The sequence below is a fragment of the Grimontia celer genome (assembly GCF_900055185.1).
Classification (GTDB): domain Bacteria; phylum Pseudomonadota; class Gammaproteobacteria; order Enterobacterales; family Vibrionaceae; genus Enterovibrio; species Enterovibrio celer.
Map to the genome: position 1 here is coordinate 1499458 of NZ_FIZX01000001.1, position 230686 is coordinate 1730143.

Annotated in this window: 198 protein-coding genes and 1 pseudogene (2 of these 199 running past the window's edge); 96 read left to right on the plus strand and 103 right to left on the minus strand. The window is 47.9% G+C overall.

The window, feature by feature from the left end; all coding sequences use genetic code 11:
* A protein-coding gene (locus tag GCE9029_RS06630) for an MBL fold metallo-hydrolase (protein ID WP_062661952.1) crosses the window boundary here: on the plus strand, positions 1-455 show its end. 523 nt of this gene lie to the left of the window's left edge; the window shows 455 of its 978 coding nt (coding positions 524-978); its start codon lies beyond the left edge, outside the window; its stop codon occupies positions 453-455.
* A 46-nt stretch (positions 456-501) separates the two neighbouring features.
* On the opposite strand, the gene GCE9029_RS06635 is transcribed toward GCE9029_RS06630, so the two are convergent.
* The 4 genes and pseudogenes from GCE9029_RS06635 to GCE9029_RS06650 all read right to left on the minus strand — a co-directional run bounded on the left by GCE9029_RS06635 (position 502) and on the right by GCE9029_RS06650 (position 3115).
* Positions 502-1197 (minus strand): SDR family NAD(P)-dependent oxidoreductase, encoded by a 696-nt coding sequence (locus GCE9029_RS06635; protein WP_062661954.1) that lies wholly within the window; start codon positions 1195-1197, stop codon positions 502-504.
* A 79-nt stretch (positions 1198-1276) separates the two neighbouring features.
* Positions 1277-1588, minus strand: a pseudogene (locus GCE9029_RS06640) (nuclear transport factor 2 family protein); the annotation flags it as partial.
* Between the two features lie 13 nt (positions 1589-1601).
* Positions 1602-2219, minus strand: a complete 618-nt coding sequence (locus GCE9029_RS06645; RefSeq protein ID WP_062661958.1) for a LysE family translocator — start codon at positions 2217-2219, stop codon at positions 1602-1604.
* A 35-nt stretch (positions 2220-2254) separates the two neighbouring features.
* Positions 2255-3115: a LysR family transcriptional regulator gene (locus GCE9029_RS06650; protein WP_062661960.1), complete on the minus strand. Its 861-nt coding sequence runs from the start codon at positions 3113-3115 to the stop codon at positions 2255-2257.
* A gap of 109 nt (positions 3116-3224) precedes the next feature.
* On the opposite strand from GCE9029_RS06650, the gene glyA reads away from it, so the two are divergent.
* Positions 3225-4559 carry a serine hydroxymethyltransferase gene (gene glyA / locus GCE9029_RS06655; RefSeq protein ID WP_062661962.1) on the plus strand — a complete coding sequence of 445 codons (1335 nt, stop codon included), beginning with the start codon at positions 3225-3227 and terminating at the stop codon, positions 4557-4559.
* A 41-nt stretch (positions 4560-4600) separates the two neighbouring features.
* Here glyA and GCE9029_RS06660 read toward each other — a convergent pair whose 3' ends face one another.
* On the minus strand, positions 4601-5479 hold the full coding sequence (locus GCE9029_RS06660) for a LysR substrate-binding domain-containing protein (protein ID WP_062661964.1): 879 nt from the start codon (positions 5477-5479) through the stop codon (positions 4601-4603).
* Positions 5480-5648: 169 nt separating this feature from the next.
* On the opposite strand from GCE9029_RS06660, the gene GCE9029_RS06665 reads away from it, so the two are divergent.
* Entirely contained in the window at positions 5649-6035 is a 387-nt protein-coding gene (locus tag GCE9029_RS06665; protein WP_062661966.1) for an ectoine synthase, read from the plus strand.
* Between the two features lie 51 nt (positions 6036-6086).
* Positions 6087-7337: an Nramp family divalent metal transporter gene (locus GCE9029_RS06670; protein WP_062661968.1), complete on the plus strand. Its 1251-nt coding sequence runs from the start codon at positions 6087-6089 to the stop codon at positions 7335-7337.
* Between the two features lie 103 nt (positions 7338-7440).
* Here GCE9029_RS06670 and GCE9029_RS06675 read toward each other — a convergent pair whose 3' ends face one another.
* Positions 7441-7746: an NIPSNAP family protein gene (locus GCE9029_RS06675; RefSeq protein ID WP_062661970.1), complete on the minus strand. Its 306-nt coding sequence runs from the start codon at positions 7744-7746 to the stop codon at positions 7441-7443.
* Between the two features lie 39 nt (positions 7747-7785).
* Positions 7786-8142, minus strand: coding sequence for a DUF1272 domain-containing protein (locus GCE9029_RS06680; RefSeq protein WP_231870045.1), 357 nt, complete (start codon positions 8140-8142; stop codon positions 7786-7788).
* Positions 8143-8389: 247 nt separating this feature from the next.
* Between GCE9029_RS06680 and GCE9029_RS06685 the strand changes: the two genes are divergently transcribed.
* A complete protein-coding gene (locus GCE9029_RS06685; RefSeq protein ID WP_062661972.1) occupies positions 8390-9607 on the plus strand; it encodes a DUF418 domain-containing protein in 1218 nt (405 codons plus the stop codon).
* Positions 9608-9784: 177 nt separating this feature from the next.
* On the opposite strand, the gene GCE9029_RS06690 is transcribed toward GCE9029_RS06685, so the two are convergent.
* Both GCE9029_RS06690 and punR read right to left on the minus strand, forming a co-directional pair.
* A complete protein-coding gene (locus GCE9029_RS06690; protein WP_157487779.1) occupies positions 9785-10297 on the minus strand; it encodes a hypothetical protein in 513 nt (170 codons plus the stop codon).
* A 197-nt stretch (positions 10298-10494) separates the two neighbouring features.
* Positions 10495-11397 (minus strand): DNA-binding transcriptional activator PunR, encoded by a 903-nt coding sequence (gene punR, locus GCE9029_RS06695; protein ID WP_062661975.1) that lies wholly within the window; start codon positions 11395-11397, stop codon positions 10495-10497.
* 100 nt (positions 11398-11497) lie between these two features.
* Between punR and punC the strand changes: the two genes are divergently transcribed.
* Positions 11498-12709: a purine nucleoside transporter PunC gene (gene punC / locus GCE9029_RS06700; RefSeq protein WP_062661977.1), complete on the plus strand. Its 1212-nt coding sequence runs from the start codon at positions 11498-11500 to the stop codon at positions 12707-12709.
* 78 nt (positions 12710-12787) lie between these two features.
* On the opposite strand, the gene GCE9029_RS06705 is transcribed toward punC, so the two are convergent.
* A complete protein-coding gene (locus tag GCE9029_RS06705; RefSeq protein WP_062661979.1) occupies positions 12788-13681 on the minus strand; it encodes a LysR family transcriptional regulator in 894 nt (297 codons plus the stop codon).
* Positions 13682-13808: 127 nt separating this feature from the next.
* Here GCE9029_RS06705 and GCE9029_RS06710 point away from each other — a divergent pair, with 127 nt between their 5' ends.
* Positions 13809-14480 carry a type 1 glutamine amidotransferase domain-containing protein gene (locus GCE9029_RS06710; protein ID WP_062661981.1) on the plus strand — a complete coding sequence of 224 codons (672 nt, stop codon included), beginning with the start codon at positions 13809-13811 and terminating at the stop codon, positions 14478-14480.
* Between the two features lie 107 nt (positions 14481-14587).
* Here GCE9029_RS06710 and GCE9029_RS06715 read toward each other — a convergent pair whose 3' ends face one another.
* The 9 genes from GCE9029_RS06715 to GCE9029_RS06760 form a co-directional block, all read right to left on the minus strand.
* On the minus strand, positions 14588-15160 hold the full coding sequence (locus tag GCE9029_RS06715; RefSeq protein WP_062661983.1) for a class I SAM-dependent DNA methyltransferase: 573 nt from the start codon (positions 15158-15160) through the stop codon (positions 14588-14590).
* 190 nt (positions 15161-15350) lie between these two features.
* Positions 15351-16670 (minus strand): DUF1501 domain-containing protein, encoded by a 1320-nt coding sequence (locus tag GCE9029_RS06720; RefSeq protein ID WP_062661985.1) that lies wholly within the window; start codon positions 16668-16670, stop codon positions 15351-15353.
* Entirely contained in the window at positions 16667-18193 is a 1527-nt protein-coding gene (locus GCE9029_RS06725; RefSeq protein ID WP_062661987.1) for a DUF1800 domain-containing protein, read from the minus strand. Before GCE9029_RS06725 ends, GCE9029_RS06720 begins: the two co-directional genes overlap by 4 nt.
* Positions 18194-18592: 399 nt before the next feature.
* Positions 18593-20890 (minus strand): penicillin acylase family protein, encoded by a 2298-nt coding sequence (locus GCE9029_RS06730; protein WP_062661989.1) that lies wholly within the window; start codon positions 20888-20890, stop codon positions 18593-18595.
* Positions 20891-21075: 185 nt separating this feature from the next.
* Positions 21076-21432, minus strand: a complete 357-nt coding sequence (locus tag GCE9029_RS06735; RefSeq protein ID WP_062661991.1) for a VOC family protein — start codon at positions 21430-21432, stop codon at positions 21076-21078.
* A gap of 127 nt (positions 21433-21559) precedes the next feature.
* A complete protein-coding gene (gene htpX, locus GCE9029_RS06740) occupies positions 21560-22441 on the minus strand; it encodes a protease HtpX (RefSeq protein WP_062661993.1) in 882 nt (293 codons plus the stop codon).
* Between the two features lie 335 nt (positions 22442-22776).
* Positions 22777-23766 carry a hypothetical protein gene (locus tag GCE9029_RS06745; RefSeq protein ID WP_062661995.1) on the minus strand — a complete coding sequence of 330 codons (990 nt, stop codon included), beginning with the start codon at positions 23764-23766 and terminating at the stop codon, positions 22777-22779.
* A gap of 506 nt (positions 23767-24272) precedes the next feature.
* A complete protein-coding gene (locus GCE9029_RS06755; protein ID WP_062661999.1) occupies positions 24273-24599 on the minus strand; it encodes a ribonuclease E inhibitor RraB in 327 nt (108 codons plus the stop codon).
* 129 nt (positions 24600-24728) lie between these two features.
* Positions 24729-25358, minus strand: coding sequence for a hypothetical protein (locus GCE9029_RS06760; RefSeq protein ID WP_062662001.1), 630 nt, complete (start codon positions 25356-25358; stop codon positions 24729-24731).
* A gap of 404 nt (positions 25359-25762) precedes the next feature.
* Between GCE9029_RS06760 and GCE9029_RS26495 the strand changes: the two genes are divergently transcribed.
* Positions 25763-25939 (plus strand): hypothetical protein, encoded by a 177-nt coding sequence (locus GCE9029_RS26495; RefSeq protein WP_002535055.1) that lies wholly within the window; start codon positions 25763-25765, stop codon positions 25937-25939.
* Positions 25940-25991: 52 nt separating this feature from the next.
* Here the strand turns inward: GCE9029_RS26495 and bioD are convergent, their stop codons facing one another.
* Genes bioD through bioB form a run of 4 tightly spaced genes read right to left on the minus strand, consistent with a single transcriptional unit; the run spans position 25992 to position 29711 of the window.
* Positions 25992-26672 carry a dethiobiotin synthase gene (gene bioD, locus GCE9029_RS06765; RefSeq protein ID WP_062662003.1) on the minus strand — a complete coding sequence of 227 codons (681 nt, stop codon included), beginning with the start codon at positions 26670-26672 and terminating at the stop codon, positions 25992-25994.
* Positions 26665-27480, minus strand: a complete 816-nt coding sequence (gene bioC, locus GCE9029_RS06770) for a malonyl-ACP O-methyltransferase BioC (protein ID WP_062662005.1) — start codon at positions 27478-27480, stop codon at positions 26665-26667. The genes bioD and bioC overlap by 8 nt, the downstream gene beginning before the upstream one ends.
* Positions 27477-28643, minus strand: a complete 1167-nt coding sequence (gene bioF / locus GCE9029_RS06775; RefSeq protein ID WP_062662007.1) for an 8-amino-7-oxononanoate synthase — start codon at positions 28641-28643, stop codon at positions 27477-27479. Before bioF ends, bioC begins: the two co-directional genes overlap by 4 nt.
* Positions 28644-28658: 15 nt before the next feature.
* Positions 28659-29711, minus strand: coding sequence for a biotin synthase BioB (bioB, locus tag GCE9029_RS06780; protein WP_062662009.1), 1053 nt, complete (start codon positions 29709-29711; stop codon positions 28659-28661).
* A 108-nt stretch (positions 29712-29819) separates the two neighbouring features.
* On the opposite strand from bioB, the gene bioA reads away from it, so the two are divergent.
* The 8 genes from bioA (at position 29820) to GCE9029_RS06820 (ending at position 37971) form a co-directional block, all read left to right on the plus strand.
* A complete protein-coding gene (gene bioA, locus GCE9029_RS06785; protein ID WP_062662011.1) occupies positions 29820-31100 on the plus strand; it encodes an adenosylmethionine--8-amino-7-oxononanoate transaminase in 1281 nt (426 codons plus the stop codon).
* Between the two features lie 62 nt (positions 31101-31162).
* Positions 31163-31714 carry an LON peptidase substrate-binding domain-containing protein gene (locus GCE9029_RS06790; RefSeq protein ID WP_062662013.1) on the plus strand — a complete coding sequence of 184 codons (552 nt, stop codon included), beginning with the start codon at positions 31163-31165 and terminating at the stop codon, positions 31712-31714.
* A 68-nt stretch (positions 31715-31782) separates the two neighbouring features.
* Positions 31783-32415, plus strand: a complete 633-nt coding sequence (locus tag GCE9029_RS06795; RefSeq protein ID WP_062662015.1) for a sigma-70 family RNA polymerase sigma factor — start codon at positions 31783-31785, stop codon at positions 32413-32415.
* Positions 32408-33076: a ChrR family anti-sigma-E factor gene (locus GCE9029_RS06800; protein ID WP_062662017.1), complete on the plus strand. Its 669-nt coding sequence runs from the start codon at positions 32408-32410 to the stop codon at positions 33074-33076. The genes GCE9029_RS06795 and GCE9029_RS06800 overlap by 8 nt, the downstream gene beginning before the upstream one ends.
* 319 nt (positions 33077-33395) lie before the next feature.
* Entirely contained in the window at positions 33396-34634 is a 1239-nt protein-coding gene (sstT, locus tag GCE9029_RS06805; protein ID WP_062662019.1) for a serine/threonine transporter SstT, read from the plus strand.
* A gap of 249 nt (positions 34635-34883) precedes the next feature.
* A complete protein-coding gene (locus tag GCE9029_RS06810; RefSeq protein ID WP_062662020.1) occupies positions 34884-35432 on the plus strand; it encodes an ECF-type riboflavin transporter substrate-binding protein in 549 nt (182 codons plus the stop codon).
* 8 nt (positions 35433-35440) lie between these two features.
* On the plus strand, positions 35441-37135 hold the full coding sequence (locus GCE9029_RS06815) for an ABC transporter ATP-binding protein (RefSeq protein WP_062662022.1): 1695 nt from the start codon (positions 35441-35443) through the stop codon (positions 37133-37135).
* Positions 37132-37971, plus strand: a complete 840-nt coding sequence (locus tag GCE9029_RS06820) for an energy-coupling factor transporter transmembrane component T family protein (protein ID WP_062662024.1) — start codon at positions 37132-37134, stop codon at positions 37969-37971. The genes GCE9029_RS06815 and GCE9029_RS06820 overlap by 4 nt, the downstream gene beginning before the upstream one ends.
* 47 nt (positions 37972-38018) lie before the next feature.
* Here GCE9029_RS06820 and mlc read toward each other — a convergent pair whose 3' ends face one another.
* Positions 38019-39233 carry a sugar metabolism global transcriptional regulator Mlc gene (gene mlc, locus GCE9029_RS06825; protein ID WP_062662026.1) on the minus strand — a complete coding sequence of 405 codons (1215 nt, stop codon included), beginning with the start codon at positions 39231-39233 and terminating at the stop codon, positions 38019-38021.
* 260 nt (positions 39234-39493) lie between these two features.
* Between mlc and queE the strand changes: the two genes are divergently transcribed.
* Positions 39494-40156: a 7-carboxy-7-deazaguanine synthase QueE gene (gene queE / locus GCE9029_RS06830; RefSeq protein ID WP_062662028.1), complete on the plus strand. Its 663-nt coding sequence runs from the start codon at positions 39494-39496 to the stop codon at positions 40154-40156.
* A gap of 86 nt (positions 40157-40242) precedes the next feature.
* Here the strand turns inward: queE and queD are convergent, their stop codons facing one another.
* The gene (queD, locus tag GCE9029_RS06835; protein WP_002535034.1) at positions 40243-40605 is read right to left on the minus strand and encodes a 6-carboxytetrahydropterin synthase QueD; all 363 of its coding nucleotides are present in this window, start codon (positions 40603-40605) and stop codon (positions 40243-40245) included.
* Positions 40606-40954: 349 nt separating this feature from the next.
* On the opposite strand from queD, the gene asnS reads away from it, so the two are divergent.
* Together asnS and GCE9029_RS06845 are read left to right on the plus strand one after the other, a co-directional pair.
* Complete coding sequence (gene asnS / locus GCE9029_RS06840; RefSeq protein WP_062663150.1) at positions 40955-42355, plus strand: asparagine--tRNA ligase; 1401 nt, start codon at positions 40955-40957, stop codon at positions 42353-42355.
* Positions 42356-42670: 315 nt separating this feature from the next.
* On the plus strand, positions 42671-43864 hold the full coding sequence (locus GCE9029_RS06845; protein ID WP_062662030.1) for an amino acid aminotransferase: 1194 nt from the start codon (positions 42671-42673) through the stop codon (positions 43862-43864).
* Between the two features lie 124 nt (positions 43865-43988).
* On the opposite strand, the gene folE is transcribed toward GCE9029_RS06845, so the two are convergent.
* Positions 43989-44645: a GTP cyclohydrolase I FolE gene (gene folE, locus GCE9029_RS06850; protein ID WP_062662032.1), complete on the minus strand. Its 657-nt coding sequence runs from the start codon at positions 44643-44645 to the stop codon at positions 43989-43991.
* 344 nt (positions 44646-44989) lie between these two features.
* Between folE and moeA the strand changes: the two genes are divergently transcribed.
* From moeA to GCE9029_RS06890, 8 genes are all read left to right on the plus strand, one after another.
* Positions 44990-46225, plus strand: coding sequence for a molybdopterin molybdotransferase MoeA (gene moeA / locus GCE9029_RS06855; RefSeq protein ID WP_062662034.1), 1236 nt, complete (start codon positions 44990-44992; stop codon positions 46223-46225).
* 8 nt (positions 46226-46233) lie between these two features.
* Positions 46234-46983, plus strand: coding sequence for a molybdopterin-synthase adenylyltransferase MoeB (moeB, locus tag GCE9029_RS06860; RefSeq protein WP_062662036.1), 750 nt, complete (start codon positions 46234-46236; stop codon positions 46981-46983).
* Positions 46984-47137: 154 nt separating this feature from the next.
* Entirely contained in the window at positions 47138-48757 is a 1620-nt protein-coding gene (locus GCE9029_RS06865) for a putative bifunctional diguanylate cyclase/phosphodiesterase (RefSeq protein ID WP_062662038.1), read from the plus strand.
* Positions 48758-48957: 200 nt separating this feature from the next.
* Entirely contained in the window at positions 48958-49779 is an 822-nt protein-coding gene (locus GCE9029_RS06870) for a phosphate ABC transporter substrate-binding protein (protein WP_062662040.1), read from the plus strand.
* A gap of 92 nt (positions 49780-49871) precedes the next feature.
* Positions 49872-50783, plus strand: coding sequence for a phosphate ABC transporter permease subunit PstC (gene pstC, locus GCE9029_RS06875; protein ID WP_062662042.1), 912 nt, complete (start codon positions 49872-49874; stop codon positions 50781-50783).
* Between the two features lie 20 nt (positions 50784-50803).
* The gene (gene pstA / locus GCE9029_RS06880) at positions 50804-51634 is read left to right on the plus strand and encodes a phosphate ABC transporter permease PstA (protein ID WP_197475326.1); all 831 of its coding nucleotides are present in this window, start codon (positions 50804-50806) and stop codon (positions 51632-51634) included.
* A 35-nt stretch (positions 51635-51669) separates the two neighbouring features.
* Positions 51670-52434 (plus strand): phosphate ABC transporter ATP-binding protein PstB, encoded by a 765-nt coding sequence (gene pstB / locus GCE9029_RS06885; protein WP_231870078.1) that lies wholly within the window; start codon positions 51670-51672, stop codon positions 52432-52434.
* A 352-nt stretch (positions 52435-52786) separates the two neighbouring features.
* Positions 52787-53233 (plus strand): META domain-containing protein, encoded by a 447-nt coding sequence (locus tag GCE9029_RS06890; protein WP_062662049.1) that lies wholly within the window; start codon positions 52787-52789, stop codon positions 53231-53233.
* 47 nt (positions 53234-53280) lie between these two features.
* Here GCE9029_RS06890 and GCE9029_RS06895 read toward each other — a convergent pair whose 3' ends face one another.
* Both GCE9029_RS06895 and metE read right to left on the minus strand, forming a co-directional pair.
* Entirely contained in the window at positions 53281-54846 is a 1566-nt protein-coding gene (locus tag GCE9029_RS06895; RefSeq protein WP_231870047.1) for a CHASE domain-containing protein, read from the minus strand.
* Between the two features lie 201 nt (positions 54847-55047).
* Positions 55048-57318, minus strand: a complete 2271-nt coding sequence (gene metE, locus GCE9029_RS06900; RefSeq protein ID WP_062662053.1) for a 5-methyltetrahydropteroyltriglutamate--homocysteine S-methyltransferase — start codon at positions 57316-57318, stop codon at positions 55048-55050.
* A 106-nt stretch (positions 57319-57424) separates the two neighbouring features.
* Between metE and metR the strand changes: the two genes are divergently transcribed.
* Positions 57425-58336, plus strand: coding sequence for an HTH-type transcriptional regulator MetR (gene metR / locus GCE9029_RS06905; protein ID WP_062662055.1), 912 nt, complete (start codon positions 57425-57427; stop codon positions 58334-58336).
* A 7-nt stretch (positions 58337-58343) separates the two neighbouring features.
* Here metR and GCE9029_RS06910 read toward each other — a convergent pair whose 3' ends face one another.
* Together GCE9029_RS06910 and GCE9029_RS06915 are read right to left on the minus strand one after the other, a co-directional pair.
* Positions 58344-58538 carry a DUF4250 domain-containing protein gene (locus GCE9029_RS06910; protein ID WP_002535009.1) on the minus strand — a complete coding sequence of 65 codons (195 nt, stop codon included), beginning with the start codon at positions 58536-58538 and terminating at the stop codon, positions 58344-58346.
* Positions 58539-58666: 128 nt separating this feature from the next.
* A complete protein-coding gene (locus GCE9029_RS06915; RefSeq protein ID WP_062662057.1) occupies positions 58667-59341 on the minus strand; it encodes an HI_1241 family integral membrane domain in 675 nt (224 codons plus the stop codon).
* Positions 59342-59635: 294 nt separating this feature from the next.
* Between GCE9029_RS06915 and GCE9029_RS06920 the strand changes: the two genes are divergently transcribed.
* Positions 59636-60808, plus strand: a complete 1173-nt coding sequence (locus GCE9029_RS06920; RefSeq protein WP_062662059.1) for a GGDEF domain-containing protein — start codon at positions 59636-59638, stop codon at positions 60806-60808.
* A 24-nt stretch (positions 60809-60832) separates the two neighbouring features.
* On the opposite strand, the gene GCE9029_RS06925 is transcribed toward GCE9029_RS06920, so the two are convergent.
* Positions 60833-62032, minus strand: a complete 1200-nt coding sequence (locus GCE9029_RS06925; protein ID WP_062662061.1) for an MFS transporter — start codon at positions 62030-62032, stop codon at positions 60833-60835.
* Between the two features lie 134 nt (positions 62033-62166).
* Here GCE9029_RS06925 and GCE9029_RS06930 point away from each other — a divergent pair, with 134 nt between their 5' ends.
* The 5 genes from GCE9029_RS06930 (at position 62167) to GCE9029_RS06955 (ending at position 70080) form a co-directional block, all read left to right on the plus strand.
* Entirely contained in the window at positions 62167-63036 is an 870-nt protein-coding gene (locus GCE9029_RS06930; RefSeq protein WP_062662063.1) for a LysR family transcriptional regulator, read from the plus strand.
* A gap of 9 nt (positions 63037-63045) precedes the next feature.
* Complete coding sequence (locus GCE9029_RS06935; RefSeq protein WP_062662065.1) at positions 63046-63585, plus strand: DUF6942 family protein; 540 nt, start codon at positions 63046-63048, stop codon at positions 63583-63585.
* Positions 63586-63757: 172 nt separating this feature from the next.
* Positions 63758-64747, plus strand: coding sequence for a DUF2860 domain-containing protein (locus GCE9029_RS06940; protein ID WP_062662067.1), 990 nt, complete (start codon positions 63758-63760; stop codon positions 64745-64747).
* Positions 64748-65648: 901 nt separating this feature from the next.
* Positions 65649-67661, plus strand: a complete 2013-nt coding sequence (locus GCE9029_RS06950) for an EAL domain-containing protein (RefSeq protein ID WP_062663151.1) — start codon at positions 65649-65651, stop codon at positions 67659-67661.
* A gap of 136 nt (positions 67662-67797) precedes the next feature.
* Positions 67798-70080, plus strand: coding sequence for a YgiQ family radical SAM protein (locus tag GCE9029_RS06955; protein WP_062662071.1), 2283 nt, complete (start codon positions 67798-67800; stop codon positions 70078-70080).
* Between the two features lie 65 nt (positions 70081-70145).
* Here the strand turns inward: GCE9029_RS06955 and GCE9029_RS26500 are convergent, their stop codons facing one another.
* Positions 70146-70301: a hypothetical protein gene (locus tag GCE9029_RS26500; RefSeq protein WP_197475327.1), complete on the minus strand. Its 156-nt coding sequence runs from the start codon at positions 70299-70301 to the stop codon at positions 70146-70148.
* 317 nt (positions 70302-70618) lie between these two features.
* Between GCE9029_RS26500 and aqpZ the strand changes: the two genes are divergently transcribed.
* Positions 70619-71308: an aquaporin Z gene (gene aqpZ, locus GCE9029_RS06965; protein WP_438356861.1), complete on the plus strand. Its 690-nt coding sequence runs from the start codon at positions 70619-70621 to the stop codon at positions 71306-71308.
* 93 nt (positions 71309-71401) lie between these two features.
* Here aqpZ and GCE9029_RS06970 read toward each other — a convergent pair whose 3' ends face one another.
* From GCE9029_RS06970 to GCE9029_RS06980, 3 genes are all read right to left on the minus strand, one after another.
* Positions 71402-71821, minus strand: coding sequence for a VOC family protein (locus GCE9029_RS06970; protein ID WP_062662077.1), 420 nt, complete (start codon positions 71819-71821; stop codon positions 71402-71404).
* A 157-nt stretch (positions 71822-71978) separates the two neighbouring features.
* Positions 71979-75032 (minus strand): D-2-hydroxyglutarate dehydrogenase YdiJ, encoded by a 3054-nt coding sequence (gene ydiJ, locus GCE9029_RS06975; RefSeq protein WP_062663152.1) that lies wholly within the window; start codon positions 75030-75032, stop codon positions 71979-71981.
* Positions 75033-75192: 160 nt separating this feature from the next.
* A complete protein-coding gene (locus tag GCE9029_RS06980) occupies positions 75193-76662 on the minus strand; it encodes a bifunctional NUDIX hydrolase/phosphatase PAP2 family protein (RefSeq protein WP_231870049.1) in 1470 nt (489 codons plus the stop codon).
* Between the two features lie 53 nt (positions 76663-76715).
* Here GCE9029_RS06980 and GCE9029_RS06985 point away from each other — a divergent pair, with 53 nt between their 5' ends.
* Together GCE9029_RS06985 and GCE9029_RS06990 are read left to right on the plus strand one after the other, a co-directional pair.
* Positions 76716-78338 carry a VRR-NUC domain-containing protein gene (locus GCE9029_RS06985; RefSeq protein ID WP_062662081.1) on the plus strand — a complete coding sequence of 541 codons (1623 nt, stop codon included), beginning with the start codon at positions 76716-76718 and terminating at the stop codon, positions 78336-78338.
* 81 nt (positions 78339-78419) lie between these two features.
* On the plus strand, positions 78420-78830 hold the full coding sequence (locus GCE9029_RS06990; RefSeq protein WP_062662083.1) for a BLUF domain-containing protein: 411 nt from the start codon (positions 78420-78422) through the stop codon (positions 78828-78830).
* Positions 78831-78895: 65 nt separating this feature from the next.
* Here GCE9029_RS06990 and GCE9029_RS06995 read toward each other — a convergent pair whose 3' ends face one another.
* From GCE9029_RS06995 to GCE9029_RS07005, 3 genes are all read right to left on the minus strand, one after another.
* Positions 78896-79630 (minus strand): oxygen-binding di-iron domain-containing protein, encoded by a 735-nt coding sequence (locus GCE9029_RS06995; protein ID WP_062662085.1) that lies wholly within the window; start codon positions 79628-79630, stop codon positions 78896-78898.
* Between the two features lie 32 nt (positions 79631-79662).
* Positions 79663-80280, minus strand: coding sequence for a hypothetical protein (locus tag GCE9029_RS07000; protein WP_062662087.1), 618 nt, complete (start codon positions 80278-80280; stop codon positions 79663-79665).
* A 144-nt stretch (positions 80281-80424) separates the two neighbouring features.
* The gene (locus GCE9029_RS07005) at positions 80425-81171 is read right to left on the minus strand and encodes a PilZ domain-containing protein (protein WP_062662089.1); all 747 of its coding nucleotides are present in this window, start codon (positions 81169-81171) and stop codon (positions 80425-80427) included.
* Between the two features lie 57 nt (positions 81172-81228).
* On the opposite strand from GCE9029_RS07005, the gene GCE9029_RS26310 reads away from it, so the two are divergent.
* The 3 genes from GCE9029_RS26310 to GCE9029_RS07015 all read left to right on the plus strand — a co-directional run bounded on the left by GCE9029_RS26310 (position 81229) and on the right by GCE9029_RS07015 (position 83995).
* Positions 81229-81393, plus strand: a complete 165-nt coding sequence (locus GCE9029_RS26310) for a hypothetical protein (RefSeq protein WP_157487780.1) — start codon at positions 81229-81231, stop codon at positions 81391-81393.
* Between the two features lie 313 nt (positions 81394-81706).
* Positions 81707-82201: a hypothetical protein gene (locus tag GCE9029_RS07010; protein ID WP_231870050.1), complete on the plus strand. Its 495-nt coding sequence runs from the start codon at positions 81707-81709 to the stop codon at positions 82199-82201.
* 342 nt (positions 82202-82543) lie between these two features.
* Positions 82544-83995 (plus strand): HD domain-containing phosphohydrolase, encoded by a 1452-nt coding sequence (locus GCE9029_RS07015; RefSeq protein ID WP_062662091.1) that lies wholly within the window; start codon positions 82544-82546, stop codon positions 83993-83995.
* Here the strand turns inward: GCE9029_RS07015 and helD are convergent.
* A complete protein-coding gene (gene helD / locus GCE9029_RS07020) occupies positions 83992-86076 on the minus strand; it encodes a DNA helicase IV (protein ID WP_062662093.1) in 2085 nt (694 codons plus the stop codon). The two genes, GCE9029_RS07015 and helD, sit on opposite strands and share 4 nt — an antisense overlap.
* Positions 86077-86295: 219 nt before the next feature.
* Here helD and yccS point away from each other — a divergent pair, with 219 nt between their 5' ends.
* From yccS to GCE9029_RS07045, 5 genes are all read left to right on the plus strand, one after another.
* Complete coding sequence (gene yccS / locus GCE9029_RS07025; protein ID WP_062662095.1) at positions 86296-88470, plus strand: YccS family putative transporter; 2175 nt, start codon at positions 86296-86298, stop codon at positions 88468-88470.
* 205 nt (positions 88471-88675) lie between these two features.
* Positions 88676-89041: a DUF2753 family protein gene (locus tag GCE9029_RS07030; protein ID WP_062662100.1), complete on the plus strand. Its 366-nt coding sequence runs from the start codon at positions 88676-88678 to the stop codon at positions 89039-89041.
* A 16-nt stretch (positions 89042-89057) separates the two neighbouring features.
* Entirely contained in the window at positions 89058-89252 is a 195-nt protein-coding gene (locus tag GCE9029_RS07035) for a hypothetical protein (RefSeq protein WP_062662102.1), read from the plus strand.
* Positions 89253-89257: 5 nt separating this feature from the next.
* Complete coding sequence (gene sodN, locus GCE9029_RS07040; RefSeq protein ID WP_062662104.1) at positions 89258-89758, plus strand: superoxide dismutase, Ni; 501 nt, start codon at positions 89258-89260, stop codon at positions 89756-89758.
* A 23-nt stretch (positions 89759-89781) separates the two neighbouring features.
* The gene (locus tag GCE9029_RS07045) at positions 89782-90078 is read left to right on the plus strand and encodes a S24/S26 family peptidase (protein ID WP_062662106.1); all 297 of its coding nucleotides are present in this window, start codon (positions 89782-89784) and stop codon (positions 90076-90078) included.
* 29 nt (positions 90079-90107) lie between these two features.
* Here the strand turns inward: GCE9029_RS07045 and GCE9029_RS07050 are convergent, their stop codons facing one another.
* From GCE9029_RS07050 to GCE9029_RS26505, 3 genes are all read right to left on the minus strand, one after another.
* Positions 90108-90638, minus strand: coding sequence for a hypothetical protein (locus GCE9029_RS07050; RefSeq protein WP_062662108.1), 531 nt, complete (start codon positions 90636-90638; stop codon positions 90108-90110).
* A 108-nt stretch (positions 90639-90746) separates the two neighbouring features.
* Positions 90747-91505, minus strand: coding sequence for a hypothetical protein (locus GCE9029_RS07055; RefSeq protein WP_062662111.1), 759 nt, complete (start codon positions 91503-91505; stop codon positions 90747-90749).
* Positions 91506-91628: 123 nt separating this feature from the next.
* A complete protein-coding gene (locus tag GCE9029_RS26505; protein ID WP_197475328.1) occupies positions 91629-91775 on the minus strand; it encodes a hypothetical protein in 147 nt (48 codons plus the stop codon).
* A gap of 17 nt (positions 91776-91792) precedes the next feature.
* Here GCE9029_RS26505 and GCE9029_RS07060 point away from each other — a divergent pair, with 17 nt between their 5' ends.
* The 3 genes from GCE9029_RS07060 (at position 91793) to GCE9029_RS26315 (ending at position 94927) form a co-directional block, all read left to right on the plus strand.
* Positions 91793-92671: an RES family NAD+ phosphorylase gene (locus tag GCE9029_RS07060; protein WP_062662113.1), complete on the plus strand. Its 879-nt coding sequence runs from the start codon at positions 91793-91795 to the stop codon at positions 92669-92671.
* 193 nt (positions 92672-92864) lie between these two features.
* Positions 92865-93365: a hypothetical protein gene (locus tag GCE9029_RS07065; RefSeq protein WP_062662115.1), complete on the plus strand. Its 501-nt coding sequence runs from the start codon at positions 92865-92867 to the stop codon at positions 93363-93365.
* Positions 93366-93889: 524 nt separating this feature from the next.
* Positions 93890-94927 carry a Tle-like phospholipase domain-containing protein gene (locus GCE9029_RS26315; protein ID WP_157487781.1) on the plus strand — a complete coding sequence of 346 codons (1038 nt, stop codon included), beginning with the start codon at positions 93890-93892 and terminating at the stop codon, positions 94925-94927.
* 50 nt (positions 94928-94977) lie between these two features.
* On the opposite strand, the gene GCE9029_RS07075 is transcribed toward GCE9029_RS26315, so the two are convergent.
* A complete protein-coding gene (locus tag GCE9029_RS07075; RefSeq protein WP_062662117.1) occupies positions 94978-95421 on the minus strand; it encodes a VOC family protein in 444 nt (147 codons plus the stop codon).
* A gap of 193 nt (positions 95422-95614) precedes the next feature.
* Positions 95615-97564, minus strand: coding sequence for a methyl-accepting chemotaxis protein (locus tag GCE9029_RS07080; RefSeq protein WP_062662119.1), 1950 nt, complete (start codon positions 97562-97564; stop codon positions 95615-95617).
* A 459-nt stretch (positions 97565-98023) separates the two neighbouring features.
* Between GCE9029_RS07080 and GCE9029_RS07085 the strand changes: the two genes are divergently transcribed.
* Both GCE9029_RS07085 and GCE9029_RS07090 read left to right on the plus strand, forming a co-directional pair.
* The gene (locus GCE9029_RS07085; RefSeq protein WP_062662121.1) at positions 98024-98542 is read left to right on the plus strand and encodes a hypothetical protein; all 519 of its coding nucleotides are present in this window, start codon (positions 98024-98026) and stop codon (positions 98540-98542) included.
* A gap of 122 nt (positions 98543-98664) precedes the next feature.
* Positions 98665-99189, plus strand: coding sequence for an RNA methyltransferase (locus tag GCE9029_RS07090; protein WP_062662123.1), 525 nt, complete (start codon positions 98665-98667; stop codon positions 99187-99189).
* 124 nt (positions 99190-99313) lie between these two features.
* Here the strand turns inward: GCE9029_RS07090 and GCE9029_RS07095 are convergent, their stop codons facing one another.
* Positions 99314-99985: a hypothetical protein gene (locus GCE9029_RS07095; RefSeq protein WP_062662125.1), complete on the minus strand. Its 672-nt coding sequence runs from the start codon at positions 99983-99985 to the stop codon at positions 99314-99316.
* 522 nt (positions 99986-100507) lie between these two features.
* Here GCE9029_RS07095 and GCE9029_RS07100 point away from each other — a divergent pair.
* The 4 genes from GCE9029_RS07100 to GCE9029_RS07115 all read left to right on the plus strand — a co-directional run bounded on the left by GCE9029_RS07100 (position 100508) and on the right by GCE9029_RS07115 (position 105850).
* Entirely contained in the window at positions 100508-101449 is a 942-nt protein-coding gene (locus GCE9029_RS07100) for a HamA C-terminal domain-containing protein (RefSeq protein WP_062662127.1), read from the plus strand.
* Between the two features lies 1 nt (position 101450).
* The gene (locus GCE9029_RS07105; protein ID WP_062662129.1) at positions 101451-103625 is read left to right on the plus strand and encodes a DEAD/DEAH box helicase; all 2175 of its coding nucleotides are present in this window, start codon (positions 101451-101453) and stop codon (positions 103623-103625) included.
* 482 nt (positions 103626-104107) lie between these two features.
* Positions 104108-105313, plus strand: coding sequence for a S1 family peptidase (locus tag GCE9029_RS07110; RefSeq protein ID WP_062662130.1), 1206 nt, complete (start codon positions 104108-104110; stop codon positions 105311-105313).
* Between the two features lie 9 nt (positions 105314-105322).
* Entirely contained in the window at positions 105323-105850 is a 528-nt protein-coding gene (locus GCE9029_RS07115; RefSeq protein WP_062662131.1) for a hypothetical protein, read from the plus strand.
* A gap of 157 nt (positions 105851-106007) precedes the next feature.
* Here the strand turns inward: GCE9029_RS07115 and GCE9029_RS07120 are convergent, their stop codons facing one another.
* The 3 genes from GCE9029_RS07120 to GCE9029_RS07130 form a co-directional block, all read right to left on the minus strand.
* Positions 106008-107555: a toxin-antitoxin system YwqK family antitoxin gene (locus tag GCE9029_RS07120; protein WP_062662132.1), complete on the minus strand. Its 1548-nt coding sequence runs from the start codon at positions 107553-107555 to the stop codon at positions 106008-106010.
* Positions 107556-107918: 363 nt separating this feature from the next.
* A complete protein-coding gene (locus GCE9029_RS07125) occupies positions 107919-108395 on the minus strand; it encodes a Dps family protein (RefSeq protein WP_062662134.1) in 477 nt (158 codons plus the stop codon).
* 249 nt (positions 108396-108644) lie between these two features.
* Entirely contained in the window at positions 108645-109415 is a 771-nt protein-coding gene (locus tag GCE9029_RS07130; RefSeq protein ID WP_062663155.1) for a glycine betaine ABC transporter substrate-binding protein, read from the minus strand.
* Positions 109416-109695: 280 nt separating this feature from the next.
* Between GCE9029_RS07130 and GCE9029_RS07135 the strand changes: the two genes are divergently transcribed.
* A complete protein-coding gene (locus GCE9029_RS07135) occupies positions 109696-110793 on the plus strand; it encodes an L-dopachrome tautomerase-related protein (RefSeq protein WP_063856848.1) in 1098 nt (365 codons plus the stop codon).
* A gap of 115 nt (positions 110794-110908) precedes the next feature.
* Here the strand turns inward: GCE9029_RS07135 and GCE9029_RS07140 are convergent, their stop codons facing one another.
* Both GCE9029_RS07140 and GCE9029_RS07145 read right to left on the minus strand, forming a co-directional pair.
* Positions 110909-111646, minus strand: coding sequence for a glycerophosphoryl diester phosphodiesterase (locus GCE9029_RS07140; protein ID WP_062662135.1), 738 nt, complete (start codon positions 111644-111646; stop codon positions 110909-110911).
* Positions 111647-111780: 134 nt separating this feature from the next.
* Entirely contained in the window at positions 111781-121002 is a 9222-nt protein-coding gene (locus GCE9029_RS07145; RefSeq protein WP_062662137.1) for a retention module-containing protein, read from the minus strand.
* A 387-nt stretch (positions 121003-121389) separates the two neighbouring features.
* Here GCE9029_RS07145 and GCE9029_RS07150 point away from each other — a divergent pair, with 387 nt between their 5' ends.
* Positions 121390-122553 carry a Card1-like endonuclease domain-containing protein gene (locus GCE9029_RS07150; RefSeq protein ID WP_062662139.1) on the plus strand — a complete coding sequence of 388 codons (1164 nt, stop codon included), beginning with the start codon at positions 121390-121392 and terminating at the stop codon, positions 122551-122553.
* A gap of 102 nt (positions 122554-122655) precedes the next feature.
* On the opposite strand, the gene udp is transcribed toward GCE9029_RS07150, so the two are convergent.
* The 7 genes from udp to GCE9029_RS07185 all read right to left on the minus strand — a co-directional run bounded on the left by udp (position 122656) and on the right by GCE9029_RS07185 (position 132037).
* Positions 122656-123423: a uridine phosphorylase gene (gene udp, locus GCE9029_RS07155; RefSeq protein WP_062662141.1), complete on the minus strand. Its 768-nt coding sequence runs from the start codon at positions 123421-123423 to the stop codon at positions 122656-122658.
* A gap of 182 nt (positions 123424-123605) precedes the next feature.
* The gene (locus GCE9029_RS07160; protein ID WP_157487782.1) at positions 123606-126008 is read right to left on the minus strand and encodes a zinc/cadmium/mercury/lead-transporting ATPase; all 2403 of its coding nucleotides are present in this window, start codon (positions 126006-126008) and stop codon (positions 123606-123608) included.
* Positions 126009-126086: 78 nt separating this feature from the next.
* Entirely contained in the window at positions 126087-126560 is a 474-nt protein-coding gene (locus GCE9029_RS07165; protein WP_062662143.1) for a response regulator, read from the minus strand.
* Positions 126561-126577: 17 nt separating this feature from the next.
* A complete protein-coding gene (locus tag GCE9029_RS07170) occupies positions 126578-127993 on the minus strand; it encodes an SLC13 family permease (RefSeq protein ID WP_062662145.1) in 1416 nt (471 codons plus the stop codon).
* A gap of 470 nt (positions 127994-128463) precedes the next feature.
* Positions 128464-129939, minus strand: a complete 1476-nt coding sequence (locus tag GCE9029_RS07175; protein WP_062662147.1) for an MATE family efflux transporter — start codon at positions 129937-129939, stop codon at positions 128464-128466.
* A gap of 120 nt (positions 129940-130059) precedes the next feature.
* Positions 130060-130479, minus strand: coding sequence for a CBS domain-containing protein (locus GCE9029_RS07180; protein WP_062662149.1), 420 nt, complete (start codon positions 130477-130479; stop codon positions 130060-130062).
* 244 nt (positions 130480-130723) lie between these two features.
* On the minus strand, positions 130724-132037 hold the full coding sequence (locus GCE9029_RS07185; protein ID WP_062662151.1) for a DUF945 family protein: 1314 nt from the start codon (positions 132035-132037) through the stop codon (positions 130724-130726).
* 188 nt (positions 132038-132225) lie between these two features.
* Here GCE9029_RS07185 and GCE9029_RS07190 point away from each other — a divergent pair, with 188 nt between their 5' ends.
* From GCE9029_RS07190 to GCE9029_RS07200, 3 genes are all read left to right on the plus strand, one after another.
* Complete coding sequence (locus GCE9029_RS07190) at positions 132226-134181, plus strand: ATP-binding protein (RefSeq protein WP_062663158.1); 1956 nt, start codon at positions 132226-132228, stop codon at positions 134179-134181.
* Positions 134178-134678 (plus strand): response regulator, encoded by a 501-nt coding sequence (locus GCE9029_RS07195; protein ID WP_062662153.1) that lies wholly within the window; start codon positions 134178-134180, stop codon positions 134676-134678. Before GCE9029_RS07190 ends, GCE9029_RS07195 begins: the two co-directional genes overlap by 4 nt.
* Positions 134679-134843: 165 nt before the next feature.
* A complete protein-coding gene (locus GCE9029_RS07200) occupies positions 134844-135401 on the plus strand; it encodes an outer membrane beta-barrel protein (RefSeq protein WP_062662156.1) in 558 nt (185 codons plus the stop codon).
* A 99-nt stretch (positions 135402-135500) separates the two neighbouring features.
* Here the strand turns inward: GCE9029_RS07200 and GCE9029_RS07205 are convergent, their stop codons facing one another.
* The 4 genes from GCE9029_RS07205 to GCE9029_RS07220 form a co-directional block, all read right to left on the minus strand.
* Positions 135501-135878 carry a hypothetical protein gene (locus GCE9029_RS07205; protein ID WP_062662158.1) on the minus strand — a complete coding sequence of 126 codons (378 nt, stop codon included), beginning with the start codon at positions 135876-135878 and terminating at the stop codon, positions 135501-135503.
* Between the two features lie 16 nt (positions 135879-135894).
* Positions 135895-136347, minus strand: coding sequence for a TetR/AcrR family transcriptional regulator (locus GCE9029_RS07210; RefSeq protein WP_062662160.1), 453 nt, complete (start codon positions 136345-136347; stop codon positions 135895-135897).
* 271 nt (positions 136348-136618) lie between these two features.
* Complete coding sequence (gene dsdC, locus GCE9029_RS07215) at positions 136619-137593, minus strand: DNA-binding transcriptional regulator DsdC (RefSeq protein WP_269449269.1); 975 nt, start codon at positions 137591-137593, stop codon at positions 136619-136621.
* Between the two features lie 110 nt (positions 137594-137703).
* Positions 137704-138288 (minus strand): TfoX/Sxy family DNA transformation protein, encoded by a 585-nt coding sequence (locus tag GCE9029_RS07220; RefSeq protein ID WP_062662162.1) that lies wholly within the window; start codon positions 138286-138288, stop codon positions 137704-137706.
* A gap of 453 nt (positions 138289-138741) precedes the next feature.
* Between GCE9029_RS07220 and GCE9029_RS07225 the strand changes: the two genes are divergently transcribed.
* Positions 138742-139662 carry an HDOD domain-containing protein gene (locus GCE9029_RS07225; RefSeq protein WP_062662164.1) on the plus strand — a complete coding sequence of 307 codons (921 nt, stop codon included), beginning with the start codon at positions 138742-138744 and terminating at the stop codon, positions 139660-139662.
* Between the two features lie 119 nt (positions 139663-139781).
* Positions 139782-140681 carry a LysO family transporter gene (locus GCE9029_RS07230; RefSeq protein ID WP_062662166.1) on the plus strand — a complete coding sequence of 300 codons (900 nt, stop codon included), beginning with the start codon at positions 139782-139784 and terminating at the stop codon, positions 140679-140681.
* Between the two features lie 81 nt (positions 140682-140762).
* On the opposite strand, the gene ptsG is transcribed toward GCE9029_RS07230, so the two are convergent.
* On the minus strand, positions 140763-142196 hold the full coding sequence (gene ptsG / locus GCE9029_RS07235; RefSeq protein ID WP_062662168.1) for a PTS glucose transporter subunit IIBC: 1434 nt from the start codon (positions 142194-142196) through the stop codon (positions 140763-140765).
* Positions 142197-142677: 481 nt separating this feature from the next.
* Here ptsG and GCE9029_RS07240 point away from each other — a divergent pair, with 481 nt between their 5' ends.
* A complete protein-coding gene (locus tag GCE9029_RS07240; RefSeq protein ID WP_062662170.1) occupies positions 142678-145458 on the plus strand; it encodes a M16 family metallopeptidase in 2781 nt (926 codons plus the stop codon).
* Positions 145459-145532: 74 nt separating this feature from the next.
* Here the strand turns inward: GCE9029_RS07240 and GCE9029_RS07245 are convergent, their stop codons facing one another.
* Positions 145533-146228: a GntR family transcriptional regulator gene (locus GCE9029_RS07245; RefSeq protein WP_062662172.1), complete on the minus strand. Its 696-nt coding sequence runs from the start codon at positions 146226-146228 to the stop codon at positions 145533-145535.
* Positions 146229-146471: 243 nt separating this feature from the next.
* On the opposite strand from GCE9029_RS07245, the gene GCE9029_RS07250 reads away from it, so the two are divergent.
* Genes GCE9029_RS07250 through GCE9029_RS07270 form a run of 5 tightly spaced genes read left to right on the plus strand, consistent with a single transcriptional unit; the run spans position 146472 to position 151299 of the window.
* Positions 146472-147491, plus strand: coding sequence for an ABC transporter ATP-binding protein (locus GCE9029_RS07250; protein ID WP_062662174.1), 1020 nt, complete (start codon positions 146472-146474; stop codon positions 147489-147491).
* Between the two features lie 17 nt (positions 147492-147508).
* Complete coding sequence (locus GCE9029_RS07255) at positions 147509-148843, plus strand: ABC transporter substrate-binding protein (RefSeq protein ID WP_062662176.1); 1335 nt, start codon at positions 147509-147511, stop codon at positions 148841-148843.
* Between the two features lie 59 nt (positions 148844-148902).
* The gene (locus GCE9029_RS07260) at positions 148903-149763 is read left to right on the plus strand and encodes an ABC transporter permease (RefSeq protein ID WP_062662178.1); all 861 of its coding nucleotides are present in this window, start codon (positions 148903-148905) and stop codon (positions 149761-149763) included.
* Position 149764: 1 nt separating this feature from the next.
* Entirely contained in the window at positions 149765-150580 is an 816-nt protein-coding gene (locus GCE9029_RS07265) for an ABC transporter permease (protein ID WP_062662181.1), read from the plus strand.
* Positions 150577-151299: an aspartate/glutamate racemase family protein gene (locus tag GCE9029_RS07270; RefSeq protein WP_197475330.1), complete on the plus strand. Its 723-nt coding sequence runs from the start codon at positions 150577-150579 to the stop codon at positions 151297-151299. Before GCE9029_RS07265 ends, GCE9029_RS07270 begins: the two co-directional genes overlap by 4 nt.
* A 27-nt stretch (positions 151300-151326) precedes the next feature.
* On the opposite strand, the gene GCE9029_RS07275 is transcribed toward GCE9029_RS07270, so the two are convergent.
* The 13 genes from GCE9029_RS07275 to yceD all read right to left on the minus strand — a co-directional run bounded on the left by GCE9029_RS07275 (position 151327) and on the right by yceD (position 161872).
* Positions 151327-152103 (minus strand): TatD family hydrolase, encoded by a 777-nt coding sequence (locus GCE9029_RS07275; RefSeq protein ID WP_062663161.1) that lies wholly within the window; start codon positions 152101-152103, stop codon positions 151327-151329.
* Between the two features lie 81 nt (positions 152104-152184).
* Positions 152185-153153: a DNA polymerase III subunit delta' gene (holB, locus tag GCE9029_RS07280; protein WP_062662183.1), complete on the minus strand. Its 969-nt coding sequence runs from the start codon at positions 153151-153153 to the stop codon at positions 152185-152187.
* Positions 153143-153778, minus strand: coding sequence for a dTMP kinase (tmk, locus tag GCE9029_RS07285; protein ID WP_062662185.1), 636 nt, complete (start codon positions 153776-153778; stop codon positions 153143-153145). The genes holB and tmk overlap by 11 nt, the downstream gene beginning before the upstream one ends.
* Positions 153775-154788: an endolytic transglycosylase MltG gene (mltG, locus tag GCE9029_RS07290; RefSeq protein WP_062662187.1), complete on the minus strand. Its 1014-nt coding sequence runs from the start codon at positions 154786-154788 to the stop codon at positions 153775-153777. Before mltG ends, tmk begins: the two co-directional genes overlap by 4 nt.
* Entirely contained in the window at positions 154785-155594 is an 810-nt protein-coding gene (gene pabC, locus GCE9029_RS07295; protein WP_062662189.1) for an aminodeoxychorismate lyase, read from the minus strand. Before pabC ends, mltG begins: the two co-directional genes overlap by 4 nt.
* A gap of 103 nt (positions 155595-155697) precedes the next feature.
* Positions 155698-156936 (minus strand): beta-ketoacyl-ACP synthase II, encoded by a 1239-nt coding sequence (gene fabF / locus GCE9029_RS07300; protein WP_062662191.1) that lies wholly within the window; start codon positions 156934-156936, stop codon positions 155698-155700.
* 97 nt (positions 156937-157033) lie between these two features.
* A complete protein-coding gene (gene acpP, locus GCE9029_RS07305; RefSeq protein WP_007467184.1) occupies positions 157034-157270 on the minus strand; it encodes an acyl carrier protein in 237 nt (78 codons plus the stop codon).
* A gap of 157 nt (positions 157271-157427) precedes the next feature.
* Positions 157428-158162 (minus strand): 3-oxoacyl-ACP reductase FabG, encoded by a 735-nt coding sequence (gene fabG / locus GCE9029_RS07310; protein WP_062662193.1) that lies wholly within the window; start codon positions 158160-158162, stop codon positions 157428-157430.
* Between the two features lie 57 nt (positions 158163-158219).
* Positions 158220-159146 carry an ACP S-malonyltransferase gene (fabD, locus tag GCE9029_RS07315; RefSeq protein WP_062662196.1) on the minus strand — a complete coding sequence of 309 codons (927 nt, stop codon included), beginning with the start codon at positions 159144-159146 and terminating at the stop codon, positions 158220-158222.
* Between the two features lie 13 nt (positions 159147-159159).
* Positions 159160-160125 carry a beta-ketoacyl-ACP synthase III gene (locus GCE9029_RS07320; RefSeq protein WP_062662198.1) on the minus strand — a complete coding sequence of 322 codons (966 nt, stop codon included), beginning with the start codon at positions 160123-160125 and terminating at the stop codon, positions 159160-159162.
* 5 nt (positions 160126-160130) lie between these two features.
* Positions 160131-161156 carry a phosphate acyltransferase PlsX gene (gene plsX / locus GCE9029_RS07325; protein WP_082804294.1) on the minus strand — a complete coding sequence of 342 codons (1026 nt, stop codon included), beginning with the start codon at positions 161154-161156 and terminating at the stop codon, positions 160131-160133.
* Positions 161157-161165: 9 nt separating this feature from the next.
* Positions 161166-161336, minus strand: coding sequence for a 50S ribosomal protein L32 (gene rpmF / locus GCE9029_RS07330; RefSeq protein ID WP_002541721.1), 171 nt, complete (start codon positions 161334-161336; stop codon positions 161166-161168).
* Positions 161337-161341: 5 nt separating this feature from the next.
* The gene (yceD, locus tag GCE9029_RS07335) at positions 161342-161872 is read right to left on the minus strand and encodes a 23S rRNA accumulation protein YceD (protein WP_002541719.1); all 531 of its coding nucleotides are present in this window, start codon (positions 161870-161872) and stop codon (positions 161342-161344) included.
* A gap of 245 nt (positions 161873-162117) precedes the next feature.
* On the opposite strand from yceD, the gene GCE9029_RS07340 reads away from it, so the two are divergent.
* Positions 162118-162702, plus strand: a complete 585-nt coding sequence (locus GCE9029_RS07340) for a Maf family protein (protein ID WP_062662200.1) — start codon at positions 162118-162120, stop codon at positions 162700-162702.
* A 218-nt stretch (positions 162703-162920) separates the two neighbouring features.
* On the opposite strand, the gene GCE9029_RS07345 is transcribed toward GCE9029_RS07340, so the two are convergent.
* Positions 162921-163562: an HAD family hydrolase gene (locus GCE9029_RS07345; RefSeq protein ID WP_082804295.1), complete on the minus strand. Its 642-nt coding sequence runs from the start codon at positions 163560-163562 to the stop codon at positions 162921-162923.
* Entirely contained in the window at positions 163552-164508 is a 957-nt protein-coding gene (gene rluC / locus GCE9029_RS07350) for a 23S rRNA pseudouridine(955/2504/2580) synthase RluC (protein WP_062662202.1), read from the minus strand. The genes GCE9029_RS07345 and rluC overlap by 11 nt, the downstream gene beginning before the upstream one ends.
* A gap of 521 nt (positions 164509-165029) precedes the next feature.
* Between rluC and rne the strand changes: the two genes are divergently transcribed.
* Both rne and GCE9029_RS07360 read left to right on the plus strand, forming a co-directional pair.
* Entirely contained in the window at positions 165030-168047 is a 3018-nt protein-coding gene (gene rne / locus GCE9029_RS07355) for a ribonuclease E (RefSeq protein ID WP_062662204.1), read from the plus strand.
* Positions 168048-168319: 272 nt separating this feature from the next.
* Positions 168320-169876: a SulP family inorganic anion transporter gene (locus GCE9029_RS07360; RefSeq protein WP_062662206.1), complete on the plus strand. Its 1557-nt coding sequence runs from the start codon at positions 168320-168322 to the stop codon at positions 169874-169876.
* Positions 169877-169938: 62 nt separating this feature from the next.
* Here GCE9029_RS07360 and GCE9029_RS07365 read toward each other — a convergent pair whose 3' ends face one another.
* The 4 genes from GCE9029_RS07365 to GCE9029_RS07380 form a co-directional block, all read right to left on the minus strand.
* On the minus strand, positions 169939-170451 hold the full coding sequence (locus tag GCE9029_RS07365; RefSeq protein ID WP_062662209.1) for a fasciclin domain-containing protein: 513 nt from the start codon (positions 170449-170451) through the stop codon (positions 169939-169941).
* 121 nt (positions 170452-170572) lie between these two features.
* On the minus strand, positions 170573-171262 hold the full coding sequence (locus tag GCE9029_RS07370) for a helix-turn-helix transcriptional regulator (RefSeq protein ID WP_062662211.1): 690 nt from the start codon (positions 171260-171262) through the stop codon (positions 170573-170575).
* 12 nt (positions 171263-171274) lie between these two features.
* Positions 171275-171601: a hypothetical protein gene (locus tag GCE9029_RS07375; RefSeq protein WP_062662213.1), complete on the minus strand. Its 327-nt coding sequence runs from the start codon at positions 171599-171601 to the stop codon at positions 171275-171277.
* A gap of 143 nt (positions 171602-171744) precedes the next feature.
* Positions 171745-172440, minus strand: coding sequence for a pirin family protein (locus GCE9029_RS07380; RefSeq protein ID WP_062662215.1), 696 nt, complete (start codon positions 172438-172440; stop codon positions 171745-171747).
* 204 nt (positions 172441-172644) lie between these two features.
* Between GCE9029_RS07380 and miaE the strand changes: the two genes are divergently transcribed.
* The 10 genes from miaE (at position 172645) to GCE9029_RS07430 (ending at position 183022) form a co-directional block, all read left to right on the plus strand.
* Positions 172645-173424, plus strand: coding sequence for a tRNA isopentenyl-2-thiomethyl-A-37 hydroxylase MiaE (gene miaE, locus GCE9029_RS07385; RefSeq protein WP_062662217.1), 780 nt, complete (start codon positions 172645-172647; stop codon positions 173422-173424).
* A 115-nt stretch (positions 173425-173539) separates the two neighbouring features.
* Positions 173540-174280, plus strand: a complete 741-nt coding sequence (locus tag GCE9029_RS07390) for a sporulation protein (RefSeq protein ID WP_062662219.1) — start codon at positions 173540-173542, stop codon at positions 174278-174280.
* A 342-nt stretch (positions 174281-174622) separates the two neighbouring features.
* A complete protein-coding gene (locus GCE9029_RS07395) occupies positions 174623-175705 on the plus strand; it encodes a TRAP transporter substrate-binding protein (protein WP_062662221.1) in 1083 nt (360 codons plus the stop codon).
* A 63-nt stretch (positions 175706-175768) separates the two neighbouring features.
* Positions 175769-176290: a TRAP transporter small permease subunit gene (locus GCE9029_RS07400; protein ID WP_062662223.1), complete on the plus strand. Its 522-nt coding sequence runs from the start codon at positions 175769-175771 to the stop codon at positions 176288-176290.
* A 4-nt stretch (positions 176291-176294) separates the two neighbouring features.
* Entirely contained in the window at positions 176295-177587 is a 1293-nt protein-coding gene (locus GCE9029_RS07405) for a TRAP transporter large permease (RefSeq protein ID WP_062662225.1), read from the plus strand.
* A 77-nt stretch (positions 177588-177664) separates the two neighbouring features.
* A complete protein-coding gene (locus GCE9029_RS07410) occupies positions 177665-179041 on the plus strand; it encodes a cache domain-containing protein (protein WP_062662227.1) in 1377 nt (458 codons plus the stop codon).
* Entirely contained in the window at positions 179034-179672 is a 639-nt protein-coding gene (locus GCE9029_RS07415) for a response regulator transcription factor (RefSeq protein WP_062662229.1), read from the plus strand. The genes GCE9029_RS07410 and GCE9029_RS07415 overlap by 8 nt, the downstream gene beginning before the upstream one ends.
* A gap of 148 nt (positions 179673-179820) precedes the next feature.
* A complete protein-coding gene (locus GCE9029_RS07420) occupies positions 179821-180615 on the plus strand; it encodes an enoyl-CoA hydratase (RefSeq protein ID WP_062662231.1) in 795 nt (264 codons plus the stop codon).
* Between the two features lie 9 nt (positions 180616-180624).
* Positions 180625-182256, plus strand: a complete 1632-nt coding sequence (locus GCE9029_RS07425; protein WP_062662233.1) for an acyl-CoA synthetase — start codon at positions 180625-180627, stop codon at positions 182254-182256.
* A gap of 169 nt (positions 182257-182425) precedes the next feature.
* Positions 182426-183022, plus strand: a complete 597-nt coding sequence (locus tag GCE9029_RS07430) for an outer membrane protein (protein WP_062662235.1) — start codon at positions 182426-182428, stop codon at positions 183020-183022.
* Between the two features lie 36 nt (positions 183023-183058).
* Here the strand turns inward: GCE9029_RS07430 and GCE9029_RS07435 are convergent, their stop codons facing one another.
* Positions 183059-183670: a TetR/AcrR family transcriptional regulator gene (locus GCE9029_RS07435; RefSeq protein ID WP_082804297.1), complete on the minus strand. Its 612-nt coding sequence runs from the start codon at positions 183668-183670 to the stop codon at positions 183059-183061.
* Positions 183671-183770: 100 nt separating this feature from the next.
* Here GCE9029_RS07435 and GCE9029_RS07440 point away from each other — a divergent pair, with 100 nt between their 5' ends.
* Entirely contained in the window at positions 183771-184796 is a 1026-nt protein-coding gene (locus GCE9029_RS07440; protein WP_062662237.1) for an NAD-dependent epimerase/dehydratase family protein, read from the plus strand.
* Between the two features lie 224 nt (positions 184797-185020).
* On the opposite strand, the gene GCE9029_RS07445 is transcribed toward GCE9029_RS07440, so the two are convergent.
* Genes GCE9029_RS07445 through GCE9029_RS07455 form a run of 3 tightly spaced genes read right to left on the minus strand, consistent with a single transcriptional unit; the run spans position 185021 to position 189399 of the window.
* Positions 185021-186532 carry a CoA-acylating methylmalonate-semialdehyde dehydrogenase gene (locus GCE9029_RS07445; RefSeq protein WP_062662239.1) on the minus strand — a complete coding sequence of 504 codons (1512 nt, stop codon included), beginning with the start codon at positions 186530-186532 and terminating at the stop codon, positions 185021-185023.
* Positions 186533-186554: 22 nt separating this feature from the next.
* Complete coding sequence (gene iolE / locus GCE9029_RS07450) at positions 186555-187445, minus strand: myo-inosose-2 dehydratase (RefSeq protein ID WP_062662242.1); 891 nt, start codon at positions 187443-187445, stop codon at positions 186555-186557.
* Between the two features lie 10 nt (positions 187446-187455).
* Positions 187456-189399 carry a bifunctional 5-dehydro-2-deoxygluconokinase/5-dehydro-2-deoxyphosphogluconate aldolase gene (locus tag GCE9029_RS07455; RefSeq protein ID WP_062662244.1) on the minus strand — a complete coding sequence of 648 codons (1944 nt, stop codon included), beginning with the start codon at positions 189397-189399 and terminating at the stop codon, positions 187456-187458.
* Positions 189400-189620: 221 nt separating this feature from the next.
* Here GCE9029_RS07455 and GCE9029_RS07460 point away from each other — a divergent pair, with 221 nt between their 5' ends.
* The 3 genes from GCE9029_RS07460 to GCE9029_RS07470 all read left to right on the plus strand — a co-directional run bounded on the left by GCE9029_RS07460 (position 189621) and on the right by GCE9029_RS07470 (position 191977).
* A complete protein-coding gene (locus GCE9029_RS07460; protein WP_062662246.1) occupies positions 189621-190217 on the plus strand; it encodes a TetR/AcrR family transcriptional regulator in 597 nt (198 codons plus the stop codon).
* 113 nt (positions 190218-190330) lie between these two features.
* Entirely contained in the window at positions 190331-191371 is a 1041-nt protein-coding gene (curA, locus tag GCE9029_RS07465) for an NADPH-dependent curcumin/dihydrocurcumin reductase (RefSeq protein WP_062662248.1), read from the plus strand.
* Positions 191372-191506: 135 nt separating this feature from the next.
* Positions 191507-191977: a DM13 domain-containing protein gene (locus tag GCE9029_RS07470; RefSeq protein ID WP_062662250.1), complete on the plus strand. Its 471-nt coding sequence runs from the start codon at positions 191507-191509 to the stop codon at positions 191975-191977.
* A gap of 48 nt (positions 191978-192025) precedes the next feature.
* On the opposite strand, the gene GCE9029_RS26745 is transcribed toward GCE9029_RS07470, so the two are convergent.
* On the minus strand, positions 192026-193885 hold the full coding sequence (locus GCE9029_RS26745) for a cholesterol oxidase substrate-binding domain-containing protein (protein WP_082804298.1): 1860 nt from the start codon (positions 193883-193885) through the stop codon (positions 192026-192028).
* A 313-nt stretch (positions 193886-194198) separates the two neighbouring features.
* Here GCE9029_RS26745 and GCE9029_RS07485 point away from each other — a divergent pair, with 313 nt between their 5' ends.
* Entirely contained in the window at positions 194199-195098 is a 900-nt protein-coding gene (locus GCE9029_RS07485) for a patatin-like phospholipase family protein (protein WP_062662252.1), read from the plus strand.
* 50 nt (positions 195099-195148) lie between these two features.
* On the opposite strand, the gene GCE9029_RS07490 is transcribed toward GCE9029_RS07485, so the two are convergent.
* A complete protein-coding gene (locus GCE9029_RS07490; RefSeq protein ID WP_062662254.1) occupies positions 195149-195595 on the minus strand; it encodes a hypothetical protein in 447 nt (148 codons plus the stop codon).
* Positions 195596-195902: 307 nt separating this feature from the next.
* A complete protein-coding gene (locus GCE9029_RS07495; RefSeq protein WP_062662257.1) occupies positions 195903-196403 on the minus strand; it encodes a GNAT family N-acetyltransferase in 501 nt (166 codons plus the stop codon).
* Positions 196404-196802: 399 nt separating this feature from the next.
* Between GCE9029_RS07495 and GCE9029_RS07500 the strand changes: the two genes are divergently transcribed.
* Positions 196803-197714, plus strand: coding sequence for a DMT family transporter (locus GCE9029_RS07500; RefSeq protein WP_062662259.1), 912 nt, complete (start codon positions 196803-196805; stop codon positions 197712-197714).
* Between the two features lie 290 nt (positions 197715-198004).
* A complete protein-coding gene (locus GCE9029_RS07505; RefSeq protein ID WP_062662262.1) occupies positions 198005-198319 on the plus strand; it encodes a hypothetical protein in 315 nt (104 codons plus the stop codon).
* Here GCE9029_RS07505 and GCE9029_RS07510 read toward each other — a convergent pair.
* The 3 genes from GCE9029_RS07510 to iolB form a co-directional block, all read right to left on the minus strand.
* The gene (locus GCE9029_RS07510) at positions 198295-198861 is read right to left on the minus strand and encodes a DNA-3-methyladenine glycosylase I (RefSeq protein ID WP_062662263.1); all 567 of its coding nucleotides are present in this window, start codon (positions 198859-198861) and stop codon (positions 198295-198297) included. The genes GCE9029_RS07505 and GCE9029_RS07510 overlap by 25 nt on opposite strands.
* A gap of 120 nt (positions 198862-198981) precedes the next feature.
* On the minus strand, positions 198982-199971 hold the full coding sequence (iolG, locus tag GCE9029_RS07515) for an inositol 2-dehydrogenase (protein ID WP_062662265.1): 990 nt from the start codon (positions 199969-199971) through the stop codon (positions 198982-198984).
* Between the two features lie 20 nt (positions 199972-199991).
* Positions 199992-200828: a 5-deoxy-glucuronate isomerase gene (gene iolB / locus GCE9029_RS07520; protein ID WP_062662267.1), complete on the minus strand. Its 837-nt coding sequence runs from the start codon at positions 200826-200828 to the stop codon at positions 199992-199994.
* Between the two features lie 162 nt (positions 200829-200990).
* Between iolB and GCE9029_RS07525 the strand changes: the two genes are divergently transcribed.
* A complete protein-coding gene (locus GCE9029_RS07525; RefSeq protein WP_062662269.1) occupies positions 200991-202166 on the plus strand; it encodes a phytanoyl-CoA dioxygenase family protein in 1176 nt (391 codons plus the stop codon).
* A gap of 55 nt (positions 202167-202221) precedes the next feature.
* On the opposite strand, the gene GCE9029_RS07530 is transcribed toward GCE9029_RS07525, so the two are convergent.
* From GCE9029_RS07530 to GCE9029_RS07550, 5 genes are all read right to left on the minus strand, one after another.
* Positions 202222-204372 carry a calcium-binding protein gene (locus GCE9029_RS07530; RefSeq protein ID WP_062662271.1) on the minus strand — a complete coding sequence of 717 codons (2151 nt, stop codon included), beginning with the start codon at positions 204370-204372 and terminating at the stop codon, positions 202222-202224.
* A gap of 327 nt (positions 204373-204699) precedes the next feature.
* Positions 204700-207333, minus strand: a complete 2634-nt coding sequence (locus tag GCE9029_RS07535) for a calcium-binding protein (protein ID WP_062662272.1) — start codon at positions 207331-207333, stop codon at positions 204700-204702.
* Positions 207334-207765: 432 nt separating this feature from the next.
* On the minus strand, positions 207766-210528 hold the full coding sequence (locus GCE9029_RS07540; protein ID WP_062662273.1) for a DUF4114 domain-containing protein: 2763 nt from the start codon (positions 210526-210528) through the stop codon (positions 207766-207768).
* 455 nt (positions 210529-210983) lie between these two features.
* Entirely contained in the window at positions 210984-212765 is a 1782-nt protein-coding gene (locus GCE9029_RS07545) for a calcium-binding protein (RefSeq protein ID WP_062663166.1), read from the minus strand.
* Between the two features lie 613 nt (positions 212766-213378).
* The gene (locus GCE9029_RS07550) at positions 213379-214740 is read right to left on the minus strand and encodes an MATE family efflux transporter (RefSeq protein WP_062662274.1); all 1362 of its coding nucleotides are present in this window, start codon (positions 214738-214740) and stop codon (positions 213379-213381) included.
* A 509-nt stretch (positions 214741-215249) separates the two neighbouring features.
* Here GCE9029_RS07550 and GCE9029_RS07555 point away from each other — a divergent pair.
* Entirely contained in the window at positions 215250-217205 is a 1956-nt protein-coding gene (locus tag GCE9029_RS07555; RefSeq protein WP_062662275.1) for a methyl-accepting chemotaxis protein, read from the plus strand.
* A 45-nt stretch (positions 217206-217250) separates the two neighbouring features.
* Here GCE9029_RS07555 and GCE9029_RS07560 read toward each other — a convergent pair whose 3' ends face one another.
* From GCE9029_RS07560 to GCE9029_RS07585, 6 genes are all read right to left on the minus strand, one after another.
* Positions 217251-217760: a M48 metallopeptidase family protein gene (locus GCE9029_RS07560; protein ID WP_062662276.1), complete on the minus strand. Its 510-nt coding sequence runs from the start codon at positions 217758-217760 to the stop codon at positions 217251-217253.
* Between the two features lie 51 nt (positions 217761-217811).
* Positions 217812-218864 carry a LacI family DNA-binding transcriptional regulator gene (locus tag GCE9029_RS07565; RefSeq protein WP_062662278.1) on the minus strand — a complete coding sequence of 351 codons (1053 nt, stop codon included), beginning with the start codon at positions 218862-218864 and terminating at the stop codon, positions 217812-217814.
* A 214-nt stretch (positions 218865-219078) separates the two neighbouring features.
* Positions 219079-220047 (minus strand): sugar ABC transporter substrate-binding protein, encoded by a 969-nt coding sequence (locus tag GCE9029_RS07570; protein ID WP_231870052.1) that lies wholly within the window; start codon positions 220045-220047, stop codon positions 219079-219081.
* Between the two features lie 114 nt (positions 220048-220161).
* Entirely contained in the window at positions 220162-220974 is an 813-nt protein-coding gene (locus GCE9029_RS07575) for an ATP-binding cassette domain-containing protein (protein WP_002540167.1), read from the minus strand.
* A gap of 35 nt (positions 220975-221009) precedes the next feature.
* Positions 221010-222143 carry an ABC transporter permease gene (locus tag GCE9029_RS07580; RefSeq protein ID WP_002540168.1) on the minus strand — a complete coding sequence of 378 codons (1134 nt, stop codon included), beginning with the start codon at positions 222141-222143 and terminating at the stop codon, positions 221010-221012.
* Positions 222144-222217: 74 nt separating this feature from the next.
* The gene (locus GCE9029_RS07585; protein ID WP_062662284.1) at positions 222218-223117 is read right to left on the minus strand and encodes a TIM barrel protein; all 900 of its coding nucleotides are present in this window, start codon (positions 223115-223117) and stop codon (positions 222218-222220) included.
* Positions 223118-223424: 307 nt separating this feature from the next.
* On the opposite strand from GCE9029_RS07585, the gene iolD reads away from it, so the two are divergent.
* The 7 genes from iolD to GCE9029_RS07620 form a co-directional block, all read left to right on the plus strand.
* Entirely contained in the window at positions 223425-225278 is a 1854-nt protein-coding gene (gene iolD / locus GCE9029_RS07590) for a 3D-(3,5/4)-trihydroxycyclohexane-1,2-dione acylhydrolase (decyclizing) (protein WP_062662287.1), read from the plus strand.
* A gap of 20 nt (positions 225279-225298) precedes the next feature.
* Complete coding sequence (locus GCE9029_RS07595) at positions 225299-226474, plus strand: Gfo/Idh/MocA family protein (protein ID WP_062662289.1); 1176 nt, start codon at positions 225299-225301, stop codon at positions 226472-226474.
* Complete coding sequence (gene iolC / locus GCE9029_RS07600) at positions 226467-227498, plus strand: 5-dehydro-2-deoxygluconokinase (protein ID WP_062662290.1); 1032 nt, start codon at positions 226467-226469, stop codon at positions 227496-227498. The genes GCE9029_RS07595 and iolC overlap by 8 nt, the downstream gene beginning before the upstream one ends.
* 32 nt (positions 227499-227530) lie before the next feature.
* Positions 227531-228391, plus strand: a complete 861-nt coding sequence (locus tag GCE9029_RS07605) for a 5-deoxy-glucuronate isomerase (RefSeq protein ID WP_062662292.1) — start codon at positions 227531-227533, stop codon at positions 228389-228391.
* 48 nt (positions 228392-228439) lie between these two features.
* Positions 228440-229279 (plus strand): class II fructose-bisphosphate aldolase, encoded by an 840-nt coding sequence (locus GCE9029_RS07610; protein ID WP_062662294.1) that lies wholly within the window; start codon positions 228440-228442, stop codon positions 229277-229279.
* 2 nt (positions 229280-229281) lie between these two features.
* The gene (locus GCE9029_RS07615; RefSeq protein ID WP_062662296.1) at positions 229282-230451 is read left to right on the plus strand and encodes a Gfo/Idh/MocA family protein; all 1170 of its coding nucleotides are present in this window, start codon (positions 229282-229284) and stop codon (positions 230449-230451) included.
* Between the two features lie 148 nt (positions 230452-230599).
* Positions 230600-230686: the beginning of a hypothetical protein gene (locus GCE9029_RS07620; protein WP_231870053.1), read on the plus strand. The gene runs 288 nt beyond the window's last position; the window shows 87 of its 375 coding nt (coding positions 1-87); the start codon lies at positions 230600-230602; its stop codon lies off the right edge, out of view.

Genomic DNA, 230686 nt, shown 5'->3' on the forward strand with positions numbered 1-230686 from the left:
CAATTAAATTGGATTTAGGCGGCAAGAACGTCGACATCATCGACTTTGGTTTTGCACAAACTGGTGGCGATCTGTTTGTATGGGAACCGGAGTCAAAAACGATGTGGACAGGTAACCCTATTATCACAGTGAAGCCTTCACTGCCTTGGCTCTTGGATGGCCACCTGCTGGAAACGCTGGATTCTCTGAAGAAAGTTAAAGCTTTCCTTCCAGAGGATGCAACAGTGGTTCCGGGACATGGTTCGCCAATGTCACCTGAAGATATTCAGTGGCACATAGACTATCTGGAAGCAGTAAAAACTCAGGTTCAACAAGCGATTGACGATGGCCTGTCGCTTGGTGAAACCGTGAAGAAAGTACAGCTGCCAGAGTTTACCGGTTACGCTTTGCGTGATTGGGTTCACCCTGCGCTGAATGTGCCAGCCGCTTATCGAGATTTGTCGAAGAAACAGTAATCCGCACAAACAAAGAGCCACCTAATTGGTGGCTCATTTAAGACTGTTACCAGCTAATCACTGCTTTATCGCGGAAGAACTTGCCAGTCGGTGCCGCATCATCCAGCGTTGCCAGCCAAATCGCGGTTTCAGCACCTTCGTCAGGGGAACGAGTTGCGCTATCGCCTCCCATATCCGTTCGAACCCAACCAGGACACATCGCATTGATTTTGACTTTGGTATAGCTTTGCGACGCGACCAGAGTAATACCATTCAATGCCGCTTTACTCATTGAATAAGCTGCCGGCCCTGTCAGACCATCAGAAAACGCGCCCCAGTCAGAGGAGATATTCACGACCCGCCCATAACCCTGAGCTTCCATTTTATTCGCGAAGAACTGGGTCAATTCAAAAGCAGCCAAGGCATTGACTTCCATCGATTTCATCAAGGTCTCATAGCTCAGAGTTTTAAAGCTATCTTCCAATAAAACGCCAGCGTTGTTTACCAGTACATCAATGTTTGGAAACTGTTCATCAATGGCTTTAATGCTGGTTTGACGGGCCAGTGCCGAAGAGAGATCAAGTTCAACGATATGGATATCGCCCAAAAGCGACAACGCTACCTTCTCCCCTTCTTCGACATTGCGGCAACCAAGCAAAACGGTCATTCCTTGTTCAGCCAATCCGCGCACAATAGCTAACCCAATGCCCCGATTTCCTCCTGTCACCAATGCCGTTTTACTTATGGCTTCCTCTCCATCCATTTAATGTTTTCGCGTTCCGCTTTATAAAATTTGCCTGAGCATTTTCCATCGCCAAGCCCAAGATTTCTCGACTACCTTCTCATCGCCAGAACAACGTCTGTGAGCGAATCGTCCAATTATCATTTGAACGCTCTAACTCAAAAGCGTAGCGACCTGAGATTTTCCAGAATCCTTCCTCACCAATGAAATGGCTCGCTGTAATATCAGCAGCCACCGTAGCAACATCGCAATCGTGATCAACTTTTATATTGGTAAGGTCGTGATACGTTGCATCAAATCCAGACAACAAACCCGCCCACTGTTTCATCAAGTCGACGCAGTTAACCAATACTGCTTCGCCACCAAACGCTGAGGTGTAATCCACCAGAACAATTTCAGAAAACAAGCGCCTAAGAAACTCAAAATCAGTTACGGTTCATCATCAGCAAGTTACCACCTGACACGCCAAGTACGACGGCACATCCGCGGTTAAACCACCGCGCCATTTTGGGCTTACTAAACCATTGGCGAAGATAAATGCCGAAAAGCGCATACATAGAAATAGCGACAACTTCCAACACCAAGAAAGTTAGCCCCAGAATAAAGAACTGCTGATTTATGGGTGCAGATGGGTCAACAAACTGCGGCAGAAACGCTGTAAAAATAAGGATGGCTTTTGGGTTACCCGCGGCGAGCGCGAACTCCTGTTTAAGCAATGCTTTGACCTTTCTATCTGCTTCTACATCGCTTACCGGGCTCGACGTTGACCGCCAAAGTTGGAAAGCGATCCAGAACAGATACATGGCGCCAACTAGCTTTATCGCAACGAAGACTTTTTCAGATGCATAGAGAATAACCGCTAATCCAGAGGCCGTCAGCGCAATCATCACCGCAAAGGCGGCAATTCGGCCAAAGCTGGCAACCAGCGCAGGTTGAAAGCCATAACAACGGGCATTGTTCATCGCAAGTAAGTTGTTTGGTCCCGGCGTCATGTTTAAGGCAAAGCAGGCAGGGATAAACAACAGAAAGGTAATCAGTTCCATAAGCTTATCGTACGTCCTTTTGGTGACGATTTACCCTATCGGGAAGCACACTGCGCCGTCAACCAATCATAGAAATGATTCGCCACAGGATGATCATCACAGGCGGCGCTTCGATAAAGATAATATCCACCACTTTCCACCTGATTCACTGAATCGTCAGGCCAAGGCACCAGCTCACCACGCTCCAAGTAATCTTGCAGGAGGGAAACCCGCCCAACCATTGCTCCCTGCCCGTCCAAGACAGATTGCAACAACAAAGCATATAAACTGGAGCGACGCGTTCGCGCTTGTATGCCACTGAACTTGTCCTGCCAGAATCGCCAATCATCATGCCAGTGCATGTCTTGGTAAAAAACGGGGTCATCCTTCCCTACATAATTAGGGTCACTAACAGGTAACAGAGTCTCGCTCCATAGCTTTTGCCAGCGACGGCCAGGGTCATGAAGGAAATACCCTAGCGCAAGATCTGTTTCTTCCGGTTGACCGGAAACGGTCGACACAGCAGTGATTTCCAATTCATGTTCGGGGAAATCATGCTGATAATTTCCCAAACGCTTTTGCAACCAGAACTGAGCAATAGCGTGCTGTGTCGCCAAGCGAACTGGCCTTAGCTTTCCATGCCGAATCCGTTCAACATTTTCCTCGAAACCTTTGAGCGCTTGTTTAACCAGCACTAAAAATTCTTTGCCTTTGGGAGTGAGTGAAACCCCTTTCCCGTGCCTTGCGAACAAAGAGACGGCTAAATGACTTTCCAGTTTTTTGACCTGATACGCCACTGCAGATGCAGTCAGGAACAGCTCTTCTCCCGCTCGGGCAAAGCTTTCATGTTCAGCAGCAGCTTCAAACGCCACCAGCGCATCTAAAGGAGGAAGTTGAGGAAAGCGAACAGAACGCATGAGTTAAGCCCAAAATTATTTTTGCCTTATACAAAAAATAATCCATTTGAGCGAAATGACCTTCCGCGTTGAGATAGATACATCACGAAACGGAGAAGGGACGGTAAAAATGACATTTCATAAGAAGCCTTGGGTAGCAGAAAGCATCAATGATTACGCACAAGACACCGTAGCCAATATCGGCACCTTGAACGAATCAGGCGTCATTGCAGCTATTTACGCGCTTTCCGATGAGAACCGGAACATCCACGAAAGAGAGTGCATCAACCTCAACCCTGCCACCAATATCATGAACCCCAAAGCGGAAGCGCTGTTGGCGACAGGTATTGGTACGCGCCCTTCGCTGGGCTATCCCGGCGACAAGTATGAAATGGGGCTGGAAGCCATCGAGAAAATCGAGATCATTGCTGCGCAGTTGGCGTGTGATGTTTTCGATGCCAAATACGCTGAAATCCGCGTCGCCTCTGGCGCAATGGCAAACCTTTACGCCTTTATGGCAACCGCACAACCGGGCGACACCATTCTCGTTCCACCGGCTTCTATCGGTGGTCATGTCACTCACCACAATGCAGGTGCAGCGGGATTATATGGGCTCAATATTGTCGAAATGAAGGCCGATGCCGGGCACTACACCGTCGACTTAGATGCGCTGAGAGAGCAAGCACACGCCCTCAAACCTAAATTGATCACCATTGGTGGAAGCCTGAACCTATTGCCTCACCCTGTTGCAGACATCCGAGCTATTGCCGATGAAGTCGGTGCCAAAGTGCTGTTCGATGCAGCACACCAATGCGGGATCATTGCTGGTAAAAGCTGGCCAAACCCTCTGAATGAAGGCGCTCACTTGATGACCATGAGCACCTATAAAAGCTTGGGAGGGCCTCCGGGTGGACTGATCGTGTCAAACGATGCCGTACTGATGGAACGTATTGATGCCATCGCCTTCCCGGGTTTAACCGCGAACTTCGATGCCGCCAAATCTGCCGCACTCGCGGTGTCGCTGCTGGATTGGAAGTCGTTCGGCGCGGATTATTCCAATGCCATGATTGAAGTCAATCAAGCTCTGGCTCGTGCCTGTCAGACTGAAGGACTGCCAGTTTTTCAAGTCACTGGCCCGAATGGTCAAACTCCCTCTGAATCTCATCAGTTCGCAATTCAGGCAGCACCTTTCAGTGGCGGGCAAACCATGGCGAAGAAACTGCGCCAAGCGAATATCCTCACATGCGGAATTGGTCTGCCAATTGAAGCAGTAGAAGGCGACATGAACGGCCTTCGCTTTGGTACACCAGAGATTGTTCGGGCAGGTTTCACTGCGGAGCACATGCCTGAAGTGGCTAAGCATATTGCCGATTCATTGTTAGGCAGAAAGCCTGATGAGGAAATTGCTAAAACGGTCTCCGCACTTCGCCGACAGTTTACGACGATGCGTTATGTTCACAGTTAATCTTCGCTGTTGTTCAGGAACAGGCAGCTGAAAAATAAAGCTTATTTTTCAACCGACAACAAACCGCGAAACCACTCGATAAACGCCAGTGTTGCCGCACTGGCGTTGCCCCGATAATTAGCGTGATAATCTAAATCTTGTTTGGTCGATATATCTGAAATCACCACTAAATCACCGCGTTCGATCTCTAAGCGAAATACCTCAACAGGACAAAGCGCGACACCATGGCCCGCAATAACTGCAGTGGCCAATAAATTGAAATCTTGAAATACAGGCCAACTGTCCGCGGCATTCCAACAGACGTTCGCAGATTCAAACCATTGTTGCCATTCTTTACGATGCTCGTCATGTATTAGCGGTACTTCTGCAATCTTCTTTACTTCGTTCAAAGGACCACATTTTCCGAGAAATGATGGACTACACACTGGCTTCTTTATTCGGCTGAAAAGGCGCTTCGAGCTAACCCCGCCACCTTTCAACTTGTCCGTAGAGATAAGCACGTCTAAGTCGTTGGTATCCAAGGTATCCCCACCATTAGCGTAAACAACTCTCACATCTAACGAAGGGTGGACAGCCGTGAATTCCACCAAGTGTGGAACCAACCATCGATTTGCTATGGAAGGTATACATCCGATCGTTAGAGAGTCGTTGCCCACTCTCGACTTTACAGACCTGCAAGCTTCCGCAATATCAATCATCGCTGGCGATACACGCCGGAACAACAACTCTCCGTTCCTCGTTAAACGAATCCCCCTGCCTCTGCGCTCAAACAAGCTTGTATTAAACCACGCTTCAAGCCGTTTGATCTGATGGCTCACTGCAGCGTGTGTCACAAACATCTCTTCGGCAGCTTGCGAGAAAGAAAGATGCCTTGCTGTCGCTTCAAAAGCCTTCAGGGCAGATAACGGTGGAAGCTTCATTGTTATTTTTCCTAACAGCCTATTCAAATATTAATCAATTGTTCCTAAGAACAATTAAAACCATCATTCAAACATGTTAGCAGCTTGTTAACACTGGAAGCGTCTCACTCATGTGTTGATGCTAATCCCGCTTGATTAAATACAAATAAAACTAACATCTGGAGGCTATATGTTTGTTCGCTCGTTACTGGAGGTTGAATCAACACAACGCTTTGTCGATTGGGGCAACGGCACCAGCCATCGTCTTCTCACATTGCAAGACAATATGGGGTTCACTATTTGCCACACCGTTGTGCGTGCTGGATCAGAGTCAAAGCTGCATTACAGGAACCATCTTGAAGCTTGCTACTGCATTGAGGGTGAAGGAGAAGTGGAAGACATGGCAGGTAACGTATTCCCCATTCGCAAGGGCGATATATACGTGCTTGACCAACACGACCCCCACTACCTAAGAGGTGGGAAAACTCAAGATCTGGTCCTAGTGAGCGTGTTTAATCCACCACTGACCGGTTCAGAAAAGCACGATTTAACGAACCCGGAAGGTTCTGCCTACTAACGGAATTTACGCAAAGACAGACTCGAAGTTCACCCAATCAAGGAGGATGATATGTCCACGCAAAATGTCAACGTTTCAAAACCCAAATATACTTTTCTCGACAAAATAAAAGCCATTGGCCCTGCTGTTGTGATTACAGGGTCATTTATCGGGCCAGGCACTGTCACTACAGCAACAAGAACAGGGGCTGATTTCGGTTATGCCCTTATTTGGACAGTGCTGTTCGCGATTGTCGCTACCATCATCCTTCAAGAAATGGCTGCAAGACTCGGTGTGGTTACCCGCAAAGGCCTTTCAGAAGCTATCTCTTCTGCGTTTGAGAATCACACAGCGAGATACTTGATTCGAGGGCTCGTTGGCACCGCCATTCCCCTCGGATGTATTGCTTATATGGGCGGCGATCTAACTGGCTCTGCCGCCGGGTTATCGACACTGACAGGTGTTTCGACCCAAATTCTTGGTCCACTCGTGGGTATCGCAATTTTAGTGCTGATTAACTTCGGCCCTTTTGAGCTGATTGAAAAGGTCTTGATGGTGCTTGTTGCCACCATGGCTGTCGTATTTCTGATTTCCATGTTTGCCGTTGGACCTGAATGGTCAGAAGTGGCAGCTGGTTTGGTTCCGAGCATTCCTGAAGGTGGAATGTTTCTGGTTCTTGGCTTAATTGGCACCACGATTGTTCCATACAACTTTTTTGTTCACGCTATTAACGCCAGAAAAGCATTCAGCAGTACTGATCAACTCGAACTGTCCAAGCTCGATATTATCGTAGCCATTACCATTGGTGGGTTGATTACAGCAGCTGTGATGATTACGGCTGGCACGGTAATTCGTGGGGCTTCGGTGGAAAGTATCGCTACGATGGCTCAGGCGCTAGAGCCCGTGCTCGGGGACTATGCGAAAATCTTTCTGAGTGTTGGTTTGATTGCAGCAGGATTGTCCTCCGCCATCGTCACACCGTTGGGTGCATCGTATGTTCTGGCAGGACTGTTTGGTTGGAAATACGACAAGTCAGATAAGCGTTTCTTCTACACCAACCTTTCCATCTTAATCTTTGGCATATTTATTTCGGCGACAGGATTAAACCCTGTGTTTGTGATTATCTCGGCGCAGGTACTCAATGGAATTATTTTGCCAATAGCGGTGATCCTTTTGGTCATGATCACCAGCCAGTCGCGCTTCATGCGTCAATTCGTGAATGGGAAGGTGTCATTGTGCCTAGGCATACTGATTAGTTTGGTGACCTTGTTCCTGGGCTTGAAAAGCTTTATTTCCACTGTATCCGCACTCGCAGGAAGCTGATAGCCCAAGTAAAAATAAGAACCGCAGGACTGTGACATGTCTAACAAGCGGCACCGAGCCCAATATTTTGCAGCCTTGTTGGGCTGCTTTTTTAATGTACAGATCATTCAAAGACTGGGCGGAAAAAACTGCGCTCGTAACTGATAATACAAGCAGTCTCTGCTGCGAACTCGAAAGCCGCTTTGCAGGCCTCATCATCAAAAGATTTGGTTCGATATACTTCGTATCCCGCCAGGCTCGGAAACGTGAACAACGCCAGTGCGATATTATTCGCCCCCTCAGAAGGCAGAAAATAGCCGTTATGTTGACCGCCAAACTTGTTCACCAAAGGAATCCACATTTTGGCATATTGCTCGAACTCTGCCGTTTTCGTCGGGTCGATGACATACCTCAGATAACACGTAACCATCTCACTCTCCCTGTTTATCACGTCGTTTTGTTACTGGCATTAGCGGTTTTCAGGCGCAATATGTTTAAACTGCTCACCAAATGCTTTGAGTTCTTCAATGGTGTAAGGCGTATGCACCCGCTTAGTTGAAGGCAATTGATGATGAATACTCAACCCTTCACGCCGCGCTGTTTTCGGGCGAATAGGTCTAGGCATAAATCCACCGCCACAGTTTGGGCAAACGTTAGAAAGAATGTCTTCAACACAGGTCGCACAAAAAGTGCATTCGTAAGTACAAATCATCGCCTCGGTTGATTCTGGTGGCAGGTCTTTATCGCAGCATTCGCAGTTAGGTCTGATTTCCAGCATAGGCAGTTCCCTTTTATCAACGTGGTGCGTCAGTGCAATCACTTTCATCAGATACTACCTACTGGCGATTCTTAATCCACGGAAAGAAACATCAATTTTTCTGCAGGGTATTGATAAGAAGAATAAAAACTGCAACCCATGACATTCATCCGGTGAATTGTAGAGCCATGTATCATTCCCTCAGTTACATTGCTTACCCTATCCGCAAAAACACCTCTATCTCATTGAAACAACTTAACGAGTTACATATAGATGTCACAGCACAGTTTTTAATCATTTGAATGAGAGAAGTGAAATGACAACTGCACCGCCCAACCCAGCAGAACGGATACTCAGTCTCGATGTCATCCGCGGCATCGCGATTCTTGGCATTTTGTTTATGAACATTTTCGCCCAGCAGGCTTTGCCGGCTCTGGCGCTACATGCTCCAGATTGGCAAGGGACGGCGACTGATATGGATATGGCGGTGTATACCTTCCAAGCCATATTCCTTGATGGACGCTTTATGAGCCTGTTCAGTCTGCTATTTGGGGTTGGCTTGGTCATTCAAACGGAGAGTTGGCAGCGCAAACAGCAATCTGCGGGCAAGTGGATTTCACGACGACTGTTTTGGCTTGCTGTGATTGGTTTACTTCATGCAGCTTTCATTTGGCCGGGTGATGTCCTGTTTGTTTATGCCGTTACAGGTCTTGTTCTCTTCCGCGCCGCTAACTGGCGAGCCCGCACCCAGCTCATTTTGGGTGTTTTCTTCTTTTCATTAGCCGCATTGCTCTTTTTAGCGCTTTCCGCAGCTATTGCATTTGCGCCGCCGGAAGAAACCCCGCCTCCTATTATGGGCACCTACCTTCCCGTTTCTCCAAGCAAAGCTGCCGAACTAATTCAAACCACCACTGGCAACTACTTTTTTGAACAGATACCTTTGCGTTTAGAAATGTATTTCCGCGTTTATATATCGGGCTTACCCGTGCTCATGTTCCACGTCGGTGGTCTGATGTTGATTGGCATGGGGCTGTACAAAACAGGTTTCTTCAATTCATCAAAACGTTTAATTGTCTGGTGTGTGGTCGGCGCTTTAACCGCTTTTGCATCGGCATTTTTAGTGAACTTCAGAGGCGAAATCGGCTTCAACGAAGAGCTAGGCTTGGCATTGCAGTTGCTCAACATGTCCATGTCTCCACTCCTCTCATTGTGCTATGCCAAACTGCTGATATGGTTAGTGGAAAGACGGTCGGACATTGTTCAGCCTTTCGCTGCCTGCGGGCGCATGGCATTTACGCTATATCTTTCGCAATCATTCATTGCCGTGGCGATTTTCCACTGGCTACTTCCAGACCTGTACGGCACGTTAAACCGCGCCCCATTGATTGGCATCGTTGTGATAATGAGTGTGGTTCAAGTGCTGTTTGCCAACTACTGGCTGAAACATCACCGAATGGGGCCACTTGAGAAGATTTGGAGACGGTTGGCGCTGGGTAAGAAAATGACTTTAGGGATGAGTCAGGCAAAGGTCTAATCTCCGTTCTGATAAGAGTGATCTTGCCGCCTTTAGTTCGTTATACAAGGCGGCATAGAGTTACTGTTCCAAACACCAATTCAACCCAACCATAAAAGTGTTCGTACTAATTTCCTCCAATCAACCATTTGAAAAATAATAAAATATTATGATTTACCAACAGGTTTGAAAGCAGCCTTAATTACATAAGCTGGAAGATATTTGATCTTCGGTAATGGATGACAATTCTTTTGATAAAACAAACTTTCCACTCTCTATTATTATCTCAGTCCCCTGTAAAGAGTCATAAAGAACTAAGCTAACACTACCGAACGTGTTCATTTCCCAAGCTAGTCTGCTGCCTTCAACTTCTGTATAGAATTGTAGTGTGTTCTCATCATATTGAAGTTGCGTGTCATTTAGTAGGTAATTTGTGTCATTTTGAATTGCTTTTCGATAGCAACTCAAACCATTATCATACGAGTCCCCCAGATAATTGTAAGCTGTAATTTTTCCTTCATTATCAATAAATAAAACATTTTCATTATTGAAATGATTTGCTGCGTAAACACCTGACACGGATGCAAAGTCAGTCCCACTACCGCCATTGTCAACCGAATCAGTCGAAGCATCTGTACCACCAGAACTCCCTCCACAACCAAACAAAAAAGCGCCAGACAGGATCAAAATAAAAATACTATTAAATTTCAAAAAATTACCTCTTAAGTGGATTTTCACTAATCTAGGAATCTCAAAAAAGTTAAAACTCTATAACTTGAGAAGGGATGTAATATCGCAGTAAATGGTAGGAAAGGCCAAGCAATCACACTATTAAGCGAGATTAATTGCGACATTCAAAACAAAATTATTCACTTAATCAAAGGTGCCTCATGTAGGATACACATATTTCACTCCAACCATTCCCGATGCGCTTTCTCCGCATCACCCAGATAATCCAAAATCCAGTTCACCGCCGGGTTTTCTTTATCGGAGCGCCATGCAATACAACAGGGACTTTTAGCGGGAGGCTCTACCAGTGTTTTCTCAACCAACTCGCCACTTGCTAGATAAGGCTGAGCCATATGTGATGGCATGGCTCCGATCCCTAACCCTGAGCGAAAACACTGAATGGCGCTATGCCAGTTGGGTACAGTGAGGCGACGCTGGTTGTCGAGCAGCCAGGTGGCACGTTTGGGAAGAATGCGGGAGGTGTCTTCAAGACAAATTGCAGGGTAAGTCAGCAGTTGGTCATGTCTGAGTGGCTCAGGCTCTGCCGCCAAAGGGTGGTCTTTCGAAACCACAAACCGCCAGGTGAGAATCCCCATATCTCGATAGCTCAGGTTTCCGCTCACTGGCACAGCTGCTGTCGCGCCTATCGCAATATCTGCCCTATCGTATGCCAGTGCATCCCACACGCCATTGAACACTTCCATGGTCAGCAGCAATTCCACGTCAGGGAAAGCATCGTAGAAGTCCCGGACTAATGAATCGACACGATCTTCACGCACCACGTTATCAAGTGCCAGAGAGACACTTCGTGTCCAACCATTAGCAACACGCTGGGTTTGATCGCGAATTTCATCCATCCGCTTCATCAAGTCTCTTGCCTGTTGCACAAAGAACTCGCCAGCGGGTGTGAGTTTGACTGAGCGGTGTAATCGCTCAAATAAATTCACAGCAAGCTTCTCTTCCATCTGCCTGACGGTGTAGCTCACCGCGCTGGGTACTTTGTGCAATTCTTCGGCTGCGGCGGAAAAGCCACCACGACGTGCAACGGCATCGATAACTTGCAGATCTTGATAGGAAAACATACGAATCAAATTTTTTGAAAGCAATGTGGAAATTTTAGCGTTTCACAGCGCTTTTCGCTAGCAGTAGACTGCGCGCATATTGCAACAACGGATAAGTAAAATGAAAAATACTGTTCCTATGACAACAATGATTTGGTTTGCTGGTCTGAGCATGCTCGGTTTTCTGGCGACTGATATGTACCTGCCCGCTTTTGAAAACATCCGCCTTGAGATGGGTACAACTCAATCCATGATTGGTTTGTCGCTGACCGTGTTCCTGTTGGGCATGGCGCTGGGTCAAATCGTTTATGGCCCACTATCTGATCGCATTGGCCGCATTAAAGTGCTGGTAGGCGGTATGGCACTGTTCAGTGCTGCAACAGTAGCCTGTTTTATGGCCGACAGCATTGAAGTGTTCCTGGCTGCACGTTTTGTACAGGCACTGGGTGCGTGTTCTGCTTCTGTGATTTGGCAAGCGGTAGTTATCGACCGTTATGACAGCAAAACGTCTCAACGTGTGTTCGCCACCATCATGCCGTTGGTCGCTCTGTCTCCTGCCCTTGCACCACTGGCAGGTGCGGCACTGGAGTCTCAGTTTGGCTGGCGCAGCATCTTCATCGCACTGGTTGCCTTGGGCGCGGTATTGGTGATCACAACCCTGCGTCAGAAAGAAAGTGCGCCGGCAGTCAACAGCGACGAGAAGCTGGGTGCGAAACTGGTTAGCGATTACAAGAACATCATCAACTCGCGCAAGTTCGTTGGCAACATGCTGGTATTCGCAGGCTGTTCCGCAGCGTTCTTTGCTTGGCTGACTGGCTCTCCCTTCGTGATGACAGAAATGGGTTACAGCGGCGCTGACATCGGCATGAGCTATGTTCCACAAACTATCGCGTTCATTGTCGGTGGTTACAGCTGTCGTGCACTCTTGAACAAGTTTGATGGTTCTGTGCTTCTGCCGTGGTTCGTGGGCCTGTTCATCGCGAGTGTTTCAATCATTTTCGTGGTGTCTTGGCAGACTGATGTGACCAACATCTGGCCGGTACTGATCCCATTCTGCTTCCTGGCTGCGGCTAACGGTGCGATTTACCCAATCGTGGTAAACAAAGCGCTGGAAGAATTCAAAACCTGCAGCGCAACGGCAGCGGGTCTGCTGAACTTCCTGCAGACGATGATCTGTTTCGTGGCAAGTGGTGTGGTATCTGCATTGGCAATCCACGGTCTGTTGACGGTATCAGCGGTGATGATGGGAGCTGGCGCGAGTGTGGCGCTGGGTCTGATGCTGAGCTGGAACGTTAACCGCGTAGCAATTGAAGATAACGCGCAAGCAGCTTAAGCATCGCTCCAATTTAAAACACCGCCTGCGGTTTCGTGGGCGGTGTTTTTGTTTTTAGGTTTAAGCTTACCCTCTTCTTTATTCGTTCCACTCTTTGAAATGTTCGAGTAGATGGTCGATAGCGAGACGGGCCTTAAGGGGTAAGAATCGACGGTTTTGATACACCACCCAAGAGGTAATGTTCTTCGTCCAGTAAGGTTCGAGAACAGGCACCAAGCTCCCCTCTTCAACCGCTTTTAGAAAGCTGCTTTTTGGCATATAGCCAATGCCTAGTCCCACTTTACAAGCTTCAACCATGGCATTCGCATTGTTGCATCGGAAACGGCCAGATACCTTTATCGGCGTCTCTTTACCATTCCTTTCGAAGAGCCAGGTGTCGTTATTGGTAATGAGGCATGAATGCTTCACCAATGCTTGGGGATTCTCTGGCTCCCCATTCGCTAAAAGATATTCTGGTGAAGCAACCGCCATCAAGTTTCTGTTTGCTAGCTTTCGTGCCACCAGCCCGGAGTCCTGCAGACGACCATAACGAATCGCAAAATCAAAGCCGTCTTCAACAAAGTTCACGTGACGGCTACTGAAATCCAACTCGACGGCAAGATCGGGATGAAGTTTGGCGAACTCAACCAATGCAGGCGCGACAAATTGCTCAGCAAAAGAACCCGCCATACTGATTCGCAACGTTCCCTGCAAATCAAACTGCGCGCCTGTCACCATTTCATTGGCTTGGGAAAGCCCACTTACGAGCTCTTGGCATTGCAAGTAATACTGCTGCCCACTTTCCGTCAGCCTTACAGACCTTGTTGAGCGGGCAAATAACGCCGTTCCCAAACGCTCTTCCAAACGGGAAACCTGCCGGGATACATGGCTTACAGAACAGTTCAACCGCCGCGCAGCCTCACTGAATCCCTTTGCGTCAGCCACGGAGACGAACTCAACAATACCTTCAAAACTGAGCGAGCGTTTATTCATTAATTATTGCCATATAGCAAAGTCGGTTTTCCATATTAATGGATTATCACCTATATAGCGAAAGTATAGAGTGTATCCATCGAGCGACCTGACCCCCGCTCACCGATCAAGATAAAAGGATTACAGCATGAAAAAGATTCTGATCATTGTTACGAATCACGCCACACTTGGAACCACAGACCAGGCGAACGGCACATACGCACCAGAGTTGACTCACGCATTGGACGTATTTCTAAAAGCTGGCTTTGCCTATGACGTTGCTTCTATAAATGGTGGCGAAGTGCCTTTCTATGGCGAAGATATGGAAGGTGACGACGTTAACAGCCGTGTTTTCAACAACGATGAATTCCAGTCTCGTGTAAAGAACACTATTCCGGTGAGCCAGTTGAATGCCGACGACTACGACGCGATTTTCTACCCAGGTGGTTTTGGTCTGCTTTCTGACCTTGCACAACATGCTCCAACGGCAAGCCTAGCAGCCAAACTTTATGAAAATGGTGGTGTTATTGGTGCAGTTTGTCACGGCCCTGCGGCTTTGTTGCCAATCACGTTGAGTAATGGTCAGCCGTTGATTGCAGACAAAACGGTGACAGCTTTTACCCGTGAAGAAGAAGTAGATTTCGGCACCATCAATGATATTCCTTTCTTGCTAGAAGAGTCTTTGACGCGAAAGGCCACAAAATACAGCAAAATCCAACCTTGGGGCGTTCACGTGATTACTGACGGCAAGTTGGTGACAGGCCAAAACCCTGCAAGTGCGCATGGTGTAGGTGAAGTCATGGTTGAGCTTCTGAAGTAATCTCTCCTCGAAAAGCGACAAGTGAAAATTTAAACGTCAGTGAAGAGCAAAACTACTGTCTGCTCGACACTGGCGTTTCGTTTTTGTATGCGCTTTGGAGTAACTGGTTAGGCTTCTCGCTGTCCCACTGCCATGATGACCCTCATATCACCCATACTAAATGGGTTCGACATAGACACCATTTTGAGGCCTGCGTTTTCGTAAGCGTCTTCAATTTCTATTGCAGAAAAACCAACACTAGAGTCACTGCTTCTCTCCCAATCCCATTGTACGAGAACCCCATTGTCGGCAAGCAACATGGTCAACAAAGCGATGGTTTCTGGGTAGTCTGGAACAAATGCCAGCGCGGATGAAGCAACAATCACGTCGAAGCGCTGTTTGGCCTGTCGGCATTCGCGCACGAAGGCTTCATCAACAACACCTGCAATCGGAATCACGTTTGAAAGCGCTTTCCCTTCCAATACATCAATCATCTTTGAAGCAGGATCTATTGCTGTTATGGATGCAACTTCTGGAGAGAGCTTTTCAGTAAGAAGGCCTGTGCCGCAGCCAAAATCCAAAACGACCGCGTCCTTAATATTAATAAGTTCGCCGAGGGAGCTGAAAGCTTTCTCTGAATACACCATGACCGCTTCGTTTTCGTCCCACCCAGCGGCCAAATCATCCCAGCTTTCGCTCATTTTTGTTTCCTTACTTCTTGATGGTTGAATATAAATGGTATGGCATTTTGTATATTGAATCTATCAAGGTGAGTCAGAAAGCACTGAAATCGTAAGAATTAGAAAACCAGTATTGCGGAAGAAATCAAAAAAGCCCGCTTTTGCGGGCTTTGAATACACAGGGGATCTGAATACGCTTTTGCGCGCTGAATTACGCTGCCGCTGTTTGCGCCATTGGCCCACCAAACTTATACAAGTTAGGAAATACTGTGTTCAATGCACCGTTATTGAGCCCAAGCCATTGAACTACATGCGCTGCATACTGTTCATGGGAGATTTTAGGGATCAAGCGCCCTTCACCATTGTCATCCTGGCCACCACGCGTGAAGTCTGGGTAAGTACCGAAACAAGTACTCGCCTGCGCGCCACCGCCAAACAGGAAGTGTCCGCCACCCCAGCCGTGGTCTGTACCGTTACGCGAATTGTCATGCATCGTGCGGCCAAACTCTGATAATGTGCAGGTCAGTACATTATCTTCCAACCCTTCCTCTTCAAGAGAGGCGTAGAACGAAGCAATACCTTCCGAAAACTCTCTCATCAACTCATCCTGACGACGAACCTGATTGTCATGAGTGTCAAATCCACCGAGTGATACGTAGAACACCTGACGGTTATGGCCCAGCAATTGCGCACCTTCAATCATTTGCTTCACCGCACGTAGCTGCATACCAAGACTAGAGTCAGGGATACGCTTATCCATTGGGATAGACTCAACGATTGGGCTCATCTGGTCTTGCGCGTACATCGCTTGTTTCACCACATCCGCGTAACCTGCAGTCAGTGGCGAATCATAGTATTGGTTTGCATTGCTTTCGTAGCTTGAACGCATTGCGGCATTCTTAAGCATCTTGAAAGATTCAAAACCATTTCTGTTCACGAAGATTTTGTCGGTATCGTAAGCATCCAGCAGTGTATTCGGGCCAGTGTGGAATGCATTCGGCAAACCACCATAACTGCGCGACAGAACATCCATCGACATACCTAGCCAGCCATTTTCGCTGTAATCCTGTCCCATCCAGCTATGCTGCCACACTTCCTGCTGCTTGTTGTGCGCAAACAGGAATGGAGGCAAATCGGCGCGACCAGAAGCGATGTCACTTTGAGTAACTGGTGCCAGCAATGGACCAACATTAAGTGCAAAGTTTGCCTTACCTCTTTCGAACAAAGGCATAAGCGGTGTCATGCCTTTATGCAGGCCAAAGCGCACACCATTCGCATCACGAATATTTAGAGGGTGCACTTCGCTGTGTGAAACCACTGTCGAATTCCGTGAAGAGGCATATTTGCTGTAATTAGTGCTGTCTAAAGGTAACACTTGATGGAAAAAGTCATTACCACCAGCCAGGAAGACACAAACAAGGGCTTTATAATCTTCCGCACCGCTCGCCTGAACGCTTAAGCTCATTGGCGCGGCTACCGTTGCACCCGCAGCACCCAAAGATTTGATGAAGTTTCTTCTTGTCAGTTTCATGCGCGGTTCTCCTGAACGTGGAAATATGGTGATGCCAGAGCAACAAACAATAAACGCTGCACCCATTTGCCTGGGTTCAAGTTCATTCCGTTATATTGTTTATACATTGACTCTTTCAGTGAATTTGGCATCGCACCATTGAAAAAGCGTTCTGATGTTTCCTGAACAAAACCATCAATATCTTTTTTAGCAATCAACGCTTTAAAATCTTCCACATTGATATAGAGCTCTTTTCTTAATGGAGCACTTGTTTTCTGAAGATTCAGGCGAAGAATACCGTAAATAAAGTTGTGGACGTAAATAATATGCGACCAATCAATAATTTGTAATTCTGGTGCAACGAGATTATTTTCTTTCACAACACCTTTTGGCGCATAATCCGGCAGGTAGAAATTAAATACAGAAGGTGAACCCAGCGGATATTGGTTACAGGTTTTCAGATAAACCAAATCTGTTTCTACAACTTCACTCCCTGCTCCCGGCTTAACGTCAAGAGCGCGGTAGACAGCGACCAAAGACAACCAAGGCTCGCGCACTTTACTCATTGTCATTGGCGTTGCAGTGTAAACCTCAGGGTCAGTCAGGATTGCCCAGACCACTGCTTTCAGATCACCCGTAATGCCCATGCCATTATCGAGGAACACTTCCGCTACACGGCGCACGTAATCAGGCGATGGGTTGGAGCTGGTCAGGCGCTGAATAAGGCCATGTGATATGTGCGGTGCGGTCGAAGGATGATGCAGAAGCATATCCATAACCTGATCCATTTCCTGCTCTGCAGGCATGTTTTTCGGGAAACGGTGGCCCATTACCCATTTTTCACCACGGTCATGATCAACGGCGTTGTTCACCATTGGCTGAATCAGTGCATCATCGCTGTGATTCCAACCGGTAAAGATACGCGCCAGTTCCTGGATGTCTCTTTCGGTGTAACACGGGATTGGCTTGCCATTCCCATCCAGATAGTACGTCCCGTCAATGTCGCGCTCATACAAACCGATAGAAAAGAGCTGCATGATTTCGCGAGCATAGTTTTCATCTGGTCGGCGTCCACTTGCTGGGTCGCCTTTCATGTTGCCAACCATAGATAGGTATTGGCCCATCACCGGAGATACAGACACATCTTTCAGCAAGTCACGGAAGTTACCGAATGCATGCTGACACAGCAGATCGTTGTAGTTCGCGATAGCTGGCGCGTGGTTGGCGAGGTTGGAATCTTGGTCTGAAGCGACAAAGATTTGGGATAGTGCATATGCGACACGCTGTCGCAGTTGATCTTTTGAGTTGAATGCGACATCAAGCCAGGCTCTTACACGGGTTGCCTTAGAAGGTCTTTTACCGTAGCCCTGCGCCTCAAATTGCTTATGGCATTGCTCTAAATGAGATGTCGCTGGCAGTGAAGCTTGCTCGTCAAACCAAGCTTTTGCGCGTTTATTTACTAGGTCGTTTGCTTCGCCTTTTTTTGGACCAAAAGTCGCTAGGTCCAGCCAGCGCGATGCATGAGAAAAAGAATCAAATTGCATATCAAATACCCTCAAATTGCCCGAGCAATCTAGAGCGTCATTTATAATGCGACGTTTCTCTTTCGAATCACTCGGTACACAAATGAGAATATTCATACTTTTCTAATCAAAAAATGTTGTTGGAACAAATATAGATCACTACTTCAATATTTAATTAAATTATCAATATTGAAACATCTATTTGCTTGCAAATTTACACTTTAATAAGCTATGCAGACTCGTATCCTGAGGGAGAGAATATTCATCCACATGCAGATAAATTATCGCTAAATATCAATTATTTTCATCAAAAAATAAGATGTAAAAATAACCTACAGTCTTGCTAATTTCTTCATTATTCATTCATTTAGCTGCGTCATTATCATTAATTTGTAATGATAATTTAAAGTCTCGCCCTGTTTAATTCGGCTCAAACGAAATTTGTTGTACCGGAGGGCCAGGAAGCAAAGGCGTAAATGCATTATTGCTATAAGATTCAAAGCCTTCTCTATAGAAAGGCGATAGAGGGTGCCCACTCTGCCCTCCAGGGAGCGTTAAAACACCATTTACTTCATCGCCGGGCTGAACAATCAGACGCTGAGAAGCACCAAAAGTTCGCCCTTGAACCGCTGGCATAAAGCGATCTCCAAAGCCGGCTACTGGCGGCATATCCAGAATGCTACCAAGAATAGGGATCTGGCGGCTGAATGGATGCTGAACTTCGAGTTGATTTACCGCTCCCCACTTGAGTGCCTGCAAAGAGCCATTCGCGTGACCTGTCATTTCAATCATCAGGTTTTCACGCATCTCAAGGTATGCCATGACAAGAAACTGATTCCAATCGGTCATATTCTTCGGCAGCCAAGATTCAGGCTGCTCTTTCACCAACTGCCAAAGTGCGGGTTCAATTTGTCGTTCAATCAGGGAGAGTGAGAGTTGTTGCTCTTCAAGATTGGTTTCCAACGGCGCAAACAATCTGTCTATCAATGCATCGCGGTATTTGCGAACCAATGTATATCCAACAGAATCCTCGCAGGCACACTTATTCCAGCTGTTAAGTGCTTTTATGTCTTCCTTAAATAGTGTGTCATCCCGCGTCAGTAGTTCCAGTAACAGCTCATGCCACCGTTGAAGAAATACCGCTTCGTTGTCTAACTGAATCGCGTAGAAGTCTTCAATATCGAAGATGTTTTTTTCCATCAGCCGGTGCTTAATCTGCGCACTCCTTGCGCCAAGCGCGTAACCACCGTTTCCATAGCGCTGATTTTCTTTGGCGCTCACTACCCTGCTGTTACCTGTCCAAATTCTTTCTGATTTGGGGTTTACGATAAAAGGAACATCCGTTGCGCTTTGCTGCCAACGCTTGTCATATCCACTTGAAGGCTCTGGCCTAACGAGCGGTTGTCTTCTGTCGGGGATAGCCCCGGTTGCTTGCCAGGCAATGTTTCCCTCAGAATCTGCCAGCACCATGTTTTGCACTGGAATACCTGTTGCTTTACTAACATCCAGTGCCTGTTTGACTGTTTCCGCTTGCTCTAGCTTCATTAAATTGAGGTTCACAGCGTAGTCACGATGCGCGACCCAACTTAGCGCATATTTTTCTCCATCGATCACTCGGACTGGACCAAACTCGCTCTGTTCCAGCAGGTACTTATGTTCTCCCTCTTTGAGAGGAATCGTTTCAGTTTCCAGTCTGGTTTTATCTTTCGGGCTTAAGCGATACCAATCTGCTGTATCCATATAGCCATTGGTGAACCCCCAAGCGACATGACCATTAGAACCCACCACAATCGCTGGTGCCCCGGGTAAACTGACACCCGTTATCTGCAACAGATCATCACCGGATTGGATATTTAACTGGGTGCGATACCAGATAACAGGCACGGCGAGGCCAAGGTGCATGTCATCAGACAGCATGGCTTTACCATTACGCGTTAATGAGCCTTCTACTGCCCAGTTGTTGCTTCCTACCGCAATAGGCTTTTCTATCTCGACGTGCTGAGCTGTCTCTAACAAAGAAGAGGGCAACTCGGGAACAGGTTTTGACTTTATCTTAATGTTGGAGCCATCCAGAGCCGCTTGAAACGGCGAAGGCTGCAGCAGGAAAGACGCTATGTCTTCCCCAAATTGGCGGTATAGGGCATCTGTCAGCAAATCCCTTTCAAGGCTTCTACCTTGCAAATCCAGATACATGCTGAATATCGCCAGTAATGAATCTTCCGGTTTCCAAGGTTGGGGTTGAGTCTGCGTCACCAAATATTCAAAAGAAGGTACTGAGAACTGTGCCAGCGCTTCATTTACGCCGTTGGTATATATCTCAAGCTCCCGCTGATCAGCTTTGGACAATCGCTTGAATGCCTCTTCGCTTCTTTTACGGAACTGGTGAAAACGACGGTTTTCATCAATCGGGAGCGCTGCTTCTCCAAACAACGCTGAGAGTTCACCAGCTGCATTTCTGCGCAATAAATCCATCTGGAAGAACCTGTCCTGCCCGTGAGCAAACCCCAAGGCATAAGAGGCATCGGAGCGGTTCTGGGCGATGATGATTGCCGTACCCAAATCATCACGCTGAAGAAAAGTGGTGTCTTTAATGCTGAGGGTAGAAGTACTGCCAGATAAGGTTGGAAGGCTGAGCGTGAGCGCGCCGTAAAATACAGCGGTCGCGAGTAGCGCCAGCAAGATAGCACTATAGGTGACAAATTTAATTGCCTTGAGCATCAGTCTTCCATGACTCCTTGGTTTTCTTGGGTATAGTCAACACTGACTGGTTTATTAGACTTCGTGAATAGTAACTGCACGCATTGAATGTCATTTCAACACATTGAGGGCGCTGAAAAAATAACCACCCAAGCAAAAGTGGCCACAAACGTGACCGCAACGCCGGATTTTTTACAACTTGTCGCTTAAGTGTGACTATGTATACCTATCAAGTTTCCTTCACTGTCACGAAGCTGTGCGAAAAAGCCAAAGTTTTCACCAATTGCTGTTTTAGGGACAACGACAGCTCCTTCAGGTACACGGTCTAAAACATCCTCAATGCTGTTTACACCAAAGTAGACAGTAGTCGCTGAAGCGCCAGGCTCGCCCAAGACCAAAGCGCCGGTCGCACCATAGGCTGTTTCTTTTTCAACGGGGAACCAGGCCATTTGCTGCCCGCCCACTTCTTGTTTACTTAGCGTCATACCTAAAGCGGCTTCGTAAAATGTCATTGCTCTGTCCATATCGCTAACTGCAATTTCAAACCAACCCACAGGATTCATATTCCTTTCTCCTTCTGTGTTTTCTTGAAATCTAGCTGATGATTGTCTTCCTAGCAGAAAAAGAGGGGGATAAAAAACGCCCCCTTAAATAAGGAGGCGTTTTTATCAAAGTCAGGACGATTTCCTGTTACAGATGCTCACCTGTGTGCAGTGATGCAATGCGCTTATCCAATGGAGGGTGAGTCATAAACAGTTCACTAAGCGATTTCTTGCCATTGATGCCGAAAGCCATCATAGAACCTTCAAGGCGGCTCTCATGGCTCACTTTCAGGCGCTCAAGAGCTGCAATCATTTTCTCTTTACCTACCAGCTTGGCAGCGCCAGCATCCGCTTTGAACTCGCGATGGCGGCTGAACCACATAGTCAGAATGCTTGCCAGCAGACCAAACACAACTTCCAGAATCGAGGAAACGATGAAATAAGTAATGAAGCTGCCACCACCTTCACCTTCTTCGTCGCTGCTGTTAACGCCACTAATGGCACCGGCAATAAGACGGGAAATGAAGATAACGAAGGTATTTACGACACCTTGCATCAACGCCATAGTCACCATGTCACCGTTAGCAATGTGGCTCACTTCGTGTGCCAATACAGCTTCTGCTTCGTCGCGGGTCATGTTTTCAAGCAGACCGCTCGACACCGCAACTAAAGAGTCATCACGCTTCGCACCTGTTGCGAATGCGTTTATGTCGTCTGAGTAGTATATCGCAACGGTCGGCATTCCAATGCCCGCCTGTTGCGCCTGACGGCTTACGGTATTCATAAGCCAGTGCTCAGTCTCATTGCGAGGGTGTGCGATAACCTGGCCGCCTACTGAGCGCAGTGCCATAGATTTCGACATCATCAGCGAAATCAGGGAACCGCCGAAGCCAAACAATGCCGCCATTACTAACAGACCAGACAAGCTACCTGGTTGCAGGCCAGTGACGGCATATACGATGTTCAATACGATGCTGAAGACAAACAGTACAGCCAAGTTTGTCATCAGAAATAAAGCGATGCGTTTCATTGCGTCAATATTCTCCGAATCATGAAAGCGTATTACTCAAGCTACCTCAAGTCGCTGGTTCCAGTGACCTCAGCTAGCTTGGGTATACTTCTCGAATAGTAGGGTCGAAATGTGGAAAAACAAGCCTGTGTAACAATTTAAAACACAAATCACGAAAATTTATTGTTTTTGTTCTCTGGTCAGGGCGTTAAAAACAATCATTGCACATTTATCCCCTAGGGCTTTCGCAGCACAAGAACTACAACGTTTCTTTTCACTTTTTCAATTCCCTGTGGCATTGATACATCAGAACCCAACCATCAACGCCAATCAGTTCAAGGGCTATTTCTTGGGCTCTAGTTCAGTAAACACCCCTTGGGTACGGGCCATGACACTACTTTTCTATCTACACCAGCGGAGTAGCCAACGCCCTTTTGGTCTGTAGTCACGTGCGACACCCAGCCGTTATGAACTTCCTGAGTCACGTAAATCGTTGAGAGGTCTTTATTAATGAAGGCAATATGGCCATCAACGGTACCAATAGACAAACAACCACCCACATGACCTAATGATTCCACGCTGACCTGAAGAGGTAATGTCTTGATGAGGTTCCCGCGCTCATCCAGTTGCACTAACTTATTATTTTTCATAATGATAATGATATCGTTATGAAGTTTTATGGCTCCAATCACCTTCTCACTTCTGTCGGTCTTAGCAACATAACCGTCAGACAGGATGACGCCATTGTTTAAGTCTATGACTTTATGGTTATTGCCATCCTTTTTGAAGATGTGTAGGAATCTTTTGGATTCAGAGAGAGCATGATAAACCTGATAATTTGGCAACAATACCGGTATTTCTTTTATCTGTTCAAAACTAGGTAGTCTGTAAATACGCACCGGGCTACCTCTTGAGAATTTAATCATCGTTTCATCAGAAAAATGCCACTCAGTGTAATAGGCTGATGGCCGGCCATCTTTATCTGTAAGAAACGTATATTCATCATTTTTCTTAATGAAATTAAAAACAAATTTGTTCTTATAGTCTCCAAAGACTCTAATTACTTCGTCGTCTTTTTCGTCTTTAATAAAAGTAGAGAAATCTTCGAAAACTCTACTTTCTAAAAGCGTTAGAGCTGGTGACAACAAGAGGAGTTGGTCATAACCCTTGAAGTCATGGGCAGCATAGACACCATCATCTGCACCCAATAAGTAAGAGATGCCAGCGTCCAATTTCTTTTCCCCATTGACATCGAGAGTCACAGGCACTTTTTCGAGGTTGTTGGACGAACAAGCAGATAGCAAAATGGCACACATAACCAAAAAGAAAAATTTGAAACTGCTCATTTCATATCCTTATCTAATGAGACTATCCGAAGGTGAGATGCAAACTTATCTAGAACGGCTTAAAAGCTGAGAAGCGCTTTTGTAAACACCTCATAAACGCAATATCAGCTTTGCATTATCTCAACCTTACTCGTCGGAGATATGACTTCAAAATGCAATAGATCCGCGTTGTTATCGATTATAAACTTCACCGCAATGATAATAAAAAAGGAAACAAAAAAAGTAAGTAAGCTTCTGATTCTAAATTGAAATTGAGTAAGGCCATATAGAAATTTAACAAGGTGAATTGCCGCATAGACAAAAATTGCCATTGCAATCAATACAAGGAAAAAACCAACGTACTCCATCATTTCTCCCAAAACATATCTGCCGCTATCAAGGTTGTGCAAACATCAGTTGCCAAGCGCCCAACACTTCGAGAGCTCCGTGCTAAAAACTCATCTTCGTACTACAGCATATCCAATGGAATGCCATAGATCCTAGAAGGTTTCGTATGTGCCAAGCATCTACTCCTGCATTACACCCCAGCCATCTAGGTATCCTCTTACCAACGCCACCCTTTCGGCCAGAAGTTCCTGAAGCTCAAGTACTGAATCATAAGTTACCAACATCTTTTTGGAGATCTCTAGCTCCATTCCACCTTCGTCATAAGGACGCGTCTCAATATTTTCATATCGGGTTTTATCTGCGAGGAACATCCGTGCAACGCTATCAGCCTCTTTTTCAGTAGCGAAAACAGCATAAAAATCCACGACATGCTCTTTTGAGAAGTCAAAATTACTCTCCTCCATTCTTCGAAATACGTTGCCAATATCGTCATCAGGATATTTCATAGTTTCCCTTCCTGTAAAAGGTCGTGATGAACGGCACATCCCCGTCCAAAGAATCAGCTTAAGTAATTGGACTAAGGCGTACCAAGACTGAACGAGCCAGCCTTGGGCTACGAATATTTTTGATATATTTCATAGCCTTGGGTTAATATTTCGCTTGGTCATGACTTTGTAAATTATAAGAAGACAGAGTATGGCTAAAACATCTAATTGAATAAATCCATTTGAATCACTACCCATTGAAAATGAAGCAATATTCCCCCCAATCGAGAAGCCAAATTCAAGAAAGTTGTAAACGGGTAAAACCCAATCATATGTCAAGAACACCCCACCCAATCCGTAGTAGTTAAAATAGAAGCCACCAATCCCAAAAGAACACACCTGCAGCCCTAGATTTAAATATGATAGGAAGAAGTACTTACACTCTCTTTTTACAATTGAATAACCCGCGGCGATATTTAATGCTGCGATACCAAAGCCAAAAGCCGCATCTAAAAGTAACTGGTTGTAAACAGACAAGACACAGCCCACGATAGCAAGAACACCAGTGGCGAGTTGGCAATAACCTATAAAGGAAAAATACGATTCCCATCTCTCCGCTTTTTTCTGTTCCAAAGAAGCTTCATACATCTCAATCTCTTCTCGGCGAGAAGATATCTCTGCAATCAAACTCTTATAATTTTCCGGATAGGCATCTCCGTCAATTGTCGAGAGTGCCTCAATCAAAGACTTGGGAGAGTATTTTGAGTAGTCAACGTACATTGTCTTCCTTGAAATATAACTTGTGAACAATAGGCACTTCCCCGCCCAAAGAATCAGCTTAAGCGAATAAAAGATCGTGTGCAAAGTGTCGGAAAGACAACATGAGCAATAATGCCCTCACCCCATGAGCTGAAATCGTGATCCTGGATTCAAGATTCCATCTCACCCACTCAGGAACTTGCGAAGGAGCACAGTTTAAAACGCAAGTTCTTGCAAACATACGCCGTATGCTATTTTTTAAACGTGCGTAAAAACAGGTAACAGATAGAGGATGTTCGACTAGGGTATTAGACTTTTGTCGAGTTGTATTTGTCGCCAGAGAGGAATAACGTACGCATAAGGATGAAATGCCAAAAGGCATACATTGTGGCCCTGCAGGGACGCGATTCTAAGGAGAGAGAATCATGGCTGACAAAGAAAATTATCGTATGGCGATCGATATCCTTTGCTGTCACTTGGGAATGAGCTTTGACGAAGCTTGTGCCGAGTTGGGGCTTGCCGACGATGAGAACCAAAAGCTCAAAGAAGTGTCCGATGTTCAGCAATCGCTGATGGGCTTGCTGCCGGAAGATAGCAAATAAGCACCAAACCAAGTTCCAAAAAAAGCCAGCATTAAGCTGGCTTTTCTTTTTGCTACAACCCCAGTGGCGCGATGTCGATATACCCACTCAAATCACGTGACTTGATGGAAGGCATGTAAGGGATCTCACCCAACTTAGGTACCTTCAAGTGGTGTTCTAACGTTTTCACGATATCGCAGTAGTGCTCTGTACCCGGATTCACGCGGTTCGCGACCCATCCTACGATTTCCATGCCGTCTCTGCGAATAGCTTCAGCGGTCAGGTATGCATGATTTAAACATCCCAGCTTGATACCCACGACCAGAATCACCGGTAGTTTCTCGCCCACAACCCAGTCGGCCAGTGTTGTGTCATAAGTGACAGGCACTCGCCAGCCGCCAGCACCTTCCACCAGCGTGAATTCTGAACGAGACTGAAGGCGTTTCAAACCGTCAGACAGTTGGTTGAAATCTACCGTCTCACTTTCCAGCTCCGCGGCAATATGCGGTGAGCAAGCTGCATGCAAAAGACACGGATTCACGTCTTGGTAGCTAACTTCTACTGTCGTACATTCACGCAGACGAATGGCGTCTGAGTTCATTGGGCCTTGTTCTGTTTCTTTACTGCCTGCAGCCACAGGCTTGTAACCTGCCACACTATAGCCAGCCTTGGAGACGGCCTGCATCACCGCCATTGAAGCGACGGTTTTTCCAACTTCGGTATCCGTACCTGTGACGAAAAAGCTTTTATTCATTATTTATAGCTCCAAAGCAAACCTGATACGTAGCGGGTACTGTGCCATCTTCGTTTCGGTAAACGTCATATGCGCTTTCCAATTCAATAAAGGCACGTCTGCCGACTAATCCCGCACTTCTGCCCTCTTGTAAATGCGTAGCACCAATCCCTTTAAGGTCTTTCATCAGTGCCAACGCTGAGGGGTAATACTCCGTAATCGGCTTACATTCTATGTGGTAGTGGTTGCAGTGAGCTTGAGCGAGCGCAATGTTTACCTGCTTGTGCGATAAAAAGGTATTAACGTGAGACTGCCCATTTACTTTTCGCCAAGCCTGTTTCAATTCTTCAAGTGAACCTTCAAGCAAAGTAGTGAAGAGGATCTTACCTCCTGGTTTCACCACCCTTTTCAGCTCACTTATTGGCACCGAGAGATCATGACACCATTGTAATGCCAGTGAACTAAACGCGACATCAACGCTGTTATCTGCCAATGGCAGTGACTCAGCATCCGCTGAAATATAGTTCACGCTATCGCCACAACGAACCTTTGCTTGTTCGAGCATCTTGTCAGAAAGGTCGAGTGCGACCATGTCCGCACCCAACGCGAGCATCTGTTTGGTGAAATAACCTGTGCCACAACCCAAATCGATTACTGTTTTATCTTGCCAGTCTGTGTTCATTTCCATCAGCAAGTGACCGACCCGACGCTGAAACGCAGCGCTGCTGTCATAGGTCTTCGCTGCCCGACTGAAAGCGTCTTTAATCGCTTTCTTTTCCTCACCCAACATCGCGAGGGCATCCTGTTGAAAATCGACAGCCTGACTCATGACACCTCCCGCAAAATCTGGCTCAGTGTCTCTGCTAACGCTTTCACCTGCGATTCGGTTTGGTTGACTGACAACGTGATTCGAAGGCGAGAGGAATTTGCTGGCACTGTCGGTGGACGAATCGCCCCCGTCCAAAAACCCGAGGCTTTAAGCGATGTTGCGGCAATTTGCATACGTTCTACATCGCCCAATACAACGGGTTTGATTGGCGTTACCGTAGGAATGACTTCTGAGGCGTCAGCTAACGAAGAATGAAAAAGCTCAGAGAGAGATGCGAGTTTTTCACGACGCCAGGATTGTGTGCTGATGACCTCCACCGCTTGTGTCAAAGCATGTGCCTGAGCAGGAGGCATCGCGGTTGAATACACGTAGTGACGGGCAAACTGCGTCAAATAATCGTGGACACTCTCACTGCAAAGTACAGCCGCGCCCATCATTCCGAAGGCTTTACCAAAGGTCACGATCAGTATGTCAGGCTTAATACCTGCATGATTACTACTACCTCGACCATCTTCGCCTAGAATCCCACAGCCATGCGCATCGTCCACCATCAGCCATGACCCGTGAGCTTCACATTGTGCTTTGACATCAGCCAGTGGTGACAAATCACCATCCATGCTGAAAACGCCTTCTGTGGCCGTCAGCGTTGGGCTGCCTGCTTTCTGTAAAAGCGCGCCAAGTTTAGTCACATCGTTATGGGGGAAGCGTTTCATAGTGGCTTCAGACAGCATGCCCGCTTCCATTAAAGAGGCATGATTAAGCTTGTCTTGAAGCAGCAAATCCCCCTTTTCCAGTAAAGAGAAAATCACCGCCTGATTGGCAGAGAAACCACTGTTAAACAATATCGCTCGATCAAAGCCAAGCCAATTGCAAAGCTTGTCTTCCAAGAACTGGTGAGCTTTAGAGAAGCCAGTTACCAATGGCGAAGCTGTGCTTCCTGCGCCATAAAGGGAAAGTCCTTCTTGCCACGCTTTGATAAGGGATGCGTCCTGAGCGAGGCCAAGGTAATCGTTGCCTGAGAAATTAGCGAACTGGCGGTTGCCGCTGTCCGTTATCAGTCCGTCTTGGTGGCTGAATGCAGCCACCTGACGGTGAAGGCGTTGTTGCCGCCGCACTTCGAGCCTATGCTCAATACGGCTTTGCAGCTGGCATTGTTCTCGCATTGTAGAAGCGCGCTCCTAAACGTTCGCTTCGTAGAAGAGGTCGTCTTTACCCGGACGAGAAGCTACGCGCTCTGCCACTTGAGTCAAAAGCGTTTCTTCCTGAACCTGATCCGGTTTTTGAACAGCCTGCTCGCTGTTAATGCCCAGCTTCTTAAAGAGCATCATATCTGAGTCTTCATCTGGGTTTGGCGTGGTCAGTAGCTTACATCCGTAGAAAATCGAGTTCGCACCCGCCATAAAACACATGGCTTGCATCTGTTCATTCATGTTTTCGCGACCTGCTGAGAGACGAACGGCAGACTTTGGCATCATGATGCGCGCCACGGCGATAATACGAACGAAGTCAAAAGGCTCAACGTCGTCGACGCTTTCCATCGGCGTGCCTTTGACCTTAACAAGCATGTTAATTGGTACACTTTCTGGGTGATGTGGAAGGTTCGCCAGCTCAACAAGCAGGCCAGCTCGATCTTGTTTGCTCTCGCCAAGGCCGATGATACCGCCGGAACACACCTTCATACCTGCACCACGAACGTGAGATAGTGTGTCCAGACGATCCTGGAATGTGCGGGTAGTAATAATGTTACCGTAGTGCTCGCGCGAAGTGTCTAGGTTGTGGTTGTAGTAATCCAAACCTGCACCAGCAAGTTCGTTCGCTTGGTCCGAACTCAACATACCAAGTGTCATACAGGTTTCAAGACCCATCCCCTTCACACCTTTAATCATGTCTTTCAGATAAGGCATGTCACGCTCTTTCGGGTTTTTCCACGCTGCACCCATGCAGAAACGCGTCGCACCTGAATTTTTCGCTTTTTGCGCTGCATCCAGAACACGCTCTACCTCCAACAAACGCTCTTTCTCAACGTCTGTGCGGTAATGTGCGCTCTGGGGGCAGTACTTACAGTCTTCAGGACACGCACCGGTCTTAATGGAAAGCAGTGTGCTGACTTGCACCTGGTTAGCGGGTTGATACTGTCGGTGAATCTGCTGCGCTTCAAACATCAGATCCATAAAAGGTTTTTCAAAAAGGGCCTGCACTTCCTCGACAGTCCAATTATGGCGAACGTCCACCTGTCTTTCCTCAAATTGATTAAACGATAACTTGTCCAGTCTAAGGTCGCCCTTTACAATGTCAACAGCAAACACTTTCTATGGTTTACAATTGGACGATTATTGAGCATGGATATCGCATTCGACCGCAACCACATTTGGCACCCATATACATCCACCATTAACCCCTTGACTTGCTATCCCGTTAGCCGGGCGGAAGGCGTTCACATTTATCTGGAAGATGGCACCAAGCTTATTGACGGCATGTCGTCTTGGTGGGCAGCGATTCATGGCTACAATCATCCCGCATTGAATGAAGCTGTTACATCTCAGCTTGCCAACATGTCTCACGTGATGTTTGGTGGCATCACCCATGAGCCAGCGATCGAGTTGTGTAAGAAGCTGGTAGCGATGACACCGCCTTCTCTTGAGAAAGTATTCCTTTGTGATTCAGGCTCTATTTCTGTAGAAGTCGCGCTGAAAATGGCACTTCAGTATTGGCATTCAAAAGGAGAAAGCCGGGCGAAGTTCTTGACGCTTCGCCACGGCTATCACGGCGACAGTTTTGCAGCCATGTCAGTGACCGATCCAGATAACTCAATGCACAAGCTCTATAAAGGGTTTTTACCGGAACATATTTTCGCGGACTCACCGCAATGCGGATTCCACGATGAGTGGGACGAAAATGATATTGCCGATTTCAAAGACAAACTAGAAAGCAATGCAAAGCAAATAGCAGCTGTGATCCTTGAACCTATCGTTCAAGGAGCGGGTGGGATGCGGATTTATCACCCAACCTTCCTCAAACGTGTCAGGGAGCTATGCGACGAGTTCGGCATTCTTCTAATCTGCGATGAAATCGCGACAGGTTTTGGCCGCACAGGCAAGCTTTTCGCTTGTGAACACGCTGGTATCGAGCCCGACATTCTCTGCCTGGGCAAAGCCTTAACGGGGGGCTATATGACCATGGCTGCAACTATCACTTCCAAGCATGTTGCAGACACAGTGTGTGGCGGTGAAGCGGGTTGCTTTATGCATGGCCCAACCTTTATGGGAAACCCTCTCGCTAGTGCTGTGGCCAACGCCAGCCTTCAATTACTTCAAGACACCCCTTGGCAAGAAAAAGTACTTGGTATCGAAGCAAAGTTAGCTGAATTACTTCCAACATTGCTGGAAACGCCACACGTAAAAGACGTGCGTTGGCTTGGTGCTATCGGTGTGGTGGAAACTCACTCACCCGTCGATGTCGACACCATGCAAAAACACTTCATTAACAAAGGAGTATGGATCCGTCCATTTGGTCGACTGGTTTACATCATGCCGCCATACGACATGAACAGTGTGCAATTACAGCAACTGGTTGAGGCTATTCGTTCTGGCTTGAATGACTATTTTGATAACAAAGGTTAAAAAACGGTGATCGCACACATTGTTCCCTCCGTAAATTTCTACGTGATTTTATGGAGGTTTCAATGCACTTAGGTCTTTTCCCACTACCACTGTTTTTATTGCCTGGCGGTGTCACCAAGCTGAGAATTTTTGAGCCGCGCTACGTGCGTCTGGTCAAAGAATCTATGGCGAGCGACAGTGGCTTCGTTCTGGCAATGAAAGACGGTGATGCAATATGCCGCTTTGGCACGCATGTAAAGATCGTCGATTTTGAAACCCTGCCCGACGGCCTTCTTGGTATAACCATACGAGGCCTATCCCGTGTCAAACTCGACAACATAGGACAGGAAGAAGACGGGTTATGGATTGGCGATGCCGAGGCATTACCTGACTGGAATGAAGTCGAAGTTGCTGGAGTATTGGGCGAAGCGCTAGAAAACCTGTTTGATGCGCACCCTGAACATGCCTCCCAATATCACAGCGAAAAGCAATTTGACGATATGTTGTGGGTCTGTCAACGCTGGTTGGAAATCCTTCCGCTCGCAAACAATCAACGCCAATGGTTTTTGGCACAGCAGGACCTACAAGAAGCAAAACAATTCATTTCGTTGCTCCTCACAGAAGAAAAAATTTGATGTATTAGTGATCCAAATTTGAATTTAATTCGTTTCGACTGATAAGACATTTAAAGGACACAATCATCATGGAACTGGTCGAAAGCACTTATAATTCAAGCAACCAGAAGCGATCAAACAGTCGGTCATCTATGTCTACACCTACTCCTGAACATTTGGCGGAGTTACTCACACTCGTTGCGAACAACAGAGACGATAAGGCTTTTTCAAGCCTCTTTAGTCATTTCGCGCCGAAAATCCGAGCTTATGGTCTCCGCCATCTCAGAGCAGACGGCCAAGCGATGGAGTTGGTGCAAGAAACCATGATATTGGTTTGGCGCAAAGCACACTTATACGACGGTTCCAAAGGCGGGGCATCCACCTGGGTCTTTACTATCATGCGCAACGTGAGTTTTGACATGCTCAGAAAAGTGAAGAGCAACAGAGAAGATTGTTTGAGTGGCGACATTTGGCCGCTCATTGATGGAGAGGTCGGCGATCAAGAAGACGAAGCTCTGCAGGATCAGATCCAAACTCAACTTCTCTCTTACATCGATTTGCTTCCTGATCTTCAGCAGCAAGTCGTGAGAGGCGTCTACTTGAAACAACTGACACACCAAGAACTCGCAGATCAGCTCAACGTACCACTTGGCACAATTAAGTCGCGTTTAAGACTGGGTTTACAAAAACTGCGTAGTCATCTGGAGGTAAACAATGATTAAGTACCATCCGTCTGAAGCTTTACTAGCGTCGCACGCGGCGGGTGAATTACCGGCGTCAATGTCTATCGCCGTAGCAGCTCACTGCGAACTGTGCCCTTGCTGTGCAGAAAAGCTCGCACATTATGAGGCAAAAGCCGCAGACGCAGCATTTAATGACGACAATGTTATTGAGCAAGAAAACGTCCAAGAAGACATTTTTGCCGATATGATGGCGTCCATCATCAGCGGAGAAAGCGCACCATTGACGAAAGTCTCCGCGTCACCTATCTCGGAGATCGAGGTCGCTGGTGAGCGTTACAATTTGCCCACTGCACTCCGCCGCTACCACCATCTAGGCTGGAGCTCGATTGGTGCTATCAGCCGAGCCAGGCTTCCATTGAATGAGGGTGATACACGAGCGAGCCTGCTTCATATTGGTATGAATGGTAGTGTTCCAAGCCACACACACAAGGGAATGGAAGTAACGCTGCTATTGAGTGGTCATTTCGAAGACGAGCATGACAAATATGTCCCAGGCGATTTTATCGTTCTTGATAGCTCGAATCATCATACGCCACAGACCCATGATGGCTGCCTATGCTACACCGTTGCTGATGCTCCACTTCACTTTACCAAAGGGGTGAGCCAGCTGCTGAACACCGTAGGCAGGGTTATTTATTAAAGCTATAAGTTAAGCATTATACATTCATAGCTCATCTAAAGCGCCCTGTGGGGCGCTTTTTTATTGGCTTCATTAACAACTGATAAACAGTAATTTATCCAACACATTACATTATTCATTACACATATACCGTTATAAAATCATGCATATGCGATCTGATTGTATATTTTATATCATTTTCCGCTTTACAGAACGGCAGCCCTCCTGATTTAATCCAACCGCTAACCTCGTGTTAACAGTTTTACCTCAAGCGTGATGACGTTTGAGGCTTTGTAGGTTATGGGGCCCCAAGACCCTTACACAGTGAAGTGAGAATATAATGAAGCAAACACAATCTCCTCTCGCTCGCATTGCCAATGCCAGTCTGGTTGTCCAGATTCTGGTCGGTATTATTGCGGGTGTCGCGTTGGCAAGTTTTTCGCCAGAAAGTGCCAAAGCCGTTGGATTCCTGGGCGAACTTTTTGTCAATGCATTGAAAGCTGTTGCGCCAATTCTGGTATTCATCCTGGTTGCCGCATCCATTGCTAATCAACGCAAAGGCCAACACACACATCTTCGTCCAATCGTTATCCTTTACCTTGTTGGTACCTTTGCAGCTGCACTGACAGCAGTAACCATGAGTTTCCTGTTTCCAACGGAACTGACGCTAACAGCCTCTGACGCTGCAATCGCACCGCCTGAAGGTATTGTTCAGGTCATCACTACCCTACTGTTCAGCATCGTTGACAACCCAATCAATGCCCTGATGAATGGCAACTTCATCGGTATTCTTGCATGGGCAACCGGTTTAGGGATTGCTCTTCACCACGCGAATGACACCACAAAAACCGTATTCGGTGATGTTGCGGAGAGCGTGTCTTTTATCGTTCGTAACATCATCAAACTAGCACCACTGGGTATCTTTGGTCTGGTGGCGAAAACCTTTGCGGAAACTGGTTTTGAAGCACTAATGGGCTATGCTCACCTGCTGGCCGTTTTACTTGGAAGCATGGCGATCATCGCACTGGTCGTTAACCCAATTATCGTCTACTTCAAAACACGCTCTAACCCATACCCATTGGTGTTCCAATGCCTGCGTGAAAGTGGCATGACCGCCTTCTTTACGCGAAGCTCCGCTGCCAACATCCCTGTGAACATGCAGCTATGTAACCGTTTGAAGTTGGACAAAGATACTTACTCAGTGTCAATTCCACTGGGCGCAACCATCAACATGGGTGGTGCGGCGATTACCATCACAGTGCTGACGCTGGCGGCAGTTAACACTCTGGGCATTAAGGTAGATCTGGCAACTGCACTTCTGCTAAGCATCGTTGCGGCAGTTTCAGCATGTGGTGCGTCTGGTGTGGCTGGTGGTTCTCTACTGCTGATCCCTCTGGCGTGTAATCTGTTTGGCATTCCTAATGATGTGGCGATGCAAGTTGTCGCGGTAGGTTTCATTATCGGCGTGGTTCAGGATTCAGCTGAAACCGCACTGAACAGCTCAACAGACGTAGTATTTACTGCGGCGGCTTGTCGTGAAGTAGAGCGAAAAGCGGTACTGGAAAAGCTGGCGAAATAGCAACCTATTCCCATCTTATGAGAAAGGCGCTTCGGCGCCTTTTTTATTGGTTCTCAATTTCGCTCCGTTCAAAGCTTCATCAAACGTCTATCTTGGTTTACAGAAAGGTTTAGACGTCTAGACTGATAGCTTTCCTTTCTCCAAATTTATCCTATATAATTCCGCCTCATTTTTTGCGAGCCACTTAAAATAATTGCATTACGAAGCGCCCTGGCTCGCCTTCGATAAGCCGGGCGCGAAAGGTTATCTATGAATTTCTCTGCAAAAACAGTCGTTATCATTGCCATTGGAGCCGCGCTCTACGGCATCGGTGGTTTACCCATGTTTGGTATCCCCGTTTTTGCCAACACCACACTGAAACCTGCTATGGCGATTCTGGCGCTATTCAGCGTGCTCTTTGGCCCAGGTGTCGGTTTTTTTGTTGGCTTCATTGGCCACTGGGTGACAGACCTTTTCGCAGGATGGGGCGTATGGCTGACCTGGGTATTGGGGTCAGGTATTGTCGGTATGATCATCGGCCTCTTCCCGGTTCTAACCAGAAAGCGCCTCAAATACGGCCACTTCAAGCTACCTGATGTGTTCCTGTTTTCGCTGTTAGCATTGCTCGGCAATGTGGTCGGTTACGGCTGCTCAGCTTTTCTTGACACTATTTTGTACGCAGAACCTTTCACCAAGGTGTTTATCCAGCTTTGTATCATTGCCGCTGGTAATGCTTTGCTCGTGTCAGTCGTCGGCTACTTCATCCTGCAATCTGTCGCCAAGCGCAATAGCCAGTGCCGTAACCTGACTGAGGCCTGACCATTTCCATGACCATCGAATTTAAAAACTTCAGCTTCCGTTACGATGCGCTGGTAAACCCGACGCTTAAAAATATCAATCTGCGTATTGAGAACGGTGAAAAAGTCCTGATTATTGGCCCAAGTGGAAGCGGAAAATCCACGCTGGGTCAGTGTATTAACGGTTTAATTCCTCATGCTGTAGAAGGCGATATTTCTGGCGAACTTTTTATCGGCGGTCACAACGCTAACACCATGTCGTTGGTTCAGCATACCGAACAAGTCGGCACCGTTTTGCAAGATACCGACAGCCAGTTTGTTGGTCTAACCGTAGGTGAAGACATCGCTTTCGCGCTGGAAAACCAACAGGTTTCAGTTGCTGATATGTACCCTGTTGTGAAAGCTACTGCCAAGATGGTTGAGCTGGAAACTCTGCTAAACCATGCGCCTCATGATCTATCCGGTGGCCAGAAACAACGTGTATCTCTTGCTGGCGTGCTGGTCGACGATGTCGATGTGCTGCTGTTTGATGAACCGCTAGCCGCTCTTGATCCAAAAACAGGCAAGCGCACCATTGAAGTTATCGACCAACTGCACCGTGATACCGGTAAAACTATCATCATCATTGAGCACCGTTTGGAAGATGTGCTGACCCAGCATGTTGACCGCGTGATACTGATGGATAACGGCACCATAGTGGCAGACACCACGCCGAATGCGCTGATAATGTCTGGTTTGCTTGAAACTCATGGTATCCGCCAACCGCTCTACTTTTCTGCTCTCAAACATGCAGGTTGTCAGCTGGCTGAATCCGATTCTCCTGCCTATCTGTCAACGCTACCCGTCGAGAAGTTCAAAGAGTCGCTCCAACATTGGGCAACAGCGAACAACGCTTCTGCTCGCAAAGAAAATCAGCAGCCTTTGCTAGCTGTGGAAGGACTCACCTACTCCTATGACGGTGAGAAAAATGCGCTTGAAGACATTTCCTTCACTGTTCACCGCGGCGAATTGGTATCCATTCTCGGTAAAAACGGTTCGGGTAAATCTACCATCACCAAGTTGGTGATGGGTGTTTTAGAACCGGACTCAGGAAGCATTACTTTCGAAGGTCAGGGTTTCAATCAGCTGTCGATTTTTGAGCGAAGCAAGAAAGTCGGCGTCGTAATGCAAAACCCTAATCATATGATTTCCCACCACATGATCATGGATGAAGTGGCATTCGGCCTGAAAAACCAAGGTTTGGATGACAAAGAGATCGAACAACGCTGTCTTGAAGTACTTGAATTTTGCGGTCTGAGCAAATACCGACACTGGCCAGTTGATGCGCTCAGCTACGGCCAGAAGAAACGTGTCACTATCGCTTCTATTCTGGTGATGGAGCCTGAACTGCTAATTCTGGACGAGCCGACTGCGGGTCAGGATTACCGCAACTACACCGCGATGCTGTCCTTTATCAAACGACTCAACGAAGAACGCGGAGTAACAGTGATGATCATTTCCCATGACCTGCACCTGGTGCTTGAAAATACCACCCGTTCGATCGTAATTGCTGACAGTAAGTTGATTGCTGATGCACCAATGACTGACGTCTTTAGTCAGCCGGCTTTATTAGAGAGTGCCAACTTAACCACCACCAGCCTTTATGAGCTGGCAGAGCGGGCTGATATCAGCGATATCAATGGATTCATGCAGCAGTTTATTGAGACAGAGAGCAACGCCAAATGAAAGCATCCAAAATGAAGTTTGGTATCAACTACATTGATACTCAATCGCCACTTCATGCGCTGAATGGCATCACCAAATTTGCCCTCTTCATGGCTTGGGTGACCGTCGTATTAACAACGTTCGACTTGCGCATTATCGTAGTAATGGTACTGCTTGGTCTGGCTTTGTTGAAAATGACAGGCGTGGCTTTTCAGGTCTACAAACCGCTTTTGCTTGGTACCTTGAGTGTGCTGAGTATGAATGCGGTGTTCATGTTTCTGGTTGCACCACAACAAGGCTCTGAATGGACAAATACTACGACCGAGATTTTTGCGTTACCGGGTAACTATTCGCTGACTCAGGAAACCCTGTTTTACCTACTGACGGTCACGTTGAAATACTTCAGCATGTTCCCTATCGCTCTGGTATTTGTGTTTACCACTCACCCAACGGAATTTGCGTCTAGCCTGAACCGCATTGGTGTTCCTTACAAAATTGCCTATGCCGTCAGTCTGACACTTCGCTATTTACCGGAGGTGAAGAACGATTTCGTCAATATCATGCATGCGCAGCAAGCTCGCGGCGTGGATTTCTCAAAGAACGCACCTCTGATGACACGTTTCCGTGGTGTGGCAAAAATCCTGATCCCGTTGATTTTCTCCAGCTTGGACCGCGCTGACGAGATCTCGAATGCGATGACGCTTCGCGGGTTTGGGCGCAATACATCGCGCACCTGGTATAACGAACGTCCACTTGTGGCGAAAGACTGGAGCATGTTGGCACTGATTGCCATCTGTGTTGCGCTCGCACTGACTAAACGTTCACTCGACAACGGTGTCGTCTGGTATCCGCTGTAAACGAAAAAAGGAGCCGCTGGCTCCTTTTTCAATCTGCAGAATATAACTCAGCCTTCCAGCACCTTCATCAACAGATAGCCGTCGTACATAGCGCGCTTAACCAGCGCGGCACCCGGCATGGTTGCCTGTGTGTAGAAGTGGCTTTCCTCAAGCATCAGGTTCTCAAAATAGTGCGGAAGCGTTTGGTTCTGAATGCGTTCCATAATGGCTGGATACAACACAGATTTCGCCTGGTTAAATTCACCGCCAATCAAGATCCGCTCTGGGTTAAACAAGTTCACCACGATAGCAATTGCCTGGCCCAGGTTGTGCCCCAGCTCAGTGATCACTTTTACGGCAACGCCATCACCGTCCACTGCCGCTGCACACAGAGAATCAATCGTCAACGGTTTGTCTTGCAATACGCTCTCATGGCCTTGGTTCAGCAGTACCTGTGCATCTTCCAACACAGCTTGCAAGCTCGCCACTGTTTCCAAACAACCGCTATTACCGCAATAGCAGCGCTTGCCGAAAGGTTTAATCTGAATATGGCCCAATTCGCCGATGTTACCCACCTGGCCTTCAAGCACTTTCCCGTCAATCATAATGCCAGCGCCAACACCGTGATGAATGGAAATCAGTACCGAGTTTTCGACATCACGTGCGTTGCCAAATAGCTTTTCAGCCAGAGCCCAAGAACGGGTGTCATTACCGATAAAGACCGGCAAACCTGTTGCACGATGAATCGCGGGCCCTAACGGCATGTTGTGAACATCATAATGTGGCATTTGAATTACAATGCCCTGAGCACTGTTGACTAAACCAGGAAGTGAGACAGCGATGGCAGTAACACGGTCAACGACATTGGAATGTGTTGAGAAGAACTGATTGATATGCTGCTGAATCAGTTCAAGCAATATGTCCTGCTCGAGAACCAGAATATCGTGACGTTCCTCCACCAGAATGTCGCCACCCAATTCATGTAACGCCAGCGTCAGATACCCACGCCCTAAGCGGATGGAGAGGAATTGCCAGCCTTCATTATTCAGCACCAAACCAATCGCAGGACGCCCACGGCTGACAGGTTCACCGTATTCGGTCTCCTTGACCAAATGCGCTTCAATCAATTCTCGGGTAATTTTGGTAATACTGGCAGGCGCTAACTGGCTGCGCTTAGAGAGTTCAATTCGGGAGATTGGCCCTAGCTGATCGATCAACTTATATACTGCTCCAGCGTTGTTACGCTTGATGTGATCTATATGTCCTGGCTGGGCGAGGATCATCCCATGCTCCCTGTGAATTTCTTTAATATTGAATTTTTTTACTTTGCGAAGTAATTGTGAAGCGTCATGAGATAATGTCGTGAACCACGTCACGAGCTAATTGATTTACCGCATAGACAAATTGTTCAGTTTCCTAAAATCAACAAGTTAGCGACATTTCAATCTGTAACAGATGTTTCTGTTCATTTCTGGTCAAGACAGCCACGACTGAAACTGACATAATCTGCCCCCTCTTTAGAATCAGTGACTGTTATAGCGGTATGTACAACGTCAACGAAATTTTCGAAACCATTCAGGGCGAAGGGACCTTCACCGGCGTGCCTTCTGTCTTTGTTCGCCTCCAAGGTTGCCCTGTGGGCTGCCCTTGGTGCGATACGCGTCAGACGTGGGATACCCTTCCAGCAGACGAACGGGACTTTGGTACCATCATCACCAAAAACGGCGACAGCCCGCTGTGGACCCAAGTAACTGCTGAAGAGGTCATCACACATTTGCAGGCCAGCTACAGCGCAAAACATGTAGTGATTACCGGTGGTGAACCTTGTATGTTTGACCTCCTTCCTCTGACTTCACTATTAGAATCAGAGGGTTATCGTTGCCAAATCGAAACCAGTGGCACATACGCTGTGAAGGCTACACCAAACACTTGGGTGACGGTTTCTCCTAAAATCAACATGCGTGGAAAACTGCCTGTGCTGGCAGAAGCACTTAAACGTGCGAATGAAATTAAGCACCCTGTTGGCACGGAAACAGATATTGAGAAACTTGACGAGCTACTGAAAGATACTGATTTAACTGGAAAAGAAGTTGCTCTTCAGCCTATCAGCCAAAAAGCACGTGCGACAAACCTGTGTATTGAAGTCTGCATAAAAAGAAACTGGCGTTTATCAATACAGACGCATAAGTATCTAGAGATTGCCTGAATTAAGCGCATAGACTGCTTATTTTTCAAGGCATAAAAAAAGGGCCAATTGGGCCCTTTCTTATTCAACGATTAATATCGAACCACTCACTCGCCTGTGTAAATACAGCCAGCAGTACAGGTTTCTTTAATCATCACTTTGCTCAAGATTGGAAGTTCAGGCTTGAGCTGATCCCAAATCCACTTTGCCAACACTTCACTGGTTGGGTTTTCCAGACCTTCAATATCATTCAGATAGTAGTGGTCAAGACGATCATAAATCGGTTTGAATGCTTGTTTAATCTCGGAGAAATCAATCACCCAGCCAGTATGTGGGTCTACTTCGCCTGCTACATAGATACGAACCAAAAAAGAGTGGCCATGTAGACGCCCACACTTATGCCCCTCTGGAACATTCGGCAGTCGGTGTGCCGCTTCAAACATGAATTCTTTAAACAGTTCGGTATGCATTTTTAGCGTTCCTGTGATCGAGAGTTTTTACATTGCGCGGCGATGCTACTCAATTATTGCGTTGAGCTCAAACTGAATCAGTTCTGAAGCTTTTCCTGTTTGTACGGGACAACCCCAATGAAGTTAACACAAACCTCAAAGTGAAAAGGAAAAACAAATACTGTTTTAACTCTCCACCTTCCGAATTTAGCTGGTTTTTTCTTCGATCTCATCGCACCATCAATCCTCAGGACACCTGCATCTTGAGGTAGCTCAGGTATGCGGGTAAACTTGCCAGTCCTAGTGCGAATTATCCTAATCCGACGACTCTGAATCGTCGGATATTCTTCAACGGAGTTAGATGCAAATTATGAACTATGTGCCTGTAGCAGACGTCCTGCACGGCAAAGCGGCAGTAGACACAGAAGTCACTGTTCGCGGTTGGATCCGCACACGTCGTGATTCAAAAGCCGGTATTTCTTTCCTTGCCATTTATGACGGCTCTTGTTTTGACCCTATCCAGGCGGTTGTTCCTAATGAGCTGAATAATTACCAGGAAGAAGTATTGCGTCTTACCACAGGCTGCTCTGTAGAAGTTACAGGTAAAGTGGTAGAAAGTCCGGGACAAGGTCAGGCATACGAACTGCAAGCAACTAACGTGAAAGTAGTTGGTTGGGTTGAAGATGCAGACACGTACCCAATGGCGAAAACCCGTCACTCAATTGAGTACCTGCGTGAAGTGGCTCACCTGCGCCCACGCACCAACGTCATTGGTGCGGTAGCACGTGTACGTAACTGTCTGGCACAAGCGATTCACCGCTTCTACCACGAGCAAGGTTACTTCTGGGTATCTGCTCCACTAATCACTGCGTCTGACGCTGAAGGTGCTGGTGAAATGTTCCGCGTTTCTACACTGGACATGGAAAACCTGCCTCGCACTGACAAAGGCGACGTTGATTACAACGAAGATTTCTTCGGTAAAGAAACCTTCCTGACCGTATCTGGTCAGTTGAACGCAGAAGCTTACGCTTGTGCGATCAGCAAGGTTTACACCTTCGGCCCAACTTTCCGTGCTGAAAACTCAAACACCAGCCGCCACCTTGCGGAATTCTGGATGGTTGAGCCAGAAGTCGCGTTTGCAGAGCTTGACGATGTCGCGAAGCTGGCAGAAGACATGCTGAAGTTTGTGTTCAAAGCCGTGCTTGAAGAGCGCCGTGACGACTTAGAATTCTTTGCTCAGCGTATCGATAAAGAAGCCATCAGCCGTCTTGAGAAGTTTGTTGATTCTGATTTCGCTCAGGTGGACTACACCGATGCTATCGACATCCTTATCAAATCAGGCAAGAAGTTCGAATTCCCTGTTGAGTGGGGTATCGACCTGGCTTCCGAGCATGAGCGCTTCCTGGCAGAAGAACACTTCAACGCGCCAGTTATCGTGAAGAACTACCCGAAAGACATCAAAGCTTTCTACATGCGCTTGAACGACGACGGAAAGACTGTTGCTGCAATGGACGTTCTGGCACCTGGCATCGGTGAAATCATCGGCGGTGCACAGCGTGAAGAACGTCTGGATGTACTTGACGAGCGTATGCGCGCGATGAACATCGACCCAGAGCACATGAACTGGTATCGCGACCTGCGCCGTTACGGCACTGTGCCACACGCTGGTTTCGGTCTGGGCTTCGAGCGTCTGGTATCTTACGTGACGGGTATGGGCAACGTTCGTGACGTTATCCCATTCCCACGTACGCCACGTAGCGCAAACTTCTAATCCATTTTGGATTTTTAAAAGGTCGCGAAAGCGGCCTTTTTTGTCTGTAATTTTTCTTCATCTGGTGCGCGAAATTCTCGTCTTCTCTGGCACGTCCGACTCCCCTTCTCATGGGTGTTTCAGGATTTTGTGTCACTCCTCCAAAACTTGTCTGTTCCACATCACGCCAATAAGAAAAGATAGAGAAATAGAGGCTTTGTTGGCATCCGGCAGCCAAGTGATAGCTAATCGTAAAAAATCCTTAAATTTCCGTTTTATTACGATCAGCCAAATGTTATAAAAAAAGAAAGTTACTAACGCCATGGATGAACGAAGATGTTTGAAAAAATTGCTGCGGCTCCCGCCGACCCTATTCTAGGCCTAACCGAAGAATTCAAAGCCGATGCCCGTGCTGAGAAAATCAATTTGGGTGTAGGTATTTACAAGGATGAATCCGGAAACACCCCTGTTCTGGCAACCGTTAAAAAAGCAGAAGCTGTTCTGCTGGAAAACGAAACCACCAAATCTTACCTGGCGATTCCAGGTACCCCTGAATACGGTCTGGCAGTGCAAAAACTGCTGTTCGGCGCTGACGCTCCAGTAATTGCTGACAAACGTGCGCAAACTGCACAAGCTCCGGGTGGTACCGGCGCACTTCGTCTGGCAGCTGAATTCATTAAACGCCAACTTGGCGACGTGAAAGTTTGGGTGAGCAACCCAACTTGGGCAAACCACAATGGCGTATTCGCAGCGGCGGGTCTGGAAGTCGCACAGTACAGCTACTACAACGCAGAAACCAAAGACATGGATTTCGACGCGATGTTGGCTGACCTGCAAACCGCAAACGCTGGTGATGTTGTGCTTCTGCACGGCTGCTGCCACAACCCAACCGGTATCGACCCAGATGCTAGCCAATGGCAACAACTGGCAGCACTGGTGAAAGAAAAAGGTCTTCTGCCTCTGTTTGACTTCGCTTACCAAGGTTTTGCAAAAGGCGTTGAAGAAGATGCTGCAGGTCTGCGTATTTTTGCAGAAAGCTGCTCAGAGCTTCTAGTCGCAAGTTCATTCTCGAAAAACTTCGGTTTGTACAATGAGCGTGTTGGTGCATTCACATTGGTAGGTCAATCTGCTGAGCAAGCAGCAACTGCATTCAGCCAAGTGAAGAGCATTGCGCGTGTTATCTACTCTAACCCACCAGCGCACGGCGCTGCGGTTGTGACTGTTATCCTGAACGATGCCGCACTGCGTGCAGAGTGGGAGCAGGAAGTGGCAGACATGCGTGTTCGTATTCAAGCAATGCGCGAACTGTTTGTAGCGACCTTGAAAGAAGAAGGTGTAGACCGCGACTTCAGCTTCATCGAACGTCAAAACGGCATGTTCTCTTTCTCTGGCCTGACCAAAGAACAAGTGAACCAACTGAAAGAAGAGTTCGGTGTTTATATTGTTGGCTCTGGTCGCATCAGCGTCGCTGGTATGACGCGCTCAAACATGGGCCCACTATGTAAAGGTATTGCTGCTGTTCTGAAATAATCCGGAACGGTAGAGACAGAAAAAGCGCCAATCGGCGCTTTTTCTTTTTGAGCTGCTTTATATCAGCCGGATTTATACCAATCACAGTAGGTAGGTGATCAGATATTTATTACGATTGGTATTATTAGCCGATGCCGTGAAGAAACTCAGCACGGGTTGAAGCATTCGATTTAAATATGCCACCCAAAGCAGTTGTCGTCGTCGCACTGGTAGCATCCATAACACCACGTGCTTTCACACAGTAGTGAGTAGCATTCATATGGACTGCTACGTTGTCGGTTTCCAACAATGTTTGCAGAGCAACCAAGATTTGTCGCGTCAAACGCTCCTGAACTTGCGGGCGCTGGGAAAAGAAACGAACAATACGGTTAATCTTCGAAAGGCCAATAATCTTGCTCTTGGGCAAGTAAGCCACAGTACATTTACCGTCTATCGTCACTAAGTGGTGCTCACAAGTACTGGTCAACGTAATATCTTTCACCCGCACCATCTCGTCACAGCCCATCTTATTGTCGATAACTGTAATTTTTGGGAAGTTGGTGTAATCAAGGCCAGAAAAGACCTCATCCACATACATTTTTGCTATACGGATCGGTGTTTCGGTTAAGCTGTCATCTTCTAGGTCGAGATCCATTGCAGTCAGAATCTCGCGCATGTGGTATTCGATTTTCTCTTTCTTCTCTTGGGCGGTCATCGACGAACCGGCCTGCATCGGAGTCTCAATGCCACGTGCTATCAGCGCCTCACGGACTCGTTTTGCAGAATCGCTCAATGCTGTCATAGTCATTCCTCGGATCGTTCCAATGTTATAGTTTTATTTATTACTCGCCTTTTGAGGACAAGGATCAATGTGCTGTCAGAATTTTGAAGCATAACGTTAATACTAGGAAAATTACACCTCGAATTGCGTGTGGGCATTAGTTTCCGCCCACAAAGTTTGCGATAATACCGCCTTTCTTCTACGAGCTGGGCGGAATACGCTCTGACATAAATCTCGTTGCACCGATGGCGAGAGCCAAATGTACTTCTCTATATAGAGATCATAGGCTAAGCATCAAAGTCACGTCATATGACCTGACATTCGCAATCGGCTACAGTATTCAAAAATCGAAAGAGAGTTTTTATATGGGTTGCTGCGACACGCCGGGATTGATGCCCGTTTCTGAGGCCATTACCACCCTTCTGGACAACACGACACCGCTTGCAGAAACAGAAGTGGTCTCTCTCGTGAATGCGCAAAACCGCATTACCGCGGAAGACATCCGCTCACCGCTAAACGTACCACCTTTTGCTAACTCTGCCATGGATGGATACGCACTTCGTACCAGCGATTTGGGAGAATCAAGTACCTTGACGTTGGCAGGCAAATCATTTGCCGGTGTCCCTTTTGAAGGCGAATGGCCGAAAGGCAGTTGTATTCGCATCATGACTGGCGCAGAAGTACCAGAAGGTGCAGACGCCGTTATCATGCAAGAACAAACGATGGTTGACGGCGGCCAGATCACTTTCACTGCATCAGCCCAGCCACAGCAAAACATCCGCCCGATCGGCGATGACGTTAAAGCGGGTGATGTCGTCATTCCTAAAGGCACACTACTGACACCTCGTGAAGTACCCATGCTGGCGACACTTGGCATTTCTGAGGTTACCGTTATCCGTCGACCAAAAGTCGCCTTCTTCTCTACCGGAGACGAATTGCGTCAGGTTGGTGAAACACTCGGCAAAGGTGAAATCTACGACAGCAACCGCTACACCATTCGCGCCATGCTCGAGAAGATGCATTGCGAAGCCATTGACCTCGGTGTGATTCCTGATTGTCCCGACCAACTTCGCGAGGCTTTCCTTAAAGCAGCAGCTGAAGCCGATGTGATTGTCACATCAGGCGGGGTCAGCGTCGGCGAAGCGGATTACACCAAAGATATTCTGGATCAGGAGGGTGAAGTTGGTTTCTGGAAAATCGCGATAAAGCCCGGCAAACCTTTTGCTTTCGGTAAAGTAAAAAACGCCCTTTTCTGTGGTCTTCCGGGCAACCCGGTTTCTGTGCTTGTTACGCTGCACGTCTTGGTTCAGCCACTGCTGGCTAAACTGGCAGGCCATACACAATGGCAACCGGCTATTGCACTTAAAGCCAAAGCTGAAACACGCTTTAAAAAAGCACCGGGACGCGCCGATTATCAACGCGCAATTTACCGCACAGACGAAAATGGCGACTTGTTGGTTTCAACAACGGGCAACCAGGGTTCTGGCGCATTCAGTTCTTTGTCGCTGGCTAACTGCTTTGCCGTGCTTGAGCAAGATCGCGGTCATATCGAAGTGGGCGAAACCGTTACCATTGAACCCTTTAATGCCGTGCTGAACTGAGGAAAAACGTGGATATTCTCTCTCCGGAAGAAGAACTCAGGTATAACCGCCAAATCATTCTGCGTCAGTTTGATTTCGACGGTCAGGAGGCATTGAAGAAAGGCAGTATTCTGGTATTGGGAGCGGGCGGTCTTGGCTGTGCTGCCACGCAATACCTTGCTGCCGCAGGGGTCGGGAAACAGACCCTTATTGATGACGACAAGGTTGAGCTCTCCAACCTGCAGCGCCAAGTGCTACACAGTGACGACACGATTGGTGAACTGAAAGTGGAATCAGCAGCTGCCAGTCTTCGTAAAATCAACCCACATATCGTGGTAGAAACTATTGCCAAGCGGTTGGACGACGAAACCTTAAGTCAGCTGATTCATTCTCACGACTTGGTGATGGATTGCTCCGACAATGTGGAGACCCGCAATCAGTTAAACCGTTTATGCTTTGACGCCAAAAGGCCATTGGTGAGCGGCGCTGCTATTCGGCTCGAAGGACAAATAGCGGTGTTCACCTACGGAGAGGGTGAACCATGCTACCAATGTCTCAGCGCGCTTTTCGGTGACCAGGCGCTGAGCTGTGTTGAGGCTGGAATTCTCAGTCCTGTCGTAGGCATCATTGGTGCTTGTCAGGCCCTAGAGGCTATTAAGCTATTATCAGGCTTTGCGCCTGCGCCAACGGGTAAGGTCATGCTGTACGATGCGATGACCAGCGAATGGCGCAACTTTAATCTGCCTAAATACCCAACCTGCCCTGTCTGCAATACTTAACACAACCTCATTGATTTGCTGACACTTTTCTCAATATCGACAAATCTCTACTACATTTATAACAGCTTATGCTGTCTTGGCATATCAAGGCAGCGTTAATCCTTTTCAAGGTTTGTTGACCTTAGTATTTCACCGCGGGCGAAGTGATAGGACGATGATAAAAACCGTCTCAATAGTGCTTGTCATACTTGGAATGCTCGCCCTGATTTCGGCGCTGAAATCATCGATCGCTCTATATCGCCGCGACCGTCGCCCTTCCACTTTCAGCTTCATTCCCGTGATGCTTGGTTTCGTGCTGGGCTACGTCATTTTCGCGGCCTTCTTGTCTCGTCAGCCTGAAGCCACCACGATCGAGTTCATTGTTGCTGCGGTCTTTTTTGGCGGGGGTATCTTCTGTGTCATGATCTTTGGTGTCGTCTCCCAAAGCATGGAGCGCATCGCGTTTGCGGAATTTCAACAACGTCACAACGAGTCGCATGACCCACTGACCGGCTTGCCAAACCGTCGGTTTTTGTTGAACACCATTGGACAGCAAGTCATTGACTACAACACTTCTCAACAACACTTTGCCTTGATCATTATTGATATCAATAACTTCAATAACATCAATGAAGTCTTTAGCCACCAGAAAGGTGATGTGTTACTTGCACAGTTTTCTACACGACTCAAAGAGTTTGTGGAGGATGAAATCTTCCTCGCCCGGTCCAGCGGGAACCGCTTCACCATGATTCTGAACGACCCCGAAAATATCAATATTGCCCAATACATCGAAAGTATTCAGAGCTATTTAGACCACCCACTGACAATTAATGACCACGATGTAAATCTGACCAATACCGTCGGTGTCGCGCTGTTCCCGGAGCACGGCAGCAACGCTGAAGAGGTCCTTAAGCGCGCAGAAGTCGCCATGTACAACGCCAAACGCATTCAGGCGCCCTACGCCATCTATGAACCTGCCGCTTCGAGCCACTTCTACGACAAAACAGAACTGGCTGCCATGCTGCATAATGCCGTTGAAACCATGGATTTCGAGCTGCACTTCCAGCCCGTGCTGAATGTCCATAACCCTCACAGCACTACTTTCGAGGCGCTGATACGCTGGCCACTTGGTGACGGATACAGTGTCCGCCCCGACGATTTCATTCCTATTGCTGAGCAAACCAATGCCATCAAGCAAATCACTCATTGGGTGCTTGAAACCACGGTTGCTCAACTGGCCGTTTGGCGGAAACTGTCTATTACTCCTCAAGTTCAGGTCAATCTGTCGGCCAAAGATATTGAAGATGACTCTCTGGAACCCTATTTGTCGAAACTCTTTAGCCGCTACGCGATCAACCCCGCCCAACTAACGCTTGAAATCACCGAAACCAGCATGATGCAAAATCCTGCCAAAGCGCGTTCAGTGTTAGAGAAGATCAAAAAACTCGGTGTATCGCTGAGTATTGACGACTTTGGTACTGGTTTCTCATCACTGTCGATTTTGAGCAACATGCCCATCGACGAGATTAAAATTGACCGCAGTTTTGTGACAGATCTTCTCTACAGCAGTAACCACGAAGCCATCGTCAGATCAACGATTTACCTCGCACACAGTCTGGATTGCCGCGTAGTCGCAGAAGGTGTAGAAACCGAAGCCTTGGGGCAATATCTGGTCTCCATCGGATGTGACAAAATTCAGGGCTACTGGTACGGACGCCCTATGAACCTCGCCCAAACAGACGCCTGGCTGAACGAAACGCTATTGGTCAATTCACGCGTCGCCAGTCAAAACTAAGGCAATTTTCGGCCTATCCCCCCTTCTTTTATTCACATAAACAATGTCTTTATCACAAACCATTCGACTCATATCCAACTCAATGCCTCGTCATTAATGCTTAATTTTGTTGAAACATGAGTGTCATAAAAGAGACCTAAAGTTGCCATCGTTGACTCATACACGACCTTCGAGAAAGGCAACGATTAAGGAAATCTATAATGAAATCAAAAGTATTCACCGCACTTTGTATGGCTGGCGCGCTCGTTGCTCACACTGCAACTGCTCAAGAAACAATCACAGTCTCTGGCTCAACGTCTGTAACAGAAGTCATGGAAGTTCTGGCTGAAACTTATCAGTCGCAGAACGACAAAACCTTTATCGAAGTACAAGGCACGGGGTCTTCAGCTGGCGTAAAAGCGGCAAAAAATGGTACCTCAATGTTCGGCATGGCATCCCGTGAACTGAAAGATTCAGAAAAAGAACCTGCGCTTAAAGAAACCGTGATTGCACGCGACGGTATCGCGGTTGTCGTTAACAACGCGAACACGTTGGATGACCTCACTATCGAAGACATCGCAAAAATCTACCGTGGTGAAGTGCAGAACTGGTCTCAGGTTGGTGGTGAAAACAAGCCAATCGTTGTGGTTACCCGTGATACAGCATCAGGCACCCGTGGCGCTTTTGAAGACATCATGGGTCTGAAGCGCAAAGTTAACGGCATGAAAGTGTCTGCTATCTCCCAGCGAGCTCAGGTAGGTAATGGTAACGGCGTGATCAAAACTATCGTCGCAAACAATCCATTCGCGATTGGCTATATCTCTCTAGGTTCAATTGATGAATCGCTGAAAGCAGTGAAAGTGAACGGCGTAGCACCAACTTCTGAAGCGGTCGCTGCTGGTGACTACAAAGTTGCTCGTCCATTCCTGGTGCTAAGCAAAGACGGTAAACCGTCTCCAGCGGCAGATGAGTTTCTAAAGTGGGTCGTCTCTTCTGAAGGCCAGAAAATCGTTTCAAACCAAGGCTACGTGCCAGTTAAGTAATCCCCCTTGGCCTGCCAAGTTTTGGCAGGCCACCTTTATTAAGTTTTTAAGCACTTCCCTACTGTCATCGTATGACACAAAGGACAGCAATTATGACCATCGCAACCGAACAATCCATCCAAATCCCAGCCGGAAAGCTGGGGAATGGTAAACGCCGAGATTGGCGCGAAGAAATCTTCCGCACGCTATTCCTGACAGCCGCTGCACTGGGCGTGTTATCTCTCGCGACTATCGGATACTTTATTTTCAGAGAAGGCCTTCCTGCTATTCAGGAAGCAGGTGTTACCAGTATCGTCACTGGTTCTGAATGGCTTCCACCTGCACTTTATGGCATTGCGCCAATGATCGTGGCGTCGCTGGCTTCAACTGCAGGCGCTGTCGCGTTAGGTGTGCCAGTCGCTGTACTCACCGCCGTTTTTATCGCAGAAGTCGCGCCGAAATGGCTGGCAAACATCATCCGTCCAGCCGTTGAACTCCTGGCGGGTATCCCGTCAGTGGTATACGGATTTTTCGGACTGGTGATTATCGTTCCAATGATTCAGGACGTATTCAACGTCCCAGCGGGTAACACACTGCTGGCGGGTATTATCGTCCTTGCGGTGATGATTCTGCCTACCGTTATCGCTGTCTCTGAAACTTCACTGCGCGCAGTACCGAAAGTCTATAAAGAAGGTTCTCTCGCTCTGGGTGCATCGCCGATGTTCACCACCTTTAAGCTGCTGGTGCCTGCAGCACGCTCAGGCATCATGACCGGCGTCATTCTCGGCATTGCCCGTGCGTTGGGCGAGACCATGGCCATCATTATGGTGATGGGGAATGCGCCAGCGATGCCTAACGGCCTTTTAGAATCAGCACGTACGCTGACTGCCAACATCGCGCTCGAAATGTCTTACGCGTCTGGCGTACACGCCAGCGCCCTCTACGCGACAGGTATTGTCCTTCTGGTCTTCATCATGATCCTGAACGCATCCCTGCTTTACCTTAACCGCGAAAAAGCGAGGTAATCACTGTGTTGACCCGTCAAATGAAAGACAAAATTTCGCTGGCTACCGTTTGGGCTGCTGCAGCAATGACCGTTGGTTTCCTGTTCTGGATTATCTGGTACATCCTGAGCAACGGCCTTCAATACGTCGATTGGTCATTTATCACCAGCGATTACACCCGTATCGGAGAACAGTCCGGTATCTGGCCAATGATTGTTTCAACCATCTACATGGTTATCGCATCTATATCTATCGCAGCACCTATTGGCATAATGACGGCAATCTACCTGACCGAATACGCGAAAGTCGGTAGCCGTCTCGTGAAAGTGATTCGCTTCTGTACCGAATCACTGGCGGGTATCCCGTCTATCATCTTCGGCCTGTTCGGTATGACATTCTTTGTTGCCGTGCTTGGCCTAGGTTTCTCTATCCTCTCTGGGGCACTGACGCTGAGCATTCTTATTCTGCCAGTGATTATCCGCACCACAGAAGAAGCGCTGATGGCGGTGCCGCAAACCTACCGTGAGGGTTCTTATGGTCTGGGCGCATCGAAGATATACACCATATGGAAACTGATTCTACCGAGTGCTATGCCGGGTATCGTGACTTCCATCATTTTGAGCGTAGGTCGCGTCATTGGCGAATCTGCACCGGTATTTCTGACTGCAGGCATGGTCGCACGTATCCCAGAAAGCGTGCTGGATTCAGGCCGCACACTGACTGTACACCTCTACAAATTAACCCAGGAGCTCTACACCATTCACGAATGGAACCAGGCCTATGCCACCGCGACAGTGCTGATTGTTGTCGTGCTGTTTATCAACATGCTGACCAAGCTTATCGCCAGCAAATTTAGCAAAGCCACTTACTGAGCCAGGGAGAGAACACAATGATGACTGCAACTGCAATGAACACAGCAAACAAATTCGATATCGAAAATCTGAACCTGTTTTATAACAACGGCGCTAACCACGCACTGAAAGACATCACTTTGCCGATCCCAAGTAAGAAAGTAACGGCACTAATTGGTCCTTCAGGTTGCGGTAAATCTACCCTGCTACGTTGCCTCAACCGCATGAATGACCTGATTGAAGGTGTGAAAATCAACGGTCGCTTAGAGATGGATCGCGAGAACGTTTACGGCAATATCGACATCGCCAGCCTTCGCATTAAGGTCGGCATGGTATTCCAAAAGCCTAATCCGTTCCCAATGAGCATCTACGACAACGTCGCTTATGGCCTGCGTGCCCAAGGCGTGACTGACAAGAAAAAGCTGGATGAAGTGGTAGAGAAAAGCCTGCGTGGTGCAGCGCTGTGGGATGAAGTAAAAGATCGCCTGAAATCTCACGCTTTCGGTCTGTCAGGCGGCCAGCAGCAACGTCTGTGTATCGCCCGTACCATTGCCATGGAGCCAGAAGTGATTCTGATGGACGAACCTACTTCCGCACTTGACCCGATAGCCACCAAGAAAATCGAAGATTTGATGGAAGAGCTTAAGAAGAACTACACCATCGTTATCGTGACACACTCCATGCAACAAGCGCGTCGTATCTCTGACCGCACTGCCTTCTTCCTGATGGGTGAACTGGTGGAACATGATGAAACTGCCAACCTGTTTGCCAACCCACGTGACGATCGTACCCGTGGGTATGTGAACGGTGATTTTGGTTAAAAACCAACCATTCAACACAAGAGCTTCTCATTACAACTATAACAATCGCGATGGATTATTTTGCCCCCGTCTCCCGGGGGCTTTTTTATTTCTTCGCTAAAAACCAACCCAATATAAATGACTGATATTTATAAAATATCGTCATTTCGGTTAACAAATCGTTGAAACAATTCTTAAAACGAACAAACCCTGTCCAAGTTCCGCAATTTAATACCAATTTGACAGATTTCTGACTTGCTAAGCGATTAAGATTCATAATAATCATGGAGTCAAAATATTGAACCAAGCCAATCAGGCGCTGTCTCTACGTGACGAAATGTAGAAACACTCAGAGATTAATCTGGAGTTAATAATGAAAAAGATGGCAATCGCAATGCTGGTCGCTCCTGCAATTCTGGCAGGCTGTGCAACCAGCACTTCAGGCAAAGGTGACGCAATGGAAGTGTCTAAAGCTAACATGCAACACCACAACTGGGTTTTGGAAAGCGTTGATGGTCAACCACTGAATCTGCCAGAAGGTTTTGCAGCACCAAGTCTTGAGATTGGTGAGTCATTCACAGCAAATGGCCACGGTGGTTGTAACCGTTACTTTGGTCAAGGCGAGCTGAAAGGCGATAAGTTCCGCATCGATAAGATGGCCAGCACCATGATGGCATGTCCTGAGCCGGCAATGAACCTGGAAGGTGTTATGACTAAAGTGTTGGGTGATTGGAGTGATGTGACTCTGACTAAGCAAACACTGGTTCTGGAAAACAGCGAACACGTACTGTCTTTCCAACTTCGTGACTGGGTAAACTAATTCCCTACACAAAGTGATTCAAGCATCTAGTATGAATCCAGATGCTTCTAACAGCCTCCTCCGGGAGGCTGTATGATTTCAGGCATATAGACCCAATGGAAGGTTCCTCTTCCCTCTGCCACGGCCTTGCCAAGCGCAACCTCACCATAAGCCAATACCTTAGAAGCTTCCAATGACTTTGCTTCATGTACAGTCACACCACCAATCGAGATAGAAATAATCTCTGATCCCACTTCTTTGTCGAATGGCAGTCTTAACAATTTCACTGCTTCTATGCACGCTTCAGCCATAGGCGCACCATCTTTGGTGTTTGGCAGCAGCACCGCGAAAGTTTCCCCACTGTAACGCGCCAGCAAATCACCTGGACGCTTCATGGTATCTGAAATAGCAGAACCGATAAGGCGAATCGCTTTATCCCCGGCCACACGGCCATGTTTGGCGTTGTACGTCGACATATTGTCGATTTCAATGATCATCAGGCTGATGTAGAGGTTGTCGCGCTGTGTACGACGCACTTCCGCTTGCACACTCTGCTCAAAGTACTCGCGGTTGTAATAACCCGTCAGTCCATCGCTCTTAGAGAGCTTTTCCAGTTTCTTATTGGCCTCACGAAGCTCCCGGGTTTTCTCATCCACACGCTTTTGAATCGTCAGTGCGCGGTGCTGAAGCATATAAAGCAGATAGGCAAGTAATGAGAAGATCAGCACACCGATAAAGAAGATCAGATGCGGGAAAATGCTCATTCTGGAATGAACATAAGCAGCCGATGGCGTGCCACGTAACAGCCATTCACGGCCTGCAAAGAAAATCGGCTCAGATTCGTAAGTGAGTGCTTCGACAGGCGGTTGGCCCAAGTCCACGACATTGGAGTAAATGACATCGCTTTGTTCCGAGAGCCCTTTATCCACCAACTCAAGATTGATTGACTCTTTCACGGTGTTGTTGATAGCAAGGTCAAAAATATCGGAAACATCAAACAATGCCACCAGGAAGCCGCGAAGTGCATCCTCCCTGTCCGCATCCGTTTCCGGATCGCCAAAAAATACCGGCAGCAGCATCAAGAATCCGCTGTGATCCTCAAATTCACGCTTTAGACGGATGGCGGGTGTTGCTATTGGTACGCCTCGGTACCAACTCATCTCAAGCGCGTCTTTCATCGAAGGACGGGAAGCAAGATCAAAGCCCAAGACATTTTGGTTTTGTTCATAAGGATGGATATATCGAACGGGGAAATAGCGGTTGCGCGAGACAGCAGAAACAAGGTTCCCTTCCTCATTCAGCTCGACGATTTCAAACAGCGCGAACTCCAGTGCCGCTTCTGCTTCATAAAGTTCACGATCAACTTCACTGACCACTTCCGCCCACTCCATCGCATGGATGTTGGGGTGTCTATCCATCACAGCTTGGGAGAGCTCGACAAAGGACTCTTCGTTAATGCCTTCATCCATCACAAGTTGATTTCTGAGGGCATACATAAGCTCGATACCGATGTTCAGCTCGCGCCCAAGAGATAGCGCGGCATTCTCTACGTCCTTCTGGATTTCATGTTCAATCGACTGCTGTTCAGACTGATAAAGTGACATGGCGGCAAGGAACGAAAAAAACAGCCCCACAAAGACTGTAAGTATCGTTGAATATAAAACCCGCTTCGCCATCCCTTCATCGTCCTTTTCAAGATGTTAACTAATTGTTGGACATAATCTTAGATCCCGCCAGCATTGGGCAATCAATACAGAATAACCACACGTAGAAATACAATAACGCCCGGACCTTTAAAAAGACCCGGGCATTTTGTTAACGTTCCGTAAACTTTTCTACTGTGTCGCAGAGCGCAATGTTTTCGCCGCTTCCACCAAGTTAGCCAGTGCTGATTCAACTTCAGTCCAGTTACGGGTTTTAAGGCCACAATCTGGATTCACCCACAAACGCTCGTCAGGAATTGTTTTACGCGCCTTTTCCAACAGTCCAACAATACTTTCTACCGGCGGAATGTTTGGTGAGTGAATGTCATACACACCTGGGCCGATTTCATTCGGGTACGAAAACTCTTCAAAAGCTTGCAATAGTTCCATGTCAGAACGCGAGGTTTCGATCGTAATGACATCGGCATCCAGCGCTGCAACCGAATCGATGATGTCATTAAACTCGCTGTAACACATGTGGGTATGGATTTGAGTGTCAGCCACTGCACTTGCCGCTGAGATTTTAAAGGCATTTACCGCCCATTCCAGATAAGCTTTCCAATCGCTCACTTTCAACGGCATGCCCTCTCGAATAGCAGGTTCGTCAATCTGGATGATCTTGATGCCTGCATCCTGAAGATCTGCGACTTCATCACGCAGTGCCAGCGCGATTTGCTCAGCGATTTGTTGGCGCGAAAGGTCTTCACGAGGGAAAGTCCAACCCAAAATTGTCACCGGCCCCGTCAGCATGCCTTTGACTGGCTTCTCTGAAAGCGACTGCGCATAAGTAGCCCACTCAACAGTAATGGGTGATTCACGGGAAATATCCCCAACAATCACTGCAGGTTTCACGCAGCGCGACCCATAACTTTGTACCCAACCAAATCGGGTTACTGCAAAACCATCTAGATTCTCCGCAAAGTATTCCACCATGTCATTTCGTTCCGGCTCACCGTGAACCAGCACATCGAGTCCCAGCTTCTCCTGACGTTCGATGGCATCTTTTATGTGTCCTTGCATTGCTGACTTGTAATCTGCGTCAGTAAGGTTTCCGGCTTTGTGAGCGCGGCGCTGCTGGCGAATTTCTCCAGTTTGCGGGAAGGAACCAATAGTTGTCGTTGGGAACAATGGTAGATTCAGCGTCGCTTTCTGCGCTTCTGCGCGCTGAGCGTAGTCTACGTCGCGCTTTGCCAAAGCGTCTGTAATCGCATTCACTCTCGCCTGAACTTCTGGCTTGTTCACGCGGGTACTGGTCGCACGGGCTTCAATCGCAGCGCTGTATTCAGCACATTTCGTGATAGCCGTTTCGTTACCGCTTAGCGCTTCCGCAAGTAGCACGACTTCGCCAGTTTTCTGTTTGGCAAAGGCGAGCCAGGATTCAACTTCTGGCTCCAGGTCGGTTTCCTGTTCCAAATCCACAGGTGTATGCAGCAACGAACAACTGGTTGAAAGCCAAGCACGGTCCCCCAATTTTTCGATTGCCGGCGTCAATGTTTTAATCCAGGTGTTCAGGTTGGCTTTCCAAACATTACGGCCGTTGATGGTGCCTAAGGAAATAATCCAGTCTTGCGGAACAGAGTTGACCACAGCATCAAGCTGTTGTGGAGCCACATTCAAGTCAATGTGCAAGCCGTTCACTTTCAATTGAGAAATGATGTCGAGTTGTTGTTCCACTGATTCAAAGTAGGTTGTCAGCAGCAGTTTCACATCGCCTGCAATCACCTGATAGGCGAGATTGTAGGCTTTACGCCAAGCTTCTGGTAATTCCAGCGCCAGAATAGGTTCATCAATTTGTACCCACTCAACGCCCTGAGCTTTAAATTTGGCAAAGATTTGCTGATACACGGATAGCAATCGAGGTAACAAATCCAAGCGGTTGAACCCCTCTTCTTTCTCTTTACCCAGATACAAATAGGAGAGCGGGCCAAGAATCACGGGTTTAACACTGTGACCCGATTTCTGTGCTTCGTTGACCTCATCGAAGATTTGGTTCCAGCTCAGGTTGAATTCATCCTCTTTAGTGAATTCAGGAACAATGTAGTGGTAATTGGTGTTGAACCATTTCGTCATATCTGACGCGGCGCAGCTGCAACCTGTTGGCGCTTTACCTCGGGCAATGCGGAACAAGGTATCTAAATCAGGGTGGCCGTTGCGGTGGCGCTTAGGAATATGTCCCAACGTCAAACTGGTTTGAAGAACCTGATCGTACCAAGCGAAATCACCGACAGTGACGAACGACAGCCCTGCGTCTTTTTGTACCTGCCAGTTGTGATGACGAATTGTCGCCCCCACATCTAGCAATCCTTGTTGAGAGATCTCACCTTGCCAGTATTGTTCGAGTGCAAATTTCAGTTCGCGTTTGTTACCGATGCGAGGGTAACCAAGAATATGCGTTGTGGTCATGACTCTTTCCTTATTTTTAGCCGTCCAGATGTTTACATGTCCACATTGATTCATTAGAGTGCATAAAACAAACTCAAATTACTCAAACGGATATTGAGAAAAATTCATGCTAGAAGTGAAACACTTACGTACGCTGGCTGTACTGAGAGGTACAGGGTCTTTGACCTCAACCGCCACGCAATTGTGTCTGACTCAATCCGCATTGAGTCATCAGCTCAAAGACTTAGAGCAGCGCATCGGCGCGCCTCTGTTTCTGCGTAAAACCCGCCCAGTGCGCTTTACCGCTGAAGGTCAGGTACTGCTGAAACTGGCAGATGATGTTCTGCCGAGACTCGCTCAGGCAGAAACTGAGTTGGCCGCTTTGAAGGAAGATGCGCAAGGACGCCTGCACATGGCCATTGAGTGTCACTCTTGTTTCCAATGGTTGATGCCCGCGCTTAAGGAATACAAAATTAGCTGGCCTCTGGTAACGCTCGATTTCTCATCAGGATTCGGCTTTGAGCCTTTGCCAGCGCTTGCTGGCGGCGAGCTGGACTTGGTGATCACGTCAGACATTGCGCCGCGCAGTGAAATTCACTACGAAGCCCTCTTTGATTTCGAGATGCGTCTGGTGCTGGCAGACACGCATCCACTTGCAAAGAAAAAGCACATTGAACCGGAAGATTTGGCTAATGAAACTTTGCTTACCTATCCCGTTCAGCGCCAAAGAATGGATGTGATTAAACACTTTCTGCAGCCAGCAGGGATTGAACCAGCCAACTTCAAATCGGCGGACAACACACTGATGCTGATTCAAATGGTAACGGCGGGGCTTGGTGTGGCGGCACTCCCCAACTGGGCAATCAGTGAGTTCTCACGACAAGGTCTGGTCGTAGACAGACCATTAGGTAAAGGGTTATGGAGACGTTTGTTTGCCGCCGTTAGAAACCAAGAGGCACAACGTCCCTACCTCCAGGCATTCTTTTCAACAGCTCGGAACCAGTGCCATACGCACTTGGAAGGGATCAAGCGCGTGTAATTAGGGACTATTTCTGGCGAAGTTGATTCACCAGTGGATCGTAATAGCAACCCATGGCATCAATTTTCGCCTGGAATTCTTGTAAATCGAGATCGAATTGGGACGCTAAATCGTCCAGCGAAGAGCACTCAAGGCGCAGCTTTTCATTGACGATGCCATACATAATGGCGCTATCGAGATGATCGAGGTTATGTATTTCCATGACGGCAACCCTACATGCGGACACATGACTAAAAGCATAGTTCGGCTGCAGCATTGCCAGTGTGAATCAGGCAACAAAAAAGGCACTTCACGTGCCTTTTTATTGTTGCTGAGACAGCTTAAAGTCAATCAGATCATCGTTGACAATGCCACACCAGAAGCGCAACCAATCACTATCAAAGACACGCAAAGCTGCGCAATGTGGGGCGTGGTCTGACGAAGCAAATGAGAGGCCCAGACCAACACACCCGCCAGAGCCAAACCAAGGCTCATCAGCACTGAATTCACCAACGCATTTGCCGCATCTGGCTCTAGCATCATACTGCCTACAGCCAATGTTACCGCTGTCAGCATCGCTGCAACAACGCCAATCACTGGCAGAATACGGTGAAACGCCTGAAGGCGTGAGCGTGCTCTAACCAGAAGGCAATGCGCAGTGATTGCACCTACCAACAGCACTTGCGAAAGCATCAGTAAGGTTGGCAACAAACCTTGCTCAACACCGGACATCAGCAACGCTAAAACGCCAAATCCATTCGATAAATGTAACAGCGGAACCGGACCCGATTGCCGGGTTTTGCCTGACTTAGAGCGAAGAGAAAAAATGCCGAGGGTAATAAAAGGCAGCGCTGAAAATGGCGAGAAAGGAATTGTCACCGCCCAGCCAGCGACCAAAAACCAGAAAGCTTTGTGTAAACGCCCACGCTGCCCAGGACAGATATCCCCTTTCAGCAGAACCAGGGTCAGAACCGCTTGCGCTCCTAAAACACCGGCAAGTGTTACAGCGCTAAAAATTTCGTACATCTTTTATCACCCAGATCAAATGAACGCAGATTATATACCTTTAGGTAGGTTTATACCCAAACGTTCTGAATCAAGAGTTTTCAGATTGTTTCGATATAAAACCACATCGTTTGTGTGTAACAACATTGAGACGATCACAGAACGTAACGATTATTTTGCATTCAGTCGCAACTATATGTAACTGTTTTTATATCAAAGTTACAATTGTGAACGCGGTTCAAAATATTACCTTTTGACCGCCTGCATACCTAGGCTTAACGATAATTTTACCAGACAGGATGACTCGTGCGGGATATGGAACTGTCCTTATCACAGTACAAAACCCAACTAGGCGAATTGCTGACAGCTCGCTCGCATGCTGCTGCGTTCAACACCACCCGTGCAACCTATTTACGCACCCGAATTGTAGCGCTTTGCTACATCTGGGCGGCGCTGTGTGCACTGTGGATACCTGTTGATGCTCTGCTTCTTAATGAGTCCGTTACCACGCTCGCGATATTCCGCCTGAAGCTTTGTGCTGTTCTGCTGTTTATTGGCTGGACAACCAACCAACGCAGCACACTCAACGCATGCAGAAACGCTATGTTCGCGCTGGTCGTTAGTCTCAACATGTTCTACATGTTGACCAATCACCAGCTTGGCTACCCACACAATATTGATGCATTCAGCTACTGCTACAACCTGCTTCCTTTTGTATATGTGGTTATCTTGACCATACTGCCACTCACAGTGAAAGAATCAGTCTGCGTCATGCTAATCACAGCCGCTTCGCAAATTTATGTCGACATTCAAAGTGGCGCGCTGTTGTCTTTCGACACAATTGCACTTTACTGGCTGCAAACCGTCGTTGGTATCCTGGTGATTTGGGCGCAAACATCCAAGCTACACATGATGCTGCGACTCTACCGCCACGCCACGTTAGACCCACTCACTGGGGTTTATAACCGCCGAATGCTGCTGACACTTGCCAAGCGAGATTTCGAGAACACCCGAACCAAATCCCGTCCTTATTCCGTCTTATTGATGGATCTCGATAGATTCAAGCGAGTAAACGACAGGTACGGTCATCATGCCGGGGATATAGTGCTTCAGGCTTTTACTCAAGCCGTGCAGGAAACACAGCGTAAGAGTGATATTTTCGGCCGATTTGGCGGTGAAGAGTTTATCCTGTTTTTGCCACAATGCAGCGCCGACAACGCGCAACTAGTGGCTGACCGCATCATGACCCGCGTTCGTGATATGGGCATAGAGGTAGAAGGAGTATCAGAGCCACTGAAAGTAACTACCTCAATTGGCATTAGCACCAGTCTTTGTAAGAGCGATGATCTTTCCCTGATACTTGAACAGGCTGACCAAGCCCTGTTTAAAGCGAAAAATGGAGGACGTGACCAGAGCAGTACTTATGATCAAGAAGAAGATCTGATTGAAGATGGTCAGAAGCGCCCGTGGCTGGAGCTGGTCAATTAACTCACTCAAAGATGCCGTAGCTCATTAACAAGGTTCCTGAATAGGGACCTTTTTGTTTTTGGCACCCAGCAATTGAATCAACACAATGTTCGCGGCAGCTAAAGACATGGCACCTAGAGTGACGGCATGCCAACCACCCATTTCCCAACATCCAATGAGATAGAAACCACCTAAGCTGCCGCCGACATAGTAATGAACCAAATACAGAGCTGTAGCTGTTGCTTTTCCTTGGGTAGCCCTACGGCTCACCCAGCCATAAGCCAGGGAGTGAGTGAAGAACGCCCCACCACTGACGATCAGCAGACCAATAACGACGGTAGCAGGGTGTTCAATGCTGGCAATCATCACACCCATCAAAGTCACCAATGTACCGAACGTCATCCCTGATATTGGCGAGTAACGGTTGGCCCAACGACCGCTAAATCGAGACGTTAAGGTGCCAGCCAGATAGCAGATAAAAATGGCTGAAGCGACACCCACCGGCAAACTGAATGGCGCCTCAAGCAAACGAAATGTCGTAACGGAGTAGATATTGACGAATAGCGCAAAGTTAATTCCCCCGACGACCATTGCCATCCAGAGAATCGGATTTTTGATGTGGCGACCAACAACGCGAAACTGTTTGAAGAAAGGATCTTGTGAAGCTACAAACTGACGCTGAGGAGGCAGCAGGTAATACACCAATGCCATGCCCAAAGCAGTGAAAGTTGCCATGGCAGCAACTGCCCCTTCCCAGCCAAAAAAGTCCGCCATCATACCGCCGGAAAGTCTACCAAAAATACCCCCCAACGAGTTTGCGCTAATGTAACCTCCAACAGCGACAACCAAAGCCGTTGGGCTAAACTCATCAGCCATGTAGGCAACTGCCACCGCCGCATAGCCTGCTAATGCGATCCCCATTAATCCCCGAATAGCAACCAAGCCCCAGAAAGCATCAATCAATAGAGACAATACGCCAACAAACGGCATGAGTACCAGACTGAACAACATCACCGGTCGTCTTCCAATTTTCTCTGAAATGACCGCCCAAGGGAGCAAGCTGACAGATAACCCCAACGTTGAGGATGCCAATAACCAGTTCGCTTTGGTCGCCGTAACCTCAAACGCACCAGCAAAAACAGGTAGCAATGGCTGGAAGAGGTAAAGATTGCAGAACACAAGAAAAGACCCAAATGACAATGCAAAAGCGGCTTTTCTATAGGCGGGTGTCTGTAATTCAATCATGACCTTATTCACTGTTTTTCTCTCGATATACAGTGAATTTAGCAACGCCCTCATAATAAAAGAAGTATATTAAATATATAGAAGTAAGATCGTTTATTAATACCTGGCTGTGAAAACGGGGAAAGGGATTCGAAATGGACATTCGCCAATTGCGTTACTTCGTCTGTGTTGCGGAGCATAAGAATTTTACCCGCGCTGCGCGACAACTAAACATTGCGCAACCAGCATTGAGCATCGCAATTAAAAAGCTGGAACAAAGCATTGCGCTCCCACTATTTGATCGCAATGAACGGCAGGTTCACCTGACACATGAAGGTGAAATTCTACTGCCCCATGCCCACCGTGTACTTCAACAGGTAGAAGATGCCAACACCGCCATGGCTGAACTTAGGGGACTGCAAAAAGGCGAAGTCCGCGTCGGCGTCCCAGGAATGCTGGGATCCTACTTTTTCCCATCAATTCTGATGGGCTTTAAAAGTCGTTATCCTGACCTCAAACTCAGTGTGGTCGAAGCTGGTACTCAGTCCATCCGCCAAATGTTGTTAGATGGTGAACTGGACATTGGTGTCATCCATAATCAGGATGTACCCTCTGCATTAGAAACCACACATCTTATTTCCTCGCAAATGGTTGCGGTAACATCTACCGACCACCCTTTAGCCGAGAGGCGCTCGATCAGTTTCCAGGAATTTTTCAATGAAGAATTGGTGATGTTCAAAAAAGGATATTTCCATCGTGAGTTTGTCGACAGGATTTGCGCCACCCACAAAATATCGCCACAGCTTTCATTCGAAACCAACCTGTTAGCGATGATCCTCAATATCGTCCGGCACGGCTTTGCTATTACCGCCTTGCTGGAAATGGTGACTGAACACGAACATGGGCTTATTCCTATTCCTTTCGAAGAGCCCGTGACGCTGGACATCGCTATGGCGTGGCGTAAACATGGCTATCTTTCTTTGGCCGACCGCGCCTTTATCGATTTTGTTCAAAACAATAAATAGGAAAGCAATGTGAACAACTATGCCTTCGGTCATCCTCTGGCTCGTATCAATGTCTATGTAGAAAAAGCGCCTCCATCTGAAGCGCTATGGGGGGAATCCCCCTCATACAGGAGTTTCAAAAAACTGGTTGATGGTGACATCAAATCGCTTGGGGAGGCAGGAGGAAATGGATGGCGGAAGGTTTTCAATGTTTACGCCAAACTGCTGTTCGCTTTTCCGCACCAGTCAACTTTTAGGCCCAATAGCGCTTTAAGCTGGCAAAAATTCAGAGATCAATCCCTGCTGCAAGACCAAAGTGATACTGCACTTTGCTTTGGTGAGTGGAATGTTGAACAAAGAGGAAAAGAGGGTGGCATACATATTATTGCGGGTCGCACGCATGCCCTCAATCTTGGCCTGTCAGAGAAGTGCATCTGGCTAAACAATGAATTCGCCAAGCACCCTTCTCTCCCGATTTTCATCTGCCCCTACTTCGACTACAGACAGCTTTCAAATGCGAAAATTGACGTTCTGGTGAATCTTATCAACGGCACAGATATCACTGTATGATCTCTGCAGTACGTTTGGCCGTAATAAATTTGACCTAAAATATACCGCATTCCGAACGCTAACAGATTCTTAACGCAGGTTACGATAAGTTGACGAATTTTAGGTGTTTTTTGTATCAAGCACTCTGTTAACATATGCACCAGAACACATTCTTTCAGGGACAGAATACTAAATGAAAATAACAAAACCCCTTTTAACAACCATTGCGCTTCTTCCGCTCGCTGCTAATGCCGGACTTGCAGACAAAGGGGGCCTCAGCGGTGAAATCTCGGTTATCGCCGGTATGACTTCAACGGATTCCAACCTTTCAACTAACGGTAATGCCACAAAAAATGCGCCATTGAATTCAACAGGTGAGCAAGAAGCTAGCTCTATTGTCGGAGCACTTGGCAGCCTGTCATTTACCTTTGGCCAAGGACTGGATAAGCAAATATTCGTTGGTACCTCTCGCGAAGATATCGCAATCGGTACCATCGCTTTGGAATTAGGTTACCGCCAGCAACTCGATTCTGGCACCAAAGTGTCGTTGTCTTATCTTCCTACCGTGCTAGCGGAAGACGTTTGGAAAGACCCATTCAATGTCGGTTCTGCAAGAGCTGAAACCGAAAAGACCGGCGATGCTTACCGACTGCAATTCGATCGCATTGGCGGATCCATGTTTTCGTTGGACCTCGCTTATGCTCAGACAGATGTTGAAGAAGAGCTGAGCGGAAGCACGCAAGGCCTCACAACGGCTGAACAACAAAGCCTGAACCGCAGCGGTGATACTTTCTATTCCAAAGTCAGCTATCGCCAGTTCCTGGGCAAAGGTCTGGGTGTTGCACCCGCGTTTGTGTATATGAAAAATGAATCAGACGGCGATGCAATGTCTCATCAAACCTATGGTGGCGAGTTGAGTTACTTCAGTTTCGCAGGTCGCAATAAAATCGTATTGACGGGTAAATACCATTACCGCGATTACGATGCGTCTCATCCGATCTTTGGTGAAGTCCGTAATGACAGCGAGTTCAGCGCATTCCTTGCTTATGAATACGCACACTTCTTCGAAGTCCATCCGCTCTCTTTCGTTACTCTGGCTGGTTACAACAATACCGATTCCAACATCGACTTCTATAACGCCAGTGAGTTCTTTGGCTCTGTTGGTATCACCTACCGATTCTGATAAAAAGTAACGCGCTACCCAACGCCGTTTTGCCATAAGGCAAGACGGCGCTTTTCATTCATGTCAGAAAATCCAAACATTGCTATAACTTCGACAAATATCTGAATTAAATGAAATTCACGATACAGATAGTCCTATTTTGCAATTGCATTCTGAAAATCATTTTGCAACGAGACGGTAAACTTAGGCACCCCAAAAGTATGTTAACAGATGAATATTAACCTATTGATATCGTAATCATTTAAATTCTTCTTATAAAAGTTGGCCTATACGTTGCAAAGGAAATAACAGTACGTCGTAGAGTAACGAGAGGTATAAAACAAAAACAAATGGATACTGGTAGCGTGCAGAAAAACAATCTAGAAAAGTGTGTTGAGGAGCTTTGTATGATTTGCATGAATAAACACGGTGAACTGATACAACTGCAGTACCACAAAAAATGTCCCGTAAAAGGGTCGGTTTACGTTAAGTATTTGGACGGATTAAAAAAAGGTAATTTCTATATTGAGTTAGAACCGGACTCACTCGTTAAAGTAACGGTTCACTGAGTTATTACGCTGCTTTCACAAATCGCCGTTGTATCGCGATAAACTCAAAAACGGACGGGGCCTTCCAAATCCTTCTCTTCTCACTTTGAAGGCCCTGACAAAATTCTGCCACCCGCTCTTACCTCCCATCTCACACAGTCAATGCCTGCCTAAATTTCCAATTATCAACACAGTTAATATGTAAATATTGCATACACAAATGACTCGCATTTGAGTCAATGGAATCAATTAACCAAATGTTCACTTCAATAATGACACAACACAATCAAAGCTAAAACTATCTATGCGAGTCATCTGGTCTCTACCTCGTCCAGAAGATGGAATCGTTGGCTAAATTGATTGGGGAAAGCGACGTGGACAACATCAAAAAGTTGAGAAGAGACGTGTTCTTTATGGCGATTAAAGAATCGTTTATCAGCACGGTTCCTTACTTGGTTTTATCTTCCATTATTGTACTTATCAACCAGCTGCTGATTTTAACGCATTTTACTTCCCCTTATCTGAACAGCATCATACTGACCAAGATCATTGGTTACATGAGCGACTTCTTCCCTGTCATACTGATGACCTCGATCGCTTTCCACTTTTCAAAACGTAATAATATCAACAATATATTTATCATTACTTTATCATTCGCGATTTTCATCACCATAGAGTCCATGATAAATGCCCACAAGTCTCAATGGTTACTTCATGATGCTGGCGTCTCCTTTTTTGTCCTTATCATTCCCATCGTTTCGGTGGCGCTATTCAACATCATTCCTCGCTTTGAAAAGGACCTGAAGCTATCAAACGGTCAACTTAGCCACGTCTTCTTTCACCTCAAATCATTCATCATTATTTATTTTGTTTCGATTGTGGCCTATTTGCTGATGGTTAAAGGACTGGAAGCAATTGCCCGCAGCATCAGTTTCGGCTTTCTGAATTTGGATCTTTTTTCCATCATGACGATCAGAACGCTCGCGTCACAGTTTCTTTGGTTTTTAGGGGTTCACGGCCCTAATACTCTCTCGATTATTGCACCCAGTGAAAGTCTCACTCTCCCCTTTATCAACGATATTTCTTATAAAGCCTTTTACGATGTGTTTGTCATATATGGTGGTTCAGGCTCGGGTTTATCGTTGATTTTTGCGGCAATTATTTATTCAAAAAGTAAGCATATCAATAAGGTGTCAAAAATCTCTCTTCCTTTCGCCATTTTTAACGTTAACGAAACACTGATTTATGGTTTGCCCATTGTCCTAAACAAGTACCTACTTGCTCCCTTTGTTCTTATCCCTGTATTCAATATTACCGTCGCTTACTTTTACGTAGACTTTTTTAATATCTCCTTCGTCAACAATCAGGTTTCCTGGATAACCCCAGTATTTATCAACGCCTTCATTGCTACCGATGGGCATGGCGGAGCCTTATTGTTACAACTTCTTCTCGTGGTTGTTGGCACCCTTATTTACGCACCATTTATCAAACGGTACTCCCTGGCACAGTCTTCTTCCAATCACCTGGAAAACCTGAAAAACAACCTGGAAATGATTGAGTTAATGGAGTCAAACGAAGGCATTAAATCTAATGCCGCAGAATCGAAGATCATAAAATCCAATCAAGAAGTCGATAAAATCATCAAATTCATCAGCTCCAACAAACTCGAAGTTCACTACCAGCCCAAAGTAGATATTATCGAAGAACGCTGCAGTGCCTACGAGGCCCTGTTAAGGATCAGGAAGGACGACGGTTCTATCTCAGGTCCCTTCTTCCTTGAATCTCTCGAACTTGCAGGTTTGGCAAGCGTCATTGATCTCTGGGTATGCAAAGAAGTGAGAAAACACTTCCAGATTTGGCGTCTTGGAGGGTTTAACCCCAAAGTTGCAATCAACATCCACCCTGACACGCTTACCGATAACAAAACCATTGAGTTAATTATCAGAGAATTGAAAGAAATGAGCGTCGAGTTTGAAATTATTGAGCGTGATTCTGTCAAAAGCCCCAGCTCTATTGCCAATATCATGCGACTCCACGACAACGGATTTGGTATTTCACTTGATGACTTCGGTGTTGGCTACAGCTCGTTTGAAACCCTCACCTTCCTGCCAATGAATACGGTAAAGGTTGATAAGTCTCTAATTGACAATATTGAATCAGAAAAGGGTTACCACATTTGTAAAAACATTTTCACCATGTGTAACGACCTCGGCCTCCACTGTGTGGCTGAAGGGGTTGAGAAAGACATCCAGTACTTAAAATTGAAAACAATGGGAGTGAGATACATCCAAGGTTTTTACTTTGAGAGAGCGATTCCTTTCGACCAAATTGATAGATTTAAACCTAGCTTCAAAGATCACGAGTCTTATCAGAAAGTTGCGACATAGGCCCTCAGCAGCCTTTAAGGATTCTATTTAGGGGATTTGTGTAAGCAAATCCCTTTCAAATTTACGGATTTATTCGATCTGGCTCTCACCTGCGCAAGCCGCTATAATTCACGCCTCGCGAGAAAGAGGTTAAAAAATGCGCAATTCTGTAACTCCGATTTTCGATTACCCAAAATACTGGGCTGAGTGTTTTGGTCCTGCTCCTTTTCTGCCGACCAGCAGAGAAGAAATGGACATGCTCGGCTGGGATAGCTGTGACATCATCATCGTCACTGGCGATGCCTATGTCGACCATCCTAGCTTTGGTATGGCGGTTATCGGTCGTACGCTTGAAGCGCAAGGCTTCCGTGTAGGCATTATCTCGCAGCCAGAATGGCAGGATAAGAAAGCCTTTATGGCACTTGGCCAACCTAACCTCTTCTTTGGTGTGACAGCCGGTAACATGGATTCCATGATTAACCGCTACACCGCTGACCGTAAACCTCGTCATGACGATGCTTACACGGCAGGTAATGCCGGCGGCAAGCGTCCAGATCGCGCCGTACTCGTTTACTCGCAACGCTGTAAAGAAGCATACAAAGATACCCCTATCGTACTAGGCGGCATCGAAGCCAGCCTTCGTCGTCTTGCGCATTACGATTACTGGTCAGATAAAGTTCGTCGCTCAGTGCTATGCGACGCCAAAGCTGACATTTTGTTGTTCGGTAACGCCGAGCGTGCGCTGGTTGACGTGGCGCACCGCCTTTCTCGTGGCGAAAATATCGCGGATATGACCCGTATTCCTGGCACCGCAGTGATGCTGAAAAAAGTGCCGGAAGATATGAGAGAAATCGACAGTTCACGCATCGACAAGCCAGGCAAAGCCATGGTGATGCCAAACCCGTATGTAACGGAAACGGCCTGCGCGACTGACAAGGGCGAAGTAAAAGAAGAAGCGCCGAAGCCTGTGATGGTTCGCCCTTCCCGCCATGATGCAGAAAATAGCTTCGTTCGTCTGCCTTCATACGAAAAACTGCTAAACGACCGTATTCTGTATGCGCACGCAAGCCGCGTGATGCATTTGGAAACCAACCCTTATTCCGCACGTGCGCTGGTGCAAAAACACGGCGAGCGTGAGCTTTGGGTTAACACGCCGCCAATTCCTCTTACAACAGAAGAAATGGACTATGTATTCGGCCTGCCGTTTGCGCGTGTTCCCCACCCTAGCTATGGTGATGCAAAAATCCCTGCGTATGAGATGATCAAAACCTCAGTCAACATCATGCGTGGTTGTTTTGGTGGTTGTTCTTTCTGTTCGATTACCGAGCACGAAGGCCGCATCATCCAGAACCGTTCAAAGGATTCAATCCTTAACGAAATTAAAGAAATTAAAGAAAAAGTGCCGGGCTTTACCGGTGTGATTTCTGACTTGGGTGGCCCAACAGCAAACATGTACCGTTTGGGCTGTTCAGACCCGCGCGCAGAGAAAAACTGTCGTCGCCCGTCCTGTGTGTTCCCGAAAATCTGTGAAAAGCTGGACACCGACCACAAACACACTATCGACCTCTACCGCGAAGCGCGTGAGCTTGAAGGCGTGAAGAAAGTGGTTATCGCATCCGGTGTTCGTTATGACCTCGCGATTGAATCACCTGAGTACGTGAAAGAGTTGGTGACTCATCACGTGGGTGGTTATTTGAAAATCGCACCTGAACACACAGAGAAAGGCACACTGGATCTGATGATGAAGCCGGGCATGGGTACCTATGACCGCTTTAAAGAGTTGTTCGAGAAATACTCGAAAGAAGCCGGTAAGAAGCAGTACCTGATCCCTTACTTCATCGCAGCGCACCCTGGCTGTACCGACGAAGACATGATGAATCTGGCACTGTGGCTTAAAGAGAACGATTTCCGTTGTGACCAGGTACAGAACTTCTACCCATCACCGATGTGTAACGCGACGGCGATGTACCACGCGGAAGCCAACCCGTTGAAACGTGTGAAGTATAAGAAACGTGAAGACTTGTTCGTTGCGAAAGGTGAGCGCCAACGTCGTCTTCATAAAGCCTTCCTGCGCTACCACGACCCAGCAAACTGGCCTTTACTGCGTGAAGCGTTGATCACTATGGGCAAACGCCACCTGATTGGTGACCGCCCGGGCTGTCTAGTACCTCGCGAAGGCACAGAAGCGGAAATGACTCCAGCACAACGTCGTGGTTCAAGCCGTCATGGTGCAAAACGTTTTGCAACCAAGCATCCTAATCAGCCTGATATTCGCAAACCTAATCAGCGCAGCGGCAAACCAGCGGGTAAGAAGCCGACCAATGGCAAGGCGACACCACAAGGTGGTAAGCCAAAAGCACATTCAAATACTGGCGGTAAACCAACACAAGGTGGGAAGAAACGCCCCGCTGGAAACAGAAGCCGTCAGACAGTGAGATAAACACACTCATGGCAGAAACAAAAAAGCGAACCTAATGGTTCGCTTTTTTGTTGCTTGAATACCGGCTAACGTATCAATTCTGAAATCACCAACAACACAACAGCCAACGCAGCCGTGGCGACAGCGCCAATCATAAACTTCTTCTGTGACTTTTCATCAAGAAACTTGGCAACCAAAACACCAATGATGATCAGGCCAACGATAAATCCAATTTTAACCATTCTGATACCTCTGGATGAGATAGCTCAGATCGTCTCTTACAACCATCCATTTGATTTTTAAAGCTAACACAGATCTCTTCCCAGCGTAACAAATACCCCATCGTAAACTCACCAACGCTTTAACGCACCAAATTGTGACACTAGCACCAACGTACTGGTCATAGGTACGTTTGATGGCACGTTGTGGGTTCAGCTTTGGCATAAAGTGCTACTTTTAAAGCAATATACCCAAATTTAAGCAACTCAGATGGCAAGGTAGTCATGAGTGTAGTTTTCTCACGTGCCGTCCTAAATACAAATAGGGAGATCGTGAAATGTTGAAGAAATTGACAGCAGAATTTATTGGCACCTTTTGGTTGGTGCTTGGGGGTTGCGGTAGCGCTGTATTCGCAGCCGCTTTTCCGGAACTTGGTATCGGCTTCTTGGGCGTCGCCCTCGCCTTCGGTTTAACCGTTGTGACCATGGCTTATGCCATCGGCCATATTTCCGGTTGCCACCTCAATCCAGCAGTGTCCTTTGGCCTTTGGGCAGGAGGACGCTTTCCTACCGCTGAGCTGATTCCTTACATGCTGGTACAGGTCGCAGGTGGTATTGTCGGCGCATACGTCGTTTACATCATTGCCAGCGGCGCTCCAGGTTTTGATCTAGCAGGCGGCTTGGCTTCTAACGGTTACGGCGACCACTCACCAGGCGGCTATGACATGCTTTCCGGCTTTGTCACTGAAGTGCTGATGACCTTCATGTTCCTGATTGTCATCATGGGTGCTACCCACAAACTGGCAAGCCCAGGTATGGCTGGCTTGGCGATTGGCCTGGCGCTTACTCTGATCCACCTTATCAGTATTCCAATCACCAATACTTCAGTAAACCCTGCACGAAGCACAGGTCCTGCCCTGCTTGTTGGTGACTGGGCAATGGCACAACTCTGGATGTTCTGGGTGGCCCCGTTGATTGGTGCCTTCATCGCCGGTGTGGTTTACCGCTGGCTGAGCCCAAATGAAGATTAATTAACAAATACGAATGATAAAAAGCCCCGACAATTCGGGGCTTTTTTATGCCTAAACAACCTAAAAATGATGGGTTCAGGCTGTTTAGGTATACTAAATCTCTGCGTGTTCAGCGGGACAACTCAGCATCCACCTTATCCCGTACTTATCTGTCACCATCCCAAACCGCACTTTCCAAAAGGTGTAGTCCAGCGGCATCACAATCTGTCCCATTTCAGAAAGCGCCATAAAGACTTCATTCTGCCTTTTTTCATCCTCAAAACTGACATGGAAAGCGACATCCCCCGACCCTTGAGCCAAAGAATCGTCTAACCCGTCAGAAGCAAAAAAACGTACCTCTGGAGAAGCAAACTCCGCATGCATCACCCGGGACAACAGATGATCCGGAAACTCCACCGGAGAGTCATTGAATGTTGAAAGTGTCTTGATTTCCCCATTGAGCGCCTGACTATAAAAGCCCAGCGCATCTCTACAAACACCATGGAACGTCACATGTGGCTGAAGTGTGCTCATGTCTGACTCCTTTCCATTTGTATGAAATCTCTATCAAACAGACTATCAGCTGCCCATATGCGCCTCGCCTAATAATTAAGACGTTTGAGTATTTAACGCTTATTCAAAAAGACAAGGGAGCCATTAAGGCTCCCTTGTTGTTCATACTTAATTTGGATTAAACCAGATTCACCAACACCTGAACCGGGTGCTGTAGCTTCTTGCTCTCGAAGCGTTTCACCTGGCTACGGCATGAGTAACCTGTCGCCATACAGCGCGAAGGTGGCAAAGATTCAAGGCGCGGTTTCCAGCTCAAACCGAAAATGCCTTTCGAATTTTCCAGCTTGTCCGATTCATGGCCGTAAGTACCTGCCATACCACAACAACCCACAGCCACAGCCTCAAGCTTGCCGCCAAAGTGATGGAAGATTTTGCCCCACTCTGCTTCCGCATTCGGCATCTTGGTTTTTTCGGTGCAATGCGCGAAGAGATACCAAGCGTCTTTGTCAGGGTTCTCTTTTTCCGGAACTTCAGCAATCATATTCAGCAGCCACTCATGCGCCGTCTGCACCTGAAAGTCACCACGGCTGTCGCCCAGAATCTCGTTGTATTCATCGCGGTAGCAAAGTACCAGCGCAGGGTCGACACCCACCATTGGCACATCCAAGGCTGCCAATTGGTTCAAGAAATCAGCAGTGTTACGGGCCGTCTTAGCGAATTTCTTAAGGAAGCCTTTAATATGTTGCGCTTTGCCGTTTGGTTTGAACGGCACCAGCATTGGCTTCTTACCCAGCTTCTCAACCAGCGTCACCAGATCTTTCACCACATCCGCTTCATAGAAGCTGGTAAACGGGTCCTGAACAATCAGAACATAACGGGAGCGTTCTTCCTCGCTCAGAGCCTTCAGCCATTCCAAATCAAACTTGGTGGCATGGTGGCCGTCCAGTGATTCCATTAAGGTCGGTACGGACAACGCAGGCGTATCCACATATCCAATGGCTTTCTCAGTGACAGACTGCGCCCATTTAGGTTGAGTGAAGGCATTCACAATCACAGGTGCTTTCGCCATCCAAGGCAACATGCCTTCGATGTTTGCCACCAGATAGTCCTTCGCAGGACGCTGATAGCGGCTGTAGTAGAGATTGATAAAGCGCGAACGGAAGCTTGGCACATCGACCTTGATTGGACATTGCGTTGCACAGGCTTTACACGCCAGACAGCCATTCATGGCTTCCATCACTTCATGAGAGAAATCGTAGTCATCTTTGTTTGAAAGCCAGGTGTTCTTGAATCGCGCGAAGATTTGGCGAACTGACGGCGTTTTCTCCATCAGTTCTTTTTCCATGGTGATAGGGTCAACACCCTGCTCTGCTAGCAAACGCAGCCACTCACGCACGATGCCCGCACGGCCTTTAGGAGAATGACGGCGGTCATAGCTGATCTTCATCGACGGACACATCGGCGAACTGGTGTCGTAGTTGAAACACAGGCCGTTACCATTACATTCCATCGCCTGCTTAAAGCTATCACGCACGGTAATTGGGATTTGGCGGTCCAAGGTTCCGCGCTTTTCATCATCAACTTTTACCAGCGAATCGCTGCTGTCGATTGGCGTACAAATCTTCCCTGGGTTCATACGGTTGTGAGGGTCAAACGCCGCTTTGACTTTACGCAGCTCGTTGAAAAGCTCCTCACCGAAGAACTCAGGGCCGTATTCTGAACGGAAACCTTTACCGTGCTCACCCCACATCAGGCCGCCGTATTTCGCCACCAGCGCCACAACCTGATCGGAAATCGTCTTCATCAGACGTTCCTGCTCAGGGTCACACAGGTCAAGCGCCGGACGCACGTGCAATACACCCGCATCAACGTGACCAAACATGCCGTAGTTGAGGTTATGACTGTCCAGTAAAGTTCGGAATTCGACAATAAAGTCAGCAAGGTTCTCTGGTGGCACACAGGTGTCTTCCGTAAAGGCAACTGGCTTCGCCGCGCCTTTTGCTGCACCTAACAGGCCAACTGCCTTTTTACGCATGTTGTAGATTTTGTTGATAGAGGCCAGATCGTTACAAACCTGATAACCAATCACGCCTTTATCGCCGGCTTCGACCAGCACATCCAAACGCTCACACAGGGATGCAATTTGTGCGTCGATCTCTTCTACGTCGTTACCGGCAAATTCAACAATATTGATGCCTTGCATATCTTTGCCCGGTACATCCGTCAGCAAATCTTTCACTGTGTTCCAGACAATGTCTTCTCGCGCGAGATTCAATACGCGCGAGTCCACTGTTTCCACAGACAAGGCTTTCGCTTCCACCATGACCGGCGCACTACGAAGCGCAGAGTCAAAGCTGTCGTACTTTACGTTAACCAGAGTACGGGCTTTTGGAATTGGCGTGATGTTCAGCTTGGCTTCCGTGATAAATGCAAGGGAGCCTTCTGCACCGCAAAGCACGCGCGCCATATCGAAGGTTTCCGTTTCAGGCAGGTAAGCATTTTTCAGGTCGTAACCTGTTAGGAAGCGGTTTAGCGGCGGGAATTTTGCATCGATTTCTGCACGTTTGCTTTGGCATATTTCCGCGACGCGGCGCAACGCTTCACCAGCATAATCATCACGACTGTTACCGGTCACATCCGCAATAGATTGAGGTTCGGTATCCAACACAGAGCCGTCTGCCAGCACCGCTTTCAGTGCCAGAACATGGTCTGAGGTTTTACCGTAGCGCAGTGAACCCTGACCCGACGCATCGGTGTTGATCATGCCGCCGACTGTGGCACGGTTACTGGTTGAAAGGTCTGGAGAGAAAAAGAAACCGTGCGGACGAAGCGCATCGTTCAGAGCATCTTTGACGACACCTGCCTGCACACGCACCCAACCCTCATCGGGGTTAATTTCAAGGATATTGCGCATGTGACGCGACATATCGACAACGATATGTTGAGTAAGCGACTGACCATTGGTGCCAGTACCACCGCCACGAGCAGAGAATTTAATCTCAGCGAATTCGGCGTCTTTGCAGACCTCGCCTAACAGCGTTAAGTCTTTCGTTGAAGTGGGAAAAACCACCGCCTGAGGAAGGAGCTGGTAGACCGAGTTATCGGTCGCAACAGCAAGGCGGCTGGCATAGAAAGTCTCCGTCTCACCCTGGAAACCTTTCTCTTTTAAAGCATCAAGAAAACGCCCGACGATAGGATCGAGCGTATGCTGGTGTGTAAGTGCTGGTAACATCTTGCTCCCTGAAGCCATTATTTAACCGTTATTCCTTATACGGCTAGTGGCAATCTTATGAATTAGTAACTGCCATAACTTTACCTCAGGTGTGAGATCCATCAAAGGGATAATCCTAATAGAAATCCCCTTAAAAACACGCCGCGCAATCGTTTACGTGTCACCGAACAAATTGATGAAAAATACGTGGCGTCACCACAAGCAACCAAACGGATATTCCCCATGCAGCCGCACAATTCACAGCCACAATGATGGTATTCACCGCGTAGCGGGATGAAATTGTGTTATCCGCAAAGATAATTGCCAACACACCTGCAAGAGCGATCATGAAAAAGGTCAGCTTGGCTGGGCGTCGAACCGCAGAAACATACAGTGGAAAAACCTTAAGCCACAAAATCGAACAGTAAGTTCCAAGGCAAAATGCTGAGAGATAAACGATGTGCGGTTTGTGAATCACAATCCCTATGACCGAGACCGCCACAAAACTCATCAGCCAGAAGCGAGCAGAAATCAACGCACGGTTTCTGTTTGCAAAACGCCAGTCTCTGAGCCGCCGAAATCCGACAGCGAAACCAAAACCAATCAGCAGACCCATGACCATGTCAGACGGGTAATGCTCTCCTTGAAGCAATACCTTGCCGCTAATGACTGCGACACAAAACATGCCGAACAGAGAAAGACGCTTTCTTCCCTGCGGATAAACCTCTCTGTCCCAGCTCAGCAGCAGCCAACTGAAAAAGAATGTCGTTAAAGAAACCATGGTACTTGGCAACGTATAACCAAGTGTGTCCTGTTCACCAAACACCGGGTCGATAAAGTACGGCCTTGGTAATTCCACCACGGTCGTCAAAATCAATACAAAGATAGAAACGGCCAGTAACCCAGCCCCGTATATCAAGGCAGCACGATGCCCGTGGTAGGCTCGAATGTAGATCAACGTAGCCAGAAACAGGAACGGAGTGAACAAACTCCCCAACACAATGGTAGTGGTTACGAATGCTTCCACTGCTGCGCTCTTGGCTTTCCATTCATGCAACGTTTGCAACCAAGAGAGTTGCGCCCGGTAGAACGGCGTCAGCACGGCGGTGTCGCCAGCAGACAATACAAACTCACTCGGCGGCACTTCCGGTATCCAACGCTTGAACATCCACTTATGCTCCGGGAAACGGTAGTTATCCCGCACTGCTTTGTTGTTGGGCATCATAAGCACACGAGTGACTTCTTTACCGAAGTGCGGTGCCGACCAAGCCATCAGCACCTTGCGCCCCTGTGAGTCGATAAAATACGGCGAAGGTGAAACCAGCTCGCAGGCGAAAATAGCAGAGTTATAAGTCCGGGCGATTTGCTTGCCGACATTCACATGTAAGCCGGTTTCCTCATAGGCTTCACGCTTTGCGGCTTGTTCCGCCGTTTCTTCGCCGATAATTGAGCCGCCGGGAATTGAGTATCGCCCGCTTATCGCTTCATCAATCATCAGAATGTTCTTGTCGCTATCAACGATTAAGCAATCTCCCGCTTTGATCGGCAACGTACTATTAATCGCGTTTTCTTTGCTGGTTGTCTTTCCAGGAAATACTAGGAGAAGTATGGAGAGAAAAAGCATCCCTGAAATGAGTCGTGTTATGCTCACTAACTGTTTGTCCCTGTATAAAATCGTTTTCGTTTCAAACCGACAAGGAAGTCATGAGCCAGCCAACTACCCCACCTGTTTTGCCACCGCACTACTATCTGGATAATTTCTTATCCATCGTCGAATTAGTATCGACAAGATATGAAGATTTGCTGACAGAGTCAGAGGCTAACTGGTTGCGTTCATTTTCGACCTTGCCGAAAAATGCTCAGTTACTGCTGGTTCGAATGCTGACGAGAAAAGGGAATTGGTTTCGCAGCGACAAGCTTCACTACCCAGAGATTCCGGATATTGAAAGCGCTATCACTACGTTATCTGAAGAAGGGTTTCTCACTGACACGGCCAACCCGCCGATTGACGTTGTGACGAACCTGATGACGAAAGGAGAACTGCTAGCCCTTTACGCACACCTGCCTTTAAAAGCTTCCTTAAAGAAGCCGGAAATTGTCGCCGCAATCATCGAAAACAGTGAGGATACAATCCCACTTTTGCCAACCCGATTTCTATGTCTCCAGCACGATGTATTGCCGCTGTTTTTACTGCTCTACTTTGGCAATTCACGTCAGGATATCAGCCAGTTCGTTCTCAACGATTTAGGTGTTTACCGCTTTGAAAAAGTCCAGCTTCGTCCAGAAGACAGACTCTTTACCTCGCGTGAACAAATCATTGACTGGCTTTTTTTGTCATCACTTGTTGATTTGTATTGGGAGTATACAGAAGCAAAAGAAGTCACTTCTGCATTAAAAGTGAGTCAAAGGCTGCCAGAGAAACCAGATTGGCCACCACTCACGCGCAAGTGGGAGCGATTAGCCAACAAACTGGCTAGGGATTTTGAGCGGCAGAAAGATGAAGCAACCGCAGAAACGCTATTTTTGCAGTGCTCACTTCCACCAGCAAGAGAGCGCCTGGCACGCATCGCCATTAAGCAGGAACGGTTTGAGGAAGCCGCTACCATAGTGAAAGCCATGTTAGCTTCTCCTAGTAATGAAGACGAAGCAGATGTTGCCGCGCGTATAGCAAGGCAACTTGCTAAGAAAACCGCCTGCCCTTCACCTGAAAGAATTGGAGAGTCATTCGACTCTGAACACATCGCCATCGCACTTAATGAGCGTGTAGAACTCGAATCAGCACGTTATTACGCCCAGCAAGGCTGGCAAGTATGGTATTGCGAGAATAGCTTGTTGAATGCCCTCTTCGGGCTTCTGCTTTGGGACATCATTTTCGCTCCCATTCCCGGCGCTTTTCTTAACCCATTCCAACGCTCGCCACGCGATATGTATTCCCCAGAATTCACCGAAGCCCGTAGGGAAATGATTGACCAGCGCTTCAAGGCGTTTGAACAAGGAGAGTACGACCTCTTGGCAGTTTATGATGCCAAACTCGGTATCAGCAATGATTGGGTGAACTGGAGCTGGGCAGAACGTGACATGATAGAAGCTGCGCTATCATCGATAACACCTTCGCAAGCTATCACCTGTATCAAGCGAATCCTGTTTGATCCTAAATCAAACCGCGCCGGACACCCCGATTTATTTATGGTGAAAGACGGCAACTGCCGATTTGTTGAAGTGAAAGGTCCGGGCGACAAGCTTCAGCATCATCAAGTTCGCTGGCTGAACTTTCTTAGCGCACAAGGCCTTTCCAGCCGCACGCTTTACGTCTCTACTCAAAACTGAATTCTCATTTTTAAGGCAAAAATCTTAAGTTAATACATACTTATAGAAAACAGACCTTATCGATGGAGATAGGAGTTCGAGATGAGCGATAACTTACAGCAAATTGTTTACATCAGCAGCGCAGAACACCCTTTTACTGATGAAGAATTCGCTGAGATGCTCGGGGCCATTCGGAAAAACAACGAAAAGCTCGGCGTGACCGGGATGCTGCTCTACAAAGACGGTGATTTCATTCAAGTGATCGAAGGCCAAGAAGATGTTCTTGCGCCGCTGTTTACCAAAATCTGCAGGGATAATCGCCACTATTCTATTGTCGAGATGATGCGAAAACCTATCGTAGAGCGCCAGTTCAAAGAATGGAGCATGGGGTTTCACCACATCAACAGTGATGACCCTCGACTGGAAGGATTTAACCGTTTCTTTGACGACGATACAGAAACCGAAATCGACCCAGGCGAAGCACTCAACCTCCTTCTGGTATTCCGAGAGTAGCTGTCTATTTGAAAGACATTAGAAAGGGGGCCCGAGCCCCTTTTTCTATTCAAGTCCTACCGACGCTACTGAACAGCCACGCCTACATCCAGACGCTCAAACCAATCCAGAAACTTACCGACGTTATCACCAGTGAATACCCGACCATGTTGTGGGCACATCATGTCTATTTCCAGTTCCCTCACGCGGCGAATCCAATCATTTTTTGCTGTATTAGATGGCATCCAGCGCTGATGAAAGCCTTTCATCTTGGGGATATGCTCTTCAAAGTCTTCCACTTCCATCGGCGCGTCGTCCCCTTCAAGCGCGGCGCCCACATCACCACTCATCAGGATTTTCGCCACGGGATCATACACATGAAAATTACCTGAAGAATGCAGGTAATGCGCTGGGACAAAACGAACCTCGACACCATTCAATACCAAGCAACCACCCTGATCGACAATCGGAGCGTATTCAATGTGCTCCATGCCAAAGTGACGGACAAAGCCTTCCCAAAGCCAAGGGGCATGGAGTTTAGCGTCAGACAACGCAGTATCCCAAAGTCCGAGCGAAGAGATAATGTCCGGATCTTGGTGAGATGCGAAGATATGGCCAATCTGATTTATGGGCACCTGCTTCACTACAGACGCCAACATCGCCGAGAAAATCTCAATGCCGCCGGGGTCCATCAGAAGAGCGTTGTTGTGCGTGCGGATCATGTACTGGTTGGTATCAATGATTTTATCTGGTTTCGAGGGATCGCGGCCAAACATAAACCATTGGTGGGTATCCCCAGAATAGATTTCCTTACTGATCATTCGATCTGTCTCCGAAGCGTTAGCGTTTTAAATTAGTATTCTTCCGCCAGTTCACGACACAACGACTGAGACAGCATGACGTGTGTTTTGATTCGCTCTGCAGCGTTAGAAACGTTGTCAGCGACAACGTTGAGTCCTTCTTCAAACTTCTTACCGGATTGTGATGCTTCCACACGGGACATGGCAGACAGCACAGATGCAGTCTTGATTTCGCGAGCTAAGTTTTCCAGCAACTCCGATAGCGACGTCACTTCGCGATAAAATTGGCGATTCAGTTGCCTATGCTCAGATTTCATCTTTTCAAGCGGTGCCTGAATGCTGTCAACATACGCAGAATCTTTACTGATTCTCGCCGCTTTGCTGAAGCTTGCGATCGTCCGCTCGTTGCGCACGGATATGGTCGCCAATCGGCTGATAGTAACGGCTTTAAGGTTGATGATGTCTGAGGTTTTTACTGTGGTTGCCGCCAACTGATCGATGAAATCAGTAATGGCTCTGAAGCCTGCGGCACCTTGACCAGCACGCAATGCCAGCGCTCTTGCGTTACTCGCAGTTAAAGAAATATCGTTGGCGATTTCCCGGGCTTTATACAACTCCGCCGCGACCACCGCTGCTGTCACAAAGTGGCTGTCTGCGTTTATATCTGTCATGGAGGTATCTGATTTAAAGGAATCTTTTGTCAGTTTAGACAACTATTTATGTCTATTCGCAAATGAGACATATTTTCTGCAGCTTTTGATAGGTTTCATCGGATTCAGGCTAAAAAAACACCGCCTCAGCGGTGCTTTCCTTTGTTATGTACCCGGTGATTGGTCTTTTTTCGGGCTCTTGAACACGTACTTGGTGCCGTCGTAAATCAGGTTGGACAGTAATCGGCGACAGTTCGCCTTTCCGGGTTCATCAAAGACCATACCGTAGTTCTGCTTACCCCGTTTTTTACGACAGTTTTTCACGGCACCACTCAGTGCATAAGTGTCACCATTGGTGCTATTAATCACTTCCAACACGATTTTGGTGTCCACATCGAACTCAGGAGAAATGGCGTCAAAGCTGAAGCCACAACCCGCTGAAGACACGTCAGTCAGGATCACCCTTAGTTTGCGGTTGGACATCTGAATATCGCCAGGCAGCCTCAGTTCATAGCGGACTTCATTACGCAAAAGAACCAATTTCGCCTGCTGCGGCACAGGAAACACCAAAAGCTGAATAGGACGATAAACCACGTGTTCGATTCGGGTTCTAAAACGAACCAACGCCCCTTCGCCCTGTTCAGAAATACCTTCAATATCGACGTTGAAACCTTGCATGAAAAACTCTTCATACTCGTTTTTCGCAAGACGCGGCATCGTGAAGAAAATATGTTGCTGATCATCAAAGCCAATAAAGTTAGCTTTGAAGTTAAGACGCTGCCCTAAAGGAGTCACAATTTCTAAAGAAGCTTCAGTGCCATGCTGGATAAAATCCATGGCTTGAAGCCCCATAATTACTCTTTCTTTATGTTTGGCCGGCGGCTTTTTTGCTTGAGCCGAATTTGTGTTCATTTAACATCCTCGCCGGAAATGCTGCTCTTATTGGATACCAAATACACGGAAAATAGGATGGCTGCGCGTCCGCGAACATTGCTTGAACTGAAAGTACCTTTCTACATCTTGTTTGCGGTACTTCCGGTTAACCTGGGTATCACTCGCTTGCCCTTGCTATCGACCGAGCAGATAAAAACTGTTGGACATTTTTACAACAGTGCCGTAACAAACACTGGCTAAACCGCTTATTACATTAATAACTTATAGGCAAAAGAGCGCATTATTTCAAAGTGATAGTTGCATATTTCGTCATTGACACATCTGTCATTTCACCTTGTTTATTCAAGGGTTTTTCTACTTACTCAATCAAAAGAACCCTCTCCAAAAGTGCGACTTTTAGTTCTCTTTTGTGACAACGTCATCAATTAATTTCTAAAGGTTTTTATCACTCCGCCGTTGTTGGCATTAAGGGGCGCTGTGCTTGATTGCATAAATTAATCGATCAAATCAGGCATTAGCTTTGTGAAAATAAGTGACGGTTCAGAGGTTCTTTATGGCTAATCGCTTGTCTAAAACAGTTTGTTTTGTTGCGACGTTGCTTCTGGGACCAATGGCGCTCGCCAATACACCAGGTGGCGAAAGCCGGTCATTCCCAGACTCAGAACAGATGAAAAGCACACTTTCAGCGATGGGGTTTAATGAACCCTGGAGCATGACAGACGGCGGCGAGAAACAGCCTCTGAACAACGGCGAACTGTGGATCCGAGAAGGTAACTATTTTGCCGTCATGTCAGTTCGGGATGACAACGAACAAGCAATGCAGCTATCGCTAATTAACAATCTTTCAGTCTGTGCCCAACTCGGTATAGCTGCCACGGGCGATTCATCCAAATCTGTCTTCAGCGCATTCAGCCATCTCACCGGAAAAGCCCTTACACAACCCGAAACCACAGCCTCCAATGAACAAAGCCCTTTTCACTATCATGTGCTGATCACCGAGATGATTGCCGAGCGCACCTTGATGCAATGTGGCGTTAAAAATCAATGAAATAAGTTCTCCGCCTTACAGGTCTCATTATTAAGACTAAAATCTTAGAGATACCTAGGGTCTGTTGACCTTTGGTGATGATTTTTGCAGCAGTTTGCGGCGACTTTATGCAAGGCAGAGGCATCGATGTGTAGCTGGCCTACATGAGAAGCCGATAACGCAGGAGAAAGTCGCCACAAACGCTGCCCGAAGGGTTCTGCTAAAAGCGTTTTATGCTTTGTTGAGGTGTATTTGCTTAGAATGACTAGGCGGCAAACACCTCGCCGCGCCTAAAACGCTTTTCGCTAGAACAAAACTTAACCACCAAAGGTCAACAGACCCTATCAGAAAGCAAAGGGACTTATGACAGATACCACACACTATCAGTCGCCAACTCGTGCGGTGCTCCACTACGTTACAGCCGTGATTATTTTCACCCTGTATGGCGCTCGGGTCTGCCCTTTTATCGATGCCTTGCCTACCGCCGTGCTTTTCATCCAGACCGCTACTGTGTTTATCCTGCTCTACTTTTCCCGCCTGATTATCCGCGCCGTCAAACACGATGAAGCCAGTCTGGCAACCAATGTTGGCTTGTTCGCGATTGTGGGCGTCGGCTTTGCGGGTTGGTATTCTCTGCTTTACGATTTTCCTCTCGACAGTAATCTCAAGGTTATCTTTGGCATTACCTTACTCGGCATTGTCATCAACCTCGATTTGGCCATTTCGAACGCCCGTCACCTTTCCAAGCACAACATCAGCAAGAATCAAATGCCTGACCAAATCAAACCGCTGGCAGGACAAATTGGCCTTGGCGCGATGTTTTTGACTGTCATGGTGACAGTGCTGTTAGGCTTAGTCGTGACCAAAGATTTACTGTGGCTTGTCGAGCACACAGAACACCAGGTAGACATTGCTGATATAGACAGCATTCTGAAAGAGTTTATTTATGTTGCAGGGGTTGTATTGGTATACATCGCACTAATTTCCTTTAATGGGTCAGCACTGGTGAGCGAGCAGCTCACCCGTCAAACCAATGCAATGACCGCAGCAGCATCCGGCAACTTCGAAGAAAAAGTGCCACTGAGCCAAGCTGGCGAACTCAGCGTCATTGCCTACTACACCAATAAAATGTTCAGCGACCTCAAAAACAGCTATGACGAAATAAACCGCACGCGGGACGCAACCATCGTCGGGCTTTCCACCTTGGCAGAAGTGCGGGACAACGAAACCGGTGCGCATATTCTCCGCACTCAGCATTACGTAAAAGCCTTGGCTGACGTACTGAAGCGCCAGCCCAAGTATTCAAACTATCTGACAGAAGAAACCATCGACCTGCTTTACAAATCAGCACCGCTGCACGATGTCGGTAAAGTCGGTATTCCTGACGCTATATTGCTTAAACCCGGTAAGCTGACAGACGAAGAATTCACCATCATGAAAACCCACGCCCAACTGGGCGCAGATGCACTCAGCATTACCGAGAAAAGTGGCGATGGCATTGCCTTCCTGCGCTTTGCCCGTGAGATTGCCGCCACTCATCATGAGAAATGGGACGGTTCAGGTTATCCGCGAGGATTGTCAGGCGAAGAGATCCCGCTTTCGGGTCGGTTAATGGCGCTGGCTGATGTTTACGATGCATTGATTTCCAAACGCGTCTATAAACCCGCATTCAGCCATGAAAAAGCCAAAGAGATTATTTTGGAGGGAAGATGCACCCACTTTGACCCTGCCGTGGTGGATGCATTTTTGGCCTGCGAACATACCTTTGTCGATATTGCCCAGCAGTACAAAGATGAAGATGTGAAGGCGGCTTAAACCGCCTGCAGCACCTTCTTCGAAAGCTTAGACGTGACAGGATAACTTCCTTGCCACAGTTCTTTCGCGAAAACAGAGGGTTTTTCCGGGTGGGAGAACACCCAGCACTCATGTCGTCCACGAGTCAGAGCCACGTAGAACAGGCGTCTTTCCTCCGCATGTTCCATTTCATCAGCCACTGACAGCAATGCAGATTCCAATCCTTCTCCTGAAGATTTGGCCGGAAACGTGCCGTCATCCACGTCCAGAATAAAGCTGTAATCGGCTTCAAGACCTTTACTGCCGTGTGCCGTGACATAGCTGATAGATAGATTCGGATACTGACTCTGCCACTCGCTCAGAGCCTCTGGTTTATTCGCATTATTACGGCCAATTAACAGAAGGCTGGTTGGTTTGTCGCCAGCGGATTTTGCCAGTTTCTCCAATACCGATTCCATCGCATCCGAGGGCATCAAATGCACTGCTTTTTTCTTTTGCTCTCGTGCACTGTCGAGCGGTTTGCTGAGCTGCTGCGGATCGACCTGAATAAACGCATTGGCAACAGCACCAATCTGGGAATTAAAGCGATAAGTGGTATCAAGATAACGAATGACACCAGAAGGAAAACGGCTCATAAAACCCGTGGTCAGGCTGACATCAGATCCTGCAAAGCGGTAAATCGCCTGCCAGTCATCCCCCACCGCAAACAGCGACGGCGCACGGTTTCGTTTACCGCCGCAAAGGGCTTCCAACAAAGCAAGACGCGCTGGAGAAATGTCCTGATATTCATCGACCATAATGTGGTCGTAGCGTGCACCGAAGGATTCACTTTTCTTGGAAAGCAGCTTGGTGGCTTCTTTGATCAGGCTGTTAAAGTCATAGGCCTTCTGTTCTTTCAGCGCAGCGAGATAGCCTTTTAGCACTGGCTGAACCAATGCCAGTTCACTTTCAGCTTTTTCATCGCCTTTGATCGACGCTTTAATCGTGGTTACTGATTGGCTTTGTTGCGCCAGCAAATCCACCAGTCGCCACAGCCACCTTTGCAGCTTAGCTTCGTGTGCCTGTTCCACCAGCGGACGCTCTGCTGATAAACCCGGAATTGACCACTGCGCCAAATGCTTGAGCCAGCGCTTTTCAACCGCAGGCTGTGCGAAGTTTTCCGCCAACCACAATGTCATCCAGCTGTGTTTGGTTTCTTCATCCGTCGCCATCGGTGCGATGTTAGCGTCCTGACCGGAAATCTCTTTGATCGCCTTGAGCGCAAAAGCGTGGAAGGTTGAGGTTTCCACGCCTTTCAAACCCGCTTTCGCCAAACGTTCCGCCATTTCCTCACTGGCTTTCTTACCAAACGCCAACATCAGAATGCGTGAAGGTTCCGTTTGCTGGCTGGCAACCAAATACTGCGCCCGTGCCATCAGCACACTGGTTTTACCTGAACCTGCTCCTGCCAACAGCAAGTTGTGGTTATCGTCCATCAACACCGCCTGACGCTGTGAATCATTCAACGGTGACGATTCCACGCCATCAAACCAGGTAGACCAACGCGCTAACTCTTCATCACGCCATGCAGTATTTCGGGCGTTGCGTTGTGCTTCACCGTTTTGCAGCCAGCCGTAGAGTGATTGATAAAGCGCAGGATTGGCTGTCGCCATTACTTGCGGTAATACACCACACCGTTCAAACACTTCCTGCGCTTTCACCTGCCACGCTTTCAAATCTTCAACTCGCAGAAAACCCGAGAAGTCGCGCAACTCATCACGCAGCGCAATCAATTCCGGTTCCACCAGCATGAACTTGTTTTGCTGCTTACCCAGCCACGCTTGATAGTGCTCAGAGAGCGTCTCAGCAAACTCATGCACCTGACTCCAGGGCAAACCATAAACCGCGATTTTCTGTGCGGGCCGATCTACAGGAGAAACAATGAAAGTCAGTCGCCCCCAAACCAGACCTCGAGACACGCGGCACTGCCCATCCCAGATAGAAAATGGGACGGTTTGCGTCATTTGTTTGGATTCAAAAACCAGTTGGTTCTCGTCCAGCGCGATACTGTAGTGATCGCCCTGTACAAACCACTGAGCCAGATTGGAGGCAGTGAGTTTCATGGTTGGATTCTATTTTCCTGTCTATATGTACAGCATATCAATTTCAGGTGTTATTTATAGCCCAACAACACAAAGAGTTTAGATAGATGAATGAAAATCAAGCAAAAGGCCGCTTTCCCTGTCTTGTCCAAGCGAAATAGTCTCCCTTTTTGATCTCGTCCCTTGGATGACACCTTTAATCTGCTATCTTAGCCACACTTGCCTTAACGCTGCATTGAAATGATTTCAAAGAAAACTTCTCTTACATTCAGGGAATACTGGGCCAACAGCCGCATTAACTATAGTGTCCGCGTGTTTATCGCCCTCGTTGGTGTTGCCCTTCCCTGTTGGTGGTATGGCGCATCGGAAGCCATCACACCACTGGTTCTTGGTATTATTGCCTCTGCATTGGCAGAAACAGACGACAACTTCTCTGGCAGACTCTCTGGGCTGCTGACCACCCTTTTCTGTTTCGCCGTCGCCACCTTCTCTATCGAGCTGCTTTTTGATTACCCATGGTGGTTTGTTACCGGTCTCATGACCTCAACCTTCGGTTTTATCATGTTGGGCGCGATAGGCGCGCGGTATGCCAGTATTGCATTTGCATCCTTGCTTATTGCTGTTTACACCATGCTCGGTGCGCACGAGTCACAAAACCTTTGGTATCAACCCTCACTTCTGCTGGCAGGTGCCGCGCTTTACGGTGTTATTTCTCTGATTTGGCTGCTGCTATGGCCGCACCAGCCAGTGCAACAAAGCCTCGCTGCGCTGTTTAAATCCCTTTCCGGTTATCTCGATCAGAAATCAAAGATGTTCCACCCAAGTCGAGATTTAAAACCGCAACCATTGCGTCTGCGTGATGCAAAGGAAAATGCGCTGGTTGTGACCGCGCTAAACAGTGCCAAAGCCGCGCTGCTAAACCGTGTTCGTGGCGGAAGACTCAGCGACAGCAACCGCCAATACCTCAAGATTTACTTTCTGGCACAGGACATTCACGAGCGCGCCAACTCCTCACACTACCGCTATCAGGAACTGGCGGAAGTCTTCTTCCACAGCGATGTGATGTTCCGCTTGCAGCGACTTTTGCACCTGCAATCCAAAGCCTGTTTGGAAGTCTCGCAGTGTCTGACACTGGGACAGCCTTACCGACACGGTGAAGAAAGCGTAAAAGCGCTGGATGAGCTCAATGAATCCCTGCTTTATGTAAAAGCGCAGAACAATCCAGAATGGACACCATTACTGCCTCAGCTGGATTTTCTGTTCCGAAACTTAGCGACCGTCGAGCGCCAGCTTTCTAACGTCAGCAACCCAGATGCCACACAAACGGATGAAGACAAAGAGATTGCCGACTCAGATGCGCACGGTTTCCGCGACAAGCTTTCGCGCATTCGCGCCCAGTTAACCCCTAAATCTCTGCTGTTCCGTCATGGTGTGCGTTTAAGCCTCGCTTTGGCGGTGGGTTACGGCATTATTCAGGGCTTTGACCTCACCCGAGGCTACTGGATTTTGCTGACTATCCTGTTTGTTTGTCAGGCCAATTACTCCGCCACGCGCAGCAAGCTGACAGAACGTATTTCAGGCACTTTGATTGGTTTGTTGGTGGGTTTGCCGCTGCTGACTCTGTTTCCGGATTTGACCGGACAACTGGTGTTGATGGTGCTTTTCGGCGTGTTGTTCTTCGCCTTCCGTACCACCCATTACGCCGCCGCCACCGCGTTTATTACCCTGCTGGTATTGATGTGCTTTAACCAGTTGGGTGAAGGTTATGCAGTGATATTGCCGCGCCTTGGCGATACGCTGGTTGGCTGTGCGCTTTCTGTTCTAGCAGTACGTTTTGTCTTGCCGGATTGGCAGGCTCACCGACTGCGCGGGATCATGAAAGATTCTGTCGCTGCTAACCGCGATTACCTGGCGCAAATCATCGGCCAATACCGCATTGGTAAACGCGACAACATGGCCTACCGTGTCGCCCGTCGTGAAGCGCACAATGGTGATGCCCAGCTCACAACCGCTATCAGTAATATGCTGGCAGAGCCTGGCCGATACCGCACTGCCACTGATGAAAGTTTCCGTTTCCTTTGTTTGAACCACGCCATGCTGAGTTATATATCTGCACTGGGCGCACATCGAATGCAAATGGACGACGACAGCATCCACGAACTGGTTTCCAAAGCGCATCGCGGTATTCACGAAGAGCTGGATTGTTTGGTCTCGAAGCTTTCAGGCGAATCGTTCGAGAAAACGCCGTGTCTGGATGAAGCGCTCGGCAAACACCTTGAGCGCTGGCGCGAAGAAGAAAGCAGCTCGGCTCGCATGGTATTGCAGCAGCTGCATTTGATTCACCGCATCATGCCGGAAATGCACAAGCTGACCGATGACCTTGCGAAGAAAGCACTGAATAGCTCGAAGTCTTAAAATCGCTCCCGGCGGCACCTGTCGCCGGGATTTTCTTAATTCCACAGCTCCAAACCCCTCATACATCTCTTTTCCCTACTCTCGAATCTGCATCACATTTCGGGCATTTCAATTGCTCTCTCTTTGGAACTGTCTTTACTTTCCACTCAAATCGATAATAATTATCACTTGCGAATGGTTATCATTATGATTGAGGCGCAATGATATGGATGATTGGAGAAACTTGATATTGGCGGGGAACCAATACTTCGCCATTGATGAGATGGAGCATGCCGAAGACAACTACTTCGATGCCCTCACCTTGCTGGATGAGAACAGCGAGTCTCTGTTCACAGACCGCGAAAAGCTCTCAGCCTGGCTTGCCTGTCATCACAACCTCGCCACCGTTTATAAGCAATCAGATCAATCTGAACTCGCCCGATTCCACCTTGAATCACCGCTGGAAATCATCGAAGTCCAGCTTAAAAAGGCCTCACCGGACCACCAGCATTTTGTTGAGCTTTTAAAAGCTTATTCAGCCGGACTCAGTGAGTTGGTCGTGTTCAAACAAACTACCCAACGCGCTGCCTGAGCGGCCGGAGGAAACCATGTTCAAGAATTTCACACTGTTTGCCCTTCTGTTCCTCTTCAGCACAGAAGTGTTCGCCCACAAAGGCCACGATCATGCGCATTGGACAGCCGATTTCATCCACTTTCTATGGCTAATGCCGATTCTGTTTGGCTGTGCGCTCATCATCTTTGCGATTACTTATCTGGATAAGAAATCCAAGTCACGGAGATAACCACCATGCTTCATTCTTTGATGGAACGCCTCGACCACGCATTCTCTTTTGGCAGAGTCTCTGCCCACTGCGATATTCCCTGCAAAATCTATGATCCTGTCCACGCGCAAATCGCCGTGCTGACGATGATCCGTATGATTGACCTGCTCAACGAGCTGCCAGAACAAGATCTGACTAAGCAGCAGAAAGCGACGTTTGCACGCCTGATTGAACAGAAAGAAGAGCACGGTAAAAAGCTAAAAGAAGAAATCCGCATTATCTGGGGTGACTATTTCAAGCAACCGCAGCTTGACCAGTTTCCAGAAATCCACTCCCTGACCCATGAAATCATGATGCTGGCATCGGTGGTTAAGCAGGAATCGGACAAAGATGCGGCTCTGAAACTGTTGGACAAAGTGAACCGCTTTGCAGAGATATTCTGGCAAACCAAAGGCGTAAAAACCTATACGGCAGATTGTCCCTATCTCCCAGAGTTGCCAACTGTGTATCCTGACCTCAAGCCCTAAATGCCTAAAACGAAATCTTTGAGATGCTGAAAATCATGCGTATAGCGGGCTCTTCAATGAGCCCGACACTCAACACAGACGATTACGTAGTTGCCATCCGCCAACCTAAATGGTGGCCAAAAAAGCGCGATCAGATTTACCTGTTCGACCACCCGAGCATGGGATGGATGGTGAAAAGGTTTCAGAAAACCACACTCGGCAGTTTCTTCACGTTCAGGGGTGAACACCCTTTTAGCATCAGTGAAGAAGCCATTGGCCCCATCGACAATCAACTGCCACTGTATCGTCTGGTCATGGCGGTTAAAGCAGAAGAACCATAAGCCGCCTGAACCCACTCAAGCCGTCGCTATTAAAACTCCAATACCCGGTTGAACACATAGCGGACATATCCATCGCGCAACACGGTACCGCGGGAAACAAATTCCACCGTCCAAAGGGGATAACTGTTCGATTTCAGCCCCAACGAATCAACAAACTTCATCGCTTCTGATTGGGTAAATTCCACGTCTTTTGGGAACATGTCCGCGATATCTTCTGTGGACTGATGTTCTGGCGTTTCAACGCGACAATGGAAAACCGTATTAATCGGTTCAGGCTTGTATCGGAGAAATTTAGCGTAGAGCTTGGGATGACTTTTGATGTAAAGATCCAAGTCGTGTTCAGCCTCCCCTTTTACAGGGAATAACGCGTTGGGAGAGAAGAATTCCTGAGTAAATGCTGCCTTGCCTGTATCGTCGATAAACCGCTTCGCGAACACCAGCGTTTTATCTTCAAGTGCCTTGCGTGAAGGACTAAACGCCTTAAAAAGCTCAATACGGTAGACCTGCCAAACACCCGATTGCGTGGTGAACACCCAATCGCCAGTCTTAAATTCAAACATTCATACCTCTTTGGCTGTTTTTTCCAGCGCTAATTCCATTGTTCGCAATGCCCTCACTGTCGCTTCAACCAATGCGACACCAACAGCATTACCTTCGACAATCTGTCGTCATTCTTCCCGAGGTGCTTCAGGTGAAGGGGTTGAATGGTCATCACCGGTCAGATCCTGATACGCGAATGAAAGCGCTATCACCGCTAGAATCGTCACGTAAGCGATCACGATATTGGTGCTGACCAGCGAGTAAATTGGCGAGGAATCCGGCGCAATGAATACAACCAGTGACATTACTGGAACAAATATGATGGCGAAAACAATCGGTGCAACTATCACGACCAAAACCATAAATAAGGTTTTTTGCGCCGTTTGTTCCCAGGCATATGGAAAGGACACCCCTTTGCCCATCGCAATGGCAGGGAAAACCAGACTGAGGCGACAACCGAAGACCATGACGACAATCGCCAGCAAAATCACAAGCGGGCCAGCCCACTCAAACTGAAAAGAGCCCAGCAGATAAGGGGCACCAAGCGCGATGTAATGCAGCCAAAACCAAATCTCGATTTTGCCAATGGTAAAGCGGCCGAAGGTCGGCACTGAGTTTGGCCCCATCAACACAATACGATGCACATTGACGGCAATAATGGTGTTGAGCACGCTCCACAACGCGTAATCAACCCACACCATGCTTGCGCTGTTAAACGAGAAGGCAGCCACTTCCAGCAGCACACTTAAAAGAATAGGAATGATTGTTACGCGGAACAATACTCCTAAATTCTTGAAGGCAAAGTTAAATGCTGAAGAGAGCACATGTCCGAACATCGCATCATCCTTTTCAATCCATTGAACAGGCTCGCCATTGCAGCGAGCCACTGCATCCTTTCACCAAACTATCGCAATTCTTCTTACAACTATCGTTCAAAACTAAGACGTTATGGTGAAAATTAATGCGCAAGATATCGCGATGAAAAATAAGGTCGGCCGAGGGTCTGTTGACTAAGTACCCTTCAGTAATAAAGCACAGCCGAATCGCTGAGCCTTGGTCTGGTTTTCCATGAACTGACACACCTGTTGACCACAGCCTGGAGCCACACTCTGTTTAATAACGCGATCCACTGAATAGGCAAGTGTGTCTATACCCATTTTCTCCTTTATCGCCCATGACAAAAAAGCCCAATGATGCTGAGATACGACGTCACTTCGGAGTGGCAAATGACGTTCCCATTATGCGTCATTCGCCAACGGAAGAAGAGATCGCGTCAAAGGGCTTTCTGGAAAAGATGTCGGAGTGTTTTGGCGTAAAAGGTTGGATGTGGAAGGATTGGAAAGGCCGGCTACTCGCCATTATCTTTCTTCCCCCTGCCGTCGCAGGGCCTTTCAATTACTGGTACCCCAAAATAGAGCTCGCTTACGAGTATTCAACCCCTTACATTCAGGCAGCGGGAGCCGCCGTCGACGCCTTTTCCTCAGAGTTCATTGCCTTCATCGACAACCCTTCACCTTTTGATAAACAGTGCCAAGATTCAGAGCGTGTGATTCTTTGCCCGCAACCCATCTATCAAGGGCCAAGTTATGCGGACGGTTTGGTCTACCACAACAACATTCGACTGTATAGAATCATCAGCACGCCTTACGCCGTCAATCCTTTGAGCTCCGGCTCGCACCTCTTTAATGGCCGATGGCACACCAAAGGGTCACACGTGCTTTATAGCGCGACAGACATGGTGCAGGCCGTTGGAGAATTAATGGCGTCAGTACCAGATAACCTTCAGGGCAGAGGCACTTTCAGCCTGATAGAAATGCAGGCAAGTGGGACCGCACTGTCAGTGTTGCCAGAGCGAAGCGCCGAGTTGTTTGCCAACCCTTCAGATATGGCAGCCACCCAGAACATTGGCGATGGTTGGTTTTCTAAACGAGAATCCTTAATGCTGTTTGTCCCCTCCCTCCTCCAGCCAGAAAAAATGAACGTCATACTCAACCAAAATCATCCAGATTTCGCCAATGTGGAAATCACAAATATTCGGCCGTTAATGGGATAAATTTTACGGTTGTAAGACAGTTTCGATAATGTTCAGGTCAATTCACAAATTCATTATTTAAAGTAATGATACTTCTACGTTATTTGATAAATTCCCATCATTAGAAATCGACTCTTCGGGTATCAAGTTTTAGGACAAAACAGCAGTATTACCCGCCATTTCAGGTCAGCTCTCGAAAGATAAGGATGTTAGTTTGGAAAAATGGCTTAGAAGATACCTTGGCGCCACATTAGTCGGCGGCGGCATGATTGCAATCGTGATATCTGGCGGGTATTTATTTTACCCCGACGTAGACACGGTATCTTACGCGCTTCTTGTCGCGGCAATGGCACTTTTCGCTTGGAGTTTCATTGCAGGGATCTTGATTCTGGAGGGGGGAACATCAAGGAACCTATACTACCAGGCCCTCGCATTGCAGCTTTTACAGATACCCATCATCTTTATCAGCGAGCTGTCATATCAATTTGCAACCGGATTTCGGCTTGAGTTTATGCTTTTCCCAGAAGACTCAAGTTTCAAATTTACATTTAACCTTGGCTCTATAAGCACGTTAAGCATTAATGAAGAGCCTTTAACGCCGATCTGGGGTGTCAACGTCGCGGCACTCATTACGTCCGTACTGATTTGGAAATGTTTTATCAATCCAAAGCAGGCATCAAACAGCGAAACTCAGGAATCGCCAGTCCAAAAATGATTTCGGCCTTTATTCCAACGACCAATGAAAGCACTCTGCCGAGTTGGTCGTTGGAAATCGCCCTCTGAAATATTGTCATTTCCTCTTTGGCGTGGCGTCTTTTTAATAGGTACCGACGAAAGTCTATCAGCCGAATTTAACCTTCCCCTCTCATCATCCAAATCCATCTTGAACCGTTTGCGACAGCGCGCTTCTATCGAACAGATTACCCCCAAGATTTCCCTAAAAGACCCTTCAACCTCTGCCGTAACCAGCCCCGTTTTCTAAGCCGAAAATGCTACTACTGCCCGGTTTTTCATTCTTAGCTCGTGTAAAGGTCAATCCTTAAATTTCTTTAAGCGTCTGTTTTAAAAAAGCTAATCGCCTATTTACTTCCAACACAAGTGTACGACCTTAGGATAGCGTCACGCGATTGAGACAGATAAGCCCCGCCGCCTCTTATTAACCTTCTCGTAACATTTAAGGTAAAGGGACAAGCACCACCGTCAGTTGAACTCAACCTACAAAACGGGAGAACTTACGAGATGAAAAGGCATATCGCGTTAACTATTGCCATTTACCTGGGACTTGCTTCACCGGCTGTTAATGCCACCACCGCAGAAGAGCTTGGCGCTATCGGGGCGTTTTGGATAACCGTGTTTACACCCAACTACACGCACACAACAAACGCTACGACCACACTGTATAAAACCCACCAACCGCCGTCGGTCAACCTCGCCCGAGAGGCGCTGCCCTATATGGAACTGTCTGAACATGTTTACCAATCCCACGGCGCGCCATCCGGCTGGCAATTGCGCGAAATCATCCAAGACCAAAGCATTGGTTTTCATTTGGCGGTGTATACACAGGCCGATAAAGCCGTCGTGGCATTGAGAGGCAGTGAACTCGGTAGCTCTGACTGGGTGAACGACGGCCTGTTATCAATTGGTTATGTGCCACCTCAATTTGAAACCGTGATTCGTGAATCAGCCTATCTCGCCAACAAGTACAGCGGCTATAACGTCAGTTTTACAGGGCATTCTTTGGGTGGAGGGTTAGCGACAGCAGCGGCTATCCGCACTGGAAAGCCGGCGATCGTCTTTGATGCCACAGGGGTCAACAAAGCGGTACTTCAAGAAATTAAAAACGCTATTTCCAACGACGGATACCCAAAAAGTCAATGGCGAGATAATGCCCGGGGCATCACCAACTACAACCTTGAAGGAGAATTTGTTTCAGACATGGATCTGCAGCAAGATGCCGATACCGCGGGTACGACGACTCAGCAATATGGCACCATTTTCTACCTCTCCTCTGGGCGCTTCTTGCCGCTCCCTATTGCTAAGAACCCCGTCACACTGCACTTCACCATCCCTTTAAAAGAAGAGCTGCAGTTTCTCGCTGAACCTTTCTACCGCCGTAACATCTTTGATCACAACAGTATCGACAACGATATCGATGGCGTGCGCTCGCTGTTTTATGTTGATTGGACGGATGATACGGCTGACGTGATTTTTTTCTTGATCAACTATGCCGGGAACTCTCTTGCAAGCCTGAATGCAGATATCTTTAGAGGGAAATAAACCTGTCGCCAGCGCCCTAAACCCAAGGCCAAGGGTCGCTGGCATCTTTGTTAAAAGCTGGATTGACTAGGATGAGCAGGATTGAACTGGTCAAGCTGACATCTGAGCTCCACCACGTTGCCCTCTGGGTCTTCAAGGTAGATGGAATTGCCGTAACCTTGCGCGCCATATCGGCTGGCAAAATCTTCGTGGGCAATTCCATGTGCGTCGAGGAGATCGAGAATGCTTTGTTCAGTTACCGCTTTAATCTGAAGACAGAAATGATCCACGTTGCGATCTGATTGTGTGGGAGCGCCGCCGCCCATCTTACCCAGTCTGCTGTCCGCCACCACAATATCGATGAGTGCATTACCCGCGCGCAATTGCGTTAAGCCGGTTTCCGGTGGGGTTTCACGTTCAACCGCGCAACCCAACACCTCAGTATAAAAGCGCAACATCTCTTCCAGTTTGGTGGTTCGCAAAACAATGTGGTCAATGGCCAACACTTGGATCATCGTACAGCTCCTTTCGATATTGAGTGATAGCTCATTAATGATAGGAAATCGCCCTTCCCTCACAACTTAGTCACACTATGATGCGATGCGGACTTCATATTCGCTGTGCTCGTTGCAGAGCTTGTAGCACGTCTTTTTGTCATCCTGCCAGATCGTAACGATTGGTAACGATATTCAGCTTTCCCCGGTCGCACTAGTACTTAAACCGACCAATAAGCCCATCAATAGTTCTGGAAATACCTTCCAATTTCTCAACCGAACTTTTCGAGCGTATTGCACACTCACCGGTTTTGTTTGCCATATCTGTAATCAGTAAAATACTGTCACTAATGGTTTGAGAGCTCATGGACTGCTGCTCTGCCGACAACGCGATTTCATTGTTCATCTCAGAAATGGTTTGCGTCTTATTGGTGATCTTAATCAGTACCTCATCAGCATCTGCAGCAGAGGTTATCAATTGGCTCGCTTTTTCAGAGCTGTTGGCCATCGCTTTAACAGAATTCGCAGAACCATCTTGAAGCCCTTCCACAATGGTGCGTATTTCCCCGGTTGATTGCTGTGTCAAACTGGCGAGCGTTCGCACTTCATCAGCGACAACGGCAAAACCGCGCCCTTGTGAACCCGCTCTCGCCGCTTCAATAGCTGCATTCAATGCAAGCAGGTTTGTTTGCTCGGCAATTCCGCTGATAACATCCATCACTTTGCCAACTTCATTGCTGTCTGTTTCAACTTTCTGGACGATGCTTGAAGCATTCTGAATATCCTCAGCAAGCATTTCTATGCTCCGGATTGTTCCAGAAATCACCTCTTTCCCGTTTATCACATCGTACTCAGCGTTTCTTGTTTCCGTCGACGCGTTTTCTGCGCTGACAGCGACTGCCTGAATACTCGCCGTCATCTCTGTTGCCGCTAAAGCGACACGTTGGTTTTCCTCTAATTGTTGCTCGCTCGCCTTCTGCGTTTCACTGACGGCCGTTGAAACCTTCACCAACTCGTTACGCAGTTGGGTTGTCGAATCGGAAATCTGACGGATCAAGCTGCCTTGCTTCTCAACGAAATGGTTGAATGTCTTTGCCAGCATGCCAATTTCATCATTGCTGCGGATATGGAGGCGAGCGGTCAAGTCGCCTTTTGCCAAATCATCCATTCGCTCGCAGATCATCTTGATGGGTCTCACCAATGAACGGCTATATAAAGCGGCAGAGATACAGGAAAAAGCGACGCAGAACAGAGCAATAGAGACAACCAAATTGCGCAATTGAATAGCCGGGGCACCAATGGCTTCAATTTCTGCCACAGCGATAATGCCCCAATCAAGAGCACCGTTCTGGCCATGTGCCCGCATGTCAGCCATGCCAGCCATCACTTCATGACCATACACGTCGTGATATATCACGAAGGCGTTGCTGCCATCTTCTTCAGTGGCATTGAGCACATCAGATTTTACGGCGAGATCGTTGAACGCCTCATACAAGGTCTGATCAGGATCATCAGAGGCGATAACTTCACTGTCATCATTCAAAAGATAAACAAATTTATCGCCGATCACGTTGTCATTAAACGTGGAAACAATCTGCTTGATCGGAGCCATACTGACTTCCACCAATAAAACAGATGTGACAATGGTATTGGAATCATCAGTAATGGGCGTGACCAGAAATACACTGGAACCATTCTGATAAGGCACAGAATCAGTTAAATAAACGTCACCCTGCTGAGCGTTTAATGCCGACTCGAACAAGGTAAAGACGGAAGGGTTAATATCACCCACATCCGAGCCAACGTTTTCTTGTTCGTTCGCCGTTGCTTTCACTTTTCCTCCGGGCGTAATCACCCATATATCACTTAAAAGCTTATTCGCATCAATCACTTCACTGAAATACTGTTGCACCGCCTCAGTATCATCTGATTCCAGCACATCAGCCTGCGACAAGACTTTGATATCGGCGATACGTTGGGTAAAGAAATCATCAATGCTCTCACCAACCATCACAGACTTTGTCATTAGATTCTTAGCAAGTAATTCTCTCAGTGAATCGACCGAACTATTCACACTGATTGCTGACACAATGAATAAAGGAATCGCTGAAATACAAAATACAATTAAAGTAAACTTTACACTGATTGAGGTTTTGCGTTTCATCCAACATTCCTTCTCAAAAATTCGCTATCAACGGCTATTCCTATCCTGAAATTTGGCGTTCAAATTGTTCTAAATCTTTCCAAAAACAGGCTGTCAGGAAACTGACCTTTTGAATCCCACCGTTGAAACTAGTCCACAGAAAAGAGAATGATCCGCACCGATTAGAAAATCAGGAGCAATATGCAACCAATTTACTTAACTTGACTCACATTAGAGCCACTTCTGTCAGATAGTTTTACGAAATATGACCACATTTGCGGTCATGGATACGTTGAACTAATTGGACAGCTACCAGTGTCTATGCACTAAAAAGAGAACGTTGTTCTCACTCCACCAGAGCGCGAGTTCACTCACCGTATTTCCTTTGCATTCATGAAATAAGACGAACTCCTCCTTTGCTCTCAGTTAACGTTAAGAAACTAATCAATGGCTTAGTGATGGGTAACAGGGAGAACAACGTTGACGAAAGAGAGCAAATGGGAACGCAACCAAATTTACGCTGAATGCAATCGAGGTATTAAACTGGCCTTAGAAGGTAAGTTCGAGAAGGCTGAACAAACATATCGCACTATCATTTCAGCATTGGAAACTAACCAACAAGCCTGCCCTCCCGATGTTTATCAGCAGTTAGCTTGTGCGCTTTCCGAGCAGAATAAAAACGAAGAAGCCCTCACCTTTCATCAACTGGCCTTCCAGAAGATGCAGGAAGCATCATCCAATGAACCGACGCTGAGAGTGGGCAGATTCTTCCTTACCGAGCAACTCAATAAAATGAAGCGCTATGAGGAAACACTGACCTATTTGGAAGGGATCTCCAAAGAGCCGTTACTGCTGTGCATTGAAGCCATGGCAAGACGTGAACTCGGGCAAACCGAAGCCGCCAATGTGATAGCGAAGGAAGCGCTCGCGCTATGCGAATCAGAACAACAAATTCAGGGGATATCGGCAAGGCTCCACAAAGCAGGCTTTCAGGTTTAACACGATGGCTCTGTGATTAACCCTTTCTAATCGGCTGCTCACCATCGGCCTACAAACTTTGCTAGAATGCTGCCCTTTCAGACTTCACCAGCAATACAAACTTGCACAGAGAGATGCATTTCATGACAGAACCACACGTAATCATTGGCCTTATTAATCCCAAAAGCCCTACCAATGTGGGAGGCGTGATGCGTGCAGCCGGATGCTATCAAGCAGACAGCGTCGTCTATACCGGTGAGCGATATGACCGCGCCGCAAGGTTCTATACCGACACGCAAGACGCGATGGAAAGTATTCCACTGACCAATGTCGACAGCGTGTTCGATAACCTGCCATCAGACATGAAAGTGGTGTGTGTAGAGCTGGCATTGGGCGCGACGCCGCTTCCTCAGTTTGAGCACCCAGAGAAAGCCATTTACGTTTTCGGCCCTGAAGATCACTCCCTGCATCAATCTATTGCTGACCGCGCTGATCATGTAGTTTATGTGCCAACAGTAGGCTGCATGAACCTCGCAGCAACAGTAAACGTGGTGTTGTATGACCGCTTAGCCAAGTCAGATACCACACAAGCCGGAGATGACTTGATTCGCCAAAGCCGCGATAGCCGAAACCGCCTCCAGGTGAAATCTTCCGCCGAAACGGTGTGAAGCACCCGCCCAGATACCAATAAGGCCGTCACATGACGGCCTTTCTTTTTAAAGCAAGTTTCAAGCAATACATCTACGTGTGGATTCAGCCAACAAAAGTTATATCCTTTAACAATCCCAAACGCTACTCATGCTCTTTATTGCTTATTTTCTCTTCATACCTCTCATTAAGTTTTCGATAAGCCATCGATAACGTCACTAGCCCAAAAATGAACACCAAGTAGCTGAGAACTCTGAACGGCCACACCGGTGGCTCAAGTACAGAGCTAATCATCATGAACAACATAAGAAGTAAGGGAACGGCTGATACAACCCCGAACATGTACCACGTTTTTTGTGACGTTTTATCCCAGGCCAAACTGAATGTTTCTGGCTGCCCACTGGCAATAGCGGGAAAGATAAGACTCAAACGACAAATAATCATTGCGAGCGTCAGTTCAAATAAAATCGTCAGAAAGCCAAGCCACGAAATGACAAAGAATGCACTATTCGCAAGAAGTAAAATGGCGAGATAATAGAGAATAAAACGCCGCTCAATCTTCTCTGCTTTTATTCTTCCCCATTTTGGTACGGAGTCATTTCCTAGCAAAACAAGGCGATGTACGTTAACTGCGATAATCGTGAGAAAAATACTCTTCACAATATTCTCAGCCAAGTTCAACCAACCTATTGTGAGTTCAGGTGGGATTGAATCAAAAGCCAAACCCACCAACACAGGCAGAAAGGTAATCTGAAAAAGTCGACTTTTATGGCTGACTGAAAACTCGAAAGCATCGGACAACGTTTCTCTAAACATTACTGCGTCCTCATTCCATTGCCTGAGCTTGCCTCTAAAACAAACAACAGCATCCTTACACCAAACTACCTCAACAACTCCCAAAACTATCGTTCAAAACTAAGAAGATATCGAGAAAGCGGGTTTGAGTGTTCTCTCGCCCAATTTGGACTCTGCTCTTCGTCCCTTCCTCATTCTAAGGGGAAAGCTAGGATGAGGTTTGGCTCTTATGCCATCACCTGCTTATGCTTTTTCTGGATCAATCTCTCAATATGCAACTTGTTGGTTTTATTGATAGATGTCGCAGCCAATTTACCAAACACTAGGTTAAAATTAAGTATGGATTTACATACATAGATGACATTATCATCTGGTCTTCTGATTTAGATAGATACCCACACACCGTTTTAATTGACCATCTGCCGGAACGCTACTTTGAGAAGCGTCACTCTTCGGTCATATCGCTTGTGCCTTAATTGAGCCTAGCTATTGTGTGGCCATTTAGATGATGATCAATCAATTTAAGCGTCATGTAGGAATAATATGGATAATGGACCTTTTGGCTCTCGTTGCGTTATCGAAGAAAAGATTTCAGACAGCACTGTAAGAGCCTACCTAGTAGGTTTTGACTTAAAAGACGATGGTTCCAGCCAATATCGATGGAAGGAGTTCGTCCAGAGAGTCTTGAGTGTCATTCATGAATTCTCTTTTGGTTACCACGAAGGTACTTCGACAAGTAATACTGAAACACTGGACAAAGTCGTTGAAGCTGCTAACGCCATATATAAAATTGACGAATTTCAGAAAGTCAAAGATATATACAATAACGGTGGGTTCATTGAAGATGATGTGGCTGATAAGTACCTTCGACGAGGTGAATTCGGAGAGTTAATTCTTCACTTACTGTTGAGAGATAACTTTGAAACAGTACCACTTCTGTCCAAAATATACTTCAAAGACTCTTTAGGCCACACTGTTCATGGTTTCGATAGTGTACATATTCAACCCGAAACCGAATCTCTTTGGCTGGGTGAGTCAAAGCTATACTTAGACCCGAAGAAAGGATTGACTGAATTAGTTAAAGATATTAAAGAACACATCAAGTTAGACTATTTGAATTCTGAGTTTTCTTTAATATCAAAAAAGATTATTCATTTCGAAGAGAACAATGAAATAAAAAAGTGGAAAACAGCACTTTCTAGCACCACAAAATTAAAAGACAAGTTAAAAAATATTAACATACCATTATTATGCACCTATAGTAGTGAGTTGTTTACCAAATATGATGATGAGGAGCTAGATGAATTCTTATCTGAATATAAAAATGAGATAATAAATCTTAAAGAATATTTCGACAAAAAGAACGATCATCCTCTTAAGGATAATATCAACATCATCCTTATTTTATTCCCAGTGAAATGCAAAATAGAGCTAGTGAAAAGGCTACACAATAAGCTTTCTATTATTCAAATGATTGGAGATTAGAATGTTAGATTTAATTAAAAAAATAAAGCAGACAAACGACTTCTCCTTCAGTGAAACCTTTAGCATCTATAATAATTGCTCAAGAATGATCATGAAAGATCAGAATGAAGGAATGAAAGTACTAATATATATACTTGAACAAAGGCGAAAATTCGATCATAGCCTAGACGAAATGTTAGCTGATATTGTTGAGTCTGTAGGATTTTACCCTTACCTAATAAAAGAGAAGCTTACTCTATCCTCAACAAATTCAAAAGTAAGACTAATAAGTAACACTTCAATTAAAATCCCAGGCAAAGTTTTCCATGATGAGCAAATGTACCTCTCTCGCTTGCTATCAACAGATAAGAACCTAGTTGTTAGTGCACCTACGAGTTTTGGAAAAAGTTTGTTGATAGAGGATATTATCGCATCTTTTGAATATCGCAACATAGTCATCATCCAACCAACACTTGCTTTACTTGATGAAACTAGAAGAAAGCTGAAACGATATCAAGATAACTATAAGTTGATACTCCGAACTTCACAAAACCCAGATCAAGATAAAGGGAATATTTTTCTATTTACTGCAGAGCGTGTAAATGAATATTCGATGTTCGAATCTGTAGACTTTTTAATTATTGATGAGTTCTACAAGTTAAGTTCGAGAAGGGATGACGAAAGATCCGACACACTAAATAATGCCTTTAGCTATTTACTAAAACGTTTTAATCCTAAATTCTATCTTCTAGGCCCTAATATTGAAGGAATTTCAGAGGGTTTTGAAGAAAAGTATAATGCAAAATTTTTTAAGACGGACTATAGCTTAGTGGCATGTGAAGAGCATAATATCTATGAGAACTATAAGAATAAGTTCGGAGAGAGAGGAGAAAAGAAAGCTATTAAAGAGCGAGTTCTTTTTGACTTACTTCTAAAAAAGAGAAATGAAAATACACTTATATATTGCTCATCTCCGTACCGCGCTAGATATCTGTCAAAGGCATATCTCGAATATCTAATCGAAAAGGGAGTTACTCATAGCGACGTAAACATAGATATTATTGAATGGATAGAGAGATATGTGTCTAAAGATTGGAGTTTAATTAAACTACTAAGAATGGGTATTGCTATACACGATGGTGCGCTCCAAAAACATATCACATCAACTATAATTGATTATTTTAACAATGGAACTATTAAACAGTTATTCTGTACAGCCACTATAATAGAGGGTGTAAACACAAGTGCAAAGAATGTAATATTCTTTGATAAGAAAAAAGGAGCAAATACATTTGTGGACCACTTCGATTACTCAAACATAAGGGGACGAGCTGGTCGAATGATGGAGCATTATGTAGGTAAAGTATATAACTTCAATCCAGTACCCACCTATGATGAAATTATAGTAGACATACCCTTCCATGAGCAAAACCCTATATCAAATGAAGTTCTGATAAACATCGAAGAAGATGAAGTAATAGATAAGAATTCTGAACAATACCAGTATATAAAATCACTACCAAAAAATGAAAGAGAGCTATTCTCAAATAACTCTCTTTATATAAAAGGACAAAAAGATCTTCTAGAGAAAATCAGAAGTGAAGTTCATAGCCATCATGAGTTGCTATGTTGGGACTCCACACCAACATATGACCAACTTTCATATTGCCTTGGACTTGCATGGGACTTCTTAACCAAGCCCGACACTGTCTATCGTCCAATGACCAAATCTCGACTTGTAAAAATAACATTTGACTATGGATGGAACAAAAACATAAACGAATTGGTCAGAAATACATATTCTTACATTCTAGAAAACCAAAATAAAAATAAATCAGACGCCGTAGATGATGCTATTAGAGATAGTTTTCAAATACTGAGGCATTGGTTCCAATACAAGATCCCTAAATGGCTGATTGTCGTGAACGAAATACAAAAATTCGTCTGCTTAGAAGAAGGTAAAAGACCGGGTAACTACTTATACTATGCTAGTTCGATCGAAAACGATTTTATACAAGAGAACTTGGCCATACTATCAGAATTTGGTGTTCCAAGATCTGCAATAGATAAAATAAAGGACAAAATCCCTGTCAATCTAAACCAAGATGAAGTTATTAAAGAGATAAGAACAAAAAAGTTATTTTTAATGGAAGACTTATTAGATTACGAACGAAAAAAGCTATCAGAAAACTTATAGAACTGAAAATACTGAAGTTATCCTATTATTTATAAACAGCAAAAGACCGCCTCCCGGCGGTCTTTTGTCTTACGGAACATTGCTTGCTTTAATCTTTACGGCTTAGCCGTTTCTCATGCTCTCGCATACGGTCTGAAACCAGTAATGCAGAAGATTCGTAGTCGCCACTTGTTGACTCCTCAGCTCTTCAATCACACTCATCGCTGGAAGTGCAATGTATTTGAAAGGGCTTTCATCTTAAAATTGAAATCCTCAAGATACTGATATTCATAGACTTTACTCCCTAATTTTGAGGACTTTACATTTCTCCTCTCATTCTCAAAACCCGTACTTTTTCATGCAAGCTAATCGATTATTATCCCGACTATTCATACAAATCGTATGGAGCAGTATTTGCACCGCATAGGGCCAAAAACTCTTATTCTACAAAGCGCTACGGCCCTATCAGCAGCAAAAGAATTTTAATAGACAAGGATTCGTCTATGCGTAAAGCAATACTTATCGGTTTGACTTGTGTCGTTTCTATGATGTTGGTTGGCTGTAACAGCACAACACGAATTCAGGAAAACACTGTCACCAACAAAGAGCACAAATTGGCACCGGGCATCACCCTACCCCTTCAGCAGAAGGTAGCGGTATATATGCCTTCATCTTTCCTTGCGACTGAGTTTGTCCTTAGCGGCAACATTCAAAAACCCGGTAGAGCGGTGACAGAGGCGACAGAGTCTCTCTTCAATAACTACTACTCCTCATTCTCATGGTTTGAGCCTGGTAAACAGGAACAAGCTTCCTTGGTTTTCAAAGTGCACCCGAAATGGGAAGTAGACGGTAACAAGATAGTGTCTGAGATGGCATTTACCGTTTTTGACCGCGACGGTAATGCTCTTTACAGCGATGTGATGACGGGAAAGAGCACTTTTAACCGCGACCAGTTGGACGCCGGTTTTTATAACGCTTCCTACAATTCTATGCTTGGTATGTTGGTTAACTTTACCAATAAGCACTCAGTAGAGATTCAGCAGCTTCGATCAGGCGATATCAGCCGCTTTGATCTTGAAAAGCTCATTGACGATAAGCCCAAGAGTACTGGTACCGGCTTCTTTGTGAATAAGGAAGGCGATATCGTGACGGCTGCCCACGTCATTAACCAATGTTTACTGGCGAAGGTCAAAGTGGATGACAACGAGTTTATCGTCTCGCCGAATGCTAAAAGCGATCTGTTAGACCTGGCTGTTATCTCAAGTAACACGCCCCGTCAGTATTACCTGAACCAAACCAGTGCGGAAAGCCTTCCTCTGGGCTCAAAAATCACCTTGGTGAGCTACCCACTCAATGGTCTGCTTGAAACGTCACCCAATATCACATTTGGTAATATCACTTCGGTGAAGGGCTTGGCGGGAAGCAAAGGTATTTTTCAATTCAGCGCGCCAATACAGCCTGGCTCTAGCGGCGGAGCGCTTGTATCAGAACAAGGTGAGGTGATGGGAGTGACGACAAGCACATTGAACATTGCTTCACTGGTTAAACGAGGCGTGATTCCTCAAAACGTTAACTTTGCTACTTCCCCTCAAATCCTTAAAAAGTTTCTGAAGAAGAACAACATTCCTTTCTCAACACGCAAGAATTCAACACTCTCTCCGACTGAGCTTGCGCTTAAATCTTCTGCGCCAATTGCGTGTTATCAATAAGGGCTGGTTATGAAAGCATTACTTTATTTTCTATTCTTCTTACTGCCGTTTTCAGCTTTCTCAGCGTCACATGCGGTTGTGTTGCCACCAGCAAATCACATTAACGTTATTGATGACTTCGTTGAAGACGAGTTAGACAAAGACAGTTTTTATCAGCATTTAGATAAAGATGTTCCCGGCACACCTATCAGGTTCGTGACTTACGTAGAAAGGGTACGAACGTCCGGAGGCTTTGCAGCTGAAACGACTTCGGGCCTTTTGGCTGCAAGTACCTTGGGTCTTGTTCCTATCGTTAGGAACAAAGATTTTAAAGTGGTGTTTCGCGTTATCGTAAACGGTAAAGTTATCACCGAGTATGAGTATGTAAAAAACGTGACTGATGCTACTTCGCTTTACACTTTAAAAGATACTGAGCTGTCTGATGATCTTAAAGTCTGGGTTTCAGACGTTTTAAAACAAACCACCCAAAAGCTAAAGCGTGATAAAGCCCTGTTGGATTTGATTGCTGAATACAAATATTACTACGGTGATTACTGACAGACCCGTTTTACTGCTCTATGCAGATATACACAAAGACCGCCTCCCGGCGGTCTTTTTTCATATGAAGCATAGATAATTAAAATGTTATTCCGAATACCTTTATCTTTTCTTCATAAGAAATCACATGAATAAATATTCCGCATTTTGTCGGCGTTTAATTAGTAGGATAATAATAGTCTTCATTGGCTACATCGAGTTCAGGTAAGTGGTTAGGCATAGTAGTTAGCTCATCTTTCATCCTAACGAATCTTAACCCTGTTTCATATAAACGCAATTCGGTTTGTTGCCCTTGAAGGTCATAGTAATACCATAAACCGGTACGTTCACCATATTCAAAACTTCCCTTTCGGCGTAGGTTTCCATTATCATAATAGTATAACCACTCACCCTCATAACGCTCACCAGTAATAGCGATTTCACTACTTATACCATATATATCTTCTACATAACCAAACTGACTTACAAACTTACCGCTTGATTCTAAATTACCACTTTCATAATAGCTTGAAAAATCATCAATGAAGTGGTTATGACTATAATTAGCCTTAATGTAAACGGCGCCACTCTCATAGAAAAATGTTACAGGGCCTTCCCTATAACCGCTCAAATAATTACCTTCTTCTGAAACTTTTCCATTTTCATGGTAAATAGTAAATTTTCCATCGCATTTGTCATTTTTCATAGTGCAATGGAAGAACACCTTACCACTGGGATAATACTTTTGATAATCCCCTTGGCGAAAGTCTCGCTGATAATTTGATGTTGAATGCTTTATACCTTCTTTGAAAGTGAGCCAGGCCCCTTGTTTCATTCCGTTTTCAAAAGTGCCTTTTTTCTCAATTCGCCCATGGGAATCAAAATATTCCCAGCCCCCGACTTTCATATCTTGGTAGTACTGCCCTCGTTCTTTAGGCTGCCCATTCATATGAAAAGAACTGTATTTTACTCGTTGTTCTTTTAAGTGATCAGCCCTTTCTACCAGCGCCCCTTCTTCATAAGCTTCCCAAACACCTATCTTAACATTCCCCTGATAACTTCCTTTTTCAATAACTCTTCCTTCAGTGTCGTAAGAAGTCCACTCACCTTCCTTTGACCCTTTATCAAAATAGAGTTTATCGGCTAATTTTCCGTTACTATGGAAATATAAGTATTCACCATCTAGTTCTCCATTAACATAACTTGCTTTAACTTTAATTGCTTGAGTCTGATACTCTTCAACTTTCATTTCAGTATTTTGTTTAAAGTCTGCCCCTTCAACACAATAAAATTCATAATAATCGCCCGTCAGTTGTTCATCTTTGGTAAAGTGTTTTAATGAAGAAATACTGCCTGATTTACAGTATTTCTTTTCACTAATACTCTTATCATCATACCATTGTTTTACAAAATATATTGCTTCTGAATCGGGGCTTAAGTACTCAACCCAAAGTCCCACGCGCTCTCCATTCAGATAAGATCCATGCATTCTCAACTGGCCATTATTCCAGTAATACTCCCACTCCCCATCCTTTTCGTTATTTAAATAATTTCCTTTTTCCGCAATAACCTCATCCCAGTAATAACGTACATACGGTCCGTCTGGCTCTGGATGTGGCGGTACATACGTATATTTCGTTGATTGGTTATAGACGCTAAGTCCAACAACGACAGATAATGAAATAGCACCAACTAATGACCATTTTATTATTTCTTTTCTTTCCATGGAATCATCCTTAAAATCCTAAACCAACGACCATGCCATACATTTTTCTATGATTAATTTGGCATGTATCGTATAGTTTACTAGAGTGAAATCAATGAAAAAACCCTTAATCAATATATACATATCGCATAAATAAGATATCACTATGAATAATCATTGGCACAAGAAAAATGGTATTCTGGATTTTGGAAAGCGGTAAAGCTAAAACGTGATAAAGCCCTGTTGGATTTGATTGCTGAATACAAATATTACTACGGCGATTACTGATAGACCCGTTTTACTGCTCTATGCAGATATACACAAAAACCGCCTCACGGCGGTCTTTTGTCTTACGGAACATTGCTTGCTTTTAATCTATACGGCTTAGCCGTTTTCACGCATGGCGCGGAGCATCCAGGCGGTTTTCTCATGCTCTCGCATACGGTCTGAAACCAGTGATGCAGAAGATTCGTCGTCAGCGTCTTGGGCTACTTTCAACACGCTTCTTGCAGTACGAACGACTTGCTCGTGACCTTTGGTGAGAATATCCACCATCTCGTCTGCGCTTGGTACACCTTCCACTTCTTCAATCGCGCTCAGTTCTGCAAACGCTTTGTAAGTGCCCGGTGCTGCAACGCCAAGGGTACGAATGCGCTCTGCAATTTCATCTACCGCCAGTGCCAGCGCGTTGTAATGCTCTTCAAACAGCAGGTGCAGCTCACGGAATTGTTTACCCGTAACATTCCAGTGGAAGTTGTGTGTTTGCAGGTACAGGGTGTATGAATCCGCCAATAGGCGTTTTAGCCCTTCTGCAATTTCAATTCTGTCTTGTTTTTGAATGCCGATATTGATGCTTGTCATAACCCTTCCCCACTTGTCTTTTTGCTTCAAAAAATAGGCTTTAGCGTTTGCCGCTTTGCCTTAATGTCTATGGGGATATCTTATGACGGGAGGAGCGATAGGTATAATCGTTGATGTTTATAGATTCAATTCGTTATACCTATCGCTAACAGTGGGTTTTAGCCGTTACGGTAGCACGGCGGGAATTGGCAGCCAGTTTCAGTGAATACACCGCCTGAGTTCTATATGTGCCTATACTCGCTAGCCCTATCAGGATAGGAAACCATTCGTTTCCAGCCAGTCACGGGTGACCTCATCACGGGATAGTCCTTCCCGGCAAACCTTATAATCAAGCGCCGCGATGACATCATTTGAGAAGCGGAGCGCGTCGAGCTTTCTGATTTGCGCTTCGGTAAATAAGCTTTGTTTATCTTCTCTGAGCAACAGCACAGCCCTGTCTACAATTCCCAATAAACCTTTAGGTTCCTTAATTTCGCGAATAGCATAACGGTAGTGTAAAAATTGTGGCTTCCATAGCGGCACAACTACCCATTCTTTCTTTGCGACTGCATTTTCAAAAGCGCTAAAACAGTCTTCTTCAGTACCTGTCAAAAACGTATAGCCTGCGTCATTCAAGCCGTAATCTTTCATCATTTGGATTGAAAAACGAGTGATACCTGCGCCGGCATTGATACCTTGGATTGTCGAATTCATTTTCTCCGCGACCTCAGGTTTGATGAGGTCTGCCACTTCCGACACGGCTCCCTCGGGTACATAGTCCGGCACGCCCCAAAGCGCGTAAGGTTCGTAATGCAGTCCCAGCTCAATGAGAGGTTCTACTGTTTCGACATCCGCTTTATAGATGCCGTGGCTGGAGGGCAACCATGCGGAAGACAGCATATCAACTTCACCAGTCTTAAGTTTCTCGAAGTTTTCCTGATGCGGAGAAAACACACGTTTAACGTCAAAGCCCATGCTCATCAATACATTAGCTACCAAGGAGGACGTCGTGTGGTGAAAAGACAGATCGGTTACACCCATCGTGATTGTTCTAGCCATTTTTTCGTTCCTTTTTGAGTGTCTGGGCCAGACTACGTCGAATCAGGCAGCTCAAAAACAGCGCCGTCATTGAAAGATTTTCTTTTTCTCTTTGAGAATGGCCGCGCTTTTCTCACGCAATAGCCACTGAAAGCAGTGAAGTGTGGTCGAGATTATTATCAATGTATATTTGACAATAATTAAATGATTACCCTGTTTTTAGACGGTCGATTGGGAACTAGCATGTGTCCATCGCACATTCATTCAAACAGGACGAAGTATTATGAAACATCTCAAGACGCTGCTTGCATTAAGCACTGCAATGGTTTTAAGCACGGCAACCGCAGCAACAGGCGACATAGAGGTAGTAGCCAAGTTGGATGGAACCCGTCCTGGCAACCCAACAGTGACACCTGAAGGGCGTATCATCCTTTCAATGCAACCACTGGATGCCCCGGAGTTTCGTGTTGTTGAGCTAATGGCAAACGGCGAACTAAAGCCTTTCCCCACTGTTGATTGGGCTGATGGTCCTGAAAAGGGAGAGGTGGGTCTGACGTCGGTTATCGGGGTCGACACAACTGCCGACGGTGTGGTTTACATACTTGATATGGGCAGCCAAACAACACCAGCACAGATCGTGGCATGGGACAGCGTAAACCATTCGCTGGTTAAGACCATAGAGATCGATAAAAGCGCATTGGTCGGGAACTCTTTCCTTCAAGATTTCGCTCTGGATACAAAACGCAACAAGATGTACATCGCTGACACCACGCTCGGAAATCTTGTGGGCGAATCAAAATCAGCGTTTGTCGTTGTGGATTTGGAAACGGGTAAAGCACGCCGAGTGTTGGAATCTCAGGCTGAGTTGATGTCACCTGAACACTCTGTTGTTATCAACGGTTCTGTCATGGGAACGCAACGTGAAGATGGAAGTAAAGAACCGCTTTTTCTTGGCTTAAATCCAATTACGATTGATGCGCAAAATGAGTGGGTGTATTTCGGTACAGTGAACGGCGACAAGGTTTATCGCATTGCAGCAGATGTATTGGCCGATGAGGAAGCATCCACTTCCAAACAAGCCGAAAGCATTGAATTTTTCAGTGACAAGAAACCCAGTGACGGCATGATCATCGGTGCTGATGGCAATATCTATGTCGGTGATATTGAGAACAACGCCGTCGCGATTTCAAACCAAGATGGCTACCGAATCCTCGCACAAGATAAAAAACTACTCGACTGGGCTGATGGCTTCTCCATCGACAAGAAGAATGGCTACCTTTATGTCACGCAAAACCAACTGCGCCTTCACCCAGCTTTAAATGAAGGTGAAGAAGGTGGCACCAAGCCATACCACATCCTTCGCATTAAGCTCCCTAACTGATTGGCTATACAGGGAGTGGGTAATTAAACACAAACGGCACTGTTATCAGTGCCGTTTTTTGTGTCGGATCTGGTCGCCTTGTGGCGGCCATTTTCTATTTCGTTTGCAGGAACGCTTAGCTTTGACGATATCGCGACGGGAATTGGTGGCCGATGTCGGTAAATACACCGTCGACGCCCCAGTTAAAGAGCTGGTTGGCGCGCATCAAGCTGTTTACTGTGTACACATTCACTTCTAATCCAAGGTCTTTGAATTCTTCGACTTTGGCTTTGGTCAGCCCTTCGTTCGCAACGTGGATAGTGTCGGATTTGCAAGCCTGCATGATGCTGAGCCAGTCTTCCGGCATCTCTTTGTCAAACAGGCAAGCGACGGGCACGTCTGGGCAGCGGCGTTTGAATTCTGCCAATACCAGTGGGTTGAAGCAGGAAATCAGTACGTTGGCTTCTTTGTTGAGGTTTTTCAGGCCTTCAATCACGCCACTGATAAGCTTCTCGGTGTTTTCCCAGCTGTTGGTACAGGCTTTGATTTCTACGTTGGCGTTGAGCTTGAGAATGTTCATCAGAGTGATGAACTGATCAAAGGTTGGCAGTTTTTCACCGATAAACTCGTCGCCAAACCAGCTTCCGGCATCAATGTCTTCCAGATCTTCGCGGGTGAAATCGTAAAGACTGCCTGAATGGTCTGTGCAGCGGTCGAGAGTATCGTCATGGCAAAGCACAATGGTGCCATCTGCGAGGATATCGACGTCACACTCGACCCATTTCAAGCCGTGCTCGGCGCAAAGTGAAAAAGCAGCCAGTGTATTTTCAGGGGCTATGGCTGACATCCCCCTGTGGGCGTATAGGGTTTTCATTGTCGTTTTCTGTTTTTATTGAGTGATTTAACGTTACAACAAGTTTTGAATTTCTGACATAAAAAAGCACCGCTTATTGCAGTGCTTTTGATGTTTGCTTCAAGAATTAAACCCCGTTACCTGCGGTAACACTTTTAATCGAGCTTGAGCGTTTGAAGCTGTACCAGCTCTGTCAGGATTTGCGTGGTGGTTGCACCGTCTGCAAGCCCAAGGTCAGACAGGCCAACAGAGTCCAACACAATGTCTTGCGACTCCATGCTACCCGCAGTTTGCGAGATATGGAGTGTTAGACTGCCATCGCCACCCGCTTCCGGACGAATGTAATCCAGCAACTGCTCAATGGTTGATGAGCCATCAACGGTATCTGGCAGCAGTGCGGAAATATCCAGCTTGTCGCCTGTGGTTGCTGTGCCGACATCGAAGTCAGTGATGGTGTCCACCGTTAAGGTTGCTGCATCCACATCTGACGCCGCCCACGTGTAGGTATCATCCCCTGCTCCGCCTGTCATGGTATCGTTCCCGAGGCCACCGGAAAGCGTATCGTTACCCTCTCCGCCAACAAGAATGTCTTCACCATCACCACCGCTCAGGATATCTTCTCCTTCACCGCCGACCAGAATGTCATCGCTCAAACCGCCTGTGACAGTGTCATCACCATCGCCTGCGTAAATGCGCTCGCCATCGTCGCTTGCGGTGAGTGTTTCATCCGCCTCGGTGCCGAACTGTGTCGTCGCTGGGTCGAATACCACCAACTGGCCTGCCATCATCATGGATTCGAGGATTTCATCTTGCGTGAAGCCAGATGCATCCATACCCAGCAGATCATTCAGCGTGACGCCTTCTACAATGATGTTCTGGATTGGCTGGCTGCTGTCGTCCAATACCTGAATACGGGTGTTGCCGTCGACGGTTTGGATATCCAGTCGGTTTGCCAAATCCGTAAAGGTAACAATGCCGGTGGAATCGAACGCGTCGGAGATGTCGATAACATCAATGCCCGCTTCAAAGTCTTTAATGGTGTCTGTCGCTGCTGCCGCTGCCGTGCCGAAGTCGCCTGACTGCCATTTGAAGGTATCTTTGACGCCATCTCCGGTGCCACCGATTTTGCCGCCCCACATTTCATCATCGCCTGCGCCACCGACAAGAATGTCTTCACCAAGGCCACCTGCGACGATGTCATCTCCGTCACCGCCATGAACTTCAGTGTCTGCATCGCCATCAACCACCAGGTTGTCTGCGCTGCTGTCTGCCGGAGTGGTGTTCAACTCGCCTGTGGTTTCGGTATCTACCACGTTCGCGTTGATGGTGAGTGTGGATTGTTGTGGGTCACCGTCACCCACATCAGAGAGCGCTGTGACAGTGATATCGCCTGGAGGCTGTGCACTGAAGCGAATGTTGAGGTCGCTTAGCGTCAGGGTTTCCAGCTCGGTTTGGTTGAATGTCCAGGTGCCGTCGCCATTGTTAGTGCCAACCGGCGTACCGGATGCATCAACGATTTCTGCCGCTGTACCCATGCCGCTGAAGGTGAGGCTGAACTCATTGTCGATTGGGTCAACCAGTGATGCCATCAAGCCAAGCAGTGGCACCAACGCACCTGTCGCTGCGCGCATGGAAGCCAGTTGCGTTGCCGCAGTGAGTTCTGGCAAATCGGATTTCGGTGCAACCACAATAGCCACGGTGTCGCGGTCGAATTTCTGACCACCGGAGCCGAAGTTTGCACGGTCGCGGGTTGTCATGGTCAGGCTGTCTTCGCCTGACGTATTTTCACCCGCGAATTTGTAATCGACGCCTTCTGCCAACAGTGCATTGATGGCATCGATATCGCCTTCCAGTACCAGTCTGTTGGTGCCATCACCCGACACGGTAATGCCCGTGGTGTCGCCCGTCAGCGTTAGCGTATTGCCTGCACCGACCACCAGCTCGACATTGACGACACTGGTGCCGTCACGCGCATCCACATCTTCCACCTGCAAATCGGTGATAGAGAGCACGGTGTCTTCTTCCGCATCGTAGCTGTCTGCAAGGATGTTAACGGGTTCGTCATTCACCGCGCTGACACTGACGTTGATTTGCTTGTTCACTACATCGTCAGAGACAGCACCGTTATCGACGGTCTGAATCGCCAGATCCAGTGTATAGGTGCCGTTGCCATCCTGAGGTGGCACGAAGGTCAGGTCATTCAGTTCTGTACCAGAGATTTCGATGACTACATCACCGCCATCAGAGGTTTCCGGTGTCACTGTGCCTGTTACGCCGTCTGGCAACACAAGCTGACCACCTTCCGGCACGCCAGATACTGTGATGAGCAGAGTTTCAGGCTCGTTCTCATCAATGCCTGCACCACCAGCCGTGCTGTCGCGGTCATCTTTGGCACTGATTTCGATATCCAGATCGACTGGCGTATCTTCTTGTGTGGAAGCTGAACCTGCCGCAAATACATTCGCGCCATCGCCCACAGGGTCAATGGTCAGTGAAACCGCCTGTGTGAAGCCTTGAGGCTGGCTCAGGCTGTCTTCTTGTGTGAAGACAGTAACGTTAAATTCCACGGTGCCACTGAAATTGGTTGGCGGCTCGACGGTAATCGCCGATAGCGTGGACAGGTCCGGAATCGCGCTTGCTGGAATCACCCAGCTACCGCTGCCCGCATTCACGGCTGGTGATGCCAGTGTGAAGCCTTCTGGCAGATTTTGAATTAGCACAGAGGCTAACGTTTCAGAACCGTCAACATCGTTAAAGCTTGCACCCAGATCGGCCAGCGAAATACCGCCGGATTGATCTTCGGTGCCTTCCAGTTCAACCACATCACCTTCTGCCACGTCGGTGCCATCTTGCGTGAAGGTGACATCATCATTCACTGCGGTCACTTCAAACGACAACGTGGTGTTGATATCACGGCTGTCTGTGCCTGTGGTTGCGGTGTCAGTAATGGTCAGTTGCGCGTCGATTTCGACGGTGCCACTGAAATCTTCTGCAGGTTTGAAGCTGATATCGCCCAGCTCCGCACCCGTCAAGGTGATCGAGGCCACTTCAGTGCCGTCAGACAGCACAAACACCCCTACAGAGGCAGGAACAGTCAGTACTGCTGCAGTAATGGTTTCTTCACCGTTAGCACTGTCGGTATCAGCCAAAGACGCGGACAAGTTCAGAGAAATCAAACCGTCTTCCAACGCCTGACCTGGGTAAGAACCTTCTGTGTCGCCCGGCTCGAGCGGTTGTGGCGACTCTTCATCGTTCAATCCTGTGGTGCCATTCACACCAAGGGTGAATTCGAAGTCTGTGCTGTTATCGCTTGGCTGCTCTGCACCCACTGGCGGTGGTACATCCACCAGCGGTTTCACGTTGAGCTGTACCGTGACATCTGTGGTTTCTGTGTCGCCGCTTCGGGTATCGACACTCACGAAAGTCAGTGGAATGTTGAGCTCACCGGCGAAATCATCCGGCGCTGTGATAGAAAGACCGGAAAGGTCGATGCCGCCTGGATAAGGTGCACCGCCATCTTGTCTTCCCGGCACTTCAAACACGTAGGTATCATTATCTATGTGGTAAAGCGCACCGGAAATCACGGTACCCGCGGGCACATCTGCGCCATTGATCACGACGGTGATTTGGTCAAACTCGACGTCATCAGCGGTACCGGTTGGGTAAGAAATCGCATCACCCAAGGCTTCCAGCGAAATTGGATTATCTTCATCGCCTTCAATCACAACCGGACTGGTAGGCGCGACGATTTGGTGCGCCTGCTCAACGTCTGTATTGTTGTTTGTGTAGTTCAGGGTGATCACTGAGCTTGAAACCGGCGTCAGAGCACTTGCATCTCCTTCTCCTGCATCGCCTTCATCCTGCACCATGGCGCTAATCGTGAAGGTAGTTTGGCCTGAGGTGTTTGGTGGCGCGATGATGCTGAAGTTGTTTGGATCGCTGATTACCCAACCACCTTCGCCATCGGCTACGCCATTTTCCACGTAGAAACCTTCAGCCAGATCCGTGATAACAATGCGGATGACGGTTTCATCGCTGGAATCGTCTGGGTGAACAAACACGACACCATCGGTGAGATCAATTCGGCCTTCGCTGTCAGTGGTGATTTCTGTGACTGATGAGGTGCCTTGCAGCAGTTGCAGTTCACCGTCGTCTTCTTCGACGGTAGCAACCACGTTGACATTCACAACGCCAGTGACAGTTTTCTCTGCCTGACTTTCACCTTCAAAGTCTTCCTGTCGAACGGTCACTTCGGTGTTCAACGTCAGGTCCACATCACTATGTGGGCCGCGTTTCACCTGCAGTTGGTAACCATCTGCAATTTGCGCTTCGGTCAGGGTGACTTCACCGCCGACTGGCGTCAGGGCGATGACATCACTGCCTTTGACAAGCTGCACGCTATCATCGTCCGCAAAGCCGGAAATGGTCGCACCCACCACGGTTTCTGCCACACCTTGCGCAGTCGAATCCGGTGCGCCTGCAATGGTGAGATCCGGCTGCCAATCGATGTTGATCCACTGGTCTTCGAAGCCAGAAGATTCACTGTTGGTGTAAGTGTCTGCCGCATCGATAACTGGCGGATCGATTTTCACTTCAATGATGTTCTCAACCGCTTTTGAATCGCCATCATTTTCAGTGGCAACCAGACGCGTGTTGATTTGAATATCTTCTGTCGAGTGTGGTGGCAGTTTGAGATAAACGTCCTGCCCTTCCAGCGCCGCCAGATCGACGGAGTAAGTGGCAACGGACATGCCTGCATCGTTGGTTTCCCAACCTGCGAAAGCCAGTTCCACTTCAGTGAGCGAGCCATCACCGTTTTTGATCACGAAGCTCACGCCTTCTGGCGGGTCAATGATGATCAACGAGAGGCTTTCTGAGTTATCAGTCGGCGCTTCGGCTTTCTCGCCCGAGACCACATTGAAGTCAATCGCCACCAAGCCATCGCCATCAACACCGTCTTCCGGCACTGTGGTCGAGACATTGCCCGTGGTTTCATCCACCTGCCACTGGCCTGCGTCTGTTCCCGGATTTTCAACGCTGAATTCCGGCGTATCTGCGACACCCGTGACAATCACATCCAGCGAAGTGGCTGGGATAATGCGTTCGTCATCTGGCGACGTTGGTGAGGTATCTACCACGATACCTTCAACCTGAATGCTGAAGTTTTCATTGCTGTGCACAGGCGGGATGATTTCGATCTTGTCGATATCGTCCACCGAAATGCGGTCTGTATCTGTCAGCGTGGTTATGGTGCCGCCATCGTTGAGTTGCAGCACTGCACCGTCTGGCAAATCGAAGATGCGCACGAACAGGGATTCTGAACCGTCATCATCGGTGCCTAGCGTGGTAAGAGAAATCTTTCCTGCCAGCGAAATCGCGCCGCCTTCAGCGATTTCCGGATCTGGGTTACCCGCATCCTCATTGTCGAACACACGTTGAACCGTCAAACGGGCATCATCAGCCTGCGGTTCGACGCGCAGGATGAGTGATGTTTCCGTCGATGCTTCTTCCACGCTCGATGGCGAAGATTCCGTCGAGATCGCTTTGATGGTGAGCGTAATGTCACCACTGAAGTCTGCATCCGGCACAAAACGCACCTGCCCAAGACGGGATGGGTCTGTCAGCACATACGAACCGTCGCTGCCGGTAATGAAACCACCCAGCAGTTCGCCCATATCTGGCGTGAGGGTAAATTCGTATCTGAGCGTTTCTGAGCCGTCGGTATCTTGCAGCGCACCTTCAAACAGGTCTGCCAGCGTGAAGTCGTCGGCGCCAAAGCGTTCGTGATCTTCATCTACTTCATACACACCGTCTGCCGCGTCACCAATCAAGCTGAGGCTTGGCACATCTGCCACGCCTTCTACGGTGATTTCCAGTGGCGATGTTGAGGTTACTGGCGTGTGGCCATTCACTTCCAACTCAACATCGAATTGGATCAGATCTGTGCCGTCGTAAGAGGAGTAATCCGGATCCGGTACGAAAGTCACGCCCGTAAGGTCGAAGATGATGGGTTCGTCGGTGCTGGACGCTTCAAACATGTCCGAGTTGAGGACGATATTGCCGTCTGCATCGGGCATGATTTCGACGCCGTTGAAGTAGAAAGTACCGCCAATATCACCGGCATCATCACGGGTGGTGAGGGTCACTTCGCCGTTCAATACCAGTCGGCCACCCTCTTCCAATGCTTCGCCAAGGTCGTTGTCACCGACGTTGAGCTGCATGTTGATTGGGATGCCTGCGGTACCATCAACACCGGCTGATTCTGTATTGGTGTCCGCCTGACCTTGGTCCTCTGTACCCGTTACATTGGTAAAGGACAGGGTTGGCGCTTGGTCATTGATGGTGAGGGTGATTTCACCTTCTACGGTATCGCCATCAAAGTCAGAGACTTTGTACTGCAGGCCTTGCTGCAGTACTTCTTGTGGGTTTGCAAGGTTTGGCTGCATCACAAAGGTGATTTCACCCACTGGCTCATTGCGTGGGTCTATTTCTACCGTACCCAATTTGAGGGTTGGGTCATCGACAGAATAAATGTCGATTTCGCTTGGGCGCGTGGTCGACACGTCGACCCATTCGATACCGTTGAAGATTTCAGTAATGAAGGTGGTGCCATCTGCACCACTCAAATCTTCAATACCCGGTACAGAGCTAGGGTCAGTGATTGCGAATACATCAACCGTTGCAGTGATTTCACCGGACGGCGCATCATCCAGCTCCATATTAATGGTGCCTTGCGCTGTTGGTACGTCATCAATCACGGTAATGGGTACATTGATGCGTGGCGACTCATCCCCATCAGCATCAACCGTGTAAGCCTTAAGGCCAAACACAGCTTCGTTATTGCCATCACCCGGTGCATGGTCGATCGCAGACAGCAATTCGAACTCAAAAGTACCATCCTGATTGATGGTGACTTTGAATACGTCGCGCTCATCGCCCGTTCCATCATCTGCGGTACCGAAGTAGGTTTTCGGGTACGCATCACTTTCAGGGCGTTGCTCTAGCAGGATTGGGAAGCCACTCGCTTGCACTGGCGAACCATCTGGGTAGACGACGTAATCCGTTTCCAGTCTGAAGTCTTCAACCACATCACCGTTGTCTTTATCGACTTCCAGTGACAGCGGATTGCCGTCTTCATCTGTGGTGTCGATGTTGAGCGTACCGCTTGCTTTTGAGCCTTGGTTGGAACCGGTGCCATCATCAATGCCGCTCTCGTCGACGGTCACACCATCGCTGGTGACGAGATTGAAGGTGGTTGAGTTGTCATCTGTGACTACGAAGCTGATAACACGCGGCGCTTCGGTGTTTGGATCCGTTGGGTCGACAAGTAGATCGCCATCCGTGTCTGCAACCTGCACAGGCACTTTGATCATGATTTGTTCGCCATCCGCCGTCACGAGACCAGAAGTATTCTCTGTGTCTGGGTCCTGCGGGTGAATCAGAGGCTGGTACTGGGTAATTTGCGTATCAAGATCGACATCCAATCCATCAGCACCTTGCTTGGCTGAAACCTCAATTTCCAGCGCGGTTGCGCCGTTGATGCTGGCAGTGATGACAAAGGTTGGGTTTCCGTTTGCGTCTGTGGTTTCTGTCACCACCACATTGTCGATAGGATCGCCATCGTTGTTGGTGAGCTCTTCCAGCTCGGCTTTCAATGCGTCGAGTTGTTCCAGCCTAACGGTCGTTGGATCGAGTCGATCAGTCGCCGCCTCAATGGTGACGGTGCCAGATTGCGAGTGCGACGTTGCCGAATCCATTGGGGTGTTTTGTTCTTGCAGTTGGATGACATCAAGCGGATTACCATCGCCATCTGTACGCTCACCACCTTGCGCGACTTCACCATCGATAAGCTTGAACGACACTTCAGATTCGTTACTGACATCGCCGTCTGCATCCGTCACGGTAAATGGGAATGTGAAGGTGGTGCTGTCGTCATCACCATCACCGTCGCTCGAGCCATCTTGGTCAAACGGATGATATTGGGTAACCGAATACTCCGCAGGCTCTCCTGGGGTATCGGAAGGCTTGAGCGAAATCTCGAGCACTTTTTCCGGCGTGCCACCATTATCGGTGTACAGCGTAATCACACCAGACACAGAGGTATCAACCACCGTTGGCTGACCATGACTGGTAATACCGGCAAACTGCGCTTCTGCTGCTGCCGCATCAAAGTTCACACTGGCAATGTTGTCACTACCCAGATCAACACCGTCTGAGGTGGTGGCCGTATTGTCGGTCGCTGATGCCGCTACTTCGGTCAGTTCAACGGTGGCTTCACCAATAACGGGCGCCGCACCGTCATTGCTTTCCAGCGTCAGTTGCGCTGGGTTTTGCATCAGGTCGCCGCCTGTATCCGCGACTTGCAGCGGCAGATTGATAGAAATTCTGTCGCCATCGATATTGACGTAAGTCCCTGACCCTGTGGTGTGATCAAGCGGGCCGTTTTGAGTGAGCGTGGCGTTGATGTTGAGACCGTTGCCGCTTTGCGTTGCTGTGACCACCAGTTCAACAACGGTTTCACCATCCACGGTGCCTGTCAGGGTAAAGGTTGCAACACCACTGCCGTCCACACTGGTCTGACGGGTGAAAACAACCGCTTCACCGTTCGCGGTAATTTGTGCAAGTTCAGCTTCTACAGCAGCCAGATCGCTTGGGGCAATTTGCAGTGAGCTGGCAACGAGCGCTTCTGTACCGGCTTCAATCACGAAACTGGTGGTATCTGGCGCGCCGTATGGGCTGTCGCCCAAGTCACCTTCTGTGACTGACAAAGACGCGCGCTGGCCACCGGTCGCATTAATGTCCGGAGGGGTTGGTGCTGGGAAAGGAGGCGTTGGGCCGCCATCACCATCTCCGTCGTCATCGGCACCGAGGAAGTCTTCTATATCATTTAGCCCGCCAAGTGGGCCGGCGGTATCAAAGCCAGCTTCAGCCAGCGTGGCAGCATAGCCGTAGTCAACCACAATAAAGCCGGCATTAGCAGAACCGCCGCCGCCCTCGCCTGCCGCGGTTTCTTCGAAGACTTCTGTTGGGTCGACGCCTTCTAAAATCAGCTGTTGCAGTTGAGCAATGTCGATATCAAGAGGGATCTCTTCGTTGAGTGCGTCGCCATTGAAAGTCACGCTGTGGTTAGCGGCATATTGTTCAACATCGGTGTCACCGAGAGGGACCAGACAGGAGGCACATTTTCCATCGAATACAAAGCGCTGGTCTTTGTCGCTTACCACGACGGAACTGTTTTCATTTGTTAATACGACCTGGTTAGGCGCAATTTGCATGCCCGCGCGAAGACTGATAATTCGTGCATCATCAGAAACCAGGTACGCCTGTCCATCCACCTTGTCGACGTTAAAACCGACATCGAACTCATGACCAATCATAATTCTTTCCCAACTTTCGTTCGCATTTTTCCATGCGAATCCATGTCTTTAACTATTGTGCATAGAGTTTAACCAGCCAGATGACTAGTGTCTTATGTCTACCAAGCTAGTTTCATGCAATGCTCAACATTGAGAATTAATGAGACAGAATTTCATGCAATTCCATCTCCTTACTGACACAAATGACACTTTTAAGATTAGGAAACGAGGGCTATTCGTGGGAACTTTTATTGGTTGAGTCTTACATATGCGTAAAACAACCGTACTTTTCATAAGAATATGAGGACTAACTACTTGAATATTCCGCTCATAGCCCAGATATTGTTTTGAAGAACAACGAAGGATGATTGCGAATTAACGTCGCTACCATGTCCTAATGGAGACTATATGGCCACACATGTCGGTATTATTGACCAAGACCCCGTTCGATTGGTCACCGCCTTGCTGCACCGAAAGTTCAAGGCCGAAAAAGTGATTTTCATTGGTGTTGAATGTCAGCGTCCACAGTATGAGCAGTTGAGTCAGGTTCTTACCCCAAAAGGTTTCGAAACTGAATTTTTCCTGATCCCTTCGGATATCAATATCCCTCTGATCAAAGGCAAGATTGAAGAGCTTGCCAGCCGTTTGAAAGATGAAGGGACTGAAGTATTTTTCAATGCCAGCTGCGGGTTGCGTCATCGCCTTTTGACCGCTTACGAAATTTTCCGCACCTACCACTGGCCAATTTACGTGATTGAGCCTTTCAGCGATGAACTCTGCTGGCTATACCCTTATGGCCGAGCGCAAGAACAAGTGGAAGACCACATTAACATCAGCGATTACCTGACTATTTTCGGTGCCCGCTGTGAGCTGCCTGAAGACGATATCCGCAGTGTGCTGGACACCACGATTGAAACCGTCGGCCACAAGTGGGCAAGCAATGCCTACGAATTAGGCCCAGGTCTCGCAACTCTGAATTACCTGGCGACCACCTGTCGTAAAGAGCAAAAGCTGGATGTTGAGCTAAGTGATAAGCAACAAGGCTACCGCGAACTGGGCATGCTGATTGATGACCTGACTGATGCCGGTCTCTCGACTTACCAAAACGGTGTGCTGACATTCTCAAGTGAAGCGGCTCGTCGGTTTGCTAACGGTGAATGGCTGGAATGGTATGTACACCATATTGTTGAAGAGATTAAACGTGAGCTGCTGACCATTCAGGATTTGTCTTTGGGCGTACAGGTTTACCGCCAAATTGGCGACAAAGAAGTGCGTAACGAGCTCGATGTGGCGACTGTGGTGAACAACAAACTTCACATCATTGAATGTAAGACCAAAGGCATGTCGAGTGACGGCGATGACACTCTGTATAAGCTGGAATCCATTCGCGACCTTCTTGGTGGTCTTCAAGCGCGTGCCATGCTGGTAAGCTTCCGCCCTCTGCGTCACCACGACATCACCCGTGCAACAGATTTGGGCTTGGCATTGATTGGCCCTGATCAACTGGGCGATCTGAAAACCCATCTTCACGAGTGGTTCCTTCGCGCAGGCGGTCACGATAAAGGTCTGTAAAGGTCTGTTTGACTGATTCCTAAGGCCCTTAGCCAGAAAACAAACATAAAAAAGCCGACGCATTTGCGTCGGCTTTCTTTTTGGATTCTATCGCATCAGCGTTTATGCATTCAGCAGTTTACGCGCAGATTCCACCACCACTTTGATAGAGCGTGCTTCGGTTGCTGCCATGGTTTCTGCATTCGGGATTTCTTTTTGTGTGCGGTTGACGATAACACCCGCGACACAACCCGCTTTCAAACCAGAGCTTGCGCACATGGTCAGCAGCGTGGCTGATTCCATTTCAAAGTTCAATACGCCCATTGCTTGCCATTCTTCCATCGAACCCTGGAAACGACGAACAACACGACCACTGAAGGTGTCGTAACGCTCCTGGCCTGGGTAGAAGGTATCGCTTGAAGCCGTTACGCCAGTGTGAACCGCTGCACCTGATTCGTCGGCCGCCTGCTTCATCGCGGTGGTGACGTCGAAATCAGGCACTGCTGGAAATTCCATTGGCGCAAAATGTAGGCTCGCACCATCAAGGCGAACTGAACCTGTGGTCACAATGATGTCGCCCACATTGATGTGTGGCTGAATCGCACCTGTGGTACCAACACGAAGGAAAGTACGAACACCCAGCTGCGCCAACTCTTCCACTGCAATCGACGTTGAAGGGCCGCCAATACCGGTTGAACAAACCACCACTGATTGCCCATCCAGCTTACCCAGGAATAAGGTGTACTCACGGTGGCTAGCCAGGAACTTAGGCGAATCCATCAGGTCTGCAATTTTCTCCACACGCGCCGGATCGCCCGGAATAATCGCCATGGTTGCGCCTTCAAGATCAGATAGGTTAACGCCCAGGTGGAAAACAGTTTGCTCGGTCATTATTGGCTCCTTTCATCGGTCAACGTTTTTAAAACCGATATCAGTGATAACAAAAGCTCCTCTTAGCGGGAGCAAAAATCTATGCTCCCACCATACTGCCAATGGAGAATATTAACGTGACGAGAATCACCTCAATGGAAATTTCATTTCATTACATTGCATTTATTGGTGATACATATCACTTAAACAGATTTAAGACCGCGGTAAGTTTCACCGACACTATCGTTGCTACCTCCAACGTTGCCTTTGTCTTTGAACCGCAGCAGTCTCAATGCGTTTAGCGTCACGATGGCCGTTGCTCCGCTGTCAGCGAGTACCGCAACCCATAACCCCGTAAAACCGAGCACACTGGTCACCAAAAACAACGCTTTTAATCCCACCGCCAATGCAACGTTTTGTCGAACGTTGCGCATCGTAGCGCGGGATAGTGCTATCACAGCTGGGATTTGTTCAATACGGTTCTGACTCAGTGCAATGTCGGCAGTTTCCAGCGCCACATCAGTACCGCCGCCCATAGCAATACCGATGGTAGCTGACTTCATAGCGGGTGCGTCGTTAATACCATCTCCGACCATCGCCACGCGGTGTTTTAGCGCAATTTCATGGATAGCATCGACTTTGCCTTCCGGCATCAATCCCGCCCTGAACTCCATGTTCAAACTTTCTGCCAATCCGGCAGCAGCATGAGGGTTGTCCCCGGTTAGCATCACAGAGCGCACACCTACATTGTTCAGCGCATTCACTGTTGTTTTGGCGGTTGCCCTCAATTCATCGCGCCACGCCAATGCACCGCTGGCAATACCGTCGACAAACACAATCGCGACGGTTTTGCCTTGGTCTGCAATCTGTTGTGCGGCTTTTTGTCGATCGCTACCGACTAAGTAATGCTCATCTAATTTGTCGAGAGCCAGCACTTCAATGTGCTTACCATCCACTTCACCCGAAACACCTTTACCTGCCGTTGCGAGAACATTGTCAGCGGTAAGAGTGGCCACCCCTCTTGCGTTGGCTGCTTCAATCACGGCTTTTGCCAATGGATGATGAGAGCCTTGCTCTACCGCTGCGGCTTGGGCCAGAAGCACGTTTTCATCGCTTTCCCAGCTCAGTACATCGGTAACAACCGGTTTACCTTCTGTCAGCGTGCCTGTTTTATCAAAAGCTACCCATTCCACTTTACTCAGGGCTTCAAGCGCAGCGCCGCCTTTGATGAGCGCTCCTTGCCTCGCTGCCGTCGCGAGACCAGATGTCATCGCCGCAGGCGTGGAAATGACCAACGCACAAGGGCAGGCAATCAGCAACAGCGCCAAACCGCGATAAATCCACGTATCCCAACTTTCACCGAACATCATCGGTGGAATCACCACCACCAGCGCGGCGAGCACAATCATCAGTGGCGTGTACCAGCGGCTGAATCGGTCGATAAATCTTTCTACAGGCGCGCGACGTGACTCTGCATCTTCAATCAAATTCAGAATGCGGTCGATGGCACTTTCGCCTTGTTTTGACACGACTTCCAAAGAAACCAGACGATCGACAGCTAACGAGCCGGCAAGAACCTTTTCGCCTTGCTGTTTTTCTACGGGAATGGACTCTCCTGTCAGGGCACTCATATCAAAGGCTGCAATGTCACTTTTCAAGTGCGCATCGGCTGGCAATCTGCCCCCTGGTGCGATTTCGATGATGTGTCCCGGCTGCAAAGACGACACGGAGACAGACTCTTTTCTGCCATCTTCAAATATGCGGGTCACCGTTTCGGGCACCAATGCCATCAGTGCTTGAATGCCTGCACGCGCTTTTGCAGAAGCGTAGCCTTCCAAGCGTTCGCCAATCAGGAACAGGACTAACACCATGGCGGCTTCAATAGTTTCACCAAGATAAAGAGCACCGAACGCGGCAATTGACATCAGGGTTTCAATTGAGAACGGCGAGCCAGAGCGTCCAAGGGTGATGGCTTTCTTCACAATTGGGATAAGACCGATCACTGTCGCCAGTGTGAACAACGCAGAGCCAGCGTCTGGCATCCACTGAGACAACACCGCAGCAAATGTCATCACCGCGATGAGTGAGATTAGTAATCCGTCTTTTTTCAGGGTGGCGAGCCAGCCAGATTCCGTTTCGGGCGGTTTACTTCCTGTGACGTCAAGCAACGGAAAACCTGTTTTTGCGGCCTTAGCTTCAATCTGAGCTTTCAGCGAATCGCTGTCAGCTTGGTTAAGGGTGACGATGAGCTTTTCGGTCGCAAAACGGACTTGTGCAGATTCAACACCACCGATGCCTTTAAGCGCGGTTTCGAGCTTATTGGCACAGCTTGGACAGTCCATGTTGGTGACACGCCACTGGAGGCTGTCCGCTGAAGGCGTTGGTTCAGAAGGGCTAGTAGAATGTTGCGATTGGCTGCTGCATGTTTGACTGCTGCAACAGCCTTTGGGCGCCGGATCGTCAGTATCTCCGTCCGTCACCTCTGTCGTCGAGCAGCTGGTTTCGCTCACCGTCGCTGACGAACAGCACGTATCGAGCTTAGATTCAGGTTTAGTGCTGTGTTGCACGGGGTTTTGGCATTTCACTGAATGACATGAATGGCACATAGGTTTATCTCCTTAACCAATTTTCATATTCAGTGTAAACCTTGGAGCCTACTCCAAGGTCAACCAAAACCTGTGATATTACTTCAATCTATCTAATACAACCTGTGTATCCAGCACATCAGGGAACTCGCGGTAGTCCAGCCCCGCGTCAAAAACATACTGTGTCACCAGCCGTTTTGCCGAACTGAGCAGCGCTTCAGCATCCCACGGTTTTTCGAAATAACGTTCGATACTGGCACTGTTGATGGCTTCAATGGTGTCAGCATGGGTGGCCTGCCCCGTCAGCAACACTTTGCGGGTAAAACGAAAACGGGGATCGAGCGACACTTCAGTTAACAGCTCCACACCAGTTTTCTCAGGCATCACGTGGTCGGAGATGATCAATGCAACGTGCTCGCCTTCTGCGTCCAGTTCATCAATCAGTTCCAAAGCTTCATCCGCAGACTCACAATCTTCAATATGAAATGCGGTTGCCAGAGGAGAGAGATCTTTCAGCACCGCACTCAGCACTTCACGCTGATCATCAACGCAAATGATGTTTACTTTTTCCATCTGTTTCCCTCTTATCGTTATAGGAACTCGACCATTCGGAGTATCCAAACCATCACAAAACTGAGCGCGACACCAACCACGCCCAAGATAACACCCACTTTTGCCATTTGGTTGCTACTTACATGACCCGTCGCATGCGCTAATGCATTCGGCGGTGTACTGATTGGCAAAGACATGCCCAGTGAAGCTGCAAACGTCACAACAAGGATCAATGTGGTTTCACCGCCAAGTGGCGAAAGTGAAACCATAGAAACACCCAGCGCTGCCATGATCGGCATGAGCAAGTTTGCCGTTGCTGTGTGAGACATAAAATTCGCCATCAGCAAGCACAGTGCTGCTGCGCCAAGGAGCACAATTTCCGGCGCGTAGTTTTCAAATGGAATGCTGTTCACCAGTAGCGCCGCCAGTCCGGTTTTATCCAGCGCGAGACCCAATGCAAAACCACCTGACACCAGCCAGAGCACATCCCAGGAAACCTTTTTCAGATCTTCTTTATTGATGATGCCTGTCATAGAGAAGACAGCGACAGGTATCAACGCAACAGTGTAAGAGTTCATGCCATGGCTTGAGCCCATCAACCATAGAAGCACAGTAACCGCAAAGGTCACGTATACGGTGATAGCTTTCGGCGTTTTCAGGAAGCGTCCTTTGATTGAAAGGGAGATTTGGTTTTCATCCGACGGGAACAGGAAACAAAGTAACACCCACGCCAGCAAAAGCATGACGATGACAAACGGCACACCAAATGCCATCCACTCGCCAAAAGTGATGAGGTTATCCCCCGTCAGATATTTCAGGGCAATGGCGTTTGGTGGCGTACCGATTGGGGTGCCGATGCCACCAATGTTTGCCGCCACTGGAATGGAGAGCGCAAATGCAATTTTTCCCGGATCATTTGGCTTAAATACCGCAAGGATTGGCGTCAGAATCGCCAGCATCATGGCGGTTGTTGCCGTGTTGGACATGAACATGGAGAAGATGGCGGTGATCATCATCAAACCCGCCATCACCATTTGTGGCCTGTTCCCAAAAGGCTTCAGTAAGACGCGCGCAAGGTTGATGTCTAAACGATATTTGGTCGCTGCCATGGCAAGGAAGAATCCACCCAAAAACAGCATGATAATAGGGCTCGCAAACGTCGCCATGATGGTGTTGTATTGCAGCAAGTCGCCGAACTCTGCGCTTCCTGCATTGCTACGAAACCAGATTAGCCCTTTGTCCGAGAGAAACAGCAGTTCCAGTACAATCACCACCACCGAAGTGGCATAGATTGGAATGGGTTCTAATACCCAACACAGTGCTGCCAGCAAAAACAGAGCAATCGCACGCTGCTGCATCACAGTTAGGGTTTCAAATGGAAATGCTGACGCGGGAAGAATCAACACCAGCAAGGGGATAAGAATTGGAAGTATGTATTTCGCCTGAATGCGCATAATCGCTTGTAGTCCCTTAAAAGCTAAAACGCCCACTTCGAAACCTGCCGAATCCGTGGGCAACTTAGGGGCTGTTAACCTATGGTGGTTAATTCTTGTTCTAGCCAAAAGCGTTTTAGGTGCGCCGAGGTGTTTGCCGCCTAGCATTCTAAGCAAATACACCTTAACAAAGCGTAAAACGCTTTTGGCAGAACTCTGCGGGCAGCGTTTTTGGCGGCTTTCTTCTGCGTTATCAGCTTCTCATGTAGACAAGCTACACATCGAAGCCTCTGCCTTGAATAAAGCCGCCACAAACTGCTGCAAAAATCATCACCAAAGGTCAACAGCCCCTAATATATTGCGCGCAATACCGTTCGGAGTTACTGAATTAGATCAATAAAATGCGGTGTATTTTCAATGGTCTGTATACCCAAATTTTCAAATAAAAAAAGGACGCTCAGTGGCGTCCTTTAGCAAAGTCATCGTTTTATCTAAGAGCGTGGTGTGTTCTTCGAGATGTCCTCGTCCGATAGCAACTCATCAGCATCTTCCGCCATCATCTCTCGACAGCTTGTCAGCCCTGCCGCCGGAACATTCGGTTCGACAGGAACGATATCCTCTTCTTTCTCTTCATGGTCATCTGCCAATTGGTTGATCAGGCGTTGAACGAGGAAGTAGCCCGCAATACCGAACAGCACCGAACCCACAGCCTGACCGATCAGCACACCTTCTGCACCTGCATGTTGACCACCAATATACACAAACGGAATCGTACCCAGTGTCGCCTTGCCGACATTGAGCATGGTCGACCATGTTGGGCGGTTTAGATTGTTAAACGCGGCATTAGAGACAAACAATGTGCCATTGAAGATGAAAGTGATCGCGATGTAGGTACAGAACAGTGCAACCATAGAGGCAGCATCGCCATTCAGACTGAACGCATCAATGATAAGCCCCTGAGAAAAGTAAAGAATGATCGCAACACCTACACAGTACGCAGTCACGAATTTCACCGAGTCACTCAGGGTCAATCGAACCCGATCAAACCGAAGCGCACCGTAGTTCTGTCCAAGGATCGGGCCCACTGCCCCTGACAGCGAGAATATCAACGCAAATGACACGGGTAATAAACGCCCCATCACCGCATAACCCGCTACGTAATCTGCACCAAATTTCGCGATTTGCGCAGTCACAATCGCGTTCCCGATCGGCGTTGCGGTATTAGTGATGATCGCTGGGCCAGCAATGTTGGTGATAGCTTTGAAGTGCGTTTTTAAATCTTCCAACGTCGGCATGGTGACCAGGTCATGCTTACGATGCACCGCCTGAAACGCCACACCAAACATGACGAAGCGAGATATCAAGGAAGCGGTTGCTGCGCCTTCCACGCCCATAGACAAGGCAAAGATAAAGATAGGGTCTAACACAGCGTTGGCAGCACCGGCAGCCAAAGTTGCTGACATGGAACGCTTAGCATCTCCCACTCCTCTTAACGCTGCACCACCAGCCATACCCATAGCCATCAATGGCGCACCCGGAAGCAAAATCCAGAGGAAGTCGCTGGCTTTCTCAGCCGCTTCTCCCTCTGCACCAATGGATGCAAGGATGGGATCAAGGAAAGCCAGAATAACACCGGCCGTGAGAATGCTGACCAAGGCAGCAAATACCATGACACTGCCTGTGATTTTCCGCGCTTCTTCGCGCTGACCCGCTCCAAGCGCCCGGCTAACTAAAGCGCCCATAGCGATGGAGGTACCAATAGAAACTGATGTTGAGAAAAAGATGATGGTACCGGCAAAGCCAACGGCAGCGGCGAGCTCGACTTGTCCGAGTAAGCTGATGAAAAACATGTCAGCCAAGTCGACTAAAAACAGCGCCATCAGACCCACTGCACCGGATGTCGACATCACGGTGATGTGGCGCATAATGGAGCCATTAACAAACTTGGCCTGAGATTGGTTTGGCATGAAAAGTCCTGTTTTCTTTATGGTTTTATCGCTGTTTTAGAGCTAACAGACTATGATGCCATGAAAAAAAGGTGCCTCAAGCACCTTCTTTGATACAACACGTTCAATTTGTTCGAATGATTAAACTGGATGGTGGAAACAGTCGTCAATCTGAGTCGCTATAGCACGCAAAATATCTCGGCGAGAGATAACGCCCACCAACCTTTCGTCTTCGTCAATCACTGGATAGACCTTTGGTTTCGCAGGCAGCATTTCTTCCGCTAAACGAATAATGCTGTCATCTGGCAAAACCGCCTTCACATCACTGTGCATACAGTCTGCGACGTTGTGGCTGTCTTGGCAGTGATAGCCAGCCTTAAGCAGCTTGTGAATCAAATCCTGTTCGGAAAGGAATCCAACCACTTTATTTCTGTCGTCAACGACGGGTCCACCCGTCTGGTTGGCACTGAGCATTTTCTCCAATGCCCTGGAAAGTGGCATGGAAGAGCTGAACGTAACAGGTCGCTTGTTCATGTAATCTTTTACTTTAATCGATTCCATGCATCCCCCTTGCTTTTGTATGAGATGTTATAAGGGTCTATCTCCCTTAAGGTCCGTTGACCTTTTGACAGGGATAAATCTCCGCGCTTACTTCCTAACAGTGTTGACCAAGCTGGAAAAATTACTAGTTATCACGAAGGTATTTTTATGCTTTGTCACAAATGAAAGAGCGAATCGGCACCAAAGTCATTACAAAAAAGCCGACGAATAATCGTCGGCTTTCAGTAAATCAAGACGCTTATGGTTACATAAACATCATCATCAGAAGACCAATTGGAATGCGCTCACCGGTTGGCGATACTGCTTGGTCACCTTCAATTTTTGCTTCAAGTGTTACGCCGTTTTCACCTTCACTGATAAAACCATACGGTTCAAGATTGCTCAGTGATGCAGAGACAGCAGGCACACCATGCACATAGGCAGCAGGTACATTCACCAGCAGATTGCCCTTCAGTTTTGACATCAATGCACCAAAATTCTGGGTCACGCTGCCAAGGCCTGGCTCTACCGTTAAATCAAACTTCGCATCTACACGGCCTTCAGGAGTATCCACTTCCAGTGGCTTCAGCTCGAAAGTCATGCCGCTTTCTACTAATCCATCCAAATAAGTGGCCAGTTGCATCATCTCTTCGTCTGTTGGCTCTGCATTCAAGCTATCAGCTTTTTCTGCCAGCGCCATCATGGCGGTGTAATCCAGGTCTTTGAAGTTCACGCCCAGCTTGAAGTTATCCAAAACCATGGTTTCAGGCACATCAAGTTTCTGGAATGAAATGGTATTTTTGCTGGTAATACGCAGCTCTTCTGGCTTTGCAGTCGTCACGTCACCATTGGTGGCGTCCATTTCGTTCTGAACGTTAATGCCAAGATTGGTGACGGTTGCCGCCATGCCTGTCACATCGGTCAAGCTCGTGGTCTTTACATTCATGAGCTGCTGGCCAACCCACATTTCATCAACCATTTTGCCTTGTCCAGAGCCCGTAATCTCGCTGAAAGTGAACTTCTCACCCTCTACGCCAGAAAGTTCAACAGAAGGCATTTCCAGTTGATAAATCATGTTGCCATCTTTATCAGCAGTACCGGATACATTTGCCGGAGAGCTGGTGATGGTCACTTCTTCATCACCACCGTTCATCGCACGAACAGTGAGGTCGAACTGAGTATCACCAAAAATGGAGGTTTCACTCACCAGAGTGATTGGAGATTCACCCGACGGCCAAAGCACTTCTGACAGTGTCTTCACTTCAGGTGTCATTTCAAGTGTGGAAATTGAGCTGATGCTGAGGAAACCGTGCCCTACTTCGCTCAACACTGTGAATGACGTCGGTAAACCTTCTTCTTCATATAGCGCTTTGGTTGAGCCAGTCAGCGAAAATTTGGTCACAACGTCTGACGACAAGTAGCCACGATCATAAGAAACATTTTCAATGGCCAGATAAGGTGACTTCGCTTTTTCAATCTCAGCTTCATACTGGGATTGACCGATTTGTCCTGTCGCGAACGGCCACAACACAGCAATCGCTACCGCGCCTGCCACTGCCGCATATTTTCCAAATATCATTTTCACTCCAACTGACTAGGGTTGTTTAACCTTGATGATTATTCGAATCTGAGTGTAACCCATTGGTTCTCATAACCCTATTCGGTGACGATGTTTTCTTAAAATATGTGTCAGTTTGCAGCGTTCTTCTCAGCTTGAAGACGCTCAACAAGATACACTCACAAAAAATGTCGATTTACGGTAAGCGCATGAATTCCAATGTCATCCTTTGTCTGGACGACGACCCTTCTGTTTTAGCGCGCATTGAACGCGAATTGTCTGGTTTCAGTGAAACCTTCGATCTTATCTGCGCCGATAACGCAGCCTCAGCAAGCGAGATTTTGGAGCAACTTCATCGCGAAGAGCGGCGCGTTTCCCTTTTTATTTGCGACCATACTTTAGGTGAAGACGAAGGAATTACCCTTCTGATAAACATTGATAATCACCCAGCCTCTCATGGCGCCAGAACCGTACTTCTTAACGACCAGCCTGATTTGGAAAAAATCATGCAAGCTGTTAATGAAGGGCGTTTGAATTACTGCCTGACAAAACCTTGGGCGGAGAATGAAATAAGAGAACTCGCCAAAAAAGAACTGACCCAATTCGTTCTGGAGTTCAATACAGATGACTTACTGCGCTACTGCAACACGCTGGACCAACGTCGGCTTCTTGATGCTCACATTGAAAAGAAGCTCGCGACTTACCGAAATGGCTTTATCGAATCATCACTTGGTGTGTCAGACGAGGAACTTTCGAAGCAACTGATTGACGGTATTTCCGAGTATTTTAGCCAAAACAGCGAGCACGACGTCAGCAGGCTCTATAGCGAAGACCACATTCTCACCCATGAAGACAAACCTAACTCGTTCCTTTGGTTTGTTGTGGAAGGAGAAGTCGCCCTGCTAAAGCGCGATGAAACCGGGGCTTCGCATGAAGTCGCAAGGCTAGGCCAGGGCAGCTTGATTGGCGGAATGTCTTTCGTGACTGGAGATGTTTCCTTCTCAACGGGTATTACTCTTAAGCCTACCAAGGTGTTGAAGCTCAACAGAAACCTCTTTTCTCAGGTGATGCAGGCGCGAAATGACTTACTTCCACTGTTTTCGAATTACCTGCTCCGTCACTTTAACCGTCGTTTGAAACGGAGCATTACAACTGAGGTAAAACTGCAGCAAACGCTCCAATCACTCGAATTGGCGCACAAGCAGCTTATCGAGAAAGAAAAGATGGCGATGCTTGGGCAACTGGTCGCTGGCGTTGCCCATGAGCTGAACAATCCGGTTTCAGCGATTTTGCGAAACAGTGAAACACTACGCGACAATATCGGCACCTTGATAAACGTCGAGCTCAATACGCAAGCGCGTGAAAAAGCCAATCAAATCATGGCAGACGCTTTGCTCTCGCGCCCGATGTCTACTGCTGATGCCCGTAAGCTTTCCAAAGATGTTGAACCGCTTTTGGGTAATCGGAATCTCGCCAGAAAAGCCGTCAATATGGGCTTGGACAAACCTGATGATGTCGCTTTCTGGACTAAAGCTTTGGGGGGCGAGTTCCAGCACACGCTTAACCAATGGGACATGTTCTACCAAGCCGGGAGCTTGCTCCGCTCGACCAATGTGTGTGCCAGACGTATCGCCGATATGGTGAAAAGCCTGAAAACCTATGCCCGTCAGGATGACGAAACCATGCATGAAGTCGACATTCATGAAGGCATTGAAGACACGCTGGTGATGTTTGAAAACCAGATTAAGCGGATCACACTGGTGAAAGATTATGGCGAGCTTCGACTTATCCGTTGTAAACCCATCGCGCTTCAGCAAGTTTGGACCAATCTGATTTCCAATGCGCTGGATGCTGTTGGGCAGCACGGTGAAATTGAAGTGAGAACCCGTGAAACCGTTTATCGCAGCCGAAAAGCAGTCAAAGTTACTGTGAAAGACAATGGTGTCGGCATCCCTGATGCGATCAAAGACAAGGTCTTCGAACTGAACTACACCACCAAGCGCGAAGGCCATTTTGGGCTTGGTATTGGGCTTTCTGTTTGTCGCCAAATCGTTGAGCATCACGGCGGTTCGATTAACGTAAGTTCTTCACCCGGCGAATTCACAGCGATGACTGTCACCCTTCCCTACTCCCCACTTATCGCGCCATACATGGAGGAAAAATGAGTAATTACCTTATTTTATGTGTAGACGACGAACGTGATGTTCTGGATAGCGTGGTAAACGACATTGCGGCGCTTGAAAGCCATTTCGTGATTGAAGCGGCAGAGTCTGTCGCGGAAGCCAGAGAAATTCTGGCTGAAGCTAATACAGACAACCTGGAGCTCGCATTGATTCTCTGTGACCACATCATGCCGGAAGATCTGGGTGTCGACTTCCTGATTGAACTCAGCGGTTCGCCAGAAACCCAGAAAGCCAGAAAACTGTTACTGACCGGCCAGGCAGGCTTGGAAGAAACCGTGCAGGCTGTTAACAATGCCAGTCTAGACTACTTTATTGCCAAACCGTGGAGCGGCGATACCTTACAACAGGTTGTGGTCGACCAACTCACCACTTTCGTCATCGAGAATGATAGTAATCTGTTGCCGTGGGTCAGTGCCCTAGATGCAGAGCGCATTATGGAGGCAATCAGTAACAACCGTTTGAGCTATTCGGATAACTGATTCATCAATAGTTTCTGACATTCAGTGTGACGACTGGTCAAAATTCCAGCCTTTTGAGTACAAAATAACGGTCATAGCACCAGATAACGGTGCTATGCTGTTGTTTCGCAAAAGCGACTTCTATTAGAATACGCACACAATATTTTTCATCACGAGACCCTTTTGATGCGCAAAACCAAGATTGCCGGTATTTTGCTGGCGGCCGCAACTTCTGCTGGCTTCTCTGCTGCAAGTGCTGCTAACGACAACACCATGAGCAACTTTAGTTACGACTACTTCGAAGCTCGCGTTGGCATTAGCCCTGTCACTTACGGTGTTGGTTTCAGCACTTCCATCCACCCTAACGCGCACATTCGTGCCGAAGTCGATACTGAGTTCGAATCTGATTTCGATACCACTGCTGCTATCGGTTTCCATGCGCCAGTGAACAACTGGGCTGACGTTTATGGTGAACTGGGTCTGCGCACCATGAAGCAGCGCGGCAAATACAACCACGACACAGAGTTTGGTGTAGAAGTTAACTTGGGTCTACGTCAGTGGCTGAGCCCACAACTGGAAGTAGGTGCTGAGATTGGCCACCTGTCTATCTCAGACGATGACGACATTTTCGGTTCTGTTAACGCACGTTTCCACGCGACTGAACTGTTCTCTATCGGCTCTCAGCTTCGCTTCAATGATGCTTACGGCGACCAGTTCATGTTCACGACCCGCTTTAAGTTCTAAACGATGAACATAAAAAAAGGCCTCTCAATTTAGAGGCCTTTTTTCTATCATCAGGAAACCTGAGGATGCTCGAATTCTAGTCGTTTGTATCGGTTGATTTTACTGGCACTCTACCGCATTAAAGCCCTGAGGAGCATCTGCAGAGACAAGGGTCGAGACAGGCTTATAGCCCATGGCCTCTGCCAGATTTTCGTATCGGGCATTAATGGTGTGAACTAGGATATCGCCCGTCTTACCACCACACATTTGGGCGAATCCGACTCCTTCAAGCACTCCACATTTTGAAGAATGGACTTCAATACCACTGTTTTGAAGCTGGATTTCACTCTCGAAGATGCTCATACCCGAAGACTCGCACTGAACCGCGCCTTTTGTTTTATAAACCGTGACTTCTTCTACCTGTTTGATCGCACAACCAGCAAATAGCGCGAGAGCCGAAGCGCTTGCCGCCAATCCTTTCAGTTTGGTTATTTTCATTACCTAGCCCCTGAAGTTATCTATCGAGTTCTATATCTAACAAATAAATTGCTGAAAGGCCGATGAGCTCAATAACCAAAGGTTGTCCATATCGCTCAATCAGCTTGGAAACGCCGTAAGCCACTTTCTCTTTGCCTTGATCACCACCATTTACTGCACCCAACAAGTATCGGATACAGTTAGCAAATTTGGTTTCTGAAAGTGCTTTAATCCAGGTTCTCTTAATAGTGTCGTTATCGGTAGGATCGATTTGACTGGTGACATAGGCAAGTACTTGTCCCTGAAATGCCGTGACCATCGATTCTTTGGTAGGAACAACACGTTGAATTCCGCTTCGGCTTAGTCCGGTCCTCTTGGCGATTGACCCATAGGTCACCGCGTCCCAGCCTTGCTCCATAAAAATATCAACGATTGTTCGATAGATAAGCGCTTCAGTCTGCAGAGCGCCCTCTTTGGTGTTCTTGGCCATTAGTCCCTTAATTCCCACTCACTCAGCGAATAACGCTTCGTAAAAATCAGCAATCGGGCGCTGTTGGTCGCGCTTTATATTGATTGCGATTAAAAATAGCTCACATTTCATTCGCTCAAATGTTACCTGATTTCACTCTGTTTTTTTACCTTTAACGGTCACTTTATGCTCAAACCACAGAGCCATTTCAAGTAAAAGCTGAGAACTACCGAGCCGATGAACGGATATTCATACAGCCTTGAATACGAAGTTATGTGAAGTTAGACGCGGATTAGTTAAGTTGGCTTTCCAACCATTGTTTAAATGCCAGAATCTTCGCATTCCCCTGATGTTCTTCCCTGTATACCAGATAGAAGCTGTAGGGAGACTTAACAGGTCTGTCGACGGGAGCGACCAATCTGCCGGACATAAGGTAATCCTGAATATAAGCGATGCGGCCAATGGCTACGCCCATTCCACACGTGGCAGCATCCAATGCGAGATCTGCCCTGTCAAAGCTATGATTGGTGCCGTTGAGCTCTAAGCCGTTCGCGTTGGCCCAATATAACCACTCATCACTCAAGCTGGCGCTTGCCCAAGGGGCTGCATCATGCAACAGCTGACACTGAGCAAGCTTCTCCGGATTATCAAATAGCGAGTGACGCTCAGCATATTCAGGGCTGCAGACAGGCACAATTGCGTCATCCATTAGATGATGACTGATAAGTCCGTTATAACGCCCATGACCAAAATAGATGGCGCAGTCAAAGGCCTCCGCCTTGAAATCTATCAGATCATTTCGGGTTCTGAGGTGCAAGGTCACATCCGGAAAGGCTTCCGCAAATTGAGAGAGCTTAGGCACTAACCATTTTTGTGAGAATGTTGGCGGCGCAGAAATAATGAAATCACCAAAAGGTTTGGCTCGGTTGAGCTCCAGAAGCTTTAAACTGATTGCAGAGAACTGCTCCGTGACCACCAGCTTTAACTGCTCCCCCTCATTTGTCAGAGATAAATGACGGGGCCTTCTCACAAACAGTGACACTTCCAAACGTTGCTCAAGCTTCTTTATCCTGTGACTCACCGCGCTTTGGGTGAGATGGAGTTCCTCCGCTGCTCGAGTAAAGCTCATGGTTTCAGCCACTACTGAAAAGCAGTGTAATCCGGCGAGTAGTGAAGAAGAAAGCTGAGGCAATTTCATTGTTTTATTTTGCTTTTTGGGTGATAAGCAGACTTTAGCAATAAACCCCTTGTGGGTACACTTAGCCATTCGAAGTGCGGGATTCATCGCCTGAAATAACAGAGCTGACCGTTATTACTGAGAATGACAGACATTAAAAAAGCCGCATAAAGCGGCTTTTTAAGCATTGAGATAGGATCTTAGATTGCGCGAAGTAGTTGTTGTTTGGTTTCTTCGCTTAGCAACGTCCAGTGCGTACCATTTTGCGCACCAGCAAACATCCAAAGCAGTTTAACGTCTACATCGTAACCGTGTGCTTCCTGCACTTTACGGAACAATTCTTCTGGGCTCATTGAGAAGAAGGTATCTACATCTTCTACGCCCGATTTTTTAAGCATACGCTCAATGGTCAAACGCAAGTTGGGTAAATCGCGCAGGCGCTTGTTGAGCTTGGAGTCGCGGTATTCTTTTTCTGCTACCGAATTCTCTACGGACTTTTTTACCATAGCGTCCAACCCCTGATCCTCCGCTTCATACAGATCAGTGATGTCGTAGTAGTTTACGATAGCTGTGGAGCTTTTCTTAACGTGAACGAATTTCTTGCACTCTTTATCAATGAGATTTTGCGTTAGGTCGTTACCACCACGCAGGTAGATACGGTCTTCCTTAACCAGTGCGAACATAGCCCCGCTCACGAAGAAGCCAGTTCCACCAAACATTGAACGTTTTTCAGTCTCGCCAAATTGCGACAAGTACTCGACAAAGCCACTTTTAACTTCCAACACGTGTGCCTCCTTTCTCCCCAAAAAAATAAACCAATTCCTCGGTTCAAATATTGTAATTTCTCAACGCGAATTAATGATGACGCATTAGGGCATAGAAAACCATGCACCAGATCACCCAATACCGAAAACTGTAGCGTTTTTGCAACATTCGTCACGGTTATTGGATGTAATTTTTATGTTTATACCATGTTAAATGAGTAGTTACACTCGCAATTTGATGCGTTTTTTTGCAGCGAGATTTCCAATGAAACGTTAGCTTACTTCAAAAACTGGCACTTCCAGGTGTCCAACCTTGCGTTTTATCTACTAATAAGATTGTCAACCAGCAGGCTGCATGAATACCTGTACAAGCTATGGAATAAATTGCCTTTCGTTCAAATTTATCAACAGATGTATTTCAATTAAAACACGGGGCAATTACTATTAACTCAGCGTTCTTTCGAGTCTAAAAAGATGGATCACCTATCGTTATTCTGGGTCTCCCCCAACCGCGACAAATACCTTAAAGCCATAGAAACTGATTTTTTTCAGCGGGTTTACCGCTCACTGAAAGATGGAACTCTGGAGCTTCCCCCGATCCCAGACGTTGTTGTCAAACTCCAACAAGCCTGCAATCAACCAAATACAACGGTCCGTGATGTCGCGACACTGCTTTTGGATGATGCCACGCTGACCGCTGCGGTGATTCGTTCTGCAAACTCTGCTGTTTTCAGTCCAAGAAACAACCGTCCTTGTCATGACATCAACATGGCGGTATCCCGCTTAGGTATTCAACGCGTATTGGGCATCGCAACTGCTCATGCAATCCAAACGTTGAAAACCAACTCCCCTTTCAGCAAGGAATGTAACGCCCTACTGAAAAAAAGTGCGACGGCATCAAGAGAATTTGGCTCCACAATGGCATTGTTGTGCCAGAAGGTACGCAGCTACGATGATGAGAACCTTCATCTCGAAGTCGAAAAGTCTCTACTAATAGGATTGCTTGCTGACATTGGTATCTACAGTGCTGTGAAGGCATTTCACAACTACACCGAAGAAGGTCACTATCTGGATTTTGAAATTGCCAGCCACGTCTTCTTCACGGTGAGTCGCGAAGCCAGTCGTTTCATTTTGAAGTCTTGGGGATTTGACTTGGATTTTGTGGAAGTGTCGCTCAATCGCCGTATCAGGAAAGCGAATGAAGACGTTTCCTACCTGGATATCGCTAAAATGGCCAACCACTTATTGATGTTCCGTGCGAAAGATGAAGACATCAACGAACATGAAGTCGAGATTACTTTGGCTGGCGCAGAGGCTCTTTACGAACTCTCCAATCTAGAGGAAAAGGACTTTCGTCACCAGCTCACTAATATCATCGACAACTGCGGGTTTTAATTCTGGCCTTCCTTCTTACCGTAAAACTTTACGCCAGTTTCCGCACATAGATTGACCTTATTGGATCGCGACTGATAATCTCGTCGCGATTTCTTTTTTATCAATAGGGTCTTACGCAAATGCTTCCCGGCATGCTTTACATTTTTCTACCTTTGGTTGTTGGCTATTTCATCACGATCAAAAGTGCTTCTTTGCTCGAAACCATCAACCGATCTACATCTCGTTTGGTCTTTGTCATCCTGGGTTTGATGGGATTGAGCCTTGCAGGGCTGGATAACCTTTCCAGCAATCTCAATCAGATCCTACTGCTCGCCGTCACCTTCTTCTTTTGTATCGGTATCTGTAACCTTTTAGCCCTGCCCCTTTTAGACAAGGTACTGAAAACCAAGACCGAACAGCACAAACGTGAAGTACCGGTTTCTGCTATGGCAATGGAGTCCGTCAAACTGGTGTTTGTCGTGGGTGGTGGCCTCATTCTCGGATTAGTTCTTCCGATTCCTTTGGATTGGGTAGACCCTACCAGCGAAGGTATTCTGCTTATTCTTCTTTTCCTGATTGGTATTCAGCTTCGTAACAGTGGCATGACGCTGAAACAAATCATTCTGAATAAGAAAGGGTTGAGCGTTGCCCTGATAGTCATCATTACTTCTTGGCTGGGTGGGCTTCTCGCAGCATGGACTCTCGACCTTCCATATAATTATGGTTTGGCGATGGCTTCAGGCTTTGGTTGGTATTCTCTGGCGGGTATTTTGATGGGTGATGCGCTTGGCCCTGTTTATGGTGGTGCTTCATTTATGTTGGAACTTTCCCGCGAGCTTGTCGCAATTATTCTTATTCCTCTGCTTATTGCCCGATATCCTCTCACCGCTATCGGTTACGGTGGTGCAACTTCTATGGACTTTACTCTTCCAATTATTCAAACCACAGGCGGCGTGAAGTGTGTACCTATTGCTATCGTCAGTGGGTTTATCCTGAGCTTACTAGTTCCAATACTCATGCTGTTCTTTGTTGCTCTGTGATGAATGACACGACGAGATGACAAAGAAAAAGGAGAGCCGAAGCTCTCCTTTTTTAATAGCGAGGGGGAACGCTATTTTCAATTAGTTGTTGCGGATCCACTCATCCATGTCTGATTTAAGATTGTCAGACTTGGTACCGAAGATAGCCTGAACACCGCCGCCAGCCATTACTACGCCAGCCGCACCCAGTTTCTTCAGTTGGTCTTGGTCAACTTTATCAACACTTGCCACAGCGACACGCAGACGTGTGATACAAGCATCCAAACCAGTGATGTTGTCTTTACCACCGAAAGCCATTACCAAGTTCTTCGCCATTTCAGATTCAGAACCCTCTGCCGCTGCTGTAGTTTCATCTTCGTCTTCACGACCTGGAGTTTTCAGGTCCAGCTTAACGATGGCAACGCGGAATACGATGTAGTAGAACACTGCGTAGCACAGACCCAGGATTGGGAACAGCCACATTTTCTGAGAGTTCGCAGACAGCACCACAAAGTCAATCAGACCGTGTGAGAATGACGTACCGTGAACCATACCCAGCAAGTTGGTCAGTACAAATGCAGTACCTGCCAGAATTGCGTGGATAACGTACAGAACTGGTGCAACGAACAGGAATGCAAACTCGATTGGTTCGGTGATACCCGTCAGGAATGAAGTCAGCGCAGCTGAAACCATGATACCACCCACTTTCGCGCGGTTTTCTGGTTTCGCGGTGTGCCACATTGCAATCGCTGCAGCTGGCAGACCATACATCTTGAACATGAAGCCACCAGCCAGCTGACCGAAGCCATTACCCGCTGCGCGAGACGCCGCGTCTGCTTCCAGGTAACAAGTCAGTACACCAGTACGCGCTTCGCCCGCTGCGTTCACACATGAGCCCGCTTCGAAGAAGAAAGGTACGTTCCAGACGTGGTGCAGACCAAATGGGATAAGAGAACGTTCAACGATACCGTAGATACCGAATGCTGCTACTGGGTTCTGGTTAGCTGCCCAGTGTGAGAAAGCACCGATTGCAGCGCCGATTGGTGGCCAGATAACAGAAAGCAGCAGTGCCAGACCAATAGCACAGAAGCCGGTCATGATTGGAACAAAGCGCTTACCCGCAAAGAAGCCAAGGTAGTCAGGCAGTTGGATACGGAAGAAGCGATTGAATGCCCAAGCAGCCACACCACCAACCAGAATGCCACCAAGCACACCAGTATCAATCTTCTCTACACCCATCACTTGTGCCATAACGCCAAGCGTGGCAGCCATGATGCCGTAACCAACGATTGCTGCTAGACCCGCAACACCGTCGTTATTGGTAAAGCCAAGTGCAACACCTACTGCGAACAGCAGTGGCATTTGGCCAAATACCGAACCACCGGCACTTTCCATGATTTGTGAAACAACAGAAGGCAGCCAGCTAAAGTCGGCAGCACCAACACCCAGCAAGATACCCGCAACCGGCAAAACCGATACAGGCAGCATCAGCGCCTTACCGACTTTTTGCATGTTCGCAAACAGGTTTTTAAACATAAAAACGCTCCTGATTAATATTGAGTTGCTTTTAAACTCAAATCGATGCGAGTTCTCGACAACCCAGTAACTTTTTTTGTATTCGCTGAGTAATATAGGACTGCTCAGTTACAGTGACTACGTAACACGATTTAGTTGTTCAGAAAGTAAATATAGATCACACACAAAACCAGCAGGATAGCAGTTTTGATACTGCCTATCTCCCTGTTTTAACAGGACTTTAGTTAATTAAAACCAAACATTGGTTGATCTTCGTTCAACAAAATTCTTCTTCCCCATAAGTTATTTAATGTAACGAAATTAGTAATAATCGACGCCCCATCGTTACAGAGAGATATATCATTTATCTTATTGTATTTGTTAAATTTTCACTTCCATACATTAGTATTTTGTATAGATCGCAAACACCTTTAGTGATTTTCATTCTACACAACAGTTTGCCGTATATTTTCCCTTCAGCTTTGGCTTGACAGGAATAAAGATGAGAACAATTAGACTATTCGTATACTTTTTCTTAGGCGTTGTTTTAACTGGGTGTCAAAGCACCCTCATTGATCAGCCTTTTACCGCTGATGAGAGCTGGCAGTCAGCCACTTTAGAAAATGGACTTGTTGTTCATATTAAAGAAGTGCCGGGTGAGGCTGTGTCCACACGCTTCATGGTTCGCACAGGGTCCAGAGACGAGGCTGATGATCAGAAGGGTTACGCCCATTTCCTCGAACATATGGCGTTTAATGGCAGCGAAGCCTTCCCTAAAAATGAAGTTGTCTCGCTGTTTGGCGACGAAGGTGTGGCTTTTGGTCAACATCTCAACGCGTTTACTTCGTACACTCATACCGTCTACCAGGTAGACCTTCCCTCCAATGAAAAACTCTCTGATACTCTGGCCTGGTATCGGGAAATCGCTACTTCACTGACTTTGGAATCCGAAGAGATCACCAAGGAACAAGGTGTTGTGTTAGGGGAGTTTCGCTTTTCTTTTCAGGGTCACAGCGACGCAAGCAGCGCCGATTTTGAAATCTATCGACTGATTGCCGAACAGCTATATAACGTCGACGAGGATGTCCTTGGTAACGAAGATAGCATCCGAAATATCTCTGAAAATCGATTAAGAGATTTCTATCAAACCCACTACACACCTAGCCGCAGCGAAATTTTCATTGCAGGTGATGTCGATGCAGCGTCGACCATCCAAGAGATAAGTGCACTTTTCGCCACTTGGACGGCGACAGATCAACACGCTCCAATACATAAAGCCTCTCCGCTAAGCCGTGGAGAAAACAGTATCGTTCGGGTGAATGACGTTTCATTCCCCTCCACGACCTTGCTCTTTGATTTGGGCGCAAACCCAATGGAGACAGCCGCTGACTTTGAAAATTTTGCTGCCGCAAGTATTTTGTCGAATGCTATCAGCACACGCTTGAATGACCGCGCAAGAGACCTAAATGCTCCTGTACAAAGTACCCATGCTCAGCTGATTCAGTGGTTTGAACGCATGGTCCTCAGCATTCAGGTTTCTTACGAAACACCAAAGCAACAGGAAGCTATGTTGTTTCTTGGCGAGGAGTTGGCCACTTTACGTGATCATGGTTTGAGCACTCTGGAAGTTGAAGCTCAAACCAGTGACTTCCTGAAGCTTGAGTCAACTTTCGCTGACAACTATACCGCTCGCGACTATGCCGAAGACCATGTCTTTTTCCGCATGATAGGCAGGCAGACTTTGTCACCGGAGACCTACAAGTCATTGTCGACCGTCTTCGTCAACCGCGCAGATAAAGCCTGGTTCAATAAAGAACTCAAATCATTGCTCACGACCAATGATGTTCAATCGCTCGTTGCATTAGAACATCACATCTACCCTACTGAGCAAGTAAAGCAGCAACAGCTGGCTTTGGTTGCTGATATGCAAAAGGCGTTCAATCAAACCGGCAATGTGTTAGTTCTGCCCGACGTTGTTTCGGACTTCCCTCAGCCTGACAAAACTGGCGAGATCGTGGCGATACAAGATCTCGATGCCAACACTACCCAATGGCAACTCAGCAATGGCGTTACTGTGTACCTGAGACACATGCCAAACTCAGGCGATGATGTTCATGTATATGCCGGTTCTAAAGGTGGCCTGGCGGCGCTTCCGCCCTCTTTGCGCCCTGCGGGTCTGTTGATGCCGGGCGCTTATTCTGAAAGTGGTCTTGGCGGATTGTCGTTCAATGACTACAACCGACTGATGGTCAAAGAGAATGCCTATATAGAACCTATGGTATGGGAACACCTACATGGGTTTTATGGTAGCTCCACCAGAGCCTCTTTACCCTTAGTACTTGCTTCAATGTTCCAAGGCTTCCAGCACGCCACGCTGGATGAAGAGATGTTCGAACGCCATAAAGCGCAATTCATCAAGAATAACCGTCAATACCTCGAGTCCGTTGATGGTAAAGCTCTGATGGCTGTTTCAAATGAAATCTATGATGAGAATTCAGTTCGCCACACTCTTACGCCTGAGGACTATGAAAAGGTCGGTGCTAATGATGTGGTAAAGGCTTACGACAACCTGATGAAAACCAATCGAGGGATTGTGTATGTCATCGCCGGAGATATCCCTATCGATGAATTCAAACCTCTTGCGCGAACTTATCTCGCCGGCATGACGTTCAAAGACTTGCCGTCTGAAGGCCTCTATGACGTGAAGTTAGAGCCGAAAAAAGACGAATTCACCATTGCTTTTGGTCCCGCAGGTAACAATGTGGAGCTGTTTACCATGTTCGCCCGGGATGCTGAGGTTAAAACCACCAAAGACTACTTCCTGGCTGATATTGCGGGACGCATTCTTACCGCTCGCCTGACGGAACAAGTCCGAGAGACAGGGAGCTTAGATTACTCTCCCTACTCGTTTGTGATGTGGCCTGAAGGTGCAGATACTCAGCAATTGCTTATTGTCATGAGCTCTTCAGTCATAAAACGAAAAGAGGCACGGGTAGCCCTGGATGAGATTGCCGACTCTATTGGACATGGTGCAACACCAGAGGAATTCAGCAGTACCTCCAAGCAGTTATCTCATGCACTACAAGATGGGTTATCACAACCTCAAGAGCAGGCACGCATGATATTTAATTATGTGCTGGCGGACGCTGATCCTTTAGCAGTGGTTGACCCTGACAGCGTGATTGACGCATTAACACAAGAAGATATAAACCAATATCTGAAAGCATTTACGTCAAAATCCGCCATCCGGATAGACGTGACAAATTTGCCGTCAGCGCCATAAATGCGAAAAGCCGGGAGTTATCCCGGCTTTTTCTTTCACTTGACCCAGTCTACAGATAGTTCTTATTGATAAGCTCAGGTATCGGTAAAAATACTCTCCAAATCCACCGTTCTGTTTTTCCAATATGAAAGATTGAGACTTGCTTCGATATGGTTAAGGTGAGATTTCATGAGCTCAACAGCCTTCAGTTTGTTACCACTGGCCACCGCCTCAATAATCTCTCCATGGTCATGACACCCACAGTCTAACTGCTTCTCTCTTTGATACAACGCGATGATAAGGGAGCTTCTGGTGATCAAGTCATTGAGGATTTCAGCGAGAACCTTGTTTCCGCTCAACGTTGCTAATAGAAGATGGAAGTCGCCTGATAGCTTAATGATTTCTCGGCGATTTCCGCTTTTCTTTGCAGCTTTTTCTTTCTCTACATGCTTGGTTAACCGAAGTAAATCCGATTCCGATGCTCGCCCAACCAAGTTCTCTATAATTCCTTGCTCCACAAGTGCTCGTGCAGCCAGGACATCGCTCGCTTCTTCAAGTGTGGGCTCGGAAACACTCGCGCCTTTGTTTGGCGATATGGTCACAATCCTTCGAAGCGCGAGGCGCTGAATGGCAGCTCTGACATGATTTCTGTTAGCTCCAAAGGCTTCGACTAACTGGTGTTCCACCAGCCTTGTCCCTGGTGGCAATCGCTGATCTCCGATAGCCTGGCTAACAGCATCAATGATTCTGTTAATTTCTGTCTCTTTGTGTGATTGCCCCAGAACACCCATAGCCACCTCTAAAATTGTTAGCAATTTCAGGATTGCATATTTCTACCTTCTCGCCAACCTCTAAATTATCGGCCAAATATCACGCACTACATTAGAGAAAATCCGCACCGATTTGTTGCAATAACTAGCCAAACAAAAAGATAAAAACGAATAATTCTTTGATAATTATTACTTTACTCACTTGGCACATTATCTGCTGAATACCTCTCCAAGATTGCTAGCAATCTTTTTCAGGAGAGTAGTATGAAAGGAAAAGTGAGTCTTGTCGGCCTAACAAAGAAATACGGTGAAAGCCTCGCCGTCGACGATTTAAACCTGACAATTGAGGCTGGACAATACTGCTGCTTATTAGGTCCCAGCGGTTGTGGAAAAAGCACCACGCTTAGAATGATTGCAGGTCATGAAGCCGTGTCTTCGGGGCAAGTGCTTCTGAACAACAAAGATGTCACGCATGCCTCTCCCCGGCAGCGAGGCACGGCGATGATGTTTCAGAACTATGCGCTTTTTCCACACATGACATGCCTTGAGAATGTCGCCTACGGGTTAAAAGTCGCTGGCATCAACAAAGATGAGCGAACTATCGCTTCAAAAGAGATGCTTGAACTTGTAGGAATGATTGAGCATCAACATAAACTACCTGCCCATCTTTCCGGCGGCCAGCAGCAGCGAATCGCGCTAGCGAGAGCACTCATATGCAAACCTGACGTCATATTGCTTGATGAACCTCTCTCAGCACTCGATCCCTTTCTTAGGATCCAAATGCGCAAGGAGCTGAAGCGTATACAGCGGCAATTGGGACTGACGTTTATCCATGTTACCCATTCTCAGGAAGAGGCCTTTGCATTGGCCGACGTCGCTGTGGTGATGAAAGATGGCATTATTGAACAAAGCGGCACGCCGAAATCTATTTTCGAAAAGCCAGCTTCGGCGTTTGTTGCGGATTTTATCGGTGGTCACAATGTGATTGTTCCCAGCCCTTCTCTGTCAGATATCCCTTCACCCTTTTCTGTTCGCGCTGACCATATCGAAATCACCCCAAAGGACGAAAAATCCTGTCACGACACTATCTCAGTTGCTGCTGAAATTATCGATGTGGAGTTTCAGGCCCAGTTCTATTTCGTCGAGGCCGACATCGGTGACGGCCAGAGATGTATGTGCTTTATCCCCGAAAGCCAATTGGACCCCCTTCTTGTTACCTCCGGCCAGAAAGTTGACCTCAACTGGCGGAGGGATCAGATGAACCCTTTCAACATTACCCATTAGTTACCAAGGAAAGGAATATGAAAGACGAAAAATCTGCAATCAAGAGTCAAGATGTTACGGATAACGATGCCAACGCCCCGCAAGATAAAACGCGCCGAAAGCTCCTTAAAGGGGCTGCCGTCGCCACTGCAGCGGCAGCAAGTAGTGGCCTTATCACAGGTTTTCCTATGATCTGGGCACAGAACATCAAAAATATTACCTTGCGCCAATTTGGTACGGGTGTGTCTAACCTCAATGCGATTGCTGAGAAATGTAAAGAGGATTTGGGCTTTAATCTGCAACTCACCTCTTTGGATTCTGACAGCGTCACACAACGTGCGGTGACACAGCCTGGCTCCTATGACATCGCTGATATTGAATACTGGATTTGTAAGAAGGTCTTCCCTTCTCGCGTATTGCAGCCTTTAGACACATCCAGGCTGAAACTGTACGACAAAATATCTCCGCTTTTCATCAACGGAAAGCTGACACCGGAATCACCTATCGCACAGGGCACCGCGCCGCATACTGTAGGCTTTGTAGAAGGGCAGAATTCAACCACATTTGCCAAGTCACCCACTGACTGGATGACCTTAATTCCCACTATCTACAATGCCGACACCTTAGGTATCCGCCCAGATCTCATCAATCGTCCGATCGAGAATTGGTCAGACATTATGGACCCTGCGTTTAAAGGTAAAGCATCGATTTTAAACATTCCTTCCATTGGAATCATGGATGCCGCCATGATCTGCGAATCGATGGGCGCGGTCTCTTATGTAGACAAAGGGAACATGACAAAAGAGGAAATCGACAAGACGATTGATGTGCTTATCGAAGCCAAAAAACAGGGGCAGTTCCGCGCGTTTTGGAAATCTTTTGATGAGTCCGTCAACCTGATGGCTTCAGGCGAAGTCGTCATTCAAAGCATGTGGTCACCGGCAGTCGCTGCCGTCCGCAGCCGCGGTATTCCTTGTGTTTATCAGCCGCTGAAAGAAGGTTATCGCGCTTGGGGTGGCGGTCTTGGCTTAGCATCTCATCTTTCTGGTCTTGAACTCGATGCTGCCTATGAGTACCTCGATTGGTACCTATCAGGATGGGTCGGTGCTTACCTCAATCGTCAGGGTTACTACAGCGCGGCACCGGAAACCTCAAAAGCCTTCATGTCTGAAGATGAATGGGGCTTCTGGATTGATGGTAAAGCGGCTACCTCTGACATCTTGAGCCCAACCGGACAATTGATGGAAAAAGCAGGAGCAGTCCGGGATGGCGGTTCTTACTGGGATCGTATGGGCAGTGTTGCTTGCTGGAACTCTGTCATGGATGAAAACAAATACATGATCCGTAAGTGGAACGAATTCACCGTTTCCTAATGCGCTACGTTCAGGCTGGTTAGCGCCAGCTTACCAGCCTGATTTTTTAAGGTTTTACTATGCAATTGGCAAAACTCAAAACCAACAACAGCTACTGGCAAGCTGCTCCGCTTGCTTCCATGCTGATGGCTTTCCTAGTATTTCCCATTGTCGCTATCGTTATCGTGAGTTTTTGGGACTACAACGAGTTCTCGATCATCCCTGACTTTATCTTCGAGAACTATGAATATCTTCTGACCTCCAAGGTGACTTGGCAGGCTTATCTGCAAACGCTCAAGTATGCCTTCATCACTTGGCTACTGACGCTCACGATTGGCTTCTTTGTTGCCTACTACTTAGCGTTCTTTGTGAAAAGTAACAGCATGCAGACCATCTTGTTTCTTGTATGCACTGTCCCATTTCTCACCTCCAATATCATCCGGATGATCTCCTGGATTCCATTGCTGGGTCGAAATGGACTTATCAATAGCGGACTGCAATCTGCTGGGATTACCGAAGCGCCTTTGGATTGGCTGCTTTATAGCGATTTTGCCATCGTGTTGGCATATGTCCACCTATACACCATGTTTATGGTAGTCCCCATTTTTAACTGCATGATGCGTATCGACCGTAGCCAGATTGAAGCAGCGGTGGATGCAGGCTCAAATGGCTTCCGGGTGCTTATTGATATCATCATCCCACTGTGTAAATCCGGCATTATCATTGGCAGCATATTCATTTTCACGCTGGTAATGGGCGATTTCATTACAGTCAAAGTGATGGGAGGTGGGATTAAAGCCAATGTCGCCATCCTGATTTATAACGAGATTTCGTTGCTTCAATATCCTGCAGCGGCGGCTGGCGCAGTCGTGCTGCTGGCTACCGTTATTACCATGTTGGTGATTCTGTTTCGCTTGGTCGATATCAGGAAGGAGATATGAAATGAAAGAAAACAGAAAAGCTTTCCTTATCTGCTCGGCTTTATTTTCTCTTTTTGTTCTTTTTCTCTATGGCCCTACCGTCACCATTGCCATTCTATCCTTTCAAGGCGAACAAGGCGGCCTGACTTTTCCAATGCGCGGTGTGTCACTTCACTGGTATGCCCAGCTCTTTGAGAAGCAAGCAGTTGGCGATTTCAGTCAAGCGTTATTGCGCTCTTTAGGGCTTGGCTTTGCGGTAATGATAAGTACTGTTGTTATCTCGCTCATGGCGGGCTTGGCTTTCCGACGTCATTTCGCAGGAAGCAGCTTAATTTTCTATGTGACGCTCGCCAGCCTGATCATTCCTTCTATTCTCGTCAGTCTGGGAATTGGATTGATGTTTGATCGCTTGGGTTGGAATTCCGACTGGTACAGTTCAGGGTTTGGAGCGCACATGACGTGGACCCTCCCATTTGGCTTACTCATCATGTTTGCCGTGTTTAACCGCTTCAATCCAAGTTATGAAATGGCTTCCGATGATTTAGGTGCCTCTTCATGGCAAACCTTCCGTTTCGTTTTACTGCCCCTGCTCGCTCCCAGCCTCATTGGCGTAGGCTTGTTTGGTTTTACCCTCAGTTACGACGAATTTGCGAGAACACTGATGACATCAGGAAGCTTCAATACCCTTCCTTTAGAGTTATTTGCGATGACAACCAATGTCACTACACCTGTACTGTATGCGCTAGGCACGCTGACGACCTTCATTTCGCTGTCCCTCATCATTCTGACATTGATAGCCGTTCGCGCTTTACGCGCTAAAACACAGGCAAATCTATGATGAAGTCAGGCATGATTGAAGTGATAAACCCAAATGGCTCAGTAGAGATGACACAAAGCCTTGCCGATAGTCTGAATCACAACGCTGATACCCAATCGCTTCGCTTTCACTATTGCAAAGATTCGCCACCCAGCATTGAAGGTTTCAGCGATGGCACCAAAGCGGCTTATCACCTCACAGAGCTCGTCACTCAACTGGAATCTGACGGCAGTTCAGCAAAAGGCTATGTTGTCGCATGCTTTGATGACACAGGTGTAGATGCCGCTAGAGAGGTCAGCTCAAAACCCGTTATCGGCATCGGTGAAGCGGCAATGAAGTGTGCCACCTATCTCGGCAATTCTTTTGTGGTCATGACGACGCTGCAACGCTCAGTACCCATCATCAAAAGGAACATCGCCAATTACGGATTGAATGCCCACTGCGCTGCCGTCATTGCTTCTGACATCCCGGTGCTGAGCCTGGATTGCGACCCGGAAGCGTATGAACGCATCCTGGAGAAAGCACAAACGGCTTTATCTCAGTTTCATGGAGAAGTGCTGATTCTGGGTTGCGCGGGCATGAGTCATTGGCAGAAAAAGCTACAGGAAGAACTTGGCGTGCCTGTTATTGATGGTATGCAGGCTGCCATTGCGATGGTTGGAGCGCTCTCTGGCATAGGTCTATCCACCAGCAAGATCTGTAGTTACGCGTTGCCTGAGAAAAAACAACTGGCTGAATAAAGGCTGCATTAGCAGCCTTTCATTGGATTACTTTTTCGCTTGAGAAAACAGCTTAAAGAAGTTCTCTGTGGTGACCTTAGCGACTTCATCGCCAGATACGCCTTTCAGCAGTCCCACATATTCCGCAACTTCACGCACATACGCAGGCTGGTTCTCCTTGCCACGGAATGGAACAGGCGCCAGATAAGGCGAGTCCGTTTCTACCAGCAGTCTTTCCAACGGCAGGCGACGCACCACGTCTTTCAGTTCAGACGCCTTGTTGAAGGTAACAATGCCAGAAATAGAAATGTAGAAGCCCAGCTCAATCGCTGCTTCTGCCATTTCGTAGCTTTCGGTGAAGCAATGGAGAACACCACCGACTTTCTGCGCATTTTCTTCACGTAGAATTTGCAGCGTGTCTTCTCGTGCCATACGGGTATGGATGATCAGAGGCTTGTTCAGCTCCACCGCCAAACGAACATGTTGACGGAAAGCGTCTTTCTGCTTTTCAGCCAGTTCAGGCTGGTAGTGATAATCCAGACCTGTTTCACCAATCGCGACCACACGATCATCTGAAGCCAGTGCTTTCAGTGTGTCGTAATCAAAGCCTTCTTCTATATCCAGCGGATGAACACCACATGATGCAAACACATTATCGAACGGGCGAATCAACTCCATCATTTTTGGGAAACTTTTCAGCGTCACACCCACAGACAGTAGATAATCTACGCCGCGCTGTTTGGCGTTTTCTACCACTGCGCCTACATCAGCGTGTAAATCTTCGTAGTTGAGTTTGTCGAGGTGACAATGCGAGTCGACTAGCACGTCTTTTTCTCCGGTAGGTTTCTGACTAAAGCGGACGATTATACGATATTTGAAGCGGGATGGCTCATCATCCCGCATTATTTAGGAGGCTGTAAATTCCGTCAGCCAGCGGCTGATAAGGAGCTCACTGTTGAGGCCGGTATGCTTTGAAAGCTCCGCTTTCAAACGGTTCAAGGCCATCAGTTGTGACATGACTTTTGCCTGTGGTAAGGCCGACGCTAAGTTCTGGACAGTTTTCATATCATCACAGTGGACAATCGCTTCATCTGAGCCTTGCTGCACCTTAATGATATCCAGCATCAAGAAGCTCAGCCATTGCAGTCCTTCCTGTTGCGCCTTGACGATAAGGTCAGTGACAGAAAAAAGGCCCTGCTTCTTACTTACAAACTCAGCAAACGCATCGACTAATGCTTTGTGCTTACCGACGCTACCATCTTCAATAAATGCTTTTGCCGCTAACGGTGCCCCGCGGTTAATACGCAGCACTTGCAGAGGAACAGACTCAAACAACTCGCCTTCAACCCAACGCTTCACCACTGTTTCTTCCGGCAGCTTGGGCTTCCACTTGTTACAGCGGCTGACAACCGTAGGTAACATGGTGTCCATCGATTGTGATAGGAGAATGAAGTGACAGTGTGATGGTGGCTCTTCCAGTGTTTTCAGCAGTGCGTTGGCCGCCGCTTCACCCATTCGATCAGCGTTTTGAATCAAAATAACGCGTTGGCCTCCTAGTTGAGAGGTTTCCCACGCGTATTGATTGCCTGCACGAACTGCATCGACTCCCAGTTGCTTGCCTTCAGATTCTGGTTTCAACCAGTGGAAGTCTGGGTGCGTATCAGCATCAAACAATTGGCAGCTATGGCACATGCCGCAAGGCTCAGTGACACCGTTCTTACAAAGAATGGTTTTCGCCAGGATGGCAGCAAGTTCAATCTTGCCGCTTCCTTTAGGCGCGCTCAGAAGCACAGCGTGATGCAAGCGATCCTGACCGAGCAATTGCTGCCAGTTTTGCCAGATTTCCTGATGCCAAGGATAGAGCTTAGCCTGCATGATTCAGCCAGTTCTCCAGTGCCTTACGAATATCTGCCGATACCGCGTCGATGTCCTGCGAAGCATCGATAATCACAACGCTGTCATCAGCCTCTGCCAACTCAAGGTAACGAGCACGGGTACGATGGAAGAAATCCAGCTTCATCTTTTCAATTCGGTCCAATTCGCCACGTGCTTTCGCGCGCTGAAGGCCAATTTCAGGGTCAAGGTCAAGATACAGCGTAAAGTCAGGACGAAAGTCGCCCAGTACGGTGTCGCGAAGGTTCTGCATCAGATCCTGATCGAATCCGCGCCCACCGCCTTGGTAAGCTTGTGATGACATGTCATGGCGATCACCTACCACGCAAGCGCCTCTAGCAAGTGCGGGCTTGATGACGTTATCAACCAATTGAATGCGTGCCGCGTAAAGCAGCAACAGCTCCGCCATGTCTGTTAAAGGTTCATCAGGGTGCCCCTCTTTCACCAACGCACGCATTTGCTCTGCGAGTGGCGTTCCACCTGGCTCACGGGTGGTTTCAATGTCTGAAATACCTTGGGCTTTCAATGTCTCGATCACGTTGCGGATTGCTGTGGTTTTACCCGCGCCTTCCAGACCTTCAACGACGATAAATTTTCCGTTACTCATTGGCTTCTTAATACTTTTAAATACTCTCTCACTGCACGGTTATGCTGTGCGAGTGTTTTGGAAAACGTATGGCCACCATAACCGTCGGCCACAAAATAGAAATAAGGTGTATCAGCAGGGTTTGCTGCAGCAATGATAGACGCTTTACCCGGCATTGCGATTGGCGTCGGTGGCAAGCCAAAAATCACGTAGGTGTTGTATGGCGTTGGCGTGCGTAAATCTTTCTTACGAATGTTGCCGTCATAGCTGTCACCCATGCCATAGATGACCGTTGGGTCAGTTTGCAGACGCATTCTCTTGTTTAGGCGATTAACAAAAACAGAAGCGACTTTGCCGCGCTCTTTATCAACCGCGGTTTCTTTCTCGATAATAGAAGCGAGCGTCAACAAATCGTAAGCCGACTTGATGGGTAATTCTTCCTGACGCGAACCCCAAGCTTCATTCAGTGCCGCTTGTAACTGGGTCGCAGCACGTTTCAGGATGGAAAGCTCACTTTGACCAGCCACATAATGATAGGTCTCAGGCAGAAGCAGACCTTCTACTTTCTCACCTTCCAACCCTAATTTTTCTGCAATTTGTGCTTCAGTCAGCTCGGCAGTGTCGTGGGTCAGGTAGTCTGTTTCTGTCAACTGCTCACGCCACTCCTTGAAAGTGCTGCCCTCGACAAAGGTAATGCTGAACTGGTGCTCTTTACCAGAACGCACTAAAGCAAAGAGCTCTGCAAGACTAATATCTGGCTGAACCTGATAAGTGCCCGCTTTCAGTTTGGTCAACTCAGGATGGGTTTTCGCCGCCCAACGCGACCATTGAGAAGCATCAATGACGCCATCTGAAACCAGTTTGCGAGTGAACGAGTGATAGTTTGACCCTTCAGGTACATTCACCAACAAGGCTTCCGTCGGTTTAATATCACTGTTAACGTAATTTTCAATTTGGGTATAAGCCCAGTACGCGCCGCCGGCAGCCGCCAGCGCTAAAAACAATACAATCAGCGCAAGTTTCTTAATCACACATCCAACCTTAAGGCGATCGCGCTAGAAGCATCGAAGTCGCGGTAGTTTTTCCCTTCAAGACAGTGAACAGGCACCACACCCATTACTGCGTTTGTTATGAATATCTCGTCTGCGTCTATCAAACTGTCAGGCGTTTCCAACACTTCCCTGATGGCGTAACCCAGCGCTTGGGCCACTGAGATAACCTGAGCCCGCATAGTACCAGCAACACCTGAAGTAGTAAGTAAAGGTGTGTTCAAGGTTTGGTCAATTCGCCAAAAAATATTTGAGGCAGAGGTTTCAATGACATGTCCGTTCATGTCACAGGCAACACCATCCTCTGTGCCACAGTTTTCGACCTCTCGCTTGAGCATGACTTGCTCTAGGCGGTTAAGGTGTTTGAGGCCTGCTAATGGAGATTGGCCAATACGCTGTTCCAATAGAGACAGTGAAATGCCCGTTTCGCGCCAGGACAGATACTGTGTTGGAAATGGATGAGATGAAACCGTCACTGTTGGCTTGTTGCAACCCGCCGCACTATAGCCACGACCACCAGAGCCTCTGGACACAATGACTTTCAGTATTGCCCTTTCAGTACCTTTAAGTGAATCAGCAACAGTGTCGACCCACTGATATAACGATAACCAATCTACGCCTTCAATGTGCAGCGCAGAAACGTTTTGCTCGAGACGCGTTTTATGTCGACCCCAGTCACAAGCCTGACCATTTTTCACCAAGACAGTGGTGAACACACCATCACCGTACTGAAATGCCCGGTCACTGAAAGCTACGGTATCTACTTGCTGTCCATTTATGAGGATCATCCGTATTCCCTGCACAATAAAAAACGGCTCGGTCACAAGTCCCGAGCCGTTGCATTCTATCAAAAAAACCTTCTTCGCCAAAAAATCAGGCGAATAAAAAGACTTAGATTTTCTTGAAGATAAGTGAACCGTTGGTGCCACCGAAGCCAAATGAGTTACACAGTGCGTAATCCATCTTCACTTGACGTGCTTCATGCGGAACATAGTCAAGGTCACAGCCTTCGTCTACGTTGTCCAGGTTGATTGTTGGCGGTACTGCTTGGTCAACCAGAGACATTGCAGTAATGATCGCTTCAACTGAACCTGCGGCACCCAGAAGGTGACCCGTCATAGACTTGGTAGAAGATACCAGCGCCTTGTCTGCAGCAGCGCCAAGCGCCAAACGAATACCTTTGGTTTCAGCAACGTCACCAGCAGGCGTTGATGTACCGTGCGCGTTAACGTAACCAATTTCTTCTGGAGAGATGCCTGCATCACGGATAGCCGCATTCATCGCCAGTGCGCCACCTGAACCGTCTGCGCTTGGAGAGGTCATATGGTAAGCATCGCCACTCATACCGAAGCCAACCAGCTCACAGTAGATTTTCGCGCCACGCGCTTTAGCATGCTCGTACTCTTCGAGAATCATCATGCCAGCACCGTCACCTAGAACAAAACCGTCGCGGTCTTTGTCCCAAGGGCGTGATGCTGCTTGTGGGTCATCATTACGCGTAGACAGCGCTTTCGCTGCTGCGAAGCCGCCGATGCCAAGCTCTGTAGAAGCTTTTTCTGCACCACCTGCGACCATTGCATCAGCATCGCCGTACGCAATCATACGAGCTGCGTGGCCAATGTTGTGCAGACCAGTGGTACATGCGGTCGAGATCGCGATGTTTGGACCGCGAAGACCGTAATTAATAGAAACGTGACCGGCGATCATATTTACGATGGTCGACGGTACGAAAAACGGGCTGATTTTGCGTGGGCCTTTTTCGACATACGCACGGTGGTTCGTCTCAATCAGACCAAGACCACCAATACCAGAGCCGATGGCTACACCAATTCGGTCTGCATTTTGTTCTGTGATCTCCAGACCAGAATCTTTAAGTGCTTGCACACTTGCTGCGATGCCGTACTGGATGAACAGGTCCATTTTTTTGGCATCTTTCTTAGAGATGTAATCTTCACTGTTGAAATCATTAACCAGACCAGCAAACTTGGTTGCGAAATCGGTGGTATCGAAGTGAGTGATACTCTGGATACCGCTCTGGCCAGCCAGCAGCGCTTTCCAAGATGATTCAACGGTGTTACCTACAGGCGATAACATCCCCATGCCAGTGACAACAACACGACGCTTAGACACGATGATATTCTCCGGAGAAAGGTGTTATTACGAAATTTCGGGGTGGTAGAAAAAACTCAGGCGGTCAAGGTGACCGCCTGGGAGGATCTTGTTCTGATTACTCAGACGCGCCAACAACGTAATCAATCGCTGCCTGAACGGTAGTAATCTTCTCTGCTTCCTCGTCTGGAATCTCGGTATCGAATTCTTCTTCCAGAGCCATTACTAGCTCAACGGTATCCAGTGAGTCTGCGCCCAGATCGTCAACGAAAGATGCTTCGTTTTTAACTTCTGCTTCGTCTACGCCCAGTTGCTCAACGATGATTTTTTTTACGCGTTCTTCGATGTTGCTCATATTAATACTATTCCTTACAAGATTCGCAGATGCGATATGTGCAGTAGTTTATTCAATAACGTGGAAGTTGCAACACCCGAAATGCTGGTCAAACCACGATTTGGCTGATAAACCATCGGATTTTGACCTGAATCATTTAGAGGTGCAACTTTATTGTTTAAATCATGTACATGCCGCCGTTGACATGCAGTGTTTCACCCGTGATATAAGCTGCATCTTCTGATGCAAGGAATGCGACCGTAGCCGCAATTTCACGTGGATCACCCAGACGACCAGCAGGTACCTGAGCCAATGTCGCTGCACGCTGATCATCATTCAGCGCTTTTGTCATATCGGTTTCGATGAAACCTGGGGCAACAGTATTTACAGTAATTCCACGTGATGCAACTTCACGTGCCATAGATTTGGTGAAGCCCACAACTCCCGCTTTCGCCGCAGAGTAGTTTGCCTGACCGGCGTTACCCATGGTGCCAACCACTGAGCCTACGTTGATGATGCGACCGTTACGCTTTTTCATCATCGCACGCAGTACTGCTTTAGACATGCGGAAGATAGACGTCAGGTTGGTGTCCATAATGTCCTGCCACTCGTCGTCTTTCATTCGCATCAGAAGGTTGTCACGAGTGATACCTGCGTTATTTACCAGAATATCAATGTCACCAAACTCTTCTTTGATTGCTTTCAGTACTGCCTCAATGGACTCAGCAGAGGTTACATTTAGTGAGTAACCTTTGCCATTTTCACCCAGATATTCACTAATTGCTGAGGCACCGCTCTCAGAAGTTGCAGTACCTACAACAGTTGCGCCACGCTCAACCAGAAGTTCAGCAATTGCACGGCCGATACCGCGGCTCGCACCTGTTACAAGAGCAATTTTACCGTTCAGGTTCATCAGTTTTCGTTCCTTTATTAAACAGCCAGCTCTATCGCTGGCTGTGAATCCCAGAATTTATTGCTTAGCTGCTTCCAGAGAAGCTGAATCGTTAACTGCCGCTGCACTCAAACGCTTGTCGATGCGCTTAGCAAGACCCGTCAGTACTTTACCTGGGCCCATTTCCAGTAGCAGTTCTATGCCTTCATTTGCCATTTTTTCGCAACCTTCGGTCCAGCGAACTGGGCCGTATAGTTGACGAACCAACGCTTCTTTAATCGCTGCAGGATCAGTTTCAGTCGCTACGTCAGCGTTGTTAATGACAGGAATTGAAGGTGCAGAGAATGTCAGATCATTCAGTGCAACAGCCAGTTTGTCTGCTGCAGGTTTCATCAATGCGCAATGTGAAGGTACAGACACTGGCAGCGGTAGTGCACGTTTTGCACCCGCGGCTTTACACAGTGCATTTGCTCGCTCAACCGCTTCTTTATTACCTGCAATAACGACCTGGCCAGGTGAGTTGAAGTTAACCGGTGAAACCACCTGCCCTTCTGCCGCTTCTTCACACGCTTTCGCGATAGCGTCGTTATCCAAACCAATGATCGCAGACATTGCGCCAACACCAGCTGGCACGGCTTCTTGCATCAGTTCGCCACGCAGTTCAACCAGCTTAACGGCTTCTTTGAAATCGATAACGCCAGCACAAACCAGCGCGGAGTATTCACCCAGGCTGTGACCTGCCATAACAACAGGCTGCGCGCCGCCTTCTTGTTGCCAAACACGCCAGATAGCAACGGAAGCAGTCAGCAATGCAGGTTGAGTGCGGTTGGTTTGATTCAAATCTTCTGCTGGACCATCTTGAACCAAAGCCCAAAGATCATAACCTAGGGCTTCAGACGCTTCAGCAAACGTTTCTTTAACGATGGCGAACTTTTCACCCAGTTCTGCCAACATGCCCACGGCTTGTGAACCCTGACCAGGGAAAACCACAGCAAAGTTAGACATTATGTATTCCTTATTAATATTTGATCAGAGCTGAACCCCAGGCGAAACCACCGCCGAAGGCTTCAAGCAAAATCGTTTGGCCGCGTTGAATTCGTCCGTCGCGAACAGCTTCATCAAGTGCAGTTGGAACGGAAGCGGCCGACGTGTTGCCATGCTTATCTAGCGTGATCACAACTTGATCCATCGACATCGCGAGTTTCTTCGCGGTTGCCTTGATGATGCGGTAGTTCGCTTGATGAGGAACCAGCCAGTCAATTTCTGACTTGTCCATTTGATTCTCGTCCAGCGTTTCAGCAACGATGTTGGCCAGTTGCGTCACAGCAACTTTGAACACGTCGTTGCCTGCCATATGAAGCCATGAATCTGCTTCGACTGGGCTACCCGATTTCGCGCGCTGAGGGAACTTGACTTTCAACAAGTCGCCGAACTTTCCATCTGCACGCAGGTGCGTTGAGATGATGCCTGGCTCTTCGCTGGCACCAATTACCGCTGCGCCAGCACCGTCACCAAACAGAATGATGGTTGAGCGGTCTTCTGGATCACAGAGATGAGAAAGACGATCAGCGCCGATCACCAAAGCATTACGCGCCATGCCCGACTTCACATATTGATCAGCCACACTCAGCGCATAAACAAAACCAGAACACGCTGCTGCAATGTCAAAAGCAGGACAACCGCTGATTTCCAGCATGGCCTGCACATCACACGCTGCTGCGGGAAATGCGCTCTCGCCACTTGTTGTGGCAACAATAATCAGGTCGATGTCTTGCTTATCAATCCCTGCCATATCAATAGCCTGACATGCAGCGTGATAGCCCATAGTGGCAACAGTTTCTTGCTCACTGGCGATACGACGTTCTTTAATACCAGTACGCGCGGTGATCCACTCATCACTGGTATCAACCATTTTTTCGAGATCCGCATTTGTGCGGATTTGCGCAGGCAGATAGCTGCCTGTGCCTAGAATCTTACTGTACATGAAGACTAATAATGCCTCTCGAGTAGTACGGCTTCCAAACGGTCACATATTTTATTAGGTAGTTGCCGTTCGACTTCGTGTACCGCTTCTCCGATAGCATGTTGGAAAGCGGATATATCTGCACGTCCGTGGCTTTTAACTACAATGCCGCGCAATCCTAACAGACTTGCGCCATTGTACTGGTCGGGGTTCAGGTGTTTGAGCCGATTAAACAGCCCACCAAATAACCATTTAGCCATCAGTTTCTTAAACGGATTCGCTAGAACGTGCATTTTTAGGCTTTCTAAAAACAGTCTCGCGACGCCTTCACTGGTTTTCAGGCTTACATTGCCGACAAATCCATCACAGACAATCACATCAGCTTTCCCGGTATAAAGCTGATCGCCTTCTACATAGCCGATGTAATTAACTGCAGAGCACTGCTGCAGCATTTCCGCGCAGCGCTTAACTAAGTCATTCCCTTTGATCTCTTCTTCACCGATGTTAAGCAGTCCAACTGTTGGCTGATAGCCCAGTTGTTCTTCAGCGAGTACCGACCCCATCACAGCGAACTGAAACAAGGTGTCGGCATCAACCGAGACGTTCGCCCCTAAATCCAATAGCCAGCTTTGCTGGTTACCCATGGTTGGTAACTCAGAAATCAGTGCAGGGCGATCAATGCCTGGAAGCAATTTAAGAAGAGAGCGGGAAAGTGCCATTAATGCGCCGGTATTACCCGCGCTGACACAGGCATCAGCCTTTCCTTCCGCAACCAGTTCGAGTGCGAGACGCATCGAGCTACCTTTGCTTGAACGCAAGGCTTGCGAGGGACGTGTGTCATTGGCGATAGAAGATTCCGCATGAACAATTGAAATGCGGGGATTATTTTTTTGATCCAGCGATACGAGCTGGCGGGTGATCTCGGATTGATCACCGACGAGTACCACTTTTAACGAGGGGAAATGCAACAATGCCTGCACGGAGGCAGGCACTGTTACTTGAGGACCGAAATCCCCGCCCATCGCATCAAGTGCAATGGTTAGACCTGTCAAGGCTCAACCTTACTTGTTGATTACCTTGCGGCCACGGTAGAAACCGTCAGCAGTCACGTTGTGACGCAGGTGAGTTTCACCAGAAGTTGCATCTACAGACAGAGCTGAAGTGCCCAGCGCATCGTGTGAACGACGCATACCACGCTTAGAACGGGTTTTACGGTTCTGTTGTACGGCCATTGACCCTACTCCTCGTTACTTTGCTTTAAGTTTTTCAAAACGGCAAATGGATTCGGACGCTCATCAGCAAGCGGGATTTCCCCGAATACCATACCATCGGAATCGACTTCGCAGTCTACTTCGTCGTGCATGGCAACCTGTGGCAGAGCCACAATCAACTCATCTTCGATAAGTTGAAGCAGGTTAATCTCACCATTTTCGTCGACTAATGCCGGCTCATAAGCATCCGGTAAATTGCCAACCTGATCTTCATTGAAAACCGGGCTGTAAATAAATTCGACTTCACAATGATGCGGGAAGGCTTTCCAACAACGCTGACACTCTAAATTGACGTCGACCTTGGCGTTTCCGCGTACAATCTTCAGCCCTTGAGCATCAATGTCAAACGAAAGCTTCACTTCAGCATCACTGATTACACCTTCAGTTGCCTCAGCAATACGCTCCAGTTGCTTCACAGCGATGATGCCATCGTAGTCAAGTCGCTTTTGCGCACTTCTAAACGGGTCAACCGTTAGTGGTAGCTTTACCTTTTGCATAGGGCGCGAATTCTAGCCTCCAATGTAGCCTGAGTCAAAGAAATTTATGCCTTTACTTCTATTCAAGCGCTTCAAAAGCCCAAGAAAAAGAAAAAAGGTTACTTTCTGTTCAACAGGTACTTAGCATTATTGATCTTGAATGGGCGCCCATAGCTAAAGCTCGTCGGAAGCCCACTCGCCTCCGCAAGTTTAAAACATTACACTTGCCCGCGTATACGAATATTCTGGTAAAGGATCATCGTTAGATGAATAAACAAACAATTGTGCTGGCTTCAGGATCTAAATACCGTCAAGCATTGCTGAAAAAGCTAGCTCTCCCCTTCATCACCCATTCGCCGGATATTGATGAATCTGCTAAAGAAAATGAATCACCGACTGAACTAGTGAAACGACTTTCGTTGGAAAAAGCGCAGGCATGTCGAGATGGTCACCCAGGATCGATCATCATAGGATCCGATCAAGTTTGTGTGATCGATGGAAAGATTTTGGGGAAACCTCATACAGAAGCAAAGGCTATTGAGCAGTTAAAGGCGGCATCAGGAAAACATGTCGCCTTTTATACGGGGTTAACTTTGTTGAATGCAGAATCTGGTAACACACAAACAGACCTAGAGCCCTTTCATGTTCACTTCAGACATTTGAGTGACGAAGAAATCACACGCTATATACAAAAAGAACAACCGCTTGATTGTGCAGGAAGCTTTAAATGCGAAAGCTTGGGGATCGCACTTTTCGACAAGCTTGAAGGGCGAGACCCAAACACCTTAGTTGGCTTACCTTTGATTCGCCTATGCGAAATGCTTCGAGAGGAAGGAATCGAAGTCCTTTAGCCTTTTATACCCAAACGAATGAAGGGTGCAGGATTCAGCGAGATTGACTGGCGTTGTGATCGCTGCGTTCCTTTGTAGGTGCAGTCGCCTCCATCAAATAGGAACAACAAAGAGCAAGGCGTCAGTCAACTCACCCGAAGGGAGGGCATCTTCACGTCGTTTGGGTATATCTGCAAATGGGGCTATCACCCCACTTTCTTCTTATCTTTCTTCGACGACTAGAGAAGCGCTTCCAGAGAGTCCACAATCGCGACAGGATGATACGCCGCTAGCGTCTCCCTATCGTGGACACCCCAAGTGATACCGATCGCATCAACCCCAGCATTCAGTGCCAAATGCATGTCGTGAGTCGTGTCTCCCACCATGACAGCGTCGTTTGCCTCAACACCAAGCTGAACTAAAAGCTCATGAATCATTAAAGGGTCGGGTTTTGAAGCCGTTTCATCCGCAGTTCGTGTCGCCACAAAAAATGCGGAAGTGCCAGTATCCGCAATGGCCTTATCCAAGCCTGGACGGGATTTACCTGTTGCTACAGCTAGCAAATGCCCTCTTTGCTGCAATGTCTCCAAGAACGCAGAGCTAGAAGGATACAAGTCAATCGGCGTTTCGTTATCGACACGAAACTGCTGCCCGTAATGGCGTTTCCAGTCATCCAGCTTTTCTAAAGGTGAATCGGGATAGAGAAATTCATATCCTTTGTCGAGGCTCAAACCAATCATCTGTTTGAGCTCATCGCCCGAAAGTTCTGGTAAGCCCCCCGTTAAACGGGCTGCTTCTTCCAGGCTGGAAACGATACGTGCGACAGAATCCATCACGGTGCCGTCCCAATCAAAAATGACCAACTTATAGTTAGCTAACACGTGGCGCTTTCCTTAAACCTTCCAGTGCTCGTTCTAATTGTTTATCCATTGGGGCAGAGATATCCATCAGTTCTTCTGTGCCCGGATGGGTAAACTTAATATTGGCCGCATGCAGGAACAGGCGGCTCAGACCAAATTTCTTGGTGTATGCATCAAACCTTGGATCGCCATATCGGTCATCCCATGCCAACGGGTGACCGACATATTGTGCATGCACACGGATTTGGTGAGTACGACCTGTAATTGGGCTCGCCTGCACCAAAGTTGCCTGCTCGAACTGCTCCATCACCTTAAAACGGGTTTCAGAAGGCTTACCATTTGGGTTTACACGAACAATACTGTTCACTTCGTTTTTCAGAAGTGGTGCTGTCACCTTCTTCATAGAAGGCTTCCAGTTACCCATTGCCAATGCAAAATAGTATTTCTGCACCGTCTTCTCGCGAAATTGCGCCTGAAGGTGACGCAGTGCTGAGCGCTTTTTCGCAATCAGCAGGATGCCGGATGTATCGCGGTCGATTCTATGCACCAATTCCAGAAAACGGGCATCAGGGCGTAATGCACGCATTGCCTCAATCGCACCAAAGTGGAGGCCACTCCCACCATGAACTGCGGTTCCAGAAGGTTTATTGAGCACTAACATGTGATCGTCTTCATAAATCACACATTTTTCCAATTCCGCAACACGATTCAGTTTGGTGCTTGGTGCCTCAACCTGCGCTGTCTCTGGGATCTTGATGGGTGGCAAGCGAATAACATCGCCCGCCTGAAGCTTATATTCAGGTTTTATGCGTTTTTTATTAACTCGCACCTCTCCTTTACGGAGAACGCGATAAATCATACTTTTAGGTACGTTTTTTAGCCTATTTCGGAGAAAGTTATCGATCCGCTGGCCTGCAATGTCATCTGAAATGTCGATGAATTGCACTTTAGGTTTTTCAGTATTCATAGGGCGTAGATTCTACATTGCATCAAAGTAGTTTGCTGCAAAAAAGTGTCCCTGCTATAGTTGCGCCGTAAAGCAGAAAAGTTTGAAGCTTTTTTGCTCGCCACGACTAAAAAGTCGACAAATAGAGTAAATCTTTACCGCTTTATCTCAGACCCCTAACCGCCACTAGCACTATTTCTGAGTAGTATCTGATCCGCTGGCAGTTAGAGGTGTCTTAATCATGCAGCACTCGGCGTAAGACATGAGGAATAAAGCACCCGTTAGTTTGTTGGCACGACGGGATAAATAACCAGTGTCAAAGAGACTGTCGCCATTTGTGGCGAATAGCCGACTGAATAAACCGGATTGAATATCTTATTTCCGTATCAGTGGGTGGATAAGTAGTGCCCTGGAGCGTCCCTGATTTCCCAGCCGTGAGGTTGCATTAACATCAGACTTGGGACCTGGCAGCATTGCGTTCTTTCTCTCGTTTCCGACAACTAATAACAACAAATAATCGAGAACAATTTGATATGAAAAGAATGTTGATTAACGCAACTCAAAAGGAAGAGTTGCGCGTCGCATTGGTTGACGGTCAGCGCTTATACGATCTGGATATCGAAAGCCCTGGCCATGAATCGAAGAAAGCAAACATCTATAAAGGCCGTATTACACGTATTGAGCCAAGTCTTGAAGCAGCATTCGTAGACTACGGTTCTGAGCGTCACGGTTTCCTTCCTCTTAAAGAAATTGCCCGCGAATACTTCCCAGACAATTACAGCTACCAAGGTCGTCCAAACATCAAAGAGGTGTTGAAAGAAGGCCAGGAAGTCATTGTTCAGGTTGATAAAGAAGAACGTGGTAACAAAGGCGCAGCCCTGACCACTTTCATCTCTCTTGCGGGTAGCTACCTGGTTCTGATGCCAAACAACCCTCGTGCTGGCGGTATTTCCCGTCGTATCGAAGGTGAAGAGCGTAGCCAGCTGAAAGAAGCGATGTCTGGTCTGAAACTGCCTCAAGGCATGGGTCTGATCGTCCGTACCGCTGGTGTTGGCAAATCTGCTGAAGAGCTAGAGTGGGACTTAAACTACCTGCTCAACAACTGGGAACGCATCCAGGGCGCTGCTGAATCTAAAGCGGCTCCATTCCTGATTTATCAGGAAAGCGATGTTATCGCACGTGCATTCCGTGATTACCTACGCCGTGACATCGGTGAAGTACTGATCGACAGCGAGAAAGTTTACAATCAGGCTCGTGAGCGTATCCAGGCGACCCGTCCTGACTTCCTGAATCGCGTTAAGCGCTATGAAGGTGAAGTACCACTTTTCAGCCACTACCAAATCGAAAGCCAGATTGAATCTGCATTCCAACGTGAAGTGCGTTTGCCTTCCGGTGGTTCGATTGTTATCGACCCAACTGAAGCACTGACTTCTATCGACATCAACTCCGCTCGCGCGACCAAGGGTTCTGATATCGAAGAAACGGCGCTGCAGACAAACCTCGAAGCGGCAGACGAAATTGCACGTCAATTGCGCCTGCGTGACCTTGGTGGTCTGGTTGTTATCGACTTCATCGATATGACCCCTGTTCGCCACCAGCGTGAAGTGGAAAACCGCCTGCGTGAAGCCGTTCGTATGGACCGTGCACGTGTTCAAATCGGCCGTATTTCCCGCTTTGGTCTGCTGGAAATGTCCCGCCAGCGTCTGAGCCCTTCTCTGGCAGAAGCAAGCCACCACATCTGTCCTCGCTGTACAGGTACCGGTGTGATTCGTGATAACGAATCCTTGTCTCTGTCTATCTTGCGTCTGATCGAAGAAGAAGCGCTGAAGGAAAACACCGCTCAGGTAATGGCTGTTGTGCCAGTTCCTGTTGCTTCCTACTTGCTGAACGAAAAACGTCGTTCGGTGCAGCATGTTGAGAAGTACCACAACGTTCGCGTTATTGTTGTACCAAACGCAAACATGGAAACACCACACTTCGAAGTGGTTCGTATCCGTGGTGGCGACGAAGTGACTTCACTCTCTTACCGTTTACCAGAACAACTGGAAGCGATGCGCGAGAACGAAAGCAAGGACGAAGCGCCTGCTGAACGTGTTGTGAAGAAACGTGAAGAGCCTGCGCTGCAAGGTTTTGCTGCTCCAGCGTCTCCGGCGCCAGCGGCTAAACCAGCACCTAAAGCTGCTGAAGCGACACCTGGTTTGTTCTCGCGTCTGGTTTCTTTCATCTCTGGCCTGTTTGCTAGCGCACCGGCGGAAGAAGAGAAGAAAGAAGAGCCAAAACGCGAGTCGCGTAACCGTCGTGACCACAAGCGTTCTCAAGACCGTACTCGTCGCGGTTCTCGCAACAATCAACGCGATGAAAACGGCAAGAACACCGAACAACGTGGTGAGAAGAAGCAACAACGCCGTAAAGAGCGCCCAGAGAACGGCGAACGTTCAAATGAGCGCCCGGAAAAACAAGCTAAGAAGCAGAACCGTAAGCAAGTTGATAAGGCTGAAAAAGCAGACCAACGTCAACAGCAAGCGAAAGCGGCTAAGCCAGTAAAAGAAGATTCTCAAGCTGAGAAGCAAGAGAAAGCGGAAAAGACGGAGAAAGTGAAACAACGCCGTCAACGCCGCAAGCTGAACAAGAAAGTCCGTGTTGCTGATAACGCAGAAGAAGTAGAAGTTGCAGCGGTGAACCCACTTCACGAAATGGGTAAAGCTGTTGCAGAAGAAGCGAAAGCTGAAGCAAACACCGATGCACCAGAAGCTGTTGAAGCTAACGAAAATGGTGAGCAACGTGAAGAGAAACGTCGTAACCGCCGTTCACCTCGTCACCTGCGCGCAAGTGGTCAACGCCGTCGTCGCAGCAATCGCGAAGATGAATCTGCAACCACAGAACAAGGTCTTGAGCAGCTGGATATGATGGAAACTGCCGTTTCTATCGTTGAAAAGCGCAACAAAGTTGTTCTGAAATCTGGTGTTGCTTCTCCAGAAATGGCAATGGGTAAAGTATGGCCTTCGAAAGCGGCTCAGAAAGCTCCTGTTGTGGTAGAAGCCGTGACAGAAGCCCCTGCTGCAGACGAAGCACCAGCACCTAAGGCAGTTGCCGTTGGTGGTGTAGCCTTCCCTGAAATGGCAATGGGTAAAGTGATTGTGCGTCGTTCAGTGCCAACAGTGCTGGAAGAGAAAGCCAAGTACGAAGGTGCTGACGCCCTGAACGAAGAGCTACCTGTTGCGGTTAATGCACCTGAAGAAGAAGCACCTGCTGCTGAACCAGTTGTCGAAGCCGTTGTTGCACAGGTAGAAGCACCAAAAGCTGAAGAGACGAATGTGAAGAGTGTCATGGAAGCGAGCGAAATCCCTGCTGTAGAGGCAGAGAAGCCCGCTAAACCTGCTATTCGCATCGGTCGTGCTACGTCTCCAATGACAAAAGCGCCAGCACCAGAAAGCGCTGAATCAGCGATTGAAGTAGCCATTGCTGAATTCCGAAGCGAACGAGCTGAAACGCGCCAAGCAGGTAGCCAAACGGCAACCAACAGCGCTGCAGCCCCAGCGACAAAGCCTAACTTCCAATAAGAAGTCCGGTATAGAAAGAGCCATGCCTAGCATGGCTCTTTTTTTATGTGTTACTAGCGAATATTCATCAAACTGCCATCGCTTTGATGTCTAATCAGTTTGGGTAATTGAAGCACATCAATGTTGTTATAAGACACTGTTCTATCTAGAGCGAATGTGCTTGCAAGTTTCACAAATACGTTACCAAGATTGAACAAAATCACACTTTTAGGTAGTATCGCCGTCTTTGTCGAATTGCCAACAACCCACTTTTAGAGAAGTAACCGAACAAGATGTTTGAATTCCCCAAGTTTCCTAAACACTCGGCCAAGAACGACATTCTGTCAGGTCTGACTGTTGCACTCGCTCTGGTACCAGAAGCCGTTGCGTTTGCTTTCGTTGCAGGCGTTGACCCAATGGTTGGCCTGTATGCTGCGTTTATCATGGGTCTGCTGACTTCTATCCTTGGCGGTCGCCCAGGTATGATTTCTGGCGCAACAGGTGCCATGGCAGTTGTCATGGTCAGTCTGGTAGCTGAGCACGGTATTCAATATCTTTTTGCAGCAATCATGCTAGCGGGTGCGCTTCAAATTCTGGCGGGTGTGTTCAAGCTCGGTAAGTTTATCCGCATGGTCCCACATCCAGTCATGATTGGTTTCGTTAACGGTCTGGCCATCGTCATCTTCCTTGCGCAGCTTGGTCAATTCCAAGTTCCTAGTCTTAATGGTGAAATGGAATGGCTTCAAGGTGAGCAACTCTATCTGATGCTTGGCTTGGTGGCGATTACCATGGCTATCATTCACTTCCTGCCAAAAATCACCACCGCAGTACCGTCGTCATTGGTTGCGATTGTGTCTGTCACTGCTGCCGTTGTGCTGCTGGATTTGGATACACGCACTGTTGTCGACTTCCTACGCTCCATGAGTGGAGATGAGAGCGCGACGCTGGCTGGCTCACTGCCTACTTTCGCGTTCCCAACTGTTCCACTCAATTTGGAAACTCTCTACATCATTCTGCCATACGCACTGATTCTGGCAGCTGTTGGTCTGATTGAGTCTCTGCTTACCTTGACCGTCGTTGACGAGATGACGGGCACACGTGGCCGCGGTAACCGCGAGTGTGTGGGTCAAGGTGTCGCGAACGTAACTTGTTCCGTATTCGGCGCTATGGGCGGTTGTGCAATGATTGGTCAGTCAATGATCAACGTAAACTCAGGTGGTCGTGGTCGTCTATCAGGCATCGTTGCTGCACTTGCCCTGCTCTGCTTCATCCTATTCACTTCTTCGCTGATTGAAATGATCCCGCTAGCAGCGCTGGTTGGTGTCATGTTTATGGTGGTTATCGGTACGTTTGAATGGGCAACTTTCAAGCTGGCTAGCCGTGTACCAAAACGTGATTTCTTCGTCATTGTACTGGTGACCGTTGTGACTGTACTGACTGACCTGGCAATTGCCGTTATCGTGGGTGTGATTGTTTCTGCGCTGATGTTTGCGTGGGAACACGCGAAGCACATCTATGCTTCGAGCCACATCAATGAGGAAGGTTCGAAAGTCTACGAAGTGAACGGTCCATTGTTCTTTGGTTCAGTAGCCAACTTCCTTGAGCTTTTTGATGCTCAGAACGACCCACAGGATGTGATTGTCGATTTCGGCAAATCCCGAGTGGCAGACCACTCTGCAATTGAGGCGATTGAGACATTGGCTGAACGTTACAACAAAGCAGGTAAGACACTCCACCTTCGCCACCTGTCACAAGACTGTCTTGCGTTGCTGACCAAAGCTGGCAGCCTGGTTGAAATCAACCACATTGAAGATCCAAGCTACAAAGTCGCTACCGACGTTCTAGCTTAATCAGTTTCCCAAATAAAAGAAGCGGGCTAATTAGCCCGCTTTTTGTTTTCTAGCTTCTTGACTTACTGCGGAATAATCACGTTATCGATAACGTGGATCACACCGTTAGACGCTTTGATGTCTGTAGCGACCACATTAGCGTTGTCGACTTTTACACCACTTGACGTATCAATAGCGATTTTAGCGCCTTGCACTGTGCCTGCTTCGGTTAGTCCAGCCACATCTGCCGCCATCACTTTGCCGGGCACCACGTGGTAGGTCAGGATAGCGACGAGCTTGTCTTTATTCTCTGGTTCTAACAGGCTTTCAACCGTTCCTGCTGGAAGCTTCGCAAATGCTTCGTTAGTAGGTGCAAATACGGTGAATGGTCCGTCGCCTTGAAGGGTTTCCACTAGCCCTGCAGCTTTAACCGCTGCCACCAAAGTGCTGAAATCAGAATTTCCAGCGGCAACGGCTACAATATCTTTCTTTGCACCGTACGCATGAGCTTGGGCGCCAATTGCCCCCATCATGAGTACAGTCAATCCAGCCAGTAACGTCGATTTAAAAAACGGCAAAACCTTTGCAGAAATCATACGATCTCTCCTTGTATATTCATTATTTGAACGGGCTTATGCCCAGGTTTTGCTGATCAGCGAGAGATACTACGAGGGGATATTTCGGATGGATTAGTTTTTGAACATTCAATATATCAAATCAGTCAGACGCTTGGTCGCAAAACGACAGATAATGCTGGAAAGACTTCACATCACTTGCTTCAAAGTGCTCTTCCAACACTTCAATATGCTGAATGCGGTCCACGCGAAAACTCCGATAATCATCACGCAATTCACACCATGCCACCAGTGTCCAAACTTTGCCCCAGTAAACCTGACCCAGAGGATGTATTACCCTTTCAGAGTACTTTCCTTCCCCTGTCTGATATTTGATCTTCGTTTTGCGCTTTTCAGACGTGGCTTCTCGCAGCAGTTCGCCACAAGCAGCACATTCAGTTTCGACATGAAACGCGGGTACAGCCAAAGGAAGCGCATCTATTTGCGCCTTGAGATGTTCAGGTAAGACAGAGTGAATTTTCCGCGATGCACTGTCAGTGGCCGACGCTAAACGTTTATCTGACCAGGCGCGAACCATTCGCATGCCCAGCTCCAACGCCACCATTTCCTCTTCAGTGAACATAAGCGGAGGAAGGTGAGAGCCTTTGCCTAACAGGTAACCAATCCCCGCTTCGCCCTCAATGGGAACGCCGGACAATTGCAGGGATTGGATATCACGGTAAATCGTGCGCTCACTGACATTCAACTCTTCTGCTAATGCCTTTGCTGTGACCGCGTAACGTTTACTACGCAGCAAAGTGAGAAGCTCAAACAAGCGCTCCGATTTACTCATTGATAATTCCTGTTATGCAGACTCGATACATTCACCCATGGCACTCATTCTGACGCCTTGATGCGCCATAACAAGTGTAGCGCTATCAATATGCGACACCATCTTCTGCGCACCTTCGTCGTTCATGAAGTTTTCAGAGGCAGCTTGCGCGTTAGCAAGATTGGTCCAGTAGACAATGTCTGTCCATTCCTGCGATTGCTCATCAAAGCTCAGCGAACGGTAGACGAACCCTTCACAACCACTGATATAAGGCAAAGTACCTTCTGCAGCTGCCAGAAAAGCGTTTACGTCCGTGCCTTCTTTCAGTTTGAATCTTACGGTTTCTACAATGTTATCCATGGTGTTTTCTCCTTTCGTGTGGGGTTGAAAAGAGATTACTGACACCTACTGACAGATCGTGTCAGGAGTGTTTCCTGCGATGTTTACCCAAAACCAAAAAGGTCAGCTTTTGGCTGACCTTCTATTTCAGGGGCTTAAACACATTACGGCAAATCGAAGACCAACGCCGTAACGTTTTCTGAGCCGTTATTTTTCAGCAAGAGTTGGGAGAGCCCGCTGACTTTCGCACCGTCACCAGCTGAGAGAACATCGTCACTCAATGACAGCTCACCCGCTACGACATGCACATACACATTACTGCCCATTTCCGGGTTGAAGGTTTCCGAACTACCGTTTTCCAAAATTAACTGTAATGAGCGGGCATTTTGCTTAATGTTCAATGTGCCGTCACGACCGTCAGGCGTTGCAATCTCAGTGAAGCCTGGTGCTTTGCCAAAGTCCTTTTGCTGATAATCTGGCGTGCCACCTCTTTCGTTAGGCTGAATCCAAATTTGTAAGAAGCGGAGGTCACTATCGGAAGAGCCATTGTATTCGCTGTGGTAAATCCCCTTCCCCGCAGACATCAATTGAAATTCACCTGCTGGAAGAGACTGAATATTACCTTCGCTGTCCTTATGCTCAATCACACCGTCGAGAACATAACTAATGATCTCCATATCACGGTGGCCATGAGTATCAAATCCTGCTGACGGTTTCACCACATCATCGTTAATGACACGAAGCGCCGAGAAACCCATTTGCTCAGGATCGTGATAATGACCAAAAGAGAAAGTATGGCGACTATCCAGCCAACCAAAGCTTGCGCGGCCACGCTGTTCAGATTTACGGATATCAATCATTTGAACCTCCTTTGTCATGTCACTGATTGCTGTATAAATAGAGATTAGGTAAACCCAATCCTGAATAAAACCAGAGAGATTTGAGTTTGATGTTCAAATATTTCGAACATCAATGTACCAGCAGCTTAGAGCGTGTTTTGTATCACTAGGGCTGAGCTGTATAATTGCCGCCTTCAAAGCACTAAAAAGACCAAAGAAAAATCGATGTCGCTAAGCCCTGAATTAGAAAGCCAGCTCGAGCCAGTGCGCGGATTCCTGCACTGTGAAACCCCACAAGCCTGGATTGATGAAGCCATCAAACCGGAAAACGAAACTATTCTTTTACGTGATCATGCAAACTGTGAATTGAAAGCAAGCCAAACCGCCCTATGGCTTATTCGCAAATATGCCATTGACGCCTCGAGCGGCGAGCTACTTTTGGAGTGGGCAAAACCCTATGAAGATTTCGTTTACCGCGGCATGCGTGATGGGATTTTCCACGCCAAAAAGAATGGGTTGAGTGCTCCGCTTAAACCAAAGGCTGGTTTCGAACACGGCCCAGATTTAATTGATAAAATGGTTCGCCTCATCAAAGAAGAATTTCATCATTTCGAACAGGTCATCGAGATAATGGAAAAGCGCGATATGCCTTATAGCCCGCTCAATGCCGGTCGTTACGCCCGCGGTCTAATGTCGATTGTCCGTACCCATGAGCCTGCAACTCTAATAGATAAGCTGATTATCGGTGCTTACATCGAAGCGCGCTCATGCGAACGTTTTGCCAAAGTTGCGCCGTATCTGGATGAAGAACTGCGCAAGTTTTATATCTCTCTACTTCGCTCTGAAGCGCGCCACTATCAGGATTATCTGAAACTGGCAGCGGCAATTGCAGGAGATGATATTAGCGACCGCGTGAAAGCGATTGGTGAGAAAGAAGCCGAACTCATCCAAACACCAGATGATATGTTCCGCTTCCATAGTGGCGTTCCGTCACTTGCAGCGTAACCACTTCGTGAAGCCAGAGCGCTAGCCTCTGGCTTTTTTTATATCAGATCTGACACTTGCACGATCAATCAATGTTCGGTAAATAGGGAACAACACTGAACAATTAGGGATTACTATGTTCAAGAAACTGAAAGCCTCTTTAGGTATTGGCGCAACTAAAGTTGATACCATCCTTCACAATGAATCTGTCTATCAGGGCGAGACACTGCGCGGTACTGTTCACATCAAAGGTGGGGATGTCGAGCAAGAAATTGATTCAATCACGTTAAAGCTGTGTACCGAAGTGAAAGTTGAGTCCGATTCTGGCTCAAGCTATCAATCCTTTGTACTTGGCCATATACAGGCAAACGACCCTTTCACCATTCAACCCGGTGAAGAAAAAGAAGTGCCATTCGAACTGAAGCTGCATGATGAAACTCCAATCACTGCGGTTAACGCTCGATTAAACCAAAGCCATGTCTGGGTTGAAACCGTGCTCGACATCGATTTTGCCATTGACCCAACCGACCGAGACTATCTGGAAGTTCGTCCATTACCAGCGGTTCAGCGTGTCTTGTCCACGCTGGAACGCGAAGGTTTCACCATGGTGAAAGCAGACGTGGAGAAAGGTCAATTGCGTGGCAACGGGTTTACATCTCTGTCCGGTTGCTACCAAGAGCTTGAGTTCCAGAACAGCGGTATGTTTAGCAAAAAAGAAATTGAGCTTTCTTTCATTCTGGATGGTTCAGTTATCCACTGCCTTGCCGAGATTGACCGTTCATTCGGCCGCGGTGATACCTATCGCTCGTTCACGATTTCCCGTGATGCGTCTGAAGGTGAAGTGTCACAAGCGTTGGCATCCGTTTTAAATGTTTAAAACGTCACTTTGAACAAACCAAGAGAACCTGATGAACAGGTTCTCTTTCCCCCTTTCTGCGGCCAAACCTTACCGTGATCACAAATTAGCAACAACATTTCTAGCATCACCCTTTGGTCAGAAATACGTAAAACCCTTTGCTACCCCTTTGAACAACATTCAACTTGCACTCCCTTTCATTCAATGAGTTAACGAGCACCTTATAAGAAGAAGTACGTAGTAAATGACTAAGTAGTCGTCTTGTCATTTTTTAAGAGTACTTGCGCGGTAATACGAATTTTTTGTTATCGAGTTGTTACTCATTGTGTCGTTGGAATTTCTATAGCAATAAGGAAATGCGACATGAAACCTCTACATTCAAAAACTGAAAAAGCACTGGCAGCATTTGCATGTATTTGCCTCTCTGCCGTCCTCAGTTTTTCTGCCTTGGCCGCGGAGAAAACCTACCGACTGACATTAGCTGAAACCTGGGGACCTAACTTCCCCATTTTCGGTGATGCCACAAAGAATATGGCTGCCATGGCAGAGAAAATGTCCAATGGACGTCTTAAGATCCGCATCGACTCATCTAACAAGCACAAATCTCCATTCGGCGTCTTCGACATGGTGAAGTCCGGCCAATATGACATGGGACACTCAGCCTCTTATTACTGGAAAGGCAAAGTGCCAAATACGCTGTTCTTCACCACCATGCCATTCGGTATGGTCGCTTCTGAGCAGTATGGTTGGTTCTATCACGGAGACGGCATGGCACTGATGGAAGAAGTCTATGCCCCACACAATCTTCTTTCTTTCCCAGGCGGTAATACCGGCGTTCAAATGGGTGGCTGGTTCCAAAAGGAAATCAACTCAGTGGATGACTTGGAAGGCCTTAAGATGCGTATTCCCGGCTTTGCTGGTGAAGTATTGGCTGAACTAGGCGCGAGCCCAACAAACATCGCCCCCGGTGAGCTTTATACCGCTCTGGAAAGACGCACCATTGATGCGTTGGAATGGGTAGGCCCAGGGCTGGATTTACGTATGGGCTTTCACAAAATTGCTCCTTACTACTATACAGGCTGGCATGAGCCCGCGACTGAACTGCAATTTCTCGTCAACAAGCGTACCTGGGAACGCCTGCCTGAAGATCTGCAGGAAATCCTTCGCGTAGCCATGCGCACTGCGGCTTACGACATGTATATCCAAAATGCGCATGCCAGCGCAGAAGCTTGGGAAGAAATGACCGCCGAATATCCAGACATTCAGGTTAAACAGTTCCCTGATGATGTGATTAATGCTCTGCGCTCTGCCAACACCAAATTACTGGCGAACTACGCCGACAATGATGCGCAAGCGAAAAAAATCCTCGACTCACAACAGGCTTACCTGAACAAAATCCGCCGTTGGACCTCCATTTCTGAGGAAGCTTATCTTCAAGGCCAATAGAAGGCATGAAGTTGTTTTTCGCCGGGGTATCCCACCCGGCGCTTTTTGGTTCATGGAGTGAACATGTATACGCTGTTATTACTTGAGCGATCCATTAATAGAATCGCTGATGTGCTGGGCTGGATAGCCAGTACCCTTTTCCTGTTGCTCGTTATCAACGTGTTTTACAACGTGGTGATGAGGTACGTCTTCAATCAAGTATCGATTGGTTCCCAAGAGCTTGAATGGCATCTGTTTTCCGCTGTGTTTTTACTGGGTATCCCCTACGCCCTGAAAACGGGAGGACATGTCCGTATTGACGTATTTTACGAACGCTGGCCCCAGAAAATTCAGGCGGTCATCGATTTGCTTGGTTGCCTTATCTTGCTGTTACCTTTCAGCTTTCTGATCTTTTATTTCGGTCTCGACTTTACCCGAGAGGCCTACCAATTAGGTGAAGGCAGTGGCGACCCCGGTGGCTTACCGCATCGGTGGGTCATCAAAGGGATGATCCCTGTCTCTTTTCTTTTTCTGTTTTTGATTGGCATATCGAATTCTTTGAATGCCATTCAACGCTTGATGTCCAACGACCAAATAAAGGAGTAACACCATGATTGGTATTGTAATGTTCGTGGTTGCTCTCTTTGCGCTGCTACTTGGCTTTCCTGTCGCCTTCACGTTTGGTGGTATCGCGCTGATATTCGGTATTTGGGCCGAAGGCGTCGAGATGTTTGCCTTCATGCCGTTTCGCATTATGAGTGTGATGGAAAACACTGTGTTGATGGCAGTGCCCTTATTTGTATTCATGGGGCTGGTGTTGCAAAAAACCCGATTGGCAGAGCAGTTGTTAGAAGCGATGGCTCGCCTGTTTGGCGGCGTTAGAGGCGGATTGGCCATTTCAACCGTATTGGTTGGCTGTCTGCTGGCGGCCTCCACTGGTGTTGTGGGCGCCTCTGTCGTGGCAATGGGGCTGATTTCCCTGCCAGTGATGCTGAAGTATCAATATGCAAAGTCACTGGCCTGCGGCACCATTTGCGCGTCAGGTACGCTGGGACAAATCATTCCTCCTTCCATCATCCTGATTTTACTCGGTGATGTACTCGGCATTCCCGTAGGCGATCTGTTTCAAGCTGCTGTTTTACCGGGACTGATATTGGTTGGTGCCTATATCGCTTACATCCTGATTTATGCCTATCTTAATCCACAGGCCGCCAAGGCAATGACACGCCTGCCCGATCAGGACAGAACTGCAGAAATCATTGATGCACTGAAAGCCGTCATTCCACCCCTCGCGCTCATCATTGTGGTGTTAGGTTCCATTTTCGCGGGTATAGCAACCCCGACAGAATCTGCCGTTTTAGGTGGTGTTGGCGCTATCGTTTTGGCATTGGTTTACGGACAGTTTTCAGTCCGCCTGATGTTTGAAAGTGCGGTAGAAACCGTCAAAGTCACCGCGATGGTATTTGGTATTTTGATTGGCGCGACCGCCTTCTCAATGGCATTTACTTATACAGGTGGCGATTATCTGGTTGAAGAATGGCTGACAGCATTGCCAGGCGATAAATGGGGCTTTCTCATCCTGACTATGCTCGTAGTGCTACTGCTGGGCTTTTTCATCGACTTTGTGGAGATCTGCTTCATCATTGTGCCGATATTAGCGCCAGTCGCTCAACTGATTGGTATTGATATGGTTTGGTTCGCCATCCTGATTGCGATGAATTTACAGTCCTCTTTCTTAACGCCGCCGTTTGGTTTCAGTCTGTTTTACCTCAAAGGCGTCGCCCCACCCTCTATAACCACTGGAGACATTTACCGGGGTGTTTTGCCATTTATCGCCATTCAGGTTGCGGTGCTGCTCAGTATTCTGATCTTCCCGGCTTTCTATGGCCTTGGCGGAAACTAACCTAAGACCATTTTCGGCAAAAACGCGTTAAGCGATTAATATTACAAAGACCTTTGCATTTTAAAGGAGAGAGGGACATGTCACTTAAATTGAAGATCATTTTGATGACAGTGATCCCTCTCGTAGTTATCAGCTACGTCATCGGCTGGATAACCATTAACCAGTCCCAATCCCTCGGCGTAAAGGAAATCTCTACCTTCCGGGAGAGTATGCTCACGACCAAAGAGCAAGCACTGGAAGACTACGTTCACCTTGCTATCCAGAGCATCGATTACCTGTACGATGACACATCAAGAAACGAGTCAGAGCTTAAAAGCCAAGCCCTAGAAGTACTCCGTCAGCTTCGCTACGGCAATGATGGCTATTTCTTTGTTTATGATGAAGCGGGCTTTAACCTCGCTCACCCCATCATGCCAGAGCTGGAAGGCCAGAATCTTATCAATCTAAAAGACTCTAATGGCAATTTTCTGATCCAGAATCTGCTTGCTTCAGCCAAGGCGGGCGGTGGCTTTCATCAATATTTATGGCATAAACCCTCTACCAATGAAGTCGTCCCCAAACTGAGCTATGCCATATGGCTACCCAAGTGGAAATGGATGGTAGGTACTGGGCTTTACATTGAAGATATTGGCGAGCAGATCGAAGAGGTCAAACAGGATGTTCAAACCAGCATTAATCATACCTATATCGCCATATTGGTTATTCTGGTTTCCAGTGTGCTCATCATGGTGGTGATTGCGTTGGCAGTGAATTTACACGAGCACCGGATCGCTGATGAAAGGCTACGTGAGTTGGCGTTTCGCAACGTAATGCTGCAAGAAGAAGAGAAAAAGTACATTTCCCGTGAACTACATGACTGTGTGAACCAGTTACTGGTCTCCGCAAAATGCCATATTGAGTTGCTGTCAAAAGAGCTATGCCAGAACGGAAATACCACTACCGGAGAACACCTTCAGAAAGGCGAAACCTCTCTGGTAAAAGCGATTAAAGAAGTACGTAACATTTCGCGTAACCTTCGTCCTTCCGCGTTAGACGATATTGGCCTTAACGCTGCGCTTGAATTGCTAGCATCAGACTTTGCCACTTCACAGAACATTCAAATCGACACCCATTTGGATGATTTTGATGACAAACTGCTTCCGGAAGTCACCACCACCTTGTACCGGGTGGTGCAGGAGTCCTTGGTGAATATTGAAAAGCACAGCCAATGCAGAAACGTCGACATAATCTTGTCAAAGTTAGGGGAAAGATTGCAGTTAATCATTCGCGATGATGGCAAAGGCTTTAACGTTTCCGAAGCGCTCAAAGGTCGGGGGATCGGGCTAAGAAATATGCGGGAGCGCATCGAATTTATCGGTGGTGACTTTGAAATCAGTGCAGAGAAAGAACGGGGAACGGAAGTGAGTATTCTGTTGGAACTCAGCACCATAATCATGGAGAGAAATCATGGATGACATTCGTGTATTGCTGGTCGATGATCACCGTGCCGTTCTGGAAGGGTTTGTTGCCCGCATCGAAAATGAACCTGGCGTTGCTGTCGCAGGTACAGCGGTAAACGGTGTAGAGGCGCTTGAGAAAGCCAAAATTTTAAAACCTGACGTGGTATTGATGGATATCAGTATGCCAGTGCTCAACGGTATCGAAACCACCAAACTGTTCAGTCAAAACCACCCCGAGACCAAAATACTCATTTTGACCATGCATGATAACCGTGAGTACATTCAGAAAGTGATGGAGTCCGGCGCTTCTGGCTACATCCTCAAAGATGTCTCGCTGGAAGAAATGATCAATGCGATTAAAACCGTTAATGACGGTGCCAGTTACTTTTGCCAAAGCTCTAGTAAGGCGCTTTTTGATATGGTCAAAGAGTCCCGAAAATCCGAGAACAAAAAGAACATACTCAGCCAACGCGAAACAACCGTGCTTGCTCTTGTTGCAAAGGGCTTGAGCAGCAAGAAAATCGCACAGCAATTAGATATCAGTGTGCGCACCGTGGAAACCCATCGCCAGAACATCAAGCATAAGCTGAATGTCTCCTCTACCGCTGAAATGGTCGACTATGCGCTAAGGAACAAGCTTACTTAGTCACCCAACTCTCTTTGTTGTCGGCTCTTATCAACGCTATGCGTCTTTCAATATTGAGTTTCCGACAAGTCTTACTTCTAACCTTTCATCGCCTGACGTTGTGTTCTGTACTGACCTTTTAGCTAATAGCCAAGGATAGGAACCACCAATGACAGCGCAGATAGAAAAAGAGCTCAGTAGCAATGGCGTATTGCGATTAACCTTGAATAACCCCCAGCGGCGCAACGCTCTCTCACAGGCTATGATTGGAGCGCTTCACCAGGCCATCACTGACGCTTCTATTTCATCCGATGTCAAAGTGGTTGTTCTATCTGGTAATGGCCCTGCATTCAGCGCTGGACATGATCTCAAAGAGATCACTGCTGCCAGGAGTAATGACGACAAAGGGCGTGCCTTTTTTACCTCTCTCATGAGTCAATGTGCAGCGATGATGACTGCCATTGTGAACTGCCCTAAACCTGTGATCGCAGAAATCGACGGCATTGCCACCGCAGCGGGTTGTCAGTTGGTGGCCAGTTGTGACCTCGCTTATGCCTCTGACACGTCTCGTTTTGCCACACCGGGCGTGAATATTGGTCTTTTTTGTTCCACCCCGATGGTTGCTCTTTCCAGAAACGTATCGAGCAAGCATGCGATGGAAATGCTGCTCACCGGAGACATGCTTTCTGCCGCTGATGCAGAGCGAATGGGGCTGATTAACCGCGTTACTGAAAGCACTTCCTTAAAGGCACTGACACAAGAAGTGGCAGATAAGATCGCAGCAAAATCTTCTCTGACACTGGCTATCGGAAAAGAAGCGTTTTACCGCCAGCAGGAAATGAATCTACCTAAAGCTTATGCCTACACCAGCGAGGTCATGGTAAACAATATGCTGACGGAAGACGGCGAAGAAGGGATTAGCGCCTTCGTTGAAAAACGCCCTCCTGTCTGGCGAAATCAGTGAGGTTCAGCGATGTCGAATTTTTATAACATTGGACTGGACCGAAACCCTGCAAACTACCAACCACTGACGCCCCTTGGCTTTCTCGAGCGCACAGCATCAAACTACCCAGACTCGGTTGCCATTGTTCATGGTGACATGAAAATCACGTATCAAACTTTCTATGACCGAAGCCGCCAGTTGGCGTCGCAACTGGCCAATCTCGGCCTTGGTCGGGGTGACACAGTATCTGCTATGTTAGCCAACACGCCTGCCATGCTGGAGTGCCATTATGGCGTGCCTATGGCTGGCTCAGTTTTACATTCCATCAATACCCGCTTGGAAGCTGCCACCATCGCCTATCAACTTGATCATGCTGAGGCCAAAGTGCTGATCGTTGATCAGGAGTTTTTACCGGTTGCAGAGGGTGCGCTCCAACTGGCAGAGCGTTCGCCAATCGTCATTGTTTACTGTGACCCTGTATGGGTTGAAGAGACCAAAGAAACTGCCAATACAACCTATCAAGACTACGAAGCCTTTCTCAGTCAGGGCGACAAGTCCTTTCGCTGGTTGATGCCAGAAGATGAATGGGATGCCATTTCCATCAACTACACGTCCGGCACAACGGGCAACCCAAAGGGTGTGGTGTGTCATCACCGTGGTGCTTACCTTCTGGCTCTAGGAAATGTGTTCACTGCAGATATGCCAAAGTATTCGACCTATCTCTGGACACTTCCGATGTTTCACTGCAATGGCTGGTGCTTCCCGTGGACGATATCAGCTATCTGCGGCACACACGTTTGTCTGAGGCTGGTTCGCGCAGAGCCAATATGGCATGCATTAACCGAGCATAAGGTCACTCATCTTTGTGGCGCGCCGATAGTCATGGATATTATTTTATCTGAGCAAACCCAGCGGCTCGCTCATAAAGTGGCGTTTTTCACCGCTGCCGCGCCCCCACCAGAGAGCACACTCGCGAAGATGCAGCAGGCAGGTTTTGAAGTCACCCACCTTTACGGCTTGGCAGAAGTGTATGGCCCTGCTGTCGTGAATGAATGGCATGATGAGTGGGATGAACTTCCTATTCAGGAGCAAGCCAAACTCAAAGCACGACAAGGGGTTCGATATCTACCGCTCGAAGCCTTGGATGTAATGAATCCAGAGACCATGGAGCCCGTCCCAGCAGACGGAAAGACCATAGGTGAAGTCATGTTCCGTGGCAATGTGGTGATGAAGGGATACTTCAAAAACCTGACCGCCACTGAGTCTGCATTTGCGGGGGGCTGGTTCCACTCCGGTGACTTAGCGGTGAAATACCCCGATGGATACATTCAGCTTAAAGACCGCTCAAAAGACATCATTATCTCGGGCGGAGAAAACATCTCATCCTTTGAGATTGAAGATGTCCTCTATAAACATCCAGCCATTGCCGTAGCTGCCGTCGTTGCCTGCCCGCATGAAAAATGGGGCGAAGTACCTTTTGCATTCGTAGAGTGCTGTGAAAGTCAAACCGTTTCCGAGCAAGAGTTAAAAGCTTGGTGCAGCGACCACATGGCAGGCTTCAAAGTCCCCAAGCATTTTGCTTTTACCACCATTCCCAGAACACCCACGGGGAAGATCCAGAAGTTCCAGTTGAGAGAGCAAGTGAAGTCAGGAAAAGCTTAGATAGATTTAGCGTAAATCTATATAAGTTCATTATCCAAGCAATGAGAAGAAAGCGCTTTCAAAATCTCATTTGCGAGTCAGATTATGAAAAGGGCTGCTGGTATTGTTAATGAAATGTAGCCAGAAGGCTTTGTGATATTGGGATCAATTGGCAGGCAAAGGAATGACCATGAAACTTCTTAACACTTCTCTCTTGCTGCTGGCAGTGACATCTGCACCAGCGTTAGCGAACGACAATGACTTGTACTTTGGGTTGGAGTACTTAGCGACTGAAGCAACATCTGAAGGCCAAGGTAGTACTAGTACTTTGGACCGTGAAGGCGGTTTTGCCATCAGCATGGGCTACATGTATGGCATTTCTGACAACTTTGATTTGGGCTTTGAAGCGACTATTTCAGACTACGGTACAAGCAACTTTCAAACTAATGGCAATGTTGCTTCTAACGAGTATGGCGTATCCTCAATCTCTGTTAGCCTCAAGCCCACGTACTATATTGCTGACTCCGGTTTTTCTGTAACAGGTGTATTGGGTTACGGATCGTTCAGTTATGACTGGGAACAAACTGCAACTGGCACAAGTACAACCGTAACATCTACTGATAGCGAGTTTGGTTATATCTACGGCGTAGAAGCTAACTATGATTTTAACGACAACGTTGCGGCAACAATCGGCTATAAACTTGCTGAGATAGATTACGGTCCTACACCTCTGGATTACGACTTAGAACTAGAAACTCTAAATTTAGGCGTGAAATTCCGCTTCTAATCACCCATTGAAAAAGCCGCAATTGCGGCTTTTTCTTTACGCTGGTTTATCAAAAACTGAAAACGCCATCTTCAATACCGTTCTCACTTTCTCTGCATCTTCCCCACGTGCCCGTTGCGCCAAGGCGGCCGTTATTTGCGCATCGACGTAATCCGCTACAAACCTGTTTGACATGGTTTCAGGTATTTCACCGCTTTCTTTTGCCTTCTGCGCCCAGCTTTCGATGAAGACCATAAATTGATAATGAATTTCAGCTAACGCACTCTGTGTTTTGTCCCCCAGCGACGGTTGAGCATCCCGCATTTTCACCATCAGGCAGCCATCCGGTAATTCTTTCCGTTCATTGCAGACGAAATTCACCAACTCAGCCAACACCGCGCTGAATGATCTTTGGCTTTCTAGTGACGCAATCAAAGGGGAAAAGGTTTGCTCAATATAAGCTGCCAGTGCTGCCTCCATTAATCCGTCTTCATTACCAAATTCCCTGTAAAGACCAGGTTTGGAGACCTCTGCCAGTTTGCAGATTTCGTTGATGGAAACACCACGGGTACCTTCCTGCCAATACGCTTTCATTGCCACTTCCAGGATACGTTCCCGATTGATGGTCTTTGGTCGCCCTCTGGCAGCTTTGACTTTTTCTTGAATCATATTTTAGTACCAACTGGTATTTTATTGTTGACAGTATGTTCTAATTCGCATTAATGTACCACCCAGTATTTTAATAAACAATTCAAAAAGGACATCTACCATGACGCAAGAAACTCGCGGAAAAGTACTGCTGACCGGCATTTCAGGTTTTATTGGGCTCCACTGTGCGAAAGAGGCACTTGAACAAGGCTTTGAAGTTGTTGGCTCTGTTCGTAGTGAAGCTAAAGAAAATGAAGTTCGTGCAACACTTGAAGCTGCGTCGGTAGATACTGCCAACCTAAGTTTTGCTCACTTGGATCTGACCTCCGACAAAGGTTGGGATGAAGCAGCAGCAGGATGCGATTACATTATGCACATTGCTTCTCCTTTCACGATTGCCAACCCTAAAACCGAAGATGAAATGATCATCCCTGCTGTTCAGGGTTCACTTCGCGCCTTGCGTGCAGGTAAAGCTGCTGGCGTTAAACGTGTTGTTTTGACGAGCTCCATCCTTTCGATGATGGGTACCATGAAGACAGGTACATTCGGCCCTGACAACTGGACGGATACCAACTCAACCGAGATCAGCACTTACACCAAAAGTAAAACGCTGGCGGAGCGTGCAGCCTGGGAATTTATGGAAACTCTTTCAGATGAAAACGCCATGGAGTTGGTTGTGGTTAACCCAGGTGGCGTATTCGGTCCTCCGCTTGGTAGAAACATCACAGGACAAACGATGGCGCTGACCGACCAAATGCTTCGCGGCAAAGTGCCTATGGTGCCGAATATCTCCCTGCCTATGGTCGATGTGCGCGATTTGGCTGTGTTACATGTTAAGGCGCTATCTGAGGCAGGTGCAAAAGGGAAACGACTTATTGCCGCCACTGCCGATCCGGTAAGCTTTTTGACAATGGCACAAGTGATGAAAGACCAAGGCTACAAAGGTCCAAGCACCCGAAAAGCGCCAAACTTTCTGTTGAAGTTCACTGCATTGTTTGACCGTGAAGCCAAAGGAATGTTGGGAATGCTGAACATGAACCTCAATGCCAATAACGCAGAAACCCAAGAGATCTTCGGTTGGACACCAAGACCCGCCGTTGAATCCATTCAAGATACAGCCAAAGCGGTTCATGCACTGCAAAGCTAACCTTGCTTAGCAAGTGCTAACAGCAAAAAAGGCCGCGATTGCGGCCTTTCGTTTATACCAATCACAGTAGGTAGGTGATCAGAAATAGCGCAGGAAAAATGCTCGAGAACAAGGCGTAAAATTTCGATAAGTAGTTATTCTACAATCAAATTTTTCAACGCAGTGAACGAGCATTTTAACAAGCTAGGATGAGCAGATATCTACTACGATTGGTATTATTCCTCTCACCCCATGGTAGGCATAGTGAAATGACTATCGTGGGTTTCCAATCGCACACTAGCTGGCCAGCGGGTAGTGACGGTTTTCATTCGGGTATAGAAACGTACGCCGTCGTTGCCGTGCACATTCAGTGGGCCGAAGATTGAACGTTTCCAACCACCGAAGCTGTGGAATGCCATTGGGACAGGAATTGGCACATTCACGCCTACCATACCTGCCAACACATCTTCGCTGAACTGACGGGCAGTTTCACCGTCTCGGGTGAAGATGGCAGAGCCATTGCCATACTCGTGGCGGTTAATAAGCTCTAGCGCGGTTTGATAATCCGGCACACGGACTACAGACAACACAGGGCCAAAGATTTCATCCTGATAGATGGTCATGTCAGGCGTCACATCATCAAACAGGGTTGGGCCAACAAAGTAGCCATTATCATGCCCTTCCACCTGACAGCCGCGGCCATCGACAACCAACTTCGCGCCCTGCTCAACGCCCGAGTCAATGTAGCCGACTATTTTGTCGCGATGCTGTGCGGAAATAACCGGTCCCATGTCGTTCTCAGGGCCATCAACAATGCCAGGGCCAACACGCATTTTATTGATGCTTTCTGACAGCGAAGCCACCAGCTTATCGGCCGTTTCATCGCCCACAGCAACAACAACAGACAGCGCCATACAACGCTCGCCTGCTGCACCAAAGCCAGCCCCGACTATCGCGCCGCTTGCCATTTCAAGGTCAGCATCAGGCATTAAAACACAGTGATTCTTCGCGCCACCGAGTGCCTGACAACGTTTGCCATGCGCCGATGCTGTGGAGTAGATGTATTCCGCAATAGGTGTAGAGCCTACAAAACTCACCGCCTGAACGCGTGGATCTGTCAGCAACACGTCAACCGCTTCTTTGTCGCCGTTGACCACGTTGAACACACCGTCTGGCAATCCGGCTTCTTTCAGCAATTCCGCCAGCATCAAACCCAAAGATGGATCCTTCTCTGAAGGCTTCAGAACAAAGGTGTTACCGGTAGCAAGGGCAATCGGGAACATCCACATTGGCACCATCGCAGGGAAGTTAAACGGGGTGATCCCGGCACACACGCCAAGCGGCTGCATAATAGAATGACTATCAACGCCAGATCCCACATTCGCTGAACTCTCCCCTTTCTGTAGATGAGGAATTCCGCAAGCAAATTCAACGACTTCCAATCCACGGGTTAACTCACCTACGGCGTCAGAGTAGACTTTGCCGTGTTCGTTGCTGATAAGGCGAGCCAGCTTGTCCTGATTCGCCTCAAGCAACTCTTTGAACTTGAACATCACACGGGCGCGACGCAATGGTGGCGTTTTCTTCCATGCAGGAAAAGCCGCATGCGCGGCAGCCACGGCCGCCTCTGCTTCTTCTGCTTTGCTGAAAACCACCTGACGGGTTTGCTCGCCAGTCGCCGGGTTAAATACTGCGCCAAATCGTTCAGTACTGCTTTCTGCGATTTGTCCGTTAATAAAGTTATGAACTGTTTCCATGTCTTGGGTCTCCATGTCTCAATCACATCAATCCGGCATTTCGCGCAAAGGACGCCAAATTGTTATATCCGAGTGTTGCGTACGTCAGTGGGTGCGCAATTGAAGGGTCTTGCTCTGCTTCTACCACTAACCAGCCTGAGTAATTGGCCTGTTTCAGCACATCCATCACTGCTGCATAGTCAATACAGCCATCGCCTGGCACAGTGAACACGCCATTTAATACGGCATATAAAAAGCTGAGCCTGCGGTTTTTGGCATCGTCCAGAATCGATTGGCGAATGTCTTTGCAATGCACGTGATTAATTCTGTCGGCGTGACGCTTGGCAACGGCAATCGGGTCACCACCAGCAAAATGCAGATGGCCCGTATCTAGCAGCAAGCCCACTTCTGGGCCTGTTTCCGCCATTAGACGATCCACATCCGCTTCGCTTTCAATCACGGTGCCCATATGGTGGTGATAAGCAATCTGTAACCCGTGAGATTGGGTGTACTTCGCCAGTTCCGTCAGTTTTTGCCCGTACTCCTGCCAGCGCTGTTCAGGAAACGCCGGACGCCTCTCGACAGGCATGTTTTGATTTCCATGAACACAACCTGTCACTTCCGCAAACACCATGACCTTCGCACCGAGCGCTTTCAGCAAGTTCAGGTGCGATTGCATCGCTTCAATTTCCTGCTCAACGCTTCGACTCAGCAGTTCACCGGAATACCAGCCAGATACCAGCTTCAGGTCGTGCTTTGCCAAAATCGGGCCCAACACATCAGGGTTACGCGGAAATTTGTTTCCCAACTCAAACCCTGTAAAACCGGCCTGTCTGCCTTCAGAAAGGCATACTTCTAACGGCGTTTCAGCGCCCAAAGAGGGCAAATCATCATTCGTCCACGTCAGTGGGTTAATCCCTAATTCAACAGCCATGATCGTCTCCTTACTCTCCGCGTTGACGCCAGGTTTCAATCAACCCGAGATAATTCGCTTTCACGGCAGCAACTAACCCTTGATTATCTAAGTCACCGCGCATCCACTGACGGCTTGGCTCACCAAAGATGGTGCGGCCGACAGCAAAACCCCTCACGGTTTTCGAAACTGCCGAAGCAGCAAAACCGGCTTTCAGTTCATCGGCTGGCGCATCCAACCCCAACAGCACCACACCACGACAATGCGTATCGCGCTGTTCAATCAGTTCATCTACCGCCTGCCAACCTTGCTTGGTCAGTGGAGGCAATTTCCACCAATCTGGTTTGATGCTGAGGTTATACAGACGTGTCATGGCGCGAAGGTAGAGAGAATCTGCTTCTTCTGCGGAGCCAGCTTCCATATCTTTCGGCAAAATCACTTCCACCAACAACTCGTTCCCTGTTGCACAGCAGGCTTCATACACTTCTCGGAGCGTATTTTCCTGATCAAGTTGCAATTCCCGGGCATCATCAGGATGGTAGAACATCAAACATTTCACGACTTGTTCCTTCGGCCAGCTCGCCAATTGGCTGCCGATGTTGCCGTGTTCAAGGCGCAAAGGACGGGAGCCAGGCAGTTCGATAGGTCGCCCTACCCACCAACGTTCGCTCACATGGTCGCCAAACCCTGTTGCAGCATTCAGCACTTCCATGCCAAAGGTGGAGTCACACAGAATGCCCGCCTTTCCTTTCAGGCCAGATCCCTGCGCCACTTCCTGAGCCGCTTGCCAGATAAGTTTTTTGAGATAAGGAATATGCGCGACGTCTATTCCTGCTTCCTGAGCCATTTCGACAAACTGGGAGCGATGGTCGAAGGCCAGCACACACAAGTCGCTCCAAGGCAGCTCACGGGTAGTCACTCGGTGAAGGTGGTTCAGCATCCCATCCCTGTCTGGACGTGGGATTTCATGCTCATGTTGAAGGTAGTAATCCAATTCTTCTTTGGTGGGCATGGCAGGAGAACAGCCGTGACGGGAAACGACCAACGCGCCACAGGCGTTCGCATAGCGGCAGCATTGCTCCCAGGATTCATCATTCAGGTAGCCACGAAGCAATCCCGACATAAAGGCATCACCCGCGCCAAGTACATTCAGCACTTCCACGCGTACGCCTTTCACCGTGATGCCGTCATCCAGCACGCTGCCAATTTCATCAGTGAATACGCTGCACCCTAGCGGGCCGCGTTTGCACACCAAGGTCGCATCCGTAAAGGTGCGGACAGATTTCAGCGCTTCGACGGAATCTTCCGAGCCACCTGCAATGTGAAACTCTTCTTCGGTGCCGACAATCAGGTCAAACAGGCCCAGTACTTCCTGAAGCTGGCGGGTGACTTCGTCTGATTCAATGTAGCGGGTTTCACCGTCTCCCAGAGAGGTCAGGCCCCAAAGTACAGGGCGGTAATCCACATCCAAGGCTGTACGAACGCCATGTTTACGTGCGTAATTCAGTGCGGTGATTACCGCTTCACGGGAACTTGGATTGGAAAGATGGGTGCCCGTGATCGCCAAACATTTGGCCGAAGCAATGTACGCTTCATTAATGTCTTCTGGGGTGATGGCTTTGTCGGCACAATTGTCGCGGTAGAAAATTAGCGGGAAGGTGTCTTCATCTTTGATGCCAAGCAGCACAAGCGCGGTCAGCCTTTCTTTATCGATGATGATATTGCTGGTATCGACACCGACACGCTCCAATTCTTCTGTCACAAAGCGGCCCATGTGCTCGTCACCAACACGTGCCAACATGCCGGATTTCAACCCCTGCCTTGCGGTGCCGTGAGCAACGTTGCCCGACGAACCACCCAGATATTTGGCAAAGGTTCGCATATCTTCTAGGCGGGAACCGACCTGCTCCCCATACAAATCAACGGCGACTCGCCCAAGGCAAATCACGTCCAATGCTTTTTCTACCGTCGTCATTCCCGACTCCTGTCAGATTTCCCATCCTGTTCAGTGTGGCTGAACCTGAAAAATACACTTCATCCAACCGCATAATGAAATGTACGTTTCACTTTATACTAAGATCGAAACGGTCAGATCGCAACCAATGAAACAAATATTTCATGTGTTATTTCACTGGTAGGATCATCCTTAAGATCATTACTAGACGACTGGTCTAATTTCCGCTAACCTGCTTCACCATGAACACAGAAACCCAATCTACCCGCCAGCATATTCTCGACGTCGGCTATCAACTCATTGTTGAAAAAGGCTTTTCGAACGTGGGTCTGGCGCAACTGCTTAACCATGCCGGGGTGCCGAAAGGCTCCTTCTATCACTATTTCAAATCCAAAGAACAATTCGGCGAAGCCTTGATCGAAGAGTACTTCTCTCAATATCAGGCCAAACTGGATGCTCATTTCAGCAACCCTGCTCTCAATGGCTTTGAGAAGCTCATGGGTTACTGGATGAAATGGATTGAAGTAAATGATGGCATGTGTGGCAGCCAGCGTTGTTTGGTGGTGAAGCTGAGTGCAGAAGTGTCTGACCTGTCTGAATCTATGCGTATTTCGTTGCTGAATGGCGCAAACCGTATTGTCACTGTGCTTGCTGATTGCGTTCAGATTGGTATTGATGACGGTTCGATTCAGGTCAGTAACGCTGAAAAAGCTGCCAGTCAGCTTTATCAACTTTGGATTGGTGCAAGCCTGATGAGCAAGCTCAACCAAAATGTAGAGCCGATGAAACAGGCGCTGGAAAGCACAGAACGCCTGCTCAAAGGACAACACGCTTTTTAATCAAAGGGCGCTTCCGCGCCGATAAAACCGCCAAATGCACTTGGCGGATTTTTTTACTCAGCCACTAGACGACTGGTCTAGTAGTGAAACCATAACGTAAAGGGAATCAGCACATGTCAGTTTCGTTGGAAAACAACCGTATTGTTCTAGCTTCACGCCCAGTAGGCGCGCCTGTTACCGATAACTTCCGTTTGGAATCTCAGGCCGTTCCTGCCCTGAAAGATGGTGAACTGCTGCTTCGCACCATTTACCTTTCACTCGACCCTTACATGCGTGGCCGCATGAGCGATGCCAAATCTTACGCTGATCCCGTTGAGCTAAATGATGTGATGGTCGGTGCCACAGTTTGTCAGGTAGAAGACTCACTGAATCCAAACTTTGAAAAGGGTGAATGGGTGCTGGCATACACAGGTTGGCAGTCTTACGCTGTGTCTGACGGCGAAGGTCTGCTGAAACTGGGCAAATCCCCTTCTCACCCTTCATTCGCGCTGGGTATCATGGGTATGCCGGGCTTTACCGCTTACATGGGTCTTTTGGATATCGGTCAGCCGAAAGAGGGAGACACCTTGGTTGTCGCGGCCGCGACTGGCCCTGTTGGCGCGACAGTAGGTCAAATCGGCAAACTGAAAGGCTGTAACGTCGTCGGCATCGCAGGCGGCGAAGAGAAGTGTCGCCACGCGGTTGAAGTACTGGGCTTCGATGTTTGTATCGATCACAAAGCGGAAGACTTCGCAGAACAACTAGCGGCTGCCTGTGACAAAGGCATCGACGTTTACTATGAAAACGTAGGTGGCAAAGTGTTCGACGCTGTCATGCCATTGCTCAACACTGGCGCGCGCATTCCTGTATGTGGTTTGATTTCTCAATACAATGCGACCGCACTGCCAGAAGGCCCAGACCGTATGTCTCTGCTGATGGCGACCTTGCTGATCAAACGCATCAAGATGCAAGGCTTCATCATCTTTGATGATTACGGTCACCGCTATGACGAGTTTGCAGCCGACATGGGCAAATGGCTGATGGAAGGCAAAATGCAGTACAAAGAACAAATCGTTGACAGTTTGGATGCTGCACCAGAAGCCTTTATGGGTCTGCTGGAAGGCAAAAACTTCGGCAAATTGGTGGTGAAAATCGCCGAGCCAATCGCTCTCTAATTCCCGCTCCACAATTGAGAAGGAATTGAAAAAGCCCGCCCGGTTTTCGCCCGGCGGGCTTTTTGTCACTTCACCTGCGAAAGCAACGTGTTAGGTTACACTGTAGTTAAGAAAAATTTTCACGCAGGGGATGCAATGAAAAACTGGATCGTTTTACTTTTCACTCATGGCTTTGCCATCGCTATCGGCTTTGCGGCTGGCATTTACGCACTACCCATTCTTATCGCGCCGGAGGGCCCTTCTGTTGAGGTGATCGAATCAACCGCATCTAAAGCCAATTACTCTGGAGAATTCCGCAAAGACCTTAAAGACAGCGACACCTTCCATTGGGGTGAAGGCAAAGTGTCTATCGGCCCGGAAAGTATTTCGTTAATGGGAGAACTCGCGCCAGGCCCAGACTACAAGCTCTATCTGTCACCTGAATTTGTTGAAACAGAAGCCGACTTCAACCGCTTGAAGCCACAAATGCAACGAGTGGGTGATGTAAAAACCTTCGAGAATTTCTTGGTAGAAGTCCCTAGTGATGTCGACCCTTCACAATTCAATACCGTGATTGTTTGGTGTGAGTCTTTTGGCGAGTTTATTACTGCAGCGCGCTATAAGTAACTGACTGAATGATGAAAAGGCGAAGCGGAGTGCTTCGCCTTTTTGCGTTTATGGTACCAGTTTCCTGATAAACGAAGAGGCAAACAAGTAATGAGGATCGTAGCTTCTCAGTTTGCTCACCGTTTCATCATAGCTTCGGGTTGCGGTGTTAAATGTGGTCGGCAGAACGTTGGAAATAAAGGCATCGTTTTGCCAAGCACCTTGTGCGTTGTATCCCCAGCCTTTTGACCACTCCACGCGAACCTGCTCAGCGGGTAATTGTTGATACAGCCACTCCTCCACTTCCTGATAAAACGCCCCTGCTCCCTGCATATCCGCAAACGTCAGTAGGTCGACCCATACCACGGTATCCAAAGCCGCATCATCGGTGGCCGTTGTTGCTGAGAAAGCCGGTGGCTTTGCGCCAGGAACATTCAGACCCTCAGAGCGATCTGTTCCCGTGACGCGAATCTCCATTGGCCCTGCCATTGGGAACTGTTTTCTCGCCGCATATTCCGCCTGAATGCGCAAATACACATTGGCAAAGTCATGCAGAAAACCTTGCACATCGTTGCGGTTAAGGTGCACCGCATACCCGTTGGCTGTCACACGCAGCGTGGTGTTGCGCACATACACCAAGGTCTTCCACGCAGGTCCCCAAATGTCATAGCTTTGTGCAAACAGGCTCCTGGCCGTGGCATCTGGTTGGGTTTCTTCCACCGCCTCAATGTAAGGCAGTAACTCATCAAACTCTTCCTGAGTGATGGTTTCGCCAGAATTCAGGCTTCGTGAGGTAGCCGAGCCAACCACCTGATTTTGCAAATTCTCTCGGTTTGCCCCGCCTTTTAGTGCCAAGGTGGTGGTGACAGACTGCAAGATGCCAAAAGCAGGAACTAGGAAAGGTTTGGCAACCAGAATGCCCTTAATGATGTCTGAGATAAACAGCGGAATATTGTCACTGAACGGGTAATTGTAAGGGCCAGAAACGGCACGGGAACCCGCAGGTTGCTCTGCTTCATTCGACCATACTTTCAGCCAAGGTTTTTGACTGTAAGGGAACCAGATCACTTCCATCCTTCCGGCAGTATCCAAAATATTCGCGATGGAGAAAGTGCTTTCTTCCTGAGTCGAAGCAAACAATTCTGCATAGTGAATATCGGTGAAGCTCTGGCAACGCAGGTTGTAATTAGGCTGCACCAACATAGTCACTTCAAAAATCAAGGTCGCACCTAACGCCGTAAGGAACAAATCCCCATCTTCCTCGTCTCGGGTAAAAGTACGAAGCGTATATTTGGAGCCGTTCCATACCAACGCTGTCACTGAGAGTACATTGTTGCTGATGCTGCCATTGAGCGTTTCATTCTCGTCAGAACCGTTGTAACTCACTTTGGTGCCGTGACCACCAATCGAGAGCATGCCCGCCAGCGAAAGATTCCCCGGCGCAGGCGTGTTTGAAAAGGCGTAACCGGGAATGTCAGGATTACCGCCTGCTTGCGCTTCAAGAAAGGCGTAGAGGTTTTCTGCCTGCACGCCGCTTCCCGCTCTCACCACGCCATAATCCTGATGGGATTCCACCATCTCCAAATGATTGAACGCAGACACATCCAACAGCAGGATTTTGTCTTTCGGTTCCGTTTCAGAGATGATCAGCGGCGACCAATTATGCATAGAGCCGAAGGCTTTGACTGCATAGCCGTTTTCCAGTGCCCATTCAGCAACCCTCTCCAAGTCTTCTTTCACTTTTGCACTGGCTGCCATCACGCTTTTCACTTTGATGTCCTGAGACCAGTTTTCATACGTGATGTAGTAAAACTCGCTCTGACAACCCGAAAGCAGAAACGACATCGGCAGCGATGAGATCGCCACTGAGGTAAATAACAGCCCTTGGCTGTTCTTGAGGAATTTTCTTCGTTCGTTATTAAATGACATACCTTTTCCCTTGAGTCTAAAAACATACCTTTGTTTAAAAATGACTGACTTTCATGCCTCCACACACTACCAAGGCACTGCAATGACTGACTTAAGGGAAAATAGGTAACAGCGCGAGATCACAACTCACCGTTTGAATCATCTCTTGCATGCAATTTCCTACCAATGTAAACAAAGGAACCAAAAATGACCTAGAGAAGTGAAGACACAGTGATAAGCCTCAGCTATCGATAAGATAGTTACTAACGATTTCAGCTAGCAGATGAAAAACCTTAACCTGACGCCAATAGCTACAGAGTAAGAGATAAGAAACATGTCAGGTAAGAAAGCACTGGTCGTTGAAGGTGGAGCCATGCGCGGTATTTTCGCAAGCGGTGTGTTAGATGCGTTTTTGGATGTCAATTTTAATCCTTTTGATTTCGCCATTGGCGTGTCTGCTGGTGCCTCTAACCTATTGGGTTATCTTGCTCAACAGCAAAACCGCAGCTATCAGGTGATCACTGGTTTAGCGACTGATGATGCTTTCTTTAACCCCGCGCGTTTTGTGCGCGGCGGTAATCTGGTTGACGTTCAGTGGCTGCAACAAGAATCTCTGCGCCGCTTTCCTCTCGACACAAACACCCTTTTCAACAATATTCCTTTGTTGGCAGCCGTGACCAACGTGAATACGGGTGATGCGGATTATTACTGGGTGAAGCCAGACAATATGTCCAAAGTGATTGAAGCAACCACTGCGCTGCCGATCGCCTACCGCCCAACCCCGTGTTTCTCAGGCGGTTGCTACACGGATGGCGGCGTGGCAGATTCCATTCCGGTTGTAGAAGCCTATCGACGTGGCGCGCGAGAAATCACAGTTATCCTTTCACAACCTGGCGACTATGAAATGTCTCCAATGAAAATGCCAAAGCTGATGGATCAGCTGCTGAAGAAATACCCTCACGTTGCAGATGCGATGCGTAAACGTGCCGAGCGTTATAACGCCTCGCTGGCATTTATTAAGAATCCGCCAAAGGATTGCGTGGTGAATGTGATTGCGCCACCAGACACCTTCCCAGTTGGTCGCTTTACCATGAAGAAATCCAAGCTCAATGAAGGCTATGGCATGGGTATTCGTGCGGGTCAAGCGTACATGTTTAATCTGTACAAAGACGTGTTAAAGCAGCAGGTTTTGGAAGAAGGGTCGACCAGAAAGGTTCGGGATTTGGTGGCTTGACAAGATGTCACACAACTTAAGTGAATATCGTGTCTTAATAGTACTTCGAATCAAGTGTGAGAACCTGTCTTCGCTGCAACATTCGACACATCTAGATTCCCACAAAGAACGACTGTGATCAGCACAACTACCAATGCAATAAATACTGAGTATAAGGAAATCGCAGCCAAAGGCATTTTGGCATGCTCAAAAGAACCTTTGGCAAATTCCCAGTTTTCTAACTGTTTGTAGAGATTATCCGAGACTTTATAGACACGATAACTAGCATAAGTGAATAACAACCAATTCAGCCAAATAAATACAATTGCTGCCTCTCTTAACATATTACCTTCATTGCCTATAAAGGATCTGGCGGAATCTGAAGTTAACAACCAACCAAGGCCAAGCAACCAAAAGCCCATAGTCGAATAAGAACTGGTATTATAATTTGCTTGGTAACGTTCTAGTGCAGCGATTAAAATTTTCAGTCGTTCTGTATCGTTAAGCCTTTCAGTCACATTAATTCCCCTTTCCTGAAACCATCACGTAAGCCCAACCTCATTGCCTCTGCTCATTCTAACCATCCACAACAAGTCATCAGTAGAGAACCTCAAACCCAAGCAAATAGAATTTGCCAAGTCAGTTCCAGGTTCACTGGTCACCTCTAAGATGTGTTTTCCGCGAATACGTTTCAGAGATGGGCCTCGTGAACTCGAGTGACTGAAGACCACCTTCTGAAACTAATTACCCCGAATAAGCTAGTGCTACTTTATTATATTGTGCTTTGTTTATTTCGTTTTTCTCTTTCTCAAAACCCGTAATCAACTAATGTTTATTTTTAAGCGGCAAGCTCATCTTCAGGCTATGTTCTTTTTGACCTGACGGAAGCTCCACTTCACCCTTTTCTCCTGTGTATTGAAAGCCAAATTTTTCGTAAAGTTTTTGCGCGACTAGATTTGATTCATAGACTTCTAATTTCAGCTCTTTGAAGCCGAAGCGCCGACTATCTAGCAATACCGCCTCCAGTAACTTTTTAGCGATACCTTGGCCCCTGAAATCAGAATGCACTTGAGCACCAATAAACCCAACTTCATCTGAGTGCTGCCCACACATTGTCCCAGGGAAAGCCTCAACGCTTGCAACGACCTCGTTATCAATGATCGCAACGAATTGCGGTATTTTTTGTTGAGTGATTTTATTCAAAACAACATCAATTTTGTGTTTGGGTGGCGGAGGGCTACGAAGGTAAATACCCTCATTGAAGACACTTTGCCAAAGCGTCCAAAATCCATTTAAGTCATCAGAACAAATTCTTCGAATTTCCATATTACTCCGGATATAAAACGACAAAATGTGGAGGCCTGAGAGTTGTGTAGACTGAAAAGGGTTAACCTTTTCTAGCAAACCTAAGGGACCGTATCACGCCCTCGTAGAGACTCAGCGGATTGGCATTTCTAGTTTGCGACCCAATTGGGAGAATTTGCTCACTCTGCATTCAAAAACAATCCAAAAATTCCCTTGCCCACCCGTCTCTATTTCTGTAGTTTAAAAATTCATCACCAAAAAAGAGTCACTTATGATTTTCCAATCTCTACCACTCTGGCTACTACTTCTTATGCCCTTCAGTCGGTAGAGTGACTCGTTTCCGGCTGTGAGTAGAACAGCCGGATGTCGCCCTCTCACAGCCTTGATTAAAACAACAAACCAACATCAAGGAAGTGAACAATGAATGACGCGTCTGTCAGTACGCAAGACTCCTCCGATTACCGAACCGGTATCATTTACGCCTTAATTGGCACGGTGCTTTTCTCTATCAAGCCTGTGCTTATCAAGCTCGCGTACACAATGGGTGGTGATGCCACTGCTATCATGAGTCTTCGTGCAGCGTCTTCCCTTCCCATTTACTTCCTCATCCTGCTCTGGCTATGCCGTAGTGCCAGTGAACGCAGCAAAGTGCGAAAGTTTGGCTGGCAAGCAGCACTCGTTGGTGTTCTTGGCTACTACTTCGCAGCTTTGCTGGACATCATGGCGCTGGAGTTTATTTCAGCTCAACTGGAACGCTTGTTGATCTTCCTGTTTCCATCATTTGTGGTGATCATCAGCTGGGTCTTTATGAAAGAAGCGCCACGAAAAGGTACGTTTCTCTCCATTGCCATTGGTTATGTCGGCGTTGCTATGATTGTGCTGCATGATTTCAGCTCTTTTGGTTCACAGGTTTGGCTTGGCAGTGTGATGGCAATTGCAGCAGCTTTGGCCTTTGCTGTTTATCTGGTGTTGAGCAAGAAAGTGATTAGCCAGATGGGTTCCCAACTTTTCACCAGTATTGGTATGGGAAGTGCGGGTCTGGTGATCATGGCTCAGTATCAAGTAAAAGGCGCGCAATTCAGTGATATGTCGAATGAGCTTATTGCTTTGGGCGTCGTGCTGGGTTTTTTCTGTACAGTTTTACCTTCGTACTTTGTCGCTGCCGCCATGGCACGGTTAACCCCTTCTGTGCTGAGTCTGACCAGCAACATTGGTCCCGCAGTGACCGCACTTTTTGCGATTACTCTGCTTGATGAAGCATTCACCATCTGGCACGGCCTAGGGATGATTCTGGTGGTTTATGCGGTGGTGAGAATCAACAAAAAGTCATAATTACTATATTTATCAAAAGGTAACGTATCGCAAAGAGCAAAAAATGATCGCCAAGTTTGAGAATACATCGGCTAAACTCAACCCCCTATCAAGTAGTTCTACCAATCACAGTAGGTAGCTGATCAGAAATAGCGCAGGAAAAATGCTCGAGAACAAGGCGGAAAATTTCGATAAGTAGTTATTCTACAATCAAATTTTTCAACGCAGTTATCGAGCATTTTAACAAGCTAGGATGAGCGGATATTTACTACGATTGGTATTAACATGAATACTGAAAAAGGGAGCCGAGAATGGGTGAAGCGCCGGCAGCCTCAAATTACCTGTACTATTTCATTCTGATGATCATTGCTTACCCGATGGGCGTCGTACTTTGTGGGTGTTTATTTTACGAAAAACGCCACCAAGATATCGCGGCGACCTACTATGGCCTCTTAGGTTTGGTTTTAGCGGGGTATTTCCTCTACAAACATATGCAAACCGACGTGGTTTACGGAAAAGAAGCGATTGAGATTTATCACGCCAAGCAAGCCCAGGAGGCTGCTTGGCAACAAAGTAAAGAAGAGCGTCGGCTGAAACGGTCTCAGGAGGAAACATCCACCCCATAGCGGAAACAGCTTGTCAAGTGATCGTTGACCATACCTGTCGCTTGCATGTAGGCATAGCAAATAGTGGTACCCACAAATTTAAAGCCTTTCTTTTTCAACGTCTTACTCATGGCGTCAGATTCAGGTGTGGACGTTGGGACATCGGCTAAGGTTTCCCAATGATTGATGATGGGTTTCCCACCCACAAACTGCCAGATGTACTCATTGAAACTGCCAAACTCTTTCTGGATTTCCAATACCAACTTGGCGTTTGTCACAGTGCCATTCACTTTGAGTTTGTTACGGACGATGGTTGGGTTTTCCAACAGCTCGGCGACTTTCTTTTCGTCGTAAGCTGCTACGGTTTCGATGTGGAATTTATCAAAGGCTTCTCTGTAACCTTCACGCTTTTTGAGAATAGTGGTCCAACTTAATCCTGCTTGCGCGCCTTCCAGAATCAGCATTTCAAACAATTGCTGATCATCATGAACAGGCACACCCCACTCTTCGTCATGATATTTCTGGTCCAGTTCGCTTACATTCGCCCAGCTGCAACGCTCCATGTTTTTCCCCATATTTTGTGTGAACACCTATACTGTATATTTATACATATTAATTGCGATTCGCGCAAAAAAAAGAGGACGCAATCATGAGACTACATCCCCTTATGTTGTCGGGAGAAACTAATTCACTTTCACCGTTTGGTGCATTTCCAGCGATTCCAGCGCGCATTCCGCGAGGTACAGCGCCAATTCACCATCCACGCCAGTACATTGCGGCTCTGCTTTGCCTTCCAATACATCGACAAAGTGTTGCCACTCGGCAATGTAAGCCTCTTTGTATCTTTCAAGGAAAAAGTACTGAGGTTTTGCCGCTGCACAGCTTTCATCACCCCAATGCTCAACCTGATGCTCGCGAACATTGCCAGCTTTCAGCATGCCTTTGCTACCATGCAGTTCAATACGTTGATCGTAGCCATAACCAGAACGGCGGCTGTTAATGATGGTTGCCATCGCGCCGGATTCAAAATGCATGACCACGACAGCACTGTCGATATCGCCAGCTTCACCAATTGCCGGGTCTACTAGGCATGAGCCGTGCGCTGATACTGAAACCGGATCTTCTCCCATGATAAAACGTGCCATGTCCAAATCATGAATCGACATGTCGCGGAAAATACCGCCGGAAACACGCACGTATTCCGCAGGTGGTGGCGATGGGTCGCGGGAAGTGATCACCAAGGTTTCGGCTTTACCAATTGCACCAGATTCAAACAAATCTTTCAGAGTGCGGAATTGAGGATCGTAGCGGCGGTTGAAGCCAACAAGTAGCTTGGCATTATTTTCATTCACGACATTCAGGCACCCTCTGACTCGCTCCAAGCTCAGGTCGATTGGCTTTTCACAGAAAATTGCTTTGCCCGCTCGCGCAGCCTGTTCAATCAAATCCGCATGGGTATCTGTCGCAGAGCAAATCACCACGGCATGAATATCCGGGTCTGCCATGGCTTCTTCGGTCGTCATCACCTCGGCATCATATTCATCTGCGAGTTTGGCAGCGCCTTCATGATAGGGGTCTATCACCGCTTTGATTTGAGTCAACGGGTGGGCGTCTATATTCACTGCGTGAACTTTCCCTATCCGCCCACAGCCGAATAACGCGATATTAAACATGGCCTCTCCTTTTGCTACTGCTATTTTTGATTGTTGTGTTTATTGGCATATTCCGGACTGTTCACCCACGCGTGGTCTTCTTCCCAGGTGAATAGCCATTTTCTGACTGGCCCCGCCATGACATTCAGGTAATAGCTGTCGTAACCCGCTATGGTCGCCACAGGGTGATAGCCGCGAGGAACCATGACCACATCGCCGTCGTAAACGGCCATGCATTCATCCAGGTCACGCTCATCGGTATAAACCCGCTGAATGCAGAAACCCTGAGACGGGTTCAGTCTGTGGTAATAGGTTTCCTCAAGGTGTGTTTCTTCTGGTGGTGCGTCCCTGTCATGTTTGTGGCTGGGGTATGAGCTGGTGCAGCCTTCGTCAGTATAGACTTCCACCACCAGCAGGCTGTCTGCGTTCTCGTTGTCTGGGAGAATGTTGTGTACATAGCGTTTGTTATTGCCGTTTCCTCTCGCTTCTGCGCCAACTTGTTCAGGACTGATAAGGCGAGAAGGAAAGGTGCCTTTACCCGGTGCACGGCAAACTGCAAGCTCCACATCCGTTGTGGCAGTCAGTTCAGTAGTATCTCCCGCAGTGATGTACAGCGAGTACGGTTTTTTCTTTTCAAACGGCCCTGAACGATCGCCAATTTCACCCAGTGATTCACCTGCCAAAGTGGCCGTCGCCTTACCGCCCACCAGCACAAGACAGATTTCTTCATCGCTGCTGGCTTTGAAAGTGATCGTTTCATTAGATGCGAGTTGGTAAGCCTGAAAGCCTACGTATTTCCAGCCTGCAGAGGCGGGAGTGATGTTCTGGTAGCGCCCTTTTTCGTCGGGCAGGTTTCGCTTGGAAAGCAGGTCAGACATAACGGCTCCTTGTTGTGACTGATCATGAACTGATTGATGATCCAATCTGCCAATAATAGAACATATTTTTCAATTCTCAACAAAGTGAAATTTACATTTCATTTTTAGCGCTATAGTGAAACAATAAATGTCATCACACGAATCAGCCAAAGAGGTCACGCTATGGATTTGCACTCCCCTCCACGCCTTTCGTTTTTCAGTAAGGCAAACTGCGATATTGAAGCCTTCGCAAAAATTTGCGCTTCCCAAACCACCAATAAAGCCGACTATCCCTTGGCTGATGACATCATTGACAACGTGGTGATATTTGATGGTGATGCTATGCGCTCTGCTGGATCAAATGTCGGAGCTTTTCAGGACGAAATCGCCCACGCACTACAATACGGACCGGGTGTGATTGCCATTAAACGTTTCTATGACAACGCCGCCGTGATTGATGAAATGAGCGAAGTATTCGAAAAAATCCTTGGGGCGGAGAAGGGGTTTGGCGCAGGAGACCACTTTGGCAAAACAGGTCCACAAGCTAATGGACGCATCTGGAATGTGTTCCAGAAAAGTGCCGAAGCTGACCCGGAAACCTTCGTTGATTACTACAAAAACCCGCTATTAACCTGTGTCAGTGAGGCCTGGCTGGGCCCGCATTATCAGGTGACGGCGCAGGTCAATATTGTACGCCCCGGCGGTGAAGCGCAGGTTTCACACCGTGATTACCATCTAGGCTTTCAGGTGCCGGAAGAAACGGTTCGTTACCCGCTTCACGCTCAGCAGATGTCGGCGATGCTGACGTTGCAAGGTGCAGTCGCGCATACCGATATGCCGCTTGAGAGCGGCCCAACCAAGCTATTGCCTTTCTCACAGCAATACCCGCTTGGATACATTGCATACCATCAGAAAGCGTTTCAGGACTTTTTTGAATCTCACTACATTCAGGTTCCCTTAGAAAAAGGCGATGCCGTGTTTTTCAACCCGGCGCTGTTCCACGCAGCCGGCGCAAATGTGACGGATGATTTCCATCGAAGCGCTAACCTGCTGCAAATATCGTCGGCTTTCGCTAAACCGATGGAAACCGTCGACTCTGCGGCAATTTGTAGAAAGCTCTATCCCACTCTTCAATCACGCTGGCAAGAAGGCTCACTGTCGTCGGCTGAAAAAGCCGCCATCGCCACTGCCGCCGCAGATGGCTACGCCTTCCCAACCAACCTGGATACGGATCCCCCGATTGGCGGGCTGGCACCTGAATCCATGGAAGCCCTGCTCTGCCGGGCGCTGGATGAAAATATGGATGCTGATACCTTCGAGATTGCACTCGCTCAATTGAAGGAAAAACAGCGGGCATAAAAAAGCACTGAGCCCAGCGGTTGCCGGGCTCAGTGTTCTCATAATTGCGCGCGATTTAGATAATGCTGACACCGTCTTGATAGACATTTTCTGCATCAGTCCAAATCGTGATGGTGTCATGCACCGCATGGTCAAACACATATGCTTGCAGTTCGCCAACTTGTGCGCCGCTCAGACCAAGAATGGAAATCATCTCTACGGAAAGCGTGGCTGATGGTGTACCTGCAACGTTGTATTCCCAACCGTCAGACTCCAGGTTGAAGGAGTCATCACCTTCGCCCAGATAAGCAACAAATCCATTCCACTCACCTGGGTCAACAAAGGTCGTTGACTGAGGAAGGTCAGATTGCGCATGAATCGCAAAGGCGCTGACAGAAACTGACTGGTCCCCTTCATCACCGATTGCTGCTTCCACCTGCGCGATAGGATTTTCCCCACCCGCGGTCACGCCATATGAGACGCCAGTGAAATCAACATTGGCATCGCCTTCAATGATCAGCTGGTCAAAGCCACGGTCGCCCAAGTAAACATTGTCATTGGCGTTAATGAAGTTGATGTCTGAGAAGTCTTCTGCGTCAAAAAGCAGGATGTCATCACCCTCACTACCGCGGTAAATATCCAAACCTGTGCCGCCATCAAGGAGATAATCTTCATCAAAACCGGCTTCAAGGATGTCATTGCCCGCGCCGCCATAGAGCTCATCGCTGCCGCTACCGCCTTTCAGTAAATCATCACCTTCTCCGCCATAAATGATGTCATCACCCGCGTTACCGTAGAGCACGTCGTTACCCGCGCCGCCATGAATGGTGTCATCACCTGTGCCACCGCGAATATCATCATCACCGTCGTTACCTTCGATGTAGTCGTCACCCTGCTCACCATAGATGGTGTCATTACCCTCTCCGCCATACAGCATGTCGTCGTCGCCTTCGCTGTCGGGTTTCTGTTTGAGTGAGACATTGTCAATCAGTGCGCCATAGGTGTCGGATTTGCCTTCCCCTTCAAAACGGATACTGATGAAGTCCATACCCTGTGGAATGGTCACGTCAGTAGCAAACGACACATAGTGATCATTGGCTTGGGTGTTGTTGAAGAACTGGGAATAAATGACATTGCCCTCTTGGTCAAATACCTTGACTTCGAACTGGCTGGTCGAGGTGTCAGAACCGCGGTAACGGTTGGCATAGTCAAAAGACAGCGCAAGTGTCGCATCACCATTCTCAGCCAAACCTGTGATGTCGACATCCTGCTGAACCCATGTATTGGTGTGGCTATCCAGCTCCAGCACAGTGTTGGTCACATCATTCTGTGGTGTGCCGCCGAAAGTGCCCTGTTGCAGCTCAATTTTGTTGCTGCCCGGTGTATACCAGCCTGTGACCTGATGATCTTCCAACAAACTCCAATGATTGGTCGTATTGTTGCCGTAATCTTCAAAGTCCCCATTGATGAGAAGCTCACGGGTGCCGTTGACATCAAAGCCGTCGTTACCGTAGATAACATCGTCACCTCCGCTGCCGTAAACTTCATCGTTACCGTTGCCACCATAAAGAGTGTCGTTGCCCGTCAGGCCATCGATAAAGTCATCACCTTCAAAACCATTGATGGTGTCGTTAACATCACCCACCGTTGACGTCGTCAGCTCAACGTTATCAATCAATGCGCCATAGCTGTCAGACTTACCTTTGGCTTCAAAGCGAAGGGAAATGCCTGTTGTTCCCTCTGGCACGTCGAAGTCGATGTCAAAGTTAACGTAGCTGGTATTGGGCTGGGTGTTATCGAAGAACTGGCTGTAAAGCAGGTTACCCTCGTTGTCCAATACCTTCACTTCGAATTGGCTGGTTGATGTGTCCGAGCCGCGATAGCGGTTGGCAAAATCAAACGAAAGGCTGAGTGTTGCGTCTCCCGACTCTGTTAAATTGGTGACATCGACATCTTGCTGCACCCAGGTGTTGGTGTGGCTATCAAGCTCCAGCACAGTGTTAGACACGCTGTTTACAGGTGTGCCTCCGAATGTGCCCTGTTGCAACTCGATTTTGTTGGTACCCGGTGTGTACCAGCCCGCCACCTGATTGTCGTCGAACAGCCCCCAAGTGTTGGAGGTGTCGTCTCCCCAGGCTTCGAAATCACCATTAATAAGAAGATTGTTGCTTTGTTCTATGTCGCCATAGAGCGTATCGACACCGCTGGTGCCATTGATTATTGCCATACCTTTGTCCTCGTTTCTCTTTTTATGTCACGTCTTCCGCGAGGGCTGAACAGCAATATCGATGCGGTATAAGCTGATTTCCAGTCTTTGGAAACATCGTCAATCAAAGCCGATTTAGAAACACGTGAATTAGCAAAATCTTTAACTCTAAGACGATTTGAGACAATTCATGAGACACATGTTCAGGCGAATCTCAGTCATTTGGTTTATATGGAATGAGATGCGGTATGGAACGGATGCAGAAATTTCGGCTGATTTAAGCATGGTTAGGGAAAAGAAAAAGCCCGGCAACATGCCGGGCTTTTTAGACGCATTTCTACTGAGGAGTTAGAACAATTCGTCACCATTCAGAGTGACAGTCTCAGCATCAGTCCATACTGTGATGGTTGAGCCTGAGTTGGTCTCGAATACGTAAGCATCCAACTCGGCAACCTGTGTATTGTTCAGGCCCATGAACGCAATCATGTCAGCTGACAGTTCTGCGGTTGGAGCGGCATCTGCATCCAGCTTCCAGCCATTGCCATCCAGGTTGAAGGTATCGTCACCCGCCCCTAGGTAAGCCACAAAGCCATCCCAATCGCCTGGGTCAGTCAAAGAAGCTGACTGGAATGGGTCAGATTGTGCTTTGATAGCGAACGCATTCGCAGTCACAGTCTGGTCGCCCTCGTCACCAATCACAGCTTCTACCTGCGCGATTGGCTTAAAGCCAGCGCTCAGGCCGTATGACTCACCTGTCATATCGACGTTTGCATCACCATTCACAATCAGTTGGTCAAAGCCACGGTCACCGATGTAGATGTTGCCGTTCTCTTGCAGGAAGTTCAGGTCAGAGAAGTCTTCCTGATCGAAGTACATGGTGTCGTTACCTTCACTACCTACGTAAAGGTCTTTACCCGTACCGCCATCCAGCACGTAGTCGTCATCATAACCTGCTTGCAGGTAGTCATCACCCGCGCCACCGTATAGCTCATCGCTACCGTTACCGCCGCGAAGAATGTCATCACCTTCACCACCGTAAAGGATGTCGTCTCCGTTACCACCCAGAATAGTATCGTTACCTTCGCCGCCGTAAATAACGTCATTACCTTCGCCACCGTTGATGTTGTCATTACCCTCATCACCGTAAACCAGGTCGTCGTCGTCACCAGAACGAATGAAGTCATCACCTTCACCACCGTGAATGGTGTCTTTGTCGCTTACTGTCACTTCTTTCGTGGTTTCAGCGAAATCGGTGTAATCGATCTCTCTCAGGTTCTCATAAGAGTGAGGAACCAAAGTCAGGTCAGTCGCTGATGTGATTTCCGGACCTTCGATTTGCAACAGGATCTTGCCGTTTTCTTCAAGGTTCCAGTAGTGGTGCTTGTTGCCATCCAGGTCCACGTCGATGATCGCGAACTTGTAAACGTTAGTACCGTCGGTGTACTTCAGGGTGTAATCCAGGTTCACCGCGTAGGTGTTGTTACCGATGGTCACAGTCTGGGTTTTATCGTCAGAGTACTCATTACAGTAGTTGTCACCGTGGAGCACGCCGTCGTCATCCTGGAAAGTCACTTCTGTCATGCCGCCATCAAACGCCAGTTTTGATGGGAAACACCAAGTGTGGAATTCACCGCCAGAAGGCATTGAGAAGTCATCACCCATCACGAACACTTTCGCTGTCGGGTCAGTTTCGATGGTTTCAGTCGCGATTTGACCACCATAGATGATGTCATCACCTGAACCGCCGTGGATCTCGTCATCGCCCCACTGACCGTAGATGGTGTCGTTACCAGCACCGCCATCGATGTAATCGTTGTCGTTAGACTTGATGGTTTTCGCAGTAGCGATGTCATCGTAGTCCAAAGAGTTCACGTTCTGGTATGAATGAGGAACCAGAGACAAATCCGTCGCGTCGGTGATTTCCGGGCCGTCGATTTGAAGCAGCAGGTTACCGTTCTCGTTCAGGTTGTGGTAGTGGTGGCCATTGCCATCCAGATCCACATCAATGATCGCAAAGGTGTATACGTTGCCGTCTGAATCACAGTATTTCAGCGAGTAATCCAGGTTCACTGGATACGTCTTACCGTCGATAGTCACGGTCTGCGATTTGTCGTCTGAGAACTCGTTGCAGTAGTTGTCACCGTTAAGCACACCGTCATCGTCTTGGAAAGTGACTTTCGTGGTGGTGCCATCAAACGCCAGCTTTGGTGGGAAAGACCAAGTGTGGAAGTTACCGCTGTCCATGCTGAAGTCTTTGCCCATCTGGAACACAGTCACCGTTGGTTCTTCGCTGAAGTTTGGCGTTGCTGTGTTGCCGTAGATGATGTCGTCACCGTCACCGCCAAACAGCTTATCGTTGCCGTTTTCGCCAGAGATGTGGTCGTTACCTTTCAGACCATAAACGGTGTCGTCGCCATTGCCCGCTGTGATGGTGTCATCAAGATCAGCTGGGTCGATAGTTTGTGGCTCAGTGATGTCATCGTAGTTCAGGCTGCTGACGTTCTGGTAAGAGTTAGGTACCAAGGTCAGGTCAGTGCTGCTAGTGATTTCTGGGCCATCGATTTGGATCAGGATTTTCCCGTTTTCGCCAATGTTGCAGTAGTGGTGACCGTTACCGTCTGAATCCACATCAACAATCGCGAAGGTGTAAACATTGCCGTCGCTGTCACAGTACTTGAGGCTGTAATCAACGTTTGCAGAGTATTCCTGACCATCAATTGAAACAGTCTGGGATTTGTCGTCAGAGAACTCATTACAACGGTCATCGCCGTTCAGCTGACCATCATCATCATTGTAAGTTACGGTTGACGTGGAACCGGTAAAGCTCAACTTAGGAGGGAAAGACCAAGTGTGGAAATTGCCGCTATCCATGTTGAAATCGGCGCCCATCACAAATACTGCACCGGTTTTCTGATCGCTGCTGCCGCTGCCGATATCGCCGTACAGTGTATCTGCGCCTGAAGTTCCGTTAATGTCTGCCATTACCGCTGTCCTCGTCATCCATTGGGGTTACGCCTACACATGAAGCTATGAAATCAGTTGAGTAATCTTTAACAATTAGAGAGTGCTCATATTCGAGATAACTAACATCTGTCAGCGCCTGCTGTGACAACAGTTTTATTGATAAGACAGGCTCAAACAACGGATCTATTGCAGATTCAGAATATAGTCAGCGAGCGGAATTAATACGGTTGAAAGGCACAATGAATGAAGTGCCATTAGTCAGATTATAAAAGGACTAGTTTCATACAGCCTCTCGGCAGCGTGTCCAGATAATTAACACAGCCGGTTTTGGATATTGGAAGAGCAACATCGTCCTTTCTTTGGTTACCTGCCTGAATTCAGTCGTGACGGGCTTTCGGAATAAAAAAAGCCCGGCAATTGCCGGGCTGAACAAATAGAGATGAGCGTCTCTTAAAAAATATCGTTACCGTCTTGCGTGAAGTGTTCAGCATCGGTCCAGATAGTGATCGTTGAACCTGAGCTGTTCTCAAACACGTATGCATCCAGCTCGCCAACCTGGGTATTCGTCAGACCCATGTAAGCAATCATGTCTGCAGACAGTTCTGCTGTTGGTGCAGCGTCTGAATCATACGTCCAGCCTGCCGCTTCCAGGTTAAAGGTGTCATCACCTGCGCCCAGGTATGCCACAAAACCATCCCAATCGCCCGGGTCAGTCAGAGACTCTGACTGGAACGGGTCAGACTGTGCGCGGATAGCAAATGCATTCGCAGTAACAGTCTGGTCGCCCTCATCAGCCACTACCGCCTCTACCTGAGTAATCGGCTTAGGACCGGACGTGATGCCGTAAGACTTCCCAGTTAAGTCAACGTTCGCGTCACCCGTTACGATTAGTTGGTCGAAACCACGGTTACCGTTGTAAATGTTGCCGTTCTCGGTCAGGAAATCGACATCTGAGAAGTCTTCCTGATCGAAGTACATGGTGTCATTGCCTTCACTACCAATGTAGATATCAAGGCCTGCGCCACCGTCCAACACGTAGTCGTCATCGTAGCCAGCTTGCAGGTAATCATTACCTTCGCCACCGTAAAGCTCATCGCTACCGTTACCGCCACGCAGGATGTCGTCGCCTTTACCACCGTAGATGATGTCGTCGCCGTTACCACCTAACAGGGTGTCGTTACCTTCACCGCCGTAAATAACGTCGTTACCTTCACCACCATTAATGTCATCGTTACCCGCATCACCGTGAACAACATCGTTACCATCGCCAGAACGGATGAAATCGTTACCGTCACCGCCATAGATGGTGTCGTTGTCAGAGTAAAGCTTCTGCTGCTCAACAGTGATGGTGAATGTGGTGTCGTTGAAGTCTTTGTCACCCAGGTTCCAAAGGTCTTCCCACTTAGATGTATCACCGTCTACTTTCTCGTGGTCTTTGCCATCGCCGTTTTCTGCCGCATTAGATACGTAAACGACTGAGCTAGAAGAACCTTGCGTGATGGTCGAGCTAGAACCTGAAAGATTCAGTTCAACAGAACCAACGTCGAAGCCTTTGCGGTCGCCATTTGGAATCAGGAACATGCCGAAAGAGACGCCGCCTGACACATCAATATCAACACTCAGTTCAGACACGTTTTTCACGTTATCTGCGATAACTTCTGCGCGTAGGATGTTACCGTTCGCGTCAACCACGTAGTAACCAATGCTGTTGTTGTACGCTGCGCTGTGAGTAAAGTCGCTGACAGAGATAGTGACAGTGTCTTCGCCTTGCAGGTTGTAAACCGTTGCGCCGTCGACGTTCTCGAGGTCGAAAGTTTTGCTCGCCTCAGAACCACCGTAGATGGTGTCGTCACCTTCGCCACCGTGGATTTCGTCGTCACCGTGCTCGCCGTAGATAGTGTCGTTACCCGCACCACCGTAGATGGTGTCGTTGTCGTCTTCTACGTTCACTTTTTGCTTCAGGGAAACGTTATCAATCAACGCACCGTAGCTGTCTGAACGGCCTTCGGCTTCAAAGCGAACAGTGATGTAGTCAACGCCTTGTGGCAGAACCACATCATCAGAGAATGACTCATAGTGGTCGTTTGCCTGAGTGTTAGCGAAGTACTTGGAGTAGAGCACATTGCCTGCACTGTCGAACACTTTCACTTCGAACTGGCTAGTTGAAGTGTCGCTGCCGCGGTAACGGTTTGCGTAGTCAAACGACAGATCCAGAACTGCGTCGCCGTCTGCTGCCAGGCCTGACACGTTCACATCTTGTTGAACCCAAGTGTTGCGATGGCTGTCTAGCTCCAGAACGGTGTTGGTCACATCATTCTGTGGTGTGCCACCAAACGTGCCCTGTTGCAGTTCGATTTTGTTAGTGCCCGGCGTGTACCAACCTGTTACTTGGTGATCGTGGAACAAACCCCACTGGTTGGAAACATTGTCGCCATAAGTAAGCTCGAAGCCACCATTGACCATCAGCTCACGCTCGCCTGCGCCAAAGCCTTTGTTACCATAAATGGTATCGTCGCCTTCACCGCCTTTGATGGTGTCGTTACCTTCGCCGCCGTAAAGGGTGTCATTTCCCTGACCGCCATCAATGTAGTCATTGCCTTCGAAACCGTTGATCTTATCGTTCAGGCTGCCATTGGCATTATTAGTCAGAGATACTTTATCAATCAGCGCGCCGTAGCTATCAGACTGACCTTTACCCTCGAAACGCAAAGTCACACCTGAAGTACCTGCTGGCACTGAGAAGTCGACTTCAAAGTTGAGGTAGCTTTCGTTTGACTGGGTGTTGTCAAAGTATTTGCTGTAAAGAACGTTACCGTCGTCGTCCATCACTTTAACTTCAAACTGGCTGGTCGCGTGGTTGTCGCCTTTATAGCGGTTTGCGTAATCAAAAGAGAGAGACAAAGAAGCATCACCAGACGCTGTCAGGCTGCTTACGTCTACGTCTTGCTGAACCCAGGTATTACCTGTTGAATCCAGTTCAAGCACAGTGTTAGAAGATGAGTTAGCTGGCGTTCCGCCAAAGTCACCTTGTTGAAGTTCGATTTTCATGCTGCCCGGCGTATACCAGCCTGCAACTTGGTGATCCTGGAACAGACCCCACTGATCAGATGAATCGTTACCCCAATCTTCGAAGTCACCATTCATCAACAGATTTTGATTATTCTCATCGCCATACAAAAAATCTGCGTTAGTCGTTCCGTTGATCTCTGCCATACCTTTGTCCTCATCTTATTTGTTTGAAAAACGCCGATGAAGCTGTGGGAATCTACCACTCGTCTTCCTAACGCAATTTCTCGCTTACAAGTCTTTGCTTATATATGAGATTGCTAACATTCATTCAGCGCTTGGTGTGACAAGAGTTTTAATGACAAGACACTCAAGAACAATGGTTTTGGAGCAAGATCACGCTAATCTCAGTAAGCTCGATTAGCCCTTATTTAAACAGTGATGAGTTAAGTATGAGTTTTCACCTAATCAAGGAACTAGAGCGGGATTCAATAGCTACATCATTGGAAGTTTTATGACGCGTTTTAAACAAAAAAAGAGCGATTGACCCAAGAATTAGCCAAAAATTCGCCAAATCACATATGCAACGAAAGAAACAGTCCTCAGAAATCGAAAAAGCCCGGCACGACCAAGTACCGGGCTCACATTACTAAGGCTCTGAATTAGATGTTGTTACCGTTAGATTTAACGATCTCAGCATCCGTCCAGATAGTGATTTTCTCGTCCGCATAGGTGAAAACATAAGCACGGAGCTCAGTCACCTGCGCGAAGCTCAAACCCATGAACTCAATCATCTCATTGGAAATGGCAACAGACGCAGATGCATTCGCATCGTAACTCCAGATACCGGCATCGACATTCAGTGCGTCGTTACCCGCACCAAGATGGGCAACAAAGCCATCCCAATCGCCTGGATCAGTCAGAGAAGCAGACTGAAAGCCATCAGACTGAGCATGGATTGCAAACGCATTGACGGTCACCGTTTGGTTTCCTTCAGCGCCAATCACCGCTTCAACCTGAGCAATAGGTTTGGGACCAGAGGTAACACCATAAGAAAAACCAGTGAGGTCGACGTTTGCATCACCAGTAACAATCACCTGGTCAAAGCCACGGTCGCCTTTGTAGATGTTGCCGTTGTCGGTAAGGAAGCTTACATCAGAAAAATCTTCCTGATCAAAGTACATGGTGTCGTTACCTTCACTACCGATGTAGATGTCCATGCCAGTTCCACCGTCCATCACGATGTCATCGTCATATCCTGCATGCAGCACATCGTTGCCGGCCTCACCATACAGAGAGTCATTGCCACCTGCACCGTAAAGGGTGTCGTTACCCGAACCGCCGTAAAGTACATCGTCGCCAGCACTACCTTTGATGGTGTCGTTACCTGCGCCACCGTAAATGGTGTCGTTGCCTTTGAAACCAGTAATGGTGTCATTGCCTGAACAGCCATGAAGAACATCATCACCCGAGGTACCATTAATTACTTGGTCAGATGCAGTAGTGCCCGCCAAAACACGCATTGAACGTGGTGCTGAGAAGTCCAGATTCTGGCCATTGCGCGCACGCACATTTTCGAGCTGGTTGTTTGGCGTCACACAGTTGAAAACACCAAGACGGTTGTAAGAAAGGTTGTCCCAATCTGACAGCATGACTGCAGTACCTTCTGATGGCTCAACACGCACTTCATGTGCACGAATCCAGCTTGGCAGTGAGTAGCCTGAACGCTGGCCCACTGGCAGGCAATATCTCTCACCGGTTTCAAGGCTCACGATACAGCCCAGTTTCTCGTTGCTAGCCACAACACGCATCGAGCGTGGTGCTGAGAAATCTAAGTTCTGACCGTTGTAAGCGCGGACATTGGTCAGTTTCTGGTTTTCAACGGTACCTGGGAATACCGCTAAGCGGTTATAGGAAAGGTTATCCCAGTCTGACAGCATGACAGCCGCCCCTTCAGACGCCTGAACATAAACCTCGTGAGATTTAATCCAGCTCGGGAGTGAGTAGCCTGAACGCTTACCCACAGGCAGACAGTAGCGCTCACCAGTTTGGAGGCTAACAATACAGCCCAGTTTGTCATTGCTGGCCACAACGCGCATAGAGCGTGGTGCTGAGAAGTCGAGGTTCTGGCCATTGTACGCACGAACATTGGTCAGTTCGCTGTTAGTGACTGTACCTGAGAATACCGCCAGACGGTTGTACGAGAGATTATCCCAATCAGACAGCATCACTGCTGCACCTTCTTCCGCCTGAACACGAACCTCGTGGGATTTGATCCAGCTTGGCAATGAGTAACCTGAACGCTGTCCCACCGGGAGACAATATTCAGCACCTGTTTCCAAACTGACAATACAACCTTTTGGCGTGTCCTCCGAAGACTCGCTTGCGTTTACTGCACTGCTAATAGATACCGCAATAGATAGTCCTACTACCCATGTCAGCATGCTAAGTAATTTATTCATAACCTATTGCCTTAATTTGTTTTATTTGTTTTTTTAGTGGAGCTTGGTTACTGCTATTTGGCATAAGAGCATGGTCAGGAAAGGCCTTTCTCCAACCGAAGAGATGTGCCGCTCAACAATACGAATTTGAGGGCAACATCCTTGTGCGTTGCAAATACAAAATGCAGTTGTTCCATTCACACACCGTAGGAAGCAGTTATCGTTACCGCTATCAACATGGCCATGCTGTTTTATCAAACAGGCAAGTGTTACGACTCATTTTAGAGACATCTAAATAACAAGTTAGCCACGGTGTAAATGTTTTATACGCATTCAAATTGGTGGGCAAACAAGGGTTTAAAGGTTAATAAAAATATCAAACCTAAGCATGAGAAATAAATTAGATTGTAATGATTTATGATGAGTATTTTGGAGTGAGAAAATACTAAATATTAGTGAATTAGAATAAATGCCGGTAAGGTTTTATGTAATATTCGCTAATCACGACGTAAACATAAAACAAATTATCAATAATTAGAATGAATACAATAATATTTAAACAATCAAAAAATACGACCGTTCAGATCGTACTTTTTTAATAGATAGTCCGCTGTTTTTATGCGGTTTCTTCAATAGTCAGGTTGTTTACCCACTTATTCCCAAACACACGCCTGATGGTGGGATACAACTTCACGATTTCTTCAGATGTCATCATCAGGAAAACGTACTGAAGTGGTAGTTCCATCCACATTGCTGCCAGCGCTGTCATTGGTACTGCCCACACCCACTGGCAAACAACATCCATATTCATACAGAACTTGGCATCACCACCTGCGCGAAGTACACCGACAATCAAGGTAATATTCACGTTCCTGACAAAAGCGCTGATCGCCAAGATGGGGAAGCAAAGTGAGACCAGTGCCAGCACATCATCATTAACTTGGGTATATAGCGACAAAATGTAGCTTTGCGCCAGAAGAATTAACATCGACGCTGTCAGCCCTGTCAATACAGCGGTTTTGAGTGCATAACGAGCGTATTTCTCGCTGGTTTCCAGCTTATTTGCACCTAGCGCATTCCCAACAATGATGGCCGTTGCCCCTGACAAACCAGACGCGACACAAAGCGTAATAGCTTCTAGTGGGGAAATGATTGCCATTGCTGCCAATTCGCTTTCTCCCATGCGCCCCATAATCAACTGATAAGTGAAAATGCCGCCACTCCAAATCAGGCTGCCAGCAATCACTGGTGCAGTGACATTGATGTATTTTTGGAAAGTCGATTTTCTGAAGCGAAAGTCTGCTGGGCCCAGAATCAGCACTTTGTCGAAAACACCAATGACAAATAGCGACAAGACAACACGGAAAAGACGGGCAATCACGGTCCCCCAACCTGCCCCTGCAAGACCCATTGCTGGCAAGCCAAAGTGACCAAAAATCAGGATGAAACTCAGTAGGATGTTTAACCCAATTTCAATAAAGGACATGTAGAAAGTGGTTTTGGTTTTACCTAAAGCCCGCAAAGCCGCATCCATGGCAATCGAAGGCCCAGCAACTAAAAGCGCAATACTGATGATTTGCAGATATTCTGTTGCCAGCGCTGCCGTTTTGCCTTCCACATTAAACATGGCTGGAACCACTTCCGGCACTGTCCAGCAGAATAGGAAGATAAGGAAAGACGCCAAGGAAGCCACCAATGCACCGAGCGCAAAGTTACGTCTTAAACCTTGTGGGTCATTGGCTCCCCAATATTGGGCAAGCAATACACCCATCCCAGTTCCTGTCCCCCAGATAAAAATCCCCGTAAACCAAAATACGCGGGCCCCAATACCGGAGGCTGCCACTTCTTCTGTCCCTAATTGGCTGACCATCAGGTTGTCGATAAAACCGCCACTGCTGAACAACAGACTTTGAAGTGCCAAAGGAAGGCCAAGAATCAAAGCCCTTTTAAGGAAGTAAGTAAAGTTATCTTCTGACATCGCATCTCCTTTGCCGACTGACTGACGGTGCCCGGGCATTCAATCGCCCGGATTTTGTTTTTTATATTAATAAAGTTTTTTACTTACTATACAGCAAGCTTTGCTAAGAAGTGCGATGTAATCACATGTAATTTGGGGTTATTTTTCTCGATCAAGCTCATTCGCTCATCCCTTAAAGATGACGTTCTCCCACCATCAGTCTTCACCAAACCCCGGTCGACATAAGCCTCGGTAGCTTGATACTTAATGTCTTAATTTCGTGCCATAAACTGTCAAATACTTTGGAACAGTTTTCATATTTGGACTATCTGTTAAGTAACTGACAAAACACTCAGTGCTTTGATTGATTAGGAAGCGAAATGATTTGTCAGCGCGTGCCTTTCAGGGAGAGAAATTCGTATCTGTGCGCTAAGGACTTTTGCCCTTACAGCGACGGGAGTGATACGCACGTCGGAACGCATGCGTCGCTCAGTGCGACTTGTATTAATGCCATTTAGCGGGAGGCTAAGATGTTAGGCAAACTTAAGCTTGCACAGCAACTTACCGTATCTTTTGCAGCTGTGTTAGCACTGCTGCTTGTTGTATCTTTCGTAGGTTATGGTGGCCTTTCTGAAGGCTTTAAAAACTTCACCGATTATCGTGGGTTAGCCAGAAGCTCCAATGAAGCCAGCGAAGCTCAATCTGCACTGCTCAGCGCCCGTCTTGCCGCGCTCAAATTCCTGAAAACACAAGACCCTGCCCAGATCGATAAAGTCGAGAAAGAACTCGCCCACATTGATGAAGTCATCGATAAAATCCTCGTCAATGAAACCGACCAAAATCGAATCAACGAGCTCAGTGAATCTAAAAACCTGATGAAAACCTACGGTGAAACGTTCTCCCTGGTCGTCAAGGATTTTGCTGACAGAAACAATGTTGTCAGCCAAGAGCTAGACCCTAACGGGCTGAAGATGCGTAAAGTGATGACCAGTATTATCGAGGACTCATCCTCGGACGGCGAAGTCGACTCCTTGTTCTATGCAGCCCAGGCTCAAGAGAAGCTGCTACTGGGAAGACTTTACGCCTCCAAGTTCCTAATCAGTAACGCTGATGAAGACCTCAACCGTTCATTACTTGAGCTGAACAATGTCGTCGCTCCCCTCAATAACCTTGAACGGTTGTTGGTTTCGTCCGCAGAGCGACAAATGGTGAACGAGTTTTCTGAAGCACATCTCGGATACATTTCTGCGCTGCAAAAAACGGCAGAAATCATCAAAGCCAGAAACGAGCGTATCGCTGGCACCCTTGATGTCATTGGTCCACAGGTAACAACCAACTTTAACGACTTTAAGTCTTCTATCCGGGCCGCTCAGGACACCTTGGGGCCAGAAGCCCAGTCTGATAGTGAATCTGCTGTTCAAACCGTGATTACGGTGTCAGGTGTTGCGGTACTGGTGGGTATTTTGCTGAGTATTTTGGTGACACGCGCTATCCGCACGCCGATCGGTGGTGAGCCAAGACAAATCGAAGAGCTTGCCCGCAATATTGCTACTGGCGACCTGACACAATCATTTGACAGCAAAGGTCAACCCACAGGCATATTCGCCGCCATGGGTGACATGAATAGCAATCTGAAAGACATTGTCGGCCAGCTTTCAAGTTCAGTGAATACCCTCAACAATGCATCAGGTACTCTGGTTAACGTCACAGAAGAAACCGCGAGAAACTCAGAGCTGCAGGCAGACCAACTTGGTCAAACCGCGACAGCAATGCATGAGCTGACTTCCACCGTTGACGACATTGCACAAAACGCACAGAGAGCCTCTGATATCGCAAACGAAGCAGACCGTTACTCTCAGGAAGGACAGAACGTATTGGACGACACTCGCCAAAGTATCGAAAACCTGGTGGGTAACATTGGTGAAGTGAGTCAGGTTATAGAAAACCTGGAAAACGAAACCAAAAACGTTGGCAGCATTCTGGATACCATCCGCGACATTGCTGAACAAACCAACCTTCTGGCACTGAACGCCGCCATTGAGGCAGCCCGTGCCGGTGAACAAGGCCGGGGCTTTGCGGTGGTCGCTGATGAGGTCCGAAGCCTCGCAAGCCGCACCCAACAGAGTACTGAAGAGATTCAGACGCTCATCACCCGTCTGCAGAGCGAGTCTAAACGCTCGGTAGAATCCATGCGTAAGAGTGCATCTGAGGCTGAAGAAACCTCCTCGAAAGCCAACAAGACCCGTGATGCACTGATTTCAATCACTGAATCTGTCTCCAACATCCGCGATATGAACCATCAAATTGCGGTTGCTGCGGAAGAACAGAACACCGTGGTTACCAACATTAACCAAGCCGTTGAGCAGTTGAATGAGCTGGGTAAGAGCACAGCGGCCGGTGCAGACAAACTATCGAAAGAGGCAAATGGTCTGACGTCTATCACCAGCGGTGTGAATCAGATTGTCGGTAAGTTCTCTATTGGATAAACGAGAAAAGACAGTAAACAAAACGCGCCTACATGGCGCGTTTTTTTATGCTTTATTGTCGGCACTGGTTTCCAGGTGGATGAGATAAAGGCGGGCATCAAACTCCAACTGGTGGTAATCCGGTTCCATATGACAACAAAGCTGATAGAAGGCTTTGTTGTGATCTTTCTCTTTCAGGTGAGCCAGTTCATGAACCACCAGCATACGAAGGAAAGGTTCTGGCGCGTCCTTGAACATCGACGCTATGCGGATTTCATTCTTGGCTTTCAATTTGCCACCATGCGCCCGAGACACAAAGCTGTGGAGTCCAAGTGCATTGTTCACGACATGGATTTTGCCGTCATACGCCACTTTACTGATCGGCGACGACTTCTTGAGGTATTGGCTCTTTATTCCCTGAACGTAATCATAAAGCGCTTTTTCAGACTTGATGTTGTGTTTGTGTGGGTAGCGCTGCTCCAGCCATGCGCCGAGTTTGTCGGTTTCAATCAGGCGGGAAACTTGTTCAATAAGGTTTTCAGGGTAACCACCCAAATAACGAAGTGCAGGGTTCATGCTTTCTAAGATCTGTAGACTTTTAGGAACTGCGCAGAGTTTACACCGATATCAAGTGCGCGTCTTTTGCGTTGAACCACGCACCACCGCTTCACACGGCAAGGTAATGGATTGTGGCGGCAAATGCGGATCAGCAATGTGCTCGAACAAGGCATCAATGGTGCTTTGAATCATCTGCTCGTTCGGCTGACGAATCGTGGAAAGGTTGTAGGAGCGGCTTTTCGCAAGGCGAATATCGTCCACGCCAACAACGCCAATATCTTCAGGCACGGTCAAGCCAAGCTCATAACGTAATGCATCCATACCACCACAGGCCATGATGTCATCAGCATAAAACAGCGCGTCTGGCTTTTCTGTGTGTTGGAAAATACGCAAGGTGGCATCATAGCCAGCATCGTAGCTGAACTCGCCGCCTTCTACGACTTGCCACTGATTACAGCCGCGTTCCATCAGCCGGCTGATAAAACCGCGTTGGCGATCGATAGTGGCAGAGGTGCCAATAGGACCAGCCACAAACGCGGGCTTGGTATAGCCCGAATCAAGCAGCATGTCTGCCGCCATATTGCCTGCCAGCACATTGTCACAACTTACAACCGTGACACTGTTTTCGCTGGAATCACGACCAAAGATCACCGCTGGAGTATTCTGGGAGTGGCACGCGTCAACAAGCTCTTGCGGTAGTGATGCAGATGTAATGATAAGACCGTCTACGTTGTACTCCATCACCAACTCGACCGCTTCCTGAATATCCATGTCACCATCGACATGTATCAGCAAGCTGTGACAGTTACGCTTTTGAATTTCGGTTGTAAAGCGAGAAAGAATGGGCAGATAAAACGGGTTATTGAAGTCGGTCATCAAAATGCCGACAAGACTGGAGCGGGATTTAATCCCCCTCGCTAAACGGTTGGGTTTGTAGTTTAACGACGCTGCCGCTTTGAAGACTTTTTCGCGCAGCGGTCTGGAAATACTCGCATCAGGATTGAACGCGCGGGAGACCGCAGAGACAGAAACACCTGCCGCTTCAGCCACTTCTACGACAGTGACTTTACGTTTTTTCTGAATCTGTGTTGCTGCAACGGCAACGTTGGTTTCTTTCGTCATACGCTTTCCTGCTTACAATGTCGTTCCTTCGCCCTTAGGTACAGAGCCCCTTTGGCGCAACACCATAATAATGAAAATGTTTTCAGCTACACAAGCTAGGCCGACGCCTTTTCATTAGAAATGACTAAAAGTGCTGGTCAGGTTCAGACAATTTCAAGTGAAGGAAGTCTGAAAAGAGAGCGCCCAGCGGAGGGTTGCCGGGCGCTTTTCATGGTTAGCGATATTCGCCAGCCAGTTTTTCTACCAACTCAACGTTCTCTTTAGTCACGAAACCTGGACCAGAGTTGATGTTGTTAGATGGAGAGATACCGTAACGGTTGTACAGAGTCAGCACCATAACAGGCACATAACCTTGCAGGAATGGTTGCTGGTCGATACCCCATTGGATGTGACCGTCTTTGATGCCCTGAGCAATTTCGCCGCTCAAGTCAAAGGTACCGAAGTAGATTTTGCCCAGCTGGCGGCTCTTGTCTAACGCACGAATGGTTGGGTGAGCAGATGTTGGACCCAGTGTCAGCACGGCTCCTGTATCTGGATTTGCACGCAGGTAAGCAGACACTTTCTTCTCGATGCCTGTTGGATCCTGGCCCACATCGATCATCTGGCTGCCAAGCTCAACACCCAGTGCATCAGCAAAACCCTGACAACGCTCTACAGAAGCTGGGTTGGTGATGTAGTGGTTAACACAAACAAAGCTTTTCACGCCGTCTTTTTTAGCACGTTTACCAGCACCATAACCTGCGTCATATTCAGGTTGTCCAACGTGAAGGATTGCCCCCACGTCTTCACTTTGCTGGTGAGTACCCGAGTTGATGGTGACAACAGGAATACCTTTCTTCTTCGCTTTTTCCAGTGGACCTTTCAGCACTTCATAGTCAGCGATGGTGGTGATAATACCGTCAGGATTGGACGCAACGGCCTGCTCGATGATTCGAGCCATATCAGCCAAGTCGCCGGTAGTAGGATTACGGTATTCCACTTCTACATTGAGCTGTTCGCCCGCTGTACCAATCGCATTCTTGATAGTGTTCCACCAAGAATCTGAGTCCGGTGCGTGGCTGATCAGGACAAAGCGCTCACCATCGGCGAGTGCAGTACCTGGCAGCATTGCGGCCAAACTGGCTGCCATTGCTAACACAAGGACGGACGCTCTCTTTGCTACAGATTTAAGTAGGGTATTCATCCGGTGTCTCCAAGTTATATTATTTATTGTATCCATGGGGCGAGCTGAACAGCTGCCCACCCGGTTACAGCTAAGGGTTGGGCAGCGAACTGCCCTGTCACGTTTACTAAAAGCCTAATTCGCAGTGGCAGCATCTGCCCGCTGGAATTCAGCCAATTCTGCTTCGAGTGATTCCAGCTCTTGTCCACCAGCCATCATCTCGAGTATTTCTTCACGGGTAACATCTTTCTTCAACCAAGTACCCAGGCTCTTACCTCGGTTCAGCAGCGTGAAACGGTCAGCGATGGGATAAGCATGGTGAACGTTGTGCGTAATAAGGATCACGGCAAGGCCTTTGCCGCGCGCCCTTGCCACCACTTTGAGCACGTTGGCAGACTGCTTTACACCCAGTGCTGCGGTTGGCTCATCGAGGATCAGCACTTTCGCACCAAAGTGAATTGCACGCGCAATTGCCAAACACTGACGTTCACCGCCCGACATGGTGCCAATCGGGTGTTCAGGGTCACGCACGTCGATCCCCATATCCTTCATACCTGCCTTGGCAATTTCGTTGGCATTTTTTGTATCGAAAACTTCAAAGGGACCGATTTTCTTGGTGAGCTCGCGCCCCATGAAGAAGTTACGGGTAACACTCATTAAAGGAACCAGCGCAAGGTCTTGATAAACGGTTGCAATACCCGCATCAAGCGCATCACGTGGTGATTCGAAGGTGGTAGGCTTACCGTTCATCAGGAATTCACCTTCTGACGGTTTGTGCACCCCTGCCAGCGTTTTAATCAGGGTAGATTTACCTGCACCGTTGTCACCTAACAGACAGTGCACCTCACCCATCTTCACCTGCATATCGATATCTTTCAGAGCAATCACCGAACCGAAGTAACGACTTACTTTTTTCAGTTCGAGGATAAAATTGTCGTTCTCTGCCATTGTCTTTCTCCTGAATTCCGTTTCCTGATCCGCGTTTAGCGGGCGCTCGTGACTTTCTTGCGGATGAAGTTGTTAAACAGCACCGCGATAAGAAGCATCACGCCGAGGAATACGCGGAACCAGTCAGAATCCACGCCTGTAAAGAAGATACCCATCTGCACCACACCGAAAATCAATGCGCCGAAGAAAGCCCCAATGACCGAACCATAACCGCCAGTCAACAATGCACCACCGATAACTGCCGCGATAATGGCTTCGAATTCTTTCAACAGACCACGGTCAGCCGCTGCAGAACCAAATTCCAATACCTGACAAGCGGCGAATACCGTTGCGCAGAATGCGGTAAACATGAACAGCAGGATTTTCACGCGGTCAGTCGGTACGCCCACATTTTTCGCCGCGTTGGCATCACCACCAGAAGCAAAAATCCAGTTACCGAAACGGGTGCGCAGCAGCACGAAAGAACACACAGCTGTCAGCAAGAACCACCACACCACGACCATTGGAATGCCGGTTACCACTGGTGTACCGTCGGAGTAGGTTTCAATCCACCCCGCGCTACCAAGCCAGTTAAATAGTCCTGTTCCTATCTCGCCGCCAAACATGGCAGCCAGCCAGTCACCCTCAGCCAGATTACCTACGCCAGAAATGATGGTTTTGTTGGTCAACGCAATAGACAGTGCGATTGTCAGACCACGCAGAATGAAGAGGAAAGCGAGGGAAACAATGAAAGAGGGTAGCCCGGTGCGAACCACGATGTAGCCATTGATAAAGCCCACCGCCATCGCCCCGACAAAGGCAAAAAGAATTGCCGCCCAGACCGGCCAACCCCAATATACGGCAGGGATAGCAATCATCATCCCGGCAAAGCCAATCATTGAGCCGATGGAAAGGTCGAATTCGCCAGCGATCATCAGCAAACATGCACCAACCGCGATAATACCGAGCTGCGCTGACACCACCGTCCAGTTGACGACACCATCAGCGTTGAACATGCCTGAATCCCAGGCGACGAGTGCGAAGAACGCGAATACCAGAATGGCACCGGATACAGAACCCAGTTCCGGGCGGGATAACATACGATTGAGCGTTGATACTTTACGAACCCGCTCATCTCCCGGTGCGAGCGGCTTTGAATCTGTCCCTGATTCGGCTTCTTTTACCGACATACTTGCCTCCAAATTCCTTGCTGTATTCGGGCTTTCACCCGACTCCTTGCTGCCGGATGGCAGCTTTCTTGCGTTTAAGCAACTTTCGCGATCACCGCTTTCTCTATGAAAGCCCTGCTCTTCTCAGCATCGGTTTTTGCATCGCTTTTCGCTGCCGGGTCAGTGTCCTGCTCAACCGTGACCCAACCGTTAAAATCTATCTCTATAAGTGTTTGTCTTACCTCGTCGAAATCGACACAACCCTGCCCTAATGGACAAAAAATGTTGTTCCCTATTGCAGTATAGAAATCCGTGCCAGCCTTGACGGATACCGTATGAACGTCGGCGTTAATATCTTTGAAATGCAGGTATTTAACGCGATCTTTGTAGGTACGGAGCACCTCACTCGGATCCATGCCTGCGTAAATGCAGTGGCCGGTATCTACACACAGCGACATCAGCTCTGGCGGCAAATCGCGCATGGCTTTATCCAGCTCGTCGCGGTACTCAATGTAAGTGCCTGCATGGGCATGAAGCGTTGGCGTAATGCCATATTCCGCGCACACAGTGCCGACACCGCGCAGCGTTTCCATCATTTCCGCCCATTGCTCGTCATTCAGACGTGTTGCCGTTTCTACCTGGCCCGCTTGATCGGTGCGTGGTGATGAAACGTGGTCAATCACCACCAGAAAATCAGCGCCCTGTTCCTTCAGGATTTGGCAAGTAACTCGGGTTTTCTCCAAAATCTCATCGCGTTCTTCTGGCTTGTGCAAATGCACGAACAAAGTTCCCGCAATCAAACCCAATGAACGTACTGACAATGCCTCGTTGAGCGCAGCTTTATCGGTCGGCAGATAACCTAATGGCCCCAGCTCGGTTGCCCCGTATCCAGCACCAGCAATCTCATCCAATACGGTTTGCCATGTTGGGTTTGCTGGGTTGTCAGCAAACTCAATTCCCCATGAGCATGGTGCGTTGGCTATTTTCAGTTCCAAGGCAATGTCTCCTTGATTCAATGTTCCATCCCTGTTTAACGCTTTGCGGCTACACCCGTTTCAAACGCCAAACGATTTAATCTTTCGATAATTAAACTTTTCGTTAACACTTTTTAAACATCTATGGTAACGATTTCACTTTGTCAAACCAAACAGCGTCTCAAAAGTGGGCTTTTTGCGGGTAGATGGCGATCTAGAATGAAAAATGAGCGCTAAATCTGATTTTTTAGCTTTCACCATTTGAAAACATTTTCATTACATGGCTACTATTTCATCAAACAAGGAAAATTATTTGGAGATAGCAAGGATGGGAACCGTAAGGCTAACTACTGCTCAGGCGTTGGTGCGCTACCTCGCCGCACAGCAAATCGAGATTGATGGGAATGTGGAGTCATTGTTTGGCTGCGCCTTTGCGATATTTGGCCATGGTAACGTGACCTGTCTGGGCCAACAGCTGTATGAGAATCAGTCTGTTTTCCCTACCTGGCGTGGACAGAATGAGCAATCTATGGCGTTGGCAGCAGTGGCCTATGCCCGTGCTCACAAACGCCGCCGCATCGGTATTGCTACCTCATCGGTAGGCCCTGGCGCCGCAAACATGGTGACAGCGGCAGGCGTCGCACACACCAACCGTTTGCCTTTGCTTTTGCTCTGTGGCGATACATTTCAGTCTCGCTTACCTGACCCGGTGCTTCAGCAAACGGAACACTTTGCTAATCCTTCACTGACGGTGAATGACGCCTTCAAATCTGTCACACGCTTCTGGGATCGCATCAATGCGCCGTCACAACTGACTGTTGCATTGCCACAAGCGATCGCGACTATGCTGGACCCTGCCGATTGTGGACCCGCGATGATCGCCCTTCCGCAAGATGTGCAAGGTCAGGCATGGGATTTCCCTGAAAGCTTCTTCGAACCCAAAGTTCACCGTATCCGCCGTCCACAGCCGGAAGAAGTGGATTTGGACGCAGCAGTTGAAGCGCTGAAAACTGCCAAGAAGCCGCTGATCATTGCTGGCGGCGGTGTGTTCTATTCCGGCGCGCGTGATGCCTTGGTTAGCTTTGCCGAGAAGCACCAAATCCCGGTAGTGGAAACCATCGCAGGCCGTACCTTGTTGCCAGACGATCACCCACTGAATTGCGGCCCGATTGGCGCAACAGGCTCAGACAGTGCCAACCACATGTGTAACGACGCGGATTTAGTGCTCGCTATTGGCACCCGTTTGCAAGACTTCACCACAGGTTCTTGGACACTGTTCCGCGATCCCGGTATGAAACTTATCAGCATCAACGCTGGCCGTTTTGATGCTAACAAGCACATGGCGCAATCCATCATCGCTGACGCAAAAGACACCATTGAGCCGCTTGACGCAAAGCTCGGCAATTGGACAACCGACGCAGCTTGGGTTGAAAAAGGGAGAGCGGAAAAAGCCGCATGGACGGAAATCGTCAACGGCCGCACGGCATTTGTCGAGACAACCTTGCCTTCATACGCGCAGGTCGTTGGTAAGGTGAACGGCCTCATCAATGAGGGCGACCGCGTTATTACTGCCGCCGGCGGCTTACCTGCCGAAATCAACATGAACTGGCAGGCGACCTATCCGTATTCGCTGGATGTGGAATTCGGTTTCTCCTGCATGGGCTACGAAGTCGCTGCCGGCTGGGGAAACAAGATTGCCAGACCAGACCATGAATCTATTGTGATGGTCGGTGATGGTTCATACCTGATGATGAATTCCGACATCTACAGCTCTGTGCTGACCGGACACAAGATGATTGTGGTGGTGTGTGATAACGGCGGTTTCGCAGTGATCCGTAAGCTGCAAACCAATACAGGTAACACCGCCTTCAACAACCAGTTGGAAGACTGTACCACAGAACGTGATTACGACCTGCCGCGCGTAGATTTTGTAAGTCATGCAAAAGGCTTGGGCGCACATGCAGAGAAAGTCACCAGCTTGGGCGACTTTGATGCCGCTTTCGAACGTGCCAAAGCGGCAGATCGCACCTATGTATTGGTCGTCGACATCGACGATACCAAATGGTCGTCTTGTGATGCCTGGTGGGAAGTCGGTCTGTCAGAAGTCTCTGACGATCCAAATATCATCGAAGCCCGGGATAACTGGGAGCAAGGACGCGTTCATCAGCGTCGTGGCGTGTAATAACAACAAGGAGAACACGCATGTTTAACGAAGAATTCCAGCTTGATGCACCGATCCGTTGGGGAATGGTTGGCGGTGGCCGCGGAAGTGAGATTGGTTACTCGCACCGCGCTGCTGCCCAGCGTGACCGTCTGTTTACCTTTGTTGCAGCGGCACTGGATTTGGATGCGGAACGTGGACGAGACTTCGGGACCAAGCTGGGTCTTGCTCCCGAGCGCTGCTATCCCGACTACAAAACCCTGTTTGCAGAAGAAGCCAAGCGTGAAGATGGGATTCAGGCTGTGTCTATCGCCACGCCGAACTCTACCCACTATGAAATTGCCAAAGCGGCACTGGAAGCAGGTTTGCATGTCATTTGTGAAAAGCCCGCCACCATTCATGTTGAAGATGCACTTGAACTGAAAGCTTTGGCAGAAAAGCAAAACAAGATGCTGGCAGTGATGTATGGCTACACCGGATTTCAGATGGTCCATCAGGCGCGCGAAATGGTGCGTCGCGGTGACATCGGCGCCGTGCGTGTTATTCAGATGTCTTTCGCCCACGGTTTCCACAACACCGAGATTGAGAAAAACAGCCCAGGCGCAAAATGGCGCATGAACCCGGAGGTATCCGGACCAAGTTTCATTATTGGCGATTGCGGTACGCATCCGTTTTACATGGCCGGCATGATCACGGGGCTAAAAGTGAAGTCCCTGATGTGTTCACGCCAGAGCTTTATCGAATCCCGCACGCCATTGGAAGACAACGCCCATGTGGTGTTCCAATTTGAAGGTGGAGCGGTTGGCACACTTTGGGCGAGCGCCATCAACAGCGGCTCGATGCACCAGCAGAAAGTCCGCATTGTCGGCGAGAAAGCTAGCCTCGAATGGTGGGATGAATATCCAAACCAGCTTCGCTATGAAGTTCAGGGGGAACCTGTTCGTATTCTTGAACGTGGTATGGGCTACCTACACAACGATGACCCTGGCGTTTCCGCCAATCGTCAAGGCGGTGGTCATGCTGAAGGTTTCTTCGAGTCCTGGGCAAATCTTTATCACCGCTACGCACTTGCGATTGATGCCTACAACCGCAATGACAAAGCCTTCCTTGAAAGCCATTGGTACCCAGATATCGACGGCGGTATCGATGGTGTGAAGATGGTGAATGCCTGTGTGAAATCGGCCGATAACGGTGCCGTTTGGGTGGACTATGACTGATTCCATTCACCTTTCAGATTGGCAGGCCAACAGGGACCGTCCGATAGACGTGGTTTGTCTGGGCCGCGCTGGGGTCGACTTCTACGGCAATACGGACGGTGCCGACTTCAACGCTGAATCCAGCTTCAAAAAATGCGTCGGCGGATCGCCTGCGAATGTAGCGATTGGTCTTGCGGAACTTGGCGCCAAAGCAGGTTTTATTTCCTGTCTGACGGATGATGCTCAGGGGCGTTATGTCCGTCATTACATGGAAAACAAAGGCGTAAACCTTGACGGTGTCACCACGCTGACCGGCGAATACCGCACCAGCCTTGCGGTGGCAGAACTGCGCCCGGAACCAGAGGTGGTGATTTACCGTAATAACGCGGCTGACCTTGCGCTCTGTGTTGAACACATAGACAGCAGCTACCTCAGCAACGCCCGATGTCTGTTTGTTTCAGGTACCGCCCTCTCTTCAAGTCCTTCTCGTGAGGCCACGTTCTGCGCGATGCAAATGGCACAACTGTCAGGCACCTTAGTCGTACTGGACTTGGATTACCGCCCTTACTCGTGGGCCTTTCCTGAGGATCCTCCTCACTTCTACCGTCTTGCCGCTTCTTTCTGCGACGTGGTGATTGGTAATCGCGAAGAGTTCGAGGTAATGGGCATTCCGCATGACGTTGAAGGCAGCCATGTCAGTGCAGCATCAGAGCTGTTAAGTGGCAGTGCAGAGCTGGTCATCGTAAAAGGCGGCGCTGAAGGGTGTGATGTCTTTGGGTTAGATAGCGATAACAATCTCGCCAGCCTGTCTCAACCTATATTCAAAGTGGAAGCGCGCAAACCTTACGGTGCTGGTGACGCTTTTGCTGCCGGCCTGCTTTTTGGTCTGCTAAATCAATATTGTTTACAAGACGCCGTGGCCATGGGGGCAGCCAATGCTGCCATTAATGTCACAGGCGACACCTGCGCAGATGCGATGTCTTCTCTCGCGCCGCTTCAGGCGTTCATGCGCAGCCGGGACTATCACTTCGCTGATGATAAGTGACAGTGCCACTAATTGGGTAAAAGGAGTTAACCATGGGAAAACACATAGCGCCATTTGATAACCGTAACGAGCCAGTTATCGGTATCAATGACGACACCACACCCCTCTGCTATTTCAACCCGGTCAAACTGGCTTCGGGCGAGCAGTACAGCTACCAACTTAACGAATACGAATCAGCTGTGGTCTTGGCTGGAGGCACCTGCGATATCACCGTGGACGGTGAAATATTCAGCAACATAGGCAAACGTGCGTCAGTTTGGGATGGTGATCCCGCCGCTGTCTATGTGCCTGCAGGTAGCCAAGCCACCATTACCTGTGTTTCAGAGAATGCCGATGTATTGATTGCCGGAGGACGTTATGAGCCGGAAGAAAACAGCGAGAAACTCACCCCATTCGCCATCCAGCCCGAAGACACAGACAAAGTGCAATACGGCAGCGATGACACCAAAACACACAGAAAAATCAAACATATCCTCGGACAGAAAAACGCAGACCAGCGCGGAAGATTGCTCGTCAGCGAACTGTTTACTGTCGGCGCAGGAGGTTGGTCAGGATTTCCTCCCCACAAACATGATGAAGAACGGCCGCCGCAAGAAACGCGTTACGAAGAGGTGTACCAGTTCAGATTCAATCCGGGTCACGGGTTTGGGGCACAATTCCTATATGAGCACGAAGACGACTACGGACCTGTCTACCACGTCAGAACCGGAAGCGTCATCGCCATAGACAAAGGCTATCACCCTTCCGTCGCCGCACCGGGCTATGAGATGTACTACTTCACCATCATTGTCGGTGAAAAGAGTAAGTCTCTCGTGCAGTACTTCGATCCTCACCATGAGTATCAGGTACACACGATTCCCGGCATCAAAGACATGGTCGCCAAGTTCAAGTAACGCTTAGGGTTTATTCCCCCTAGTAATCTAGTTATAACGGAGACAAGGATGCTAGTTACCCTGAACGACCTTATGCCGGAAGCCGCGTCGTCCCAAGGCGCGGTGCCTTGTTGTAACGTATTTGGTATTGAAGAAGCACAGGCGATTATCGCGGCCGCTGAGGAACTGAACCTGCCTGTGATCCTCGCCGTGAACAAAGACATGGTGGATCTCGCCGGTGTGGAATCTATGGCAGGCATGCTGCTCCCCATGGCACGGGCCAGCTCTGTACCTGTGGTGGTTCACCTCGATCATTGCTATGAAGAAGCCATCGTGTACCGCGCCATTCATGCCGGATTCAGTTCGGTGATGTTTGATGGTTCACAATTACCTCTCGAAGAAAATATCCGCCGAACAAGAGCGGTTGCTGACGCAGCCCATGCTGTTGGTGTTTCGGTCGAAGGTGAACTTGGCTCTGTGCCTTATCAGGAAGGCCGTGACCATATCAAATCTGAATTTACCGATCCGGAAGAAGCACGTATTTACGCCGAACAAAGCGGTATCGATGTGCTTGCGATTTCGGTCGGCAATGTCCATCGCATGACAGAAGCGGGAAGCCCGATTAATTTTCCCTTGCTTGATGAGATCGAATCGGCCACCAGCTTGCCTTTGGTGATTCACGGCACCACAGGTATCACTGAAGCTGATCTTCGCAAACTCAAAACGCGCCGAATCGGTAAATTCAATGTGGGGACGACACTTAGAATGGCTTTTGGCAATGCGATTCGTGAAGCCATGGCTGAAGAACCGAATAAATTTGATAAACAGTATTTCGCGGGCAAAGCCATACCTGCGTTGAAGCAAGAAGCCATGCGAGTGCTCACGCTCCTGGCAGCAGATAAGGAGTGACGATGAGCAAGGCGTATAAGAAACTCGGGCGACGTTTAAGACTCGGCGTGATAGGCGGAGGGCCAGATTCCTTTATCGGCTCCATTCACCGCTCGTCTGCCACCATGCATGAAGAGTTTGATGTTGTCGCAGGTGTGTTTTCCTCAAACCCCGAGCGTTCAATTGCTGCTGGAAAATCTATGGGGATTGCACGCCCTTATGGCGACCCGAATGCCTTGTTTGCTGGAGAAGCTTTAGCGGATGAGCCCATAGATGCGCTTGCGATCATGACGCCCAACAACAGTCACTATGAGCTGTCATGCCGCGCATTAGATGCTGGTTTTAACGTGTTCTGCGAAAAACCTCTGACCATGACTGAAGATGAATCTGCTGACTTGGTCAAGCGGGTCAATACATCGGGTAAGCGTTACTGCGTCGCCTACGGCTACAGCGGTTATGCCATGGTCCGTCAAGCGCGTGAAATGGTCGCACAGGGTGTGATCGGTGACATCACCATGGTGCAAAGCAATTACGTTCAGGGGCACTTGGCAGAGCTGACAGAATCTGAGGTTGCTGGCTCTAACTGGCATATGAAGCCAGAGCTTGCTGGCCCTTCATTGATCCTTGGCGATATCGCGACGCATAGCTATCACCTGACCAGCTATGTCGCTGGTATGGAAGCCAGTTCATTGAGCGCCGATGTGACCGCATTGGTCGATGGACGCACAGCAGATGATTACTGCGGCATATTGCTTCGCTATCCCAACAATGCTCGCGGTATTTTCTGGGTCACACAGGCCGCAGCCGGCGGTGTTCATGGTTTGAGCTTTACCATTTACGGCACCAAAGGTGGCTTGGAATGGCATCAGGAACAGCCTAATGAGCTGACAGTCCGCCCTATTGATAAGCCCGCTTACGTGCTGACAAAGGGTGGCAAAGGCTTGTCCGGTGCAGGTAAGCGCGTTTCCCATGTCGCTATCGGTCACCCAGAAGGCTATCGCGAGGCATTTGCCAACCTCTACTACGACTTTGCCTCCAACATCATTGATGATCTGACAGGTGAAGCACCGGAACCACTGAGCCTGTGGAACCCGACCGTCCAAGACGGTGCATACGGCATGGCGTTTGTTTACGCTGCGGTGCGTTCACGCGACAACGACGGTGAATGGAAGCCCCTGAGAGACCTCACTTAGCTCAATATCAAACACAAACTGTTTATACCTAAACAACTTTGCGAGCAGGTAGCCAGCCGTCGGTCTGCTCGCTTTTTTTATCGTATTTAGAACAGTGAATGTTCCTGTCACACGGTACATTAGCAAAGGACGATAAAAGGAGAATACGATGATAGATAACAAGAAAGTGGCACTGTTCGGCTGGCATCCAGATGTGGTGAATTACGACAAGTGGCCAGGCATGACTGCAGAGAAG

What these genes read in the sequence shown, in the direction of transcription:
- GCE9029_RS06635 (WP_062661954.1), bottom strand. Translation starts at nt 1,197, where the DNA reads ATGGATGGAGAGGAAGCCATAAGTAAAACGGCATTGGTGACAGGAGGA.
- GCE9029_RS06645 (WP_062661958.1), bottom strand. Translation starts at nt 2,219, where the DNA reads ATGGAACTGATTACCTTTCTGTTGTTTATCCCTGCCTGCTTTGCCTTA.
- GCE9029_RS06650 (WP_062661960.1), bottom strand. Translation starts at nt 3,115, where the DNA reads ATGCGTTCTGTTCGCTTTCCTCAACTTCCTCCTTTAGATGCGCTGGTG.
- glyA (WP_062661962.1), top strand. Translation starts at nt 3,225, where the DNA reads ATGACATTTCATAAGAAGCCTTGGGTAGCAGAAAGCATCAATGATTAC.
- GCE9029_RS06660 (WP_062661964.1), bottom strand. Translation starts at nt 5,479, where the DNA reads ATGAAGCTTCCACCGTTATCTGCCCTGAAGGCTTTTGAAGCGACAGCA.
- GCE9029_RS06665 (WP_062661966.1), top strand. Translation starts at nt 5,649, where the DNA reads ATGTTTGTTCGCTCGTTACTGGAGGTTGAATCAACACAACGCTTTGTC.
- GCE9029_RS06670 (WP_062661968.1), top strand. Translation starts at nt 6,087, where the DNA reads ATGTCCACGCAAAATGTCAACGTTTCAAAACCCAAATATACTTTTCTC.
- GCE9029_RS06675 (WP_062661970.1), bottom strand. Translation starts at nt 7,746, where the DNA reads ATGGTTACGTGTTATCTGAGGTATGTCATCGACCCGACGAAAACGGCA.
- GCE9029_RS06680 (WP_231870045.1), bottom strand. Translation starts at nt 8,142, where the DNA reads ATGAAAGTGATTGCACTGACGCACCACGTTGATAAAAGGGAACTGCCT.
- GCE9029_RS06685 (WP_062661972.1), top strand. Translation starts at nt 8,390, where the DNA reads ATGACAACTGCACCGCCCAACCCAGCAGAACGGATACTCAGTCTCGAT.
- punR (WP_062661975.1), bottom strand. Translation starts at nt 11,397, where the DNA reads ATGTTTTCCTATCAAGATCTGCAAGTTATCGATGCCGTTGCACGTCGT.
- punC (WP_062661977.1), top strand. Translation starts at nt 11,498, where the DNA reads ATGAAAAATACTGTTCCTATGACAACAATGATTTGGTTTGCTGGTCTG.
- GCE9029_RS06705 (WP_062661979.1), bottom strand. Translation starts at nt 13,681, where the DNA reads ATGAATAAACGCTCGCTCAGTTTTGAAGGTATTGTTGAGTTCGTCTCC.
- GCE9029_RS06710 (WP_062661981.1), top strand. Translation starts at nt 13,809, where the DNA reads ATGAAAAAGATTCTGATCATTGTTACGAATCACGCCACACTTGGAACC.
- GCE9029_RS06715 (WP_062661983.1), bottom strand. Translation starts at nt 15,160, where the DNA reads ATGAGCGAAAGCTGGGATGATTTGGCCGCTGGGTGGGACGAAAACGAA.
- GCE9029_RS06720 (WP_062661985.1), bottom strand. Translation starts at nt 16,670, where the DNA reads ATGAAACTGACAAGAAGAAACTTCATCAAATCTTTGGGTGCTGCGGGT.
- GCE9029_RS06725 (WP_062661987.1), bottom strand. Translation starts at nt 18,193, where the DNA reads ATGCAATTTGATTCTTTTTCTCATGCATCGCGCTGGCTGGACCTAGCG.
- GCE9029_RS06730 (WP_062661989.1), bottom strand. Translation starts at nt 20,890, where the DNA reads ATGCTCAAGGCAATTAAATTTGTCACCTATAGTGCTATCTTGCTGGCG.
- GCE9029_RS06735 (WP_062661991.1), bottom strand. Translation starts at nt 21,432, where the DNA reads ATGAATCCTGTGGGTTGGTTTGAAATTGCAGTTAGCGATATGGACAGA.
- htpX (WP_062661993.1), bottom strand. Translation starts at nt 22,441, where the DNA reads ATGAAACGCATCGCTTTATTTCTGATGACAAACTTGGCTGTACTGTTT.
- GCE9029_RS06745 (WP_062661995.1), bottom strand. Translation starts at nt 23,766, where the DNA reads ATGAGCAGTTTCAAATTTTTCTTTTTGGTTATGTGTGCCATTTTGCTA.
- GCE9029_RS06755 (WP_062661999.1), bottom strand. Translation starts at nt 24,599, where the DNA reads ATGAAATATCCTGATGACGATATTGGCAACGTATTTCGAAGAATGGAG.
- GCE9029_RS06760 (WP_062662001.1), bottom strand. Translation starts at nt 25,358, where the DNA reads ATGTACGTTGACTACTCAAAATACTCTCCCAAGTCTTTGATTGAGGCA.
- GCE9029_RS26495 (WP_002535055.1), top strand. Translation starts at nt 25,763, where the DNA reads ATGGCTGACAAAGAAAATTATCGTATGGCGATCGATATCCTTTGCTGT.
- bioD (WP_062662003.1), bottom strand. Translation starts at nt 26,672, where the DNA reads ATGAATAAAAGCTTTTTCGTCACAGGTACGGATACCGAAGTTGGAAAA.
- bioC (WP_062662005.1), bottom strand. Translation starts at nt 27,480, where the DNA reads ATGAGTCAGGCTGTCGATTTTCAACAGGATGCCCTCGCGATGTTGGGT.
- bioF (WP_062662007.1), bottom strand. Translation starts at nt 28,643, where the DNA reads ATGCGAGAACAATGCCAGCTGCAAAGCCGTATTGAGCATAGGCTCGAA.
- bioA (WP_062662011.1), top strand. Translation starts at nt 29,820, where the DNA reads ATGGATATCGCATTCGACCGCAACCACATTTGGCACCCATATACATCC.
- GCE9029_RS06790 (WP_062662013.1), top strand. Translation starts at nt 31,163, where the DNA reads ATGCACTTAGGTCTTTTCCCACTACCACTGTTTTTATTGCCTGGCGGT.
- GCE9029_RS06795 (WP_062662015.1), top strand. Translation starts at nt 31,783, where the DNA reads ATGGAACTGGTCGAAAGCACTTATAATTCAAGCAACCAGAAGCGATCA.
- GCE9029_RS06800 (WP_062662017.1), top strand. Translation starts at nt 32,408, where the DNA reads ATGATTAAGTACCATCCGTCTGAAGCTTTACTAGCGTCGCACGCGGCG.
- sstT (WP_062662019.1), top strand. Translation starts at nt 33,396, where the DNA reads ATGAAGCAAACACAATCTCCTCTCGCTCGCATTGCCAATGCCAGTCTG.
- GCE9029_RS06810 (WP_062662020.1), top strand. Translation starts at nt 34,884, where the DNA reads ATGAATTTCTCTGCAAAAACAGTCGTTATCATTGCCATTGGAGCCGCG.
- GCE9029_RS06815 (WP_062662022.1), top strand. Translation starts at nt 35,441, where the DNA reads ATGACCATCGAATTTAAAAACTTCAGCTTCCGTTACGATGCGCTGGTA.
- GCE9029_RS06820 (WP_062662024.1), top strand. Translation starts at nt 37,132, where the DNA reads ATGAAAGCATCCAAAATGAAGTTTGGTATCAACTACATTGATACTCAA.
- mlc (WP_062662026.1), bottom strand. Translation starts at nt 39,233, where the DNA reads ATGATCCTCGCCCAGCCAGGACATATAGATCACATCAAGCGTAACAAC.
- queE (WP_062662028.1), top strand. Translation starts at nt 39,494, where the DNA reads ATGTACAACGTCAACGAAATTTTCGAAACCATTCAGGGCGAAGGGACC.
- queD (WP_002535034.1), bottom strand. Translation starts at nt 40,605, where the DNA reads ATGCATACCGAACTGTTTAAAGAATTCATGTTTGAAGCGGCACACCGA.
- asnS (WP_062663150.1), top strand. Translation starts at nt 40,955, where the DNA reads ATGAACTATGTGCCTGTAGCAGACGTCCTGCACGGCAAAGCGGCAGTA.
- GCE9029_RS06845 (WP_062662030.1), top strand. Translation starts at nt 42,671, where the DNA reads ATGTTTGAAAAAATTGCTGCGGCTCCCGCCGACCCTATTCTAGGCCTA.
- folE (WP_062662032.1), bottom strand. Translation starts at nt 44,645, where the DNA reads ATGACAGCATTGAGCGATTCTGCAAAACGAGTCCGTGAGGCGCTGATA.
- moeA (WP_062662034.1), top strand. Translation starts at nt 44,990, where the DNA reads ATGGGTTGCTGCGACACGCCGGGATTGATGCCCGTTTCTGAGGCCATT.
- GCE9029_RS06865 (WP_062662038.1), top strand. Translation starts at nt 47,138, where the DNA reads ATGATAAAAACCGTCTCAATAGTGCTTGTCATACTTGGAATGCTCGCC.
- GCE9029_RS06870 (WP_062662040.1), top strand. Translation starts at nt 48,958, where the DNA reads ATGAAATCAAAAGTATTCACCGCACTTTGTATGGCTGGCGCGCTCGTT.
- pstC (WP_062662042.1), top strand. Translation starts at nt 49,872, where the DNA reads ATGACCATCGCAACCGAACAATCCATCCAAATCCCAGCCGGAAAGCTG.
- pstA (WP_197475326.1), top strand. Translation starts at nt 50,804, where the DNA reads ATGAAAGACAAAATTTCGCTGGCTACCGTTTGGGCTGCTGCAGCAATG.
- pstB (WP_231870078.1), top strand. Translation starts at nt 51,670, where the DNA reads ATGAACACAGCAAACAAATTCGATATCGAAAATCTGAACCTGTTTTAT.
- GCE9029_RS06890 (WP_062662049.1), top strand. Translation starts at nt 52,787, where the DNA reads ATGAAAAAGATGGCAATCGCAATGCTGGTCGCTCCTGCAATTCTGGCA.
- metE (WP_062662053.1), bottom strand. Translation starts at nt 57,318, where the DNA reads ATGACCACAACGCATATTCTTGGTTACCCTCGCATCGGTAACAAACGC.
- metR (WP_062662055.1), top strand. Translation starts at nt 57,425, where the DNA reads ATGCTAGAAGTGAAACACTTACGTACGCTGGCTGTACTGAGAGGTACA.
- GCE9029_RS06910 (WP_002535009.1), bottom strand. Translation starts at nt 58,538, where the DNA reads ATGGAAATACATAACCTCGATCATCTCGATAGCGCCATTATGTATGGC.
- GCE9029_RS06915 (WP_062662057.1), bottom strand. Translation starts at nt 59,341, where the DNA reads ATGTACGAAATTTTTAGCGCTGTAACACTTGCCGGTGTTTTAGGAGCG.
- GCE9029_RS06920 (WP_062662059.1), top strand. Translation starts at nt 59,636, where the DNA reads ATGGAACTGTCCTTATCACAGTACAAAACCCAACTAGGCGAATTGCTG.
- GCE9029_RS06925 (WP_062662061.1), bottom strand. Translation starts at nt 62,032, where the DNA reads ATGATTGAATTACAGACACCCGCCTATAGAAAAGCCGCTTTTGCATTG.
- GCE9029_RS06930 (WP_062662063.1), top strand. Translation starts at nt 62,167, where the DNA reads ATGGACATTCGCCAATTGCGTTACTTCGTCTGTGTTGCGGAGCATAAG.
- GCE9029_RS06940 (WP_062662067.1), top strand. Translation starts at nt 63,758, where the DNA reads ATGAAAATAACAAAACCCCTTTTAACAACCATTGCGCTTCTTCCGCTC.
- GCE9029_RS06955 (WP_062662071.1), top strand. Translation starts at nt 67,798, where the DNA reads ATGCGCAATTCTGTAACTCCGATTTTCGATTACCCAAAATACTGGGCT.
- GCE9029_RS26500 (WP_197475327.1), bottom strand. Translation starts at nt 70,301, where the DNA reads ATGGTTAAAATTGGATTTATCGTTGGCCTGATCATCATTGGTGTTTTG.
- GCE9029_RS06970 (WP_062662077.1), bottom strand. Translation starts at nt 71,821, where the DNA reads ATGAGCACACTTCAGCCACATGTGACGTTCCATGGTGTTTGTAGAGAT.
- ydiJ (WP_062663152.1), bottom strand. Translation starts at nt 75,032, where the DNA reads ATGTTACCAGCACTTACACACCAGCATACGCTCGATCCTATCGTCGGG.
- GCE9029_RS06985 (WP_062662081.1), top strand. Translation starts at nt 76,716, where the DNA reads ATGAGCCAGCCAACTACCCCACCTGTTTTGCCACCGCACTACTATCTG.
- GCE9029_RS06990 (WP_062662083.1), top strand. Translation starts at nt 78,420, where the DNA reads ATGAGCGATAACTTACAGCAAATTGTTTACATCAGCAGCGCAGAACAC.
- GCE9029_RS06995 (WP_062662085.1), bottom strand. Translation starts at nt 79,630, where the DNA reads ATGATCAGTAAGGAAATCTATTCTGGGGATACCCACCAATGGTTTATG.
- GCE9029_RS07000 (WP_062662087.1), bottom strand. Translation starts at nt 80,280, where the DNA reads ATGACAGATATAAACGCAGACAGCCACTTTGTGACAGCAGCGGTGGTC.
- GCE9029_RS07005 (WP_062662089.1), bottom strand. Translation starts at nt 81,171, where the DNA reads ATGAACACAAATTCGGCTCAAGCAAAAAAGCCGCCGGCCAAACATAAA.
- GCE9029_RS26310 (WP_157487780.1), top strand. Translation starts at nt 81,229, where the DNA reads ATGGCTGCGCGTCCGCGAACATTGCTTGAACTGAAAGTACCTTTCTAC.
- GCE9029_RS07010 (WP_231870050.1), top strand. Translation starts at nt 81,707, where the DNA reads ATGGCTAATCGCTTGTCTAAAACAGTTTGTTTTGTTGCGACGTTGCTT.
- GCE9029_RS07015 (WP_062662091.1), top strand. Translation starts at nt 82,544, where the DNA reads ATGACAGATACCACACACTATCAGTCGCCAACTCGTGCGGTGCTCCAC.
- helD (WP_062662093.1), bottom strand. Translation starts at nt 86,076, where the DNA reads ATGAAACTCACTGCCTCCAATCTGGCTCAGTGGTTTGTACAGGGCGAT.
- yccS (WP_062662095.1), top strand. Translation starts at nt 86,296, where the DNA reads ATGATTTCAAAGAAAACTTCTCTTACATTCAGGGAATACTGGGCCAAC.
- GCE9029_RS07030 (WP_062662100.1), top strand. Translation starts at nt 88,676, where the DNA reads ATGGATGATTGGAGAAACTTGATATTGGCGGGGAACCAATACTTCGCC.
- GCE9029_RS07035 (WP_062662102.1), top strand. Translation starts at nt 89,058, where the DNA reads ATGTTCAAGAATTTCACACTGTTTGCCCTTCTGTTCCTCTTCAGCACA.
- sodN (WP_062662104.1), top strand. Translation starts at nt 89,258, where the DNA reads ATGCTTCATTCTTTGATGGAACGCCTCGACCACGCATTCTCTTTTGGC.
- GCE9029_RS07045 (WP_062662106.1), top strand. Translation starts at nt 89,782, where the DNA reads ATGCTGAAAATCATGCGTATAGCGGGCTCTTCAATGAGCCCGACACTC.
- GCE9029_RS07050 (WP_062662108.1), bottom strand. Translation starts at nt 90,638, where the DNA reads ATGTTTGAATTTAAGACTGGCGATTGGGTGTTCACCACGCAATCGGGT.
- GCE9029_RS26505 (WP_197475328.1), bottom strand. Translation starts at nt 91,775, where the DNA reads ATGGGTATAGACACACTTGCCTATTCAGTGGATCGCGTTATTAAACAG.
- GCE9029_RS07060 (WP_062662113.1), top strand. Translation starts at nt 91,793, where the DNA reads ATGACAAAAAAGCCCAATGATGCTGAGATACGACGTCACTTCGGAGTG.
- GCE9029_RS26315 (WP_157487781.1), top strand. Translation starts at nt 93,890, where the DNA reads ATGAAAAGGCATATCGCGTTAACTATTGCCATTTACCTGGGACTTGCT.
- GCE9029_RS07075 (WP_062662117.1), bottom strand. Translation starts at nt 95,421, where the DNA reads ATGATCCAAGTGTTGGCCATTGACCACATTGTTTTGCGAACCACCAAA.
- GCE9029_RS07080 (WP_062662119.1), bottom strand. Translation starts at nt 97,564, where the DNA reads ATGAAACGCAAAACCTCAATCAGTGTAAAGTTTACTTTAATTGTATTT.
- GCE9029_RS07090 (WP_062662123.1), top strand. Translation starts at nt 98,665, where the DNA reads ATGACAGAACCACACGTAATCATTGGCCTTATTAATCCCAAAAGCCCT.
- GCE9029_RS07095 (WP_062662125.1), bottom strand. Translation starts at nt 99,985, where the DNA reads ATGTTTAGAGAAACGTTGTCCGATGCTTTCGAGTTTTCAGTCAGCCAT.
- GCE9029_RS07100 (WP_062662127.1), top strand. Translation starts at nt 100,508, where the DNA reads ATGGATAATGGACCTTTTGGCTCTCGTTGCGTTATCGAAGAAAAGATT.
- GCE9029_RS07105 (WP_062662129.1), top strand. Translation starts at nt 101,451, where the DNA reads ATGTTAGATTTAATTAAAAAAATAAAGCAGACAAACGACTTCTCCTTC.
- GCE9029_RS07110 (WP_062662130.1), top strand. Translation starts at nt 104,108, where the DNA reads ATGCGTAAAGCAATACTTATCGGTTTGACTTGTGTCGTTTCTATGATG.
- GCE9029_RS07115 (WP_062662131.1), top strand. Translation starts at nt 105,323, where the DNA reads ATGAAAGCATTACTTTATTTTCTATTCTTCTTACTGCCGTTTTCAGCT.
- GCE9029_RS07120 (WP_062662132.1), bottom strand. Translation starts at nt 107,555, where the DNA reads ATGGAAAGAAAAGAAATAATAAAATGGTCATTAGTTGGTGCTATTTCA.
- GCE9029_RS07125 (WP_062662134.1), bottom strand. Translation starts at nt 108,395, where the DNA reads ATGACAAGCATCAATATCGGCATTCAAAAACAAGACAGAATTGAAATT.
- GCE9029_RS07130 (WP_062663155.1), bottom strand. Translation starts at nt 109,415, where the DNA reads ATGGGTGTAACCGATCTGTCTTTTCACCACACGACGTCCTCCTTGGTA.
- GCE9029_RS07135 (WP_063856848.1), top strand. Translation starts at nt 109,696, where the DNA reads ATGAAACATCTCAAGACGCTGCTTGCATTAAGCACTGCAATGGTTTTA.
- GCE9029_RS07140 (WP_062662135.1), bottom strand. Translation starts at nt 111,646, where the DNA reads ATGAAAACCCTATACGCCCACAGGGGGATGTCAGCCATAGCCCCTGAA.
- GCE9029_RS07145 (WP_062662137.1), bottom strand. Translation starts at nt 121,002, where the DNA reads ATGATTGGTCATGAGTTCGATGTCGGTTTTAACGTCGACAAGGTGGAT.
- GCE9029_RS07150 (WP_062662139.1), top strand. Translation starts at nt 121,390, where the DNA reads ATGGCCACACATGTCGGTATTATTGACCAAGACCCCGTTCGATTGGTC.
- udp (WP_062662141.1), bottom strand. Translation starts at nt 123,423, where the DNA reads ATGACCGAGCAAACTGTTTTCCACCTGGGCGTTAACCTATCTGATCTT.
- GCE9029_RS07160 (WP_157487782.1), bottom strand. Translation starts at nt 126,008, where the DNA reads ATGTGCCATTCATGTCATTCAGTGAAATGCCAAAACCCCGTGCAACAC.
- GCE9029_RS07165 (WP_062662143.1), bottom strand. Translation starts at nt 126,560, where the DNA reads ATGGAAAAAGTAAACATCATTTGCGTTGATGATCAGCGTGAAGTGCTG.
- GCE9029_RS07170 (WP_062662145.1), bottom strand. Translation starts at nt 127,993, where the DNA reads ATGCGCATTCAGGCGAAATACATACTTCCAATTCTTATCCCCTTGCTG.
- GCE9029_RS07175 (WP_062662147.1), bottom strand. Translation starts at nt 129,939, where the DNA reads ATGCCAAACCAATCTCAGGCCAAGTTTGTTAATGGCTCCATTATGCGC.
- GCE9029_RS07180 (WP_062662149.1), bottom strand. Translation starts at nt 130,479, where the DNA reads ATGGAATCGATTAAAGTAAAAGATTACATGAACAAGCGACCTGTTACG.
- GCE9029_RS07185 (WP_062662151.1), bottom strand. Translation starts at nt 132,037, where the DNA reads ATGATATTTGGAAAATATGCGGCAGTGGCAGGCGCGGTAGCGATTGCT.
- GCE9029_RS07190 (WP_062663158.1), top strand. Translation starts at nt 132,226, where the DNA reads ATGAATTCCAATGTCATCCTTTGTCTGGACGACGACCCTTCTGTTTTA.
- GCE9029_RS07195 (WP_062662153.1), top strand. Translation starts at nt 134,178, where the DNA reads ATGAGTAATTACCTTATTTTATGTGTAGACGACGAACGTGATGTTCTG.
- GCE9029_RS07200 (WP_062662156.1), top strand. Translation starts at nt 134,844, where the DNA reads ATGCGCAAAACCAAGATTGCCGGTATTTTGCTGGCGGCCGCAACTTCT.
- GCE9029_RS07205 (WP_062662158.1), bottom strand. Translation starts at nt 135,878, where the DNA reads ATGAAAATAACCAAACTGAAAGGATTGGCGGCAAGCGCTTCGGCTCTC.
- GCE9029_RS07210 (WP_062662160.1), bottom strand. Translation starts at nt 136,347, where the DNA reads ATGGCCAAGAACACCAAAGAGGGCGCTCTGCAGACTGAAGCGCTTATC.
- dsdC (WP_269449269.1), bottom strand. Translation starts at nt 137,593, where the DNA reads ATGGCTAAGTGTACCCACAAGGGGTTTATTGCTAAAGTCTGCTTATCA.
- GCE9029_RS07225 (WP_062662164.1), top strand. Translation starts at nt 138,742, where the DNA reads ATGGATCACCTATCGTTATTCTGGGTCTCCCCCAACCGCGACAAATAC.
- GCE9029_RS07230 (WP_062662166.1), top strand. Translation starts at nt 139,782, where the DNA reads ATGCTTCCCGGCATGCTTTACATTTTTCTACCTTTGGTTGTTGGCTAT.
- ptsG (WP_062662168.1), bottom strand. Translation starts at nt 142,196, where the DNA reads ATGTTTAAAAACCTGTTTGCGAACATGCAAAAAGTCGGTAAGGCGCTG.
- GCE9029_RS07240 (WP_062662170.1), top strand. Translation starts at nt 142,678, where the DNA reads ATGAGAACAATTAGACTATTCGTATACTTTTTCTTAGGCGTTGTTTTA.
- GCE9029_RS07245 (WP_062662172.1), bottom strand. Translation starts at nt 146,228, where the DNA reads ATGGGTGTTCTGGGGCAATCACACAAAGAGACAGAAATTAACAGAATC.
- GCE9029_RS07250 (WP_062662174.1), top strand. Translation starts at nt 146,472, where the DNA reads ATGAAAGGAAAAGTGAGTCTTGTCGGCCTAACAAAGAAATACGGTGAA.
- GCE9029_RS07255 (WP_062662176.1), top strand. Translation starts at nt 147,509, where the DNA reads ATGAAAGACGAAAAATCTGCAATCAAGAGTCAAGATGTTACGGATAAC.
- GCE9029_RS07260 (WP_062662178.1), top strand. Translation starts at nt 148,903, where the DNA reads ATGCAATTGGCAAAACTCAAAACCAACAACAGCTACTGGCAAGCTGCT.
- GCE9029_RS07265 (WP_062662181.1), top strand. Translation starts at nt 149,765, where the DNA reads ATGAAAGAAAACAGAAAAGCTTTCCTTATCTGCTCGGCTTTATTTTCT.
- GCE9029_RS07270 (WP_197475330.1), top strand. Translation starts at nt 150,577, where the DNA reads ATGATGAAGTCAGGCATGATTGAAGTGATAAACCCAAATGGCTCAGTA.
- holB (WP_062662183.1), bottom strand. Translation starts at nt 153,153, where the DNA reads ATGCAGGCTAAGCTCTATCCTTGGCATCAGGAAATCTGGCAAAACTGG.
- tmk (WP_062662185.1), bottom strand. Translation starts at nt 153,778, where the DNA reads ATGAGTAACGGAAAATTTATCGTCGTTGAAGGTCTGGAAGGCGCGGGT.
- pabC (WP_062662189.1), bottom strand. Translation starts at nt 155,594, where the DNA reads ATGATCCTCATAAATGGACAGCAAGTAGATACCGTAGCTTTCAGTGAC.
- acpP (WP_007467184.1), bottom strand. Translation starts at nt 157,270, where the DNA reads ATGAGCAACATCGAAGAACGCGTAAAAAAAATCATCGTTGAGCAACTG.
- fabG (WP_062662193.1), bottom strand. Translation starts at nt 158,162, where the DNA reads ATGAACCTGAACGGTAAAATTGCTCTTGTAACAGGTGCGAGCCGCGGT.
- fabD (WP_062662196.1), bottom strand. Translation starts at nt 159,146, where the DNA reads ATGTCTAACTTTGCTGTGGTTTTCCCTGGTCAGGGTTCACAAGCCGTG.
- GCE9029_RS07320 (WP_062662198.1), bottom strand. Translation starts at nt 160,125, where the DNA reads ATGTACAGTAAGATTCTAGGCACAGGCAGCTATCTGCCTGCGCAAATC.
- rpmF (WP_002541721.1), bottom strand. Translation starts at nt 161,336, where the DNA reads ATGGCCGTACAACAGAACCGTAAAACCCGTTCTAAGCGTGGTATGCGT.
- yceD (WP_002541719.1), bottom strand. Translation starts at nt 161,872, where the DNA reads ATGCAAAAGGTAAAGCTACCACTAACGGTTGACCCGTTTAGAAGTGCG.
- GCE9029_RS07340 (WP_062662200.1), top strand. Translation starts at nt 162,118, where the DNA reads ATGAATAAACAAACAATTGTGCTGGCTTCAGGATCTAAATACCGTCAA.
- rluC (WP_062662202.1), bottom strand. Translation starts at nt 164,508, where the DNA reads ATGAATACTGAAAAACCTAAAGTGCAATTCATCGACATTTCAGATGAC.
- rne (WP_062662204.1), top strand. Translation starts at nt 165,030, where the DNA reads ATGTTGATTAACGCAACTCAAAAGGAAGAGTTGCGCGTCGCATTGGTT.
- GCE9029_RS07360 (WP_062662206.1), top strand. Translation starts at nt 168,320, where the DNA reads ATGTTTGAATTCCCCAAGTTTCCTAAACACTCGGCCAAGAACGACATT.
- GCE9029_RS07365 (WP_062662209.1), bottom strand. Translation starts at nt 170,451, where the DNA reads ATGATTTCTGCAAAGGTTTTGCCGTTTTTTAAATCGACGTTACTGGCT.
- GCE9029_RS07370 (WP_062662211.1), bottom strand. Translation starts at nt 171,262, where the DNA reads ATGAGTAAATCGGAGCGCTTGTTTGAGCTTCTCACTTTGCTGCGTAGT.
- GCE9029_RS07375 (WP_062662213.1), bottom strand. Translation starts at nt 171,601, where the DNA reads ATGGATAACATTGTAGAAACCGTAAGATTCAAACTGAAAGAAGGCACG.
- GCE9029_RS07380 (WP_062662215.1), bottom strand. Translation starts at nt 172,440, where the DNA reads ATGATTGATATCCGTAAATCTGAACAGCGTGGCCGCGCAAGCTTTGGT.
- miaE (WP_062662217.1), top strand. Translation starts at nt 172,645, where the DNA reads ATGTCGCTAAGCCCTGAATTAGAAAGCCAGCTCGAGCCAGTGCGCGGA.
- GCE9029_RS07390 (WP_062662219.1), top strand. Translation starts at nt 173,540, where the DNA reads ATGTTCAAGAAACTGAAAGCCTCTTTAGGTATTGGCGCAACTAAAGTT.
- GCE9029_RS07395 (WP_062662221.1), top strand. Translation starts at nt 174,623, where the DNA reads ATGAAACCTCTACATTCAAAAACTGAAAAAGCACTGGCAGCATTTGCA.
- GCE9029_RS07400 (WP_062662223.1), top strand. Translation starts at nt 175,769, where the DNA reads ATGTATACGCTGTTATTACTTGAGCGATCCATTAATAGAATCGCTGAT.
- GCE9029_RS07405 (WP_062662225.1), top strand. Translation starts at nt 176,295, where the DNA reads ATGATTGGTATTGTAATGTTCGTGGTTGCTCTCTTTGCGCTGCTACTT.
- GCE9029_RS07410 (WP_062662227.1), top strand. Translation starts at nt 177,665, where the DNA reads ATGTCACTTAAATTGAAGATCATTTTGATGACAGTGATCCCTCTCGTA.
- GCE9029_RS07415 (WP_062662229.1), top strand. Translation starts at nt 179,034, where the DNA reads ATGGATGACATTCGTGTATTGCTGGTCGATGATCACCGTGCCGTTCTG.
- GCE9029_RS07420 (WP_062662231.1), top strand. Translation starts at nt 179,821, where the DNA reads ATGACAGCGCAGATAGAAAAAGAGCTCAGTAGCAATGGCGTATTGCGA.
- GCE9029_RS07425 (WP_062662233.1), top strand. Translation starts at nt 180,625, where the DNA reads ATGTCGAATTTTTATAACATTGGACTGGACCGAAACCCTGCAAACTAC.
- GCE9029_RS07430 (WP_062662235.1), top strand. Translation starts at nt 182,426, where the DNA reads ATGAAACTTCTTAACACTTCTCTCTTGCTGCTGGCAGTGACATCTGCA.
- GCE9029_RS07435 (WP_082804297.1), bottom strand. Translation starts at nt 183,670, where the DNA reads ATGATTCAAGAAAAAGTCAAAGCTGCCAGAGGGCGACCAAAGACCATC.
- GCE9029_RS07440 (WP_062662237.1), top strand. Translation starts at nt 183,771, where the DNA reads ATGACGCAAGAAACTCGCGGAAAAGTACTGCTGACCGGCATTTCAGGT.
- GCE9029_RS07445 (WP_062662239.1), bottom strand. Translation starts at nt 186,532, where the DNA reads ATGGAAACAGTTCATAACTTTATTAACGGACAAATCGCAGAAAGCAGT.
- iolE (WP_062662242.1), bottom strand. Translation starts at nt 187,445, where the DNA reads ATGGCTGTTGAATTAGGGATTAACCCACTGACGTGGACGAATGATGAT.
- GCE9029_RS07455 (WP_062662244.1), bottom strand. Translation starts at nt 189,399, where the DNA reads ATGACGACGGTAGAAAAAGCATTGGACGTGATTTGCCTTGGGCGAGTC.
- GCE9029_RS07460 (WP_062662246.1), top strand. Translation starts at nt 189,621, where the DNA reads ATGAACACAGAAACCCAATCTACCCGCCAGCATATTCTCGACGTCGGC.
- curA (WP_062662248.1), top strand. Translation starts at nt 190,331, where the DNA reads ATGTCAGTTTCGTTGGAAAACAACCGTATTGTTCTAGCTTCACGCCCA.
- GCE9029_RS07470 (WP_062662250.1), top strand. Translation starts at nt 191,507, where the DNA reads ATGAAAAACTGGATCGTTTTACTTTTCACTCATGGCTTTGCCATCGCT.
- GCE9029_RS26745 (WP_082804298.1), bottom strand. Translation starts at nt 193,885, where the DNA reads ATGTCATTTAATAACGAACGAAGAAAATTCCTCAAGAACAGCCAAGGG.
- GCE9029_RS07485 (WP_062662252.1), top strand. Translation starts at nt 194,199, where the DNA reads ATGTCAGGTAAGAAAGCACTGGTCGTTGAAGGTGGAGCCATGCGCGGT.
- GCE9029_RS07495 (WP_062662257.1), bottom strand. Translation starts at nt 196,403, where the DNA reads ATGGAAATTCGAAGAATTTGTTCTGATGACTTAAATGGATTTTGGACG.
- GCE9029_RS07500 (WP_062662259.1), top strand. Translation starts at nt 196,803, where the DNA reads ATGAATGACGCGTCTGTCAGTACGCAAGACTCCTCCGATTACCGAACC.
- GCE9029_RS07505 (WP_062662262.1), top strand. Translation starts at nt 198,005, where the DNA reads ATGGGTGAAGCGCCGGCAGCCTCAAATTACCTGTACTATTTCATTCTG.
- GCE9029_RS07510 (WP_062662263.1), bottom strand. Translation starts at nt 198,861, where the DNA reads ATGGAGCGTTGCAGCTGGGCGAATGTAAGCGAACTGGACCAGAAATAT.
- iolG (WP_062662265.1), bottom strand. Translation starts at nt 199,971, where the DNA reads ATGTTTAATATCGCGTTATTCGGCTGTGGGCGGATAGGGAAAGTTCAC.
- iolB (WP_062662267.1), bottom strand. Translation starts at nt 200,828, where the DNA reads ATGTCTGACCTGCTTTCCAAGCGAAACCTGCCCGACGAAAAAGGGCGC.
- GCE9029_RS07525 (WP_062662269.1), top strand. Translation starts at nt 200,991, where the DNA reads ATGGATTTGCACTCCCCTCCACGCCTTTCGTTTTTCAGTAAGGCAAAC.
- GCE9029_RS07530 (WP_062662271.1), bottom strand. Translation starts at nt 204,372, where the DNA reads ATGGCAATAATCAATGGCACCAGCGGTGTCGATACGCTCTATGGCGAC.
- GCE9029_RS07535 (WP_062662272.1), bottom strand. Translation starts at nt 207,333, where the DNA reads ATGGCAGACATTAACGGAACTTCAGGCGCAGATACACTGTACGGCGAT.
- GCE9029_RS07540 (WP_062662273.1), bottom strand. Translation starts at nt 210,528, where the DNA reads ATGGCAGAGATCAACGGAACGACTAACGCAGATTTTTTGTATGGCGAT.
- GCE9029_RS07545 (WP_062663166.1), bottom strand. Translation starts at nt 212,765, where the DNA reads ATGCTGACATGGGTAGTAGGACTATCTATTGCGGTATCTATTAGCAGT.
- GCE9029_RS07550 (WP_062662274.1), bottom strand. Translation starts at nt 214,740, where the DNA reads ATGTCAGAAGATAACTTTACTTACTTCCTTAAAAGGGCTTTGATTCTT.
- GCE9029_RS07555 (WP_062662275.1), top strand. Translation starts at nt 215,250, where the DNA reads ATGTTAGGCAAACTTAAGCTTGCACAGCAACTTACCGTATCTTTTGCA.
- GCE9029_RS07560 (WP_062662276.1), bottom strand. Translation starts at nt 217,760, where the DNA reads ATGAACCCTGCACTTCGTTATTTGGGTGGTTACCCTGAAAACCTTATT.
- GCE9029_RS07565 (WP_062662278.1), bottom strand. Translation starts at nt 218,864, where the DNA reads ATGACGAAAGAAACCAACGTTGCCGTTGCAGCAACACAGATTCAGAAA.
- GCE9029_RS07570 (WP_231870052.1), bottom strand. Translation starts at nt 220,047, where the DNA reads ATGAATACCCTACTTAAATCTGTAGCAAAGAGAGCGTCCGTCCTTGTG.
- GCE9029_RS07575 (WP_002540167.1), bottom strand. Translation starts at nt 220,974, where the DNA reads ATGGCAGAGAACGACAATTTTATCCTCGAACTGAAAAAAGTAAGTCGT.
- GCE9029_RS07580 (WP_002540168.1), bottom strand. Translation starts at nt 222,143, where the DNA reads ATGTCGGTAAAAGAAGCCGAATCAGGGACAGATTCAAAGCCGCTCGCA.
- iolD (WP_062662287.1), top strand. Translation starts at nt 223,425, where the DNA reads ATGGGAACCGTAAGGCTAACTACTGCTCAGGCGTTGGTGCGCTACCTC.
- GCE9029_RS07595 (WP_062662289.1), top strand. Translation starts at nt 225,299, where the DNA reads ATGTTTAACGAAGAATTCCAGCTTGATGCACCGATCCGTTGGGGAATG.
- iolC (WP_062662290.1), top strand. Translation starts at nt 226,467, where the DNA reads ATGACTGATTCCATTCACCTTTCAGATTGGCAGGCCAACAGGGACCGT.
- GCE9029_RS07605 (WP_062662292.1), top strand. Translation starts at nt 227,531, where the DNA reads ATGGGAAAACACATAGCGCCATTTGATAACCGTAACGAGCCAGTTATC.
- GCE9029_RS07610 (WP_062662294.1), top strand. Translation starts at nt 228,440, where the DNA reads ATGCTAGTTACCCTGAACGACCTTATGCCGGAAGCCGCGTCGTCCCAA.
- GCE9029_RS07615 (WP_062662296.1), top strand. Translation starts at nt 229,282, where the DNA reads ATGAGCAAGGCGTATAAGAAACTCGGGCGACGTTTAAGACTCGGCGTG.